Origin of the sequence: Kineococcus lubricus (assembly GCF_050871965.1) — a bacterium.
GTDB lineage: Bacteria > Actinomycetota > Actinomycetes > Actinomycetales > Kineococcaceae > Kineococcus.
In genome coordinates this window covers 1-230,686 of record NZ_JBJLSK010000001.1, presented here as the reverse complement: position 1 = coordinate 230,686, position 230,686 = coordinate 1, and the positions used below count along the sequence as shown (strand labels likewise).

The following is a 230,686-nucleotide window of genomic DNA, read 5'->3' as shown; positions in this document are numbered from 1 at the left end:
GGCGCGCAGCAGGTCCTCGCCGGCCGGCGGCGGGGCGCCGGGGGTGAGCGGGACGCCGAAGCAGCGGAACAGGACCTCGCCGAGCGCGTCGAGGCGTGCGGTGCCCAGCGCGCCCTGGCTGAGGGAGGTGAGCATGAAGGAGACGAGGCCCGGGCGGGTCTGGGCGAGGGTCACGAGCTCGTCGAGGACGGCGCGGTCGCGGCCGGGGCCGGTGGGCTGGGCCGCGACGCGGGCGGCGACGGCCTCGAAGCGGGCGGCGGTGTGCGCGACGGTGGCCTCGGCGATCGCCTCCTTGGTGGGGAACCGGTGCAGCAGACCGGTCTTGGAGTAGCCGACGGCGTCGGCGATGCGCTGCACGGAGGTCTGCTCGACGCCGTGGCGGGCGAACAGCGCCGCCGCGGTGTCGAGGATCTCCTCGTCGATCTCTTCGCGGGTCGGTCGGGGCACAGGACCACTGTAGACCTTTGTGGACCGAGGTGGTCCGCGACCGACCGGGACGGTCCACTGGTGGTGACCCCGCCCGGCGAGGGGCGGGGCCGGCGACCGGAGGGGCGGCGCTGCCTCCACCGAACCCCCGCCGGCGCCCGTCCGCACGGCGGCCCGTGTCGTGGGACGGGCCTACCCTTGACGGACGATGAGCACACTCTTCGACGACCTCCCCTTCGGCGACGGCCCGGACCCGGCCGCGCCCGCCGCGACCACCCGCCCGGCCGCCCCGGCGCGCCGCGGCGGCCTGGACCCCGCGGCCCTGGTCGCCGGGCTCAACCCCCAGCAGCGCCAGGCCGTCGTCCACTCCGGGTCCCCGCTGCTCATCGTCGCCGGCGCCGGGTCGGGCAAGACGCGGGTCCTCACCCACCGCATCGCCCACCTGCTCGCCGAGGGGCGCGCGACGCCCGGCCAGATCCTCGCGATCACCTTCACCAACAAGGCCGCCGCCGAGATGCGCGAGCGCGTCGCGTCCCTGGTCGGCGACGTCGTCGGCATGGGCGCGCGCAGCATGTGGGTCTCGACGTTCCACTCCGCGTGCGTGCGGATCCTGCGCCGCGAGGCCCAGCACCTGGGGATGCGCACCTCGTTCTCGATCTACGACTCCGCCGACGCCCAGCGCCTCATGGCGATGGTCGGCCGCGAGCTGGACCTCGACCCCAAGAAGCACGCGCCGCGCGCGATGTCGACCATGGTCTCGAACCTCAAGAACGAGCTCGTCGACGAGGACGCCTTCTTCGACCGCGCGCACTCCGGGGACGGCACCGAGACCGAGCGCGTCCTGGCCCGCGCCTACCGGACGTACCAGCAGCGGCTGCGGCAGGCCAACGCGATGGACTTCGACGACCTCATCATGTCGACCGTCCACCTGCTCCAGGCCTTCCCCGACGTCGCCGAGCACTACCACCGCCGGTTCCGGCACGTCCTGGTCGACGAGTACCAGGACACCAACCACGCCCAGTACGTCCTGGTGCGCGAGCTCGTCGGCACCGGCACCGGGCCCGTCGAGCGCGCCGAGCTCACCGTCGTCGGGGACGCCGACCAGTCGATCTACGCCTTCCGCGGCGCGACGATCCGCAACATCGTGGAGTTCGAGCAGGACTACCCGGACGCCACGACCGTCCTGCTGGAGCAGAACTACCGCTCGACGCAGAACATCCTCACCGCGGCCAACGAGGTCATCAAGGTCAACGAGGACCGCCGGCCGAAGAACCTGTGGACCGCCTCGGGGGCCGGGGAGCAGATCGTCGGGTACGTCGCCGACGACGAGCACGACGAGGCCGCGTTCGTCGCCGAGGAGATCGACCGCCTGCACGACCACGAGGGCGTCACGTACAAGGACGTCGCGGTCTTCTACCGGACGAACGCGCAGTCCCGGTCGCTGGAGGAGGTGTTCATCCGCACCGGCCTGCCGTACAAGGTGGTCGGCGGGACGCGCTTCTACGAGCGCCGGGAGATCAAGGACGCCGTCGCGTACCTGCGCGTCCTGGACAACCCCGACGACACCGTCAACCTGCGCCGGGTGCTGAACGTGCCCAAGCGGGGCATCGGCGACCGCGCCGAGGCCGCGATCGTGGTCCTCGCCGAGCGCGAGCGGATCGGCTTCGGCGAGGCCCTGCAACGCGCCGACGAGGCCGTCGGCCTGGTGTCGCGCTCGCTGAACGCGGTCAAGGGTTTCGCCCAGCTCGTCGCCGACCTGCGCACCCTGGCCGAGTCCGGCGCCTCCCCGGCCGTGGTGCTGGAGGCGGTGCTGGAGCAGACCGGGTACCTCGCCGAGCTGCGGGCCAGCTCGGACCCGCAGGACGAGTCGCGGGTGGAGAACCTGTCCGAGCTCGTGGCGGTCGCCGAGGAGTTCACCGAGGACAACCCCGACGGGACGCTGTCGGACTTCCTCGAGCGCGTCTCCCTGGTCGCCGACGCCGACCAGATCCCCGCCGGCGCCGAGGACGACGGCGTGGTGACGCTCATGACGCTGCACACCGCCAAGGGCCTGGAGTTCCCCGTCGTGTTCCTCACCGGCATGGAGGACGGGACGTTCCCGCACCAGCGGTCCCTGGGCGACCCCGACCAGCTCGCCGAGGAGCGCCGGCTGGCGTACGTCGGCCTGACCCGCGCCCGGGAACGGCTGTACCTGTCCCGCTCGGCGGTCCGCAGCGCGTGGGGCGCGCCGCAGCAGTACCCGCCGTCGCGGTTCCTCGACGAGGTCCCCGAGGCCCTCGTCACGTGGAAGCGCGGCGCGTCCACGTTCCAGGGCGGCTCGTCGGCGACCGCGATGTCGCGCGCGGCGCAGCGGCCGGGGGTGCGCTCGGCGGGCAGCCGCCCGGTGGTCGCGCTGAACCCGGGGGACCGCGTCACCCACGACTCCTTCGGGATGGGCACGGTCGTGCGGGTCGAGGGCGAGGGCGACAAGACCGTCGCGCACATCGACTTCCGCTCCGAGGGCACGAAGCGGCTGCTGCTGCGGTACGCCCCCGTCACCAAGCTCTGACCCCCGCCCCCACCCCTCCGCGATCGAGGACTCCCGCTCCGCGATCGAGGACTCCTGGGCGCACCGACGCCCCCGGCTCTCCTCGATCGCCGAGCGGGAGTCCTCGATCGCCGTGGGTGGCGCGCTCTTGACAGCGCTGCGCAGGCGCGGGGAGCATCCGGGCGATCAGCGGGGAGCGGTCCCCGGGCCAGGCGGGAGGAACCCGTGCCACCGTCCCGCGACCACCCCGGTGCCCCGTGACCGTCCTGCTCGCGCTCGACGCCGGGGGCAGCACCACCCGCGCCCTGGTCCTCGACCTCGACGGGTACGCGCTGGGCCGGGCGGCCGCGGGTCCGGGGAACCCGACGGCCGTGGGCGTCGGGCCCGCGCTGGCGGAACTGCGCACGGCCGCCCACGCCGCGCTGGCCGCCGCCGGCCGCCGCGCGGACGACGTCGCCGCCACGGTCCTCGCGACCGCGGGCTCGGACCGGCTGGTGGGCGACCGCGAGGTCGCCGACCACCTCGGGCTGCCCCGCGCATCAGCCCTGCGCCGGGTCCCGGACCTGCTCGCGATGTTCCACTCGGCCGCCGGGGACGCCGACGGCACGGACGACGGCACGGACGACGGCGCCGTGCTGGTCGTCGGGACGGGGGCCGTCGCCGCCCGCGTCCGCGACGGCGACCTCGCCCGGGTCGCCGGCGGCAACGGCTGGCTGCTGGGCGACCCCGGGTCGGGGTTCTGGATCGGGCGCCGCGTCGCGCGCGCCGCCGCCGCCGACCTCGACGGGACGGGCCCGGCGACGGCCCTGACCGCGGCGGTGCTCGCCGCGTTCGGGCTGCCGGACGACCGGCGCGTGCAGCGGGGCCGGGCGCTCGCCCTCCCCGGCCTCGTCGACGCCGTGCACGCCGCCGCGCCCGTGCGGCTGGCCCGGCTGGCCCCGCTGTGCCCCACCGCCGCGCGCGCCGGGGACGCGGTCGCCGCGGGGATCGTGACCGCGGCCGGTGACGAGCTGGCCGTGCTGGTGCGGGCGGTCACCGCGGACCTCCACCCTGCCGCGCCGCTCGTCGTGGGCGGCGGGGTGTGGCGCCACGTGGTCGGGCCGGCGCCGGCCGGTGCGCTCGCGCGGGCCCTGCGGGGCCGGGCGGTGGTCCCCGCCGACGACGGCCTGCGCGGGGCGGCGGTCCTGGCGCTGCGGCTGGCCGGCCGCCCGGCGGTCAGACCGCGCGCAGCAGCTGCACCGCCAGCGCGACCATGACGACCGCGACCAGCAGGTCCAGCACCCGCCACGCCGCGGGGCGGGCGAACACCGGGCGCAGCAGCCGGGCGCCCAGGCCCAGGGCGGGGAACCAGGCGAGGCTGCCGAGCGCGGCGCCCGCCCCGAACCACCACCGCCCGCTGCCGTGGGCGGCGGCCACCGACCCGAGCAGGACGACGGTGTCGAGGTAGACGTGCGGGTTCAGCCAGGTCAGCGCCGCCGCCGTCGCCACGACCGGGCCGACGGCGACGGCGCCGCCGGAGGTGTCGGCGTGCAGCGCGCCGGGACGCCAGGCCCGGCGCAGGGCGAACCCGCCGTAGGCCAGCAGGAACAGCGCCCCGGCGACCCGCAGCCAGGTGAGCACCGCGGGCGCGGCCTGCACGAGGGCGCCGGCGCCGGCGACCCCGGCGGTGATCAGGACGACGTCGCTGAGGGCGCAGACGGCGACGACCGCGCCGACGTGCTCCCCGCGCACGCCCTGCTTGATGACGAACGTGTTCTGGGCGCCGATCGCGACGATGAGGGACAGGCCGAACGCCAGCCCGGACAGCAGGGTGAGCACGTCGCCGACGGTAGGGACAGCCTGTGACGCGGGTCCAGCTCAGGATCCTTCACCCGCTTTAGCATCGCTTCCGTGGACCTCGACCTCGCGCAGCTGCGGGCGCTCGCGGCCGTCGTCGCCGAGGGCAGCTTCGAGGCCGCCGCCCGCGTGCTGCACGTCACGCCGTCGGCGGTGAGCCAGCGGATCCGGGCGCTGGAGTCGTCCGCGGGACGGGTCCTGCTGGTGCGCAGCCGGCCCGTGCGGCCGACCGAGGCCGGTCGCGCCGTCCTGCGGCTGGCGCGCGAGGTGGAGCTCCTGGCCGCCGAGGCGGGCCGGGAACTGGGCCTGGACCCCGGCGCGGGCGGTCGCCCGCCGGTCCTGCCGGTGGCCGTCGACGCCGACTCCCTGGCCACCTGGTTCCTGCCCGCCCTGGCCCCGCTGGCCGGGGAGTTCTGCTTCGACCTGCGGCGCGAGGACCAGGCCCGCACGGGGGAGCTGCTGCGGGAGGGCACGGTCGTGGCCGCGGTCACCACCGAGGCCGAACCCGTCGCGGGGTGCACGTCGATCCCGTTGGGGCGCATGCACTACCGGCCCTGCGCCACGACCGGTTTCGCCGCGCGCTGGTTCCCCGCCGGGGTGGGGCCGGACGCCCTGGGCCGTGCGCCCGTCGTCGTCTTCGACCGCGACGACGACCTGCAGGACACCTGGTTGCGCCGGTTCGGGGACCTGCACCCGCCCCGCCACCACGTCCCGGCGACCGCCGACTTCGGCGAGGCCGTCCGGCAGGGTTTCGGGTGGGGGATGCTGCTGCCCGAGCAGGTGGCCGCGTCCGCCCCCGGTGACCTGGTCGACCTCGACCCCGGCGGCGGGGTCGACGTCGCGCTGCACTGGCAGCGGTGGCGGATCCGTTCCCCGGCGCTGGACCGGCTCAGCGACGCGGTGCTCGCGGTGTGGCGCTCCCCGGGAGCGCGGGGCACGCTGCGGGGGTGAGCGAATCCTGCTGGGACTACCCGCGGCCGCCGCGGCTGGAACCGGCGACGCGGCGCGTGCGGGTCCTGGACCCCGAAGGGCGCCTGCTCGCCGACGTGGCCCCGGACCCGGACCGGCCGTCGGCGTGGCGGGTCCTGGAGACCTCCCACCCGCCGACGTACTACGTCGCGCCCGGCGCCGTCGTGCCGGGGGCGTTGCGGCCCGCGCCCGGGTCGAGCCTGTGCGAGTGGAAGGGGCAGGCGTCCTACGTGGACCTCCTCGCCGCCGACGGCCGGGTGCTGCGCCCGCGCGCGGCGTGGACGTACCCGCACCCGACGCCCGGGTTCGCGCCGCTGGCCGGGGCGTTCGCCTTCTACCCCTCGGCCGTGCGGTGCCTGCTCGACGACGAGGAGGTCCGGGCGCAGGAGGGGGACTTCTACGGCGGCTGGATCACCTCGGAGGTCACCGGGCCGTTCAAGGGCGCACCGGGCACCCTGGGCTGGTGAGACCCCCGGCCTACTCGAAGCGCGACGGGTCCCCGGCCCCCACCCGCACGACCTCCGGGTAGCCCTGCGACCAGTCCACGACCGTGGTGGGTTCGGTGCCGCACTCACCGGCGTCGACGACCGCGTCGACGACGTGGTCGAGTTCCTCCTTGACGGTCCAGCCGTCGGTGAGGGGTTCGTCGTGGCCGGGCAGCAGCAGCGTGCTCGACAGCAGGGGTTCGCCCAGTTCCGCCAGCAGCGCGCGCACGAACGGGTGGTCGGGGATCCGCACCCCGACGGTCTTCTTCTTCGGGTGCGCGAACCGGCGGGGGACCTCCTTGGTGGCGGGCAGGATGAACGTGTACGGGTTCGGGGTCGACGCCTTCACCGCCCGGAACTGCACGTTGTCCAGGTGCACGAACTGGCCGAGCTGGGCGAAGTCGGAGCAGACCAGCGTGAAGTGGTGCCGCTCGTCCAGGTGCCGGATCCGGCGGATCCGCTCCGCGCCGGTGTGGCTGTCCAGCCGGCACCCCAGCGCGTAGCAGGAGTCCGTCGGGTAGGCCAGCAGGGCGTCCTCGCGCAGCATCGCGACGAGCTGGCTGACGGCCCGGGGTTGCGGGTCGACCGGGTGCACCTCGACGAAACGCGCCATGACGCCACGATAGGTCCGCCGGGCCGCCACCCCCACCCGGGCGGGCGCCGGGGTGGGGGAGCGGGGTCAGGGCGTGCGGACCCGGGCGAACTCCAGAGTGCGGCGCAGGGTGAAACCGAGGGACAGGTAGAGCCGGATCGCGTTCTCGTTGTGCGCGGCGGCGTGCAGGAACGGCAGTTCGCCGCGGTCCCGGACGCCCTGCGCCACGGCGCGCACCAGGGTCGTGGCCAGCCCGCGGCCCCGCGCCGAGGGGTCGGTGCACACGGCGCTGATCTCGGTGGCCGTCCCCAGCCGCAGCCGTTCCCCGGCCATCGCGAGCAGCTTCCCGTCCTCGCGCACCCCCAGGTAGGTGCCGAGCAGCCGGGTGCGGCGGCCGAACGGCCCGGGCTGCGTCCGCGCGACCAGGTCCAGCGCGTCGTCCACGTCGTCCTCGCCCAGCACGACCACGCGGTCCGAACCCTCCGAGGTGAACGCGTCGGTCGCCACCAGCTGCACCCCGGGCAGGCTGCCCGTCACGGTGAAACCCGCCGGGGGTTCCCGGTCCAGGGCCGGGACGAGGAGTTCCGCGCCGGGCCCGGCGAGGTCGGCGAGGTCGGCCCACCCGCGCGGGTCGCGCTGGTCGGCGACCGCGCAGAACGGGGAGACGTCGGCGGGGTACCGGCGGCCGTCGCCGGACCCCTGCGCGAGGTGGGCGTGCACGCCGGTCAGGGCGGACCAGACGGGGTTGTCGAGCGGGTCGTCGAGCGGGTTCGTCACCGGGGCATCGTCACAGACGCCGCGGGGGACCCGGTGCGCGGGGAAACCGGCTGGACTTCCCCGGGGACCGAACTACTGTGGAGGCGTGGCGGAGCGCGAGGTGGGACAGCGACGGGGGACCGGTCACCGGACCCCCGCGCCGGCCACGCCGTCCCCGTTCGCCGGGACCACCGGCCGGGACGCCACCCCCACCTGAGTCGCACTCGCGCACCCGGAACCGTGGACGTCCCGCCGCCGGCGGGGCGTCCTCCGTCTTTCCCCAGGAGTTTCCCGTGAACACCCGTGCCCCCGCCCCCACCGTCGCCCACGGCCTGCCCGGTCCGGCGGCCCCGATCGACCCCGAGCGCCTCGAGGCGCTGCGCCGCGCGCTGGAGGAGGACCTGCGGGTGCGGCGGGCGCTGCTGCGGTCCTTCACGGCCGAGGACCTGCAGCGGGCCGACACCGACCCCACGACCGCCGCGGAACTGGCGGCGGCGCGCCGGACCACCGCCGAGGCCGACGAGGCGCTGGCCCGGGTGCGCGCGGGGACGTACGGCCGCTGCGTGCACTGCGCCGGGACGATCCCCGTCGAGCGCCTGGAGCTCCGCCCGCACGCCGCCGCGTGCGTCCCCTGCGCCCGGCGCCTCGGTCCGGCCCCGGTCTGAGCCGGTCCCAGCCGGTCCCAGGCGGTCCCAGGCGGTCTCAGGCCGAGGGGCCGAGCAGCCCCATCGCCTCCACCGCGGCCCGCGCCGCCTGCTCGGACGTGAACGCCGGGACGTAGCCGAGCCGTTCGCGGGCCTGGTCGGTGCTGGCGCTGTGGCTGCGGGACAGGTGTTCCCAGCTGGCCTGGGCGTGCTCGCCGGCCGCGGCGCGGAACTCCTCCCAGGAGACCGACCGCAGGTTCGCCTCCCGCCCCCACCAGGCGGCGGCGGCCCGCGCGAAACCCCGCACCGTCAGCGCCCGGTCGGAGACGACGTGGAAACTCCGCCCGGTCGCGGCGTCCCGGTGCGCCAGGGCCAGCTCGAAACCCTGCGCCACGTCGTCGGCGTGGACGTGGTGCAGCGTCTCCAGGCCGAGGCCGGGGACGAGGAGCTCGGCGCCGGTGGACAGCCGGTGCCAGACGCCGGGGTCGAGGTTGCCCAGCGGGGTGATGACGGGCCAGCCGGGGCCGCTGATGTGCCCCGGGTGCAGCACCGTGCACGGCAGGTCCCCCTCGGCCAGCAGGAACTCCTCGATCTCCGCCTTGCGCGTCCCGTACTCCCCGAACGGTTCGCGCGGGTCGTCCTCGCGCAGCGGGGAGGCCGCGGCGGGGCCGTGGACCCAGATGGTGCCGCAGTGGGCCAGGAACGCCCCGCCGGGGCGCAGCGCCTCGACGAGGGGGCGGGTGGTGGCCAGGTCGAAGCTGACCAGGTCCACCACCGCGTCCGGGCGCAGCGCCGCGACGTCCGCGGCGAACGTGTCCGCCTCCCGGTCGGCGACGACGGTCCGGACCTGCGACCACGCCGGGTCCGGGTGGTAGGGCTGCCGGGTGCCGCGCGAGACCGCGGTGACCCGGTGCCCGGCCCGCACCAGGCGGGGGACGAGGTAGGTGCCGATGTGGCCGGTGGCCCCGGTGACGACGACGTGCACGTCAGCTCCTCAGCTGCTCGGGGAGGGCGGCGGCGGGAACCGCCTGGAAGGCGACGGGGCGCTGCCACCGCTCGATCGCGGCCGTGCCCACCGACGTCGTCGTGGGGGTCGTGGTCGCCGGCCACGGGCCGCCGTGCTGCTGCGCGCCGGAGACGGTGACCCCGGTCGGCCAGTCGTTCCACACGACCCGGCCCACCTTCTCGGCCAGCAGCTGCGCGACCTCGACGGCCAGGTCGTCGTCGGCGGGGTCGGCCGCCGCCTGCACCGACCCGGTCAGCTGGCCCGGCAGCACCTCCAGCAGGTCGCGCAGCTCCTGCGGGGAGGAGTAGCCGACGACGACCCCGGCCGGGCCGAACGCCTCGACGTGCACGGTCCGCGGGTTCGCCAGCACGTCGGCCGCCGACACCGCCAGGACCTGCGCGGCGACGCCCTCGTCCGAGGCGGGCCCGGTCACCGCGACGCGCACGCCCGGCTGCTCGCGCAGCTCCCGGGTGGACTCCTGGAACCCCTGCGCGATCGCCGGGTTCAGCATCGGGCCCGGGACGGGCAGGTCCACCGCGGCCGTGAACGCCGCGGCGTCCGGGACCAGGACGACCCCGGGGTTGGTGCAGAACTGCCCGGCCCCCAGCGTGAGGGACCCCACCCAGCCGTCGGCGATCGCGGTCCCGCGCTCGGCCCACGCCGCCGGGGTGACGACGACGGGGTTCACGCTGCCCAGCTCGCCGTGGAAGGGGATCGGGTCCGGCCGCCCGGCGGCGACGTCGAACAGGGCCCGGCCCCCGCGCAGCGACCCGGTGAACCCGGCGGCGCGGACCCGCGGGTCGCGCAGGGCCGCGAGCGAGGCCTCGACGCCCTCGACGAGCGCGAACGTCCCCGCGGGCAGCCCGGCGCCGGTCAGGGCGCCGGTGACGAGGCGGGCCGTGAGCCGCGACAGCTCCGGGTGGCCGGGGTGCGCCTTGACGACGACGGGGCACCCGGCGGCCAGGGCCGAGGCGGAGTCGCCGCCCAGGACGCTGAACGCGAAGGGGAAGTTGCTGGCGGCGAACACCAGGACCGGCCCGATCGGGACGACGGTGCGGCGCAGGTCCGGGCGCGGGCCCGTCCCCCAGCCGGGGTCGGCGGGGTCGACGCGGGCCGGCACCAGCGAGCCGTCGCGCAGCCCGGCGGCGAACAGGCGGACCTGGAAGACGGTGCGGGTCAGCTCGCCCTCCAGCCGGGCGGTGGGCAGGTGCGTCTCGGACGCGGCCAGCTCGACGAGCTCGGCCCGGGCCGCCTCCAGCGCGTCGGCGGCGGCGTCCAGGGCCCGCGCGCGGTCGGTGGGGGAGGTCCGCGCCAGCGGCCGGCGCGCGGCGTGCGCGGCGGCCAGGACGGCCTCGAGGTCGGCGGCGGTGGTGTCCACGGGACGGCATCCTCGTCCCGTCCCGCGCGGTCGGCGAGCCGGTGTGACCTGCGTCTCCACACCTGCGCGAGAGCCGTCCGCCGCGCGGGTCTAGTGTCGGGAAGGCCCGGTGCCGGCCGATGTGGACGCCCGACCAGTGACCCTGGACTGGTGCCCACCCGGCACGAACAGTCACTTCCGATCGAGGACGAGGAAGACGAGGAACACTGGTGGACCTCTTCGAGTACCAGGCGCGCGACCTGTTCGCCGCGCACGGCGTACCCGTGCTGGACGGCCGCGTCGCGACCACCCCCGAGGAGGCCCAGGCGGCCGCCGAGGCCATGGGTGGCGGGACCGTCGTCGTCAAGGCGCAGGTCAAGGTGGGCGGCCGCGGCAAGGCCGGTGGCGTCAAGCTCGCCCACAGCCCCGCTGAGGCGGCCGAGAAGGCCGGCGAGATCCTCGGCATGGACATCAAGGGACACACCGTCCACCAGGTGATGATCGCCGAGGGCGCGAAGATCGCCGAGGAGTTCTACTTCTCGGTCCTGCTCGACCGCTCCAACCGCACCTACCTGGCGATGGCCAGCGTCGAGGGCGGCATGGAGATCGAGCAGCTCGCCGTGGAGCGCCCCGAGGCGCTGGCCCGCGTCGCCGTCGACGCCCTCACCGGCATCGACGCCGCGAAGGCCGCCGAGATCGCCCAGGCCGCCGGCTTCCCCGCCGACCTGCAGCCGAAGGTCGCCGAGGTCTTCCAGAAGCTGTGGACGGTGTTCACCGCCGAGGACGCCACCCTCGTCGAGGTGAACCCGCTGGTGCGCACCGAGGACGGCGCCATCGTCGCCCTCGACGGCAAGGTCACGCTGGACGAGAACGCCGAGTTCCGCCACGCCGAGCACGCCGACCTCGCCGACGCCGCGGCGGCCGACCCGCTCGAGGCCAAGGCCAAGGCGCTGAACCTCAACTACGTCAAGCTCGACGGCCAGGTCGGCATCATCGGCAACGGCGCGGGCCTGGTCATGTCGACCCTCGACGTCGTCGCGTACGCCGGGGAGAAGCACGGCGGCACCAAGCCGGCGAACTTCCTCGACATCGGCGGCGGCGCGTCCGCGCAGGTCATGGCCAACGGCCTCGACGTCATCCTCAACGACCCGCAGGTCAAGAGCGTGTTCGTCAACGTCTTCGGCGGCATCACCGCCTGCGACGAGGTCGCCAAGGGCATCGTGTCCGCCCTCGGCATCCTCGGCGACGAGGCGACCAAGCCGCTCGTCGTGCGCCTGGACGGCAACAACGTCGAGGAGGGCCGGCGCATCCTCGCCGAGGCGGACCACCCGCTCGTGACGGTCGTCGACACCATGGACGGCGCGGCCGACAAGGCCGCCGAACTGGCGAACGTGGGGGCCTGAACCGTGTCGATCTTCATCAACTCCGACTCCAAGGTCCTCGTCCAGGGCATGACCGGGTCCGAGGGCCGCAAGCACACCCAGCGGATGCTCGCCTCGGGCACGAGGATCGTCGGCGGGGTGACGCCCGGCAAGGGCGGGCAGACCGTCGACTTCACCGCCGCCGACGGCTCGCCCGTCGCGATCCCGGTGTTCTCCTCCGTGGGTGAGGCCCGCGAGGCCACCGGCGCCGACGTCAGCGTAATCTTCGTCCCGGCGAAGTTCACCAAGGGCGCCGTCGTCGAGGCGATCGAGGCGGCCACGCCGCTCGTCGTCGTCATCACCGAGGGCGTCCCGGTCCACGACACCGCCGAGTTCTACGCCCTCGCCGCGAAGTCCGGCACGACCCGCCTCGTGGGCCCGAACTGCCCCGGCCTCATCAGCCCCGGGCAGTCGAACGTCGGCATCATCCCCGCCGACATCACGAAGGCCGGCCGCATCGGCCTGGTCTCGAAGTCGGGCACGCTGACCTACCAGATGATGTACGAGCTGCGGGACATCGGCTTCTCCTCGGCCGTCGGCATCGGCGGGGACCCGGTCATCGGGACCACGCACATCGACGCGCTCCAGGCGTTCCAGGACGACCCCGACACCGACGTCATCGTCATGATCGGCGAGATCGGCGGTGACGCCGAGGAGCGCGCGGCGAAGTTCATCGAGGCCAACGTCACCAAGCCCGTCGTCGGGTACGTCGCCGGGTTCACCGCCCCCGAGGGCAAGACGATGGGCCACGCCGGCGCCATCGTGTCCGGGTCGGCCGGCACCGCGCAGGCCAAGAAGGACGCCCTCGAGGCGGCCGGGGTGAAGGTCGGCAAGACGCCGTCCGAGACCGCGAAGCTGGCCCGGGAGATCTTCCAGGCCCTCTGAGCCCGCTCGCGCCGCAGCGCGCCCGACGCCCCCGCCGACCCCGTCGGCGGGGGCGTCCGCGCGTGAAAACCGGCACCGCGCGCGCGTCGCGCGCGCCCGGCGGCGCCGGCGCGGGGGACGATCGCAGGGATGTCCACCGCCGGTAGCCGCCCCACCGCCCGTTCCCGCCCGACCGCCCGCAGCCCGCGCCGGTCCCCGGTCCTGCCCGACCTGGGGCCGCTGCTGGGCGCGGCCGTGCGGGCGGTGCTGTTCCTGCTCGTCCCGGTCCTGCTGCTGTGCATCGTCGGCTGGATCGCCTCGGTGCGCTCCACGTCGTCGCTGGCGGCGGTCGCCCGCGTCGGCGCGGACCTGTGGCTGCTCGCCCACGGGGCCGACGTCGCGATCGTCGGCGGGACGATCGGGGTCGCGCCCCTGGGGGTGACGCTGCTGGCCGGGCTCTCGGCGCGGCGGGCGGTGCGGATGTGGCTCGCCGACCAGGTCGAGGCCGAGCGCCCGGTGCTGCCCGGGCCCGCCCTGGGGGTGTTCACCGCCGCGTACGGCGTCCTGACCCTGCTCGTCGCGCTGGTCGCGCGCAGCGGCGTCGGGGCCGCCTCACCGCTGGGCGCGCTGCTCGGGGGGTGCCTCGTGGGGGGCCTGGGCGCGCTGGCCGCGCTGTGGCCGCTGCGCCCGGCGACGCCCCCGGTGGTGCCCGCCTGGGTGGTGGCGGCCTGGCGCCCGGCGGCCGCGGCGGTGCCGGCGCTGGTGGCCGTCGGCTCCCTGCTCGTGGCGCTCGCCCTGGTCCGGGGCCGCGCCGACGTCCTGGCGCTGCACGAGGCGCTGAGCCCGGGCGTGGTCGGCGGGGCGCTGCTCACCCTCGCCCAGGCGCTGCTGCTGCCCACGCTCGCCGTGTGGGGGGTGGCCTGGACGAGCGGGACCGGTTTCGCCGTGGGCACCGGGACCTCCGTGGCCCCCGGCGGGACGTCGCTGGACGTGCTGCCGACCGTCCCCGTCCTGGGCGCGCTGCCCGCACCCGGGGCCACGCCGGCGCTGGCGTGGGCGGCCGTCGCGCTGCCCGTCCTCGTCGGAGCGCTCGCGTGGGTGCTGGCCGCCCGCCGCGGCCCCCGGGTGGAGGGGCTGCTGCACCGCTGCGCCGCCGCGCTGGTCCACGGCGCGCTGACCGGGGCCGGGGTCGCGCTGCTGTGCGCCCTGGCGTCGGGCGCCCTGGGGCACGGCCGCCTCGGCGAGGTCGGCCCCGACGCGCTGCTGACCGGGGTCGTCGTCGCGGGCGAGGTCGCCGCGGGCGCCGTCCTCGCGGTGCTGCTGGGCCGGGGCTGGCGCGCCTGGCGCGGGGCGGAACTGGTGATCGACCTGCCCGGCGCCCCCGGCGGCGCCCCCCGGACCCCGCGCAAGCTCCTCGGCGACGACCGCCCCACCCCCTGAGCGGCCACCCCGCCCCACCCCACCGCCACCCCGCCGCGGGGACCCCCGGTCGGCGCCGCGGTCCCGTCCACCCGGGCCAGGGGTTTCGGGCCGGACCGCCCCGGCGGCTAGAGTCTGCCCACGTGCCCGTACGTGTGGTCGTCCTCGCCTCCGGATCCGGTTCGACCCTCCAGGCCCTCCTCGACGCCGACGACCCGGCGTGGCGGATCGTCGCCGTCGGTTCCGACAAGCCGGGGGTGACCGCGCTGGAGCGGGCCGCCGCCGCCGGGATCGAGACCTTCACCGTCAGCCCCGCCGACTTCGTCGACCGCCCCGCCTGGGACGCCGCGCTCGCCGCCGAGGTCGCCCGCCGCGCCCCCGACCTCGTCGTCCTCGCCGGGTTCATGCGCATCCTCGGCGCCCCGGTGGTCGAGGCCTTCGGCGGCCGGATGATCAACACCCACCCCGCGCTCCTGCCCTCCTTCCCCGGGGCCCACGGCGTCCGCGACGCCCTGGCCCACGGCGTGAAGGTCACCGGCTGCACCGTGCACCTCGTCGACGCCGGCGTCGACACCGGCCCGATCCTCGACCAGGCCGCCGTGCGCGTCCTGGACGACGACGACGAGGCCTCGCTGCACGAGCGCATCAAGACCCGCGAGCGCGAACTGCTCGTCGGCGTCGTCGGGCGACTGGCCCGCGCGACCCCCCACCCCGAGAGGACGGCACCCCGCTGATGGACCCCCAGGGCACGAAGGTCCCCGTGAAGCGCGCGCTGATCAGCGTCTACGACAAGACCGGCCTGGCCGAACTCGCCCAGGGGCTGCACGCGGCCGGGGTCGCCCTCGTCTCCACCGGGTCCACCGCCACCCGCATCGCCGCCGCGGGCGTGCCCGTGACCCCCGTCGAGGAGCTCACCGGGTTCCCCGAGTGCCTCGACGGCCGCGTCAAGACCCTGCACCCGCGGGTGCACGCCGGGATCCTCGCCGACCGCCGCCTGCCCGACCACGTCCGCCAGCTCGCCGAGCTCGACGTCGAACCCTTCGACCTCGTCGTCGTGAACCTCTACCCGTTCGCCGCGACCGTCGCCTCCGGCGCCGGCTACGACGACGTCGTGGAGCAGATCGACATCGGCGGCCCCTCCATGGTCCGCGCCGCCGCGAAGAACCACCCCAGCGTGGCCGTCGTCGTCGACCCCGCGGCGTACGCCGACGTGCTCGCCGCCGTCGCCGACGGCGGGTTCGACCTCACCGCCCGCAAGCGCCTGGCCGCGGCCGCGTTCGCGCACACCGCCGCCTACGACACCGCGGTGGCGTCCTGGTTCGCCGAGCAGACGCTCGACGAGGCCGACCAGGGCTGGCCCGCCGTCACCGGCGTCGCCCTGGAGCGCACCGCCGTCCTGCGCTACGGCGAGAACCCGCACCAGCAGGCCGCCGTCTACGCCGACCCGACGTCCGCGCCGGGCATCGCGCAGGCCGTGCAGCTGCACGGCAAGGCCATGTCGTACAACAACTACGTCGACGCCGACGCCGCCCTGCGCGCCGCGTACGACCTCGACGGGCCCGCCGTCGCCGTCATCAAGCACGCCAACCCGTGCGGGATCGCGACCGGCACCGACGTCGCCGACGCCCACGCCAAGGCCCACGCCTGCGACCCCGTCTCCGCCTACGGCGGCGTCATCGCGGCCAACCGCGTCGTGACCGCGGCCATGGCCGAGCAGGTCGCGCCCGTCTTCACCGAGGTCGTCATCGCCCCCGGCTTCGAGCCCGAGGCGCTGGAGGTCCTGCGGGCCAAGAAGAACGTCCGCCTCCTGCAGCTGCCCGAGGGCTACTCCCGGCAGGCCCGGGAGTGGCGCCCCGTCTCCGGCGGCGTGCTCGTGCAGGACCTCGACGCGATCGACGCCGAGGGCGACGCCCCCGCGAACTGGACGCTCGCGGCCGGTGAGGCGGCCACCCCGGAGGTCCTGGCCGACCTCGAGTTCGCCTGGCGCGCGGTCCGCTCGGTGCGCTCCAACGCGATCCTGCTCGCCAAGGACGGCGCGTCCGTCGGCGTCGGCATGGGCCAGGTCAACCGCGTCGACTCCTGCAAGCTGGCCGTCGCGCGCGCCGGAGCGGACCGGGCCACCGGGTCGGTCGCCGCGTCCGACGCGTTCTTCCCGTTCGCCGACGGCGCGCAGATCCTCATCGACGCCGGGGTCAGCGCGATCGTGCAGCCCGGCGGGTCCATCCGCGACGCCGAGGTCGTCGAGGCCGCCGCGAAGGCCGGCGTCACGATGTACTTCACCGGCGCGCGCCACTTCGCGCACTGAGGTCCGCCCGTGGCGCCGGCCGGTAGCGTCGGCACCGTGACCACCGAGCGCGTCCCCACCCCGGGCAACGCCGTCCTGCTGACGCTCGTCGGCGGGATCGTCGTCGCGCTGGTGCTGACGCTGCTGGCCGGCCCGACCCCGGGCGGGGTGCTGCTCGGGGCGGACCTGGCCGTCGCCGCCGTCCTGCGGCTGGTGCTGCCGGTGCGGGTCGCGGGAGCGCTCGCGGTCCGCTCGCGCGGGCTGGACGTCGCGATCCTCCTGGTGCTGGCGGTGTCGTGCCTGGTGCTGGCCGGCGTCGTGCCGACCCCCGTCTGAACCCCCCGACGGACGCCCCCTCCCGCCCACCGGGAGGGGGCGTCCGTCGTTCCCCTGCGCACCGGCCGGGCACCGGGGTAGGGTGCACCGATCCCATCCAGAGCGGCTGAGAGACCTGGCTCGACGACGCCGCAGCAACCCCCGCGGGGGTGCTACCGCCAGGACCGATGGAGGACGCCCCGCCATGTCCCTGCACGAGCCCCTGAAGTTCGCCTACTGGGTCCCCAACGTCTCCGGCGGGCTGGTCGTCTCCACGATCGAGCAGCGCACCAGCCACGACCCCGCCTACAACGTCGAGGTGGCCCGCGCCGCCGAGCGCGTCGGGTTCGAGTACGCCCTCACCCAGGTGCGGTACCTCGCCTCCTACGGCGCCGACGCCCAGCACGAGTCGACGTCGTTCTCGCTGGCGCTGCTGCTGGCGACCGAGCGGCTGAAGGTCATCGCCGCGGTCCACCCGTTCTTCTGGCACCCGGGGGTCCTGGCGAAGTTCGCGGCCACCACCCAGGAACTCACCGGCAACCGCCTCGCGCTGAACGTGGTGTCGGGCTGGTTCAAGGACGAGGCGACGCAGCTGGGGGTGACCTGGCACGAGCACGACGACCGGTACAAGCAGTCCGAGGAGTTCATCGAACTGCTGCGCGGGGTGTGGAGCCAGGACGGCTACAGCCAGTCCGGGGAGTTCTTCAACGCCACCGACATCACCTTCCGCCCGCAGCCCACGGCCGCGCCGGAACTGTTCCAGGGCGGGAACTCCACCGCCGCGCAGGCCATGGCCGGCCGCGTCTCGGACTGGTACTTCATGAACGGCAAGTCGATCGCGGACGCCGCCGCCGGGGTGCGGGAGGTCAGCGCGCTGGCCGCCGCGAACGGCCGGTCGGTGCGGTTCGGGCTGAACGGCTTCGCGCTGGTGCGCGACACCCGAGAGCAGGCCGAGGCGGTCCTGGAGGAGATCGTCGCCAAGGCCGACCGCGCCAAGGTCGAGGGTTTCGGCGCCGCGGTGCGGGAGGCCGGCGGTTCCACCCGCGACGGCAAGGGGATGTGGGCCGACAGCGGGTTCCGCGACCTCGTCCAGTACAACGACGGTTTCCGGACGGGGCTGGTCGGGACCCTCGACGAGGTGGCGCGCCGCGTCCTGGCGTACCGGCTGGTCGGCGTCGACCTGCTGCTGCTGGGGTTCCTGCACGTCAAGGAGGAGGTCGAGGCGTTCGGGGAACTCGTCATCCCCCGGGTGCGCGAGCTGGAGGCCCGGCTGGTGGCGGGGGAGGACCTGGACCTGGGCGCCGAGCTCGACGGGGCCGTCGCGGCGGCCACCGCACCCGTCCCCGTCTGAACCGGCCGCCGGGCGGGGCGGTGCCGGACCCGTGGCACCCTGGGCGGGTGCGACGTGCCGCGGTCCCGCTGGTGCTGGTGGCCGCCCTCGCCGCCTGCTCCCCGCCCCGCCCGCCGGCCCCGGTGCCGGTGAGCGCCGCCGCGCGACCGGCCCCCGTCCCCGTCGTCGTCCTCGACCCCGGCCACAACGGGGGCAACGCCGCGCACCCGGAGCAGATCGCGGTCCCCGTCCCGGCGGGGGGTTTCGAGAAGCCGTGCGGCACGACGGGGACGTCCACGGACAGCGGGTACCCCGAGCACGCCTACGCCTTCGACGTCGCCCTGCGCACCGCCGACCTGCTGCGCGCGCGGGGGGTCGAGGTCGTCCTGACCCGGTCCGAGGACACCGGCGTCGGCCCGTGCGTGGACGCCCGGGCCGCGGTGGCGAACGCGGCGGGGGCGGCGCTGGCGGTCTCGATCCACGCCGACGGAGCCGCGCCCACCTCCCGCGGTTTCCACGTCGTCGAACCGGGCCCGGCCCCCGACGGCGGCAACGCGGCGGTGCTGGCGGCCTCCGACGTCGCGGCGCGCGACCTGCTCGCCGCGTTCGGGACCGCCACCGGCCTGCCCCGGGCCGACCGCCTCGGGGACCTGGTGGAACCTGGCCTGACGCGGCGCTCGGACCTGGCGGGCCTGAACCTCGCGCGGACGCCGTCGGTGCTGCTGGAGTCGGCGAACATGCGCAACGCCGAGGACGCCGCGCTGCTGTCCGACCCCGCGTTCCGGCAGACCGCGGCGCGCGGCATCGCCGACGGCGTGTCGGCGTTCCTCGCGCGCGACCGCCCCTGAGACCGCTTACCTTCTGGGGGTGACCCTCGCGCCTGCCGACCCGACCGTGGAACTCGTCGTGCTCCTGACCGACGACGGGACCCCGTGCGGGACCGCGCCGAAAGCCGACGTGCACCACACCAGCACCCCCCTGCACCTGGCGTTCTCCTGCTGGATCCTCGACGGGCGGGGCCGCACGCTGCTGACCCGCCGCGCCGCCGCGAAGCGCACCTGGCCCGGGGTGTGGACGAACTCGTTCTGCGGGCACCCCGGCCCGGGGGAGGAACCGGCCGACGCGGTCGTGCGGCGTTCGGTGCAGGAACTGGGGGCGCCCGTCGTGGACGTCGCGTCGCTGCTGCCGACGTTCCGCTACCGCGCCGTCATGGACGACGGCACCGTCGAGAACGAGGTCTGCCCCGTGTTCACGGCGCGGCTGGCCGGGGACCTGGCCCTGGACCCCGACGAGGTGGACGCGTTCCGCTGGGTCGGGCTGGACGAGCTGCGGGCCGAGGTCGCGGCCGACCCGGCGCCGTTCAGCCCGTGGATGCTGCTGCAGCTGCGCGGGTTCTGACCGCCCGACCTCAGCCCGTCCGGCCCAGGTCGTGGGCGTCGAGGTAGTCCCGGACCAGCTGCTCGCTCACCCGGCCGCGGTCGGCCACGGACCGTCCCTGCGCCCGCGCCCACGCCCGCACCAGCTGCGGGTCGACGCCGGAGCGCCCGGTCCGGTCCGCGCCCGCGGTGGGCGCGGCCGCGGCGGCCGGGGCCACCCCCGGGGCGGGCAGCCGCGCGACGCTCACCGCCGCCCCCTCGGCGGCCAGCTCCCCGGCCTGCCCGGCGACGTCGGCGTGGTGGGTCAGCAGCACCACCTGCACGTCGCGGGCCAGTTCGGCCAGCGCCGCCAGCGCCGCCCGCGTGCGGGTCTCGTCGAAGGTCATCAGCACGTCGTCCAGCACCACCGGCAGCGGCCCCTGCCCCGACGCCACGAGGGCACGGTGCTGGGCGGCCACCGCCGCCAGCCGCAACGCCAGGAAGACCTGGTCCGCGGTGCCCTCGCTCAGCCCGTCGGCGCCCTCGAGCAGCTCCCCGTCCGCCCGGCGCACCCCCAGCCGCCGCTCCCCGCCGTCGTCCAGGGCCACCAGACCCGTCCAGCGCCCCCCGGTCAGCCGCGTCAGCACCTCACCGGCCTCGGCCAGCAGCGGGTTGGCGCGCGAGGCGGAGAACTCCTCCAGCTGCCGGCGCAGCACGGTGCGCTGCAGGTCCACCACGACGTAGCGCTCGGTGTCGGCCTGCAGCCCCGCCAGCGCCTCGGCGCGCCGGGCGGCCAGCACGTTGGCGTCGGCACCGGCGGTCAGCCGTTCCAGCTCCACCTCGGCCCGGGTGACGTCCTGCCGGGCCCGGGCCCACACCTCGTGGGCCTGCTCGTCCGCGAGCGCCGCCTCCTCGTCGTCGGTGCGCAGGTCGGCGTCGGAGCGCGGGCCGACCTCCTCGACGAGCCGCGCCACCTCCCCGGCGGCACCGACCTCCGCCGCCAGGTCGTCGGCCTCGGCGCGTTCGCGGTCCCGCAGGGCCAGCAGGTCGCGGCTGCCGCCGGCCCGCGCGCCGAGGGCGGGGAGGTCCTCGCCGCCGGCCAGGAGGGCGCTCAGCTGCGCCTGCGCCCGCTCCCGCCGGGCCCGTTCGGCCGCGGTGGCCGCCGCCACCTCCTGCGCCCGCCGTCCCAGCTCCGCCGCGGTGCGCTCGTCCGCGCGGCTGCGGCGCAGCCGGTCCGCCACCGCCGTCAGCGCCACCTCGACCTGCTCGGGTCGCCCGGCCCCGCACGGGGTGCCCAGGCGCGCGGCGAGCGCCGCCACCTCGGCGGTGAAGGCGGCCACCCGCTCCTCCCGCTCCCGGGCCCGGTCCTGGTCGCGCCGCGCGGCCGCGGCGGCCTCGGCGGCGGACTCCAGCACCCGGGCGCGCGCGGTCCACCCCGCCGGCCCGAGGTCGGCCGGCAGCCCGGCGGCCTCGACCGCGGCGCGGAACGCCGTCTCGGCCCGCTCGGCCTCCCGGCGGTGCCGGTCGTGCCGCTGCGCGGCGACGTGCGCGGCGCGGTCGCGGTCGGCGTCCAGCGCGCGCTGCACCGCGGCGGCGTCGGCGGCGGCGATCACGGCGCGGGCGGCCTCCAGCCCCACGTCCAGCCCGGCCTGCACGTCCACCCGGGCGTCGGCGTCGAGGCGCGCGCCGGCGGGTTCGCCGCAGCGGGCGAGCACCGCGGTCAGGGCGTCGAGCTGGGCCCGCACCTCGGTGCCCAGCTCCTGCACCCGCCGCTCCGAGGCGCCGGCCGCGGCGCGTTCGGCGCCCAGCCGGTCCAGGGCCGCCAGCACCGGCCCGGGGTCGCCGTCGGGGACCCGCAGGCCGGCGGCGGTGAACGGTGCCGCGTGGGCCTCGCGCGCCCGGTCGGCGGCCTCGCGGGCGGCCCGCGCCTCCTCGGCGGCGGCCGTGGCCGCCGCCGCGGCCCGGTCGGCGGCGCGGCGCAGCTCCCGCAGCCGGGCGGTGACCTCGGCGTGGTCCAGCAGGGCGTCGGCGGCCTCGTCGGCGCGGGCCACCGCGGCCAGCAGCGCGGGCCCGTCGACCGCGGCCCCGTCGCGCAGCGGCCCCAGCAGCGCGTCGCGGGCCGCGCGGGTCACGCGCAGCGCCTCCTCGTCCACCCCGCCGGCGCCGCGCTGGGCGGCGGCGAGCTCGTCGGCCGCCGCCCGCGCCGCCGCCGCGCAGCGGTCGTGCTCGGCGTCGGCGCGCGCCCGTTCCTCCTCGGCCGCGACCAGGCCCGCGCGGGCGGCCCGGACCGTGGTGGGGTCCAGCCGGGGCGGGGCGTCGGCCGCCGCGTCGGGGTCGACGGCCCCCGCCGCCACGGCCTGCGCGCGGGCGGCCGCCCACCGCTCGTCGCGGGCGGCCAGCGCCGCCCGCCGCTCGCGGGCCGCCGAGCCGTCCCGGTCGGCGGCGGCCACCAGCGCGCGCAGCGCGGCGACGTCCTCGTCCGCGACCTCCTGCAGCGCGTCGCGTCCGGCGGTGGCCTCCCGGGCCCGTTCGAGCTCCTCGGCCGAGCGGGACGCCTCGGTGTCCGCCGCGGTGTGCTCCGCGGCCAGCCGGGAGAGGTCGGCGGCCCGGTCGGCGGGCACCCGCCACCGGGCGACGAGCGCGGGGACGACCTCGTCGAGCGGCCCCTCGGGCACCGGTCCCAGCGTCTCCAGCAGCTGCCGGGCGGTGTGCAGCGCCTCCTCGGCGCTCGTGCGGGCCCGCACCGCCTCGGCGGTGTCCTCCGCGCGGGCCTGGCGCGCCTCGAGCAGCGCGTCGATCTCGGCGCCGGCGGCCAGGACGTCCTCCTCGACCGTGCAGCGCGCGCGTTCGTCGTCCAGGGCGGCGGCCCGGTCGGCCAGCTCGTCGAGGGCGGCTTCGGCGCGGGCCAGGTCGGCGGCCGCCGCGTCGTGGGCGGCGACGTCGGCCGCCCCGAGGACCCCGCCGGCGGCGAGGAGGCCCGCGGTCGCCGCGGCGACCTGCTCGCGGGTGCGCAGCAGCGCCCGCACCCGGGGAGCCAGCCGCAGCCGCTGCGCCGCCTCCCCGCGCTCGGCGCGCACGCTGCGCAGCCGCGCCTGCGCGCGGTCGGCCTCGGCCCGCGCGGCCTCGGCGGCGGCCCCGGCCGCCTCCACCTGCCCGGCGCGGGTCGCGGTGGCCTCCAGCTGCTCGTCCAGCGACTGGACGAGCGCGACGCCGTCCTTGACCGCCGACCGGCCCCGCGGGCGCCACAGCCGGTCCGCCTCGGCCTCCAGCGCGGCCAGCAGCTCCTGCGCGCCGCTGCCGTGGTGGGCGCTGAAGACCAGACCGGCCAGGTCACCGCCCCCGCGCAGCACCAGCCGCCCGCCGCTGCGCAGCCGCTCGTGGTCCATCCCCAGCCGGCTCGTCCACGCCTCCCGGTCCCACCCGTCCTGGGCCCACGGGGCCTCGACCGGCTCGTCGCCGTGCAGCAGGCCCCGCGAGGAGCGGACCAGGTCGCGCCCCTCGTCGCCGGACCCCCAGCGGGCGCCGACCCGCAGGCGGGCCCGGGCGTGGACGAAGGCGTAGCGCGGGCTCTTCTCGAAGCCCCACAGCAGGTCGCCGACGGCGGCCAGCAGGGTCGACTTGCCGGACTCGTTGGGCCCCAGGACCACCGTGAGGCCCTCGCCGAGCTCGACCTCGGCGGCCTCGAAGGCGCCGTAGGGGGCCAGCGTCACCCTGCGCAGCATCAGCGTCCCTCCAGCCGGGTCGAGAGGTCCTGCGCGGCCCGCCGGGCGAGGGCGGCGAGCGCGCGGGGGTCGGCGAGGTCGAGCAGGCCGGCGTCGGACAGCAACCGCCCGACCTCCCCGCGCACCCCCCGCACCAGCGTCGTCAGCGCCGGGTCCTGCGCGAGGGCGTCGGCGGCCGCCCGGACCGCCGCGACGAGCTCGGGGTCGTCGGCTCCCCCCGCGCGCGGGGGCCGGGCCCGCGAGTCCACCCTCTCCAGGACGACCCCGGCCGCCTCGGCGACCTGCTCGGCCTCCTGGCGCAGGCGCTCGGCGTCGGCCAGGTCGGCCGCCGCGGCCGTCGGGCCGTCCAGGACCGCCCGGACCACCAGGGGGCGGTCCCCGGCGCCGCGGCGCGCCTCCAGCAGCCGCCCGCGCAGCACCCCCATGGCGTCGGCGACGTCGGCGGCGCCGGTGACGTCGACCTCCAGCGACTCCCACCGGGCCACGTCCAGGGCGTGGAAGGTCAGCTGCGCCTGCTCACCGGGCACCAGGTCCACGACGTAGGCGCCCTTGGCCCCGGTCTCGCGGGGGTGGCGGCCCTGCAGGTTGCCCGAGTAGGCGACCGTGGTGCGGCCGGTGGCCAGCACCTCCCGCGCGTGCACGTGCCCCAGGGCGACGTACTCGTAGCCCAGCGCGGTCAGGTCGTCGACCGAGCAGGGCGCGTACCGCTCGTGCTCGCCGCCGCTGCGGCTGCCGTCGACGGTGGCGTGCAGGAGGCCGACGTTGACCACGCCCGGCACCTCGCGGGGGTAGCCCGCGGCCAGGTTCGACGACACCGCCCGGGTGCGGTAGCCCTGCCCGTGCACGGCCAGCCCCAGGTGCTCCTCCACGACCGTCCCGGGGGAGTCCACCCCGAACCGGTGCACGTTGGGCGGCAGGGTGAGGGAGTGGGTGATCTGGCTCTCCGCGTCGTGGTTGCCCGACACGACGAAGACCTTGATCCCGGAGTCGGCCAGCCGCTGCACCTGCCGGGTGAAGAACCGGCCGGTGGCGTAGTCGTGCCACGTCCCGTCGTACAGGTCGCCCGCCAGCAGCAGGGCGTCGGCGCGCTCGTCCTCGCACAGGCCGACCAGGGCCTCGAGCGCGCCGCGGGTGGCCGCGCGCAGGGTGTCGGCGACGGCGTCGTCCCCCAGCCGCCGCAGCCCGCGCAGCGGGGAGTCCAGGTGCACGTCGGCGGCGTGGACCACGCGCACCGCTCCGGGGAGCCGTCCGGTCACCGGGTGTCGCCTGCGTCGAACGTCACGTGGCGATCCTACGGCGGGGCGGCGACGGGGCCGGTCAGCGCGGCAGGGCGCTCGCGCGCCAGGAACCCCTCCCCGGCGCCGGGGGCAGACCCAGCACGTGACGGCGGTCGGCCCACCGCGAGCGCGGGGCCGGGGCGGCCTCCACCGTCGCGGGCCGGCGCAGCCGGGAGGTCAGGACGACCGTCAGGGCCGCGAGCTCCTCCGGTCCGGGGTTGCCGCGCTCGATGCGCAGCGTCCCCAGCAGTTCGGCGACGTCCACCGGCTCCTCCCTGTTCACAGCGGGATGTTCCCGTGCTTCTTGGCCGGCAGGGTCGCCCGCTTGCTGGCCAGCGCGCGCAGCGCCCGGACGACCTGCACGCGGGTCTCGCTCGGGGCGACGACCGCGTCGACGAAACCCCGCTCGGCCGCGACGTACGGGTTCGCCAGCTGCAGCTCGTAGTCGTCGACGAGCTCGCGGCGCTTGGCGTCGACGTCCTCGCCGGCCTCCGCGGTCTCCTTCAGGACGTTGCGCTGCAGGATGTTCACCGCACCCTGGGCGCCCATGACCGCGATCTGCGCGCTCGGCCACGCCAGGCACACGTCGGCGCCCATCTCCTTGGACCCCATGACGATGTACGCCCCGCCGTACGCCTTGCGGGTGATGACGGTGATGAGCGGCACGGTCGCCTCGGCGTAGGCGTACAGCAGCTTCGCGCCGCGGCGGATGATGCCGTTCCACTCCTGGTCGGTGCCGGGCAGGAACCCCGGCACGTCGACGAACGTCAGGACCGGGACGTTGAACGCGTCGCACAGCCGCACGAACCGCGCCGCCTTCTCCGAGGCGTCGATGTCCAGGGTCCCGGCCAGCTGCTGCGGCTGGTTCGCGACGATCCCCACCGGCCGGCCCTCGACCCGCGCGAAACCCGTCAGGACGTTCGGCGCGAACAACTCGTGGACCTGCAGGAACTCCTCGTCGTCCACGACGGCGGCGATGACGGCCGTCATGTCGTACGGCTGGTTCGGGGAGTCCGGGACGATGGAGTCCAGCACCAGGTCGTCCTCGTCGACGACGAGGTCGCGCGCGTGCTCCGGAGGCAGCAGCGGCGGCTCGGACAGGTTGTTCGAGGGCAGGTAGGACAGCAGTTCGCGCACGTACGCGATCGCGTCGTCCTCGGTGTCGGCCAGGTGGTGGGCGACGCCGGAGCGGGTGGCGTGCGTGCGCCCGCCCCCCAGCTCCTCGAACCCGACGTCCTCACCGGTCACGGTGCGGATGACGTCCGGGCCCGTCACGAACATGTGCGACGTCTCGTCGGCCATGACGGTGATGTCGGTCAGCGCGGGGGAGTACACCGCGCCCCCGGCCGAGGGGCCGAGGATGAGCGAGACCTGCGGGACGACGCCCGAGGCGTGGACGTTGCGGCGGAAGATCCGCGCGTACTGCACGAGGGAGGCGACGCCCTCCTGGATGCGGGCCCCGCCGCCGTCGTTGATGCCGACCACCGGGCAGCCGGTGCGGGCGGCGAAGTCCTGCAGCTCGACGATCTTCGCGCCGTGCTCCTCGCCCAGGGACCCGCCGAAGGCGGTGAAGTCCTGCGCGTACACGCACACCGGACGGCCGTCGACCGTCGCGTAGCCGGTGACGACCCCGTCGCCGTCGACGTGCTTGGCGGCCATCCCGAAGGCCGTCGCGCGGCTGCGGACCAGGCCGCCGCGCTCGACGAACGACCCCTCGTCGACCAGCGCCGCGATGCGCTCGCGGGCGGTCTTCTTGCCGCGCGGGTGCTGCTTGGCGGCCGCGCGCTCGTCGGCGGCGCGGACCGCGGCGTCGGTGCGGGCGTGCAGTCCCGCGAGCTGACCGGCCGTGGTCCGCGGATCGAGCTGCGCTGGGGTCTCGAGACTGCTCACGGAGCCGCAGCGTACGTGACAAGACGGACCCCGCGGTGAAGGCTGGGGGTGGCGCGGGCGGTAGCTTGACGTCGAGAGACAGCCCAGTGAGTCGGAGGAGACAGCACAGTGGCCAAGATCAAGGTCCAGGGTCCGGTCGTCGAGCTCGACGGCGACGAGATGACCAGGATCATCTGGCAGTTCATCAAGGACCGCCTGATCCACCCCTACCTCGATGTCGACCTGGAGTACTACGACCTCGGCGTCGAGCACCGCGACGCCACCGACGACCAGGTGACGATCGACGCCGCGCACGCCATCCAGAGGGCCGGTGTGGGCGTCAAGTGCGCCACCATCACCCCCGACGAGGCGCGCGTCGAGGAGTTCGGCCTGAAGAAGATGTGGCGGTCCCCGAACGGGACGATCCGCAACATCCTCGGCGGCGTGATCTTCCGCGAGCCGATCATCATCTCCAACATCCCGCGCCTGGTGCCGGGCTGGACCAAGCCGATCATCGTCGGCCGCCACGCCTTCGGCGACCAGTACCGCGCCACCGACTTCAAGTTCCCCGGCGAGGGCACCCTGACGGTGACCTTCACGCCCAAGGACGGCGGGGAGCCCATCGAGCACGAGGTCTTCCAGGCCCCCGGCGCCGGCGTCTCGCTGTCGATGTACAACCTCGACAGCTCCATCGTCGACTTCGCCCGCGCGTCGCTGAACTACGGCCTGGCCCGCAAGTACCCGGTGTACCTGTCCACGAAGAACACGATCCTGAAGGCCTACGACGGCCGCTTCAAGGACATCTTCGAGGAGGTCTTCCAGACCGAGTTCAAGGACAAGTTCGCCGAGGCCGGGATCACCTACGAGCACCGCCTCATCGACGACATGGTCGCCGCGTCCCTGAAGTGGGAGGGCGGGTACGTCTGGGCCTGCAAGAACTACGACGGCGACGTGCAGTCCGACACCGTCGCGCAGGGCTTCGGCTCCCTCGGCCTCATGACCTCCGTGCTGTCCACCCCGGACGGCTCGGTCGTCGAGGCCGAGGCCGCGCACGGCACCGTGACCCGCCACTACCGCCAGCACCAGCAGGGCAAGCCGACGTCGACGAACCCGATCGCGTCGATCTACGCCTGGACCCGGGGCCTGGCGCACCGCGGCAAGCTGGACTCCACCCCCGAGCTCATCGGTTTCTCCGAGACCCTCGAGGACGTCGTCATCAAGACCGTCGAGAGCGGCAAGATGACCAAGGACCTCGCCCTGCTCGTCGGCCCGGAGCAGGCGTGGCAGACGACCGAGGAGTTCCTCGGCTCGCTCGACGAGAACCTCGCCGCGCGCCTGGCCTGAACCCGCGCGACGAACCACCCCGACGGCCCCGCACCCACCGGTGCGGGGCCGTCGGCCGTGCGGGGGGCCTACAGGGTCGTCGCCGCGAACGTGTCGCACCGCGCGGGGTCACCCGTCCGCAGCCCCGTCGTGAACCAGCGCTGCCGCTGCTCGGACGAGCCGTGCGAGAACGCGTCCTCGTCCACCGGCCCGCCGCCCAGCTCGGTCTGGATGAAGTCGTCGCCGATGCGGCCGGCCGCGTCCAGCGCCCGCGCCACGTCGTCCTGCGTGAGCTCCTCGATGAGCGGGGCACCGGAGTCGTCCGGCACGGTCGTGGCGTGGTTGGCCCACGCCCCGGCGTAGCAGTCGGCCTGCAGCTCCAGCCGCACGCTGCCGCTGTCCGGGCCCGTGACCCCGGCCTGGACCCGGCCGGTGGTCCCCAGCAGGTGCTGCACGTGGTGGCCGTACTCGTGGGCGATGACGTACGCGTCGACGAACGTGCCGCCCTGCGCGCCGAACCTCGTCCGCAGCTCCTCGAAGAACGACAGGTCCAGGTACACCAGCTGGTCGGCGGGGCAGTAGAACGGCCCCGTCCCCGACGACGCCGCGCCGCACCCGGTCTGCGTGGACCCGGCGAAGAAGACGGTGCTGGTGGGCGCGTAGCGGTTCCCCAGGACCCCGCCCCAGTAGTCCTGGATCGACTCCACGTCGGCCACGACCGCGCACTCGGCGCGCGCGTTGGCGTCGGCCCCGGTGCGGCAGGACGCGGCCAGCTGGCCGTCGTCGACGGTCTGCCCGGCCCCGAGCTGGTCCAGCGCGGGCCCGAACTGCTGCGAGGAGGGCCCGCCGCCGCCGAGCACCTGGAACAGGACCAGCACGAGGATCCCCACGATCCCCAGCCCGCCGCCGCCCAGCGCGACGGCGCGGCCCCCGCCGCCGCGGCGGTCCTGCACCCCGCCGGTGTCCAGGCTCGCGTCGTCCCGGTACCTCATGCCTTCCCCACCCGCTGTCCTCGTCCGTCACGGTCCGTCCGCCCCAGCGTGGGGCCGGACGGGTCGGTCCGCTCCCCGGGGGCGGCGCGGGGCCGGGCACACTGGGGCGTCGCACCCCGAGCACCCCAGGGAGGTCCACCGTGCCCCGCCGCCGTCTGCCGTTGCCGTCGATGGGACGACGGGGCATGGTCCCCTCCCGCAACCTCGCCCGGGACGGCGCGATCCCCTCGGCGCCGATGGCCCGCGGCAGCAGCCTCGTCGACTCCGGCGTCTACGAGAACGGGCACCGCGTCGTCTCGCCCGGTGACCTCGTGAGCACCGTGCGGGCGCTGCGCGAGGGCGAGGGGCGCGTGGCGTGGATGGGGCTGTACCGGCCGGCGGAGGAGGAGCTGAACGCGCTGGCCGCCGAGTTCGGGCTGCACGAGCTGGCCGTCGAGGACGCCGTCGTGGCCCACCAGCGCCCCAAGCTCGAGCGGTACGGCTCGACGTTGTTCGTCGTGCTGCGCGCGGCCCGCTACGACGACGAGGCCGAGGAGGTCGAGTTCGGCGAGCTGCACCTGTTCATCGGCCGCGACTTCCTGCTGACCGTCCGGCACGCCGAGTCGCCCGACCTGGCGCAGGTCCGCAAGCGCCTGGAGGCCGACCCCGAACTGCTGGGCCTGGGGACCGAGGCGATCCTCTACGCCATCCTCGACGCGGTGGTCGACGGGTACGGGCCGGTCCTGCGGGGCCTGGAGAACGACATCGACGAGATCGAGACCCAGGTGTTCACCGGGGACCCCGCGGTCTCCCGGCGCATCTACGAGCTGTCGCAGGAGGTCGGCGACTTCCAGCGGGCGGTGACCCCGCTGACCGCGATCCTCACCGGCCTCACCGGGGGCTTCGAGAAGTACCGGGTGGACGAGGAGCTCCAGCGGTACCTGCGCGACGTCGCCGACCACGTCACCGTCGCGATCGAGCGGATCGAGAACTACCGCAACCAGTTGCGCGACATCCTCACCGTCAACGCGACCCTGGTGGGGCAGCGGCAGAACGAGGAGATGCGCGCGCTGACGGAGGCCAGCTTCGCCCAGAGCGAGGAGGTCAAGAAGATCTCCTCGTGGGCGGCGATCCTGTTCGCCCCCAGCCTGGTCGGCGGGATCTACGGGATGAACTTCACGCACATGCCGGAACTGGACTGGACCTTCGGGTACCCGCTGGCGCTGCTGCTGATGCTCGGGCTGAGCATCGCGCTGTTCGTCATCTTCAAGCGCCGCGGGTGGCTGTGAGGCCGGACCGTCCGTAGCGTGCGGGGATGAGCAGCTTCGCCGCCCGCGTCGTCGACACCGCCATCGGCTGGTACCAGCGGTCGATCTCCCCGCGCAAGGGGTACTCCTGCGCCCACCGCGTCGCCCACGGCGGGGACTCCTGCTCGGAGGCCGTGCGCGAGCAGGTCGCGCGCCTGGGCGTGGTGCGCGCCGTCCCGGCCGGGGCGCTGCGCTTCCTCGCCTGCTACCGCGCCGTCGCGCTGCTGCTGCCGGCGCAGACCAGCGGGGTCTGCTGCATCGGCCCCGTCCCGATCCCCTTCCGCTTCGGCGGCCGCCGCCCCTGACCGCGCGGCCGGGGCGGGGGCCGGCTCAGCGGAAGACGACGGTCCGGTTCCCGTCGAGCAGGACCCGCTGCTCGGCGTGCCAGCGCACCGCCCGCGCCAGCGTCCGCGCCTCCACGTCCTGACCGATCCGCACCAGCTCGGCCGGCGTCGCGCGGTGGTCCACGCGCTCGATCTCCTGCTCGATGATCGGGCCCTCGTCGAGGTCGGCCGTCACGTAGTGCGCCGTCGCCCCGATGATCTTCACGCCCCGCGCGTGCGCCTGGTGGTACGGGCGGGCGCCCTTGAAGCTCGGCAGGAACGAGTGGTGGATGTTGATCGCACGCCCGGACAGGCTGCGGCACAAGTCGTCCGACAGGATCTGCATGTACCGGGCCAGCACCACCAGCTCCGCGCCGTGCTCCTCGACCAGCTCCAGCAGCCGGGCCTCCCCGGCGGCCTTCGACGCCGCGTCGCCCGTCACGACCGGCACGTGGACGAACGGGACGCCGTAGAACTCCGCCAGCGGCCGCAGGTCGGTGTGGTTCGACACGACCGCGCGGACGTCCACCGGCAGGTGGCCCGCGCGGTGCCGGAACAGCAGGTCGTTCAGGCAGTGCCCCTGCTTGGAGCACATCACCAGCGTCGGCAGCGGATCGTCGGCCGCCGACAGCTTCCAGTCCAGGTCGAAGCGCTGGGCGACGACCTCCAGGTTCGCCCGCAGCGCCTCCTCGCTCGCCGTGGCGTCGAAGGCGACCCGCATGGTGAACAGCCCCGAGTCCGGGTCCCCGTACTGCTGGCTCTCGGTGATGTTCGCGTCGAGGGCGACGAGGGCACCGGTCACCGCGTGGACGATGCCGGGACGGTCGGGGCAGGACAGGGTCAGGACCCTCGGGCGCGTGCTCACGACGGCAAGCCTAGGCTGGCGGGGTGTCGGAACCAGAAGCGGTGGGGCTCGCCGTGCGGGGCGGGGCCACCGTCTTCTCCGGGGAGAAGTCCACCCTCGTCCAGACCGGGCCGCGCCCGCTCGTCCCCGGCGGGTCCGGGATCGAGCAGCTGCGCCGCACCACCGCCGCCCTCGACGGCGCGCCCCGCGGCCTCATCGCCGCCGGCGCGGTGCCCTTCGACCTGACCCGGCCCGGCGCCCTGCGCCTGGGGACCGGCGAGATCAGCCCCGGCCCCCTGCCGCTGCCCCTGGTCGGCAGCCGCGGGCAGGTCACCGTCGCCCGCAGCCGGCCCGTCCCGGCCCCCGGCGGGTACGCCGACGCCGTCCGCACGGCCCTGGCGCGCATCCGGTCGGGTGACGTCTCCAAGGTCGTCCTGGCCCGCACCCTGGAGCTGGAGGCCCTCGACGACTGGTCGGTCCCCGACCTCGTGGCCGAGCTCGTCGGCCGCAACCCCGGCGCCACCGCGCTCGCGGTCCCGGTCGACGACCCCGCCGACCCGCGGGCCCGCTGGCTCGTGGGCGCCAGCCCCGAGCTGCTGCTGCGCCGGCGCGGGCCGAGCGTCCTGCTGCGCCCGCTGGCCGGGTCCATCCCGCGCTCGCCGGAGCCGGAGGAGGACATGCGCCGCGCCGACGCGCTGATGACCTCCGACAAGGACCGGCGCGAGCACGCGTTCGTCGTCGACGCCGTCGTGGAGGCCCTGGCGCCGTTCTGCCGCACCATCACCGCCCCCGAGCCCGAGCTCGTCGCCACCCCCGCGGTCTGGCACCTGGCGACCCGGATCACCGCGCTGCTCAACGACACCGGCACCACGTCGGTCGACCTCGTCGCCGCGCTGCACCCGACCCCCGCCGTGGGCGGGTCGCCGCGGGCGGCGGCGCTGAAGGTCATCGACGAGGTCGAGGGCATGGACCGCGGCTGCTACGCCGGGGCCGTCGGCTGGCAGGACGTCCACGGGGACGGGGAGTGGGTGGTCGCCGTCCGCTGCGCGGAGGTGCGCGGGCGCACCCTGCGGATCTTCGCCGGCGCCGGGATCGTCGAGGGGTCCGACCCCGACGCCGAGGTCGCCGAGACCGCGGCCAAGATGCGGACCGTCCTGGACGCCGCGATCGCCCGGTAGGCCCCGTGGGCCCGGGAGCGCGTGGCCCGGGCGAGGTGTCCTGGGCTAACCTGGCCGGGCCGCGACTGGCGTCGAGGTGGGTCACCACCGGGGAGCGGCAACGGGACCCGTGCGCGGGTCCCGCCGTTCACGGGGTCGTCCGCCTGGGCTCCGCGTCGCCACCACCGCCCGCCGTACGAGGAGCGAACGTGACCGACGTCCAGCCCACCACCACCGGTGTGACCGACCGCCCCCTGTCCGAGGTCGACCCCGAGATCGCCGCCGTCCTGGACGCCGAGCTCGGCCGGCAGCGCGACACCCTGGAGATGATCGCCAGCGAGAACTTCGCGCCGCGGTCCGTGCTCGAGGCGCAGGGGTCGGTCCTGACCAACAAGTACGCCGAGGGGTACCCCGGCAAGCGCTACTACGGCGGCTGCGAGCACGTCGACGTGGCCGAGGAGCTGGCGCGCACCCGCGTCAAGGAGCTGTTCGGCGCCGAGCACGCCAACGTCCAGCCGCACTCCGGCGCCACCGCCAACGCGGCCGCCATGCACGCCCTCATCCGCGGCGGCGACGGCATCCTCGGCCTGGAGCTGGCCCACGGCGGGCACCTCACGCACGGCATGAAGATCAACTTCTCCGGGCGCATGTACGACGTCTCCGCCTACGGCGTGGACCCGCAGACCTTCCGCATCGACATGGACGTCGTGCGCGCCACCGCGCTCGAGGCCCGCCCGAAGTTGATCATCGCCGGCTGGTCGGCGTACCCGCGCCACCTCGACTTCGCCGCGTTCCGGTCCATCGCCGACGAGGTCGGCGCGTACCTGATGGTCGACATGGCCCACTTCGCCGGCCTCGTCGCCGCCGGGCTGCACCCCAGCCCCGTCCCGTACGCCGACGTCGTGACCTCCACGGTCCACAAGACCCTGGCCGGGCCGCGCTCGGGCCTGATCCTCACGAAGAACGAGTACGCCAAGAAGATCGACTCCGCGGTGTTCCCGGGCCAGCAGGGCGGCCCGCTCATGCACGTGATCGCCGCCAAGGCCGTGGCCTTCAAGGTCGCCGGCTCGCCCGAGTTCGCCGAGCGCCAGCAGCGCGTCCTGGAGGGCGCGAAGATCATCGCCGAGCGCCTCACCGCGTCCGACGCCGTGGAGGCCGGGGTCTCCGTCCTCACCGGCGGCACCGACGTCCACCTCGTGCTCGTCGACCTGCGCAACTCCGCGCTCGACGGCCAGCAGGCCGAGGACCGCCTCCACGAGGTCGGCATCACCGTCAACCGCAACGCCGTCCCGTTCGACCCGCGGCCCCCGATGGTCACCTCCGGCCTGCGCATCGGCACCCCGGCGCTGGCCACCCGCGGGTTCGGCGCCGCCGAGTTCACCGAGGTCGCCGACGTCATCGCGCAGGCCCTCAAGCCGGACTTCGACGCCGACGCGCTGCGCGCCCGCGTCGCCAAGCTCACGGCCGAGTTCCCGCTGTACCCCTCGAACCAGGGCGTCCTGTGAGCGCGGTCGTCCTCGACGGCAAGGCGGCCGCGGCCGCCGTCAAGGCCGACCTCGCCGGACGCGTCGCGACGCTGCGCGAGCACGGCGTCGTCCCCGGGCTGGGCACCGTCCTCGTCGGGGACGACCCGGGGTCGGCCAGCTACGTGCGCGGCAAGCACCGCGACTGCGCCGAGGTGGGGATCGCCTCGATCCAGGTCGAGCTGCCCGCGAACGCGACGCAGGGCGAGATCGAGTCCGAGATCGCGCAGCTGAACGCGAACCCCGACTGCACGGGGTTCATCGTCCAGCTGCCGCTGCCGGCCGGGATCGACGCCAACCGCGTCCTGGAGATGGTGGACCCGGACAAGGACGCCGACGGGCTGCACCCGACGAACCTGGGCCGGCTCGTCCTGCGCGTGCGCGAGGAGATCACCTCCCCGTTGCCGTGCACCCCGCGCGGGGTCATCGACCTGCTGCTGCGCCACGACGTGCCCCTCGACGGGGCCGAGGTCGTCGTCGTGGGCCGCGGCGTCACGGTGGGGCGGCCCATCGGGCTGCTGCTGACCCGCCGCCACCCCAACGCCACGGTCACCCTGTGCCACACCGGGACCCGCGACCTGGACGCGCACCTCAAGCGGGCCGACGTCATCGTCGCCGCCGCCGGGGTGCCGGGCCTGGTCACCCGGGAGAACGTCAAGCCGGGTGCCGCGGTGCTCGACGTCGGCGTCTCGCGCGTCGTGGACCCCGCGACGGGGAAGGCGAAGCTGACCGGTGACGTCGCCCTCGACGTCGCCGAGGTCGCCGGGTTCGTGGCGCCCAACCCCGGCGGGGTCGGCCCGATGACCCGCGCGCTGCTGCTGACGAACGTCGTCGAGTCGGCCGAACGGGCCGCCGGCCTGCGCTGACCCGGATCGCTGCCCGGCCCCGTCGGCGGGGTCGGGTAGCGTCCCGCGGGTGCCTGGGAAGAAGAAGCAACTGGTCGTCGCCACGGTCAACGTGAACGGCGTCCGCGCCGCCGTCCGCCGCGGGATGCCGGCCTGGCTGGAGCAGCGCGACCCCGACGTCCTGCTGCTGCAGGAGGTCCGCGCCCCCGACGCCGAGCTGCGCAAGGCGCTGCCGGGGTACCCGCACGTCGCCCACACCGAGGCCGCCGCCAAGGGCCGCGCCGGCGTCGCGGTCGCGGCGCGCCGGGAGTTCACCGCCGTCCGCATCGGGTTCGCCCACGACCCCCACTTCGAGACCTCCGGCCGCTGGGTCGAGGTCGACGTCGACACCGCGGTCGGGCCGATGACGTTCGTCAGCGTCTACGTGCACTCCGGCGAGGTCGGCAGCCCGCAGCAGGACGACAAGCACCGGTTCCTCGACGCCATGGACGTCCGGCTCGCCGAGCTCGGCGAGGTCGCCCGCGAGACCGGCCGGGAGGCGCTCGTCGCCGGGGACCTCAACGTCGGCCACACCGAGCGCGACATCAAGAACTGGAAGGGGAACCGCGGCAAGGCCGGGTTCCTCGAGGACGAGCGCGCCCACTTCGACCACTGGTTCGACGAGCTCGGCTGGGTCGACACCCAGCGGGAGGTCGCCGGCGACGTCGACGGCCCGTACGCGTGGTGGAGCTGGCGCGGCCAGGCGTTCGACAACGACAGCGGCTGGCGGATCGACTACCAGCTCGTCACCCCGGGCCTGGGCGAGCGGCTGCGCACCGTCGAGACCGACCGCGCGGCCAGCTACGCCGAGCGGTTCTCCGACCACGCCCCCGTGGTGGCGGTCTACGGCGCCTGACGGTCGCCGGGCCCCCGCAGCTCCTCCAGCGCCGGGAAGATCGCCTCCGACCACGTCGGGAACGCCCGCACGTGGTGGTGCAGCAGGTCCACGTCCAGGCCCGCGCGCACCGCCAGCGCCAGCTCGGCGCCCCAGGAGTCGGCGTCCGGGCCGACGCAGGCCGCCCCCACCAGCACCCCGGACCCGTCGGCGAACAGCTCCACCGCCCCGGTCACCCCGCTGCGCCGGGACAGCTCGACCAGGGTCGCCCGTTCCACCTGCGCCACGTCGAACCGCGCCGACCGCGCGCCGCCGGTGGCGCCGACGCAGAACACCGTCGGGTCGGTGTAGACGGCCCGCGGGACCGCGCGGTAGTCCGCGTCCCGCCCCCGGCCGAGGAGTTCACCGACCACCGTGCGGGCCTGGTGGTTCGCGGTGTGCGTGTAGTCGGAGACGCCCGTGACGTCACCGACGGCGAACAACCCCGGCACCGGCCCGTCGTCACCGACGACGCGGCAGCGGGCGTCGGTGCGCAGCGCCCCGGCGTCGGTGAGCCAGTCGTCGGCGAAGCCGAACCCGCCGGTCACGGGGGAACGGCCGGTCGCCAGCAGCAGCCGGTCGAACGGCAGCTGCGCCCCGGACTCCAGCCGCAACGCCCCGCCGCTCACCCCACCGCTCACCCCACCGCTCACCGACGCCGCGGGGTCGCCGGTGCGCACGTCGACGCCGTCGGCGGCCAGCGCCGCGGCGAGCACGTCCCCCACCCACGCGGGCTCCTTCGACAGCAGGTGCGGCCCGCGCTGCACCAGCGCCACCTCGCTGCCCAGCCCCCGGTAGGCCTGGGCGAGCTCGACCGCGACCGGCCCGCCGCCGAGGACGACGAGCCGGCCCGGCAGGTCGTCGGCGGCCAGCGCCTCCTCGGAGGTCCACGTCAGCCCGCCGGCCGCGGCGTCGTCCAGCCCCGGCAGCGGTGGCCGCACGGGGGAGCTGCCGGTGCCCACGACGACCGCCGCCGCCTCCACCACCCGCCCGCCCACCTCGACGCGGCCCGGGCCGATGCGCGTCGCCGCCCCCCGCACCACCTCCACCCCGTCGGCGGCGAGCTCGGCGGCGGCCGCTGAGTCGTCGCGGTGGGAGGCGGCCTCGTCCCGCACCGCGCGGGCCGCGACCCACGACAACCCCGACCGCGCCGACAGCAGCAGCGACTTCGCCGGCACGCAGGCCAGGTAGGGGCAGTACCCGCCGACGTGCCCCCGTTCCACGAGGACCACGCGGCGCCCGGCGCGCGCCAGCTCCTGGGCGACCATCTTCCCGCCGGACCCGGACCCCACGACGCACACGTCCACCGCGGTGGTCCTGGAAGTGGTCACGACGTGATGGTTCCCGAAGGATTGACCGCTCGCGCGTCGAAGGGGGGATCCAGGGAGCACCTGTGAGTGCTCTGATGGTCGGGTGGATGAACCAGCGGCACTGGAGTGCCTGGACGTGGGGAAGCGGTTCGGCGCGGTGCAGGCCCTCGACGGGCTGACGATGACCCTGGACGCCCCGGCGACCGGGTTGCTCGGGGCGAACGGGGCGGGCAAGTCGACGCTGCTGCGCACGGCCCTGGGGCTCACGAACCCCGACCGCGGGACGGTGCGGCTGCTCGGCCTCGACAGCGTCCGCGACCGGTCGCAGCTGCGGCGCCGGGTCGGTTTCATGCCCGAGCACCCGTGCCTGCCGGCGGACATGTCCGCGCAGGACGTGTGCGTGTCGCTGGCCCGGCTGCGCGGGCTGGGCCGCCGGGACGCGGTGCGCCGCACGAGCGAGGTGCTGTTCGCGGTGGGTCTGGAGGAGGAACGCCGCCGCCCCGTGGGCACGTACTCCCTGGGCATGCAGCAGCGCACGAAACTCGCCCAGGCCCTCGTGCACGGACCCGACCTGGTCCTGCTCGACGAACCCACCTCGGGGCTGGACCCGGCCGGCCGGGAGGAGATGCTGGCCATCGTGCGGAGGTTGTCGACCGAGCTCGGCATCCGCGTCATCGCCAGTTCCCACGTGCTGGACGACATCGAGCGCACCTGCGACGAGGTCGTCGTGCTGCGGAAGGGAACGCTTGCGGCGCAACGGGGTGTGGTCGTCGGCCACGACCCCTCGGGGCCGGTGGAACTGCGGGTCTCCGGCGACGTCGGCGGGTTCGCCGCGGCGCTGGAACCCCGGCTGGCGCCCCTGGGGGTCCAGGTGGGGCCCACCGGCGCCGGGGACATCGGGCTCAGCGCGAGCCCCGACGCGGCCCTGGACGTCGTGCGGGACCTGGCCGCCGAGCGCGGGGTGGGGATCGAGCGCCTCGTCCCGGCGGCCCGCGGCCTGGAGGACGTCGTGGTCGACGCGATGGCGGGCGGTGCCCGGTGAGCGAACCGGCGGCCGCGCCCCGCGCGGTGCTGCACGACATCCGCTACTCCCGGTTCTCCGGCGCCCTGCGCCCGCGCCGGTCGGCCGTGGCGAGTTTCGTCGCCAGCGGGGTGCGCCGGCCGCTGGGGTTGCGGCGCAGCGCCAGCGCGAAGATCTGGCCGTTCCTGCTGCTGGCCGCGGCCTACCTGCCGGCGCTGGCGGTGGTCGCCGTCCCGCTGCTGGTGCCCGCGGTGGACGTGCAGCCGACGGACCTCATCTCGTACTCGACGCTGCTGGCGACGAACTCCGTCGTCCTGCTGGCGTTCGTCGCGACGTCGATCCCCTCGATGCTGACCCGCGACCGGCGCGACCGGGTGCTGTCGCTGTACTTCGCCACGGCGCTGTCGTGGTTCGAGTACGTCGCGGGGGTGTTCCTGGCGGCGGTCTCGCTGCTGGCGATCATCGTGCTGGGGCCGCTGCTGGTGCTGTTCGTCGGGTCGATCGCGACGGCCGACGCCCCGGCCACCTGGTTCGGCGACCACGTCGGGGACCTGCCGCGCATCCTCGGCGCGGCCGCGGTCGTGGTGCTGTTCCACGCGAGCCTGGGGCTGGCGGTCGGGTCGCTGACCGCCAAGCGGGTGTTCGCCGTGGGCGGCTACCTCGCGGTCGTCCTGGTCGGGCCGGCGCTGACGGGGGCGGTCTCGGTGGTGTCGGGGGAGGACTGGCCGCTGGCGCTGGACCCGGCCAGCGGCCCGGTGCGGCTGGCGGCGGCGTTCGTCGGGGAGGACCTGACGGCGCCGGGCGCCCTGGCGTGGGGCGTGTGGGCGGTCGTCGTGGTCGGTGGGCTCACGGTCCTGTGCAGCCGGTACGGGAAGGGGAACGACGCGTGAGCACCATCGAGTTCACCGGCGTCAGCAAGTGGTTCGCGGACACCGTCGCCCTGTCCGACGTCACCGTCGGCATCGACGCGGGCGTCACGGGGCTGCTGGGGCACAACGGCGCGGGCAAGTCGACGGCGCTGCAGCTGCTGGCCGGGGCGACCAGCCCCAGCCAGGGGACCGTCCGGGTCCTGGGCCTGGACCCGCACGCCGACCCGGCCGTGAACCGCGGCCTGGGGATCGTCGCCGACGGCGAGGCCACCTGGGCGCACGCGAGCGCCCGGGCGCAGGTCGAGTTCCTGGCCCGGCAGCGCGGGGTCGCGCAGTACCGCCGGGCGGCGCAGGCCGTGCTGGAGCGGGTGGGCCTGACCGAGGCGGCCGACCGCCGGGTGGGGGGTTTCTCCAAGGGGATGCGGCAGCGGGTGAAGCTGGCGCAGGCCCTGGTCCACGACCCGCAGGTGCTGCTGCTCGACGAGCCGCTGAACGGCCTGGACCCCGCCCAGCGCCGCGCCGACGTGGACCTGCTGGCCGCGCTGGGGCGGGAGGGCCGCACGGTCGTGGTGAGCTCGCACGTGCTGTCGGAGGTCGAGCGGATGGCCTCGCGGGTGCTGGTGGTCGTCAACGGCCGGCTGGTGGCCGAGGGGGAACCGGCGGGGATCCGGGAACTGCTGGTGGACCGGCCGCGCACGGTGCGGCTGGAGGGGGAGCGGGTGCTGGAACTGGCCGGGACGTTGCTGGCGGAGGGGCTGGTGGAGTCGGTGCGGCGCGAGGGCGCGGGCCGGCCGGGGGTGCTGGTGGAGGCTCCGCGGGCCGTGGCGCTGGCCGAGGCGGTGCCGCGGCTGGCCCGCGAGCGCGGGGCGACGCTGCGGCGCGTCGAGGGGATCGGTGAGGACCTGGAGAGCGTGTTCGCCCACCTGGTCCGCGCGGCGAGGGGAGCGGGGCGATGAGCACCACGCTGTACGGGTTCTCGCTGCGCGGGATCCTCCTGCGCGGCCGGACGGCGGGTTTCGCGGTCCTGCCGCTGGTGGTGGCGGTGGTGGTGTTCGTCGTCATCGGCATCACCAGCGTCCCGAACCGCTACGGCGTGCAGAACACGTTCACGGGGAACCTGCTGACGGGTCTGGTCGTGCCGATCGTGGCGCTCGTCCTGGCCATCGGCGCGTTCGGGGACGAGCGGGACGCGCGGACGCTGCCGCTGCTGCGGGCGATCGCCCGCCCGCGCTGGCACACCGTCGTGGCCCGGTTCGCGGCGGCGTGGACGGCGACGGTGGTGGTGACGCTGCCGGCGGTCGTGGCCTGCGCGGTGCTGGGGATCTCGGTGAACCAGCCCGCGGGGCGGGTCGTGGGCGGGGTCGTGCTGGCGACGGTGCTGACGTCGGGGGCGTACTGCGCGCTGTTCGTGCTGCTGTCGCTGCTGACCCGCCGCGGGCTGCTGGCGGGGCTGGCGTACGTGGTGCTGTGGGAGACGTTCCTGGCCGGGCTGGCCCCGGCGCTGCGGGGGTTGTCGATCGGGTCGTACGGGCGCCGGGTGGCGTCCCTGGCGATCCCCGGTGACGTCCCGCTGGGGACGGTGTCGTCGCTGGGGGTGACCGGGGCGTCGCTGGTGCTGGTGGGGGTGACCGTCGTCGGGGTGGTGCTGTCGGCGCTGCGGTTGCAGCGCATGGACGTCTGACCCACCCGCCCCCGACCCGCCGGCGTCCGTCGGGGGGCCGGGGATCCGGGGGTCCGGCTCGTGGTCCGGAGGGGTCAGAGGTCGCGGGCGGCGCCCTCCGACGGCAGGGCCGCGAGGAACCTCGGGGCGGTCAGCCCCTGGTCGGCGTACGCCGCGTCGACGGCCTCGGCGACCGCCCGCACCCGGTCGGCGTGGACCAGCGCGATCGCCGACCCGCCGAAACCCCCGCCGGTCATCCGGGCCCCGAGGGCGCCGTGCGCGCGGGCGACGTCGACGGTGAGGTCCAGTTCCCGGCAGGACACCTCGTAGTCGTCGCGCAGGGAGTCGTGCGAGGCGTTCAGCAGGTCGCCGATCCCGTCGGCCCGGCCCTCGCGCAGGAGGGCGGCGGTGCGGGCGACCCGGTCGATCTCGGTGACGGCGTGCCGCACCCGGCGGCGCAGCACCTCCCCGTCGGGTTCGGCGCCGACGCGCTCCAGCGCGGCGTCGAGACCGGCGACGTCGACGCGGCGCAGGTTCGGCACGCCGAGCAGTTCCGCGGCCCGCTCCACGTCGGCGCGGCGGCGGCCGTACTCGCCCCCGGCGTGGGAGTGCCCGGCGCGGGTGTCGACGACCAGCAGCGCCAGCCCGGCCCCGGCGAGGTCGAGCGCGACCTGGGAGACGGAGTCGTCGTCGGTGTCGAGCAGGATCGCCCCGCCGGCGTGGCAGCGCAGCGACGCGGCCTGGTCCATGCCGCCGGTGTTCGCGCCCGCGACGACGTTCTCGGCGAGCTGGCAGGCGCTCGCCAGCCCGGCGCGGCCGGTGTCGTCCAGCGGCGCCTCGACGAGTTCGGCGAGGGCGACCGCGACGGCGCACTCCAGGGCCGCCGAGGACGACAGCCCCGAGCCGTAGGGGACGTGGCCGTCGACGAGGGCGTCGAACCCGCCGGTCAGGGCGAGGCCCTCGAACCCCTTGCGCTGCATCGCCCACGGGACACCGGCGACGTAGGCGGCCCAGCCGGCCGGGGAACCGGGGCCGACCTCGTCGAGCGCGACGACGACCTCGCCGGTCTCCTGCCGCGACCGGACCCGCACGACCCCGTCGGTCCGCGGCCGCAGCGCGACGAAGGTGCGGTGCGGCAGCGCCAGCGGCAGGCACAGCCCACCGGTGTAGTCGACGTGCTCACCGATGAGGTTGACCCGGCCCGGGGCCGACCAGACGCCCTCGGGTTCCTCGCCGTACGCGTCGCGGAACTCCCGGGCCAGCGCGGCGGCGGTCCCGGGACGTCCCGGTGCGTCGAAGAACTCGGTCACTGCTGAGCCACCTCACGGAGTCGGGCCGCCACCTTCTCGGGCGTCGTGTCGTTGATCCAGGCCGCCATGGCCGATTCGGACCCGGCGAGGAACTTCACCTTGCCGGGGCCGCGCTGCACGCTGAACACCTGCAGGTGCAGCCGGAAGTCGTCGCGGCCCTCGCGCGCGGGCGCCTGGAACCACCCCGCGATGTAGGGCATCGGGTGCTCGTCGGGGTAGTACCGGTCGAGCCGGCCCAGCACGTCGAGGTAGGCCCGGACGAGGTCGGCGCGCTCGTCCCCGGTCAGCGCCGGCAGGTCCGGCACGTCGCGGTGCGGGGCGAGGTGCACCTCGACGGGCCAGCGCGCGGCGGCCGGGACGTAGGCGGTGAAGTGCTCGGTGGAGAACAGGACGCGCTCGCCGGAGCGCCGCTCGGCGTCCAGGACGTCGCGGAACAGGTTGCGGCCGGTGGCCTCCCGGTGCTCGGCGGCGCGGCGCAGCATGGCCCGCGTCTTCGGCGTGACGTACGGGTACCCGTAGATCTGGCCGTGCGGGTGGGGGAGGGTGACGCCGATCTCGGCGCCGCGGTTCTCGAACACGAACACCTGCTCGACGCCCTCGGCGGCGTTCAGCGCCTCGGTGCGGTCGATCCACGCCTCGAGCACGGTGCGGGCGCGGTGCGGGTGCAGCGTCGCGAACGACCCGTGGGTGTCGGAGGTGAAGCAGACGACCTCGCAGCGGCCGGCCGCGGGGCGGGTGGGCCACAGCTCCTCGCCGTCGACGAACCCGTGCTCCCCGCCGATGCGGTTGGAGAACGACGGGAACCGGTTCTCGAACGCGACGACGTCGTAGCTGGAGTCGGCGATCTCGGTGGGGAACCCGCCGGGGACGGTGGGGGCCAGCGGGTCCTGGTCCGGCGGCGGCATGAGGGTGCGGTCGTTGCGGTGGGAGGCCATCGCGATCCAGTCGCCGGTGAGCGGGTCGAACCGCACCTGCGCACCGCCGCGCAGGGTCTGGTCGGCGGGGGGCAGCGGCCGGTGGTCCACGGCGTCGCGGACGCGCTCGCCGGACAGCCACGGCTCGGTGTCGTCGAAGTGGATGAGCTCGCGGCCGTCGGCCATCCGGACGGCGGTCTTGCGGAAGGGGTGGGTCACGTGGGGTCCTCCGTGGGGTCGGCGATGACGAGTTCACCGACGTGCTCGGCCAGGGCGGCGCGGTCGGCGGGGTCGAGGGCGGCGTCGGTGACGAGCACGTCGACCGCGGACAGGGGGGCGAAGGAGGTGAGGCCCACGACGGCGTGCTTGGTGGCGTCGGCGACGACGACGACGCGGGCCGCGCAGTCCATGAGGGCGCGGTTGGTGTCGGCCTCCAGCAGGTTCGGGGTCGTCAGCCCGGCGCGGACGTCGAGGCCGTGGACGCCGAGGAACAGGACGTCGACGTGCAGGGTCGCGAGCCCGGCGCGGGCCACGGGGCCCACGAGCGCGTCGGAGGGGGTCCGCTCGCCGCCGGAGAGGATGACGGTGCGGTCGGGTTCGTGCAGGACGTCGGCGACGCGGGGGGAGTTCGTCACGACGGTCAGGTCGGGCACGGCCCGCAGCTCGGCGGCCAGGGCGGCGGTGGTCGTCCCGGCGGACAGGGCCACCGAGGCGCCGGGCCCGGCGAAGCGGGCGGCGGCGCGGGCGACGGCCCGCTTGGCGTCGGGGCGGCGGGTGGACTTGGCGGCGAAGCCGGGTTCCTCGCTGGTGCGGCCGAGGGCGGCGGCGCCGCCGTGGACGCGGGCGACCAGGCCCTGCCGGGACAGCTCGCCGATGTCGCGGCGGACGGTCATCTCGGAGACGCCGAGGCGCTCGACGAGGTCGGCGACGCGGACGCCGCCGTGGGCGCGGACGGCGTCGAGGATCACCTCCTGCCGCTGATGGGCCAGCACCCCCCGAGCATGACGCGCGAACCACCCAGGGTCAAACAGAACCGAACACGACCGCACAGACGGCTCACCGACCTGGGCGGTCCCGCCCCGACGGCGGCTGGCAGGATGGAGGGCATGTCGGCAGAGGCAACCCCCGAGGCAGCTCCCACGGTCACCCAGGTCGCCACCGCGTCGGGTCGTCCCCGCCTGCTCTCGGGCATGCAGCCCACGTCGGGGTCGCTGCACCTGGGCAACTACCTGGGCGCGCTGAAGCAGTGGGTGGCGCTGCAGGACACCCACGAGGCCCTGTACTGCGTCGTCGACCTGCACGCCCTGACCGTCGGGCCCGACCCGGCCGAGCTGCGCGAGCGCTCCCGCTGGACCGCCGCGCAGTACATCGCCGCCGGCATCGACCCCGACCGGTCCGCGCTGTTCGTCCAGAGCCACGTCCCCGCGCACGCCCAGCTCGCCTGGGTGCTGTCCTGCATCACCGGCTTCGGCGAGGCCGGGCGCATGACGCAGTTCAAGGACAAGTCCGCCAAGCAGGGCGCCGAGTCCACCACCGTCGGGCTGTTCACCTACCCCGTCCTCATGGCCGCCGACATCCTGCTCTACCAGGCCGCCGAGGTCCCCGTCGGCGAGGACCAGCGCCAGCACCTGGAGCTGACCCGCAACCTCGCCCAGCGGTTCAACTCCCGCTACGGCGCCACCTTCGTCGTCCCCGAGCCCTTCATCCCGAAGGAGACGGCGAAGATCTACGACCTGCAGGACCCCACGGCCAAGATGAGCAAGTCCTCGTCCTCGCCGGGCGGCATCGTCGACGTCATGGACGACCCGAAGGCGACGGCCAAGAAGATCCGCTCGGCCGTCACCGACACCGGCCGCGAGGTCCGGTTCGACCCCGCCGAGAAGGCCGGCGTCTCCAACCTGCTGTCCATCCACTCCGCGCTGTCGGGCCGCACGATCGCCCAGCTGGAGGCCGACTTCGCCGGCCGCGGCTACGGGGACCTGAAGAAGGAGCTCGCCGAGGTCGTCACCGACGCCCTCGGCCCCGTCCGGGCCCGCGCCACCGAGCTGATGGCCGACCCCGGCGCCCTCGACGAGCTGCTCGCCCGCGGCGCCGCGCGGGCCAACGAGATCGCCGAGCAGACGCTCGCGACGGTGTACGACCGCGTCGGGCTGGTCGGGCGCCGGTGAGCTCAGGACCGTCCGCGCAGGTCCGGACCATCGGGGTGTCCATCCCGGTGCCGGACCCGCACGCCGCCGAGCTGACCGCGTGGCGCCGCGAGTTCGGCGACCCGCTGGCCCACGCCATCCCCCCGCACATCACCCTGCTGCCGCCGTTCGAGCTGGACCTGGCCGACCTGCCCGCCGCGCGCGACCACCTCGAGGCCACCGCCGCCACCGGCGCGCCCTTCGACGTGCACCTGCGCGGCACGGCCACCTTCCGCCCCGTCTCGCCCGTCGTCTTCGTCCAGCTCGCCCGCGGCATCTCCGAGTGCGAGCTGCTCCAGGCCGCGATCCGGACCGGCCCGCTGACCGCCGAGATCAACTTCCCGTTCCACCCCCACGTCACCGTCGCCCACGACGTCGACGAGGCCGCCCTGGACCGGGCCGAGCTCGTGTTGCGGGACTGGGAGGCGACCTTCACCGTGAAGGGGTTCAGCCTCTACGAGCACGGCGCCGACGGCGTCTGGCGGCCACGGGAGGACTTCACCTTCCAGCAGTGAGGGGCTCCGAACCGGTGAGCGCGGTCGAGCAGGCCAAGAACGCGATCGGCACGGTCACGCGCAGCTTCCCCGTCCGCGTCTGGCAGCGCTACGGCGACGCGCGCGGCAACGTCCTGGCCGGCGGGATCGCCTACTTCGCGTTCTTCTCGATCTTCCCCGCGCTCGCGGTGGGGCTGACGGTGCTGGGCCTGGTGATGCGCAACACCCCCGAGGTGCGCGACGTCGTCGTCGACAACCTCATCGCCGGGGTCGACCAGTACGCGCCGGGTCTGGTGCACCGCGGGACGAAGCCGCCGGAGGCCACCGGCATCTACATCGACGAGTTCATCCAGGGGACGGCCCTCACCTGGTCCCTCGTGGTGTCCACGGTGACGTTCCTGTTCACCGGCCTGGGCTGGATGGACGGCATGCGCCAGGGCATCCGCGCCGTCTTCGGCGACGACCCCGGTGACGGCAACGTCGTCGCCGTGCGGCTGCGGGACCTGCTGGGGATGGTCGTCGTCGGGTTCGGCGTGGGCCTGTCGGTCGCCTCGGTCGTGGCCACCAACGGCGCGGGCGGCTACCTGCTGGACCTCATGGGCTTCGAGCCCTCGACCTGGTCGAAGTGGCTGCTGACCGTCCTCGGCTTCGTCGTCGCGTTCGCCATCGACACCGGGACCTTCCTGCTCGTCTTCCGGGTGCTGCCCAACGCCGACGTGCCCGTGCGGGACCTGCTGCAGGGGGCGCTGCTCGGCGGGATCGGGCTGGGTCTGCTCAAGCAGTTCGGCACGTCCTTCGCCCGCCGCAGCGCCGAGGGCAACGCCTTCCTCGGCGCCGCCGCGACGCTCGTGGTGCTGCTCGTCCTCATGAACCTCATCAGCCGGCTCATCCTGCTCGCCGCGGCGTGGGCGGCCACCCGCGCCGACGACGCCGGGACCCTGCGGCCCGACCTCATGGCCGAGGCGCGGCTGGTGACCCCGCTGGGCCCCGAGCCCGCTCCGCGGCAGGAGGCCGCCGCGCACAAGCGGTCCTTCCTGTCCGGGGTGCTGCTGGGGGCCGCGGCGACGGGGGCGGGCCTGCTGGCGCTGCTGCGCCGGAACGGCCGGCGCGGCCGTCGCTGAGGCGGGTGGGAGGATCGGGGGGTGGTCCTCTCCAAACCCGTCAGCTGGTTCCTGGTCCTCTTCGGGGTCTGGAGCTGGTTCATCTGGCCGAACTTCCTGCGCAACGTCTGGAACGACGAGCGGTCCTGGCAGGACGGCCCGCAGCCGTTCTTCCTCGTCCACCTGGTGCTCGTCGTGGTGAGCCTGGTGCTGGGGACCGCGATCGCCGTCATCGGGATCCGCGGGCTGCGAGGATGGGCCCGCCCGTCCCGCGAGAACCGCTGACCCTGGAGGAACCGTGCCGACTCCGGCCGCGCCGACGCTGGAGTCGGTCGCCCTGCGCGCCGGCGTCTCCCGGGCCACCGCCGGCCGCGTCCTGGCCGGGTACGGCCGGGTCAGCGAGGCCGCGCGGGAGGCGGTCCTGCGGGCGGCCTCGGAACTGTCCTACGTCCCGAACCAGGCGGCGCGCTCGCTGGTGACCCGCCGCAGCGGCTCGGTGGCCCTGGTCGTGGTCGAGCCGGTGGAGCGGTTCTTCGCCGACTCCTACTTCCCGCTGGTCCTCAGCGGGGCCCAGGCCGAGCTGGCCGACCGCGAGGTGCAGCTGGTCCTGGTGGTGCTGTCCACCCAGCGGGAGCGGGAACGCTTCGAGCGCTACGCCCGCAGCGGGCACGTGGACGGGGCGATCCTGGTGTCGGTGCACGGCCCGGACCCCTTGCCGCAGCACCTGCGCGACGCCGGCATCCCGGTGGTGATGTCGGGGCGCCCCTACGAGGAGTCCTCCACGGTGCCGTTCGTCTCGGCGGACAACGTGGGCGGGGCCCGCACCGCCACCCGCCACCTGCTCGAGCGCGGCTGCCGCCGGGTCGTCACCGTGACGGGGCCGATGGACATGCGGGTGGGGCAGGAGCGGCTGGAGGGCTTCCGCACCGAGCTGCGCGCGCAGCGGCACCGGTTCAGCGCCGCGATGGTCGCCGACGGCGACTTCACCGTGGACGGCGGCCGGCGCGCCACGGAGGAGCTGCTGGCGCGCCGGCCCGACCTCGACGGGGTCTTCGCCGCCAACGACCTGATGGCCGCCGGGGTGCTGCAGGCGCTGGCGGCGGCGGGCCGGGCGGTGCCGGACCGGGTGCGGGTGGTGGGTTTCGACGACGCCCCGCTGGCGGCGGCCGCGACGCCGCCGTTGACGACGGTGCGCCAGCCGGTGGTCCAGATGGGGCGCGAGCTGGCGCGGATGCTGCTGGCGCTGGTGGACGGCCGGCCCGTGAGCGGTCACGTCGTGGCCGCCACCGAACTCGTCGAACGCGCGACGTCCTGACCCGTTGACACCGGGTGGTCCTCGGGTCCACTCTTGACGCACCCCATGAGAGCGCTCTCACACTTCGCGCCCCACGCTGAGAGCGCTCTCACGGACCTGATCACCGTCGATCCGCCGTCCAGGCGAGGCCCGAGGAGTTCCCCATGCCCACCGTCCGCGCGAAGACCCTCGCCGCCCTGGCGACGACCCTCACCGGCGCCCTGCTCTTCACCACCTCCTGCAGCACCGCGCAGTCCAGCACCGGCGAGCAGTCCGGGACCGGCGGCGGGAAGAACCTCTCCGTCAGCCTGTTCGGCACCTTCGGCCTCGACGAGGCCGGGCTGTTCGACGAGTACGAGAAGCTCAACCCCGGGGTCACCATCCAGTACGAGTCGACCCAGGGCGAGAACAACTACTGGCCCGCCCTGCAGACCAAGCTGGCCTCCGGCAACGGGGCCGCCGACATCCAGGGCATCGAGGTCGGCCGCATCGCCGACGTCGTCGCCAACCAGGACGACAAGTGGGTCGACCTGTCCAAGACGGTCGCGGGGGAGCAGACCCCGAACTACCCCGAGTGGAAGTCGGCCGCGGCCACCACCGAGGACGGCAAGGTCCTGGGCATGGGCACCGACATCGGCCCCATGGGCCTGTGCTACCGCAGCGACCTGCTCCAGCAGGCCGGCCTGCCCACCGACCCCGCCCAGCTCGCCGCCCGGATGACCTCCTGGGACGACTACGTGGCCCTGGGCCGGGAGTTCAAGGCGAAGGCGCCCGCGGGCGCGGCCTGGATGGACTCCGCCGGCGGGTTCTACAACGCGATCGTCTCCACCGAGGAGGAGATCTACTACGACGAGGCCGGCGAACTGGTCTGGGACAGCAACCCCGCCGTCAAGGGCGCCTTCGACACCGCCGCCGCGGCCGCGGCCGAGGGGCTGACGGCCAAGCTGGAGCAGTTCGAGGACCCGGCCTGGGACACCGGGTTCGGCAGCGGATCGTTCGCGACCATCGCCTGCCCCGCCTGGATGGTCGGCTACATCAAGGGCAAGGCCGGCGACGCCGGCGCGGGCAAGTGGAACGTCACCTCCCTGCCCGGTGGGGCCGGCGGGAACTGGGGCGGCGCCTACCTCGGCATCCCCGCCTCCAGCAAGAACCAGGAGGAGGCCGCCAAGCTCGTCAAGTGGCTGACCGACCCCGAGCAGCAGGCCAAGGTCTTCGCGGTCGGCGGGAACTTCCCCTCCAACACGAAGGCGTTCCCGCTGGTCGCCGACGCCACCGACGAGTACTTCCAGGGCGCGCCCATCGGCCAGATCTTCTCGAAGGCCGCCGAGTCCGCCCCCACCCAGGTCCTCGGTGAGGAGGACGCCGTCGTGAAGTCCTCGCTGGTGCAGGCCCTGCTGTCCGTCGAGGTCAACGGCATCACCCCCGCCGCCGCCTGGGACAGCGCCTCCAAGGACCTCGCCAACCAGATCGGCTGACCGCGCACCGGGGTGGCCGCCGCACGGCGGCCACCCCGGCCCCGCCGAACCCGATCCGACCCGACCCGCGAGGAGACGCCGTGAGCGCTCAGAGCACGACCGCCCCACCGGTCCCGCCCCGCCCGGGCGCCCAGGCCCCCGGACCCACGCTGCGGTCGCGGCTGTTCCGGTTCGAGGCCGTGGCCGCGCCGTACGCCTACATCGCCCCCTTCTTCCTGCTGTTCCTCGCCTTCGGGCTCTTCCCGCTGGTCTACACGATGTGGATCAGCTTCCAGTCCTACGAACTGGGCTCGGACCCGGAGTGGACGGGCTGGGAGAACTACGTCTGGCTGTTCACGAACGAGAAGTTCTACAACGCCCTGGCGAACACCTTCACCCTCGGGGTGCTGTCCACCGTCCCGCAGCTCCTGCTGGCCCTCGGCCTGGCGCACCTGCTGAACTACCGGATGCGCGGGCGGAACTTCTTCCGCGTCGCGATGATGATGCCCTACGCCACCTCGGTGGCCGCCTCGACCCTCGTGTTCGCCCAGATCTTCGGGCGGGACAACGGCTTCGCGAACTGGCTGCTGTCCCTCGTCGGGCTGGACGCCCTGGACTGGCGCAACGGCGACCTCAGCGCGCAGATCGCCATCTCGATCATCGTCATCTGGCGGTGGACGGGTTACAACGCCCTCATCTACCTGGCGGGCATGCAGTCCATCCCGCAGGACCTGTACGAGGCCGCCGCCCTCGACGGCGCCAACCGCTGGCAGCAGTTCCTGCACGTCACCCTGCCCGGCCTGCGGCCCACCATCCTGTTCACCGTCGTGGTCTCCACCATCGGGGCCACCCAGTTGTTCGGCGAGCCGCTGCTGTTCGGCGGCGTCGACGGCGGTGCGCTGAACCAGTACCAGACGCTGGGGTTGTTCATGTACCAGCAGGGCTGGGCCTTCGGGGCCCTCGGCCGGGCCGCCACGATCGCCTGGGTGACGTTCCTGCTCATCATCGTCCTCGTCCTGCTGAACACCGCGCTGGCCCGGTGGCGCGACCGCGACCCCCAGGGAGCCCGCCGATGAGCACCACCACCGTCCGCGACGCCGCGCTGGCCGCCCCCACCCCGCCGACCGACGGCCGGCGCCGGCGCTACCGCGCCCCCGACGCCGCCGGCGGCCTGACCTACGTGCTGCTGGGGATCACGACGGTCGTCTTCCTCGTGCCGTTCTACTACATGATCGTCGCGGCGAGCCGCCCCATGGCGGAGATGAACCAGTCGCCGCCGCCGTTCCTGCCCGGCCCGTACCTGTGGCAGAACATCACGACCGCGCTGGAGCAGCAGGCCATCGGCCTGGCCATCGTGAACTCCCTCGTCGTCGCCGGCGCCACGACGGTCGGCACCCTGCTGTTCTGCACGCTGGCCGGTTTCGCCTTCGCGAAGCTGCGATTCCGCGGCAAGAACGCGCTGTTCGCCATCACCATCGGCACCCTGATGATCCCCCCGACCCTGGGGGTCGTGCCGCTCTACAAGATCATGTCCGACTGGAACCTGGCCGGCCGGCTGGAGTCGGTGATCCTGCCCTCGCTGGTCACGGCGTTCGGGGTGTTCTTCATGCGCCAGTACCTCGTGCAGACGCTGCCCGACGAACTGCTGGAGGCGGCGAAGGTGGACGGCGCGTCCTCCACCCGGACGGTCTGGTCCATCGTGCTGCCCATCGCCCGGCCCGGGATGGCGGTGCTGGGGATGCTGACGTTCATGACGGCCTGGAACGACTTCTTCTGGCCCGTCATCGCGCTGAACTCCTCGATGCCGACGGTGCAGGTCGCCCTGAACAACCTCGGCAGCGGGTACGTCCCCGACACCTCGATCATCATGGCCGGCACCCTCGTCGGCACGCTGCCGGTCATCGTCGTCTTCGTCCTGCTGGGCAAGCAGATCGTCAGCGGCATCATGGCCGGCGCCGTCAAGGGCTGACCGCCCCACCCCGCACCCACCTCCTCCGACGTCCCCGAAAGGCCCCCGTGACCACCACCGAAGAACGCCGCACCGTCCCCGCCGCCACCGAGCGCGCCTTCCCGCCCGGGTTCGTCTGGGGGACCGCGACCGCGTCCTACCAGATCGAGGGCGCGGTGGCCGAGGACGGTCGCACGCCCTCGATCTGGGACACCTTCAGCCACACCCCCGGCCGCGTCGTCGCCGGGGACACCGGCGACGTCGCCGACGACCACTACCACCGCTTCCGCGAGGACATCGCCCTCATGCAGCGGCTGGGCCTGGCGTCGTACCGGTTCTCCGTGGCCTGGCCGCGCATCACCCCGCAGGTCACCGCCGACGCGCTCGGCCCCGTCAACGAGGCCGGGCTGGCGTTCTACTCCACGCTGGTCGACGAACTCCTCGCCGCGGGCATCGAGCCGGCCGTCACCCTCTACCACTGGGACCTGCCGCAGGCCCTGGAGGACGCCGGCGGCTGGACCGCCCGCAGCACCGCCGAACGCTTCGCCGAGTACGCCGAGGTCGTGGCCGCGGCGCTGGGGGACCGGGTCCGCACGTTCATCACCCTCAACGAACCGTGGTGCTCGGCCTACCTCGGGTACGCCTCCGGCGTCCACGCCCCGGGCCGCACCGAACCCGCCGCGGCGCTGACCGCGGTCCACCACCTCAACCTCGCCCACGGCCTGGGCGCCGCCGCCGTGCGCCGCGCCGCGCCGGGAGCGCGGGTGGCCCTCACCCTCAACCTCGCCTGGGTGCGCACCGACGGGACCCGCGCGGCCGACGCCGACGCCGTGCGCCGCGTCGACGGCCTGCAGAACCGGGTCTTCCTCGACCCCGTCCTGCGCGGCAGCTACCCCGCCGACGTGCAGGCCGACACCGCCGAGGTCACCGACTGGTCGTTCGTGCGGGAGGGGGACCTGGCCCTGATCCACCAGCCGCTGGACGTCCTCGGGGTCAACTACTACAGCCCCACCGTCGTGCGGGCCTGGGACGGCTCGGGTCCCCGGGCCGAGAACGACGGGCACGGCGCCAGCGCGCACAGCCCGTGGGTGGGTTCGGAGCGCGTCGTGGAGTTCCCCGAGCTGCCGGGGGAGAAGACGGCGATGGGCTGGAGCGTCGACCCGCGCGGCATGACGGAGCTGCTTCTGCGGATCCACCGCGAGCACCCCGGCCTGGAGCTGCTGGTCACCGAGAACGGCGCCGCCTACGACGACGTCGTCGTCGCCGGGCAGGTCCACGACGTCGAGCGCACCCGCTACCTGCGCGACCACCTCGCCGCCGTGCTCGACGCCGTGGAGGCCGGTGCCCCCGTCCGCGGCTACTACCTGTGGTCGTTCCTGGACAACTTCGAGTGGGGCTACGGGTTCTCCAAGCGGTTCGGCGTCGTCCACGTCGACTACGCGACGCAGGAGCGCACCGTGAAGGACAGCGCCCTCTGGTACGCCTCGGTCGTCAGCCGCAACGCGGTGCCCGCCGTCGCCGGCTGACCGCGGCCCGCCCGGGGTGCGCGCGCGCTCTTGCGCGGCGCACCCCGCCGGGGTTGGGTGGGGCCAGCGCGCCGACACAGGGGTCGGCGCCCGAGAGGAGAGGCCCCCTCCGTGACCACGAGCACCGCCAGCGGCAACCGCGCCGTCGCCTACCTCGGCCCCGGCAAGGTCGAGGTCCAGACGATCGACTACCCGACGTTCGAGCTGAAGGACGGCCCGGGCGTCAACCCCGCCAACGTCGGCCGCAAGGTCGACCACGGGGTCATCCTCAAACTCGTCGCCACCAACATCTGCGGGTCGGACCAGCACATGGTGCGCGGTCGCACGACCGCGCCGCCGAACCTCGTCCTGGGCCACGAGATCACCGGCGAGATCGTCGAGGTCGGCCGTGACGTCGAGTTCCTGAAGGTCGGGGACCTGGTGTCGGTCCCGTTCAACATCGCCTGCGGCCGCTGCCGGAACTGCAAGGAGCGCAAGACCGGCATCTGCGAGAACGTCAACCCCGACCGTCCCGGCTCGGCGTACGGGTACGTCGACATGGGCGGCTGGGTCGGCGGCCAGGCCGAGTACGTGCTGGTGCCCTACGCGGACTTCAACTGCCTCCGGTTCGCCGACAAGGACCGGGCCATGGAGAAGATCCTCGACCTGACGATGCTGTCCGACATCTTCCCGACGGGTTTCCACGGCGCCGTCACCGCCGGGGTCGGGGTGGGGTCGACGGTGTACGTGGCCGGGGCCGGCCCAGTGGGGCTGGCGGCCGCGGTGGGCGCGCAGCTGCTCGGGGCGGCCGTCGTCATCGTCGGTGACCTCAACGCCGACCGGCTCGCCCGCGCCCGCAGCTTCGGCTGCGAGACCGTCGACGTGTCGCAGGGCGACCCGAAGGACCAGATCGAGCAGATCCTCGGGGTCCCCGAGGTCGACTCCGGGATCGACGCCGTCGGTTTCGAGGCCCGCGGGCACGGCGCCGGATCGGCGCAGGAGGCGCCGGCGACGGTGCTGAACTCGCTCATGGGCCTCACCAAGGCCGGTGGGGCGCTCGGCATCCCGGGCCTGTACGTCACGGGCGACCCCGGCGGGGTCGACGAGGCGGCCAAGAAGGGGTCGCTGTCCCTGGACCTGGGGACCGGCTGGGCCAAGTCGCTGTCCTTCACGACGGGGCAGTGCCCGGTCATGAAGTACCACCGCGGCCTGATGATGGCGATCCTGCACGACAAGGTGCAGATCGCGAAGGCCGTCGGGGCGACGCCGATCTCGCTGGACGAGGCGCCCGCCGCGTACGCCGAGTTCGACGCCGGGGCGCCGAAGAAGTTCGTCATCGACCCGCACGGGATGATCAAACGCTGACAGATTGTCCAGTTCGCAACGTCCGAACTAGGCAGACTGCCCGTCGTCGACGCGCTACGGTGTCCTGACAGCGCGTCGACGATGGGAGCTGCTCGTGTCCTCGGTGTTCCTCGACTCCTCGGCCGTGGTGCCGACGATCCGTGAACTGGCCCCGGTGGAGCGCGACGCGCTCGCCCGGCTGGGGTCACGGCTCACCACCGACCCCGTCACCGCACCGGACGCCTTCGGCCGCCAGGCCCGCCTGCTCGCCCGCGAGCTGCCGCGCGACCTCGCCGAGACGCTGTGGGCGTTCGAGGAGCGCGGCTCCGACAGCGGGGTGCTCGTGCTGCGGGGCCTGGAGGTCGGGGACCTGCCCGCCACCCCGCCGGACAACCGCGGCGGCGTCGGCGGCCGCACCCTGCTCGCCCGCCAGCAGGCCGTCGTCAGCCACGCCCTCGGCCACATGGTCGGGTACGCCGCCGAGGGCCACGGGCACCTCCTGCAGGACATGGTGCCGAACGCGAAGCTCGCCGCCACCCAGCAGTCGCAGGGGTCGCGGGTCGAGCTCGAGGCCCACACCGAGCAGTGCTTCTCCGACCTGCGGCCCGACTACGTCGTGCTCGGCTGCCTGCGCGGCGACGCCGACGCCGCCACCTACGCCTTCCGCGCCCTCGACCTGCTCCCGCACGTCGACCCCGCCGACGTGCTCGAACTGTTCCGGCCGCTGTGGACGACGCTCGTCGACGAGTCGTTCGCCGACTACCTCGACACCCGCGAGGTGCGCGGCCCCTTCCCGATCCTGTCCGGCGACGCCGACGACCCCACCATGCTCGTCGACCAGGACCTCATGCACGGCATCACCAAGCACGCCCAGGCCCTGCTGGAGCGGGTGCTGGAGATCTACGTCGCGCACCGGCACGCCGTCGTCCTCCAGCCCGGCGACGTGCTGCTGCTCGACAACCTGCGCGCCATGCACGGACGGTCCCCGTTCGCGCCGCGCTTCGACGGCACCGACCGGTTCATCACCCGCGGCTTCGTCGTCCGCGACCTGCGCCGGTCCCGGTTCGCCCGCCCCGGCGACGGCCGCGTCGTGCAGGCCAGCTTCTCCTGACGCCCGCCCCTCGTGGCCGCTTCGGGGGGAACGTTGACTCCCCGGTGACGATCATCGTCACCGGGGAGTCAACGTTCCCCCCGGCGGCGGCCGTGGCGGGCCGAACGGCGGGACTCAGCGCCGGCGGCGCCGGTGCCCGCGCGCGGTCCACCCCAGGTAGCCCGTGAGCGCGGCCAGGGCGGCGCCGCCGATCGCGACGACCTTCGTCTCGTGCGGCTTGAGCCGCTCGGGGTCGGTCGAGCCGAGGGTCGCGAGCGCCTCGATGCCCGCGGACACGACCAGGCCCACGACGAGCCGGTTGCCGATCCGCTCCAGCCGCGCCACCAGCGGGTCGAGCTCGTCGGTGCGCAGCGACACCGAGATGCCGTCGCGGTCCAGCACGTCGAGCAGCCGGCCGAGCTGACCGGGCAGCTCCACACCGAGCTGGGCGACGTCGACCCCCGCCTGCCGCACCCGCTTGGCCAGCACGATCGGGTCGAAGTGCCGCCGCACGAGGCGCCGCGCGTACGGGCCCAGGACCCGGCCGAGCTGGAAGTCGGGGTCCAGGCTCGCCCCCAGCCCCTCGGTCATGACGATCATCTTCACGACGAGGGCGAGGTTGCGGGGCAGCGCCAGGTGGTGCCGGCGCAGGATCTCCAGCACGTCGCGCACGATGTCCCCGACGGAGATCCGGCCCAGCGGCAGCCCCTCGTACTTGCGCAGCAGGTGCGCGCAGTCGGTGGCCAGCCGCACCCGGTCGACCCGGTGCTCGGTGACGCCGATCGTCGCGAACGCGGCCGCGATGCGGGCCGGGTCCCGGCGGTCGAACGCGGCCAGCAGCATCGCCAGGTGCTCGCGGGAGCGTTCGTCGACCTCGCCGACCATCCCGTAGTCGAGCAGCCCGATGCGCCCCGACGGCTCGATGAGGAAGTTGCCCGGGTGCGGGTCGGCGTGGAAGAACCCGTGCTCGAAGACCATGTCCGCCAGCAGCCGCGTCGCGCGCGCCGCCAGCGCGGACCGGTCGATCCCGTGCTCGGCGAGCCCGGCCGCGTCGCTGATCTTCACGCCGTGCAGCCGTTCCAGCGTGATGACGCGGGACGTCGTGGTCTCCCAGTAGACCTGCGGGACGTGGATGTCGGGGTCGCCGTGGAAGTTGCGGGCGAACCGCTCGGCGTTGTGACCCTCGGCGAGGTAGTCCAGCTCGGCCCGCAGCGTGTCGGCGAAGTCCGTCGCGAGGCCGACGACGTCGTAGTCCGCGGCGACCGACCAGCGGCGGGAGGCCTGGACGGCCAGGGTCCGCAGGATCTCCAGGTCGCCCTCGACCTCCTCCACCACGCCGGGGCGGCGGACCTTCACGACGACCTGCGTGCCGTCCTCGCGGACGGCGGTGTGGGCCTGGCCGATCGAGGCGCTGGCCAGCGGTTCGCGGCTGAAGTGGACGAACAGCTCCTCCGGGTCGGCGCCCAGCTCCTCCTCGACGGCGCCGCGGACCACCTCCCACGGCACCGGGCTCGCGCTGTCCTGGAGCTTCTCCAGCTCCCGCTGGAAGGTGGGGGGCAGCAGGTCCGGGCGGGTCGAGAGGATCTGCCCGATCTTGGTGGCGGTCGGGCCGAGCTCCTCCATGACGAGCCGGACGTGCTCGGCGCGGGTGTGCCGCTCGCGCTCGCGGGGGTGGCCGAACAGTTCCCAGTCGGCGCGCACCCACCGTTCGAGCCCGAGGGCGTCGATGAAGTACCCCAGACCGTGCCGCGACAGGATGCGGCTGATCTGCAGGTAGCGGTCCTGGTGGCGCATGCCCCTCCCCGGGTGGCTCTGCCCGCACTCTACGGAGGGTCCCGCCGGCCCGCGCGCGCCGCACCACCCCCCGCGGGGGTCAGGCCGGTCGCGTCAGGCGGTGCACCGTCACCCCGGCCGGCCCGCCGTGCGGCAGGTGGCCGACCGTCCACTGCGTCGCCGCGCGCTCGAGGAACTCCGGTGCGGGCAGGCGGCCGGGGTCGGCGACCCACACCTCGCCGCCGGGGGCCACGAGGGCGGGCAGGACGTCCAGGATCGGGGCGACGTTGCGCCGCTCGTACAGGACGTCGGCGGCCACGACGAGGTCGAAGGGCGGGGCCAGGGGAGCGGGGTCCGCGGTCCAGCTCCAGGCGGTCACCACCAGGTCGGCGCCGTTCGCGGCGGCGTTGTCGCGCAGCACCGACACGGCGTCGGGGGACCAGTCGGCCGCCGTCACCCGCTGCCCGGCCAGGGCGGCGACGAGGGACGGCACACCCAGCCCGCAGCCGATCTCCAGGGTGCGGGTCCCGGGGCCGCGCCCGGCCAGCACCTCCGCGAGGGCCAGCGCGCTGGGCCACAGCTCGGCCCAGTACGGCACGAACTCGTCGCGCGCGAAGGCCTCCTCGGTGAACAGCGCCTCCAGGTCCCGCGGCACCTTCAGCGTGAGCGCCCGTCCGGCGACCGACAGGTTCCGTTCGACCAGGTCCAGCACCCTGGGAGCGTAGCGACCCGCCGGCGACCTCGACGCCGTGCGGGGTCCCTCGCCGTCGGGACGTCGCCGGGGGATACTGGGAGCCGGCCGAGCGGGAGGGCGGGGGCGTGGCAGCGGAACTGAACGACGACGCGGTGAGCGTGCTCCACCGCGAGTGGACCTTCGACGACCTGCTCGCACTTCCCGACGACGGGTACCGCTACGAGATCCTGGACGGACAGCTGATCGTGACCCCGCCCCCCTCCGTCGTGCACCAGGACGTGATCGACAACCTGCGGGCGGCGCTGGTGGCGACGGTACCGGGCGACTGGCGGCTCAAGACCGGCGTCGGTGTGCGGATGCCGCGGCTCGGGCCCGAGCGGTACGTCATCCCCGACCTCCTCGCCGCGACGGGACCTAGACCCGCCCACTACTACGAGCCCGAGGCCGTCCGCCTCGCCGTCGAGGTGACCTCCCCGGCCACCCGGCTGCGGGACCGGGGCTCGAAGAAGGAGCTGTACCAGGCGCACGGCGTCCCGCACTACCTGCTCGTCGACCTCGACGCCGAGACCGTGACGAGCTGGGTGCTGGAGGCTGCTGAGTACCGGCTGCAGTGGCGGATGACGCCCGACGTCCCGGGGCGTGACCTGCTCGCCGGGGTCACGCTCGCCCGGCTCACCGCCGAGGCGCACTGACCCTCTGCGCCGCACCGCGGGCGGGACGACGGAGGGCCCGACCGCACCGGCGGTCGGGCCCTCCTGTCGTGGTGCCTCAGAGCTTGCGGGAGATCAGCGCCTGCTTGACCTCGGCGATCGCCCGCGTCACCTGGATCCCGCGGGGGCAGGCCTCGGAGCAGTTGAAGGTCGTGCGGCAGCGCCACACGCCCTCCTTGTCGTTGAGGATCTCCAGGCGCAGGTCCGACGCCTGGTCGCGGCTGTCGAAGATGAACCGGTGCGCGTTGACGATGGCGGCCGGGCCGAAGTACTGGCCGTCGTTCCAGAACACCGGGCAGCTCGACGTGCACGCGGCGCACAGGATGCACTTGGTGGTGTCGTCGAAGCGTTCGCGGTCGGCCTGCGACTGGATGCGCTCGCGGGTCGGCTCGGCGCCCTTGGTGATGAGGAACGGCATGACCTCGCGGTAGGCCGCGAAGAACGGCTCCATGTCGACGATCAGGTCCTTCTCGATCGGCAGGCCCTTGATGGGCTCGACGACGATGGGCTTCTTGATGTCGAGGTCCTTCAGGAGCGTCTTGCACGCCAGCCGGTTGCGGCCGTTGATGCGCATCGCGTCCGAACCGCACACGCCGTGGGCGCAGGAGCGCCGGAACGTGAGGGTCCCGTCCTGCTCCCACTTCACCTTGTGCAGGGCGTCGAGCACGCGGTCGGTGCCGTGCATCGTCAGCTCGTAGTTCTCCCAGTGCGGCTCGGAGTCCTTCTCCGGGTCGTACCGGCGCAGCTTCAGGGTGATCGTGAACGAGGGGATCTCGCCCGTCCCGCCCGTTCCCTGGCCCTCGCCCGCCGAGGGGCGACCCTGACCGCTGCGGGCGGTCTCGGAGGACTTGGCCGGGCCCGCCTCGGCGTTCGTCTCCCGCGGGCTCGTCTCGAACGTCGACATCAGTACTTGCGCTCCATCGGCTGGTAACGGGTCTGGACGACCGGTTTGAAGTCCAGGCGCGTCGAGTAGGACCCGTCGGCGGCGTGCTCGCGGTAGACCATGGTGTGCCGCATGTAGTTCACGTCGTCGCGGTTGGGGTAGTCCTCGCGGAAGTGGCCGCCGCGGGACTCCTTGCGCTCCAGCGCGCCCAGGCACATGGCCTCGGCGAGGTCGAGCAGGAACCCGAGCTCCAGGCCCTCGAGGAGGTCGAGGTTGAAGCGCTTGCCCTTGTCCTGGACCGAGGCGCGCGCGTAGCGCTCCTTGAGCCGCTCGATGTCGGTGAGCGCCTGCTTGAGCGTCGCCTCGGTGCGGAACACCTGGGCGTTGGCGTCCATCGTCTCCTGCAGCTCGCGGCGGATGTCGGAGATCCGCTCGCCCTGGGGGCGGTCGCGCAGCTCGGCCATCCAGTTCACGACGGGCAGCTCGGACCCCTCGGGGACGGCGATCCACTCGGCCTTCGTCGCGTACTCCGCGGCGGCGATGCCGGCGCGGCGGCCGAAGACGTTGATGTCGAGCAGCGAGTTCGTGCCCAGGCGGTTGGAGCCGTGGACCGAGACGCAGGCGACCTCGCCGGCGGCGTACAGGCCCGGCACCACGCGGGTGTTGTCCTGCAGCACCTCCGCGTCGACGTTCGTCGGGACGCCGCCCATGGCGTAGTGCGCCGTCGGGTACACCGGGACGGGCTCGGTGTACGGCTCGACGCCCAGGTAGGTGCGGGCGAACTCGGTGATGTCGGGGAGCTTGGCGTCGATGTGCGCCGGTTCGAGGTGGGTCAGGTCGAGCAGGACGTAGTCCTTGTTCGGCCCGGCGCCGCGGCCCTCGCGCACCTCGTTGGCCATCGACCGGGCGACGATGTCGCGCGGGGCGAGGTCCTTGATGGTGGGGGCGTAGCGCTCCATGAACCGCTCGCCGTCGGCGTTGCGCAGGATCCCGCCCTCACCGCGGGCGGCCTCGGACAGCAGGATGCCCAGGCCCGCCAGGCCGGTCGGGTGGAACTGGAAGAACTCCATGTCCTCCAGCGGCAGGCCGCGGCGGTAGGCGATGGCCATGCCGTCGCCGGTGAGGGTGTGCGCGTTCGAGGTCGTCTTGTAGACCTTGCCCGCGCCGCCGGTGGCCAGGACGACCGACTTGGCCTGGAAGACGTGGATCTCACCGGTGGCGAGCTCGTACGCGACGACGCCGGCGATCCGCTTGTCCCCGGGGACGCCGATGGTCGGCGGGGTGGCCAGACCGGGCTGCTCGGCGGCGCCCTCGATCTCGGTGCCCGTCCTCGCCTCGGTCTGCGGCACCAGCAGCAGGTCCAGGACGTAGAACTCGTTGAAGAACTCCACCTCGTGCTTCACGCACTGCTGGTAGAGGGTCTGCAGGATCATGTGGCCGGTGCGGTCGGCGGCGAAGCAGCTGCGGCGCACGGGGGACTTGCCGTGGTCGCGGGTGTGCCCGCCGAACCGGCGCTGGTCGATCTTGCCCTCAGGGGTGCGGTTGAAGGGCAGGCCCATCTTCTCGAGGTCCAGGACCGCGTCGATGGCCTCCTTGCACATCACCTCGGCGGCGTCCTGGTCGACGAGGTAGTCACCGCCCTTGACGGTGTCGAAGGTGTGCCACTCCCAGTTGTCCTCCTCGACGTTGGCCAGCGCGGCGCACATGCCGCCCTGGGCCGCACCGGTGTGCGAGCGCGTCGGGTAGAGCTTGGTGAGCACCGCGGTGCGGGCCCGCTGGCCCGACTCCAGGGCCGCGCGCATCCCCGCGCCGCCCGCGCCGACGATGACGACGTCGAACTGGTGCGTCTGCATGGTGGCTGCTCCGCTCTCGGATCAGGTGTTCGGGCTGGTGACGGTGGGCACGTTGTCGATCGCCGGGCGGCAGACGTCCAGCGTGGAGTTCGGGTCCATGCACGGGTCGAACGTGAAGATGACCAGCGTGCCGACGACGAGGACGATGACGGTGGCCAGGTAGAGCGCCATCTTCAGCCAGAAGCGGGTCGCGTCGCGCTCGGCGTAGTCGTTGATGACGGTGCGGACGCCGTTGGTGCCGTGCAGCTGCGCCAGCCACAGCATCAGCAGGTCCCAGACCTGCCAGAACGGGCTGGACCACTTGCCGGCGACGAAACCCCAGTCGACCTGGTGGATCCCGGTGCCCGTCATGAGGTTGACGAACAGGTGGCCGAAGACCAGGACGATGAGGACGACGCCGGACACGCGCATGAACAGCCAGCCGTACAGCTCCCAGTTGGTCCGGGTCGGCTTGTTGCGCTTGTACGGCGAGCGCGGGGTCTCCAGGGCGGGGGCGTAGCTGCCGCCGGGGGTCTGATCGGTGCTCACGACTGCGCCCCTCAGTGGGTGAAGACGTTGGTCAGGTGGCGGACGAGGAACGGCACCATCAGGACGACCCAGACGACCACGACGCCCCAGAACAGCTTGCGCTGGTGCTTGGTGCCGCCGGACCAGAAGTCGACGAGGATGATGCGGATCCCGTTGAGGGCGTGGAAGACCACCGCGCCGACGAGCCCGGCCTCGCCCAGCCCCATGACGGGGTTCTTGTACTGGCCGATGACGCCGTTGTAGACCTCGGGGGAGACCCGCACGGTGGCGGTGTCCAGGACGTGGACGAAGAGGAAGAAGAAGATCAGCACGCCGGAGATCCGGTGCATCACCCACGACCACATGCCTTCGCGGCCCCGGTAGAGCGTCCCTGCGGGTTTCCTGCTCCCGGCGGGCGTCCCCTGTCCGGGTGGGGTCAGGCTCGTGGCCACCAGCGTCCTCCTCGAGTGCTCCTCGACGCCGGGTCCACCGGGGCTACGGCGCGCAGGCGGCGGCGTCTGGATCCACTGTAGGCGCGCGGTCACGCGCGGGCCGCCCCACGGGTGGGCCCGTGGGGGATTTGTGATGAAGGACTCACGGCGTCGTGAGGCGCACGTCACGCAGGTCAGCCTCACCTACCGTGGACCACGGAAGGCCGTCCGCGCAACCTCCTACGGCGTGTCGGAGGACGCGTCACCCGCACGGGCGACCCCGGGGGGTGACCTCCCGGTCGCGCCCGGCCCGCCCCGGTAGGTTCGCGGCCATGACTGACGGGGGACAGCACAGCACGAGCCGGCCCAGCGAGCCGGGGGCCTGGTCGGCGTCGTGGTCGGAGGACGACCTCGAGGACGCCCAGATCGACCTGTCCGACTTCCACGCCGTGGTGCCCGCCGGCGGCGCCGGGACCAGGTTGTGGCCGCTGTCGCGCAAGGACCGGCCCAAGTTCCTGCTCGACCTCACCGGCCGCGGCCGCACCCTCCTGCAGCAGACCTGGGACCGGCTGCTGCCCCTGGCCGACGCCGACCGACTGCTCGTGGTGACCGGCCGCTCCCACGCCGACGCCGTCGCCGCCCAGCTGCCGGACCTGCCCGAGGCCAACATCCTGCGCGAGCCGGCCCGGCGCGACTCCGCGGCCGCCATCGGCCTGGCCGCCGCCGTCCTCGTGCGCCGCAACCCCGACGCCGTCCTCGGCTCCTTCGCCGCCGACCACAACATCTCCGGCCGCGACGACTTCGAGAGCTCCGTCGAGGAGGCCGTCGTCACCGCCCGCCGCGGCTTCGTCGTCACCATCGGCATCGCGCCCTCCCACCCCGCCACCGGCTTCGGCTACATCCGCCTCGGCAAGCGGCTGCGCCTGGAGGGGGCCCCCAACGCCCGCCGCGTCGTGCAGTTCAAGGAGAAGCCCGACGCCCGCACCGCCTCGGCCTACCTGTCCACCGGCGACTACCGCTGGAACGGCGGCATGTTCGTCACCCGCGCCGACGTCCTGCTCGAACTGCTCGCCGCGCACGCCCCCGCCCTGCACGCCGGGCTCCAGCGCATCGCCGACGCCTGGGACACCCCCCAGCGCGACGCGGTCCTGGAGGAGCAGTGGGCCGCGCTGCCGGCCATCGCCATCGACCACGCCGTCGCCGAGCCCGCCGCCGAGGAGGGCCGCGTCGCCGTGGTGCCCGCCACCTTCGGCTGGGACGACGTCGGCGACTTCTCCTCCCTCGGCGACCTGCTGCCCGCCGACGCCGACCAGCCCAAGGTCCTGGGCAACCCCGACCTCGTCCTCACCGAGAGCGTCGCCGGCGGGCTCGTCGTGCCCGCCAACGACCGCGTCGTCGCGCTCCTCGGCGTCGACGACCTCGTCGTCGTCGACACCCCCGACGCCCTCATGGTCACCACCCGCGCCCGGGCGCAGGAGGTCAAGAAGCTCGTCGAGCGGGCCCTGGAGGCCGGGCTCGACGAGGTCGTCTGACCCTCGGGACCGCGAGCCGGCCCCGCGGGCGGGTGCGGTCGGCGGGGTGCGCGCGGCACGGGTAGCGTCGGGTGGCGTGACCAGCGACACCAGCACCCCGCGGACCTCGGCCGGTCGCGGTGAGCTCGGTGAGCCCGGCCACCCGCTGCGGGAGCGGGTCGCCGACCTGGTCGTCACCCACGAACCCGCCGCCCGGGCGCTGCGCCGCGACCTGCACGCCCACCCGGAGCTCGCCCGCGCCGAGCACCGCGCCACCGGCCTGCTCGCCGAGCGGCTCACCCGCGCCGGGGCCCGGGTGAAGCTGCTGCCCGGCACCGGCCTCATCGCCGACCTCGGGCCCGCCACCGGACCGCGGCTGGCCCTGCGCGCCGACCTCGACGCCCTGCGCACCCCCGAGTCCACCGGCCTGCCCTACGCCTCCACCGTCGACGGCGTCGCGCACGCCTGCGGGCACGACGTCCACACCGCCTGCGTCCTCGGCGCCGGGCTCGTCCTGGCCGACCTCGCCCGCACCGGCGACCTCCCCCACGGCGTGCGGCTGCTGTTCCAGCCCGCCGAGGAGGTCATGCCCGGCGGCGCGCTCGACGTCATCGGCGCCGGCGCCGTCGACGACGTCGCCGCGATCTACGGCCTGCACTGCGACCCCAGCCTCGACGTCGGCACCGTCGGCCTCAAGGCCGGGCCCATCACCTCCGCCTCCGACCACGTCACCGTCCGGCTGCACGGCACCGGCGGGCACACCTCCCGCCCCCACCTGGCCGGCGACCTCGTCTTCGCCCTCGGCCAGGTCGTCACCCAGCTGCCCGCCGTCCTGGCCCGCCGCGTCGACCCCCGCGCCGGGGTGAACCTCACCTGGGGCGCCGTGCACGCCGGGGACGCCCCCAACGCCGTGCCCGCCGAGGGTTACGCCTCGGGGACGCTGCGCTGCATGGAGACCGAGGCCTGGCAGCACGCCGGTGAGCTCGTCGAGGCCGTCGTCGCCGACCTCGTCCGGCCCTACTCCGTGCGCGCCGAGGTCAGCCTCGTGCGCGGCGTGCCGCCGGTCGACAACGACGTCCACTCCACCGCCGCCCTCGAGGCCGCCGCCCGCGCGCTGCTCGGCACCGACGACGTCCTGCCGACCCGGCAGTCCCTGGGCGGGGAGGACTTCGCCTGGTACCTGCACCACGTCCCCGGCGCCATGGTCCGCCTGGGCACCCGCACCCCCGGTGGACCCACCTACGACCTGCACCGCGGCGACTTCGCCCCCGACGAGGCGGCGCTCGCCGTCGGCATGGGCGTCCTGGCGCTCACGGCGCTCTCACCCCGGGCACTGCCGGCCCACAAGAACCCCGGCGTGCCCAGTTGAAAGGTCTCGATCTGGACAACCTGCCCGGCGCAGCAGACCGGGCAGAGGTTTTCGGCCACTACGATGACGGCGCGTTCGCACCAGCCGGCGCTCGCGGCGCACCCCTGGCGTTCCACCCGACCCGCCGACCACGGAGGACCACCCCCATGAAGACGATCCACCGCCTCGCCCCGGTGGCAGCCCTGGGCGTGACCGCCCTGCTGCTGGCCTCCTGCGGTGACCGGCCGGACGACACCTCCGGCTCGGGGGGCCAGGCCAGCGGCAGCGGCGGTGACGCGTTCACCGCCTGCATGGTGCTCGACACCGGTGGCGTCGACGACCGCTCGTTCAACGAGAGCTCCTACGCCGGCTTCGAGCAGGCCAAGGCGGAGAACCCGGCCATCGAGATCTCCTACGTCCCGTCCAACAGCGACGCCGACTACGTCCCGAACCTCAACGCCGAGGTCGCCAAGGGCTGCGGCACCATCGTCGCCGTCGGCGGCCTGATGAAGGACGCCGTCGCGGAGGTCGCGAAGGCCAACCCCGACCAGGCCTTCGCCGAGATCGACTCCGACGCGGCCGCCGACAACGTCTACGCCTTCCAGTACAACACCGCCGAAGGCGGTTTCCTGGGTGGTTACCTCGCGGCCGGCATGACCAAGACGGGCACCGTCGGCACCTGGGGCGGCATCAACATCCCGCCGGTGACCATCTACATGGACGGTTTCTGGGAGGGCGTGCAGTACTACAACCAGCAGAAGGGCACCAGCGTCAAGGTCCTGGGCTGGGACGAGAAGAACCCCGACGGCGGCACCTTCGCCAACTCCTTCCAGGACCAGGGCGCGGGCCGCTCCATCACCGAGACGCTGGCCGGTCAGGGCGCCGACGTGATCATGCCGGTCGCGGGCCAGGCCGGTCTGGGCGCGGGCGCCGCGGCCGAGGCCGCCGGCGGTTCGCTGAACCTCATCTGGGTCGACACCGACGGCTGCCAGAGCGCGTCGCAGTACTGCCAGTACTTCATCTCCTCGGTGACGAAGAACCTCACCAACGCCGTCAAGGACTACGTCCTGGCCGCCGCCGAGGGCGACACCCCCACCGGCGGGTACGTCGGCACCCTGGAGAACGAGGGCACCGGCCTGGCGCCGTTCAACCAGTTCGACGCGAAGGTGCCGGCCGAGCTGAAGAGCGAGCTCGAGGCCGTGAAGGCGGGCATCATCGACGGCTCGATCGAGATCACCTCGCCGAACGCCATCAAGGCCAGCTGAGAACCGGAACGCGAAGGCGACGAGGGGAACGACGCGCAGGTGCAACTGGAACTCAAGGGCATCACGAAGCGCTTCGGGCCCCTCGTCGCCAACGACTCCATCGACCTCGTCGTCCGCGAGGGCGAGATCCACGCCCTCCTGGGCGAGAACGGGGCCGGCAAGAGCACGCTGATGAACGTGCTCTACGGCCTGTACACCCCCGACGAGGGGCAGGTCCTCGTCGACGGCGAACCCGTGGAGTTCACCTCCCCTGGGGACGCCATGGCGGCCGGCATCGGCATGGTGCACCAGCACTTCATGCTCGTCCCGACGTTCACCGCCACCGAGAACATCGTGCTGGGCACCGAGCTGACGAAGGCCGGCGGGTTCCTGGACCGGCGCCGCGCCCGCGAGCGCGTCGAGGAGACCTCCCGGCGGTTCGGGCTGGCCATCCCCGCCGACACCCTCGTCGCCGACCTCGCCGTCGGCGTGCAGCAGCGCATCGAGATCGTCAAGGCGCTGCTGCGCGAGGCGAAGGTCCTCGTCCTGGACGAACCCACGGCCGTGCTGACCCCGGCCGAGACCGACGACCTCATGCGCGTCATGCGCGAACTGGCCGACGCCGGCACGTCGATCGTCTTCATCACCCACAAGCTGCGCGAGGTGCGGACCGTCGCCGACCGCATCACCGTCATCCGCCGCGGCAAGGTCGTCGGCGAGGCGCTGCCCAGCGCCTCCCCGGAGGAGCTGGCCGCGCTCATGGTCGGGCGGGACGTGCGGCTGCGGGTCGACAAGAAGGCCGCCGAACCCGGGGGGACGGTCCTGCGGATGGACGGCGTCCGCGTCCTGGACCCCTCGGGGACCGTCCTGCTCGACGGCATCGACCTCGACGTCCGGGCGGGGGAGGTCCTCGCGGTCGCCGGGGTCGACGGCAACGGCCAGACCGAGCTGACCCGCAGCATCGTCGGCCTGCAGGACGTCGAGGCCGGGACGGTGAGCATCGCCGGCACCGACGTCACCGGCGCCGGGATCGACGACGTCCTCGCCCTCGGGGTGGGGTACGTCCCCGAGGACCGGCTGCACGACGGCCTCGTCGGGTCGTTCAGCATCGCCGAGAACCTGGTGCTCGACCTCGTGGACTCCCCGCAGTTCGCCCGCGGGCTGTCCGTGGACCGCGACGCGCTGCGCCGCAACGCCGCCGAGCGCATCGAGGAGTTCGACATCCGCACCCCGTCGGCGCAGGCCGCCGCCTCGACCCTGTCCGGCGGGAACCAGCAGAAGGTCGTGCTGGCCCGCGAGATGACGCGGCCGCTGAAGCTGCTGGTCGTGGCTCAGCCCACCCGCGGCGTCGACGTCGGCAGCCAGGAGTTCGTGCACCAGCGGATCGTGGCCGAGCGCGACCGCGGCGCCGCCGTGGTCCTGGTGTCCACCGAGCTGGACGAGGTGCGGGCGCTGGCCGACCGCATCGTCGTGATGTACCGCGGCCGGATCGCCGGTGAGGTCGGTCCGGACGCCACGCAGGAGGAACTGGGGCTGCTCATGGCCGGCGCCGCGACGACGAGGGAGGACGACCTGTGAGCTCCACCCCGCTCGCGCAGGAACCGGTGCAGGGGACGGGGCGCCGGCGTCCGCGCCGCGGCGGCGGCTGGCTGCTGACGGCCTGCGCGATCCTCAGCGCGCTGCTGGTCGGCGCGGTGCTCATCGTCATCGGCGACGAGCAGTCCCGGGCCAGCGCCCAGTACTTCTTCAGCTACCCGTGGGACTTCTTCTCCAACGCCTGGTACTCCGTGCGCGACGCCTACCTGGCGCTGCTGCAGGGGGCGCTCTACAACCCGAGCTTCTCCGGGACCGCCGCCCTGCGGCCGGTCTCCGAGACGCTGGTCAACGCGACACCGCTGATCCTGGCCGGTCTGGGCGTGGCCCTGTCGTTCCGGGTGGGCCTGTTCAACATCGGCGCCCAGGGGCAGATCATCACCGGCGCGATCGCCGCCGCCTGGGTGGGGTTCACCCTGGACCTGCCCGTGGTGCTGCACGTCGTCGTGGCCGTCGCCGCCGGGATCCTCGGGGGCCTGGTGTGGGGCGGCGTCGTGGGCCTGCTCAAGGCGCGCACGGGCGCCCACGAGGTCATCACGACGATCATGCTGAACTACGTCGCGATCAACCTGCTGACCTACCTGCTGGGGGTGCGCTGGTTCCAGCGCCCCCCGTACAACCAGGCCATCTCCGAGCAGGTCGACGCCAGCGCCGAGCTCCCCGCGCTGCTGGGGTCGTCGCTGCGGGTCAACGCCGGGCTGGTGCTGGCGGTGCTGGCGGCGGTGTTCGTGTGGTGGCTGTTCGAGCGGTCCCGGCTCGGGTTCCGGCTGCGCGCGGTGGGCGCCAACCCGAACGCGGCCCGCACGGCGGGCATGGCGGTCGGGCGGCTGCAGGTGGTCTCGATGGCGCTGGCCGGTGGGCTGGCCGGGCTGGCCGGGGCCACCCAGGTGCTCGGGGTCACCGGCAGCGTGACCGGCAGCGTCGCGGGCAACATCGGTTTCGACGCCATCACCGTGGCGCTGCTGGGCCGCAACAACCCCTACGGCGTCATCGCCGCCGGGGTCCTGTTCGGCGGCCTGCGGGCCGGCGCGGTGCAGATGCAGTCCGCGACCGGTGTCCCCGTCGACCTGGTCGGCGTCCTGCAGGCCACGATCGTCCTGTTCATCGCGGCGCCGGCGCTGATCCGCTCGGTGTTCCGCCTGAGGTCCGGCGGCGCCGGCGTCGGTTCCGAGCTGGCCGGAGGGTGGACCCGATGAGTTCCGCAGTGAGCCCCGAGACCCCCGCGGCGGTCGTCGAGCACGCCCGCGTCGAGCCCCCGCTGAGCCTGCGCAAGCGGGTCCTGACCGGTGGCCTGCTGGTCGTCGTGGGCCTGGTGGCCGTGCTCGGCTGGGGGATCGGCTCGGGCCCCGACGACGCCACGTTCCGCTTCGGCGGCGGGTCGGCCGTGACCCTGCCCGACCTGACCGTCCCCGCCACCCTCACGCCCGTGCTGCTCGGCGCGGTGGTCGTGGTGCTGGGCCTGTTCCAGCTCGCCCGGGGTTTCCGCGCCCGGCGCAACCCGCTGGTCGTCGCGGTCACCCTGGTCTGCTTCGTCCTGGCGTTCCTGTGCTGGGTCATGAGCGGGGGGCCGGGCGCCTCCATCGACGTCGTGCGGCTGCTGCAGCAGACGGTGTTCCTCGCGACCCCGCTGATCCTGGGCGCCCTGGCCGGTGTGCTGGGCGAGCGCAGCGGCGTCGTCAACGTCGCCATCGAGGGGCAGATGCTGACCGGCGCCTTCGCCGGGGCCCTGGTCGGGTCGATGGCCGGCAGCCTGGGCGCCGGGGTCGTCGGCGCGGTCCTGTCCGGCGCCGTCGTCGGCTGGCTGCTGGCCGTGTTCGCGATCCGCTACCGGGTCAACCAGGTCATCCTCGGCGTCGTCATCAACGCCGCCGCGCTCGGGTTCACCGGCTGGGCGTACAAGGCGCTCATGCAGTCCGACACCCAGCGGTACAACTCCCCGGGGGTCCTCAACCCGATCCGGATCCCGCTGCTGGCCGACGTCCCGGTCGTCGGCCCGCTGCTGTTCCAGGCGAACGTCCTCGTCTACGCCATGTACGCGATCATCATCGCGCTGCAGGTGGTGCTCTTCCGGACGAAGTGGGGCCTGCGGACCCGCGCGGTCGGCGAGCACCCCAAGGCCGCCGCGACCGTCGGGATCGACGTCCTGCGCGTGCGGTACGTCAACGTCGTCGTCGCCGGCGGCATCGCCGGCCTGGCGGGCGCCTACCTGTCGATCGGGACCATCGGGCCGTTCACCGAGAACATGTCCGCCGGGAAGGGGTTCATCGCGCTGGCCGCGGTGATCTTCGGCCGGTGGAGCCCGCGCGGGGCCGTCGCGGCCTCGCTGCTGTTCGGGTTCTTCGCCGCGCTGCAGACCCTCGTCGGGGTCCTGCCCGCGCCGGGGGAGGTCCCCTCCAGCTTCCTGTCCATGCTGCCGTACCTCGCGACGATCCTGGCCGTGGCCGGGTTCGTCGGCCGGGTTCGGCCGCCCGCCGCCTCCGGAGAGCCGTACCCCGCGTGAACCCCGACCCCACCCCCGACTTCGACCAGCTCAGGGACGCCGCCCGCGAGGCGCTGCGGCACTCCTACTCGCCCTACTCGCGGTTCCCCGTCGGGGCGGCCGCGCTCGTCGACGACGGCCGCGTCGTGTCCGGGGCGAACATCGAGAACGCCTCCTACGGGGTGACGCTGTGCGCCGAGTGCACCCTCGTGGGGCAGCTGCGGATGACCGGCGGGGGCCGGCTCGTCGCGTTCGCCTGCGTCGACGCCGTCGGCAACGTCCTCATGCCGTGCGGCCGCTGCCGCCAGCTGCTGTACGAGTTCGGCGGCCCGGACCTCCTGGTCGACTCCCCGCGCGGCGTGGTGCCCATGACCGAGGTGCTGCCCGACGCGTTCGGGCCGCACGACCTGACCGACCCCGCCCGGAAGGTGTCCCCGTGACCCAGCAGTTCGCCGCCGTCGACGTCATCCGCACCAAGCGCGACCGGGGCGCGCTGTCCGACGCCCAGATCGACTGGGTGATCGACGCCTACACCCGCGGCGAGGTCGCCGAGGAGCAGATGTCGGCCCTGGCCATGGCGGTCCTGCTCAACGGGATGGACCGGCGCGAGGTGTCCCGCTGGACGAGCGCGATGATCGCCTCCGGGGCGCGGCTGGACTTCACCGACCTGCCCCGGCCCAGCGTCGACAAGCACTCCACCGGCGGGGTCGGGGACAAGGTCACGCTGCCGCTGGCCCCGCTCGTCGCGGCCTGCGGCGCCGCCGTCCCGCAGCTGTCCGGCCGCGGCCTCGGCCACACCGGCGGCACCCTCGACAAGCTCGAGGCGATCCCCGGCTGGCGGGCGTCGCTGACGCTGCCGGAGATCCGCGCCCAGCTCACCGACCTCGGCGCCGTGATCTGCGCCGCGACCGGTGACCTCGCCCCGGCCGACAAGAAGCTGTACGCGCTGCGCGACGTGACCGGCACCGTCGAGGCGATCCCGCTGATCGCCAGCTCCATCATGAGCAAGAAGATCGCCGAGGGCACCAGCGCGCTCGTCCTGGACGTCAAGACCGGCTCCGGCGCGTTCATGAAGGAGCTCGGGCAGTCCCGGGAGCTGGCCCGCACGATGGTCGACCTCGGCACCGACGCGGGGGTGCGGACCGTCGCCGTCGTCACCGACATGTCGACGGTCCTGGGCCGCACCGCGGGCAACGCGCTGGAGGTCCGCGAGTCCGTGGAGGTCCTGGCCGGCGGCGGCCCCGCGGACCTCGTGGAGATCACCCTCGTGCTGGCGCGGGAGATGCTCGCCGCCGTGGGCCTGGACGCCGTCGACCCCGCCGACGCCCTCGCCGACGGCCGGGCCATGGACGCCTGGCGGCGGATGATCGCCGCCCAGGGCGGGGACCCGGACGCCGAGCTGCCGCGCGCCCGGCACACCCACGACGTGCTGGCCCCCGCCGACGGGTTCCTCGACGTCGACGCGCTGGCCGTCGGGGTCGCCGCGTGGCGGCTCGGGGCGGGCCGGTCGCGGCGCGAGGAGGCCGTGCAGGCCGGGGCCGGGGTGGAGCTGCACGCCGTGCGCGGCGACGCCGTGCGCGCCGGGCAGCCGGTCATGACCCTGCACACCGACACCCCCGAGCGGTTCGAGTGGGCGCTGCAGGCGCTGGAGGGCGGGTACCCGGTGACGGAACGGGCGCCCGCTCCGGTGCCGCTGGTGCACGAGCGCGTCACCGCCTAGGGTTCCGCGCCCCTGGACCGAACGGGTCGCGATCCCCGGACCCGCCACCCGAACGGGTCAAGCGTGATCCAGGACGGCGCGACGGCTGCCGATGCCAGACCGGACAGCGGCAGGACGAGCGGCGGGGGAGGGGACCACGTGGTGCGACGGCGGACGGCCGAGCCGTCCCGGTGGAGGTGGGCCGGGTGGTCGGCGGCGACCGCGCTCGTGGCCGCGGCGTACCTGGCGCCCGTGCCCGACGCCGTCCGGACCGCCGGGTTCGGCGCGCTGGCGTGCGCGGTCCTCGTGGTCTCGATCGTGGTCGTGCGCCGTCGCCGTCCCCAGCCGGCGGGTTCCTGGTCCCTCGTGCCGGTCTTCGCGGCCCTGTTCTTCGTCGGCTCGGCGCTGCGGCCCTGGGCCGACGGTCAGCCCGGGCTGCTGGCCTTCGCACCCGACCCGTTCTCCCTGGCCGGGTACGCCGCGCTGTCCGTCGGGCTGGCCCGGATGGCCCGCGCCGCCGGCGGCCTGCGCCGCGAGGTGGTCATCGACGCCCTCGTCGCGGGTCTGGCCGGTGCCGTCGCCGCCGTCCAGTTCCTCGTCCTGCCGGTGCTGGACCTGCCGGGCCGGACCCTGGCCGGGTCCGTGCTCGCGGGCGTCTACCCCCTGCTCGACGTCCTGGTCCTGCTGCTCGTCCTGGACCTGCTGCTGACCGCCCCCCACGTCGTGGCCCACCGCTGGCTGGGGGCCTGCCTGGCCTTCACGCTGCTGGGCGACCTGGGGTACGCCCTCATCGGGCGGCAGGGGTACTTCGTCGCCCCCACCTGGTTCGACACCCCGTTCGTCATCGCCTACTGCCTCATGGGCGTCGCGCTGCTGCACCTGCCCCGGCGCGGCAGCCCCCCGCCGCCCCGCGCGCGCTTCGACGCGTGGTCCCCGGCCCGGCTCGCCGTGCTGTGCGTGTCCCTGGCCGGGGCCGCGTACCTGGCGAGCACCCGCACCCACGACAGCGGTGTGGAGCAGGCCGTGGCGTTCGTGACGCTCGGCGCGATGATCGCGCTGGTGCTGGCCCGCGCCGTCGTCGCCGTCAACGGCCTCGCCGCGGCGAAGGCCGTCCTGGAGCACCGCGCCACCCACGACGCCCTCACCGACCTGCCCGGCCGCGACGAGTTCGAGCGCCGGGTCCAGGCGTGGTCCCCAGGGGCCGGGGACCCCGCGCACCGCGGCTGGCTGCTCTTCGTCGACCTCGACGGCTTCAAGCTCGTCAACGACTCCCACGGCCACGGCGTCGGCGACGAGCTCCTGTGCGAGGTCGCCGCCCGGCTGCGCCGCCTCGCCCCGCCCGGCGCCGTGATCGGCCGGCTGGCCGGTGACGAGTTCGTCGTGGCCGTGCGCGGTGAGCAGGCCACCGCGGTGGGCCTGGCCCGTGAACTGCTCGGGAACCTGCGCACCCCCGTCCGGCTGCCGGTCGCCGAGGTGGCGGTCTCGGCCTCCCTGGGCGTCGCCGAGCTCACCGGGTCCTTCGGCGTCGCCCTGCGCGAGGCCGACGCCGCCATGTACCGGGCCAAGGCGCAGGGCCGCAACCAGTTCGTCCTGTGGGACGAGTCGCTGCGCCTGGCCGTGGGCGACGAGGTCGAGTTCGAGCTGGACCTGCGCAGCGCCGTGGCCGAGCAGACCCTGCAGGTCCACTACCAGGCCGTCGTGGCGCTCGCCACGGGCGTGCCCCGCGGCGTGGAGTCGCTGCTGCGGTGGATCCACCCGCTGCACGGCCCCGTCTCGCCGGTGAGGTTCGTGCCCGTCCTGGAGGAGACCGGGCTGATCGTCGAGGTCGGGCGGCACGTCCTGGACACCGCCCTGGCGGACCTGCGGTCCTGGCGCGACCAGGGCCTCGTCACCGACGACTTCGTGCTGTCCGTCAACGTGTCCCCGCGGCAGCTGCTGGACCCGTACTTCGCCGACACCGTCGGCGAGCTCCTGCGGGCCCACCGCGTCGAGGGCGGGGCGCTGATGCTCGAGATCACCGAGTCCTCGATGCTGCAGCAGGACCGGCAGACGATCGACCTCCTGCACCGCCTGCGGGCCCTCGACGTCGGCCTGGCCGTCGACGACTTCGGCACGGGGTACTCCGCGCTGAGCTACCTGCGCAACTTCCCCGTGACCCGCGTCAAGATCGACCGCAGCTTCGTCTCCGGCGTGGACCGGAACGTCGGCGACGAGGCCGTGCTGCGCGCCGTGGTGGCCGTCAGCGACGCCCTGACCCTCGCCGTCACCGCCGAGGGCGTCGAGACCGAGGAGCAGCGCGAGGTCCTGCAGCGGCTGGGCGTCGGGCACGGGCAGGGCTGGTTGTGGCACCGCGCCGAGCCGGCGCAGGCGACCGCGGGGTACCTGGCCTCCTCCCGCGCCGCTCAGGGCCGGCTGAAGTCGTACCCCCAGTAGGTCTGGGTGTCGAGGCGCTCGCCCTCGGTGCCGAAGGTGCGGGTGATGCGGTTGATCAGCCGCGGCAGCGCGAGCTGCTCGTCGTTGTAGCGGCAGGTGTCGATGGCGGCGACGCCGCCCTGCTCGTGGATGCCTCGGCAGATCTCCTCGACGATCGTCACGAACGCGCCGCTGCTGCGGTACGAGGGGTGCACCCCGATGCAGCCGATGTAGCAGATCGTCCCCTCCGCGAACTGCCGCGGGTACCGCGTCGCGTAGAAGTCCAGGGACAGCTGGAAGACGGCGGACAGGTCGTTCGTGGCGGTGCCGAAGGCGCCCACGGCGCCGTCGCGGTCCACGTCGCGGATCACGTACTTGCGCCAGCGGGGGTCCAGGCAGACGTCCTCGAACTCCTCGCGGGTCATGAGGTGCTGCTGCGCGGCGCGCGTGGTCAACCCGGAGAAGGCGTGCTCGTAGGCCTTCCAGGCGTCCTCGAGGTCACCGCCGTCGAGGCGTCCGGTGATCTCCAAGGTGGTGTTGGCGCGGGGCATCGGTCGTCCTCCGGAGCGTTGCGGTGCGGGCTGAACGTGGTACCAGTCGATCACGAGGGGTGATCCGAGGTGATCACGGTCATCCGTCCGGCGCAGGGGCGTCGCTCGAACGGGCTCCGGGGTCACCGTCCGCTCCCGGGGTCCTCGTGCCGGCACGAGCGGGCTCCCACGTGCTGACGCCCTCGTGCGCGGGACCGCCGCGGACGAGCGTGGGGGCGTGCCGGACGAGCCCCGCGACCTGACGATCGACGCCCTGCGGGTGCTGGGCCTGGCCGCCGTGGTCACCGGGCACTGGCTGGTCACCGGCTTCGCCACCGGCGGGCCGGGGGCCCGGGTGACGAGCCCGCTGGCGGTCTCGACCGCGCTGTGGCCGCTGACGTGGTTCCTGCAGACCCTGGGGCCGCTGTTCTTCGCCGCCGGGTTCGCCGCGGCCCGGCGCGGCCGACGCCCCGCCCGGCCCGGGGGCCGGCTCCCCGTCGTGGCGGCCGTCGTGGCGGTGGCGGTGGCCTGGGCCGCGGGCGGCACCCTCGTCCACCTCGCGCTGTCCCCCCTGTGGTTCGCGGGGGTCCTGCTCGTGCTGTCGCGGCTGCGGCCGGTCCTGGACCGCTCGCCGTGGTGGCTGCTGGTGCCCGCCACCGCGGTGGCGCTGCTCGACCTCGCCGGCCCGCACGACCCGCTGAGCACCGCCGCGCGCGCGGTCCTGGCCTGGTCGGTCCCGTACGGGCTGGGCGTCGCGCACGCCCGCGGGCGGCTGACGCGGCCGGCGGGACCGGTGCTGGCCGTCGCCGGGGCGGCCCTCGTCGTCGGGCTCGTCGGGACCGGACCGGCGTCCGCGGTCGGGGTCCCGGGCCGGCCGGGGTCCCCGCTGAACCCGCCGGGTGCGGTGGCGGTGGGGCTGGCGGTCGCGCAGGTCGGGGTCTTCCTCCTGCTGCGCCCCGCGCTGCGGCGCCCGGCGGCGGTCCTGGCCCGGTTCAACCGGTACTGCCTGCCGGTGTACCTGCTGCACCTGCCCGTGCTGTGCGTCTTCGCCGCGCTGGGGGTCCCCGGGGTCGTCGGGGACGTCGCGGCCGACGGCTGGTGGGCCGCGCGGTGCGCGGTCCTGCCCGCCCTCGCGCTCACCCTGCTCCTCGCGTGCCGGTGCCTGCCGCGACGTCGGGGCGTAAGGTTCCGGGTGTGGGCCGGGAGTTCTCGGGGGTGAGCGCGCGGGTGTCGACCGCGCTGCTCCTGCTGCCCCTGCTCGCCTCGGTCGTCCTGCTCGGGCAGCAGCCGCTGCTCGCGGCGGCGCTGGTGGTGGCGGCCACGTTCGCGGCCGGTCTGGTCGCCGTGCGAGGCGTCGTCGCGCACCTGCTCGCCGCGATCTGCCCGCCCCGGCCCGGGAACCGGCCCGAACCCGCGAACGCGTTGCCGCAGAACGAACCCGCCGCGGTGGGGAACCCCCAGCCCCGAGCGCCGGGGACGAACCCGCTCCCGTGCTGAGCTGAGTCGCGCACGGGAGCCCTCGTCTCCCGTCCCCGCTCACCCCCGGAGTTCCGCTGTGCCCGAAACCCTGCACGTCTGGCTGAAACCCCTCGAGGACGCCGTCGCCCGGCTCCTCGTCCACCTCCACGACGCGGGCTGGTCCTGGCCGCTCGCGATCGTGACCCTCGTCGTCGTCGCGCGCCTGCTGCTGCTGCCGCTGTTCGTCGTGCAGCAGCGTTCCGCCCTGGCCGCCGCCGCTCTGCGGCCGAGGATCGCCGAGGTCCAGGACCGCTACCGCGGCCGGGCCGACGCGGCGTCGCGGCAGCGCCGGCAACGGGAACTGCTGGAACTGCACCGCGACGCCGGGGTGAACCCGCTCGCCGCGCTGTGGCCCGCGCTGCTGCAGGCGCCGGTGTTCCTGGCGCTGACGCTGACGCTGGAGTCCCGGCCCTTCCCCGGGGCGCACCTGGCGGGAGTTCCGCTGTCGTCGGTCCTGACCCAGGACCCGAGCGTCGTCGGTGCCGCCCTGCTGGTGCTGACGGCCGCGTTCCAGTGCGCGACGACGCTGGCCTCGGCGCAGCGGCCACCGACGGCCGTGCTGGTCGCGGTGCCCGTCGTCGTGGCGCTGACGACCGCGCACTTCCCCGTGGGGGTCCTGCTGTACTGGGCGGTCTCGGCCGCGTGGTCGGCCGGTCAGCAGTCCGTCGCGCGGGCCGTCAGTGCGCGCCGAGTTCCACCAGCAGCACCCCGGCCGCGATGAGGGCGATGCCCAGCAGCATCGTGCGGGTCAGCCGGTCCCCGAAGACGGCGCGCGCGAGCAGCGCCGTCAGGGCGATCCCGACGGCCGACCACACGCCGTAGGCGACACCGACGGGCATCCCGGCGCGCAGCGTCAGCGCCAGGAACCCGAAGGAGACGAGGTAGCCGGCCCCGACGACGGGGACCAGGCGCCGCCGCCGGCCGCCGTCCGAGACCCTCAGGACGGCGGTCGCGGCGACCTCGAAGGCGATGGCCCCGGCCAGGAACACCCAGCTCACGACGGTCCCCCCGGTCCCCCCGGTTCCCGGGGTGGCCGGGAACCGAGTTCCACGAGCAGCACCCCGGCGGTGATGAGCCCGATCCCCAGGCCCATCACCGGGGTGAGGGGTTCGCCGAACAGCACCGCCCCGGCCAGCGCCGTCAGGGTCACCCCGGCCGCGGCCCACACCCCGTAGGCGACGCCGATCGGCATCCCGCGCCGCAGGACCGCGGCGAGCAGGACGAACGCGCACACGTACCCGGCGACGACGGGGACGTACCACCCGGGGGCCTGCGTCGCGGCCCGCAGCGACAGCGTCGCGGTGACCTCGCACAGCACGGCGAGGGCCAGCAGACCCCACGGGGAGGAGCGCACCCCCGCACGCTACCGGCGGCCCGGGGCGGTGGGCTCGGGCGGTGGGCTCGGACGGTGGGCTCGGGCGGTGGGCTCGGGCGGTGGGTTCAGGCGGCCGCCGCGGTGGGGGCGCCACCGGGCGGGGTGCCGCCCCCGCCCGGGCCGCCCGCGGGGTGGCCGGAGGTGTCCGAGCCCATCCCGGCCATGGTGCCCGCGGTGGGTTCGGTGGTGGTGTCGACGCCGACGGTGAGGGCGATGGCGTAGCCGTTCGTGGTGTCCCCGCTGGCCGTGGGGGTCTGGGAGGCGCCGGAGTCGTCGCCGAAGACGTTGTCGGTGTCGAGGCTCACCTTCGCGAAGTTGCTCAGCGAGGTCTCGTAGCCGGTGGTGGCGTAGACCGCGGTGCACGCCTCGGCGGGCATCGCGACCTGGGAGGTCGCGATGCAGTTCGCGACGTCGGTGATGCTCGCCTCGTCGGGGTAGACCTCGAAGTGGACGTGCGGCCAGCGCCCGTCGTAGCAGGCGGGGTAGATGCTGGTGAAGGTGACGTTCCCGTCGGCGTCGGCGACCTGGACCCCGCGCAGGTAGTTCTCGTCCGTGATGCCGTCGCCGTAGAGGGAGTACTCGCCGTCGCGGTTGCAGTGCCACACGTAGACGGCGACTCCCTCGAAGGGGACGTTCCCGCCGGCGAGGTCGACGATGCTCAGCGTCAGGGTCATCGGGACGCCCTCGGCGGTGGTGGTGCTGGACCCGAAGCTGGAGCGGATGTCGCTGCGGACGACACCGCTCTGCTCCAGGACGTCGGGGCCGTTGGAGCCGTCGCCGGGGTACGGGCCGGCGGTCTCGTCGGGGATCTCGGTCAGGGAACCGCCGGCCGTCGCGCCGGCCGTCGAGCTGGACGAGGAGGAGGCGGTGGTCGTGTCGTCCCCGCAGGCGCCGAGGGTGAGCCCGGTCGCGCCCAGACCGATCAGGCCCAGCGCCCGCCGCCGGTCCAGCATCGTCGTGAGGTCGAACGCGAGCCCCTGGTCGTCGACGTCCTCGGCGGGGCGGGGGAGCGGGCGGCCCTGGTAGGTGGGGCGGGTTTCCTTCATGGCACCACCGTCGGGGCCCCGGCCCAGGACCAGCGGTGCTGCGTCAGTGCGTCCCCTGTGAGACGCGCCGGGCCACGACGAGGGCGCCCAGCGCGAACACCACGCACAGCGGCAGCGTCCCGGCGAAACCCGCCCACGCCGAGACGGCGCCGAACGCGGCGAACGCCAGACCGGTCAGCGCCATCGCGGTGCCGCCCCCGGCCGCGTCGCAGATCGTCAGCGCCGAGGACCCGGCGCCCTCCTGGCCGGGGGCGGACTGCTCCAGCACGAGGACGGTCGTGCGGGGGAACCCCAGGCCCATCCCGGCGCCGGCGGCGAACCAGCCCAGGGTGCTCACCGCCACCGACACCGCGGCCGCCGGGTCGAGCACCGCGACGGCGGCCTGGGCGCCGACCCCCACCAGCAGCAGCACCGAGCCGATCCGGACGGCGCGGGCGTGCGGCAGCCGGTCCCCGAGCCGCCCCTGCACGGCCGAGGCCGCCGCCCAGGCGATCGCGGCCGCCGTCAGCACGGCCCCGGCCAGGGTCAGCGGCACGTCGAACCGCTCGTGCAGCATCAGCGGCAGGTACACCTCGGTGCTGAAGAACGTCGCGGCCAGCAGGCCCCGCAGCAGCACGGTCGCGGGCAGCCCGCGGCGGGCCAGGAGGGTCCCGGCCGGCAGCAGCGGCCGCAGCGAGACGACCAGCACGACGAGCGCCGCGACGGCCAGGGCCCAGCGCCAGCCGCCGGTGGAGGTGGCCGAGCTGATCGCGACGACGGCCGCGGCGACCCCGGCGGCGGCGAGGAACCGGCTGCGCGGGAACGGGTCCGTCGTCCGCGCGGGGGAACCGACTCGCAGCAGCCTCGGCAGCACGGCCCCGGCCGCGACGACCACCAGGACGAGGACCCCGGAGAACACCCAGTGCCAGCCGAACGTCTCCCCGACGAACGCAGCCGCGGCGGGGCCCACGAGGGAGGGCAGCACCCAGGCCGCGGCGAACGCGCCGAACACGGCCGGGCGCAGGTTCGCCGGGAAGGCCAGGGCGACCAGGACGTACAGCGTGACGCTGATCCCGCCGGACCCGAGCCCCTGGAGGAACCGGGCGGCGACGAACACCGTCATCGTGGGGGCCAGGGCGGCGGCGAGCAGCCCGGCGCAGAACACGGCGAGGGCGGCCAGCAGCGGCCCGCCCGGCCCCCGGCGGTCCGACCAGCCGCCCGCGGCGACCATGCCGACGACGCTCGCGGCGAGGGTGGCGGCGAACGCGGTCGCGTAGGCGTCGCGGCCGCCGAGGTCGGCGCTGACCAGGGGCATGACGGTGGTCACGGCCAGGCTCTCGAACGCGGTCAGGAACACCAGGGCGGTCGTCCCGAGGGTGGTCACGAGGTACCGGCGGGAGAAGATCCCGGGGGTCCGGGCGGGGGTGGCGGTGCGGTCGGTGGTGCTCTGGGTCACCCCCGGCACGCTAGGACCTCCAGCGCGCTGGAGGTCGAGCCCACCCGTGCCGCCTCAGCCCGCCGGGACGTGCGCGCCCTGCTCCTCCAGCTGCCGGGCCAGCCACCGCTCCAGCTCCGGTGCGGGCAGCGGCCGGGCGTGCAGGTAGCCCTGCGTCTCGTCGCACCCCAGCGCCCGCAGCGCGTGCAGGACCTCCGGCGTCTCGACGCCCTCGGCGACCACCCGCAGCCCGAGGCGGTGCGCCAGGGCGACGGTGCCGGCCACGATGTCGTCGGCCCGGCGGTCCACCCCGACGTCGGCCACCAGCGAGCGGTCCAGCTTCAGCTCGACCGCGGGCAGGTCGCGCAGGTACGCCAGGGAGGAGTACCCCGTGCCGTAGTCGTCGATGCTGATGTCGACCCCGCGCGCCGACAGTTCGGTCAGCCGCGCGACCGAGCTCACCGCGTCGGCCATGATCGACGTCTCGGTCACCTCCAGCACCAGCCGCTGCGGCGGCAGCCCGGTGGCGGTCAGCACGTCGTCGACGAGGGCGACCAGCGCGGGACGGGTCAGGCACACCGCGGACAGGTTCACCGACAGCCGCAGGTCCCAGCCGGCGGCGCGCCAGCGGACCGCCTGGCCGGCGGCCTGCCGCAGCACCACGTCCGTCAGGGCCGGCACCAGGCCGTACTCCTCGACCAGCGGCAGGAACGCGTCCGGGGTGAGCAGCCCGCACCGGGGGTGGCGCCAGCGGACGAGGGCCTCCACGCCGACCACCCGGCCGTCGCCGCCGACCTGCGGCTGGTAGTGCACGTCCAGCCGCCCGGGGTCGATCCCGTCGGCGGCGTCGGGGTGGCCGAGGACGGTCTTCAGCTCCTCCACGAGCAGGGCCCGGTCGGCCGCCGCGCGGGTGGCGTCCGCGTCGTGCACCGCGGCCCCGGCCCCGCCGGCGGCCTTGGCGCGGTACATGGCGGCGTCGGCCAGCGCCAGCAGCTGCTCGGGGTCGCGGGCGTCCCGGCTGCCGGCGATGCCGATGCTGCCGCGGACCAGCAGGCGCCGCCCGTCGATGACGACGGGGCGCGACGTCGCCCGGGTCAGGGTGTCCACGACGGCCCGCGCGGCCTCCGGCGACGGGGTGGGCAGGACGACGGCGAACTCGTCCCCGCCCAGGCGGGCGCTGAAGCCGTGCGGACCGGCGGCGGTGCGCAGCACGGCGGCGGCGCGGCGCAGCAGCTCGTCCCCGACGCTGTGGCCGAACCGGTCGTTCACCTGCTTGAACCCGTCGAGGTCGACGGTGAGCAGGGTCAGCTCGCGGCCGGCGTCGAAGTCGCCGCGCAGCCTCTGGTGCAGCGCCCGGCGGTTGGCCAGGCCGGTCAGGTCGTCGGTCAGCGCCTCCCGCCGGTGCACGACGAGGTCGGCGAGCAGCCGGATCAGGCGCACGCCGCGGATCGAGACGCTGACCGCGCCGATCCCCGCGGCCAGCGCGGCGGTGCGGATGGCCGTGTCCGCCAGGGCGCCGGTGCTCAGGCCCGCGGCGACGAGCACCGCCACGCAGGCCAGCAGGACCACGAAGGCGCCGGCGGTGGGTGCGGCCGTCGTGACGGGGCGGGCCAGCGGCGGCGCCGCGCGCAGCACCGCCGCGACCGCCAGGGTGACGACCAGCAGCGTCCAGCCCGTCTCGGACAGCGGCCCGTTGCCCGCGGCCGCGGCCGGGTCCAGCACCCCGGCCAGCTCCACGGCCACCGTCGCGGCCAGGGACGCTGTGAGGGCCCAGGTGCGGGCGTCGCGCCGCAGACCGCCCAGGTGCAGGACGGTGGCGGCGGTGCCCAGCAGGGTGGTCTCGGCGGCCAGCCGCAGCAGCCACAGCTGCTCCTGCCACAGCGGCCACTGCGCGACGGGGGAGCCCACCACCGGCAGGAGCAGGGCGCCCAGGGCGGTCAGGGCGAACAGGGACCCCAGGCCGTTGAGCCAGTCCCCGGGTTCGGCCAGCAGCGTCCCGTGGCGGTTCCACCGGATGACGCCCTGGTACATCGGGACGCACGCGGCGAGGACGCCCACGGCCAGCAGTGCGCCGCCGCCGCCGGTCCCGGCCAGGGGACCGGCGACCGTGAGGCAGTCCGCCACCCCGGCCACGGCCGCGGAGGCCGCGGCCACCCAGGCCGTGCGGGCGAACCAGCGCCACACCGGGGTCTCGGCGCGCACCGCCCGGGCCCGCCAGGTCAGCACGACCGCGGCGCTGGTGAACATCAGCAGCCGCAGCGCCGAGCGCACCGCCACCGGCCACAGGGCGTCGCCCCCGGGCGTGCCCGCCTCCAGCAGCAGGCCCGTCGGGACGCGGGCCTGCGCCACGGTCAGCACGACCGCGCTCGCGAGGCAGAGGGCGACGGCGGGCAGGGGTGAGCCGCCGATCACCGCCCGCCGCGCGGTCCCCAGGACGTCCACACCCTCAGCATCGACCGTTCCCGCGGTGACGGTGAGACTCCGATCGAGCGACGACCCGTCAGCCCTGCTCCCGCGCGACGTCGCGCAGCGCGTCCAGGACGGTGCGGACCCCGCGCCGGGCCAGCGCCTCGGGCCGCAGCAGCGCGTCGACGCACCGGTTCAGGCCCACGTCGGCCAGCGGCCGCACCACGACGCCCGGTTCGGGGCGGGTGGTGCGCGCCGGCAGCAGCGCGAGCGCGTCCCCGGAGGCCACCACGGAGGCGGCGACGAAGAACTCGTTGATGCGGTGCACGACGTCCAGGGGGCGCCGGGCGGCGGCGGCGACCACGTCGAGGGCCCCGGCCAGCGGGAACCCCTCGTGCACCGAGATCCACCGCTCGCCCGCGACGTCGGCGACGGTGAGCTCCTCGCGGTCGGCGAGCCGGTGACCGGCGGCGAGCGCGACGTGCAGGGGCTCGACGAGCAGCGGGACGACCCGCAGCCGCCGCGTGGGCCAGCCGGGACCGGCCTGCGGGCGGTGGGCGACCACCACGTCGTAGTCGGCCACCAGGGTGGGGAAGTCCTGCTGGGCGACGTCCTCGTCGGCGCACCGCAGCGGCGGGGTCCCGTCCAGGGCGGTGAGCAGCGGCCCGAACCAGGCGAGGGCGGCGGAGTGGAAGGCGGCGACGGAGACCGGGGTGGCGGGGGACTCCAGGTGGTCGGCGACGGCGCGGCGGGCCGCGTCCATGGCGGTGGCGACGTCGACGGCCGCCGCGGCCAGCGCCTCGCCCGCCGGGGTCAGGACGAGCCCGCGCCCGCGCCGGGCGGTCAGCGGCGTGGGGCTGGTGCGCTGCAGCGCCGCCAGCTGCTGCGACACCGCCGAGGGGGTGACGTGCAGGGCCCGGGCCACCGCGACGAGGCTGCCGCGCTCGGACAGTTCCCGCAGGACCCTCAGCTGCCGTTCGTCCATGCAGCGATGCTAAACAGACGGTTCAGGAACCGGCGCTGGACTGCACGGTTGCCCCGGCGCATCCTCGACGGGTGCGTGATCGTCGGGTGGACGCCCTGCTGCTGGCCGTCGCCGTGGTGTGGGGCAGCAGCTACCTCGCGGCGAAGGTGCTCGTCGACGTCGCCGGGGCGCTGCCCGTCCTGACGCTGCGCTACGCCGTGGCGGCGCTCGCGCTCGGCGCCGTGGTCGCGCTCACCCGCGCCCGGGTGGGCCGCGACGAGCTGCGCTGGGGGCTGGTCCTGGGCCTGTCGCAGGCCGCGGTCCTGCTCCTGGAGACGTTCGGCCTGGCCGGGACGACCGCCACGAACGCGGGTCTGCTGATCTCCACCACGATCCTGCTGACCCCCGCCGTCGAGGGGCTCGTCACCCGGTCCTGGCTGCCGCCGTCGTTCTTCGCCGCGGCCCTGGTCGCCGTCGTCGGGATCGGGCTGCTCGTGGGGGGCGGCGGCTGGCGCGTCCCCAGCGGCGGCGACCTGCTGGTGCTGGCCGCCGCGCTCGTGCGGGCCGCCCACGTCACGGCGATCGGCCGGGTGACGCGGCGGACGCCGCTGGACCTGCGCGGCCTGACGCTCGTCCAGCTCGCCGTCGGCGCCGGTGTGGGCCTGCTGCTGTCCCCGGGTGCGTCGCTGGCCCTGGCGCGGACGGCGACGCCCGCGCAGTGGGCCCAGATCGCCTACCTGGCCCTGGGGTGCAGCGTCTTCGCGTTCCTGGCGCAGTCGTGGGCGGTGCGCCGGACCTCCGCGGCCCGCGCGAGCCTGCTGCTGGGGACCGAACCGCTGTGGGCGGTGGTGTGCGGGCTGGCGCTGGCCGGGGACGCGCTGGGGGTCGCCGGGCTCGCCGGGGCGGTGCTGCTGCTCGGGGCGACGTTCGCCGGGCAGCGCATCGAGACCCGCGCCGGTGCGGCGGTCCCGGCGCCCCGCGCGGACCCGGCCGTGCCTCCCGCCCACCTCGTCCGGGCCCGGTCCGGCTGGCAGGATCGACCCCGTGAGTGAGAACCCGAGCACGATCGACCGGATGCGCGCCCTGCCCAAGGTGTCGCTGCACGACCACCTCGACGGCGGGCTGCGTCCGTCGACGATCGTCGAGATCGCGCAGGCCAACGGCCACCGGCTGCCGACGACGGACCCCGAGGAGCTGCGCGCCTGGTTCCGCGACGCGGCCGACTCCGGCACCCTCGTCCGCTACCTGGAGACGTTCGACCACACCATCGCGGTCATGCAGGACCGCGAGTCCCTGGCCCGGGTCGCCACCGAGGCCGTCCTGGACCTCGCCGCCGACGGCGTCGTCTACGGCGAGCTGCGCTACGCCCCCGAGCAGCACCTGCAGCAGGGCCTGACCCTCGACGAGGTCGTCGTCGCGGTCGAGGAGGGCATGCGCCGCGGGGAGCAGCTCGCCGCCGAGGCGGGCACCCCGATCACGGTCGGCACCCTCGTCACCGCCATGCGGCACGCCGACCGCGGCCTGGAGATCGCCGAGCTCGCGCTGCGGCACCGCGACGCCGGCGTCGTGGGGTTCGACATCGCCGGGGCCGAGATCGGGTTCCCGCCCTCGAACCACCTCGCCGCGTTCGACCGGCTGCACGCGGAGAACTTCCCGGTCACCATCCACGCGGGGGAGGCGTTCGGGCTGCCGAGCATCGCCGACGCCCTGCACACCTGCGGCGCCGAGCGCATCGGCCACGGCGTCCGCATCGTCGAGGACGTCGAGCTCGGGGAGGGCCGCGACGAGCTCGGCCTGCCGAACGCCCGCCTCGGCCGCCTCGCGACGTGGGTCCGCGACCGCGGGATCGTGCTGGAGCTGTGCCCGTCGAGCAACGTGCAGACGGGCGCGGCGACCAGCGTCGCCGAGCACCCGGTCACGGTCCTGAAGGACCTCGGGTTCTCGGTGACCGTGAACACCGACAACCGGCTGATGTCGGGGACGTCGCTGTCGCGGGAGTTCGCGCTGCTCGTCGACGAGGCCGGCTGGGACGTGGCCGACGTCGAACGGGCCACGATCACGGCGCTGTCGGCGTCGTTCCTGCCGTTCCCGCAGCGCCTGGCGCTGGCCGCGAACGTGATCCGCCCGGCCTACGCGTCCTGACCGTACGTCCTGAGCACGTCGCGGGCCGTCCTGACGAGGTCCGCGACGAGCTCGGGCGGGTCGAGCACGACGACGAGCGTCCCGAGGCCGAGCAGCACCGCCCGGGCCGCGGGCAGCGCGCGGAACACCGCGCCGACCTCCAGGAACGCCCCCCGGTCGAGGACGACCGGTTCGGCGACCAGCTGCGCGTCGGCGATGCGCAGCAGCATCCCGGCGTCGTCGCGGGCCACCCGCAGCCGCACGGCCACCCCGGGCGCCGGGAGCCGCTCCACCTGCTCGCGCAGCCGCGCCCACACCGCGGGCAGGTCCGGCAGGTCGGCGGGGACGGGCTCGGCCAGCACCTCCACACCGGTGACGCGGTCGACGCGGAACAGCCGTTCGCCGGCGTCGGTGCGGGCCACCAGGTACCAGGTGCCGCCCTTGGCGACGAGGCCGATCGGGGCCAGGACGCGGGTCGAGGCCCGGGTGGCGCCCGCGGAGCGGTAGGTCACCCGCACCGCGCGCGCGGAGAACACCGCCTCCTGGAGCGCGGCGAGGTGCGGCGGGGTCGACTCCCGCGAGCGCCAGCCGGCGGGTTCGACGAGGACCCGCTCGGCGGCGCGCTGGAACGGGGCGCGCCGGTCGGCGGGGGTGGCGGCCAGGAGCTTGCGCACCGCGGACTCCCAGGCGGGGCGTTGCGGGTCGTCGACGCCGGCGGAGCCGGAGAACAGCGCCCGGGCCTCGGCGGTGGTGAACCCGGTGACGTCGGTGCGCCAGTCGGGCACCAGTGAGATCCCGCCGCCGCGGCCGCGTTCGGTCCAGACCGGGACCCCGGCGGTGGACAGGGCCTCGACGTCGCGCAGGACGGTGCGGGGGGAGACCTCCAGCCGGGCGGCGAGGTCGGGGGCGGTCAGCCGGCCGTGGGTCTGGAGGAGGAACAGCAGGGACAGCAGGCGGTCGGCGCGCACGGTCCCGAGGATCGCACGAGAACATGACAGGAGGTGTCGTGTTCAGGTGGCACGGTGGTTCCCATGACCGATCCTCGTGACCTCATGCACCGCGCCGCCGACCTCGCCGGCGTCCTCGTCGCCGCCGTCCCCGCCGGGGCCGGTGACCGCCCCACGCCCTGCACCGAGTGGTCCGTCGACGACCTGCGCGGCCACCTGGTGGCCGTGACCGCCCGCGTCGCCCACATCGCCCGCGGTGGTTTCCCCTTCGACCTGCCCACCCTGGTCGAGGCCGAACCCGCGGAGGGTTTCGCCGCGGCGTACTCCGCCGGGATCGCCGGGGTCCGGCAGGCCTGGGCCGACGACGAACTCCTGGCCCGCACCGTCCACCACCCCGCCGGGGACCTGCCGGGCGCGGCGGCGGCGATGATCTACGCCCAGGAGTTCGCGACCCACGCCGTGGACCTCGCCGTCGCCGTCGGGCGCACGGACCTGCTCGACGAGGAGTTCCTCGCGCAGGTCCTGGAGATCTCGGTGCGTTTCGTGCCCGCCGAGCGGGACGGTTTCCCGTTCGCCCCGCCGGTGCCCGTCGCCGACGACGCCCCCGTGCACGTCCGGTTGTCCGCCTGGCTCGGGCGCGCGCTGCCCGCCCCGGTCCCGAACTGACCCTCCCGCCGCGATCGAGGACTACCGCGCCGCGGCGGTGTTTCCTCGATCGCGGGGGAGTTTCCTCGATCGCGGGGTGGGGTCAGGAGCGGGCGCGGTGCGCCTTGGCGATCTTCTTCCACTCGCGGCGGCGGTCGGCGGCCAGCCGGGCGTCGGAGCGGGAGGCGAACCACGCCTGCTCACGCCCCAGCCGCCGGTAGTTGTCCAGCCGGCGCTGGTCCAGGACCCCGGCGCCGATCGCGGCGAGCACGGCGCAGCCGGGTTCGGAGACGTGCGAGCAGTCGGAGAACCGGCAGTCGACGGCGACGTCCTCGACGTCGGCGAACGTCCGGTCGAGGGCGTCGCCGAGTTCGGTGACGCCCAGGGTCCGCAGGCCGGGGGTGTCCACCAGGACCAGCCCGCCGGGGACCGGGACGAGTTCGCGGGTCACCGTGGTGTGCCGGCCCTTGCCGTCCACGGAGCGGACCGCGCCGACCTCGAACCGGTCCTCGCCGAGCAGCAGGTTCGCGAGCGTCGACTTCCCGGCCCCGGACACCCCGAGCAGGACCACGGTGCCGCGCAGGTGGTTCCGCAGTTCCCCGACCGAGGCCGGGTCGTCGTGCCGGACCGCGACGACCTCGACCCCCAGGGCGTCCCCGCGGACCCGGTCGAGGACCTCGGCGAGTTCGGCGTCGTCGAGCAGGTCGCTCTTGGTGAGCGCCACGACGGGCTGGGCGCCGGAGTTCCAGGCCAGGGCCAGGAAGCGTTCCACCTTGCCGTTCGTGGTCCGCGCGTCGGCGCCGAGGGCGATGACGACCGTGTCGACGTTCGCGGCGAGCTGGTGCTCGGCGGAACGGCCGGTCACCGAGGCGCGGGCCAGGACCGTGCGGCGGGGCAGGACCCCGACGACGCGGGCGCCGTGCGGGTCGTCGAGCAGGAGCCCGACCCAGTCGCCGGTGGTGGGGGCGGGGACGAGGTGACCGGCGGGGGTCTCGACCCGCTGCGGCCCGAGCGGCGTCTCGACGTCGCACGCCCCGCGGTGCACCCGCACCACCCGCGCGGGCAGCAGGTGCCGGCCCGCGTGCGGGGACGCCTCGTGGAACGCCCGCCAGCGACTGGCCCAGTCGTCGTCCCAGCCGAGCCGGGCCAGCGGGTCGGCGGGGTTCACGTCGGTCAACACGCCACGAGGCTAGGTTTCGCCCGAACCCGGCGGCGAGGGGTTTTCCGGCGGCGCCGGTCCAGGGTGGTGACGGCGCGGAGGGTCAGGCGGGCAGGACCGCCCCGGTGAACAGCGCGCCGACCAGGTGCAGGTCGTCCAGACCGGCCAGTTCGGCCGGCGGCAGCGGCGCCAGGACGCGGGTCCCGGCCTCGGCGCAGGCCAGCCGCAGGTCGGCGTCGTACTCCTGCGGCGCGGCCCGCGCGTCCAGCAGCGCGACGGTCGTGGCGAGCTTGCGCACGGTGTCGGGGTCGCGGGCGACGACGGTGACCGCCGCGGCCGGGAACTCCGCGGCCACGACGTCGACGAGCGAGCCGACGGCGGCGGACTCGTGGGCCACGACGCAGCGCGCCCCGGCCGCCAGGGCCGAGCACAGCGCCCGGGCCGCGCCGCCGAACTCCTCCGGCGGCAGGATCGCGACCGGCGGCGGGCGCCGGCCCCCGGCGGCGACGGGCAGCAGCAGGTCGAGCTTGTCGGCCCACCCGGCCCAGCGCACGATCGTGTCGACGCAGCCGTCGACCTGCGCGACGGCCTCGGAGATGCGGCAGCGGTGCGCGCGGCGGACCTGCTCGACGAACGCGCCCCGGCCGGCCTCGACCTCCGAGGCGGCGGCCAGCAGGGCCCGGCCACGGCGCGCGGCGCTGTGCGCGGGTGACCTGCTCCCCACCGGCCGACCCGCCGGGGAGTCACCCACGGCACGCCCGGACCAGGTCCAGGGCGTCGCGGCGCGGGTCCGGCGGCGCGGGCACCTCGGTGCCGAGCTCGCCGCCCCAGACGGTGACCGACCCGGCCCCGGCCAGGTGCGGCAGCGCGTCGGCCGCCGAGCGGATCGAGCGCACCCCCACGACCGGTCCCGGCGGCGGCCAGGCGCTGTGCCGGCCGACCGTCGCCAGCCCCGGGGGCGCCCACCAGCCGCCGGCGGGCAGTCCGGCGGGCAGGCCCGCGGTCGCGTCGAGCACCTCGCGCGCGGCGCGGGCCAGGTGCGGGGTGGGGACGGGCCCCACGGCGGTGGCCCGGTCCAGGGGGTGACCGGTCCGCAGCCGCGCCACGACCGGGGCGGTGCGGGCGACGAGCGCGTCCACGACCGTCCGCTCGGCCAGGACGCGGGACCCGCCCGGGCGTTCGTGGGCGCCGCCGATCGCGGCCTGCACCAGGGCCGTGGCGACCTCCTCCAGGTCGGCCCCGGTCAGCACCACGTCGACGTGCGGGGCGTCGACCCGGTGCAGCAGCGGCGTCCCCCGGCGGGCCAGGGCGACCCCGACCCCGCGCAGGTCCTCGGCGGACCCGTCGGCGCGGACCGCGACGAGGTCGGGGTGGGACCACAGGGCCGCGTCGGCCGCGGCGTCGGCCCCGGGCGCCGAGCGCACCAGGCCCGGCGGGAGCCCGGCCTCCTCGAACAGGCGGACGAACTGCCGGGCGGTCGCGGCGGCGGCCGGGCGGGCCCGCAGGACGACCCCGCAGCCGGTGGCCAGGGCGGCGACGACGGCGCTGAGCGCGTCCGCGGCGCTGGTCCGCCAGGTGGTGAGCAGCACGACGACCCCGCCGCCGGGCCGGTGCGCGGCCCCGACGGCCTCCAGCTTGTCGGCCCAGCCGGCGGCGGAGAAGGCGGCGGCGTGGGCGGCGGGGGCGTCGAGGGTGAAACCGGCGGCCAGGGGGCGGCCGGTGGTGAGGGCGGCGGTGACGGCGAGCGCGCGGACGTGGCCGGCCAGCACGTCGGAGACGGCGAAGCAGAACCGCGCCCGGTCCTCGGCGGACAGCCAGGCCCAGTCGGTGCGGCTGGTGGCGGCGACGGCGGAGGCGATGTCGCGGGCCAGGTCGGGGGAGGTGTCCTCGACGCGCAGCAGGCGCTCGCCGGTGGTGGGGGCCAGGACGTCGAGCAGTTCGCCGGTCCCGGTGGCGCGCCCGTCGCCGGGGCCGTCGGCCAGGACGAGGCCGGGGACCTCGTCGGGCAGCGCCGCGGGCAGCGACGCGGCGGGGGGCGGGGTGGCGGCGAGGGACTCGTCGGCGGCCGGCAGGTCCCGGGTGGTCACGCGCAGCGGGGACTCCCGCGGGGCGGACAGACCCGCGACAGCGTCCGGTAGCGGAGTGCTCACGAAGAGTGAGTCTACTGAGGTTCCTGTGTCCTGAGAGGGCCGTTCGGGGGAGAGGTCGAGCGCCCTGGCAAGGTGGTCGCCGTGCCCGTCCACACCCACGCCACCGGCGAGACGCACTCGCACGACCCCCAGCCCCTCCCGCCGGACCCGGTCAGCTCCCCGGGGGACGGGCGGGACTTCGCCTGGTACGCCGGGGACCACCACATCCACACCACCTTCTCCCGCGACGCCATGTACAGCGTCGACGACCAGGTGCGCCGCGGGCGCGAGTGCGGCCTCGACTGGATGGTCATCACCGACCACGGCGGACCCGACCACGCCAAGCAGTCCGTCGCCCTGCAGACCCCGCTCATCGCCGAAGCCCGCCGCCGCCACGACGTCCTCGTCTTCCAGGGCATGGAGTGGAACATCCCCGGCGCCGAGCACGCCACCTTCATCGCCCCCGAGCACGCCGGCACCCCCGACCTGCTCCAGCGCTTCGAGCGGATGTTCGACGGCGACGTCCTCGCCGCCCGGCAGAACCCCACCGGCCCCCGGCTCATCGACCACTCCGTCGAGGGCGGCCCCGTCGCCGAGCAGCTCGGCCTCGACGCCCTGGCCTGGCTCACCGAGGAACTGCGCACCGGGACCGTCGGCGAGGCGCTCATCCTGTCCAACCACCCCATGCGCACCGGCCGGGTGTCCCCGTCGAAGGTCCGCGGCTGGCGCGACGCCGCCCCCGGCCTGTTCATCGGCTGGGAGGGCGCCCCCGGCCACCAGGCCGCCGCGCTGCCGGCCCCCCTGGGCCGCGGCCGCGGCCGCGGCCAGTACGACGAGTCCCCCGGGAAGTGGTCCTTCCCGGGCTACGACCTCGACCAGTACCGCACCTGGGGCGGGTTCGACGCCGCCACCGCGCGCATGGGCGGGCTGTGGGACTCCCTGCTCGCCGAGGGCCTTCCGTGGTGGATCACCGCGAACTCCGACAACCACTTCGACATCGGCGACACCGTGCGCGTGGGGAACCCCTCCGCGGAGCACTACCGCCGGCACGGCTCGCGCGGCGAACCCGTCGAGACCGGCGTCGTCCAGCACGGCTACGTCGACTTCGCCCCCGGGTTCTACTCCCGCACCTGCGTCGGCTCACCCGTCCGCGACTACCGCTCGATCATGGCCGCCCTGCGCGCCGGGCGGGTCTTCGTCGTCCACGGCGGGCTCGTGGCCGCCGTCGAGGGCCGCGTCCGCACCGGGCCCGGGCCCGGCGTCACGTTCGGCGCCCGCACCACCGTCGAGCGCGGCGGGGACGTCGAGGTCGAACTGGTCGTCGACCCCGCCACCGCGCCCAACGGCAGCGGCGAGGTCCCCCGCTCGGCGCGCTGGGACGTCATCGTCGGAACCGTCACCGGGCGGGTCACCGACCGCGACCTGTTCGAGGCCCCCGGCACCCGCGTCGTGGAGAGCTTCGAGATGCCCCGCACGGGCGGGCGGCAGGTGTTCCGCACGGTGCTGCGGAACGTCGCCGACCCCCTCTACGTCCGGTTCCGCGGCAGCGACGGCAAGCACGCCGACGCCGACGGGCACCCGCGGGTGGACCGCATCGGCGACTCCGACCCCTGGGACGACCTGTGGTGCTACACGAACCCGGTGTTCGTCGACGTGCGCTGACGTGCGCCGAGGGCGGGGGCGGTCCCGACCGCCGGGTCCGCCTCCCGGGGTCCACGTGGTGCCGGGCGTACGAGGTGCTGCACCCGTGAGGCGACACGCCGGTGGTCGGCGCTCGAGCGCCGGCGTGTCGACTGCCGGGTGCGACATTCGCGTATGCGGCGGCTGACCTCGCGGTCATCCCGCACTCAGCGCGCGATCCTGATCGGCCGGGAGCATTCGCTCATGTCGATGACCACGCGGTCTCAGCCACGCGGACAAAGGGGTTGCCTGGTGCGATGACGGCGATCACGGTGCCTCTGTGGAGACGACGTCGCTACCCGACCCTGACTGCTGGCTCAGCCCCCTGGCGCGAGTCGACCGGTCACCCATCGAAGGCGAGGGACTGTTCGCCGCCGCCCCCATCGCGCAGGGCACGGTGATCAGCCGCTTCGGCGGGCGGCTTGTCACCGATGACGAGCTGCGTCGGCTCCTCACCAGAGCAGCCGGCACAGGCAACTACGTGGATACGCTCTCCATTCGCCGAGACCTCAACCTCGTCTTGCCGCCGAACGTCCCCAACCACGCCGGCAACCACAGCTGCAACCCCAACTTGTGGTGGGTCGACCCCTACGCCGTCGCTGCTCGGCGCAACATCGAACCCGGCGAGGAACTGACCCTCGACTACGCGACGATCACCGACGACCCCAGCTTCGAGATGCCGTGCTCGTGCCGCTCCGCAGCCTGCCGCGGCCAGGTCACCGGCCGGGACTGGCAGCTGCCCCAGCTGCAGGCGGAGTACGGACAGCACTGGGTGCCCGTCCTGCGAGAGCACATCGTCGGCTCGTGACCCATCAGCCGTCCTGCCTAGCCTTGAGTCAGGAGTGACCATGTGGAGTCAGAGGGGCGACTTACCGGTATCCCGCGTATCCCGCGTATCCCGCGTTGTGCGCGCTGGTGCTCACGACTTCACGGTCGTCTCAAAGGGCGAGAGACCGCGCAGCAGTGAATCCAACCGCCGGCTCCTAGGGTGAGCGCATGACGCCGGGGGTCACCGTCCGCCGCGCACGACCCAGCGACGCGCCGCAGATGGCGCGGGTGCACGCCACCTCCTGGCAGCAGACCTACCGCGGCCTGATACCCGACTCCGTCCTGGACGACCCCGACCTCCTCCCGGCCCGCGAACGCTTCTGGACCGGCGCCCTCACCCAGGAACGCTGGAGCAGCAACCGCACCGCGGTCGCCGAAGTAGACGGCACCATCGTCGGCATCGCCATGTCCGGCCCCGCACAGGAGCCCGACGCCACCGAGCAGTCCCAGCTTCACCTCATCTACGTCGACGCAGCCCACCACGGCGGCGGAGCAGGATCAGCACTGCTCAACGCCGTCCTCGACCCCGACGAGTCGGCTGCCCTGTGGGTCGCAGACCCCAACCCTCGTGCCCAGGCCTTCTACAGCAAGCACCGCTTCGCCCCCGACGGACGCAGCAAGACCGAGGACGGCGTGCGCGAGGTCCGATGGGCCCGCCCCACTGCTACGTCCTAGCGACCGCAGTCCTGCTCCGCCCTCGACATCACGGTCATCCCGCAGACATTGCGCGGTCCCGTCGAACTCAGTGAGCCCTTGTCAGTAGAGGCAAGGCGCTTCTCGTGGGAGACGGCCGCCGCTAGTGCAGCGGCGCTGCTGGTTGGCGCTGCTCGTGCCTCGCCGCCAGGGCGGCGCTTCGCGCCAGCGTCCTGTTAGCTCCTGCCCCTCCGACGCTCGATCCTGACCGGCCGCACGGCGGGGGCAAGTCGAGCGAGCGAAGCTCGATCCCGCCGGTCCAGACCATTTTGAGCTGGGCCGCTGCCGGCCTCGCTCCTCGGCCAGCTGACTACGCGGCCCGCTTTAAGATCGTCCTTCCTGCGGGGCGTCCCTCGAATCGCGGACAAGCTCGCGCCTTACGGGTACCTCCCGTCGCGTTCAGGCCGGCCCTGATTTCACCTCGCCGTGAGGGGCGGTGAGCGGTCGGCGGCGCCAGCCGCGCAGATCCCCACCGTCCGGTTCCGGCTCACCAGCTCGCACCGACCGGTGCCAGCACCGAGCCACAGACGGGATCAAACATGCCCCAGCAGTACCGGACCGACACCACGGTCCCGGCGATCAACAACACCAACGCCAGCGGCACCGCCCACATCGTCGCCTTCCGCGAGCACGGCGTCGGCTACAGCGAATGGAACACCGCGGTGGAGGAACTGACACGCGACCCAGAGGAGCCCTTCGGCTTCCGCGCCGAGGTCGGCATCACCGCGCAGATCACCAAGCAGATCACCGACCCGATCACCGCGCTGAACCTCATCAATCGCTACCGCTTCTTCCTCGGCGACGCGCAGGCCACCGAGTCCGGCGAAGACGACGAGTTGGAGCCGGTGGCCTACGTCGACGACCAGCCGTGCATGCACGTGCGGGCGACGATGCGGGATCTGTCCGGCACCATGGCCCGGCACGTGAGCGCGATCCAGGCGCTGCTTGCGGGCCACCGGCGGAGTTCGCCTTCACCGCCTCTTCCCCAGGGCCTGCTGTACCTGCCGCAGGAGGGCCTGCACCTGGGCATCACCTAACTGGACGCGCAGCGATCACCTAACTGGACGCGCAGCGGCCCGGCGTGAGCGTGACGGTTTGCCCGATGCCCTGGCTCATGCGTCGGAGCGTGGAGTCGCCTCAACGTGAGTACCAACGGATCAGTCACAAAGACAGGATTGATCGTGACCCCGGGTGGGTGCGGCTGTGCCGGGAGAGTGGTTGCAGCGCTTGCGTCAGTCAAAGGTTGTGGGTGAGGACTGCAGCGGCTTCTAAGCTCGGCCATCCTGCTGAACGTTGATTGGTGAGGACATGCGGCGCCACAAGGCGGAGAAGTTCGCGCGTACTGGAGCGCTCGCGCTCATGGCGAGCTTGAGCTTGAGCGGTTGCGCTGGACCGGTTGCCTCAACCGATACGCCCGCCGCAGTACCACCGTCAGCACAACCCACAGTCACACCCTCCCCGGCGCTGTCGCCGACTCAAACCTCAGCGACAACCTCGCCAACGGCGGATACTCCACGGCACGAAGACCGCACGTCTCTTGCTGCATCCTCCGAGGTAGGCACCGACCGACTCGCGGCTGAGTCCACCTCAGGACTGGACGAATCGAGTGGAGGCGCAGTCGGCGAGAGGCCCAGCGAGGCGCTGAGCCTGCCGCCGATGCTCGAAATGGGCTGTGCTCTACCGCGGGTTGTCTACGACGACGGGATTCTTGGCCCTTACTACCTGTTTGAGCCACACGCTCGCATCAGGTACGCGGGACTCAGCGCGACAGTGACCATGAGTGTCGATGGATTCGATGGGCATCGAATCGAGACGTCGCGAGACTACGATGACGACACCACGTTCCAGGATGTCGACCTGTCCCACGAGTTCTACAACACGCGGACCGATGAGGAACGGTTCTATGGCGAGGGCAAGGTGAAGGAGCACGTCTTGCGCGCCGTCATCACCGATGAGGCGGGTCGCACCTTCGAGTCCAGTTGCTCCTTCAATCTTAGCTACCCCTGACTCCGCAGCTCATTTCGACGCAGGGCCGAGGCTCCTGGCTCGGGGTTTATTGAGACTTTGTCGCTAGCGATCGACGGTTGCTGGCAAAGGCTCGGTGTGTTCCCATCGGAGCGCATTCATCTACGATCCGCCACATTGGTGCTGTGCCCGTCATCGAGTCCGTCGAGGTGCTGCTGAAGGACGCGCGTCGGCGTGCGGGCCTGACGCAGACCCAAGTGGGCCAGCGCGCCGGAGTGACCCAGAGCGTCATCAGCGACTACGAATCCGGACACCGCCAGCCCTCGCTGCCCACCCTGCTGCACCTGCTGCGCGCCAGCGGTCACCTGCTGGACGCCTCCTTGATCGCCATCGACTCCCCACCCGCCGCCCCGCTGACCGGACCCCTGGGACAGCGCCGGCGCCGACGCGAGGTCGAGGCGATCGCCGCCGCCCACGGCGTGCACCACGGCCGCGTCTTCGGCAGCACCGCCCGCGGCACCGAACGCCCCGGCTCCGATGTCAACCTGTTCGTGGAGCTGCCCGCCGGGACCGGCTTGTTCGCCCTGGGACGCCTGCGCCGGGAACTGGAAGGCCTCCTCGGCGCCCCCGTCGACATGGTCCCCCGAGGACGGGCTGAATCCCGAGGTGCGCGCGCACGTGGAAGCCCGCCTGGTGCCCCTGTCCGAACCTCGTCGGAGGCCCAGCAGTTCCCCGGCCCCGCGCGGGTCGCCGGCACCGGGTGGTACGGCGTCCAGCGCCGGAACGGGTGCGTCGCTGCCCCACGGCATGCTCGGACCCCGGTGTCCGTGCAGGTGCGCTGAGACGTGCGCTGAGACGTCAGCGCACGTCCACCACCGCCGGGCGGCGGTAGGCCAGCCGGCGCAGCAGCGTCTCGGCCGGCCCCCGCCGCCCGGCCTGCTCCAGCGCCACCGCCAGCGCCACCGTCGCCGCCCACGTCGCCACCGCGACCAGCGCGATCGACCAGCTCGACAGGTGCTCACCCAGGCCCAGCCCCCAGGCGCTCATCAGCGGCGCGAACACCACCGACTGCGCCACGTAGCAGGTCATCGACCGGCGCCCGGTCGCCCGCAGCGCCCGCACCACCGGCCCGCGCGCCGGGCCCCAGCGCACGGCCAGCACTCCGAAGAGCGCGGCGTACCCCAGGCCGCAGGCCAGCCCGCTCAGGGACTGCACCGGCAGGAGACCGAAGTCGGCGGACCGGTCGATCCCCAGCACCCCGAGGTTCTGCAGGGCCAGCACCAGCCCCACCCCCCAGCCCACCGCGATGCCGGCCACCGCGGTCCGGCGCAGCAGCGGCAGGTGCTCGGCCGGGCGTTCCAGCACCTCGTGCCGGGCGGCGAGGAACGCCACCAGCACCGCGACCGGCGTCACCAGCAGCAGCAGCCCCTGCACCGGGGCCACCACCAGCCAGAACCCGAACCGGGCCGCCGCGGCCGGCAGGTAGGACTCGATCGCGGCCGGTTCGGGGATCGTGAACGCGTCGTCGCCGGCCGCCTCGGGACCGGCCAGCGCGGTGAGGACCGCGAGCGCCCCCACCAGCAGCGCGAACAGCAGCAGCAGACCCGTCAGGACCCCGATCCACACCTTGATCGTCCGGTCGCGGCGGTCGATGAACAACGCCGTCAGGACCAGCCCGGCGAGGCCGTAGGCGCCGATGACGTCGCCGAACCACAGCAGCAGCGCGTGCACGGCGCCGAACGCCACCATCCACCAGTGGCGACGGCGCAGCAGCCGCCGCGCCTGGTCGTGCGGGACGCCCGCGGCGTGCTGACGGCGGTACAGCTGCACGATCCCGTAGCCGAACAGGAACGCGAACATCGGGTACGTCCGGCCGTCGACGAGGACGATCGCCACGGTCTGCGCGACCCGGTCGGCCGTCCCGGCCTCGACGGGGTGCGCCCCGAACGTCCCCGAGGACGCGGCCCACAGGTAGAACGGGGCGTTCGCCACCGCGATGAGCAGCAGCATCGCCCCGCGCGCCACGTCCGGTGCCGGGCTGCGCCGGTCCAGCGGGGTGGAGGTCGCGAGCGGGGTGGTGGGACGGTCGGTGGTGTCCACCTCCCGATCCTCCTGCGGACCCGCCGCCGCGGGGTCCACCGAACGGTGCATCCCGCCTCCGCCCCGTGGCCGAGGCGGGCCGGCGGATCAGCCGAGGCCGGTCGCCGCGCGCACGTCCACCAGCACCGCGTCGAGGCGCTCGCGGGCCGCCCGCCGCACCTCGGCGAGGTCCTGCTCGCCGACGTCCGCGACGACCTCGCAGTAGCACTTCAGCTTGGGTTCGGTCCCGCTGGGCCGCACGACGACGCGGGTGCCGTCGGCCGTGCGGAACCGCAGCCCGTCCGTGGGCGGCAGGCCGTCGAGCCCGTCGGCCAGGTCCTCCACGCCCGTCACCGGGGACCCGCCCAGCCGCGCGGGGGGCTCACCCCGCAGCCGGGACATCGCGGCCGGGATGAGCGCCAGGTCCTCCACGCGCAGCGTCACCGGGGCGGTCAGGTGCACCCCGTCGGCACGGTCGAGGTCGTCCAGGACGTCGAGCAGGGTCCGGCCGGCGGCCAGTTCGCGGCGCACGACGCCCGCGGCCAGCAGCGAGGCGGAGATGCCGTCCTTGTCGCGCACGACCTCCGGGGCCACGCAGTACCCGATCGCCTCCTCGTACCCGAAGGTCAGGCCGGGCACCCGCGCGATCCACTTGAAACCCGTCAGGGCCGACGCGAACCGCGCCCCGTGCCGGGCCGCGACCCGCGCCAGCGCCTGCGAGCTGACGACGGAGCAGGCCAGCACCGCCCCCGGCGCGGCCAGTTCCTCGCCGAGCACGCGGCCGAGGTCGTCGCCGGAGAGCTGGGTGAAACCGCCCGGGCCCGGGACCGCGACGCAGCAGCGGTCCGCGTCGGGGTCGACGGCCAGGACGACGTCGGCGCCCACCCGGCCGGCGAGGGCGACCGCGCGGTCCAGGGCGCCGGGTTCCTCCGGGTTCGGGAACGGGACGGTCGGGAACGCCGGGTCCGGCCCGGCCTGTTCAGGGACCGGGTGCACGTCGGTGAAACCGCTGCGGCGCAACGCCTCCACCAGCACGTCGTTGCCGACCCCGTGCATCGCGGTGACGACGACGCGGGGGTCGCGGCCCGGCGCGGGCCGCACGGCCGCGGTGATCGCGGCCAGGTACTCCTCGACCACCTCAGCGCCCAGGACGGTCCAGCCGTCGCGCGCGCGGGGCAGGTCGGCCAGCGGGCCGACCGCGGCGATCCGTTCGGCGATCTCGGCGTCCACCGGGGCGACGATCTGCACGCCGCGGCCCTCCGGGCCGGTGGCCCGGCCGCCGAGGTACACCTTGTACCCGTTGTCGCGGGCGGGGTTGTGGCTGGCGGTGACCATGACGCCCGCGTCGGCCGCCAGGTGCCGCACGGCGAAGGCGAGCACCGGCGTCGGCAGCGGGCCGGGCAGCAGCACCACCTCGCAGCCGGCGGCGGTCAGGACGGCGGCGGAGTCGTCGGCGAACTCGCGCGACCCGCGCCGGGCGTCGAGGCCGACCACGACCCGCGGCCGCTCGAACCGGCTGGTCAGCCACGCGCCCAGCCCGGCCGCGGCGCGCTGCACCACGGCCCGGTTCATGCGGTGCGGGCCGGCCCCCACGACGCCGCGCAGACCGGCGGTCCCGAACTCCAGCGGCCCGGAGAACCGGTCGGCGAGGTCGGCCAGGGCCTGCGGGGAACCGTCGTCCAGCAGGGCCTGCAGCTCGGCCCGGTCGCGGGGTTCGGGGTCGTCCTCGATCCAGGCGCGGACCCGGTCCGCCAGCGGTGCGCTCACGGGTTCACCCTACGAGGGTCCCGCGCGGGCCCGTGGCAGCATGGCGGGCGTGAGCATCCCCGTGGTCGTCCTCGCCGGGTTCCTCGGGGCGGGCAAGACGACGGTGCTCAACCAGCTGCTGCGCTCGGCCGCGGACGTGCGCGTCGGCGTCGTCGTCAACGACTTCGGGGCCGTCGGGATCGACGCCCTCCTGGTGGCGGGGTGGGCCGACAGCGCGGTGTCGCTGGAGAACGGCTGCCTGTGCTGCTCCACCGACGACGGCACCGTCGACGAGCTCCTGGCCCGGCTGACCGCCGGGGACCGCGGGGAGACGCTGGACGCCGTGCTCGTGGAGGCCAGCGGCGTCGCCGAGCCGTCCGCGATGGTGCGCCGGGTCCTGGCCAGCGAGGTCCCCGGCGTGCGCTACGGGGGGCTGGTCGTGGTCGTGGACGCCGTGGGGTTCGCCGCCACCCGCGCCCGGCACCCCGAGCTCGCCGACCACGTCGCGATGGCCGACGTGGTGCTCATCAGCAAGACCGACCTGGTGGACGAGGCGGCGGCCGGGCGCGTCGCGGCGCTGTGCCGGGAGCTGAACCCGTGGGCGCCGATCGTCCCGGCCGCCCGCGGCCGGGTCGACCCGCGGCTGCTGTTCGAGGAGCGGCCGGTGCGCCAGCGCCAGCTCGCCCTGGGTGAGACGGTCCCCGACGACGACCACGACACGCACCTGCACACCCGCTACGAGACCGTGGAGTTCCGCAGCCCGGCCCCGCTGGACCCGCGGCGGTTCGTGGAGTTCCTCGACGGCCGGCCCTCCGGGGTGTTCCGGGCGAAGGGTTTCGTGCGGTTCGCCGTCGAGGGTTTCGGCGAGCGGTACCTGCTGCAGGCCGTCGGGCCGGTCGTGCGGTTCGAGCGCGGCCGCTGGCCCCGGGGTTCGGAGCGGGTCACCGAACTGGTGCTCATCGGGGCGGGACTGGACGCCGACGACCTGCAGCGCCGGTTGCGGGCGTGCGTGCACGAGGGCGCACCCGTCGACGACGAGATGGCGATGATGGGGGTCCTGCGCAACACCGAGGGGGTGTGAGGCTCAGAACCCTTCCCGGTACTCCGCCGCCGCCTTCGGGTTCTGCGTCCCCAGGAACAGCCGCCCGTCGGAGTACGGGTACTCCATCTCGTTGTAGATCTCGTGCGCGACGCCCCACTGGTCCATCCAGCCGCGCAGCCGCTCCACGAACAGCGGGTCGTCACCGCCGCCGTTCCACGTCCGCGACGCCACCGCCCACTCGTCGATCCCGATGCGCTTGCCGTGCGCGGTCGCGAACCGGGCGATGTCGTTGAGGCCGCCGCGGGCGCACTGGTACCAGGCCCAGCGCTGGTCGCTCGTCATGGAGGTCGGGCTCATGTCGTAGACGTCGATGCCGACGACGTCGACCACGTCGTCGCCGGGGTAGGCGTCGCGGAAGTCGAACGACCACCCGTCGACGGCGGCGGTGATGCTCCAGTCGAACCGCAGCGCCGGGGCCTGCGCGCGCATGACCCCCACGACGCGGCGGAAGAACGCGCGGTAGGCGGCGGGGTCCGGCACCGCGCTCCACAGGTAGTTCCCCGGGGAGTTCGCCTCCCAGCCCAGGCGGATCGTGATCCCGCCCAGGCCGCGGGCGGCGAGGTTGCGGGCCAGCGTCCGGAAGTGCCCGTCGTACCGGCCCGCGGCCCCCAGGGCCGTGCTGGGGGCGGGGTCGGCGGCCGAGGGGTCGGCCAGCAGCGGGACCGACAGGACGATCGGGGCGGTGAACCGGCCGGAGCCGTACTGGCTGAAGAAGTCCTCGTTCTGCTCGATCCACTCCCAGCGGCGGTGGTCGAAGTAGAACCCGGCGACCTGCACGGCGCGCCCGCGCAGCCGGCCGTACTCGGCCAGGCGCTGCGGGGTCTGCGGCCAGCCGATGTAGGCGCCGCTGCGGCGGGTGGTGCTGCGCGGGGCGGTGGGCAGCACCGCGGGCACGTCGAACGTCCGGCGGGGCTGGTCGACCCAGCGGCCGCCGACCAGGTGCGAGAGCCACGTCGTGTACCGCCCGGCGGGCAGCAGGGCCCAGCCGGACAGTTCCAGGCCGCCGGCGCGCAGGGTCGTGGGGCCGACGTGCCCGACGTCGAAGGAGGCGCCGCGGGCGTCGCGGACGGCGACGACGGCCGCGTCGACGCGGCCGGAGGTCAGGGGCAGGGTGCCGGTCAGCCCGGTGGCCTCCCCGGCCCAGCGGGGCGCGCGGACCCGGACGGCGCCGGTCGTCGTGGCGGTGGCCGAGCGCAGGGTGCGGCTCACGAGGGGCACGGCCTGGGCCTGCCCCGCCGTCGCCGCGGCGGTGAGGCCGAGGAGGGCGGCGGCACCGGCGGTGCGCCGCGAGATCGTGGCTGCTCGCGTCGTGTCCATGCGCTGGGTGTCGGCGTGTTCGTCCGTGGGGGTGAGCCGAGCCACCCGTTCGGGTGCATGGAACGGAGTTTCTCGTTACGCAGAGTCACTTCGTGACGTTTCAGATGCGTACCGCTGCAGTGCGTCACCACGCGGGAACCCTCACGGTCGGTCCACCCGAGGCGCCGGGCGGTGACCGGTACTGTGCCGCCGGACGGCCGCGCGACGAGCGGTCGAACCCGGCCCCACCGTCGCTCGAGAGGGAGGTCCGCGTGACCCACCGGTCCGCCCGTCCGGTCGTGATGCTCACCAACGCGATCGCGCCCGACAAGCTCGGCGGGCTCGAGCGGTACGTCCGCGAGCTGAGCGCCCGCCTCGTCGCCGCCGACGTCGACGTCACCGTCCTGACCAAGCAGGTCGACCCCCACCACCCCCTCGAGGAGGTCGGCGCCGACGGGGTGCGCGTCGTCCGCCACCCGGTGCCCAGCAAGCGCGACCCGCTGTTCGCCCTGAAGTACCCGCTGAGCGTCGGCCGCGGCGTCCTGGGCGGGCTGCGGACCCGCGGCGAGGCGGTCCTGCACGGCCACTACGCGATCACCTCGCTGCCGCTGACCCTGCCGCGGCGGGCCGCGCGGCGCCCGTACCTGTACACGTTCCACGCGCCGGTGCACAAGGAGGTCCTCTCGATGCACGAGGGCACCTACCTGCTGCCCGCCGTCGTGCGCCGGCCCGCCGTCGCCGCGGTGCGCGCCGTCGAGCGCCGCGTCACCACCGGCGCCGCCGGGGCGATCGTGCTGTCCGACTTCATGCGCGAGGAGTTCCGGGCCCTGGACCCGCGCGGCGGCACCGACGTGCGGGTCGTGGCCGGCGGGGTCGACACCGGGTTCTTCACCCCGGACGGGACGACGCCCCGCGACCCCGGTGACGCCCCCGTGCTGTTCACCGCGCGGCGGCTGACCGCGCGGACCGGGGTCGCCGAACTCGTCGACGCCGTCCCGCGGATGCGCGCCGCCTTCCCGGGCCTGACGCTGTCCATCGCCGGCGACGGGACCCTGCGCGGGCAGATCCAGGCGCGGATCTCCGCCCTCGGGCTCGACGACGTCGTGACCCTGCTCGGCCGGGTCAGCGAGGAGGAGCTGCGCGAGCGGTACCGGCGCGCCGACCTCACCGTCATGCCCACCCAGGAACTGGAGGGTTTCGGGCTGACGACGGCCGAGTCGATGGCCTGCGGGACCCCGGTCCTGGTGACCCCCGCCGGCGCGAACCCCGAACTCGTCCGGGACCTGTCGCCGAAACTGGTCGCCGCGGGCACGGACCCGCAGCGGATCGCCGACGGCGTCGTGGCCCTGCTCACCGACCCCGGCGAACTGCGCCGCGTCCGCCTCGCCGCCCGCCGCTGGGCCCACGACCGGTGGTCCTGGGACACCGTCGTGGCCGCCCACAAGACGATCTACGCGGGCCTGTGACGCGCGACGACCGGACCCGCCGCTGGATGCCGGGCCTGGTGCGCGACGAGATCCGCCTGCTGCGCGCCCGGCTCGCCCACCGCGGCGCCACCTACGTCCTGTCCCCGCACGTCTCGCCCGCCGCGCGGCTGGCCGAGGGCGTCCGCGTCGAGGCCGAGGCCGTCGTCGGCCCCGGCGTCGTCATCGGCGCCCACAGCCACGTGAACCAGGGGGCCATCGTGAAGTCCGGGACCATCGGGAAGTTCGTCTCCATCGCCTACCGGGCCCAGATCGGCGGCGAGCGGCACCCCGTGCGCGCCCTGTCGACGTCCTCGGCCCTGTACGGCGAGCCGAACGTCACCGGCGCCACCGCCGGGTACGAGGAGTACCCCGACCCCCCGCGCATCGGGTCCGACGTGTGGATCGGCGCCGCCGCGATCGTCCTGCAGGGCGTCCACGTCGGCGACGGGGCCGTCGTCGGCGCCGGGGCCGTCGTCACCAGGGACGTCCCGCCCTACGGCATCGTCGCCGGCGTCCCGGCGAAGGTCATCGGCGAGCGGTTCCCCGCCGACGTCGTCGCCGAACTCCTCACCGACCCCTGGTGGGAACGGTCGCCGGAGCAGTGGGCCCGGCTCGGCCCCGTCGTCGACGCCGGGGAGGAGTGGCTGCGCCCCTGGCGCGAGGGCGGTCACGGGACCTCCCGCTGAACCCGGCCCCGCACCACCGCTGAGTCCCGTGCGCGCCGCCGGTCCACACGGTGGAGACGACGGTGCGGAGAAAGGACGGGCGTGGTGTCGGAGGTCACACCTAGGGTCGTGGGCATGGCGAGTTCTTCTGCGGGTCGAGCCCCGGCGGTGCAGGCGACGGGACTGGTGAAACGGTACGGCGACGTGACCGCGGTGGCGGGCGTCGACCTGGAGGTCCCCGAGGGGACCGTGCTGGCCCTGCTGGGGCCGAACGGCGCGGGCAAGACGACGACGGTGCGGATGCTGACGACGCTGCTGGTGCCCGACGGGGGCAGCGCGACGGTCGCCGGCGTGGACGTCGTGGCCGACCCGCGCGAGGTGCGGCGCCGCATCGGCCTGTCGGGCCAGTACGCCGCGGTCGACGAGAACCTCACGGGTTTCGAGAACCTCGACATGGTGGGGCGGCTCTACCACCTGGGCCGCACGCGGTCCCGGGAGCGGGCGTGGGAACTGCTGGAGCAGTTCGACCTCACCGACGCGGCCAAGCGGGTGGCGAAGACCTACTCCGGCGGGATGCGCCGCCGCCTCGACCTCGCCGGGGCGCTGGTGGCCGAGCCGCCCGTGCTCTTCCTCGACGAGCCGACCACGGGCCTGGACCCGCGCAGCCGCAACGACATGTGGGACCTGCTGACCCGCATGGTCGGCGGCGGCACGACGCTGCTGCTGACCACGCAGTACCTGGAGGAGGCCGAGCGCCTCGCCGACGACATCGTCGTCATCGACCACGGCCGCGTCATCGCCCGCGGCACCGCCGACGACCTGAAGACCCAGGTCGGCGGCCAGCGCGTCGAGGTCGTCGTCGCCTCCGACGCCGACGTGGACACCGCGTCCGCCGTCCTGCACGAGGTGGCGGTCGGGGAGCTGCAGGTGGAGCGCCGGGCGCGGCGGGTCACCGCCCCGGTGACCGCCGGCACCCGGGTGCTGGTGGACGTGCTGCAGCGACTCGGCGACGTCGGCGTCGTCCCGCTCGACGCGGGGTTGCGCCGGCCCACGCTGGACGACGTGTTCCTGACGTTGACGGGCAAACCCGCCGACGAGGTCGCCGGTGAGGCACCGGCCCGGAAGACGCAGGGGGTGCGCTCGTGAGCGCCGTGGCCGAGATCGTCGCCGACAGCTCGGTGATCGCCAAGCGGAACATCCTGAAGATCACCCGGATCCCCGACCTGCTGGTGGGGACCCTCATCTCGCCCATCATGTTCATCCTGCTGTTCGGCTACGTCTTCGGCGGGGCCATCGCCGTGGGCGGCGGGAACTACCGGGAGTTCCTCGTGCCGGGCATCTTCGCCCAGACGGTCATCTTCGGCGCCACCGTGACCGGGGCCGGCATCGCCGACGACATGCAGAAGGGCATCATCGAGCGGTTCCGGTCGCTGCCGATGACGCAGTCCGCGGTGCTCGTGGGCCGCACCGCCTCCGACGTCGTCCTCAACGTCATCGTCACCGTCATCATGTCCCTGACCGGGCTGCTGATCGGCTGGCGGATCCGGACCTCGCTCGTGGACGCCGTCGTCGGGTACGGCCTGCTCCTGCTGTTCGCCTACTCGCTGTCGTGGGTGATGGGCCTGCTGGGCCTGCTCATCCGCACCCCGGAGGCGTTCAACAACCTGACGTTCCTGACGATCTTCCCGCTGACGTTCATCACCAACGCGTTCGTCCCGCTGGAGTCGTTCCCCGGCCCGCTGAAGACCATCGCGCAGTGGAACCCGGTCTCCACCCTGGTGCAGGCCGCCCGCGAGCGCTTCGGCAACGTCCCGCCCGGCACCGAGCTGGGCACCTGGTCGATGCAGAACTCCGAGCTCTACACGCTGCTGTGGATCGTGCTGATCCTCGTCGTGTTCGTCCCGCTGGCGACCCGCCAGTACCGGCGGGCCGCCGCGCGCTGAGGCGTCACAGGAGCCCGACGACCCCCGTCAGCAGGGCCGAGCACCGGCCGGCCGCCTCGCGGCCGGCCTCCAGCACCTCCTCATGGGACAGCGGCTGGTCGCTGACGCCGGCGGCCAGGTTCGTCACCAGCGAGAACCCCAGGACCTGCAGGCCGACGTGCCGGGCGGCGATGGCCTCCAGCGCCGTCGACATCCCCACCAGGGACGCGCCGAGGACACCCGCCATCCGCACCTCGGCGGGCGTCTCGTACTGCGGCCCGCGGAACTGGGCGTACACGCCCTCGGGCAGGGACGGGTCGACGGTGCGGGCCAGCGCGCGCAGCCGCGCGGAGTACAGGTCGGTGAGGTCGACGAACGTCGGTCCCTCCAGCGGGGAGGCGCCCGTCAGGTTCAGGTGGTCGCTGATGAGGACGGGGGACCCGGCGGGGATCGCGCGGTCCAGCCCGCCGCAGCCGTTCGTCAGCACCACCGTCCGGCAGCCCGCCGCCGCCGCGACGCGCACCCCGTGCGCGACCGCCCGCACCCCGTGACCCTCGTAGTGGTGGGTGCGCGGCAGCACCAGCGCGCGCAGCGGCTCACCCCCCGGCCGCTCGACCAGCACCGAGCGGACCGTGCCCGCGTGCCCCACGACGGCCGGCGCGACGAAACCGGGCAGGTCGGTGGCCGGCAGTGCCGCCACCACCTCGCCCAGCGCGTCGGCGGCCGCGGCCCAGCCCGACCCCAGCACCAGGGCGACGTCGTGCCGGGGCACCCCCGTGCGCTCGGCCAGGTCGGCGGCGGCCTCCTCGGCGACGGTGAACGGGTCCTGCGGCAGGGTGTCGGTCACGTCGGGCAGCCTAGTGAGCGCCGTCAGGCGCGCGGCCAGGCCGTCCAGCGCCCGCTCCCGGGCGTACGAGCCGCCCGGCTCGTCGGGGTCGTGCGGGTCGCCGGCCCCCAGGGCGGCGTCCAGCGCGAACGCCAGCGCGCGCGGCGCCTCCGCCCCGAACCCCGCGCCGCGCAGCACCTCCAGCGCCGCGGCCGCGAAGGCCGCCGTCGCCGGCGCCGTCGCGCCGTCCGCGAGCAGCCACCGCGACGCCCCCGGGCAGGGACCGAGCGCCGCCCGGGCCCCGGTCAGCGCCCCGCGCAGCCACTCCCGCCACCCGGTGCCGGGAGCGGGCGGCGCGACCGCCGCCAGCGCCGCCTCCACGGCCGCCGCCGCCGGACGGGCCGGGGACCGGGTCAAGCGTCGTTGGACCGGCACGGGCGGGCGCGCAGCGCCAGCACGTAGTCGTGCGGGGCGCCCCCCGCCTCCGCGGCGTCGGCCAGGCCGCCGAGGTAGCGCGCCGTCGGCAGCCCGCCCTCGTAGTCGTCCAGCACGTACGTCCACGCCACGACGTCGCCGTCCAGCGTGCCCACCCGCACCCGGATCTTGCGGAACAGGCCGATGTCCATGCCCTCGCTGGCGTCCAGCCGCGCCTCGTCGGCCTCGGTCAGGTCGTACAGCGCCACGTACACCTGATCACCGGGCGCCTCCACGACCGTCGCGAGCGGACCCTGCCAGCTGCGGTCCTCCCCGCCGAAGGTCAGCCGCCAGCCCTGCAGCCACCCCGTCGAGCGCAGCGGCGAGTGCGGGGCCTTGCGCCCCATCGCCTCCGGATCGAGGTTGGTCGCGTAGGCGGCGTAGGGCGAGGCAGGCACGGACACGAAGCGTAGGGGAGCATGGAGGGGTGAGTCCCACCAGTGCGTCCCCGACCGCCCAGGCCACCCGGGTCGCCGTCCTCGGCGGCGGCCCCGGGGGTTACGAAGCCGCGCTCGTCGCCGCCCAGCTCGGCGCCGACGTCACCGTCGTCGAACGCGACGGCCTCGGCGGGGCGACCGTCCTGACCGACGTCGTCCCCTCCAAGACCCTCATCGCCACCGCCGAGCTCATGGCCACCGTCGGCGGCGCCTCCGAGCTCGGCGTCCGCTTCCCCGGCGGCCGCACGTCGGACACCGAACCGGCCGGGGCCGTCACCGTCGACCTCGCCCGCGTCCACGCCCGCGTCAAGGCCCTCGCCTCCGCGCAGTCGGCCGACGTGCGGGCCCGCCTGGAGCGCGAGGGCGTCAAGATCCTGTCCGGCCGCGGGGCGCTGGAGGGGCCGCACACCCTCGTGGTCCGCGACGGCGAGGACGCCGGCGCCCGCGTCGAGGCCGACGTCACCCTGGTCTCGGTCGGCGCCCGCCCCCGGGTGCTGCCCGACGCCCAGCCCGACGGCGAGCGCATCCTCACCTGGAAGCAGGTCTACGACCTCACCGAGCTGCCCGAGCACCTGATCGTCGTCGGCTCCGGCGTCACCGGCGCCGAGTTCGCCAACGCCTACGACGCCCTCGGCGCCCACGTCACCCTCGTCTCCTCCCGCGACCGCGTCCTGCCCGGGGAGGACGCCGACGCCGCCGAGGTCCTCGAAGGGGTGTTCCGCCGCCGCGGCATGGACGTCATGTCGCGCTCGCGGGCGCAGAAGGTCGAACGGCACGGCGACACCGTCGTGGTGACGCTCGCCGACGGCCGCACCGTCGAGGGCTCGCACTGCATCGTCGCCGTCGGCGCCGTCCCCAACACCGCCGGCATCGGGCTGGAGGAGGCGGGGGTGTGGACCAGCGAGTCGGGTCACGTCGACGTCGACCGGGTGTCGCGGACCTCCGCGCGCGGGGTCTACGCGGCCGGGGACTGCACCGGGGTGTTCCCGCTGGCCTCGGTCGCGGCCATGCAGGGCCGGATCGCCATGTGGCACGCCCTCGGTGACAGCGTCGGCCCGCTCAAGCTCCGCTCGGTGGCCTCGACGGTGTTCACCTCCCCGGAGATCGCGACCGTCGGCTGGACGCAGGCGCAGATCGACTCCGACGAGGCCCAGGGCGAGATCGTCAAGCTCCCGTTGTCGACCAACGCCCGCGCCAAGATGCTCGGCATCCACGACGGGTTCGTGAAGCTGTTCTGCCGCAAGGGCTCCGGCACCGTGATCGGGGGTGTCGTCGTCGCCCCGCGGGCCAGTGAGCTCATCTTCCCCGTGACGCTGGCCGTCGAGAAGCGGCTCAACGTCGACGACGTCGCGCACGCCTTCACGGTCTACCCCTCGCTGTCGGGCTCCCTCGCCGAGGCCGCCCGCCAGCTGCACGTGCTCGGCGAGTAGGACGGTGCGGCGTCGGGACTTCCTGGCCACCACCGCGACGCTGGGGGCGCTCGGCGCGCTGAGCGCCGACGCCCCGCCCCCGGCCCCGTACCGCTCCGGCGCCTACGTCGGCTGGCCGCAGACCCCCGCGACGCTCGACGCGTTCGCCGCCGCCCGCGGCCGTCCGCTGGACGTCGTGGGGGACTACCTCGACGGCCGGGACTGGGACCACCTGCGGACCCCGGCGTACCTGTTCGACACCTACGCCGGGTCCGCGTACGCCGGGCGGCTCGTCCTGAGCCTGCCGCTGATCCCGGTCACGGCCTCCCTGGCCGACGCCGCCGACGGCCGCCACGTCGACCACTGGGCCCAGCTCGCCGAGGGGCTGCTCGCGCACGGCATGGGGTCGATCGTGGTGCGCCCCGGCTGGGAGGCGAACTCGCCGGTGAACTACCCGTGGTCGGCGGTCCCGGACCCGCAGGTGTTCCGGGCGGCGTTCGGCCGCTGCGTCGGCGCGCTGCGCGAGGTCGCCCCCGGCCTGCGGGTCGACTTCTGCGTCACCGCCGCCGTGGACGCCCACGCCGTCGACCTCGCCGACGTCTACCCCGGGGACGACGTCGTCGACGTCGTCGGCCTCGACGTCTACGACATGCGGCCCACCCCGGCCACCGACGCCGAGCGGTGGGCCTGGTACCGCAGCGCCCCCGGCGGCCTGGACGAGATCGCCCGGTTCGCGCGCGAGCACGGCAAACCCGTCGCGGTCGACGAGTGGGCCGTCGCCTCGCCCGGGTGGGGCGGCGGCGGGGACAACCCGGGGTTCGTCGACGAGGTCGTGACGTGGCTGGACTCCGTCCACACCACCACCGGGGTGGCCCACGAGATCTACAACGAGGTCGTCTACGACCACAGCGACGGCCGGTTGTTCAGCGGCGGCGCGAACCCCCGCGCCGCCGCCCGCTACCGCGAGCTCGTCGGCGGGTCCTGAGGCCGGGGCGCGGCCCGCCGGGCGCGCCAGCGGCGCACCAGCGGCCGCAGCTCCTGCCGCCACGCCAGCACCGGGGCCAGCGGCAGCAGCGCCCGGTGCGGCAGCACCAGCACCCGCCGCGACACGTGGGTGGAGGTGGCGATCAGGTGCTTGTACCCCTCCAGCCCGCGCAGCATGTCCACCACGACGGCGCCCTGCGCGTGCGCCCGCCGCCGCGCGTCGTGCAGCAGCATCGTCCCCACCGCCGCCTCGGCCACCTCGGCGCGGTAGGAGCACAGGTACGTGCCGACCGTCGAGCCGGCCACCAGCTCCACCGAGTACGCCACGAGCCGGCCGTCGACGCGGACCCCGGTCAGCCAGCGGCCCCCCGGCGGCGCGGCGCGCAGGAACTCGGTGAGGAACCGGCCCCGCGTCCCCGTCCACGGCCGGTTGCGGTCCCCGGCGTGCGGGTGGGCCGCGTCGACCGCGTCCAGCTCGGCCACGAGCGCGTCCACGGCTGCCGGGTCGGGCAGCGGGTCGGGCAGCAGGTCGGGGCAGACCTCCACCTCCCCGAGCCCGGCGAGCCGCCTCAGCGTCCGGCGGTCCTTGGCCCGCCGGTTCTTGGAGTCCTTCGCGTCCGCGGGGCCCAGCTCGCGGCGGATCGTCTCGGCCTGCCGCACCACCCGCACCGCCCGCCCGCGCGAGCGCGCCCACGCCCGCACCGCGGCACCGGTGGCGTCCAGGTCGCTGACCTGCTGCAGGTCCAGGACGACCGCCCGGCCCAGGTGCCGCTCCAGGGCGTCGAGCAGCCCGGCCACGACCGCGCCCGCCGCGACGCCGACGGCCACCGGCACCGTCCCGTAGTCGCTGGGACCGGTCCCGGCGAAGCGGACCACCGGGGTCCCCGCGACCCGGCGGACCTCCACGGGCAGCACCCCCACCAGCCGGTCGCCCCGGCGGGCGGTCGCCACCAGCACCCGCCCCGGCGCCAGCACGGCGTCCACCGCACGCACCCACGCGGGCGTCGCGAACAGCGCACCCGCCGCGCGCGCCAGCCCGTCCCACTCCGCCTGCGGCACGTCGGCGGCCGGCAGGACCGACGTCACCAGGGACGTCACCGGGGGCGCGGCGGTCACGGGGTCCTCCGGTGGGCGGCGCGACGACGCGGACGGGGCGGCACCGTGCCCGCCGGTCCCGCCGGCCACGGCCGGTGCGGGGCCGACCCGGGCCAGCGGCCCAGGACGCCCGCCAGCCCCACCGCCAGCAGCACCCCCGTCCCGGCGCCGACCACGAGCAGGCCGGGCCCGACGCGCGGGCGCGGCACGGCGGTCGCCGCCGCCGGGGTGCGCTCGGCCACCGACCACGACGTGCCCGCCGACGCCTCCACCAGGTCACCGGCCACGGCGTCGGCGACCTCGCGCGCGGCGGCCGGGTCCGACCCGTCGACGGTGATCTGCACCACCGGCGACGACGGCACGCCCTCGACGAGCACCCGCGCGACGTGCGGGGCGTCCCGGTACGGCTGCGCCAGCGACGCAGCGAGCCGGGTCAGGGCCTGCGTGGTGGCCGTGGCGTCCCCGGCCCCCGCGGTGCCCCCGGCCCCGGTCGTCACCACGACCAGCGCCGTCGCCCGGTGCTCGGCCGGGCGGGCCAGCGCCACCGCGACGGTCACCACCAGACCCAGGACGAGCCCGACGGCCAGCGGCACCACCGCGGGCGACCACCGGGCCCGCCGTCGCGGCGCCGCGTCCGGCACGGCCGCGGCGGCCGCGGGCCGCGCCGCGCCGCGCAGCACCGGGTGCCCCACCAGCGCGCGGACCTCGGCCAGCCCCACGGCGTGCGCCACGACCACGTGGACCGCGACGAACACCAGCCCGGACAGCACCACGACCACGGCCGACCCGCCCAGCCGGGACACCCCGAACGCCGCGGCGCCGGCGACCGCGGCGGCCAGCAGCGACCGCAGCGGCGCGTCGGCCAGCCGCCCCCACGGCAGCCCCCGGCCCCCGCAGGCGCGCCGGGTGTGCGCGTCCAGCAGCAGCACCATGACGACACCCGTGACCGTCATGCCGACCGCGTTGCCCAGCGCCAGCCCCGGGGCGCCCATCGGCCCCACGAGCAGGGCGTCGGCCCCGACCGTCACCGCCAGGCACAGCACCGCCGCGCCCGCCGCGGCCCGCGCCCCGCGGGGGTGGACGCACAGGAACAGCGCCGAGGCGCCCACGAGCAGCTGCCCCGGCAGGCCCAGGGCGAAGAACCGCATCACCGTGGCCGTCGACCCCACCAGCTCCGCGTCGAACGCGCCACGCTGGAACAGCAGCCCGACGATCTGCGGGGCCAGCACCTCCAGCGCCACCCAGCACGGCACGACGAGGCAGGCGCCGGTGCGGAACGCGTCGACCGTCAGCCCGATCGCCGGGTCGAACCGCCGCGCCGCCAGGTGGGTCGTCACCGCGGCGATCGACACCGAGCTGACGACCAGGGCCATCGTCACGGGGATCTGCGACACCTTCGCGGCGTAGTTCAGCTCGCTGATGGCCCCGACCAGGTCGCTGCCGAACCAGCGCTCGGCGAACACCTGCCCCTGCCGGCCGAGGCTGTAGACCACGATCGGCGCCACCGCCAGGACCGGGGCCAGCCCGGCGCCCGGGCTCCAGCGCAGCTCGCTCAGCGACGCCGACCGCAGCACCGCCGGCGCCACCACCAGCACCATCAGCAGGCTGCCGACGGCCAGCCCGAGGGCCGCCGCGCGCACGCCCAGCCACGGTTCGAGCAGCAGGCAGCCCAGGATGCCGACGTTGTACGCGACGTACGTCAGGGCCGGGCGCACGAACGACCCGCGCCCCCGCAGCGCCGACGACAGGTACCCGGCGACGCCCAGCCCCAGGACGGTGACGCTGGCCAGCCGGAAGCACGTCGCGGCCAGGCCCGGGTCGCTCAGCCCCGGCGCCAGCAACCGCACCAGCAGCGGCGCCGCGAGCGCGCTCAGCGCCCCGGCGGCCCCGGTCACCACGACGACCGGCAGCAGCGTGCGGCGCACCGCGGCGGTCAGCGAACCGTCCCGCGCCCACACCCGCGCGAACAGCGGGGTCAGCAGCAGCGCCAGCCCGGACTCGTTCAGCAGCGGCGTGACGGTCTCCGGGACGGTCCACGCGACGAAGAAGGCGTCCGAGGCGGCCGAGGCGCCGAACAGCCCCGCGATCGCGGTGTCCCGCAGCAGCCCCAGCAGCGAGGAGGCGACCGTGACGGCCGCCACCAGCGCCGCGTCCCGCGCGCGGCGGTCCGGCGGGGCGGGGGCCTGCGGCCCGGCGAGGGTCCCCGCACTCATCGGTGGGCGCTCACCGGCGCAGGACGAGGACCGCGCCCGCGCCCACGAGCCCCACGACCCCGCCGAGCAGCACCGTCAGCGGCGTGCTGAGCCCGTCGGCGGACCGGGCGGCCGCGGCCGGGGTCAGGACCCGCACCGCGTACCCGCTGCTGGCGGCGGTCGGGGTCAGGTAGTCGACGACGGCCTCGGCGGCGGCCCCGGCGATCCGCCGCGCCCGCTCGGCGTCGTCCGCCGCGGCGCTCACCGTCAGCAGCGGGGCGTCCTGGGACGCCGCGACCGTCACGTCGGCGGCGACGTCGTCGACGGTGCGGCCGTCGGTGGCGAAGGGGGCCAGCGCGGCGTCCAGGACGTCGGGCTGCGCGGCGACCTCCGCGTACGCCTTCGCGTACGTCGTGGCGCCGCTCGCGTCGCCCGTCGTGGACCCGGCGGCGGGGTCGGCGGCGGGGGCGACGACGAGGTAGGCGCTGGCGTGCCGGGACCCGGTCGTGGCGAGGCCGTAGACCAGGCCGCCCAGGAGCCCGGCCACGAGCCCGGCGAGCAGCAGCAGCGCCGCCTGCCGGCGCCGGTCGGGCCGGAGCCGGGGGCCCTCGACGACGGGTGCGGCGGAGGATCGGGTGGGGGTGCTCATGCGGGGGTCTCCTGCCGGGGCGCGCGTCGGGTCTGCGATCGGGTGTGCGGTCGGGTCCGCGGGTGGGTCTCGCGGTGGATCTCGTCGTACAGGTCGTCCAGGGCGGCGGCGGTGGACCGGACGTCGAAGCGGGCCACGAGGTCCGGTGCCGTGCGTTCCGCCGGGGGCACCGGCGCCGCGAGCACCCGCTGGACGGCCGCGGCCAGCTGGGCGGGGGACGGCCCGGCGCGGACGGCGCTCGCGGGCGGGGCGGGCAGCTCGTCCAGGACGGGGGCGTGCACGTAGACGACGGGCAGCCCGCTGGCGAGCGCCTCCAGGACGCCGAGGCCGAACGTCTCCGACGCCGAGGCGCTGACCAGGACGTCCAGCGCCGACAGCCAGGGGGCGACGTCGCGGACCTCACCGGTGAAGTGCACGTAGGGGCCGATGCCGAGCTGCGCGGCGCGGCGCTGCAGCCGGCCGCGCTCGGCGCCGTCGCCGACCACGACGAACCGCAGGTGCGGGCCCAGCCGCGGGGCCAGGCCGTCGAGGGCCGCGTCGACGCGCTTGTCGGGGTGCAGGCGGCTCACCGCCCCGGCCAGCCGGACGTCGGGGCCGACGCCGAGGTGGTCGCGCACGGCCTGCCGGGCGTGGACGTCGAACCTCAGCTCGTCGGTGTCGACCCCGTTGCGCACGAGCCGGACGCGGTGGCCGGGCCGGTCCAGCACCCCCCAGGCCGCGAGGTTGTCGCGGACCTGCTCGGAGACCGCGACGGTGGCGTGCGCCCAGCGCGAGGACCGGCGCAGCATCTCCCGCACGGCGGGGGTCGCGGCGCGGCCCTCCAGCCGGTCGGGGTCGGACAGGGAGTGCTCGGTGCTCACCACGACGGGGGTGCGCGCCAGGCGCCCGGCGAGCCGGCCGAACAGGCCCGCGCGGTACAGGTGGGTGTGCAGGACGTCGGGCCGCTCGGTGCGCAGGACCGCCAGCAGCCGCCGCAGGGCCCGGGGGTCGCTGCTGCCGGGCACGGCGAGGTCGTGGACGGTGAACCCCTCGGTGCGCAGCTGCTCGGCGACGACGCCGGGGTTGTACATGGAGACCACGGCGCAGTCGTGGCGGCTGGCGCGCACGACGCGCAGCAGCTGCGACTCCGCGCCCCCGGCGGCCAGGCCGGTGATGACGTGCAGGACCTTCAGGCGGGGCCTCACGCGCGCCCCCGGCCGGCGATGCGGTGCCGCAGCCGCTTGGCGGCCAGCCGCACCGGCCCGTCCCCGGGGCCGGCGTAGCTGCGGGGCAGGGTCAGCTCGGGGTGCTCGGCGGTGGAGGCGGGGGCGGTGTCGGCGCGCACGGCCTCGCGGTACCCGGCCTCGGCGACGGCCCGCACGACGGCGGGGTCCTCGTCGCCGAAGGGGTGGGCGAAGCCGTGGACCTCGTGGCCGAGCAGGTCCTCGAGGATCTTCCGGGAGTCGTGGACCTCGGCGCGCAGGGTGACCGGGTCGCACTGCGGCAGGTGGGGGTGGGTCAGGGTGTGGCTGCCGATCTCGAACCCGCGGGAGTCGACCTCGCGGACCCCGGCCGCCGACAGCAGCGGCCACCGCTGCCCGTCCCAGTCGTTGACGCCGCCGAACCGGCCCGCGACGACGTAGACGGTCGCGCCGAACCCGCGCTCGGCCAGGACGTCGGCGGCCTCGACGAAGTCGGCGTACCCGTCGTCGAAGGTGAGCCCGACGAGCCCGCGGGAGTCCCCGGCCCGGTGGGCGGCCATCAGCTCACCCACCCCCACGCCCCGCAGGCCCCGGCCCCGCAGGGCGTCGAGCTGCCGCGCCAGCGTCGCGGGCGGGACGCACAGGCCGTGCGGGTCGGGGTGGCGGGAGGAGACCGAGTGGTACATGAGGACGAAGGGGGCGTTCACCGGGCCGCTCCTGCTGCGGTGTAGACGTCGAGGACCTGCGCGGGCAGCGTCCGGTCGTCGCGGTCGGTGACGACGTGGGCGCGGCCCACCGCGCCCTCCTGGTCGCGGACCGCGGCCGAGCGCAGCCGGTGGACCAGGGCCGCGGCGAGCCGCTCGGGGTCGTCGGCGTCCACGACGGCGCCCGCACCGGCGGGCAGCGCCTCGCGCAGGGCGGGGTGGTCGTGCACGACGAGGCTGCGGCGGGCGGCCATGGCCTCCAGCGGCACGAACGCGAACCCCTCGTAGCGGCTGGGGACCACGACGACGTCGGCCGCGGCGTACCAGGTGCGGGGGGTGCTGGTGGGGCCGGCGAGCTCGACGCCGGGCAGCCCGTCGGCCTGCCGCCGCAGCGCCTCCTCGTCGGGCCCGTCCCCGACGAGGACGAGCCGGGCGTCGGGGACGGCGGCCCGCACCAGCGGCCAGGCCCGCAGCAGCCGGTCCTGGCCCTTCTGCTGCGCGAGCCGTCCCACGCACACGACGTGCGGGGCGTCGGGCAGACCGAGGGCGGTGCGGGCGGCGGCGGGGTCGTCGACGCCGTGCTCGCGCAGGTCGAGGCCGTTGCGGACCAGGCGGCGGGCGGTGGTGTCCAGGGGCAGCCGGACGGCGCGGGCGCGGTCGAGCTCGGCGCGGCTGACCAGCAGGAGGCAGTCGGTCAGGTGCAGCGCGAGCGCCTCCCAGCAGCGGATCGCGGACGCCACCGGCCCGCGGGCGGCCTCGAAGGGCCAGGCGTGCGGCTGGAAGACGGTCGGGCGGGACCCGTGCACGACGAGGCGGCCCACCAGGCCCGCCTTGGCGCTGTGCAGGTGCACGACGTCGGGGTCGGTGGCGCGCACGGCGCGGTGCAGCCGGACGGCCTCGGGCAGGACCCCCCGCACGGGGGAGCGCACGGCGTCCCAGGGCGTGCGGGGGACGCCGAGGGCGTCGAGCCGTTCGGGCAGCCAGCCGGACGCCGGGCAGGCCACGACGACGTCGAGGCCGGCCTGGCGCTGCAGCTCGGCGGTGCGGGCGACGAACCGGGCGACCCCGGCGTCGACGGGCTGGCAGACGTGCAGGACCCGCAGCCGGTCGTCGTCCCCGGGTTCCCCGGGGTCCCCGGCGCCGTCGGGGCGGGGCCGGGGCGTCGCCGCGGCGCGCAGCGCGAGGCCGAGCACGACGCCCTGCAGCGGGGCCGTCGGCCCGGACAGGTCGCCCCAGAAGCAGGCGACGGCGAACTGGGCGCCGACGCCGAACAGCGCCAGCGCCACGACCGTCGGCGTCCCGCGGCGGCCCCGCTCGCGGCGCAGCGGGCCGACGACGGCGACCACGACGAGGCTCACGTAGGCGAGGAGGCCGAGGACCCCCTGCTCGGACAGCACCAGCAGGTACTGCTCGTGCGGGGACAGCAGCTGCACGCGCTCGTACGTGGACCCGGTGGCGGCGTCGGCGCCGGAGGAGGTGCCGATGCCCAGCTCGGAGTCGCGGTGCTCGGAGAAGTTCTTGACCCCGATGCCGGTGAGGGGGTCCTGGGACCACATCCGCAGGGCGGCGTCCCACAGCCCGTACCGGTCCGAGACGGACTGGTCGGGGGAGCCGGCGGTGCTCACGAGGGAGTCGACGCGCTCGACGACGACGGCGCCCTGGGAGGGCACGGCGACCAGGACGACCGCGGCGACGGCGGCACCGGCCAGCGCGGTCCCGACCAGGGCGCGCCAGCCGGCCCGGCCCAGGACGAGGGCGGCGGCGACGACCCCGGACAGCAGGGCCCCGCGGGACAGGCTGAGCAGCAGCGGCAGGACGAACCCGGCGGCGGCGACGGCGGCCAGGACCCGGTGCCGCCGCACGGGCAGGGCCAGGGCACCGGCCAGGCACACCAGCCCGGCGTCGGCGACGAGGTCGCCCATGGCGAGCTGGTTGCCGGCGCCGAAGGTGCCGATGGCCCGGATGGCCTCCTCGCCGTACCCGGCGCCGGTCCCGGTGGCGTACTGCACGACGCCGTAGACCCCCTCGAACGCCGCGACGGCGACGAGGGTCGCCAGCACCCCGGCGATGGCCCGGACGGTGCGGCACAGCACGAACGCCGCGACGGGCAGGAGCACGTCGACCTCGACCCGGCGCACCCACCCGGCCGCGGCCAGCTGCTGGTCGGTGGCCAGCAGCGCCGACAGCGAGACGGCCAGGAGGACGGCCAGCGGGGGCAGCAGGGCGCGCGAGCGCAGGACGGCGGGGCCGTCGTGGCGCAGCAGCCGCAGCCCGGCGACGGCGATGACGAGGCAGGCCGCGACGTCCGCGGCGGTCACGTGGGCCAGGGCGACCTGACCGCTGGTGCTGGTGTCGGGGACGCAGACGGCGACGACGAGCAGGTGCAGCGGCAGCACCTCGAGCCGGGCGAGCCGCCGGGTCCACGGCACGACCCGGCGGCCGCGGTGGCGGGCCCGTCCGGTGACGGGGCGTCGCGGCGCGGGCAGGCCCGCGGCCGGGGTGTCAGCCACCGGAACCCCGCAGGACCTGGGAGACGGTCGCCAGCAGGATCTTCAGGTCGAACCACAGCGAGAAGTTCTCGATGTAGTAGTTGTCGTAGTCGGCGCGCAGCTCGATGGAGGTGTTGCCGCGCAGGCCGTTCACCTGCGCCCAGCCGGTGAGGCCGCACGGGACCCGGTGCCGGTGCCAGTACCGGGGGTACTGGGCGGCGAACTGCTCGACGAAGACGGGCCGCTCGGGGCGCGGGCCGACGAGGCTCATCTGCCCGCGCAGCACGTTGAGCAGCTGCGGCAGCTCGTCGAGGGAGGATCGGCGCAGGAACTTCCCGACGGGCCCGACGCGCAGGTCGCCGGCGATGTTCCACGTCGTGTCCGACTCGGTGGGGGCCACCGAGAGGCTGCGGAACTTCATGACGGTGACCGGGCGCCCGTCGACGCCGATGCGGACCTGCCGGAAGATCGCGCCGTCGCCGGTCTCCCGGCGCGCGAGCAGCCCGCAGACGAGCATGACGGGGGACAGCAGGAGCAGCGCGGTGCCGGACAGGACGACGTCGACGACCCGTTTGACGCGGCGGCCGGTGCGGTCGCGGCTGGGCCGGCGGAACCGTTCCAGCGGCAGGGCGTTGACGAGGTCGCCGTCGGCGCGCGCGGTGTGCAGCTCCCACAGCCGCGGCAGCCAGTAGATCTCGGTGTCCTCCAGCCCGGGGTCGCGCAGCAGGTTGACGAGGTGCTCGTCCTCGCGCAGCCCGTAGGCGATGACGAGGACGCGGACGTCGTGGCGGTGCACGAGGCGGGTGACGTCCTCGACGGGGCCGAGCCAGGGGGTCGGCGGGGTGTCGAGGAACGGCGCGCGGTCGTCGACGGTCCCGACGGGCTGCAGGCCGTAGTGCGGGTTCTCCAGCAGGGTGCGGGAGAAGCGGGCGCCGACGGTGCCGCCGCCGATGACGAGGGTCGCCAGGCCGTTCCCGCGCCGGCGGCGGTGGCGGCGGACGGCGGCGTAGCAGACGGTGCGCAGCGCGAGCTGGGTGGCGGCGACGGCCAGGACGGCCGCGCCGGTGCGCAGGGCGCCCTCCTCCCCGACGTGCAGGTCGCCGCGGGCGATGACGACGACGCCGAGGGCGCTGGTGAGACCGACGACCAGGCGCGGGGTGTCGTCGAAGGCGGAGAGGGTGAGGCGGACGGGGTGCCGCCAGCGGGGCAGGTGGCCGACGACGGCGAGGGCGGTGCCGAGGACGACGGCGGTGGGGGCGTGCAGCAGCAGGGCGGTGCCGATCCCCAGGAGGGTCTCGGCGATCGACAGGACGGGGGTCCAGGCGCGGGCGCCGAGGGCGCGGCGGCGGACGTGGGCGGGTTCGCCGACGCGTTCGGCCCGGACGTCGGGCTGGGCGTGGGCCCGGGGGTCGGGGTGGGCGTGGACCCGGACGTGGACGCGCCGGTGACGCGGGGGCCGGCGTCCGGCGGGGGGCTCGCGGGGGGGCACGAGGGCGGTCCGGGGGACGGGGACGCCCGGGGGGTCGAGGAGGTCCTCGGAGGCCACCGTGCTGGACCCGTCCCGCAGGCGGTGGTGTTCCACTCCGACTCTCCTCGGGACGTCCGGCCGCGGGTTTCGACGCAACATAGCGTTCACACGGAAAGGCAGGCAGTAGTGGAATCGTGCATCGAGCTCAACGCTGCGTGAGCAGCTGGTTTCGATTCACCGAATTCCGAGCGCGATGAGGAAACGTTGCCACGCACCGGAACCAGTTACTCACCGTGAGGCAGCGGCGGGGGTGGATGAGGTACCGGGCGTACACGAGACGTCGCTGTGCGTGACGGTAACAATGGCATCACGAAGTGGGGTGGGGGGAACCCCACCCCCGAGGCGGGGGAGCACCCCGTGTCGGCGGGGTGAGCGGATCCCTAGGGTCGAGACGTGAAGATCCGCAACCGGGTCGGACGGTGCTGGTGGGCCCTGTGCCACGGCGTCACCAGCCTGCTCCTGCTCGGCCCCTACCTCGCCACCGCGATCCTCGTCGTCGTGGGCGCCCTGCTCACCCCGGTGGCCGGCGCCGGCTACCCCGTCCTGCTGCTGGGCCGGGTGCTGGCCCGCGCCGCCGCCGCCCTCGAACGCGCCCGGTACCGCGTCCTGCACGCCGTCCACGTCGAACCGCCCGCACCCCGGCGCCTGCCGTGGCTGCGGCTGCCGCTGGACCCCGTGATGTGGCGCACCACCGCCCAGCTCGGCGTCGTCAGCACCGTCGGCGCCACCCTGGGGACCGTCGCGCTCGTCCTCGTCACCACCGGCGCCGCGGCCGTCGTCGCCCCGTTCCTCGTCGACCGGGTGCACTGGCCCTTCGGCATCCCCGGCACGGTCGGCGCCCCCGACGCCGTCGTCGTCGCCGGCGGCGTCCTGGTCGCCGTCGGCGGGTTCCTCCTGGCCCCCGCCCTCACCTCCGTCGAGGTCGCCGCCGGCCGCGCGCTGCTGCGGCCCCCGCACCAGGCCGAGGACGCCCTGCGCCGCCGCGTCGAGACCCTCACCAGCAGCCGCGAGCGCACCCTCGACTCCGTCGAGGCCGAACGCCGGCGCATCGAACGGGACCTGCACGACGGCCCCCAGCAGCGGCTGGTCGCCGTCGCCCTCCAGCTCGGCATGGCCCGGCGCGCCCTCGAGCGCGACCCGGGGGCCGACGTCAGCGGCTTCCTCACCGCCGCCCACGGCAACGCCCGCGAGGCCATCACCGACATGCGCTCGGTCGCCCGCGGCATCGTCCCGCCCGTCCTCACCGACCGCGGCCTCGACGCCGCCCTGTCCGGGCTCGCCGCGTCCTCACCGCTGCCGGTCACCGTCGAGGTGCGGCTGGGGACCCGGCCCCACCCCGCCGCCGAGACCATCGCCTACTACTGCGTCTCCGAAGCCCTCACCAACGTCGCCAAGCACGCCCGCGCCACCGCCGCCCGCGTGCAGGTCTGGCGCGACGGGGCCGAGCTGCGGGCCCGCGTCAGCGACGACGGCGTCGGCGGCGCCCGCCCCACCGGGTCCGGGCTGACCGGCCTGGCCGACCGGCTCGGCGCCGTCGACGGGTGGCTGCAGGTCGACTCGCCCCCCGGCGGGCCCACCGACGTCAGCGTGGGGCTGCCCGGCTTCCCGGAGGTGACCCGTGGCCGCTGAGACCGGTGCACCCCGCCTGCGGGTGGTGCTCGCGGAGGACTCCGTGCTGCTGCGCGAGGGCCTGACCAGCCTGCTGGCCGCCGAGGACGTCGACGTCGTCGCCGCCGTCGACACCGGCCCCGCGCTGCTGGGGGCCGTCGCCCGCCTCGCCCCCGACCTCGCGCTCGTCGACGTGCGGATGCCGCCCACGTTCACCGACGAGGGCATCCGCGCCGCCGTCGTCATCCGCTCCGAGCACCCCGGCACCGCGGTGATGGTGCTCTCGCAGTACGTGGAGGAGAAGTACGCCGGGGACCTGCTGTCCTCCAGCTCCCGCGGCGTGGGCTACCTGCTGAAGGACCGGGTCTCCGACGTCGGGCAGTTCGTCGACGACCTGCGCCGCGTCGCCGCCGGCGGCACCGCCGTCGACCCCGAGGTCGTCGGGCAGCTGCTGGCCCGCGCCCGCCGCGACGACCCCCTGGCCCGCCTCACCCCCCGGGAGACGGAGGTCCTGCGGCACATGGCCCAGGGCCGGTCCAACAAGGCCATCGCCGCGGGACTCGTGGTGACGGAGAAAGCGGTGGAGAAGCACGTGTCCAACATCTTCGCGAAGCTCGACCTGCCGGCCGACGGCGACGACCACCGCCGCGTCCTGGCCGTCCTGCGCCACCTCGACGGGGCGTCGCGGTGAGCGCCGCGAAGGCGGCCGTCGGCGTCCTGACCGGCCTGCTCCTCGTCGGCGGCACCGTCTCCACGCTCGGTCAGCTGACCTCCGAGGAGGTCCGCGAGCAGGCCCGCGCCGACCTGCCGGCCCAGGGCGTCCTCGTCGTGGAGTCCGCCACCGGCGACGTCACCGTGCGCACCGCCGACGACGCGGCGCGCGCCGAGGCCGTGGGGACGGTGACCCGCGGCTGGCACCGCCCCGCCTGGGGGTTCCGGGAGGAGGGCGGCCGCCTGGTGTTCGCCAGCTCCTGCGCCGGGGTGGGCTGGCCGTCGCCGTGCCACGGCGAGTGGACGGTCACCGTGCCCGCCGGCACCCGCGTCGAGGTGCGCTCGGAGGCCGGTGACCTCACGTTCGAGGGCCGGTTCGCGGCGGTGACCGCCTCCACCACCGCCGGCGACGTCGCGGTGAGGGTCCCCGACGACGGCACCGCCTACCGCGTCACCGGCCGCTCCCTGCTCGGCGACCGCGACGTCGACGTGCCCGTCGCCGACGGGGACGCCGCCCCCCGGCTGGACCTGACCACGACCGGGGGCGACGTCACCGTCGCCACCTCCTGACCTGCGGTCAGAGGCCCAGGAGGGTGTCGACCTCGTCCCGGACGGCGGTCGGGACCGCGCCCTCGCCGCCCAGGACGTACACCGCCTGGATCCGGCCCTTCCCGGCCTGCAGGTACGCGCGGGCCTGCGGGGACAGCTCCGAGCCCACCAGCAGCACCGGCGCTCCGCGCCGCCCCGCGGTGGGGGCCCCGGCGAGGGCGTCGGGGAAGTTCTTGCCCGTCGCCAGCACCACGGTCGAGGCGGTGGGGAACAGCGTCGACGCGAGCTGCGCGGACGTCGCGTAGCGGTCCGGGCCCGCGATGCGGTCCACCGCGAACCCGGCGGCCCGCAGCTGCGTCACGACCGCCTCGCCGACCGCGCTCGCCGACCCGGCGACGTGGACCCGCACGTCGCCCAGCTCCCGCAGGAACGCCAGGACCCGCGGGTCGAGGGCGTCGGTGGGGGTCAGCAGCACCGGCACCCGCGCCCCGGCGGCGAAGGCGGCCCCGGACAGGGCGTCGGGGAAGTTGCCGCTGGTGGTGAGCAGCACCTCGTCGACCGCGACGCCGGCGTCCAGCAGGGACCGGCCCAGCAGCAGCGCGGTCTCGATCCGGTCCTGCCCCGCGATGCGGACCACCTCGTAGCCGGCCCCGGTCAGCTCCTGCGCGACCGAGGGGGCGATGGCGGTGTCCCCGCCCAGGACGTACACCGTCCCGTCCTCCCCGAGGGTCCGGGTGATCTCGGCGCGGACGCTGTCGGGCAGCTCCGCCGTGGAGGTCAGCAGCACCGGAGCGTCGCGCACCACCGCCGCCGGAGCCGCGGCGAGCGCGTCGGCGAACCCGTCGGAGCGGGCCAGCACCACGGCGTCGGCCTCGCCGTCGGTGGGGAAGTCCTCCCGCGCCAGGCGGTTGGCGGTCTCGAAGCGGTCCGAGCCGGACAGCCGGGCGCTGCCGGCGCCGACCGTGACCTCGACGGGCACGGTGACGGGGCTGCCCCCGGCGGGGGTCGCGGTGACGATGACCGTGTAGGTGCCCGCCTTCCCGTAGGCGTGCTTGCCGAACGCCTTCACCTGGCGGGAGCCGCCGACCACCCGCATCGGGGTGGGGGCGGTGCCGTCGCCGTAGTCCACGACGACCTCCAGGCCGGTGGCGGGGCGCCCGGGGGCGGGGCGCCCGGTGGCGCCCGGGTCGCTGGTGGGGCGGGCCAGCGGGGTCGCGGGCGAGGCGGTGGGGGACGCGGTGGGGGACGCGGTGGGCGAGGCGGTGGGCGAGGCGGTGGGGGACGAGGCGGTGGGGGAGGGCGTCGCGGTGGCGTCGTCGCCCGCGTCCTCGTCCTCGCCGTCCTCGTCGTGCGCGCCGTCGCCGGGCTGCGCGGCCGAGGCGTCGTACTCCGCGGCCACCGTCACCACCCCGCTGGGGGTGGCGATCGCGGGACGGACCTCCACCTCCAGCACCTCACCGGCGCCGGACCCGGACTGGCCGGCCTGGGCGGGGGCTCCCACCGCCGCGAACGACAGCGCCAGCACCAGTGCCGCGCCCAGCCGGGTACCCACGCGGTCGACGTTCCTGCTCACGACTTCTCCTCCAGGCGGTGACGTGCGTCTGCACACCGTTCATCGGCGCCCGGCCGACGGTCACCGATGGGCCACCCGGACGAGAGCCGCCCGGCGCAAGCGTCACCGCGCGTCCGGTTCGCCTCACGGCGCGTGCAGTGCCAAGGTGCCTGGGGTGATCACCACGCGCGCCCTCGCCCTGCCCGCCGCGTCGCTGCTGGCGCTGTCGGCCGTCCTCACCGCCTGCGGCGGCCAGGACGGCACCACCGGCGCCGAGACGTCCAGCGCCGCGAGCAGCCCCGTGAGCGCGACCTCCTCGGCCAGCCCCTCCACCGCGGCCGACGGCGTCCCCGACGGCGTCGGCGCCGGGGGCGGCAACGGCTGCGCGCCGAACTCGGCCACCGCCCCCGCCGGCGCGGGCACCGCCACCACCGGCGACGTCGACCTCGACGGCGAGGCCGACACCGTCTGGCTCAGCGGCGGCCCCGAACGCACCCTGGGGATCACCACCGCCACCGGCGCCACGTTCTCCACGACCTTCACCGGCGCAGCCCCGCAGGCCGCCACCGCCCTCGGCCAGAAGCTGCAGCCCGCCGGCCCGGCGGTCGTCCTGCTGAACACCGGCCGCTCGGTCGCCCTCTACGCCGTCGTCGACTGCGCGCTGACACCCACGCTGAACGCGCAGGGGGAGCAGTACGTCTTCGACCTCGGCTTCACCGGCTACGGCACCGGCGTCGGGTGCGTCGCCGGCGGCGACGAGGAGGACCTGTCGCTGGCCGGGCTGAACGCAGTCGACACCGGCGACGGCACCTACCGCGTCACCCGCACCGCCGTGCAGCTCGACGACTTCGGCCGCCGCGCCACCAACGGCGAGACCACCGTGGTCGCCGAGGGCCTGAGCGCCGAGGACCCGCGCGTGCAGAACGCCCGCACCGTCGGGTGCGGGAACCAGACGAGCGGCGCCGTCGAACCGCAGTGAGCCCGGGGCCGGGCCCGGTGACGGGCCCGGCCGCTCAGGCGTCGACGATCTCGCAGAGCACGGCGCCCGTCGTGGTCGTGTCGCCGGGTTTCGCGGTCAGCCCGGAGATCGTGCCCGCACGGTGCGCCAGCAGCGGCTGCTCCATCTTCATGGCCTCCAGGACCGCCACGAGGTCGCCCACGGCCACCGTGTCCCCGTCGGCGACGTCGATCTTCACGATCGTGCCCTGCATGGGCGTCACGAGGGCGTTCGGGTTCTTCGCCGACCCGCCCCCGGCCTTGCCCTTCCGGCCGCCGCGGTGCGTCGCCGACCGGTACGCGCGGGCCACCGCCGCCCCCGTCGCGACCCCCGCGCGGGAGATCTCGTGCCCGGCGCGGGAGAGCTGCGCGTTGAGCTGCTCGACCGGGATGGACACCTCCAGGCGCTTCCCGGCGACCTCCACGACGATCGTCTCCCGGTGCGCCGCAGCGTCTCCGGCCGCCTCCAGGGCCCCCGACCCCGGCATCTTGGAGGCGTCGAACTCCGGCGACTCGATCCACCGGGTGTGCACCGTGAAACCCTCGGCGTCCTTCGCGGCGAACGCCGGGTCCGCGACGACCGTGCGGTGGAACGGGATGACCGTCGGGACACCCTCGACGACGAACTCGCCCAGGGCCCGGGCCGCGCGGGCCAGCGCCTGCTCGCGCGTGGCGCCGGTGACGACCAGCTTCGCCAGCAGCGAGTCGAAGTCCTGGGAGATCTCCACCCCGCCGTTGACGGCCGCCGCCCGCGGGTCGATCCCGGTGTCGACGCGCACGCCGGGCCCGGACGGCAGCGAGAACCGCGTGAGCTTGCCCGGCCGGGGCAGGAAGTTCGCGCTCGGGTCCTCGCCGTTGATGCGGAACTCGATGGAGTGGCCGCGGGTGACGACCTCGGAGTAGCCCAGGTGCTCACCGCGGGCGATGCGGAACTGCTCGACGACGAGGTCGATCCCGCTGATCTCCTCGGTGACGGGGTGCTCCACCTGCAGGCGGGTGTTCACCTCCAGGAACGCCAGCGTCCCGTCGGCGGCGACGAGGAACTCCACCGTCCCGGCGCCCACGTACCCGGCCTCGCGGACGATCGCCAGCGACGCGCGGCGCAGCTCGGCGTCCTGCTCGGGGGTCAGGAACGGCGCCGGCGCCTCCTCGACGAGCTTCTGGTGGCGACGCTGCAGCGAGCAGTCGCGCGTGGAGACCACGACCGCTCCGCCGTGGGCGTCGGCCAGCACCTGCGTCTCCACGTGCCGCGGCCGGTCGAGGTAGCGCTCCACGAAGCACTCCCCGCGCCCGAACGCGGCCTCGGCCTCGCGCACCGCGGAGGCGAACAGCTCCGGGACGTCCTCACGGGTGCGGGCGACCTTCAGCCCGCGCCCACCCCCGCCGAACGCGGCCTTGATGGCGATGGGCAGGCCGTGCTCGTCGGCGAAGGCCAGCACCTCCTCCGGGCCCGCGACCGGGTCGGGGGTCCCCGCGACCAGCGGGGCGCCCGCGCGGGCGGCCAGGTGGCGGGCCGAGACCTTGTCGCCGAGGGCCTCGATGGCCGCCGGCGGCGGGCCGATCCACGTCAGCCCCGCGTCCATGACGGCCTGCGCGAACGCGGCGTTCTCGGAGAGGAACCCGTACCCCGGGTGGACGGCGTCGGCGCCGGCCCGCAGGGCCACCTCGACGATCTTCGCGCCGTCCAGGTAGGACTCCTTGGCGGTCCTGCCGCCCAGGGCGTACGCCTCGTCGGCGCTGCGCACGTGCAGCGCGTCCCGGTCGCCCTCGGAGTACACCGCGACGGACGTGAGCCCCGCGTCCCGGGCGGCGCGCACCACGCGCACCGCGATCTCGCCGCGGTTGGCCACGAGGACCTTCGTCACCGGACCCGTGACAGCGGTCGGATCGGGGGAGGTCATGCGGCATCTCCGGGAGTTCGGGGGGCGGGGGCGATGGCTGAGACTACCCGCGCCGTCTAGCCCCGCGCCGCCCACAGGTCGGTCCAGGCGACGCCCGCCTCGCGGACCAGGTCGCGCAGCAGCGGCAGCGACACCCCCACGACCGCGTGGTGGTCGCCCTCGACGCCCTTGACGAACGCGCCGCCGAGCCCGTCGATCGTGAAGGCCCCCGCCACCTTCAGCGGTTCACCGGTGGCGACGTAGGCGTCGATCTCGGCGTCGGTGACGTCGGCGAAGTGGACCGTCACGCTCGCGACGCCGCCGATGGTGGCCCCCGAGGAGTCCTCGCGGTCGTCGATGAGCCAGTGCCCGGTGTGCAGGACGCCCGAGCGCCCCCGCATGGCCCTCCAGCGCGCCGTCGCCTCGGCCGCGTCGGCCGGCTTGCCCAGGACCTCGCCGTCGAAGGCGAGCACCGAGTCGCACCCCAGGATCAGCGCGTCCTCGGGGCGCTCGTCGTCGCCCGCGACGTCCTCGGCCTTGGCCTTGGCCAGCACGAGGCAGACGTCCTCGGCGTCGGTGACGCCGTACCGCTCGACGACGGCCGGTTCGTCGACGGAGGAGACCAGCACCGCCGGGTCCAGGCCGGCGGCGCGCAGGGTCGCGAGGCGGGCGGGGGAGGCGGAGGCCAGCAGCAGCGTCGTCACGCCGTCATCGTTCCACGCCTCCCGCGCCGGCCCGGGGGCCCGGCTCGTGGGGACGCGGGGTCAGGGCAGCAGGGCCGAGCGCAGCACGTCCAGCCCCACCGACCCCACGTCCAGCGCGCGGCGGTGGAACGCCTTGAGGTCGAACGCCGCCCCCTCGGCCGCCGCCACGTCGTCGCGCAGCGCCGTCCACAGCCGCTCGCCGACCTTGTAGCTCGGCGCCTGCCCCGCCCAGCCCAGGTACCGGTCCAGCTCGAACCGCAGGACGTCGGGGTGGTTGCCCGAGACCGACCGCAGGTACGCCCACGCCTTCTCGTACGTCCACGCGCCGCCGCCGACCTCCGCCGGGGCCGGCAGCCCGCAGTGGAACCCGATGTCCAGGACCACCCGCCCGGCCCGCAGCAGCTGCGCGTCGAGCATCCCCAGCACCTCCCCGGGGGACTCCAGGAAACCCAGGTCCTGCATGAGGCGCTCGGCGTACAGCGCCCAGCCCTCGCCGTGCCCGGAGATCCAGCACCCCTGCCGGCGCCACCGGTTCAGCACCTCGCTGCGCACGGCGGTCTGGCCGATCTGCAGGTGGTGGCCCGGCACGCCCTCGTGGTGCACGGTCGTCGCCTCGCGCCACGTCGAGAACGTCGTCTGCCCGGCCGGGACCGCCCACCACATCCGGCCCGGGCGGGTGAAGTCCTCGCTCGGGCCCGTGTAGTAGATCCCGCCGCTGGTGGTCGGCGCGATCCGGCACTCCAGCCGGCGGATCGCGGCGGGGATGTCGAAGTGCCTGTCCTGCAACGCGTCCACGGTCCGGTCGGACCGGTCCTGCATCCAGGCGCGGAAGTTCGCCGCGCCCTCCACGACCAGGTCGGGGTCGGCGTCGAGGGCGGCGGCCGCGGCCGCCGCGTCCCCGGTGCCGGTGACCTGCCGGGCGACGTCGGCCATCTCGGCGCGCACCCGCGCGACCTCCTCCAGCCCCCACGCGTACGTCTCGTCGAGGTCGACGTCGGCGCCCACGAAGTACCGCGACCACAGCCCGTACCGGTCGCGGCCCACCGCGTCGGCCGCCGGGGCCTGCGGCAGCAGCTCGGTGCGCAGGAACTCCGACAGCTCCGCGTACGCCCGCGCGGCCAGGTCCCCCGCCGGGCCGAGACCGTGCTGCGCGGCGAAGTCGGGGAAGAACCCCCGCGCGTACCCGGCCGCCTCCACCGCGCACGCCTCGACCTGCCGGGCCGCGGCGACCCGGCCGCCGGCGGCCGCCGCGCGCAGCGACTCCACGTAGCCGGCGACGGCGGCGGGGACGGCGGCTAGCCGCTCGCCGACGAGCGCGCGGTCGGCGTCGGTGTCGGTGGGCAGCAGGTCGAAGACCATCCGCAGGTCCTGCACGGGGGAGGCGATGACGTTGAGGTCGCCCAGCAGCTCCCCGGCCTCGTGCAGCGCGACCTCCAGGCCCAGCCGGTCCTGCATCGCCGCGACCGTGACCCGGTCCACGTCGTCCTCGACGGGGGTGCGGGCCAGCTCGCGCAGGGTGGCGCGGGCGGCGTCGGCCACCTGCTCCAGCCCGGCGGGGGACCGGTCGCCCAGCCCGGGGGCCGGGTCGGGCACCCCCAGGCTGAGCGCGAAGGACGGCTGCAGGCGCAGCACGGACTCGAGGTGTCGTTCGGCGACCGCGTCGATCGCGGTGGGCCGCCGCTGCTGCTCGCTCACACCCCGACCCTAGTGATCACGACGTCGTGGCGGGAGCCTTCGCGGCGGCGGCGTCCAGCAGCGGGACCAGCCGGTCCAGGGCCCAGGGGAGGCTGAGCAGCGTCGCGGAGGTGGCGGTGACGAGCTGCTCGTCGTCGATCCAGGCGACGGCGTCGGCGGCCACGGCCGGCATGGTCGCGTAGACGGGGTCGGCGCGCAGCTGGTCGCGGGTGAGCGTCCCGTAGCCGACGATCAGGTCGCTGTCGACGTCGCGGACGCGCTCCTTGGCGAGCTCGGTGTAGAAGACGTCCTGCGCGTCGGCGAGCGCGGTGATGCCGGGGGCGTCGACGAGGCCGAGCTCGTGGAGGGTGTCGACGCGGGAGTCGCCCGGCAGGTAGACCGACAGGTTCTCGGGGGTCACGTAGACGTAGCTGAACGTCTTGCCCTTCAGCGAGGGGGTGGCGGCGGCGCGGGTGGCGAGGTCGTCCTCGGCGTCGGCCACCAGCTCCTCGGCCTCGGCGGACTTGCCCAGGGCCTTGCCGACGAGCGTGGTCTGGTCCTGCCAGCTCGTCAGCCACGGCTGGTCCGGGTACCCGACGGTGGGGGCGATCTTGCTCAGGGTCGCGTAGTCCTCGGCGGTGATGCCGGAGTAGACGGCGAGGATGAGGTCCGGGGTCAGCGCGGTGATCTGCTCGAAGGGCAGCTCACCCGACGTCGGGTTCGGCAGGAAGGTCGTCGCGTCGGCGTCGAAGTGCCCCTCCCACCAGGGCAGGGTGCCGTCGGGGTTGCCGCCGTAGGTGATCTCGGGGATGCCGACGGGCTGCCCGCCCAGCGCCCAGACGACGTCCTGCGAGCCCCAGCCGAGGCAGACGATCCGCTGCGGTTCGGCCTCGATCGTGGTCGAGCCCAGGGCGTGCTCGATGGTCACCGGGAACGCGCCCCCGTCGCCGGTGGTCGCCGCGGGGGTGCTCGCGGCCTCGTCGCCGGCGTCGTCGGAGCCGCAGGCGCCCAGCAGGGGCAGGCCGGCGAGCAGGGGGACGGTGGACAGCACGGTGCGGCGCGTCGTGGGCACGGGGGAACTCCTACCTTCGCGTGTCAGGGGAGCCTCACCTCACCACAGGTTGCCCGGTGGGCGAAATCCACGGGGCAGAATCGGGGCGTGGAGCCCCCCGAGCAGCCCGACGCGCCGACCTGGACGGACCTGGACCGGCCCCCGCTGCGGGCGGCCGCGCTGCGCGCCGCGCTCGTCGGGCCCCGGGCCTGGAGCCGGCTCGACGTCGTCGCCACCACCGGCTCCACCAACGCCGACCTCCTGGCCGACGGGGCCGCCCCCGACGGGGCCGTCCTCGTCGCCGACCACCAGGGCGCCGGGAGGGGCCGGCTCGGCCGGACGTGGACGGCGCCGGCGCGGTCCTCGCTGGCGGTCTCGGTCCTGCTGCGCCCCGCGCAGCCCCTGGACCGCTGGCCGCTGCTGCCGCTGGTCACCGGCCTCGCCGTCGTCGACACCCTCGACGCGCTCGGCGTGCGGGCCGGCCTGAAGTGGCCCAACGACGTCCTGGTCACCGGCCCGGACCGCCCCGGGAAGGTCTGCGGGATCCTGTGCGAGGCCCGCGCCGACCGCGTCGTCGTCGGGGCCGGGATCAACGTCTCGCTGCGCGCCGACGAGCTGCCCGTCGAGACCGCCACGTCGATCGCGCTGGCCGGGGCCCGCGCCCGCGACCGCGACACCGTGCTGCGCCGCTACCTGCGCGCGCTGCGGCGACGGGTGGACGCCTGGGCCGCGGGGGAGCCGGTGCTGGCGGACTACCGCGCCGCGAGCCTCACCCTGGGCCGCGAGGTGCGGGCCCAGCTGCCGGACGGCACGGCGCTGGAGGGCGTGGCCGTCGACGTGGAGGCCGACGGCCGGCTGGTCGTGCAGCCCTCAGGCGGGGCCCGGACGAGCCTGGCTGCGGCGGACGTCGTCCACCTGCGTCCCGCCTGAGAGGTCCTCGGCGGCCTCGTCCGTGGAGGCGGGGTGGGCCTGCCAGCCCTCCTCGCGCAGCTCCTCGACGAACACGAACCGGCGGTAGGCCCACCAGCGGAACAGCGTGCCCAGCGCGACCCCGACGACCTTGGCCGAGATGTTCGAGGCGACCGGGCCGCGCAGGTCCAGCACGTAGTACGTGAACCCGAGGCAGACCAGGGAGATGAGCAGCCCGACGCCGTTCATGACGAAGAACAGGAACAGCTCGCGCGGGGCCGAGGCGCGCCGCCGGTGCCGGAACGTCCAGTACCGGTTGCCCAGCCACGCCACGACGATGCTCACCACGACCGAGATCACGTTCGCCGTCAGCGGCTTGTGGTGCAGGACGCCGACCCCGTCGGGACCGGCGAAGCGCAGCAGGTTGAAGATCCCGAAGTCGGTGACGAACGCGACGGCGCCGACGATCCCGAACTTCGCCGCCTCCCGGGCCAGCACCTCGTAGGTGTCCCGCAGCCGTCGCACGAGACCCGTGCCGTCCCGGTCGTCCCTGCTCACTCGCGTCCCCTCGGTGGTGGCCAACTCGTCCTGCGGCCACGCAGTCTGACGCGTCAGCCTGGGAACCGGCTCCAGATCACCGGTCCGCGCCCACGCGTGTCTCCTCGCGCGGCTGCCGGGGGGCCAGGTGGTCCTCCATCTTCACCGCCGCGACGAGACCGGCGACGACGAACGCCACGCAGACGATCACGGTGAACAACGTCTTCCCCCTCCGTGGGCCGCTCCGCCGGGCCGCGGGGCGTGGGACCAGGGTGTCCCACCCGGTGCGGCGGGGCATCCCGGGGTCCATCGGCAGGCCGGGGGCCTCGCGCCACCCACTACCCTTGACGAACGTGACCGCCCCCACGACCACCCCGTCGGCCACGCCGTCGAACGAGCCGTCGAACGAGCCGTCGCGTCCGGACCCCGCCCCCTACGCCCGTCCCGGCGGTTTCCCCGTCGTGGGCGTCGTCGGCGGGGGGCAGCTGGCGCGGATGATGCAGCCGGCGGCCCTCGCCCTCGGGCTGCGGCTGCGGGTCCTGGGCGAGGGTCCCGACGTCTCCGCCGCGCAGGTGATCACCCCGGCGCCGGTGGGCGCCGCGGACGACCTCACCGCGCTCGTCGCGTTCGCCTCCGACTGCGACGCCGTGACGTTCGACCACGAGCACGTCCCCCCCGCGGGGCTGCGGGCGATGGCCGAGGTCACCTCGGTGCAGCCGGGCGCCGACGCCCTGGTGCACGCCCAGGACAAGGTCGTCATGCGCGAGAAGCTCACCGAGCTGGGCGTCCCGTGCCCGGCGTGGGCCCGCGTCGCCGACCGATCCGCCGTCGAGGGCTTCGCGGCCACGGCCGGGTGGCCGGTGGTGCTGAAGACCCCGCGCGGCGGGTACGACGGCAAGGGCGTCCTCGTCCTGTCCTCGCCGCAGGACGAGCGGTGGGCGACGGCCGAGGCGTGGCTGGCCGACTGGGCCGGGCGCGGTGGGCTGCTGGCCGAGGAGCACGTGCCGTTCACCCGCGAGCTCGCCGCGCTCGTCGCGCGCAGCCCCTCGGGGCAGGCCGCGGCCTGGCCCGTGGTGGAGACCGTGCAGCGCGACGGCGTGTGCCACGAGGTGACCGCGCCCGCCCCCGGCCTGGCCCCCGAGCTGGCCGCGGAGCTGACCGGCATCGCCCTGCGCATCGCCGGGGGGCTGGACGTGACCGGCGTGCTGGCCGTGGAGGTCTTCGAGGTCGAGCGCGACGGCCGGCGCTCCGTCGTCGTCAACGAGCTCGCGATGCGCCCGCACAACTCCGGGCACTGGAGCATCGACGGGTCGGTGACCAGCCAGTTCGAGAACCACCTGCGGGCCGTCCTGGACCTGCCGCTGGGCGACACCGCGCCCCGCGCGCCGTGGACGGTCATGGTCAACGTGCTGGGGCCGCAGGAGATCGAGGAGCGGCACGAGGACCTGTACCGGTCCTACCTGCACGTCATGGCGCACGACCCGGGCGTCAAGGTGCACCTGTACGGCAAGGAGCAGCGGCCCGGCCGCAAGCTCGGGCACGTCACCGTCTACGGCGACGACCTGGACACCGTCCGCTCGCGCGCTCGGCACGCGGCGGCCTTCATCGCGGGGGAGATCGACGAGTGAGCGTTCGCGTGGGCCTGGTCATGGGGTCGGACTCGGACTGGCCGGTGATGGAGGAGGCCGCCAAGGCGCTGGAGGAGTTCGGCGTCGGCTACGAGGCCGACGTCGTCTCGGCGCACCGCATGCCGCAGGACATGGTCGCCTGGGGCGCCGCGGCCGCCGACCGCGGGCTGCAGGTCGTCGTCGCCGGGGCCGGCGGGGCCGCGCACCTGCCGGGGATGCTGGCCAGCGTCACGCCGCTGCCCGTCATCGGCGTCCCCGTGCCGCTGCGGTACCTCGACGGCATGGACTCCCTGCTGTCGATCGTGCAGATGCCCGCGGGCGTGCCCGTGGCGACCGTCTCCATCGGCGGGGCCCGCAACGCCGGGCTGCTCGCGGTGCGGATCCTCGCCGCCGCCGACCCCGAGCTGCGGGCGCGGATGGTGGAGTTCCAGGACTCCCTGCGGCAGACCGCGTACGACAAGGGCGAGAAGCTGCGGGCGCGCACGCGCCGCGGCGGGGTGGGCTTCGGGGCCTGAGCCTCAGCCCGCGGCGACGAGGTGGCGTTCGGTCACCGCGTGCCACGCCGTCTCCACGTGGGGCGCGGTGAACAGCGACGCCTTCCGCGGGCTCCACGCCCGGACCTTGGTGTGGGTGTCGCCCCACGAGGTCGCCGCTGCCTCGTCGTGCTGCAGGACCCAGTGGACGGTGGCGAGCAGCTCGAGGCCGTACGTGCTCTCGAAGCCCTCGATGGCGGTCAGCACGTCGTGGATGCGTCGCTCCGTCTCGGGGTGCTCGGCCAGGTAGTCCGCGAGGACCGCGGCCGTCTCCGGCCGGACCTGAATCGCCTCTGCCTCGTCGACGCGGGCCGAGCCGTCCCCGAAGCCGCTGATGTAGTGCCCTTCCATCGCCCGCAGAGACTTCCGCAGGTCGTCGGCGTACGGGCCGTAGCGGTGCTGGACGAAGTGTAGGCGCAACGGTTCGCCGGCGTTCTGCAGGAAGTAGGCGAGCTTCTGCACCTCGACGAGGGTCGGGGGCTCGAAAGTGAGCTGCTCGTAGAAGGACATGAGCGCGAGCAGGGCCGCCCGTCCCGGGGTGAGCTGCGGGGCGCGCTCGCGGCGGACCTGCTCCGCGGCGGGCGGCGCCCCGGCGGGGGCGAAGACCCGCACGTCCACCGTGTCGGCGACGGGACCCAGGGCGCTGGTGATGAGCGGCTCGACCTCGTTCCAGGCGAGTCCGCCGTTCCCGCACCCCAGCGGCGGAACGGCGATGGACGTGATGCCGAGCTCGTCGATCACCCGCACCAGGTCGGTCAGACCGCTGCGGACGTCCTCGATCCGCGACCGGTCCTTCCAGTGGCGCTTGGTGGGGAAGTTGACGATGAACCGCGGGCCGGTCAGCGCCCCCGTTTCCCAGACGTGCATGCGCCCGGGCTGGACCCCACCGCGTGCGCAGGCCGCCGCGTAGGCGGTGAACATCTCGGGCCAGGCCCTCTTGAACTGGAGGGCGATGCCCTTGCCCATGACGCCGACGGTGTTGACGGTGTTGACGAGGGCGTCGACGTCCTGGGCCAGGAGGTCGCCGTTCAGCACGCTGATGGACATGGACACCCCCTCAGAAGTACCAGTCGGGTCGGACACGGACGTACGTCTCCACGCCGCAGTCCTGCAGGACAGTCTCCACCCTGTGCGCCGCCTCCTGCGTCCGGGTGGCGACTCCCAGGACGGCCGACCACGGCACCGACGGGTGGGCCAGGCACTCGGCTTGGCGGCGCTCCTTGCGGTCAGGTTGGTCGGCGGTCGGAGCCCACATCCGTGCGGCCATGAGCCCCCAGTCGACGAAGTCCTCGCCGTCGAGATCGGCGTCGTCCGCGCTCAACCGCGCGAGCTGGAGCACGGCGTGCCGGTCGCTCGCGACGACGGTGGCGCCCGCTTCCCGCAGGCGCTGGGTGGAGCTCACCACGTAGACGATCTCCTCCGTCCGGGCGGCGTCCTCACCGACCTGTCCCTTCGTGATCGCGAAGAGCATCGGGCTCCGCGGGGCGAAGTACCACGGCACGTAGTCCGCGAGGGTGCCGCCGGCACCGCACAGGACACTGCGGCGGGCACGGCGCTCCTTATGTGGGTGTACCCGATGCCGACGCCGGTGATCCCGCGGCGTCGGCACTCGGTGTCGGACAGCAACCCCTCCCGAACCATGCCGGCCAGCCGTTCGATCCGCGTCATGTGGAAGACGAGGGTCGGCTGCGGACGCGGCATGGGCGCCATCTTGCCCTGACGCCACGACGCTCGGTCACGGCTGGGCACAGCTCGGTAGATTGGGTGGGTGATCACCGGCGAGCTCAAGAGCAAGATCGACCGCGTCTGGGACGCCTTCTGGTCGGGGGGGATCTCCAACCCGCTGGAGGTCATCGAGCAGATCACCTACCTGCTCTTCGTCCGCCGCCTCGACGAGATCCACACCCGCGACGAGAAGATGGCCAAGCGCACCGGAGAGTCGATCGAGTCGCCGATCTTCCAGCCGGGACAGGACGCCCTGCGGTGGTCCCGCTTCAAGGACCTCGAGCCGGGGGTGATGCACCAGCTCATCGCGGACCAGGTCTTCCCGTTCCTGCGCCGGCTGGGGGTGGACGGCTCGACGTACTCCGAGCACATGAAGGACGCCCGGTTCACCATCCCGACCCCGGCGTTGTTGTCGCGGGTGGTCGACATGCTCGACGACATCCCGATGGTCGACCGCGACACCAACGGTGACCTCTACGAGTACCTGCTGTCCAAGATCGCCAGCGCCGGGGTCAACGGCCAGTTCCGCACCCCGCGCCACATCATCCAGCTCATGGTCGACATGACCGCCCCGAGACCGGACGACGAGATCTGCGACCCGGCCGCGGGCACCTGCGGCTTCCTGGTGGCCGCCTCGGAGTACCTGCGCCGCGAGCACCCGTCGATCATGACGAATACGGAGCAGCGCAAGCACTTCCACCACAGCATGTTCCACGGGTACGACTTCGACTCGACGATGCTGCGGATCGGCAGCATGAACATGCTGCTGCACGGCATCGAGGCCCCCGACGTGCGCTACCGCGACTCGCTGTCCGAGGGGGCCTCAGACGAGGAAGGGCTGTACTCGCTCATCCTCGCCAACCCGCCGTTCGCGGGGAGCCTCGACTACGAGTCGACGGCGAAGGACCTGCAGCGCGTCGTGAAGACGAAGAAGACCGAGCTCCTGTTTATCGCGCTCTTCCTGCGGCTGCTCAAGCCCGGGGGTCGCGCGGCGGTCATCGTGCCGGACGGAGTGCTGTTCGGTTCCAGCAAGGCGCACAAGGAGCTGCGCCGGACCCTCGTGGAGGACCAGAAGCTCGACGCGATTGTGAAACTGCCGTCCGGGGTGTTCAAGCCCTACGCGGGGGTGTCGACGGCGATCGTGTTCTTCACCAAGACCGACTCCGGCGGCACCGACGACGTGTGGTTCTACGACGTCGCCGCGGACGGGTTCTCGCTGGACGACAAGCGCAACCCTGTCGAGGCGAACGACCTGCCGGACGTGCTTGCGCGCTGGGCGGAGCGGAAGAGGAGCGAGCGGGAGCGGGTGCGGACGGAAAAGAGCTTCTGCGTGCCGAAGTCGGACATTGCGGCCCAGGGGTACGACCTGTCGGTTAACCGGTACAAGGAGGTGGTTCACGACAACGTTGAGCATCGCGAACCGGGAGAGATCGTCAAGGAGTTGTTCGCGTTAGAAACTGAAATTCAGCAGAAACTTGAGGACCTCAAAAGGATGTTGCAGGCATGAAAGTTTCTCTTGGTGACTTGATTGTAAGCGCTCAGTCCGGTTTTGCGTGCGGATCTCAGGACCCTGATGGCGTTTTTCAGTTGCGTATGAACAACGTGACCCGACATGGCCGGCTAAATTTGGAGAAGAGACGACGAGTGCCGGCGAACGCCCATCCTGACATGGCCAGATTCGAAGTGTTGGCCGGAGATGTGCTCTTCAATGCGACCAATAGTCCCGATCAGGTCGGGAAGTCGGTAAGGGTGGAGCACCTTGATGAGACTATGGTCTTCAGTAACCATTTTCTCCGGCTCCGCGTTGATTACCGACGGCTCGACAGCAGTTACCTGGCCCATTGGTTGCAGTGGACCTTCGAGCGTCGAGTATTCGAAGGAATGTGCAAGCAGTGGGTCAATCAAGCAACAGTCAGCCGAGATGCCCTCTTGAATCTTGCTATACCTATTCCGTCGGTGATGGAGCAGCGGCGCATCGCTTCCATGCTCGACAAGGCGGCCTCTGTAGTGAGGTTGCGTGAGCGTGCTAGAGCTGTCCGCGATGCCTTAAGTGCGTCTGTCTATTACGCGCACTTCGGTGACCCTGTACGTAATGAGTCGAACTGGGCAGTAGCGCCGCTCTCGGCTATTGCTCAAACTCGTCTTGGGAAAATGCTGGACAAAAATAGCCAGAACGACGGTATTGTGCGTCCATATTTGCGCAATGCTAATGTTCGTTGGTTCACATTCGATCTTTCGGACCTTCTGACCATGCGATTCTCGGAGAAAGAAGTTCGGGAATTGGCCTTGCGGGATGGAGACCTCCTCGTTTGCGAGGGCGGCGAGCCGGGTCGAGCGGCAGTTTGGTACGGCGACAAGCGTGATGTGTTATTTCAGAAAGCACTTCATCGGGTCCGGCCAGACCTTGAGGTTGTTCTGCCTGAATTTTTGGCGTGGACGCTCCTATTTCTGTCCAAGGGTGGGGGGCTCAAAGATTACGTCACTTCGGCGACAATATCTCACCTGACTGGAGAGAAGCTTCGACGACTGCCAATTACTCTGCCACCTAAGCGCCTGCAGGATTCTTGGGCTGACGTCATGAAACAAATTGAAGTCTTGAACCGCAAGTCGACTGAGGCTGTCGTGCAGTCCCAGGCATTGCTCGCGTCTTTGAGAGCTCAAGTTTTCTTGGACCAATCATGACGAATTTCGCCTTTCTTGCCCCCGAGTGGCTCCTCCTACACGGCGACTGCACCCGCGCCGAGTCCTACCTCGCCTCCGACCCCCGCTCGGCGTGCTTCTACGCCCGTCGCGCCGCCGAGCTGCTCGTCACCCACCTCTACGAGCTGAACCGCCTCCCCGCCCCGTACCGCGATGACTTCTCCGCCCGCTTGAACGACCCCGCCTTCCAGCAGGTCATCACGGTCGGCATTGGCCAGAAGCTGAACCTGCTGCGCAAGGTCGGGAACCGTGCCGTCCACGACACCCAGCAGATTGCGCCGCGCACTGCGCTCGACGTGGTGCGGGAGTTGCACCACGTCATGCTGTGGGCGGCGTTCCGCTATTCCACGAACCCGGATGCGGTGCCGCGCCAGGCGACGTTCGACCCGACCATCGCCGCGCAGCGGGCGCCGCTGAGCCGGGACGACGTCGTCAAGCTCGCGGCCAGGTTCAAGCAGCAGGACGAGGAGCACGCTAAGGCGCTGCGCGAGCGGGACGACCTCGCGGCCGCCAAGGACGCGGAGATCGCGGCCCTGCTCCAGCAGATCGCCGCCGCCAAGGCCGCATCGACGGCCGGTGACGACCGCGACTACGACGAAGCCACGACCCGTGCGCTCATCATCGACGAGCTGCTGGCGGAGGCCGGGTGGCGCCTCGACGACGAGCGCGACCGCGAGTTCGAGGTCGTCGGCATGCCCAACGAAAGTGGCGTCGGCTACGTCGACTACGTCCTGTGGGGGGCGGACGGCCTCCCACTCGCTGTGGTCGAGGCCAAGCGCACCACGAAGGACCCGGCGATCGGTCAGCAGCAGGCCAAGCTCTACGCCGACTGCCTGGAGGCCATGACCGGACGCCGGCCCGTCATCCTCTTCACCAACGGGTACGTCACCCAACTCTGGGACGACGCCGCCGGTTACCCGCCCCGGAAGCTGCAAGGCTTCCTCACCCGCAGCGAGCTTGAGCTCATGGTCGCCCGTCGCACCACGCGGCTCCCACTCGCCGGGGCCGCCATCGACGCCTCGATCGTCGGACGGCCCTACCAGACCCGCGCCATCCGGGCGATCGACGACGCTTTCACCCGCAAGCAGCGGGCGGCCCTGCTCGTCATGGCCACCGGGGCGGGGAAGACCCGCACCACCATCGCCCTGGTCAAGCAGCTCATGGAGGCCGGCTGGGTCAAGCGGGTCCTCTTCCTCGCGGACCGGACCGCGCTCGTCAAGCAGGCCGTCGGCGCCTTCAAGGAGCACCTGCCGAACGTCGCGACCGTCAACCTCGTCACCGAGAAGATCACCGAAGGCCGGGTCTACGCCTCGACGTACCCGACGATGATGAACCTCATCGACGTCACCGACGGCGGTGAACGGCTCTTCGGGCCCGGCTACTTCGACCTCATCGTCGTCGACGAGGCGCACCGCTCCGTCTACCAGAAGTACCGGTCCATCTTCGCCTGGTTCGACTCCCTCCTCGTCGGCCTCACCGCCACCCCCAAGGACGAGGTGGACCGCAACACCTACGAGCTGTTCCACCTCGAGGACGGCGTCCCCACCGACGCCTACGGCCTCGCCGAAGCCATCGACGACGGTTTCCTCGTCCCCGCTCAAGCCGTCGCCGTGCCGATGAAGTTCCTGCGGCACGGCATCACCTACGACGCCCTCAGCGAGCAGGAGAAGGACGACTGGGACGCCGCCGAGTGGGGCGAGGACGCCGACCCGCCGGACGCGGTGGCCGCCGAGGAGCTCTACCGGTTCCTCTTCAACACCGACACCGTCGACAAGGTCCTGGCGAAGCTCATGGCCGACGGTCGCAAGGTCGCCGGCGGTGACCGTCTCGGCAAGACCGTCGTCTTCGCCAAGAACCAGCAGCACGCCGAGTTCATCCGGGAACGGTTCGACCAGGCCTACCCCCACCTGGCCGGGCACTTTGCGCGGGTCATCACCCATGCCGTCCCTTACGCGCAGAACCTCATCGACGACTTCTCGCAGCCCGACAAAGCTCCCCACATCGCGATCTCCGTCGACATGCTCGACACCGGCATCGACGTCCCCGAGATCGTCAACCTGGTCTTCTTCAAGACCGTACGCGCCAAGAGCAAGTTCTGGCAGATGATGGGCCGCGGGACCCGTCTGCGCCCCGACCTCTACGGGCCCGGCCAGGACAAGGCGGACTTCTACGTCTTCGACTTCTGCGGGAACCTCGAGTACTTCCAGCAGGACCTGCCTGAGACGGGCGGGTCCGTGCAGCGCTCGCTGATGGAACGGCTGTTCGAGGCGCGGGTGTCGCTCGTCGCAGGTCTCGACGGTCAGCTCGGACCGGAACCGGCGGATCCCGTTCTCGGGCGCGGCGACCAGGACGAACGCGGGCTGCGGACCGACACCGCTGACCTCTGCCGTTCCTACGTGTCCGGCATGAACCTCGACAACTTCCTCGTCCGTCCCCAGCGCGAGTGGGTCGAGCTCTACGGGGAGCCGGACACGTGGCACCAGCCGATCACCCCCGACCGGGCCGGTGACATCGCCCAGCACCTCGCCGGCCTGCCCTCCTCGGAGGGCGCGGACGAGGAGAACGCCAAGCGGTTCGACCTCCTCCTGCTGCGTCTGCAGCTCGCCCACCTCGACGGGGACGTCGGCGTCTTCGACCGGCTCCGTGCGCAGGTCCAGCAGATCGCCAGCTCACTGCTGTCGCGCACGAGCATCCCCGTCGTCGCCGCCCAGGCACAGTTGCTCGACGAGGTCGCGGGCGACGAGTGGTGGGTGGACGTACCCCTCCCGCACCTGGAGCGGGTGCGTCGGCGCGTGCGGGACCTCGTGCAGTTCATCGAGAAGTCCCAGCGCGCCATCGTCTACACCAACTTCGCCGACGAGCTGGGGGAGGACAGCGTCGTCGACCTCCCCGGCATCACGCCTGGCACGAACTGGGAGCGGTTCCGCGAGAAGACGACCGCCTACCTGCGCCAGCACGAGGACCACCTCGCGCTGCAACGGTTGCGTCGCAACATCGCCCTGACCGCCGACGACCTCACCGCGCTGGAACAGATGTTGCTGGAGTCGGGTGCTCAGGACGCCGACATCACCCGGGCGAGCGAAGAGGCCCAAGGGCTCGGATTGTTCATCCGCTCCCTCGTCGGCCTCGATCGGCAGGCGGCGACGGAGCTCTTCGCGGAGTTCCTCGACGAGACGACCTTCAGCGTCGACCAGGTCCGGTTCGTGCAGCTCGTCATCGACCACCTCACCGCCAACGGCATCGTCGAGGTGAAGGCCCTCTACGCCCCACCGTTCACCGACCGGGCACCGCACGGCCCGGACTCGGTGTTCGCCGACGAACAGGTCGACACCATCGTCGCCCGGTTGCGGGACGCACGCCGACGCGCGCTGGTCGAGGGGGCAGTCGCCTGACGCCGCTGCTCGACGCCTGCCGCAGGGCCACCCCTCCCGCGGGAGGGGTAACCCTGCTGTTCCCGGCGGGGTCCCCTGACCCACCCTCACCGGACGGGCCGACACACGGTGGTGCTCTCTACCGGGTGCACCGTGACCGGTGCGCGGTGCAGGGCTGCTCGGTGCTCGGGGAGTCGAACCCCAGGTCGCCCACCACCTGCCGCAGTCGGCCGGGATGCCCGCCGGCCGTCGGGTCGTGTCCGCTCCCGTCCGGTTACCGACTCCCCACCGGCCCCTGCTCCAGCAGCTCGTGCGTCCAGTTCGCCTGCTGGATCCTGCCGTCCAGCGTCCGCAGCTCGCGGGCCACGTCGTCGGCCTGCGCACGGAGGGCCTTGACGGGCAGCGCCGTGAGCTGCCGCAGCTCGCTGCGCAGCTGCCGCACCCCGTGACCGGACGCGGCGTCCGCGGCCGACGTCAGCACGCTGTGCCGCAGCCGCAGGACGTCGCGGGTGGCGAGCGCGTCGGTCATCGTCCCGTCGGGGCCGAGGTCGACGGTGGAGTTCGTCCGGTTGATGCGGGCGATGAGCGTGCGCAACCGGGTGAGCACCTGCTCGGCCTCGGCGAGCAGGGCAGCGGCGTCCTCGGCCGGCTCCTCGCCCTCCTGGTAGCGGGCGTTCGCCGTGATCCGCGAGCGCAGCTGCTCGACGCGGCGCTGGGCGTCGGCGCGTTCGGTCAGGGCTTCGGCGAGCTTCACGTCCCGACCGTACGTCGCGCGGGCCCGGCGGGCGACGGCTGCGCTGATCCGGTGGTCCTGCCCGCGGGGGTTTCAGCGCCCGCCCGGCCCGTCCGATGGCTCGGGGGTGAGACGTGCGCCCCGGCCGTACCGGCAGACCGCGCGTCCGTCGGTGGAGCTGCAGGTGAGCCGGCGCGACGCCACGCTCGACGACGTCCTGGACGTCGTCGGGTGCCGCGGCGACCGCGAGGACGAGCGGCGCGGGGTGAGCTGGGTGCTGCGGGAGGACCCGCCGCCGGGGCAGACCCTCACGGTCGCGACGCGGCGGCTGCTGGAGCGGGTCGTCCCGCTGCGCGCGCCGCTGGCGACGCTGCGCGGGCGCGGGTTCACGGTCCGGGTGCTCCTCCAGCAGGCCCCCGGGGACGGGCACGTCGTCCCGGCGGGGCTGTTCGCCGAGGCCGCCGCGTGGGGCGGGGTGGTCGACGTCGACCAGTTCGTCGTCGTCGACTGCGGTGACGTCGACCCCGCCGGGGCGGGGATCTTCCTGGAGGCCGACGCCGTCGCCGCGCGCGCCGCGACGGGCACGGACCTGCTCGTCGGCGGGTACGGGACGCCCGAGCCGGCCCCCGACCCCGGGTGGGTCCTGCCGTGGCGGGGCCGGGTGGTGCGCGAGGTCGACGCCGTCGGGGGGTACCTGCGGCTCGGGCTGGACGACGGCAGCGTCCTGGAGTGCGCGGGTGAGCTGGTCGAGGACGACCCCGCGCCGGTCGTGCCCCGGCCGCGCCGGGCGCGCGTCGTCGGCTCCGCGGTCGTGTGGCCGGGCTGGGTCCGGGTCGTCGGGGAGGGGGTGCGCGTGGAGGGCACCGTCTCGGAGGTCGCGGTGACCGGGCGGGGTTTCACCTTCGCGGGCGGGGTGATGTCCTTCCACGACGTGCCGGCACCGGGCCGGGACCGGCCGACCCCCGTCCGCTGACGGCGCGCCGTCCCCGGCCGCCGTCCCCGGTAGCGTCGCGCCGGTGACCCCCAGCGCGACCCCGAGCCCGTCCGTCAGCACCGAGTCCCACCGCGTCGACGGCCACGACGTGCACGAGCACGTCCTGGTCGCGCCCCTGGACCACCGCGGCGCGGTGCCGGGGACCGTCGAGGTCTTCGCGCGCGAGTACGTCCGCGACGGCCACCGGGACGCGCCGCGGCTGGTGTTCTTCCAGGGCGGGCCGGGGCACCCCGCGTCCCGGCCCGACGTCGTGGGCGGCTGGCTGGACCGGGCGCTGGAGGAGTTCCGGGTGGTGCTGCTGGACCAGCGCGGCACCGGCCGCTCGACGCCGCTGGACCGGCAGTCGCTGACGGGGACGCCGGTCGAGCAGGCCCGGTACCTCACGCACTTCCGCGCCGACTCGATCGTGGCCGACGCCGAGCTGCTGCGGGCCGCGCTGGGTGGGGACACCTGGGCGGCGCTGGGGCAGAGCTACGGGGGTTTCTGCCTCACGACGTACCTGTCGCAGGCCCCGCACGGGCTGCGGGAGGTGTTCATCACCGCCGGCCTGCCCGGGCTGACCACGACCGCCGACGACGTCTACCGCGCCACCTACGCGCAGACCGCCGTCCGCAACGCGGAGTTCTCCGCCCGGTACCCGCGCGACCTGGCGGTGGCGCAGCGGGTCGCCGAGCACCTGGAGGGCACCGAGGAGCTGCTGCCGACGGGGGAGCGGCTGTCGGCCCGCCGGTTCGCCACGATCGGCATCGCGCTGGGGCAGGCGTCGGGTTTCGACGCGCTGCACTTCGCGCTGGAGGACCCGTTCACCCCCGGCGGCCGGCTGCGCGAGCGGTTCCTGGTGGAGGTGGGGCGGCGCGTCTCGTTCGCGGCGCACCCGCTGTACGCGCTGCTGCACGAGAGCATCTACGCCCAGGGGGCGGCGACGAACTGGTCGGCGCACCGGGTCCGGGAGGAGTTCGAGGGGTTCCGCACCGGCGCGCCGGGTTTCCGGTTCACCGGTGAGCACGTCTACCCGTGGCAGTTCGAGGAGGACCCGGCGCTGGTGCCGCTGCGGGAGGCGGCGCACCTGCTGGCCGCCGACGACTCGTTGCCGCCGCTGTACGACGGGCGGGTGCTGGCGGAGAACACCGTGCCGGTCGCGGCGGCCGTCTACGTCGACGACATGTTCGTGCCGTACGCGTTCTCCCGCGCCACCGCGGCGGCGGTCCGGGGCGCGCGGACGTTCGTGACGAACGAGTACCAGCACGACGGGCTGCGGCTGGACGGCCGCCGGTTGTTCGACGTGCTGGTCGACCTGGCCCGCCGCTGAGGGGGCCTACCGCGCACTCTGCCCGGCGTCAAGGGTTGCCTGTGTGCAGTCTGTGCACCACAGTGTGCCCGATCGAACCACCGAGCAGGGAGGCCCTGTGCGCAAGATCGTCCTGTCGGCCGCGATGAGCTCCGCGCTCCTCGCGACGACGCTGGCCGTGACGCAGTCCGCGTCCGCCCAGACCAGTTCCGACCTGACCACCGCCACCACCGAGGGGGCGACGGGGGCGACCCGGTACGTCGTCCTGTACGAGGAGGGCGTCGACGAAGCGCAGGCGCGCACCGCCATCACCGCCGCCGGCGGCACCGTCGTGTCGAGCAACCCCGAGGTCGGCTACGCCGTCGTCGAGAGCACCGACGCGGCCTTCGCCGACCGCGCGGGCGGCGCGGCGGCCCTGGTCGGTGCCGCCGCCGACCGCAGCATCGGCCGCGCCCCGGCCGACGTGGTCGTCAGCGCCGACGACGTCGAGAAGCTGTCGCAGGCCGAGCGCGCGAGCCTGGAGGGCCGGGCGACGCTGAAGTCGCTCGCGGCCCGCGGGCCCGCCGAGGAACCGCTGGCCCCGTTGCAGTGGGACATGCGGGCCATCGGCGCCACTCCCGAGGGGTCCTACGCCGAGCAGCGCGGCAGCAAGAAGGTGACGGTCGGGATCATCGACACCGGCGTCGACGGGACCCACCCCGACATCGCGCCGAACTTCGACGCCGAGGGCAGCCGCAACTTCGTCACCGACCTGCCCGACATCGACGGCGAGTGCGAGGTCGAGGGCTGCGTCGACCCGGTCGACGTCGACGACGACGGCCACGGCACGCACGTCGCCAGCACCATCGGGTCCCCGATCAACGGCCTCGGCATCGCCGGTGTGGCGCCGAAGGTGAACCTGGTGAACCTGCGCGCCGGTCAGGACTCCGGGTACTTCTTCCTGCAGCCCACGCTGGACGCGCTGACGTTCGCCGCCGACTCCGGCGTCGACGTCGTGAACATGAGCTTCTACGTCGACCCGTGGCTGTACAACTGCCAGGCCAACCCGGCCGACTCGCCCGCCGAGCAGCAGCAGCAGCGGATCGTCGTCGCGGCCGTCCAGCGCGCCGTCGACTACGCCCGCGGCAAGGGCGTCCTGCCGATCTCGGCCAGCGGCAACGAGGCCACCGACCTCGGTGCCCCCGGGGTGGACTCCTCCAGCCCCGACTACCCGGTCGACGCCGAGGGCAACCCGGTCGACGCCCGCGACCGCACGATCGACAACGCCACCTGCCTGAACGTGCCCGCCGAGACCGACGGCGTCGTGACGGTGAACTCCACCGGCCCCTCGGGCCGCAAGGCGTACTACTCGAACTACGGCACCGAGCAGTCCGACGTGTCGGCCCCCGGCGGCGACGCCTACGACACCCCGAACCAGCGGGTCTCGCCCGAGGGCATGATCCTCGCCGCGTACCCCGAGTCGGTCGGCCGGGCGGCCGGGACCATCGACGAGGACGGTGAGCCCACCACCGCCACGGTGCTGAAGGTCACCACCCGCGACGGGCAGGACGCGTACTACCAGTACCTGCAGGGCACCTCGATGGCCGCCCCGCACGCGGCCGGGGTGGCCGCGCTCGTCGTCAGCGAGTACGGGGAGCGCGACCCCGCCCACCCGGGGACGCTGACGCTGGACCCGGACGTCACCGAGTCGATCCTGCTGGGGTCGGCCACGGACACCCCGTGCCCGGTCCCGGCGGAGTTCACCTACCGCCGGGTGTCGGCGACGGCCGGTGAGCTGATCTCGACGGCGACCTGCGCCGGCAGCGGCGACGACAACGGGTTCTACGGCGAGGGCGTCGTGAACGCGCTCACCGCGGTCACGCAGTTCTGACCCCCCTCGAAACCCCCGCGATCAAGGACTCCTGTGTCCTTGATCGCGGGGGTTTCGTGCTGCGCAGGGGGTTTCGCCGGGGTCAGGCGGTGAGGGAGCGCAGCGCCTCGGTGTCGTCGGTCTTGAGGTCCTCGAACATCGCCAGCGCCTTGTCGGTGTCCCACTTCACGGCCAGGCCGTGGCCCGTGCGGTAGTTCGGGTCCGAGACCGGCACGGTCATGGAGATCCCGTCGGCGCCGGTCGCGGCGCGCATGCCGCGCAGGAACGACACCAGTTCCGGGAGCGAGGAGTCGTCGTCGACGGTGATCGCGCCACCGCCGGCCGAGGCCAGCGGGTAGGCGCGGAACGGGTTCAGCAGCGTCGCCGGGCTCGCGGCCTTCGCGGTGATCGCACCGAGGAGCTCGCGCTGGCGCTGCGCCCGGCCGAAGTCGCCCTGGACGTCGCTGTAGCGGTACCGGGCGTACCCCAGGGCGGTCCTGCCGTCCATGTCCTGGCAGCCGGCCTGGATGTCCAGCCCCGCCCGCACGTCGTCGACCGCCGCCGCCGGGCACATCTCCACCCCGCCGAGGGCGTCGACGATCCGCGCGAACCCGCCGAACCCGGTCTCGACGTAGTGGTCGACGCGCAGGCCGGAGACCTCCTCGACGGTCTGCGTCAGCAGGGGCGCCCCGCCGATCGCGAACGCCGCGTTGATCTTGTTGCGGTCGTGGCCGGGGATGGGCACGTAGGAGTCGCGCGGGATGCTGATCAGCGCCGCGGGGCCGCCACCGTCGGGCACGTGCAGCAGCATGATCGTGTCGGTGCGCTGCCCGGAGATGTCGTCGCCGCCGGCGGAGTACTCGGCGATCTCCTCGGGGCTCAGGCCGTCGCGGGAGTCCGAGCCGACGATGAGGTAGGTCGTGCCGGGCGTGACGGCCGGGCGCGGACCCGTCGGGGCCGCCGCGACCCGGTCCACCGCCGACCACGCCCGCCAGCCGAGGGTCACCGGGTAGACGACCGCCAGGACCGCCACCAGGGCCACGGCGACCAGGACGCGCCGGCGGCGCACCCGGGCGCGGCGGGGCGAGCGGGCCGGACGGGACCCGGTCCGCGGGGCGGGGGGAGGGGTGGACGGCGGGGACGAGGGCGGACCCGGGGCGGGGCGGCTCAGCTCGGCCAGCCGCTGCTCGCGGCCGGGGGTCTGCGCCGCCGGCCGCACGGGGCGCGCGGGGCGGCGGTGCGGGCGGCCGTACGTCGTGGAGTGCCAGCGCTGAGCGTCCCCGGGACCGCGGTCGGGGTCGTCGTGCTCGGGGGGTTCAGCGGGCATGGCCCCACCGTACGGCCGTCGGGGCGCCTCACCGGGGAGCGTGCGCACGAGTCTCACCCTCCCTGCACACGCGCGGCGCGGGGAGGGTGAGGGGGTGCCTCAGGAGCGGGGGCGGCCCAGGGCGCGGTAGGTCCAGCCCGCGGCGCGCCAGCGCCCGGGGTCCAGGGCGTTGCGGCCGTCGAGGATCCGCTTCTCCTTCACCAGGCCGGAGATCGTGGCCGGTTCCAGGTCGCGGTACTCCTTCCACTCCGTCAGCAGCAGCACCACGTCGGCGCCGGTGACGGCCTCCTCGACGGTGTCGGCGTAGGAGATGTCCGGCACGGCCTTGCGGGCGTTGTCCAGCGCGGCCGGGTCGGTGAGCACCACGTCACCGCCCTGCAGGCGGATCTGGGCGGCCACGTTGAGGGCGGGGGAGTCGCGGATGTCGTCCGACAGCGGCTTGAACGCCGCGCCCAGGACGGCGACGCGCTTGCCGATGAGGGAGCCGTCGCAGACCTCGCGGGCCAGGTCGACCATGCGGATGCGGCGGCGCATGTTGATCGAGTCGACCTCGCGCAGGAACGTCAGCGTCTGGTCGGCGCCCAGCTCCCCGGCGCGGGCCATGAACGCGCGGATGTCCTTGGGCAGGCAGCCGCCGCCGAAGCCGAGCCCGGCGTTGAGGAACTTGCGGCCGATGCGGTCGTCGTGGCCGATGGCGTCGGCGAGCTGGGTGACGTCGGCGTTGACCTTCTCGCACAGCTCCGCCATCGCGTTGATGAAGGAGATCTTGGTGGCGAGGAAGGAGTTCGCGGCGACCTTGACCAGCTCGGCGGTCTGGTAGTCGGTGACGATCAGCGGCGTCCCGCGCTTGAGCGGGGTGGCGTACACCTCGTCCAGCAGGGCCTTGGCGGCCTTGCCCTCGACGGTGGTCTGCCCGCCGGGGACGCCGTAGACGAGGCGGTCGGGGGTCAGGGTGTCCTCGACGGCGTGCCCCTCGCGCAGGAACTCGGGGTTCCACGCCAGCGCCGCGGCGGGCTGGGCGTCGGCGACCTTGGCGGCCAGCCGGGCCGCGGTGCCCACGGGCACGGTGGACTTGCCGACGACCAGCTCGCCCGGGCCCACGTGGGGCAGCAGGGAGTCCACGGCGGAGTCGACGTACTTCATGTCCGCGGCGAACTCGCCCCGCTTCTGCGGCGTGCCCACGCACACGAAGTGCACCGCCGACCCGGCCGCCTCGGCCATGTCGGTGGTGAAGCGCAACCGGCCGGTGGCCATGGTGCGCTCCAGCAGCTCGGGCAGGCCCGGCTCGAAGAACGGCGCTCGCGCGGCCTGCAGGGCCGCGACCTTCTCAGGGTCGACGTCGATCCCGATGACCTCGTGCCCCAGCTCGGCCATGCACGCTGCATGGACGGCGCCGAGGTACCCACACCCGATGACAGTCATCCGCATGGAGCGCACAGTAGCCACCCGTACGCGCTGTGAACACACCTGCGTCCGTTCGCGGGGTGTGAGAAGGGCCGCAGCGGGGTAACCGTGCCGGTGCGGCGACCAAGATCGGGAGAAGTCGTGACACTCTGTGGCTCAAGATTCGGCCGTTCGGGGTCGAGACCAGGAGCCACGGCACGTCCCACCGGAAGGTCACCATGCGCTTGCGTCCCCGCACCCTCGGCCTCGTCGCCGCCCTGGCGATGAGCTCCGCCCTCGTGGCCGGCGCCGCGCCGGCGACCGCGTCCCCCGGTGTCGACCTCAAGGCCGCCGGGGCCCGGGTCTACGGGGCGGACCGCGTCGGCACCGCCGTCGCGGCCTCGAAGTCGTTCTCCGGCGGCAAGGCCGCCGCAGTCGTCCTGACCCGCTCGGACACCTACGCCGACGCCCTCGCGGGCGCGCCGCTGGCCTCCGACAAGACCGGGCCCGTCCTCATGACGTCCCGCACCGCCCTGCAGCCCGAGGTCGCCGCGGCGATCAAGGACGTCCTGGCCTCCACCGGCACCGTCTACCTGCTCGGCGACGGCAACGCGCTGTCGGCCGACGTCGAGAACGCCGTCAAGGCCCTCGGCTACAGGACCCAGCGCGTCTCGGGCGCCGACCGGCTCAGCACCGCCGTCGAGATCGCCAAGCTGCTGCCCGCGGCCACCACCGTCTCGGTCGTCAACGGCTGGAACTTCCCCGACGGCCTCGCCGCCGGCGCCCTCATGGGCGTCGTGGAGAAGGACACCAAGCACAGCATCGGCGTCGTCCTGCTCAGCGACGGCACCAACCTCGGCGCCCCCACGGCGAACTACCTGGCCTCGCGCCAGTTCCAGACCAAGCTCGCCGTCGGCGGGACCGCCGTCACCGCCGTCGGGCGCAGCACCGCCGGCTGGGCCCAGCTCGCCGGCGCCGACCGCTACGAGACCGCCGCGCTCGTCGCGCAGCAGTTCACCTCCAACGCCTTCTTCGACGACGCCACGACCGTCCTCGGCGTCGCGACCGGCGAGAACTGGCCCGACGCGCTGTCGGGTTCGGCGCTCATGGCCTACGGCGGCGGCCCCATGCTGCTCACCGCCAAGGGCTCGCTGCCCGACAGCACCAAGCGGGCCATCGACGTCCTCAAGGCCGACGCGGCCGCCGGGGGCAAGTCGATCACCCAGGTCCTCGTGTTCGGCAGCGAGAACTCCGTCTCCCGCGCCGCCTACGACGCCGCGGTCGCCGCCGCGAGCTGACCCGCAGCGCCCCCGTCAGTCCCCGGCAGGCCCGTCACCCTCGCGGTGGCGGGCCTGCTCCGGTGTGGGGGCCTCGTCCAGGGCCAGGCGCCGCGCGAGCTGCGTGACGGTCTCCTCCAGCGCCCGCGAGCGCCGGTACGACGACACCACGAACCCCAGGAACGCGACGACCAGCCCGTACAGCAGCAGGTCCGCGCCGCGGCCGACGCCGACGGCGTTCGCGACGGCCGTCACCGCCCCCGGCACCAGGATGCTGGCGACCGCCAGCGCGACCAGCGCCGCCAGCAGCAGCCGGCGCACCGCCTGGTGCCGGGCCCCGGCGGTGCTGCGCACGAGGAGCACCCCGACGACGAGCACGACGGCGATGAGCAGGACCTGGATGGCGAGCACGACGACCCCGACCCCTAACCCAGCAGCGTCTCGACGAGGATGTTGACGCTGTTCAGCAGCGACTGGCCCTTGGAGCGGGAGTAGTCGGTGTAGAGCACGTGCACCGGTTCCTCGGCCCAGCGCAGGTCCGAGCGCCCCACCTGGTGCACGATCTCGCTGGCGTGGGCCATCCGGTTGTGCCGGATCCGCAGCGTCGCCGCCCCCCGCCGCGAGAACACCCGCAACCCGTTGTGCGCGTCGGTCAGGCGCAGCCCCGTGGTGCGGTTGGTGTAGACGACGGCCGCGCGCAGCACCGCGCGCCGCAGCGGGTCCAGCTCGGTGCGGCCGTCGAGGAAGCGGGTGCCGAACACGACGTCGAGGTCCTCGTCGTGCAGCCGCTGCACCATCGTCACCGCGTCCTCGACGCGGTGCTGGCCGTCGGCGTCGAACGTCACCACCGACCGGGTCAGCGGGTCCCGCAGCGCGTACGCGATGCCCGTCTGCAGCGCCGCGCCCTGCCCCAGGTTCACCGCGTGCCGCACCACGACCGCCCCGGCGTCCTGCGCGACGCGCGCGGAGTCGTCACCGCTGCCGTCGTCGACGCACACGACGTGCCGGAACCGCTCCCGCAGCCCGCGCACCACGTCGCCGATGACGGTGGCCTCGCAGTAGAGCGGGACGACGACCCACGTGTGGTCGAACCCCGGCGCGGGGCGCGGCGGGGTGTCGGCGGGGGAGTGGGCTGACGTGGTCACGGCCCGTCCATCATGGCGGGTCCCCCGGGCGGGGTCGCGCATCGGCGAGGATGACGCGCGTGAAATCCCTGCTGTCGACGGTCCGCGCGCTGCTCACCCTGCTGCCGGCGGGCAGCTCGCGCTTCGTCGCGGTGTACTGCACCGCCCAGGCGCTGCTGTCGGTCTTCGACGTCGCCGCGCTCGGGCTGCTCGCCGTGCTGCTGCCCGCGGCCGTCAGCGGCGACGGGCGGCTCGCGTTCGCGCTGCCCGTCGTGGGGTCCACCGTCAGCACCGTCCAGCTCATCGTCCTGATCTGCGTGGCGAGCCTGCTGCTGGTGCTGAAGTCCCTGGCCCAGCTCGCCCTCGTGCGCTGGGGCGTCGTCCGGTTCGCCGGGCACGAGGTCGACGTCGCCGACCGCCTCGTGCGGGCCTACCTGTCCGCGTCCTGGGCCTACCGGCTGCGGTCGTCGTCGGCGCGGGCCGTCCGCACGGTCGACGAGTCGCTGAACCAGTCCTTCAACGGGTTCCTCATGCCGTTCTCCAGCCTCGTCGCCGAGGTCGCCTCGCTCGTCGCCGTCGGGGTCGTCGTGCTCGTCGCGGCCTGGCAGACCGCGATCGTGGCCGCCGTCTACTTCGGGCTCATCGCGGTGCTGCTGTACGCCGTCATCGCGCGGCGGGCCGCGGCGGCGGGGCGGGCCGCGACGTCGGCCAGCGTCCAGACCATCCGGCTCGTGCAGGAGTCGTTCGCCACGACGAAGGAGATCACCCTGCGCGGGCGCGGCGACCAGCTCGCCGGGGTGGCCCGGGAGGTCCGCACCGGCAGCGCCCGGGCGCGGGGGATGGCCTTCTTCTACTCCGTCGGCCCCCGGTTCGTGCTCGAGGCGGCCCTGCTCGGCGGGTTCCTCGTCGTCGGCGGTGTCGCGGTCCTCACCCAGGGGGTGACCGAGGCCGTCTCGGCGATCGGGCTGTTCGCCGTCGCCGGGTTCCGCGTCGTGCCGTGCCTGACCCGGCTGCAGTCGGTGTTCGCGACCATGCACGCCCACGAGCCGAACGCCCACGAGGTGCTCGACGCGCTGCGCGAGACCGGGGCCGCCCGCGACGACCGGCCCGCCCCGCAGCCCGGGACCGCCCCGGTGGTCCTGCCGCCGGGAGCGGTCGAGATCGTCCTGGAGGACGTCAGCTTCACCTACCCCGGCAGCGACCGGCCCGCCCTCGACGGGGTGTCGGTGCGGGTGCCGGCCGGGTCCCGCGTCGCGGTCGTGGGGCGCTCGGGGTCGGGCAAGTCGACCCTCGTCGACGTGGTGCTGGGGCTGCTGACCCCCACCGGCGGGCGGATCCTGGTCGCCGGGGAGCCGCTGTCCGACGTCACCGCCGCCTGGCGCGGGCGCATCGGGTACGTCCCGCAGGAGGTCGCGCTGCTCGACGCCGACGTCGCCGCGAACGTCGCGCTGTCCTGGCGGCCGGAGGAGGTCGACGTGCCGCGCGTGGAGCGGGTGCTGGCCGCCGCCCAGCTCGCCGACGTCGTCGCCGGCCTGCCGCAGGGCGTCGCCACCCCCGTCGGGGAGCGCGGGCTGCGCCTGTCCGGCGGGCAGCGGCAGCGGCTCGGCATCGCCCGCGCCCTGTACACCGACCCCAAGGTGCTCGTGCTGGACGAGGCGACGTCCGCGCTGGACGCCTCCACCGAGGCCGCCGTCACCGAGACCGTCGCGCGGCTGCGCGACGACGTGACCGTCCTCGTCGTGGCGCACCGGCTCGCCACCGTCCGCGACTGCGACGCCGTCGTGCTGCTGGAGGCGGGCCAGGTCGTGGACGTCGGCACCTTCGACGAGGTCGTGGCCCGCGTCCCCGACTTCGCGGTGCAGGCCGAGCTGTCGGGGCTGACGGGACCTAATACCCCATAACTTTATCGAACGCATGCACGATCGACTCCATGTCGTTGAGTGCGGACGTACACTCTCCGACGGAGAGGTGGCGGAACGCAATTTGAACGGCGTCCCAGTCGCCATGGTGGGCGATAGCGTTACGCCGTAAGACCTGCGCGTTGATCGCGCTCTTCAAGTCTCGTTCACGACGCCTCAAGGCGATGCCCGTCTGTCGCCAAACGTCGTCTGCAACTTTTCCAGACGCAGTTAAGAGCTTGTCGATCTGATCGGGATCAGTCAATGTCCGAGTAAGTAATTCGAACTCTAAATGCGCTCGGCCTTTAGGGCCCTGCACGGACGCTGCAGATCCCGATCTGATGTATTGCGCTACGACGCTTGCTTCGTTGGCGCCACGTGAGGCATAAGTGTGAAGTATTTCTGCGCCGAGTTCGTGCATGTAGGTGTCTAACGCCGATACCGTGAGAACGACGGCGCAGCGGCAAAGCGTGTCAGACATGGTCTGATTAGCAGGTTGACTCGCTAAGCTTGCGATGCTTCGCACTTGGCTCGCAAGTTGATCGAAGATGAACCGCGCGTGCGAGGGCATTAAAGCCGAGCCTCCTGTGCAAGGTCGTTCACGCGATTTGCAAAGGTGGAGAAAATTCGGTCAAGACTTGCAATTTGGCGCTGAGAACCCTCGTAGACAACCCCAACTTGGCCGAGCTGGTCTTGTGTGAGTTCGTAGACAGGGACGCCGTGCTCTTGTGCTTTTGGTAGCAAGCTATTGAACTCTTGAATTTGCGCAAGAACTGTGCTGCTGGGAATCCCTGCCGCGGCGTAGTCTGCAGCATCGAAAGTGAGGCCCTCCCTCTTAAGGGCAGGAACGAAGTTATCTTCAAGAGCAGACTCAATCTTACGAATCCACTCTCGGAATGGACTTGTTGGCGTACCGTAAGGTTCCTCCTCGGAGGGCGAACGGTAGAGACGGTATCGCTGGATGACCGCCCCAGCTAGTTTCAAGCGGGGCTCAGGATAAGGGTAGAAGGCTGTAGAAAGAACTTCGCTTTCGCTCGCCTGGCGAGCCCATCTGGCCCAACGCGGCAAAACCCCCGCGAGAGATTGCAGAGCCAGCAAGGAAAAGTAGTCCGGAGAAGTCGGAACCACCAGTAGGTCGCTGATGGTTACAAGGTTCTGATTGAGGGCCCCGAGGCTGGGGCTCATGTCAACGAGGACATAATCCGCCGCATACTTTTCTGCAGTTGCTTGGAGGAGATAATAGGCTGCTCCGGGAACATTTTGAAGCGCCATAATACTGCCGCTCAATTCTTGGGCGATGCTGAGACTCACTTCGAATTCCCCCACCCGCAAACTGCCTGGCAGCAGGAAGAGGCCTTCCCTCCCTTCAATGGGGAAGCATTCGACTGCTTCTAGAGGCTTGGGGGCGGATTCGAAGGCCGGTCGGAGCGCCCCGTGGAGGGTTCGGTCCGCATAATCACTCCAGAATTCGGCAGCCTCTTCTTGAACTTGCGAAAAGGTGGTGCTGTCGATATCCGTTTCGCTTTCGGCAACGTCCTCTTCGGGCCACCGAAAGTCCAAACCGCGCACGGCAGCAGTTAGATTGCACTGTGGATCTGCATCCACCAAGATCACGCGCTTCCCGAGGCGAGCGAGCATCCAGCCCAGGTTGAAGGTGGTTGTGGTCTTGCTGACCCCACCTTTGTGGTTGAAGAGAGAGATGATCTTGGCGCTCATGTCACTCAGCGTAGTCGGACTCAGCAACTTTGGGGCAGCGTTGCATCGACTCGCACTCGCGCCTGCGGTGGCAGTGTCGCGTGCTGCTCGGAGGTGCCCACCTGGCCCACCTCGGGACTGCAACAGCTTGAGTTAGCGGCCTACGCTGATGGTTGAGCGTGTTCCCTGAGGGCCAGAGGTCGGCGCGTTTACATCAGGCCCCGGCGACGCTGGGTAGGGTTCCCGATCGTGTCGCCGCTGGTCCGCATCGCGACGCGGACCTACCCGCCGGACGTGGGAGCCGCGCCGTTCCGCCTGCGCGCCCTCGCCCGCGCCCTCGTGGCGCGCGGCTGCGACGTCGAGGTCGTCACCACGTCGGCCACCGCCGCCGAGCGCCCCGACGCGGGCGTGCGGACGCGGCGGCTGCCGGTGCTGCGCGACGGCGACGGCGTGGTCCGCGGCTACCTGCCGTACCTGTCCTTCGACGTGCCCCTCACCGCGCGGCTGCTCACCGGCCGCCGCCCCGACGTCGTCGTGCACGAGCCCCCGCCCACGACCGGGGTCGTCACCCGCCTCACCTCCCGGGCGCGGGGCGTCCCCTACGTCTCCTACCTGCCCGACGTGTGGGCGCAGGGGGCCGTCGCCGCCGGTGCGCCCCGGCCGGTGCTGGCCGCCGTCGGGCACGCCGAGCAGCTCGCGCTGCGCGGCGCGGCCCGCGTCCTGGCCGTGACGCGCGGCATGGCCGACGAGGTCGTCCGCGGCGGCGTGGACCCGGCGCGCATCCGCGTCGTCGGCAACGGCGTCGACGTCGACGTCTTCCGGCCGGCCGCGAGACCTGCTCCCGGAACCGTTGCAGGGCAAGGGATCCGGGTCGTCTACAGCGGCACCATGTCCGAGTGGCAGGGCGCGGGCGTGTTCGTCCGCGCCTTCGCCCTCCTCGCCGCCGGCCACCCCGGGGCGCGGCTGACGATGGTCGGCGGGGGTGTGGACGTCCCCCGGCTGCGCGAGCTCGCCCGCGCCGTCCCGGGCGTGGAGCTGCCCGGGACGGTCGCGCCCGAGCGCGCCGCCGAGCTGCTCGCCGGGGCCGACGTCGCCCTCGCCTCCCTCGTGCCGGGCTCGGGGTACGACCTGATGTCCCCGACGAAGATCTACGCCGCCACCGCGTGCGGGACCCCCGTCCTGTTCGCCGGCGTCGGCAGCGGCGCGCGCACCGTCGCCGACCACGACCTCGGCTGGGCCGTCGCGCACGACCCGCACGCCGTCGCCGACGTCCTCGCCCGCGTCCGGACGCCCACGCCCGCGCGCCGGGCCCGGCTGCGGGAGTGGGCCCTGCAGCACGGCTCGCTGGCCGCCGCCGCCCAGCGCGCCGCCGACGCCGTCACCGAGCTGCTGTGACCGTCGTGCCCGTCACCGGCGGCACGCCCGCCGGGGACGTCCTCACCCTGGCCGTGGCGACGCTGTGGGTCCTCCTCCCCGGCGCCGTCGTCCTGCTGGCCGCGGGACTGCGCCGACTGCCCGTGCTGCTCGGCGGCGCCCCGGCCGTCAGCATCGGCCTGTCCACCCTGGCCGCCACCGCCACCGGGGCGCTGGGCACCCGGTTCACCTGGTGGACCGTGCTGACCGCCACCGCCGTCGTGGCCGCTCTCGCCGCCGCCCTGCGCGGACGGGCCGGGGCGCTGGAGGACCGCACGCCCCGCGGGCCCCTGCTGGCCACCGCGGCCCTCGCGCTCGCCGCCGCCGGCACGGTGGCCGAGGTGTTCCGCCGCGGGCTCGGCGCCCTCGCGACCCCCTCGCAGGAGCACGACACCATCACCCACACCCTCGTCACCGCGCGCATCCTGCGCACCGGCGACGCCGCCCCCTGGCGCGCGCAGGCCGTCGACGTCGTCACCGGCGACCCCGCCCAGTACTACCCGAACGGCCTGCACCAGTGGGCCGCCCTCACCGCGCACACCGCGGGCGTGGACGCGGTCAGCGGGCTCAACGCGACCAGCGTCGTCGTCCTCGCCGTCGTCCAGACCCTCGGGCTCGTCGCGCTCGCCGCCCGCGTCCTGCCCCGCGACTGGCTGCCCGCCGGGGGAGCCGCCGCCGTCGCCGCCGCGCTGGCCCACCAGCCGCTGCTGGCCATGCACCACGACTCCGGGGCGCTGTCGAACGCCGCCGCGATCGCCGTCGCCCCCGGGACGATCGCGCTGCTGCTGCCCCCCGCCCACCGGTCCGGGCGGCTGCCCGGACGGGCGGTCGCCGCGCTCGTGCCCGCCCTGGCCCTGGCCGCGGCCGGGGCCCTCACCGTCCACCCCAGCGCCGCCCTCACCGTCGGCGGCGGCGTCCTGGGCGCCGGCGTCGTCCTGGCCCTGGCCGGGCCCGGGGGCCGGGACCTGCGCCGGGACCTGCGGTGGCCGGCGGGCCTGGCCGGCGCGGCCGTCCTGGCCGGGCTGCTCGTGGGGACCTCGCTGCTGCGCGCCGCGGCCGCCGGCGGCGGGTCCAGCTCCCGCTTCGCGCGCGACATCCCCGTCCAGACCCTGCCCGACGCCCTGCACCGCGTGCTGACCCTGCCCCTGCAGGGCGGCCTGGACCCCGACGCCACCCGCTCCCAGTGGTGGCTCGCCGGGGCCGTCGTCGTCGGCGTCCTGCTGGCCGGGCGCGCCGGCGCGGCCGTCCTCCTGCCGTGGCTGGTGTGGTCGGCGCTCGCCGTGGCCTACCTCGTCGGCGTGCGCGGGCCCGGCGTCGACCTGGTGTGGGACTCGGCGTGGAACTCCTACTACCGCGTCGTCGCCCACGGCAGCCCGTGGGCGTGGCTGCTCGCCGGGGTCGCCGTCGCCCGGATCGCCACCACGTACGCGCGGCGGGCCGCCCCCGTCGTCGCGGCCGCCCTGGGGGTGGTGCTGCTCGCCGGGGCGGTCGTGGTCGCCGGGCCCACCGAGGTCGCGGCGCTGCGCGCGCGGTACGCCGCCCCCGAGTACGAGCGCGTCGACGCCGACGACGAGGCCGCCGGGCGGTTCCTCGCCGCGCACGTCCGCCGCGGTGAGCGCGTCCTGAACTCCGGCAACGACGGCTCCACCTACGACTACGTCCTGCACGGGGTGCCGGTCATGGCGACCACGGCCGTGCCGCTGGCCTCCCAGCCGGACCTGCGGGTCCTGGCCCGCGACCTGCGGGACATGACGCCGCAGGTGCGCGAGCTGCTGCGCGAGCACCGCGTCGGGTGGGTCGTCGTGGACTCCCTGGCCCCCGGGCTGCCGCTGCGGCCGGCCGACGCGGAGTTCTTCGGCGTCGACGGGTACGCCGTCCCGCCGGGCCTGACCGACCTGGACGGCGTGCCCGGCCTGCGCCGGGTGTTCACCAGCGGCTCCGTGGGCGTCTGGGAAGTGGTGGGGCAGGGGGCCGTGCCGTGACCTGGCACCCTGTGGCGGTGCCTCCCGAACCGAGCGCGACCCCGCGCGTCGTCGCGGTGGTCGTCGCCTTCGACCGCCGCGACCTGCTCCTGGCCGGTCTCGACGCGCTCGCCGCGCAGACCCGCCGCCCCGACCTGGTCGTCGTCGTCGACAACGCCAGCTCCGACGGGTCGCCCGCCGCGGTGCGGGAGTGGGCCGCGGCCCACGACCTGCCGCTGGACCTGGTCGTGCTGCCCCGCAACACCGGCGGCGCCGGGGGGTTCGCCGCGGGTCTGGCCCGCGCGGTGCACCGGCACGCCGCCGACGCCGCCTGGCTCATGGACGACGACACCGTGCCGACCCCGACGGCGCTGGAGGAGGCGCTGAAGGCGCTGCGCCGCACCGGGTCGGCGCTCGTGGCGAGCCGGGTGGTGTGGACCGACGGGCGCGACCACCCCATGAACACCCCCCGCGAGCGCCCCGGCGCGAGCGCCGCCGAACGCGCCGCGGCCCGCGCGGCGGACTGCGTGCCGGTGCGGTCGGCGAGCTTCGTGGCGCTGCTGCTGGACGCGCGCGCCGTGCGCGAGGCCGGGCTGCCCGAGGCGGCGTTCTTCCTGTGGAACGACGACTTCGAGTACACGACGCGGCTGCTGCGCGACCGGCGCGGCGTCGCCTCCCGGGCCAGCGTCGTCGAGCACCGGACGAGGGTGTTCGGCGGCAGCGACGCCGACCCGGGGGAGCGGTTCGTGCTGGAGGTCCGCAACAAGCTGTGGACGTTCACCCGGTCCCGGCCGCTGGACGCGCGCGACACCGTCCTGTACGGCGGCGCGACCCTGCGCCGCTGGGCCCGCACCATCGCCCGCTCGCAGCGCCGCGGGGTGCTGCTGCGGGGGCTGGTGGACGGCCTGCGGCAGGGCCTGACCCGCCCCGAGCCCACCGCGTCCGTGCTGCGCGACCTCGGGGAGGTCGGCGAGGACGTGCGCGCCGTCGAGGCGGGCGCCGGCCGCCCGGCGCCCGCGGCCGGCCTCCCGCCGGCCGCCGCCCCCCGCGACGGGGAGCTGCCGCCGTTCTCGGTGCTGCTGCCGGTGTGGGCGCGCGACGACGCCGACCAGCTCCGCCGGGCCGTCCGCAGCGTCACCGCCGACCAGCGGCTGCGCCCCGACGAGGTGCTGGTCGTCCGCGACGGCCCCGTCCCCGCCGACCTGCAGAAGACCCTCGACGACCTCGACGGGGTCGACGGCATCGAGGTCCACGAGCTCCCCGTCAACGTGGGCCTGGCCCGCGCGCTGGAGGAGGGGCTGCGGCAGTGCCGCTTCGACGTCGTCGCGCGGATGGACGCCGACGACGTCAGCCTGCCGGACCGGTTCGCCCGCCAGCTCCCGCTCATCGCCGCCGGGGCCGACCTCGTCGGCTCCGGGCTGCTGGAGATCGGCGCGCACGAGGACGACGTCGTGGGCCGCCGCGTCCCGCCCACCGGCGCCGCCGAGATCGCGCGCTACGCCCGCTTCCACGACCCGTTCAACCACCCCACCGTCGTGTACCGGCGCTCGGCGGTGGCCGCGGCCGGGGGCTACCGCGACCTGGACCTCATGGAGGACTACTGGCTCTTCGCGCGGATGATCGCGGCCGGGGCGCGGGTGGAGAACCTGCCCGAGCCGCTCGTGAAGTACCGCGTGGGCGCCAGCCCCGACGCCGGGTCGTACGCGCGCCGCGGCGGCCTGCGGCTGTTCCGCTCCGAGCTCACCCTGCAGCGGCACCTGCGCCGCGAGGGGTTCACCACGCCCGTCCAGGCCGTCCGCAACGTCGTCGTCCGCGGCGGGTACCGGTTCGTGCCCACCCGCGTCCGCACCGTCGCCTACCGCGCGCTCATCGCGCGAGGGAGGGAGTCGTGACCGCCGTCACCGACACCACGCCGCCCGCCGACACCGCCGCCCCCCGGCGGCTGCCGGAGGTCCGTTCCATCACGGGCCTGCGGATCGTCGCCGCGGTCTGGGTCCTGCTGTTCCACTGGAAGTTCACGCCGCTGCCGGACTGGGGCGGGGTGCGGGCCTTCCTCACCCCCGTCCTGGACTCCGGGCACCTCGGCGTGGACCTCTTCTACGTGATCTCCGGGTTCGTCATCACCCTGACCTACCTGGAGGAGATGGGCCGCCGGCCCCGGCTGCGGGGCTGGGTCGACTTCTGGTGGGCGCGGGTCTGCCGCGTCTGGCCCGCCTACGCCGTCGTCGTGGTCCTGTTCGGCCTGTGGCTGCTGTGGCGGCGCAGCATCGACCCCGCCTTCTACGCCTACCAGGGCGTGCAGCCCGACCTGGGCCCGTGGGCGTGGGTCGAGCAGCTGCTGCTGGTCCAGCTGTGGCACCGCCCCGACTTCGACGGGGCCAGCTTCGTCGGCGCGACGTGGTCGGTCTCGGCCGAGATGGCGGCCTACGTCGCCTTCCCCGTCCTGGCCCTCGTGCTGTTCCGGCTCAAGCGGCTGCCGTGGTGGGTGCTGCTGCTCGGCGCGGTCGCGCTGATGACCCCGGCGGCCCTGCGCAGCTACCAGACCGGCGTCATCTACTGGGACTACTCCTGGCTGGAACGGATCTTCACCTGCTTCGGCGCCGGGGCGCTGGTGTGCCTGGCGGTGCGCCGGCTGCAGGACGGGCCCGTCAGCTCGGCCCGCGCGGCCCGCTGGGCGCCGGGCGTCGCGTGGGTGCTGGTGCTCGAGTGCGTCCTCGTCGTCGGCTGGGCCGCGGGCCGCCCCTACGACCGGTACGCCGTCGTCGCCGTGCTGTTCCCGCTGCTCGTGGGGGCGCTCGCGCTCACCGGGCGCGGGCCGTCGGCGTTCCTGTCCCGGCCCGCGGTCGTGCTGGGCGGGCGGATCTCCTACAGCGTGTACCTGGTCCACGTCCCGGTGTACGAGGTCTTCTGGACGTTCCAGAAGGAGGTCCCGCAGATCGCGCCGGGCGGGCCGTGGACGGGCTTCCTGGTGCCGAACCTGCCGGTCGTCGCGATCGGTCTGGGGTGGGTCCTGTGGAGGTTCGTGGAGGAACCCGCCCGCCGCCGCCTGCGGTCGGTGCGCCCCGGGCGACCCGCGCGTCCCGCGCCGAGTCGTTGAGCCGGCCGGACCGGCGGGACGGCTACGCTGACGCCACCATGCCCGAGCACAGTGCTGCCCAAGAGACACGCCGAGAGACGGAGCGAACGAGGGTGACCGAGCAGTGAACGCAGACCTCGTCGTCGTCGGATCGGGCTTCTTCGGGCTCACCGTCGCCCGCCAGTGCGCGGAGGAGCTGGGCCTGAAGGTCCTGGTGATCGACCGCCGCGACCACATCGGCGGCAACGCCTACTCCGAGGCCGAGCCCGAGACCGGCATCGAGGTGCACCGCTACGGCGCGCACCTGTTCCACACCTCCAACGAGCGGGTGTGGGCCCACGTCAACCGGTTCACGAAGTTCACGCCGTACGTGCACCGCGTGTTCTCGACCTACCGCGGCGGCGTCTACTCGATGCCGGTGAACCTGCACACGATCAACCAGTACTTCGGCAAGGCGCTGTCGCCGGCCGAGGCCCGGGCCCTCGTCGCCGAGCAGGCCGGCGAGATCGACTCCGCCGCCGCCGACAACTTCGAGGACAAGGCGATCTCGCTGATCGGCCGCCCGCTGTACGAGGCGTTCTTCAAGGGCTACACCGCCAAGCAGTGGCAGACCGACCCCCGCAACCTCCCCGGGGCGACGGTCACCCGCCTGCCGGTGCGCTACGGGTACGACAACCGCTACTTCAACGACACCCACGAGGGCCTGCCCGTCGACGGGTACACCGCGTGGCTGGAGCGCCTGGCCGACCACCCGGGCATCGAGGTCCGGCTGGGCACCGACTTCTTCGACGAGGGCCAGGAGGTCCGCAAGGGCAACGTCGCCGGGAACGTGCCGGTCGTCTACACCGGCCCGGTCGACACCTACTTCGGCGACGCCGAGGGGCAGCTGTCCTGGCGCACGCTGGACTTCGAGCAGGAGGTCCTGCCCGTCGGGGACTTCCAGGGGACGCCGGTCATGAACTACGCCGACGAGGACGTGCCCTACACCCGGATCCACGAGTTCCGGCACTTCCACCCCGAGCGGGACTACCCGAAGGACAAGACCGTGATCATGCGGGAGTTCTCCCGCTTCGCGGTCGCCGGGGACGAGCCGTACTACCCGGTGAACACCCCCGAGGACCGGCAGAAGCTGCTGGCCTACCGCGACCTCGCCTCGCGCGAGGAGGGCGTCCTGTTCGGCGGGCGCCTGGGCACCTACAAGTACCTCGACATGCACATGGCGATCGGTGCGGCGCTGTCGATGGTGGACAACAAGCTGACGCCGCACTTCAAGGACGGCGCGGCCCTCGTGGCCGGTGGGGTGGACGCATGAGCACGGTGACGCACGGCGACGAGCTCCAGCTCGAGGGGTCGACGGGCCTGGCCCCGGACGACGGGGTGTGGCGCGAGGTCCACCGCATCGTCTTCCCCGCCAAGACCGACATCGACGTGCTGCCGCTGTACGTCGACTTCTCCCAGTCCGAGGGGTACGCCTCGGCGGAGTCGGACTCCGTGGAGTTCGTCAACACCGGCGGCGGGGAGTCCGACACCGAGGCCGCCGGGGACCGCCGCAGCCTGACCGTCCCGGCCGGCAAGCGGTACTCCCTCGGCTCCTACTTCAACGCGTTCCCGGCCAGCTACTGGCGCAAGTGGACCCGCGCGGAGAAGATCCGCTTCGACGGCTCCTTCACCGGGTCCGGCACCGTCACCCTGTTCAAGTCCAACGCCCGCGGCTCGCGCCAGCGCGTCACGTCGTGGCGGGTGGACGGCCAGGCGCGGCTGTCCGAGGAACTGACGCTGGCCCCCTTCGCCGACGGCGGCTGGTACTGGATCGACGTCGCCGGCGGGGCCGAGGCCCTCACGCTCGTCGAGGCCGCCTGGAGCGCGCCGGTCGCCGACCAGCCCGCCGGGAAGGCGTCCATCGGCGTCACGACGATGAACCGCCCCGACTACTGCGTGAAGACGCTGAACGCGCTGGCCTCCGACGCGTCCGTGCTGGAGGTCCTCGACGAGATCGTCATCGTCGACCAGGGCACCCAGCGGGTCCGCGACGAGGACGGTTTCGACGAGGTCGCCGCCGCGCTCGGGCCGAAGCTGCGCATCATCGAGCAGGCCAACCTCGGCGGCTCGGGCGGTTTCGCCCGCGGCATGTTCGAGGCGGTCCGCGGGGAGCGCAGCAAGTACGTCCTGCTCCTGGACGACGACGTGAACATCGAGCCCGAGGGCATCGTGCGCGCCGTGCAGTTCGGCGACGCCTGCCGCAAGCCGACCCTCGTCGGCGGGCACATGTTCGACATGTACGACCGGTCGGTGCTGCACACCCTGGGCGAGGCCGTGAACCTGTACCGGTTCTTCTGGGGCCCGGCCCGCGGCCTGTACCACGGCCACAACCTGGCGGCCTCGAACCTGCGCCAGACGCCGTGGATGCACCGCCGCGTCGACACCGACTACAACGGCTGGTGGATGTGCCTCATCCCCGTCGAGGTCGTCAAGGAGATCGGGCTGGCGCTGCCGGCGTTCATCAAGTGGGACGACGCCGAGTACGGCCTGCGGGCCATGGAGCACGGCTACTCCACGGTGTCGCTGCCCGGGGCGTGCGTGTGGCACGTGTCGTGGAACGACAAGGACGACACGATCGACTGGCAGGCGTACTACCACGAGCGCAACCGCTTCCTGGTGGCGCTGCTGTACTCGCCGTACGAGCGCGGTGGCCGGTTGTTCCGCGAGAGCAGCTACACCGACGTCAAGCACCTCATCTCGATGCAGTACTACGCGCAGACGCTGCGCAACCGCGCCCTGAGCGACCTGCTCCGGGGGCCGGGCCACCTGCACGACACCCTCGCCAGCACGCTGCCGGCGATCCGCGCGCTGCGCGCTCAGCACCCCGACGCGCAGGTCCAGGCCGAGCCCGACGCCTTCCCCACCCCCAAGCGCGGCAAGCCCGCGCACAAGGGCAAGGAACCGCGCCCGCCGAAGAAGGCCACCCTGCTGCCGTGGGCCGCGCAGGCCGCCCTGCGCCAGCTGCGGCCGGTGAAGCCGGAGGCCGCGCAGCGCCCGGACGCGACCCTCGCCGCCAGCGAGGGCAAGTGGTGGGAGCTGTCGCTGTACGACTCCGCCGTGGTCTCCATGGCCGACGGCAAGGGCGCGGTCTGGTACCGCCGCGACGGGAGGAAGTTCCGGTCGCTGCTGGCCGAGTCCGCCGACCTGCACCGCCGGATGCTCACCTCGTGGCCGCAGCTGCGGGCCTCCTACAAGGCGGCGCTGCCGGAGATCACCTCCATGCAGGCGTGGGCGAAGACCTTCGGCGTCGACCTGTCCGAACCGGTGGAGAAGAACTGACCTTGGCTGCCTCCACGACAGCGCCCCTGGTGGCCCCGGGCCACGGCTCGGGGCTGCTGGACGTCGTCCGGTACCGGTACCTGCTCAAGCTCCTGGTCCGCAAGGAGATGCGGGTCCGGTACCGCGGGTCCGTCATGGGCCTGCTGTGGTCCTACGTGAAGCCGGGCGTGCAGTTCGCCGTCTTCTACTTCGCGATGGGGGAGTTCCTCAAGCTCAACCAGAGCGTCCCCAACTTCGCCGTGTACCTGTTCTCCGGCATCGTCGTCATCAACTTCTACACCGAGGCGTTCGGCAACGCGACGCGCTCGGTGGTGGGCAACGCACCGCTCATCAAGAAGATCTTCCTGCCCCGGGAGCTGTTCGCGGTCTCCTCGGCGTGGGTGGCGGCGATCCACTTCCTGCCCCAGCTCGTCGTGCTGCTCCTGGCGTGCGTCGCCACCGGCTGGCGGCCCGGGCCGGTGCAGGTGCTGGCCGGGGTGCTCGGGTTCGCCATCGTCGCGGTCCTCGCCGTCGGCCTCGGGCTGCTGTTCGGGGCGATCAACGTCCTGTACCGCGACTTCGAGAACATCGTCGACCTGCTGCTGATGATCGTCACGTGGACCTCCCCGGTCCTGTACGACTGGCGCAAGGTCGCCGACGCGGTCGGCGGGCCGGACTCGTGGTTCATGACGCTCTACCAGCTGAACCCGATCACGTCCGCCGTCGAGCTCTTCCACTGGGCCTTCTGGTACCCCACCGGCGATGTCCGGGACGCCGGCGCCGCCGTCGTGCTGCCGCCGCACCTGCTGTGGTCGGGGCTGTGGGCCCTGCTCATCGCCGGGGCGCTGCTGGCGGCCGGGCAGGCCGTGTTCCGCCGCATCGAGGGCCGTTTCGCGCAGGAGCTGTGATGACCGTGACCAACGTCCCCGGCACCACCACCGCCACCGCCATCGAGGTCAACGGCCTCGTCAAGGACTTCACCCTGCGCCACAACCGCTCCCTCAAGGAGCTGGCCATGGCGAAGATCCGGAAGAAGCCGATCTCGGACACGTTCCGGGCCCTGCACGGCATCGACCTCACCGTCCACCAGGGCGAGTCGCTGGCCCTGCTCGGGTTCAACGGGTCGGGCAAGTCGACCCTGCTGAAGCTCATCTCCGGGGTCATGCGCCCCGACCGGGGCACCATCGGCGTCCGCGGCCGCATCGCCGGGCTCATCGAGGTCGGCGCCGGGTTCCACCCCGACCTGACCGGCCGCGAGAACGTGTTCCTCAACGGCGCGATCCTCGGCATGGACGAGGCCACGATCACCGCCCGGTTCGACGACATCGTCGCCTTCAGCGAGATCGAGCGGTTCATCGACACCGAGGTGAAGTTCTACTCCTCGGGGATGTTCCTGCGGCTGGCGTTCGCGGTGGCCGTCCACACCGACCCCGAGGTCTTCCTCATCGACGAGATCCTGTCCGTCGGTGACGAGCCGTTCCAGAAGAAGTGCCTGGCCCGGATCGAGGAGCTGCGCGCCGAGGGCCGCACCCTGGTCATCGTCAGCCACGACCTCGACATGGTCGCGAACCTCTGCACCCGCGGGGTGCTGCTGGAGCAGGGCCGGATCGTCGCCGACGACACCGCCCACCGCGTCGTCGCCCGGATGCGCGGCCAGGCGTGAACCGCAGCACCCGGCACCTCGTGCCCGCCGCGGCTGTCGGCGTGCTCGCCGCGGCCACGTTCCTGCTCGTGCGCACCGCGCTCGTCGACGACGCCTACATCACCCTGGCCTACGCGCGGAACCTCGCCCTGCACGGGACGTGGGGCCTGCTGTCCGACGTCCCCTCGAACACCGCGACCTCCCCGCTGTGGGTGCTGCTGCTGGGGGCGGTGACCTTCGTCGTGCGCCGGCCCGTGCTGGCGCTGGGGATCCTGCACGTCGCGATCGCGGTCGGCCTGACGCTGTCGCTGACGTCGTCGGCGCGCCGCACCCGGCTGCCCGCGTGGGTCGGCCCCGCCGCCGCCGTCGCCATCGGGGTGAACCCGCTGCTGCTGAGCTCGGTGGGCCTGGAGTCGGCGTTCCTGGTCCTGCTGGTCTCGCTGCTGCTGCTGACCGCGGTCGCGGGACGGCCGGTGCTGTTCGGCCTGCTCGCCGGCGCGGTGTTCCTGACCCGCATGGACGCCGGCGTCGTCATCGCCGTCCTCACCCTGCTCACCCCCGCGATCCTGCGCCGGGTGCACCTGGCCGTGCCCGCGGCCCTCGTCGTGGTCGTCCCGTGGATGGTGTGGAGCTGGTTCTCCCTCGGCTCGGCCGTCCCCGACACCGTCGTCATCAAGACCCTGCAGGCCAAGTGGGGGCAGTACGACGTCACCAACGGCGCCCAGATGTACGTCGAGGTCTACGGGCTCACCGCCGTCCTGGCGTTCCTGCCCGTCGTCCTCGGCGGCCTCGGCTGGTGCGTCCTGGCGGCGTACGGCTGGACGGGCCGCCGCGCGGAGTCCTCCGCCGGGCCGCGGCTGTGGCCGTGGCTGGTGACCGGGCTCGCGGGCGTCGCGCACTACGCGGCGCTGTCGATCCTCGGCGTCCCGCCCTACCACTGGTACTACGCGGTGCTCGTCGCCCTGTCCACGGTCACGGCCGTCGCGACCCTGGGCGTGCTGTTCGGCGACGTCGCGGTCCGGCCCGTCGGCCTCGGCGCGGGGCTGGCCGCCGTCGTCCTCGTCGTGGCGAGCACCGGTGCGAACCTGCGCGCGGGCACCCCGTGGCCCATCGCCCCCATCCAGACGAACTGGGCCGAACCCTCGCGCTACACCCAGATCGCCACCGACGTGCAGGCCCTCCTGCGCGAGCGCGGCGGCCCGCAGCACGTCACCTCGCCCGGTGAGATCGGGCACCTGGCGTACGTGTGCGACTGCGTCGTCGACTACTTCGCCGACCCCGCCCGCGTGCAGCCGATGATCGACCAGGTCGAGGCCGACGCCTCGCCCACCGGCCGCCGGCTGCTGGAGCTCAACTTCACCCACCGCGACCGCGACGCGGCCCCGGTGCCCGTCGCCGGGGACCTGTTCCGCTTCGACCGCGGCACCGAGCCCCCCGAGGCGCGGGGGCTGCCCACCTGGCCCGTCTCCACGACCTGGGACATGGCCGTCTCCGACATCGTGCTGCTCCCGGCAGGAGGACTGTGAACGTCAAGGATTCGCTGGCCGCGGCGGACCTGCGCCTCCTGCAGGCCGTCCAGCGCGGGATCACCGCCCCCGGCGCCCAGCAGGTCGCCACCGGGCTCTCGCACGCCGGCGAGCACGCCGCCGCGTGGATCGCGATCGGGGCCGCCGGGTACCTGCTCGACCGCCGCCGCCGCCGCGAGTGGGCGGTCGCCACCGCCTCGGTCGTCGCCGCGCACGGCGCCTCCGTCGTGCTCAAGCGGGTCGCGCGCCGGCACCGGCCGCTCGACCACCACGTCGAGGTCCGCGTCGGCACCCCCAGCCGGTGGAGCATGCCGAGCTCGCACGCCACCTCCACGACCGCCGCCGCCGTCGCCTTCGCGCCGCTGCTGCCCGTCCCCACCTGGCCGCTGGTCCCCGCGATGCTCACCTCCCGCCTCGTCCTCGGCGTGCACTACCCGACGGACGTGACGGCCGGCGCCCTGCTCGGCGCGGCGACGGCCGCGGCCGTGCGCCGGATCGCCTCGTGACGACCACCGACCCGGCCACGCCCTCGGCCTCCCCGTCGGCCCGGGCCTCCCGCCTGCCGGCGTGGCTGCGGGCGATGCGCCCGCGCCAGTGGGTCAAGAACGTCCTCGTCCTGGCGCCCGTCGTCCCCGCCGGGTCGCAGGTCGGGCTCGACACCCTCACCGGCGTCGCCGTCGCGTTCGCCCTGTTCTGCCTGGTGTCCAGCTCCATCTACCTCATCAACGACGCCAAGGACGTGGACGCCGACCGCGCCCACCCGCGCAAGCGCTTCCGGCCCATCGCGGCCGGGGAGCTGTCGGTGCGCACCGCCGTGGCCCTCGCCGTCGTCCTCGCGCTCCTGGCCGTCGGCGGCGGCCTGGCCTGGCAGCCCGCGCTGGGCACCGTCCTGGTCGTCTACTTCCTCATCCAGCTCGCGTACTGCTTCGGCGTCAAGCACGAACCGGTCCTGGAACTGGCGTGCGTCGCGTCCGGGTTCCTGCTGCGCATGCTGGCCGGCGGCACCGCCGGCGACATCCCGCTGTCCGGCTGGTTCCTGCTCACCACCGCGTTCGGGTCGCTGTTCATGGCCGCCGGGAAGCGCTACGGCGAGGCCCGGCGCGGTGAGCTCACCGGCGAGGCCGTCCGCCGCGTCGTGCGCAAGTACACGACCACCTACCTGCGGTTCGTGTGGACGCTGGCCGCGACCGTCGTCGTCACCGCCTACGCGCTGTGGACCGTGGAGGTCCTCGTCCCGCAGTCCGGCACGAACCTGGCGTCGATCTCGGTCGTCCCGTTCATCCTGGCCGTCCTGCGGTACGCCGTCGACGTCGACAAGGGCGACGCCGAGGAACCCGAGGAGATCGCCCTGCACGACCGGGTGCTGCTCGTCCTCGCGCTCACCTGGTGCGCGTCGCTGCTCCTGGCGGTGTGGCTGTGATCCGGGCCGTCACGCAGCACGAGCGGTTCGGGGAGGTCGTGCGCTTCCTCGTCTCCGGCGGGATCGCCTACCTCGCCGACCTCGTGGTGTTCAACGTCCTGCTGTTCTCCGGCGTCGGGTCGGCGTGGTCGAAGGTCGTCTCCAGCGTCGTCGCCATCTTCATCGCGTTCCTCGGGTCGCGGTACTACACCTGGCGCGAACGACGCAGCGAGCACCCGGGCCGCGAGTACGCCCTGTTCTTCCTGTTCTCCGCCCTCGCCGCCGGGTTGCAGCTGCTGTGCCTGGCGATCACCCACTACGGGTTCGGGTGGACGTCGCCGCTGGTGGACAACCTCTCCGGCAACGTCGTCGGGATGGCGATCGCCATGGTGTTCCGGTTCTGGACGTTCCGCACGTTCGTCTTCCCGGACCGCCCGACCTCCCGTGCGTGAGCGCAGGTTCCTGCTCCCGGCGCTGGCCGGGGTCCTGCTGACCGTCGCGGTCGTCCTGTCCGGCGTCGGGCAGGAGCCGTGGCAGCCGGGCTACGACCTGGCCGTCTACCGGGACGGCGCCCGCGACCTGCTCGCCGGCCGCGACCTCTACCTGCGCGAGACCTACCGCGGGCACTGGTTCGTCTACCCGCCGTTCGCGGCGGTGCTGTTCGTCCCGCTGCTCCTGCTGCCCGCCGCCGTCGACCTCGTGGTGTGGGACGCCGCGCTGATCGCCGTCACCGTCTGGGCCTGCTGGAAGGTGTTCCGCGCCGTCGCGCCCAGGAGCACCGACCTCCTGGCGGGCGTGGGCACCGCGCTGGTGCTGCTCAGCGACCCGTTCCGGGAGGCGCTGGTGCTCGGGCAGGTCAGCCCCCTCGTGGTCGTCGGGCTCGTCGTCGGCTGCCTGTACGGCGGCCGCGGCGGCGCGGTGCTCGCCGGGCTCGCCGGCGCGGTGAAGGTGACCCCGGCGCTGGTCGTGGCCGCGGGGGTGAACCGGCGTGCGCGGTGGTGGTTCGCGGCGGCCGTCGTCGTGGTGGGTCTGGTGGCGACCGGGGTCGGGGTGCTGCTGGCGCCGGCCTCGGCGGTGTCGTACTTCGGCGGGCTGCTGTGGGACTCCACCCGCGTCGCCGCGCCCGGGACGACCACCAACAACTCCCTGGCCGGCGCCTTCGCCCACGCCGGGCTGCCCACGACCCCGGCGCTGGTGCTCGCGGTGCCGCTGGTGGCGCTGGTGCCCCTCGTCGCGCACCGGGGGGACTGGCTGGACCGCGGGCACCGGGTGCGGTTCGGGCTGCTCGTCTCGCTGGTCACCTGCCTGGTCTCGCCCGTGACCTGGTCGCACCACGCGCTGGCCGCGCCGATCGCCGCGGTCGCGCTGGCCGGGTGGGGGCGGTGGCGGCCGCTCGCCGTGCTCGCCGGCGTCCCGTGGCTGCTGCCCGTCCTGCACTGGGGGCCGGTCGCGGCGCAGACCCGGCCGCTGTCGCTGCTGGTGCTCGTCACGCTGCTCGCGCTGCCGGCCGCCCGGCGGGCCGCACCCGCGGTGCGGGCCTGAGCCACAGCACCGTCACGGCCGCCAGCAGCAGCGCGATCGTCACGACGGGGCTGAACCCCAGCACCGCGACGTTGGCGATCGTCGCCCCCACCATCAGCAGGGCCAGGCCCGCCGCGGCCGCGCGGTGCAGCTTCGGCACGAGCAGCCCCACGCCTCCCGCGACCTCGCAGGCCCCCACGAAGAACCGCAGCCACTGACCACCGAGCCCCTCGAACATCGACACCGCGGCGGCGTCCCCGGCGAGCTTGCCCGCCCCCGCCGCGACGAACACCACCGCCAGCGCCACCCGCAACACCCAGCTCACGACGCGTCTCATGCCCTGTGCGACCACCGGGCGGCCCAGGACTCATCGCCGTTCCGGCGGAGCGGACCCCGACCGGTGCACGTCGTGCACGACGCCCAGCCACCACTCGCGCTGCCGGACGACCTGGTGCCAGTCGAAGCGCAGCACCACCTTCCCCTGCCCCCGGAGCTCGGCGTCGCGGCGCAGGTCCTCGCGCCGCTGCCGGGGGTCGACGTGGAAGCGGAACCCTGGGGGCACCGCCCGGCGCCCTGGCGCCGGGGGACGGTCTCGACGACCAGCCAGCCGTCGATGACGAAGTCGACCCGGCCTGCCGGTTCCAGGACGCGCTGGGTGCGGACGGCGTACCCGGCGTCGAGGAGGTCGTAGCGGGCGACCGTCTCCAGCGGTGAGCCGCTGCGGGGGTCTGCCCAGGTGATGAGCCGGCGGCGGGGGTCGTTGCGGTTCATCCGGACGCGCGCGTCGTGCAGTTCCTCGACCGTGACGAGCTGCCGACGCAGGGCGCTGTCGACGGGGACGAGGGCGAACCGGTGGGCGAGGCAGGTCAGGCAGTCGAGCACGGTGTCGAGAGGAGCGGTGCTTCCGTCCAGGTCTCGACGGTCCCGGCGGTGGACGGTCGTCCCCGGCCACGTGCCGCGGGTCCCGGGCGGGCACGCCACGTGCAGCCGCGACGGCGGGTCGACGAGGTCGAGCCCGAGGGCGGCGGCAGCGGTGTGGCGACTGCGGGTACCGCGGAGCACTGCGACCGCCAGGGTGTCCGGGGTCACGTCGGGCGCCGCGCACACGCCGGGGACGGGGCAGGTCAGCACTCCACCGCGGACGGCCGCCGCGAGCGCGCGCCGCGGCGTCAGTGCCGTGAGGCGGGTGAAACGGGCGGCACCCCCGCAGGACCGCACCGCGTCGAGAGGTTCCACGGGGCAGGAGCCTGCCCGAGACCCGTTCGGCCTGCCGGAGCCCTGTGGACAACCCTGGCGCGTACGCGTGTGCTGGCTCCATCCGCGGGAAAGGGCTCTTTGGAACCCTGATCGGGCGTCGTGGAGCGATGGAGCCAGCACCCGCGTACGCCTCAGCCGCGCGAGACCTTCCCGGTGACCGAGCTGAAGCTCAGCGTCCCGCCCTGGAACGTCTGCGTCAGCGTCGAGCCGTTCCAGCGCTCGTCGCCGGTGGGCATCCCGAGGGGGCCGTTCTCCCAGCCCTGGGCGGCCCAGGCGTCGTACACGGCGCCGCGCACGGCGTGCGCCCCGGTCGTCGGGCCCCAGTAGATCGACCCGCCCTGGAACCGGGTGAACCAGCCGCGGCCGTTCGCCAGGGCGGCGTCGCCGGTCACCGGGAAGCCGAGGCCGTTCTCCCAGCCCAGCCGGGCCCACGCGTCGCGGATGGCGCCGCGGGTGAAGTGGGCGCCGGTGGCGGGGGACCAGTAGATCGACCCGTTCTGGAAGTGGGTGAACCACCCCTGGCCGTTCGGGGTGGGGGCGTCGGAGGTCGTGGGGAAGCCGAGGCCGGTCTCCCAGCCGGTGCGGGCCCACTCGGCGCGGATCGCGCCGCGGACGGCGTGGGCGCCGGTGGCGGGCGACCAGTAGATCGACCCGCCCTGGAAGTGGTTGAAGAACCCGCCGCCGCCGGGGGTGCGGGTGTCACCGGTCGTGGGGAAACCCAGCCCGTTCTCCCAGCCGAGGCGGGCCCACTCGGCGCGGATCGCGCCGCGGACCTCGTGGGCGCCGGCGGCGGAGGCGTAGATCGACCCGCCCGCGAAGTGCTGGTAGGACCCGAGCCCGTTCGGCGTGCCGAGCTCGGCGCTGGTCGCCGGGCCCAGGGCGGCGGCGCCGCCGAGGGCGTCGTAGCGCTGGCGGACGGCGCTGGCGATGGAGAACCAGTCCGAGCGCAGGCCGCCGAGCTGGCGGATCTTCGTGCCGGTCACCGCGACGGTGCCGTTGGTGCAGACCAGGTTCGCGCGGGTGACGCGCCCGCCGTAGTCGCCGCGGCCGTCGCGGTCGGTGATGACGAGGGTGGTGGCGCGCCCCCCGGGAGCGCACCCGGCGTCGAAGGCGGTCGCGGGGACGGTCGCGGTCCAGTCGGCGACGCTGCCGCCGGCGGCGGCGCCGGGGCCGGAGAACCGGTCCTCGGCGGCGACGAGGTACGGCTTGGACCCGGCGACGGTCCACCCGCCGTTGGAGGAGGAGAACTGGGTGAAGGCGACCTTGCCGCCGTAGGAGCGGATCTCCCCGGCGGTGGCGGCGATCGCGGCGTTCGTGGACGCCGGGGTGGTCCAGGTGGTCGCGCCGTTGCGGTCGCGCAGTTCCGCGCCGCGGTACACCTGGCACGCCGTGGTGTCGCAGATGTCGGTCTGCGCCTGCGGGTTCAGCACGGACATGGCGTAGCTGCGGGCGGCCACGGACTGGGCCTTGAGCGCCTCGGGGTGGAAGGAGGCGGGGGACTCGGCGGGCACGACGCCGCGCAGGTACGTCTCCAGCGGGACGTCGTTGACGACGGTCAGCCTGGGCCCGGTGACGATGCGGACGGTGCCGTCGTAGCGGGCGAACGTCCCGTCGCCCTTCTGCAGCAGGACCCCGTCGGGGCCGCTGACGGTGACGGTCCCGCCCCAGGTCTCGTTCCAGCCGCCGTCGACGGCGCCGCTGAGCCCGCCGCCGGCGGGGGCCACCACGAGGCGCTGACCGGGGCCGACCTTCTGGCCGCTGGCGGAGATCGTGAGCTGGGCGGCGGTGGGGGCGTAGACGGCGACGGCCGCGTTGGCGAACGCGGTCAGCCCGACGCGCAGCACGCGGTCGGGCTGCGTCCCCACGGTCGTGCCGGGGTAGTAGAAGTCGAGGATCGTGCGGTACGACTGCCCGCCCAGCGCGCGCGACTGCGCACCCCACTGCGACATGCCGATGCCGTGGCCGTAGCCGTGCCCGGCGAACGTGAACGCGCCGCCGACGGCGGGACGGACCTCGGCGGCCTGCGCGGGCAGGGCGGTGAGGGTTCCCGCGGCCAGCGCGGCGGCGGTGACGGCCACGGCTCGGGAGATTCGTCTGCGCACGGTTTCCTCCAGGGTGGGACTCAGCGGTGGAGCGAGGTCGAGGTGGTGCGGCGGGCCGCGTCCCAGGTGATCGAGCCGCCCTGGAACTCCAGGCGCAGGCCGCCGGGGACGCCGAACTCGTCGGTGGTCGGGAAACCCAGGGGGCCGTTCTCCCAGCCCTGCCGGGCCCACGCCTCGCGCAGCGCGCCGCGGACCGCGTGCGCGCCGGTGGCGGGGGACCAGTAGACCGAGCCGCCCTCGAAGTGGGTGTAGTAGCCGAACCGCACGGGCGTCCTCGCGTCGCCGGTGGTGGGGAAACCGATGCCGTTCTCCCAGCCGAGGGCGGCCCACCGGTCGCGGATGGCGCCGCGGACGGCGTGCGCGCCGGTGGCCGGCGACCAGTAGACCGAGCCGTGCTGGAAGTGGTTGTAGGCGCCGGGGCGGCGCGGGGTGCGCAGCTCGTCGGTGAGCGGGACGCCGAGGACGCCGACGCCGCCGAGGGCGTCGAACCGGGCGCGGATCGCGCCGTGGACCTCCCGCACCGGCGTGGTGGGGGAGGAGTAGACGGTGCCGTGGTGGAAATCCTTGCGGGCGACGCCCGCGGAGTTCGTCGTCCGGGTCCCGCCGACGTCGCCGCCGAGGGCGGACCGTTCGGCGCCCAGGGCGATCCAGTGCCCGCGCAGCGGGTCGGTGGTGCCGGTCCACCACGACGTCTCGCGGGCGGCGCCGGAGAACGTCAGGGACAGGTGGACGTGGTCGGTGTGCGGGTTCGGGCCGGTGTACGGCTGCCACCCGGCGCCGGCGGCGTACGCCTTCCACACCTGCCGGTCCCAGATGACGTACATGACGCCGAGGCGGCGGGCGGCGCGGGCGTCGTCGGCGAGCAGCCAGGTGAGGAACTCCCGCGCGAGCGCGGCCTGGGCGGGGTCGGCGGCGTTCAGCATCCAGTCCAGGGCGCGGCCGTCGGAGTGCTCGGAGACGGGGACACCGGTGGCGGGGCAGTCGCGGGCGGTGCCGATCGTCTGCCGCCCGTACGCGTCGCGGATCAGCTGGGCCACGGCGAGGGTCCCCGGTTGCGGTGCGCCGCAGGTGGTCGGGGGCTGGTAGCGGGCGGCGAGGGGTTCGGCCTCGGTGGGCAGGCCCGCCGGGACGCGGGGGGCGGCGGCGGCCGCGGTGGTGCCGGCGAGCAGGGACCCGGCCGCGGCGGTCGCCGCCAGCAGGGTCCGCCACCGCGGTCGCCGGGTCACGTCACTTCTTCTTCACGGTGATCTTGTTGGTGGACCTGGCCCAGCTGAGGACCCCGCCCTCGAACTCGATGCGGGTCCCGCCGTCGACGGAGTACTCGTCCTTCGTGGGGAAACCCAGGAAGGAGTTCTCCCAGCCCAGGGAGGCCCAGGTGTCCCGGAACCCGCCGGTGACGGCGTGCGCGCCGGTCGAGGGGGACCAGTAGATCGACCCCTTCTGGAAGTGGTTGTACCAGCCCTTGCCGTTGGGGGTCCGGGTGTCGTCGATCGTGGGGAAACCGAGGCCGTTCTCCCAGCCGAGCGCGGCCCAGCGGGCGCGGATGTCCCCGGCGGTCCAGTGCGCGCCGGTGGCGGCGGAGTAGTAGATGGAGCCGCCCTGGAAGTGGGTGAACCAGCCGCCGCGGGCGACGCCGTCACCGGTGACCGGGAACCCGGCGGGTCCGCCCTCCCAGCCCATCGAGGCCCACTTCTCCCGGATGGCGCCGCGGACCTCGCGGGCGCCGGTGGCCGGGGACCAGTAGATGGAGCCGCCCTGGAAGTGGTTGTAGAAACCGCCCTTGGCGGGGGAGTCGTCGGTGGTGGGGAAACCCATGCCCTTCTCCCAGCCGAGCTGCCCCCAGCGCTGGAGGATGGCGCCGCGGACGGTGTGCGCGCCGGTGGCCGAGGACCAGTAGATCGCGCCGCCGGAGTAGAAGCGGTAGGAACCGGTGTTCCCGGGGGTGTCGTTCTCGGGCGTCGTGGGGCCGCCGAGGGCCGCGGCGCCGCCGACGGCGGCGTACTTGGCGTCGATGGCGGTGGTGGTGGCGCCGCTGAGGAGCTGGGCGACGCGGCCGCGGATGGCGTCCATGCGGGTGAACCCGACGTTGCCGGGGCAGGCGGTGAACCCGACGTCGCGGTGGGCGTTGACGGTGCGCAGCTTCACGGTGGTCCCGGCCGCGTAGCGGGCGGTGCCGCCGCCGGCGGAGGTGAGGTGCGCGGCGCCGTCGGCGGGCAGTCCGTACAGGGACAGCTTCCAGGCGATGACCTGGGCGACGGCTTCGAGGCAGGCCGCGCTGGGGGCGACGGAGGTGAAGTCGCCCATCATGGAGACGCCGAAGGTGTCGGCGTTGAAACCGCCGGCGTGGGCGCCGACGACGGGTTTGGTGATGCCGCCGGCGCGGCCCTCCCAGATCCCGCCGAAGCGGTCGACGACGAAGTTGTACCCGAGGTCGGACCAGCCGAGGGAGACGGTGTGGTACCGGTACATGCCGCGGATGACCGAGGGGACCTCGGCCTGGCTGTAGGTGCCGCCGTCGGCGGTGTGGTGGACGACGACGGCCTTGATGGTGTCGCTGTAGCTCGCGCCGCCCTTGCGCAGGGACTCGTCGGCCCCCCACTGGGCGCGGGTCCGGATGGCCGGCTGCGGCAGGACGCGGGGGGAGGCCTTGGTGCCCTGGGTCTGGGGGGAGGACAGCGTGCTGCGCGCCAGGGTGCTGCTCTCGCCGGCGTCGACGAGCTGCAGGTGCGCGTCGTGGACGTCGGCCCGGGGGAGGCGGACCTGGACGGTGGCGCCGGTGCCGAGGGCGCCGACCCACAGGGGGTCGGAGGCGGTGACGGAGCGGCGGCCCTCGGCGGTGCCGGGGTCGGGCTCGGAGTCGTTCAGGGGCAGGTCGCGCCACTCGGTCCAGTCGCGGCCGGCGGTGCGCACGCGCACGGAGATCGTGTCGGTGGAGGCGCCGGAGGGGAAGGTGACGCCGACCATGTGACCGCCGTCGACGTCGACGCCGACGGTCGCCAGGTCGCCGGTGGACAGCAGGGACGCGCTGCGCTGGTCGCCGAGCGCGAAGGCGCGGGTGGAGCCGGTGACCTGGAGGCCGGCGGGGGCCAGGGCGCTGGTGGAGGCGCCGGCGGGGGTGCCGCTGCCGAGGAGGGCGGCGCCGGTGACGCCGGTGCCGAGGGCGCCGGAGAGGAGCGCGCGTCGGGACAGGGGGGTCTGGACGGACCGCATCGGCTCGTTCCTCTCTGGCGGGGGCGTTGCTCACGGTGCGTGGGTCACACCCACACGGGTGAACGCTCGGCCTCCACATCGGCGCTTCGTCTCCGGACCTTGAGCGTGTCGCTACCAGTCGGTGCTCGTTCCGTCACGCAAAGTAGGGGACGATGCCAGTGGTGTACAAGGTGCCCGAGTGCACGACTCGGTAACACCTCTGTGGTCACTCGTTCACTCTACGTCACAATCGGCGCTCCCGTCCCAGACCTGAACCCCTGTTCCGGTATCGGGGACGACAAGAGCCCCCCGGCCCGCAGGGGGCTCGGAGGGCTCTGTCAGGAACAGTTCAGCGTTCATGGAGATCACGCTGAGTGACGGTCACCGCGCGCGGACGACCCCCAGCTGGCCGCCGCTGAAACCGGGGAAGATCGCCGACAGCGACCCCGCCCCGCACCGCTTCTGCAGGACCTCCCCGATCACCGAGCGGTAGTCCGTCGTCCCGGCCAGGTCGCCGTCGACGAGCCGGTCCGCGCCCAGCCCCGGCCACACCCCGTGCACCCGGCCCCCCACGACCCCGCCGCCGAGCAGCAGGACCGCGTTGCCGTGACCGTGGTCCAGACCGCCGGAGGCGTTCTCCTGCACCCGGCGGCCGAACTCCGACAGCGTCGCCAGCGTCGTCGACGCGAACGACGGCCCGAGGTCCGTGGCGAACGCCGCCAGCGCGCTCGCCAGCTCCGTCAGCTTGTCCCGCATCCAGCCCCCGTCGACCCGGCCCAGCCCGGCGTGCATGTCCCAGTCGCCGTAGTCGAGCGCGATGACCTGCACCGGCGCGCCGGACTTCTTCAGCACCGCGGCCTGCGCCAGCGCCTTGCCCAGGTCGGTGTCCGGGTAGACGGCCCCGTTCGCCGGGGCACCGCCGACGCCCGGGAGCCGGGCCACGTCCTCCATCGCCGTCAGCAGCGTCGTCGCCGGCTGCCCCACCTCGGGGCGGGCGCCGGTGTGCATGCGGCGCAGCGCCGCGTGCCACTTCGCGCGGTCGTCGCCGGGGCCGATGAGGTTGAAGTCCGTCAGGGACGTCATCGTCGTCTCCTGGTTCGGCCCGGCGAACGCTCGCGGCGTCTGGTTCGAGATCCCCACCGCGCCCAGCACCGAGCCCGTGCCCAGCGACCCGATCGTGCGGTCGATCCAGCCCGTGCGCAGCGAGCTGCCCGGGGCCGCCAGCTCCATCCGCTCCATCGCCGCGAAGTGCGAGCGGGTCGGGTCGGACTGCCCGACCGCGTGCACCACGCCGAACGTCCCGTTGCGCCAGAACGGCATCAGCGGGGCCATCGCCGGGTGCAGGCCGAACATCTGGTCCAGGCCCAGCAGCGTCGAGCGCGGGACCGCGATCGTCGGGCGGGCCGCGTAGTAGCTGCCGTCGCCGCCGGGCACGACGGCCGACAGCCCGTCGAACCCGCCGTGCAGGCTCAGCACCACCAGCGTCTCGCCGTTCCAGCCCGTGCCCGCGAAGGACACCTGCGTCGAGACGTCGCCCACGGCGTACGTCGTCACCCCGGCCGCCGCGGCGGCCAGGGCCGCGCGCAGGACCGACCGGCGCGACAGCAGGCGGGACCCCTCGGCGCAGCCGGCGTGGTCGTGTGTCGTCGTCACGTCTCTCCTCAGCGGATGGTGAAGGTCGGGCCGTCGAGCGTCAGCGCGACGAGGAAGGGGAGGGCGTTCTGCACCCAGCGGTCGGCGGCCGAGCACGGCGCGCCCTCGGACCGGCCCGCGTACAGCAGCAGCCCGGCCTTCTCGTCGGCCGTGAGCCTGCTGCCGGTCAGGCGCACGCCCAGGGCGTCGACCAGCCCGCCCCACGTGGAGGGGATGCTCGGCAGCAGCTTCGCCGCGGGCACGAAGGCCAGCTCCTTCGGGTACCAGCCGGCCGCGAAGTCCATGTGCCGGTTCCAGCGCGACAGCGTGCCGCTGGGGGAGACCCAGGCGGCGGCGACGTCGGGGTAGCCGTTGGGCGCGGCCCACGCCATCGGCGCGTGCCCCTGGTCCAGGACGTGCCAGTAGATCTTCGTGATGCCCTCGATGCCGCTGGCCTCCATGCCGGTGCCCAGCGTGCGCAGCGTCGCGACGTAGTCCTCCTGCGGGGTGCGGACCTTCTGGCCCGCCGACGCCCAGAACGCCGCCGAGTCGAACAGCGTGCGCAGGACCGGCACGATCTGCCCGCCGGTGTCGACCCAGGTGCGGGCCATCGCGTCCACCAGCGCCGACGGCGGGGCGTCGGAGACGAACCGGGTCGCCAGCTTCGCCGACAGCCGGCGCGCGGTGAGCGGGTGGACGGCCAGCCAGCGCAGGTACGCGTCGATCCAGCGGCCGCCGTCGGCGGGGTGGTGCGCCGGGACCTGGAAGCCGAAGATCGACCGGGCGCCGCCGTCGTGCCGGCCCGCGTCGAAGACCGCCGCCCCGTCCTGCGCGATCGTCAGGCCCGTCAGCAGCCGCGCCGAACCCTTCACGTCGGCCTCGGAGTACCCGGCCTCGACGCCGATCGTGTGCAGCTCCAGCAGCTCCCGGCCGTAGTTCTCGTTCGGCTGCGCCGCGGTGGAGCTGGCGTTGTCCAGGTACACCAGCATCGCCTGGTGGCGGGCCGAGGCCACCAGCATGTCCCCGAAGGAGCCGAAGGCGTGGCGGCGGATGACCTCCCGGTCGTACTCCTGCCGGCTGCCCCACACCTCCGAGCTCGGGCAGGTCACGTTCAGGACGTTGTTGAAGACGTCGACGACGACCTCGAACAGCTGCCGATTGCTCCAGATCTGCCGGGCCAGGGCCAGCCGCCCCGTCGCCAGCATCGCGTTCCACTCCGTGTACGCGTACCCGCGGCTGATGAGGTCCTGCGCGCTGCGGAAGTAGAACGGCATCCGCGCGGCGAGCGTGTCGATCCCCGGGTCCGCGATCGCGCCCGGGTTCAGCTGCCGGTCGATCCACCCCGCCGTGCCCAGCCGGGCGACCTCGGCCAGGGCGTCCGGGGTCGGGCCCCAGGTGGCCCGGCGCAGCAGGTGCAGGTGGTCGGCGGGGGACTCGTGGGCGAACGGCGCGGTGGCCGCCGTGCGGCTGCCGCGGGAGATGACCGGCGTGGTGGGCACGGCCACTTCTCGGCAGGTCCGGGCCGGAGCTTGAGCCGGACGGGTGAGCGGCGACCGCCCACCCCACGCCGATCGAGGACACCCCCACGCCGATCAAGGACTCACCGGCGACGATCAAGGAAACCCGTGCTGCCCGGAGCCGGGCTGTCCTTGATCGCCGCGCGGGTGTCCTTGATCGCCGGGGGCGAGGGGACGGCGCGGGCGGCCCCCTCAGGTGAGGTGGACGGTGGCCCCCTCCGCCGCGGTCCACGTCACGTACCCGCCCTCGAAGTCCGAGCGCCGCTGCCCGCCGGCGGAGTGCTCGTCGCTGGTCGGGAAACCCAGCCGCGACGTCTCCCAGCCCAGCGAGGCCCAGGTCGCGCGGATCGCGCCGTGCACCTCGTGGGCGCCGGTCGCGGGGCTCCAGTACACCGAGCCGTCCTCGAAGTGGTTCGCGCGGCCACCCCGGACGCCGACCTCGTCGGTGACGGGGAAGCCCAGGACGTCGACGAGCCCGTCGCCGAAGTACGCCGCACCGATCGCCCCGGACACCGCCCGCGCCCGGGTGTCGGACGTCCACAGGATCGTCCCGTTCTCGTAGTTGCGCGCCGTCGCGCCCTCGTAGGCGTAGCGGCCCGAGACGGGGTCGCCGAGCGCGGAGTCGTCCCCGCCGAGGGCGACCCAGTGGGCTTCCACCGGTTCCACCTCGCCGGTCCACCAGGACGTCTCCCCGGCCGCGCCGCGGTGGGACAGCGAGAGGTGGACGTGGTCGGTGTGCGGGTTCGGGCCGGTGTACGGCTGCCACCCCTGCTCCGCCCGGTAGGACTTCCAGACCTGCCCGTCCCAGATGACGTACATGACGCCGAGGCGGCGGGCGTTCTCGGCGTCGTCGGCCAGCAGCCAGTCCAGGAACTGCGCGGCGGTGGCGGCGTCGGCGGGGTCGGCGGCGTCGAGCATCCAGTCCAGCGCGCGGCCCTCGTGGTGCTCGGAGTTCACCGCCCCGTCGGCGGGGCAGGCGCGGTGGGTGCCGATGGTCTGCTTCCCGTACGCGGCCAGCAGCAGGTCGCGGAACCTCTCGGTGCCGGGCTGCACGGGTGCGCACGTCGTCGCGCCCTCGTAGTCGGCGAGGTCGTCGACCGCGGCCGGCAGCCGGACGGCCGGGCGCAGGTCCGGTGGCGCCGCCGAGGCGGCGGCGGGGACGCTCAGCGCGAGCAGACCCGCACCGGCGAGCGCGGCGGGGAACAGGCGTTTCCTCATCAGACCTCCCTGACCCTGCCGGTGGAGGCGTTCCACCGGAGCTGACCACCCTCGAAGTCGGACGCCCGCCCACCAGGGACGTCGTACTCGTCCGAGACGGGGAACCCGAGCCGGGAGTTCTCCCACCCCCGGCCCGACCACGCGCCGCGGATGGCGCCGAGCACCACGTGCGGGTCGGCCCCGGCGCGGCGGTAGATCGAGCCGTGCTCGAAGTGCGTGAAGCTGCCCGCGTCGCCGGGCAGGTTCGTCGTGTCCGCCACGGGGAAGCCCAGCGGCGACCACTCCCAGCCCAGCGCGGCGTACTTGCCCCGGTGCGAACCGCGCACGACGTGGGTGCCCACGTCCGGCTGGTGGTAGATGGAGCCGTTCTCGTAGTGCCGGAAGCGGCCGCCGCGCAGGGCGTCGCCCTCGGGGCCGGTGGCGGCCCCCAGCAGCCCGGCGCCGCCGACCTCGGCGTACTTGCGCGAGATCGGCGAGGTCCGCGGCGCGGCGGCCAGGAGCGCGGCGACGCGGCCGCGGACGTCCTCCATCCGCGTGTACCCGACGTTCCCGGGGCAGGCGGTGAACCCGACGTCGCGGTGCCCGCTGATCGTGGCGATCTCCACGGGCGTCCCCGCGGCCCAGCGGGACGTGCCGCCGCCGGAGGAGGTGAGCCGCGCGCGGCCGCGGGCCTCGAGGCCGTGCAGCGCGAACTTCCACGCGATGACCTCGGCGACGGCCTGCAGGGTCGCCTCGGACGGGGCGACGGAGGTGAAGTCGCCCATCATCGAGACGCCGAAGGTGCCGGTGTTCAGGCCCCCGGCGTGCGCGCCGACCACGGGGCGGTCGGTGCCGCCGGCGCGGCCCTCCCAGATCCCGCCGAAGCGGTCGACGACGACGTTGTACCCCAGGTCGCTCCAGCCCAGGGTCTGCGTGTGGTACCGGTACATGCCGCGGATGACGGCGGGCACCTCGGCCTCGGAGTACCGGCCGCCGTCGGCGGTGTGGTGCACGATCGCCGCCCGGACGGTGTCGGCGTACTCCGGCTCGGCGCGCCGCAGCGACTCGTCGGCGCCCCACTGCGCGCGCGAGCGGATGGCGGGCCCGTCCCCGGCGGCCAGCGTGCGGGCCGTGCGGGTGCCCGCTCCCGGGTCCACGACGACCAGTTCGGCGGTGCCGGCCGCCGACCGGGGCAGCCGCACCTCGACGACCGCGCCGGGGCCGAGGTCGCCGGTCCAGACGGGGTCGGTGGCCGGGACGGGCGCGTCGTCCTCCAGGGTCAGGTCGACCCACCCGCCGGGGTCCGCGCCGGCGCGGGTGACGCGCAGCGCCACCGACGAGGGGGCCGGTCCGGGCCCGAAGCTGACGCCGAGCATGCTGCCGCCGTCGACGCGCACCGGGACGGTGGTGAGGCCCGCGGCGTCGGGCGCGGCCCCGGACAGCAGCGAGCGGCCCGCGGGGGCGGCCAGGGCGAGGGAGCGGACCCCACCGGTGCTCGCGGCGTGCGCGGGGGCCGGGACGGCCAGCGCGAGCAGCGCCCCGCCGGCCCCGGCGAGGGCGGCACGTCGGGACAGGGGGGTGGGCGAGGGCATGGGGTGGTGCGCTCCGTCCGTCGGGGAATTCGTGACGGAACGTAGGGGATCAGTGCGAGGGTTGTAAATCCTGGGACGGGTGAGACGTCAGTGACCAGTGGGTTGCGCGCTGTCGTCCCGGACGTACAGCTTGACGCTGAACGCCCGCTTCTCCTCCGTCGAGACGAGCCGGTACCCCTCGTTCAGCAGCCGCTTCGTCTCGCGGTCCGCGGGCGTCTTCGTCACCACGGGTCCCACGCCGCCGACGACCCAGACGCGCTCCACGCCCACCATGCGCTGCCACAGCCGGGTCGCGTCCACGGTGGTCCCCACCAGCGTCGACGACTCCGTGGCCGACCGTTCCAGGGCGATGTCGTCGAGCCGCTCGAAGGCCTCCGGGTACAGCTGGGTCAGGACCCGGTACCGGTACTCGCCGTCGGGCAGGAACAGCAGCCCGTCCCCGGCGCGGGCGTGCGCGGCGACGTAGGCCGCGGTGCCCTTGAGGTCCTCGGCGTGCCCGATGGTGGGGGAGCGGAAGACGAACTGCATGTGCACGCCCGTGACGCCCATCACGCCCACCAGGGCCACGGCCAGGGCCGGGGCGAGCCGCCGCCGCAGCGCCACGGTGACCACCGAGGCCAGCAGCAGGCACGTCCCGGGGGCCACGAAGACGAGGTAGCGCGTCGTCCAGAACGGGGTGACCTGCGAGATCGTCCACAGCAGCGGCCACGGCAGGACGCCCCACAGCAGCCCGACGAGGACGAGCCGGCGGGCCCGCGCCCGCCACACCGCCACGGCCGCGACCAGCGCGGCCACGACCACCGCGACCGTCGAGGACCCGAGCGCGAAGACGACGTGGCTGCCCAGCTCGGCGGGCGTGGGCCGCTGCAGGAACGCGACCTGCCCGCTCTGGGCGTCCTGCGCCAGCAGCAGCGGGACCGACACCAGCAGCCCGGCGACGGCGGCGACCGCGCTGCGCACGAAGGTGCGGCGGCCCGCGGCCAGCGCCCAGCCGGCGTGCGCGACCAGCACCAGGGCCGCGACGGTGTTCAGCGCGACGAGCAGCGGGATCGAGGCGGCGTAGCCGACCAGCCAGGCCCACCGGCGGGCCGCCGGCGTCGTGGAGGAGCGGATCAGCAGGTACGTCCCGAGGGTGGCCACCAGCGTCGCCAGGGCGTACGGCCGGGCCTCCTGGGCGTACCGGCTGACGAACGGCATGGAGACGAACAGCGCGGCCGCGGTCGCGCCCGTCCAGCGGGCCGTGCCCGGCCCGACGGCCCCGGCGGCCAGGCGGCGCCCCACCCCGTGCAGCAGCGGGGCGGTCAGGGCGGCGGCGACCACGGAGATCGAGCGCGCCTGCACGATGTCGACGTCGGCCCCGAACAGGGCGTGGGCCAGGAAGTAGAACGGGGCGTGGACGAGGTCGACGTCCTGCACGAGCGCCCGGATCTGCTCGGCCGTGCGCGAGGCGACCGCGATGGTGACGGCCTCGTCGCGCCAGGGGCTCGGGGTGCCCAGCCGCCAGGAGAACACGACGAGCGCCGCGATCACGGCACCGAGCCCCACGAGCAGGTCCGGCAGCCGGCGGGCCGGTCGCGGCGCGACCTGGCCCGGGCGGCGCCGGGCGGTGGGGATCTCGGCCCTGGCGGGCCGGGCGTGCGTGCTCGACAGGGTGACCTCGCTGTTCTCGGTGCTCTTCCCGGTGCTGTTCAGGGCGCTGCCGGACCTCAGAGGGGCAGCTTGCGGAAGACGGGCGCCGGGACGTGCCGCAACGCGGACATCACCCACCGCATGGGCTCGGGGGCCCACACGGTCTCCTTGCCGCTGCGGACGGCGTCGACGGCCACCTCGGCGACCTGCTCTGCGGACACGGACAGCGGGGCCTTGTCCAGCCCCTGGGTCATCTTCGTGGTGACGAAGCCCGGGCGCACGACGACGACCCGCACCCCGCTCGGGCGCAGCGCCTCGCGCAGGCCGGTGAAGAAGGCGTCGAAGCCGGCCTTGGAGGAGCCGTAGACGAAGTTGGAGCGGCGGGCGCGTTCCCCGGCGACGCTCGACAGCGCCACCAGCACGCCGTGGCCCTGCGCCTTGAGGCGCTCGGCCAGGTGCACCCCGAGGTTGACCGGGGCGGTGTAGTTGACCGTCGCGACCTGCACCGCGGCCGCGGCGTCCTGCCAGGACACCTCGTTGTCGCCGAGCACCCCGAAGGCCAGGACGGTCACGTCGACGTCCCCGGCCGCGAACGCCTCCTGGACGACCCCGGCGTGCGAGGCGAGGTCGGTGGCCTCGAAGTCGACGGTGCGCACCTCGTGCCCGCGGCGGTGCAGCCGGTCGACGGCCTCCTCGCGCCGCGGGCCCGGCCGCGCGGCCAGGGTCACCCGCACCGGACGCTCGGGGCTGAGGCGCTCCACGATCGCGAGGCCGATGTCGGACGTGCCCCCGAGCAGGAGGACGGAGGAGGGGTTCCCGAGGGCGTCGATCACGGGGCTCGACCCTAGCAAGCGCGGGCGTCGGCGGCCGACCGCGACGGGGCGGGCGCGGTCAGCGGCGCCACGCGCTCCAGGCGCTCGTGACGATGTCGTGCAGGTCCTTGGTGGCCCGCCACCCCAGGGTGGTGGTGATGCGCTCGACGTCGGCGACCAGCTGCGGCGGGTCCCCTGCGCGGCGGGCGTGCACGACGGGCTCGACGTCGACGCCGGTGACCGCGCGGACCTCGGCGAGGACCTCCAGGACCGAGGCGCCCGTGCCGCTGCCCACGTTGAAGGTGTCGTGCGGGCGGTCGTCGGTGGCCAGGTGGTCCAGGGCCGCGAGGTGGGCCTGCGCCAGGTCCAGGACGTGGACGTAGTCGCGGACGCAGGACCCGTCGGGGGTCGGGTAGTCGTCGCCGAAGACGGCGGGCGCCTGCTGGGCGTCGAGCGCGGAGAACACGATGGGGATGAGGTTCATGACGGCCGTGTCGCCCAGGTCGTCCCAGCCGGCGCCGGCGACGTTGAAGTAGCGCAGGTTCGCCGCCCGCAGGCCCCACGCGCGCCCGGCGGCCCGGGTCATCCACTCCCCGACGAGCTTGGTCTGGCCGTAGGGGTTGATGGGCTCGGCCGGGCCGTCCTCGCGCACGAGGGGCGTGGTGGGCGCGCCGTAGGTGGCCGCGGAGGAGGAGAACACCAGCTTGTCGACCTTGCCCGCCTCCATGGCCAGCAGCAGGTTCGCGGTGCCGCCGACGTTCTGCGACCAGTAGCGGGCCGGTTCGGCGACGGACTGGCCGACCTGCTTGCGGGCCGCGAAGTGGATCACGGCCTCGACGCCGTGCTCGGCGATGGCCGCGGTCAGGGTCGGGACGGCCGCGTCGGTGGCCAGGTCGAGCTGGACGACGGGGGCGTCGCCGACGCGCTCGGGGCGCCCGTTGGACAGGTCGTCGACCACCACGACGCCGGTGCCGCGCTGCTGCAGCAGCCGCACCACGTGGGACCCGATGTAGCCGGCACCGCCCGTCACGAGAACGCTCATGGCCCGACCCTACCCAGCGGCCCCCCAGTAGCCTCGGCCGTGTGCTGAGACTGACGAACACCGTTCAGCCCTACGCGTGGGGATCGACGACGTCGATCCCGCGGCTGCTCGGCCGGGCACCGGACGGCCGCCCGCAGGCGGAGGTGTGGATCGGTGCGCACCCCTCGGCGCCCTCGCTGGCCGACGGGGCCCGCCTCGACGACCTGATCGCTGCCTCCCCGCGGGAGTTCCTCGGCGCCGACGGCGGGGACCGGCTGGGTTTCCTGCTGAAGGTCCTGGCCGCGGCCGCGCCGCTGTCGCTGCAGGCCCACCCGGACGCCGCGACGGCCGCGCGCCGGTTCGCGCAGGAGGAGGCCGCCGGGGTGCCGCTGGACGCCCCGCACCGGTTGTACAAGGACACCTCGCACAAGCCCGAGCTGCTGTTCGCGCTGGAACCGTTCGCCGCGATGGCCGGTTTCCGCTCACCCGCGGCGGCGCGGGAGCTGCTGGCGGGGATGGCGCTGCCGGAGCTGCCGCCGGGGGCGCGCGACCTGTTCGACGCCTTCCTCGCCGTCCTGGCCGGACCGGACGCGCTGCGGGAGGCGACGCGGCTGCTGCTGACGGCGCCCGCCGAGGCGGTGGCCCCGCTGGTGGAGGCCGTCGCGCAGGCCTCCCCCACGCTGGACGACCCGTCGGCGCAGTGCGTCGTCGCCCTCGCCGGGCACTACCCGGGCGACGCCGGGGTCCTCGTCTCGGTGCTGCTGAACCAGGTGCGCCTGGCGCCGGGGGAGGCGCTGTACCTGCCCGCCGGGAACGTGCACGCCTACCTGGAGGGCACCGGCGTGGAGCTCATGGCGAGCTCGGACAACGTGCTGCGCGGCGGGCTGACCCCCAAGCACGTCGACGTCGCCGAGCTGCTGGACGTGCTGGACTTCCGCGAGCTGCCGCCGCCGCTGCTGGAACCGCGGGTGGTCTCGGCCGACGAGCAGGTGTTCAGCCCGCTGCCGGACTTCGCGCTGACCGTCCTGACGGTGGGGGCCGGGACCACCTGGGAGCGCACGGTGCCGCGCACGGTCCTCGTGCTGGAGGGCCGGGTGCGGCTCGCGTCGGCGGCGGGGTCGCTGGAGCTGGGGCAGGGGGAGACGGCGTTCGTGACGGCCGCCGAGCACCCGGTGACGGTCAGCGGTTCCGGTCGGCTGGCTGCGGCGTCGCCCGGGACGCCCGCCGGGTGAGCAGGTGCAGCACCGCGCCCACCGCCAGCAGGACCGCCGCCCGCAGCCACACCCCGGCCTCCTGCTGGGTGAGCAGCCCGACGCAGGCCACGACCCCCAGCACCGGCACCACGGTGGGGGTGCGGAAGTGCCGGTGCTCGACCCGGTCGCGGCGCAGCACCAGCACCGCGACGTTGGTGCTGATGAACACGATGAGCAGCAGCAGCACCACGGTCGCGGCCAGCGTCGACAGGTCGCCGGTCACGACGAGCGCCATCGACACCAGCGTCGTGACGACGATCGCGACCCACGGGGTGCGGCGGCCGGGCAGGACCCGGGCCAGCACCGGCGGCAGCAGCCCCTCGGTGGCCATCCCGTAGGTCAGGCGGCTGCACATGATCGCGGTGAGCAGGGCGCCGTTGGCGACGGCGATCAGCGCGACGAGGGAGTACAGCCAGCCGGGCAGGCCCACGTCGGCGACCCGCACGACCTCCAGCAGCGGGCCGTCGGAGTCGGCGATCTGCGCGGGGGCGACGGCGGTGGAGACGGCCAGGCCGACCAGGACGTAGACCACACCGGCCACGGCCAGCCCGCCGAACAGCGCCCGCGGGTACGTGCGGGCCGGGTCGATGGCCTCCTCGGCCACGTTCGCCGACGTCTCGAACCCGACGAAGGAGTAGAACGCCAGGACGGCGGCGGCCAGGATCCCCGCCACCGGGGACTGCTCGGGGGAGAACTCCAGCACCCGACCCGGGGAGCCGTCGCCGCGGCCGAGCACCACGGCCGCCAGGGCCACGATCAGCAGCAGCCCGCCGACCTCGACGACCGTCATCACCACGTTCGCGCGCAGCGAGTCCTTGATGCCGCGGGCGTTCAGCAGCGCGACGAGGACGAGGAACACCAGCGCGGCCGGCAGCGGCGGCACGTCGACGAGGGCGCCGAGGTAGTCCCCGGAGAACGCCAGCGCCAGCCCCGCCACGCTCGTCACCCCGGCGGCCAGCATGGAGAAGCCGACGAGGAACGAGACCAGCGGGCGGCCGAACGCGCGCTGGGCGAACACGGCCGCCCCACCGGCCTTGGGGTACTTCGTGACGAGCTCGGCGTACGAGGCCGCCGTGAGCAGCGCCAGGAACAGGGCCACCAGCAGCGGGACCCAGATCGCCCCGCCCACCTCACCGGCGAGCTGCCCGACGAGGGCGTAGATGCCCGCGCCGAGCACGTCGCCGAGGATGAACAGGAAGAGCAGCTTGCCGCTGATCGCGCGCCGCAGGCTCAGGTCCGGCGCCGTAGAGGTGGTGGAGGTCACGCGCAGCACCTACCCCGCCCGGCCCTCCGTAACCCTCCCTCCGGCCGCGGGGTTCGGCTCGTGGGCGCCTGGAGCCGGACCTACTGGTCCGATGCGTCCACGAGCCGGGAGGGCGAGGTGGGGGCGGGGGCCCGGCCGGTGAGGTTCTTCAGCAGCTCCTGCACGTCCAGCCCCGTCGTCCGCTTCACGATCTCCAGGGTCTCGGTGAGGTTCGTGCCGACCTGCCGCGACAGCTGCGAGGCGCCGTCGGTGGAGATGACCGTGAGGTCGCCGATCGCCGACATCGGCGCGGCGAGCTCGTGCGCCACCCGGGGCAGGACGTCGACGACCATCTGCGCGACCGCGGCCTCGCCGTACTGCTCGAACGCCTCGGCGCGCAGCCGCATCGTCTCGGCCTCGGCCTCACCGCGGGCCCGGGTGGCGGCGGCCTCGGCCTCGCCCTCCAGCTTGGTCGCCGTCGCCAGCGCGGTCCGGCGGTCCAGCTCGGCCTGACCGGCCAGCCGCACCCGCTGGGCGTCGGCCTCGGCGGCGAGCTTCATGCGGTTCGCCTCCGCCGTCGCGGACAGCTCCACGCGGCGGGCGTCGGCCTCGGCGTTGGCGATGTCGGACGCCTTCTTCGCCTCCGCCTCGAAGATCTCCGAGTTCCGCCGGGCCTGCGCCTGCTGCTCGGCGTCGTACCGGCGCGCGTCGGCCGGCTTGCGGACCTCGGTGTCGAGCTGACGCTCGGTCAGCGCGGCCTGGCGCTCGGCGACGCGTTCCTGCTCCAGGAGCACCTCCTGGTCGCGGGCGGCCTTGGCCAGGACACCGGCGGCCGCGGCGCGGGCCTGCGCGGTGTCGGTCTCGGCCTTGAACTCGGCCTGCCGCAGCGACAGGTCGCGCTGGGCGGCGGAGATCTTCTCCTGGGCCCGGGCCTCGGCCTGCTGGGACTCCTGCTGCGAGTTCGCCTCGGCGATCGCGGCGTTCTGCGCGGCGATCGCGGCCTCGGGCCGGCCCAGGTCCCGCAGGTAGTTCACGTCGTCGGAGACGTCCTGGATCTGGAACGTGTCCAGCACCAGGCCCTGGTTCGTCAGCGACGTCTCGGCCTCCTCGGCGACCCGGGAGGCGAACGCGGCGCGGTCGCGGATGATCTCGTCGACCGTCAGGGTGCCGACGATGGAGCGCAGCGATCCGGCCAGCACCTCCTGGGTGAACGACTCGATCTCGTCCTGCTGGTGCAGGAAGCGCTGCGCCGCAGCGCGCACCGAGTCCTCGGTGCCGCCGACCTTGATGATCGCGACACCGTCGAGGTTCAGCCGGATGCCCTTGGCGGACACCGCCCCGCGGATCTGCACCGAGATCCGCCGCGAGGCCAGCGACAGCGTGTACGCCTGCTGCACGAACGGCAGGACGAAGATGCCCCCGCCCATGACGACCTTCTGGCCGGACAGGTCCGTGGAGACCTGCCCGGTCTCGGGGTTCGTGACCGGCTGGCCCTTCTTCCCGGTGATGATGAACGCCTCGCTGGGGCCCGCGATGCGGTAGCGGCGCACGACGGCGACGGCCAGCAGCAGCACGACGACCACGGCGGCGGCGATGAGGATGACGGCAGGCGTCAGGAACGTCACGGGCGGTCCTCTCCTTGGTGGGGCGGTGGGGAACTCAGTGCAGGGGTTCGGCCGGGGGTCCGGCCAGCGGTCTCACCCGGACGGCGGTCGCGGAGACCTCCGCGACGACCTCGACCGCGGCGCCCAGCGTCAGGGCGACGTCGCTCACGGCGCTGCGCTTGACCGTCGTGCCGTGCAGGCGAAGGTTCACCTCGCCGAAGGAACCCGGGTTCGCCGCGGGGGTCGTCACGTACCCGCGCGCGCCCACGATGCTCTCGTGCACCTCGGGTTCGGCCCGGCGCAGCGTGCGCACCAGGGCCCCGACGCCGGCCATCGTCGCGACCCCGACCGCGGCGCCGAAACCGCTGGACTGCAGCGTCGTCCAGCCGAAGGAGAGTTGCGCCAGGGTGGCCGCCAGGCCGAACAGCGCGATCCCGCCCGACAGCGACGTCAGGGACAGGAAACCCCCGGCGACGTCCAGGTCGAGCGCCTCGAACAACCCGTCGACGACGAACGAGAGCAGGCACAGGGCGAAACCCGCGACGGCGAGCACGACGAAGACGGTCACGCTGATCCCGTGCACGGTCATCGTCGATCCCCCCTGCCCGGACCCTACAGGTGGCGCTCAGCGGCCCCGGGACAACGCCTTCGCCAGCACCGGCGCGGCCAGCAGCATCACGAGCAGCCGCAGCACCTGCACGGACAGCACGAACGTCGCGTCCGCCCCCGCGCCCACGGCCGCGGCCAGGACCGCGTACAACCCGCCCGGCGTCGTCGCCAGGTAGGTGTCCAGCAGCGGCAGCCCCGTCGCCCGCGACAGCGCCACCCCCAGGGCGGCGCTGCCCAGGACCCCCACCACGATCAGCCCCAGCGCCGCCGGCAGCACCCGCGCCACCGTCACCAGGCTGGACCGGGTGAACCGCAACCCGATCTGCAGCCCGATGAGGGCGTAGGCGACCTGCTGGACCGGGCCGGGGACCCCCGCCCCGCCCGTCAGCCCCGTCAGCGAGGCCAGCGCGGCCAGCAGCAGCGGCCCCAGCAGCGTGTGCGCGGGCAGGTGCGCCCGCCGGCCCAGCCACGGCCCGGCCAGCCCGCACACCACGACCAGCGCGATCCCGGCGGGCCACTCGTCCGCCGGGCCCGCCGCCCCCACCGCCCCGGCGGCCCGCACGTCGAAGACCACGTTCAGGACCACCGGCAGCGACAGCACCACCAGCAGCACCCGCACGTACTGCACGACCGCCACGACCCGCTCGTCCGCCCCGAGCTGGCGCGCGATGACGACCAGCCCGCTGGCGCCGCCCGCGACCAGCGCGAACGCCCCCGTGACCGCGTCCACGTCCCGGCGCCGGCCCAGCAGCCAGCCCGTCCCCAGGCTCAGCGCCAGCGTCCCGACCGTGACGGCCAGCACCGGCAGCCAGTGCTCACCCAGCGCCGACAGCGTCGACAGCTGCACGAGCGTGCCGATGGTGACCCCGACGACCGCCTGCCCCGCCGTGCCCGCCCGCGCCGGCAGCACCACCGCGCGCCGGCTCACCAGCGCGTCGACCAGACCGGCCGCCAGCCCCGCGAACAACGCCGGGGACGGCAGCCCCAGCCGGTCCAGGAACCCCGTCGCGACGACCGTGGCGGCCAGCAGGACCAGGACGTGCGCGGCGCGGCGCACTACGCGGTGAGGACCGCGGTGGTGCGCTCGGCGGCGACGACGCGTTCGGGCAGCAGCGCCACGTCGGGGGTCACCACGACCGAACCCGTCCGCGCCCACGCGGCCAGCGGCCCCCGCACCACGTCGGCCGGGGCGACGTCGGTGAGCAACCGCACCCCCACCGGCCAGCCCTCCCCGGCCTGCGCCGCCGCGCCCGGCAGGGCGGCGTGCGACAGCGCCGAACCGTCCGGCAGTTCCAGCGCCGGGTCCTCCGGGCCGGGGGTCTGCAGGGGGGAGTAGGTGTCGCCGTACCCGGTGACGACCCGCGCGTAGTCCAGGACGCCCGCCGGCAGCGGCGCCCCGAAGCCCACCGCCAGCGGAGCCAGCGACACCGCGATCCGCTCCACGGAACCGTTGCGCTCCAACGCCTCCACCGAGCTCGAGACCAGCACGTCCGCGGACCGGTCCGCGCCCGGGCGCACCACGGCCCCCGTCGACCACGCCGCCAGCTGGAACACCGGGGTCCGCCAGTGCGTCGGCAGGTCGATCGCCACGACCGACCCCGGACCCACCTCGAACTCCTCCTCCAGCAGGTTCGCCGTCTTCGACACCCACGTCGCCAGCACCCGCGCCGACAGTTCCACCCGCTCACCGCTGCTCGCGTAGTCGCCCGCGTACCAGGTGAGGCGAGGGGCGGTGGGGTCGTCGTCCAGCAGCCGACGCAACACGGGGAGCACGGCGTCACTGTAGGTTCTCCCGGCGTGAGCAGCACCGGGACGTCCGCCGCAGGGGCACTTCTGACGCGGGTCCCCGTGGTCCTGGCCGCCGCGGTCGCCGCCGTCACCGCGGTCGCCGTCCCGCTCGTGCTCCTCGACCTGTGGACCCCGGCCGTGGCCGTCCCCGTCAGCGTCGTCGTCGCCGCCCTCGCCGGCCGGCTCGCCTGGGGGACCCCCGTCGTCGCCACCGGCTGGTGGCCCGCCGCCGGCAGCGCCGCGATCGCGCTCGCCGCGGGCCTGTGGGCCGCCCTCACCCGAGCCGAGCACGTCGTCCTGCGCCGCGACGCCGGGTCGCTGGCCAACTACGCCCACCACCTCGCCACCCACCACGGCCTGCCCGTCGACGCCTCCCCGGCCGCCCTCGGCGGGGCCGCCGCCCTCGCCGACCCGAACCTCACCCTCGCCTCGCCCGCCTTCTACGAGGTCGGCGACCACGTCGTGCCCCAGTTCCTGCTCGGCGCCCCGGCCCTGTACTCCCTGGGGGACTGGGCCGGCGGCTGGACCGGGGTGTTCCTCGTGCCCGCGGTCCTCGGCGGCTTCGGCGTCCTCGCCGTCGCCGGACTGACCGCCCGCCTCGTCGGGCCCCGGTGGGCGCCGGCGGCCGCCGCGGCCTTCGCGATCGCCCAGCCCGTCCTGCACGCCAACCGCTCCACCTACTCCGAGCCGCCCGCGCTGCTCGTCCTCGTGGGCGCCGCCTCGCTGCTCGTCGCGCTCGTCCCCGCCACCGGGCGCACCGCCGCCCGCCTGGGCGGCGGCGCCGGTCTGCTCGTCGGCGCCTGCGGGTTCGTCCGCATCGACTTCCTGCGCGAGGTCGCCGTCCTGGTGCCCGTCCTGGCCGTCCTGCTCGTCGTCCGCCACCCCGGCGCCCGCGCCCTGCTCACCGCCACCGCCCTCAGCTCCGCCCTCGCCGTCCTCGCCGCGCTGGCCACCTCCCGCCCCTACCTGGGGACCATCGCCGGGTCCCTGCTGCCGCTGGTCGCCGGCCTGCTGCTGCTGTCCGGGCTCAGCGTCGTCGTGGCCCGGCTCGCGCGCGCCGGGGTCCTGGCCCGGCGCCGCTGGCTGGTCTCCGAACGGCTCCCGGTGGTCCTGGCCGGCGCGCTGGCCGTCGTGCTGCTCGCGCTCGGCAGCCGGCCGTTGTGGCTCGTCGTCCGGCAGGACCCGCAGGACCCCGGCAGCCGGCTCGTCGCCGGGCTGCAGCTGGCGCAGGGGCTCACCGTCGACGGCGGCCGCACCTACGCCGAGCACTCGATCGACTGGATCGCCTGGTACCTGGGCTGGCCGGTGGTGCTGCTGGCCGGGGCGGCGGCCGTCGCGCTGCTGCCGCGGCTGGTCCGCGGCGTCCAGGGGCACAGCCCGCTGCCGTCGTGGACGGCGCCGTACGTCGTCGCGCTCGGCGCGACCCTGCTGACGCTGTACCGCCCCGGCATCACCCCCGACCACCCGTGGGCCGACCGCCGGTTCGTCGTCGTCGTGCTGCCCGCCGTCGTGGTCCTGGCCGTCGCGGCGTGCCGCTGGGTCGTGGACCGCTACGCCGCGCACCGCCTCACCGGCCTGCGGGTCGCGCTGGCCGTCGTGCTGCTCGTCGGCCCCGCCGTCGTGGGGACGCTGCCGGTGGCGGCGCAGCGCACCGAGGTCGGCCAGCCCGCCGCCGTCGCGCGGGTGTGCGCGAGCTTCGCGCCCGGTGACGTGGCGCTGGCCGTCGACCCCCGCTCGCGCAACGAGTGGCCGCAGGTCCTGCGCGGCAGCTGCGGCGTCCCCGCGGCCTCGGTCGTCGTGCCCACCGCGCAGGGCCGGGCCGGGACGCCGGAGTACTGGGCCGCGCTGCGCTCGGCCGTCGACCGGGCGGCGCAGCGGGTCCGCGACGCCGGCGGCAACCCCGTCCTCGTCGCCGCCGGCGGCGACACCGACCCCGTCGACGTGCTCACCCGGCTCGGGGTCGCCGACCCGCGGACGGTCGTGCTGCTGCGGACGACCGAGGACGAGCGGGTCCTGGAGGAGCGCCCGGACGGCGCGCAGCGCATCGACGTGCGGGTCGTGACCGGGCCGGCCCCCGCCGCCCCCTGACCCCACCCCGCGGCGATCAAGGACACGCCCCCGGCGATCAAGGACACGCCCCCGGCGATCAAGGACACAGCCGCGGCGATCGAGGACCGGGGGAGTCGGGCGGGGTCGGCTGTCCTTGATCGCCGCCCGGGTGTCCTTGATCGCGGGGAGGGGGAGGGGGAGGGAGGCGGCGGGTCAGGCGGGGAGGGTGGCGCGCGAGCAGCGCGTCACGTACTCCAGCGTCAGCGAGCCGGTCGCCTCCAGCCGCGCCAGCGCCTGGGCGCGCACGTCGGCGAGCACCTCCTCGCGGCGCCCGTCGTCGAGCGCGATCACCCAGCTGCGCGAGCGGGTCAGGTCCAGCAGCGACTCCACGGTCACCGGGTCCGACCAGCGCACGTCGTAGCGCTCGACGGGCCCGAAGGGCGGGCCGACGCGCGGGGCGAGGCTGCCGAGCTGCTCCTCGCCGGGGCCGGGCAGCAGTCGGTCCAGGTGGGCGATCCAGTCGACGCCGGCGTCGCGGACGTTCCACAGCAGGCCGAGGCGGCCGCCGGGGCGCAGGACGCGGGCGACCTCGGGGGAGGCGGTGTCGGGGTCCACCCAGTGCCAGGCCTGCGCCATCAGCACGGCGTCGACGCTGCCGTCGGGCAGCGGGACGGACTCGCCGGTCCCGTCGAGGACCTCGACGCCGGGCAGCACCCGCGCGAACTGCGCGCGCATCCCGGCGGACGGTTCCACGGCGACGACGTCGAGGCCGCGGGTGAGCAGGGACCGCGTGAGCTTGCCCGTCCCCGCGCCCAGGTCCAGGACGCGCCGCGCCCCGGGCGGCAGCAGCCAGTCCAGGGCCTCGTCGGGGTAGCCGGGGCGGGCCCGCTCGTACACGTCGGCCACGGACCCGAACGACCGGGCACGCTGCGTGGCGGGATCGGTGACGGGGCTGGGGTCGGGGCCCGGCTCGCTCATGGCGCCATGCTGCCCGGTCGCGTTCGCTCCCGGGACCGACCCCGCCGGTGGGTAAGCTCAGCGCGCCATGCCTGTCGAAGATGAGGTCCAGCCCCTGAGCGGACCAGCCCCCGTCGCCACGATCGTGCTGCCCTGCTACAACGAGGAAGCGCACGTCCTGCTGGAGATCCAGCGCATCACGAAGGTGATGGACGACGACGGCATGCCGTACGAGCTGCTCGCCATCGACGACTGCTCCACCGACGACACCCTGGCGGTGCTGCGCTCGGTCGAGGCCGACTACCCGCACCTGCGGGTCGTGGGGTTCCGCCGCAACGGCGGGTCCGGCACGGTCCGCCGCATCGGCACCCAGATGGCCCGCGGCGAGATCGTCGTGTGGACCGACGCGGACATGTCGTACGAGAACGAGCGCATCCCCGAGCTGGTGCGGGTGCTGCTGGAGGACGACTCCTACGACCAGGTCGTCGGCGCCCGCACGACCGAGGAGGGCTCGCACAAGGCGCTGCGGGTCCCGGCGAAGTTCGTGATCCGCAAGGTCGCGGAGGTCCTGGCCCGCCAGCGCATCCCGGACCTGAACTCCGGGCTGCGCGCGTTCCGCAAGTCGGTGTCGCTGCCGTACCTGCGGCTGCTGCCCGCGGGGTTCTCCTGCGTCACGACGATCACGCTGTCGTTCCTGTGCAACCAGCACGACATCAAGTACGTGCCGACGACCTACGCCAAGCGCGCGGGGAAGTCGAAGTTCCACTTCACCAAGGACGCCTACCGGTACATCCTCCAGGTGCTGCGGATGATCATGTACTTCGAGCCGCTGCGGGTCCTCATGCCGCTGGCGCTGGGGCTGTTCGGCGTCGGTTTCCTCAAGGGGGTCGTCGACATGGTGCGCCACCCGTTCTACTTCCCGGCGAACACCGTGCTGCTGCTGGTCTCCGGGTTGCTGGTGGGCGCCGTCGCCCTGCTGGCCGACCTCGTGGTGCGTTCGCGGGACAGCGCGTGACCCGACGCAGGGTCGTGGTGCTGGGCCCGGCGCACCCCAGCAAGGGCGGGATCGCGGTCCACACGACCGAGCTGGCCCGCCACCTGGCCCAGGACCCCGGCGCCGAGGTGAAGCTCGTCTCCTGGCACAGGCTGTACCCCGAGCTGCTGTACCCGGGGGAGGTGCAGCTCCCCGACCCCGCCCCCGAGGTCCCCGAGTTCACCCCGACCGTGCGGCCGCTGTCGTGGGCCTCCCCGGCGTCGTGGTGGCGCACCGGCCGCCGCATCGCGCAGGCCGACCTCGTCGTCCTCGCCCACGTCGTGCCCCTGCAGGTCCCGGCGCTGCTGACCGTCCTGGCCGCGATGCGCTCGGCCGGTTCGGGGGCCCGCACGGTCGTCGTCGCGCACAACGTCCTGCCCCACGAGCCGAACCCCGGTGACGAGCTGCTCGTGAACCGGTTGTTCGCCGCCGTCGACGGGGTCGTCGTGCACTCCGACGGCCAGGCCGCGCTGGCCCACGCGCACGGCGCCCGCCGCGTCGTGCAGGCCGACCTGCCCCCGCACCTGCCCGGCGGTCCCCGCCTGGAGGGCGAACCGGGTTCCCGGGTCCCGCGCGACGGCGGGGTCCGGCTGCTCAGCCTCGGCGTCGTCCGCGAGTACAAGGGCCTGGACCTGCTGCTGGAGGCCCTCGCCGAGGTCCACCAGCGCGGTTTCGACGCCCGCCTGACCATCGCCGGTGAGCTGTGGGGGGCGGCGGGCCGCCGCGTCCGCGAGCTCGCCTCCGCCCCCGGGATGCGCGGCCACGTGGACCTGCGCGAGGGGTACGTCCCGGCCGCGGCGATCCCCGGGCTCATGGCCGCCCACGACGCGGTCGTCCTGCCGTACCGGTCCGGCACGGCCTCCCAGAACGCCGTCCTCGCCTTCGCCCACGGGCTGCCGGTGCTGGCCACGCGGGTCGGGTCGTTCCCGGCGCAGGTCCGCGACGGCGTCGACGGGCTCCTCGTCGAGCCGGGCAGTTCCGCCGACCTGGCCCGGGCCATCCTCAGCCTCGCCGACGGCGGGCTGAAGGCGTTGCGGGACAACGTCGAAGCGCCCGACCTGGAGGGTCCGTGGGACGCCTACCTCGCCGCGGTCGACGAGGCCGCGCGCGGGGGGACGGCCGCCGCCCCGCCCGGGGGCCGGCTGCTGGCCGTGGCCAAGCGCGGGGCCGAGCACGCCCTGTGGGCCCGGGTCGGCGTGCAGCGCCGCGCCGGTGAGCAGCTCGCGCGACGGCGGCTGGGGGCGGCGCCGCAGGCCCGCCCGGTCCCGTCCGGGGTGCCGCGCACCGGGGTCCTGCACGACGCCGCCGAGGTCGCCGACGCCGTCGCGCAGACCGCGCGGCTGCGGCTGCCCGCGCACCCGGACTCCCCGAAGAACTGGGACGCCCTCGGCGCCGTCGCCGCCGTCCTGACCCTGGCCGACGACGGGTCGCGCACCGCCCGCGTCCTGGACGCCGGGTCCGCGCGGTACTCCCCGGTCCTGCCGTGGCTGCGGCTGTACGGCCTGGGCCGCGAGAAGGGCTCGCTGGCCGGCATCAACCTGGAGTTCGGCTCCACGGTCCACCGCGACGGCGTCGAGTTCCGCCGCGGGGACGTCACCGACACCGGCCTGCCCGACGGCTCGCTGGACGCCGTGACCTGCATGTCGGTCATCGAGCACGGGGTGCCGATCGCGGGGTTCCTCACCGAGACCGCCCGGGTCCTGCGCCCCGGCGGGGTGCTGGCGCTGTCCACCGACTACGACCAGGACCCGCCGGACACGACGGGCGTCACCGCCTACGGCGCCCCGGTGCGGATCTTCTCGCCCGCCGACCTGCGCGACCTCGTCGCGCTGGCCGCCCGCGTCGGCCTCGACCTCGTCGGCGAGCTCACCGACGAGGTGCTGGCCCACCCCGAGCGGCCGGTGCACTGGAAGCGGACCGGGCTGGACTACACGTTCGTCCTGCTGACGTTCGTGCGGCGCTGAGTGCTCTCCCGGCTCCTCGGCGTCCTGCGCTCACCCGTCCTGCGGGCGGGGTTCCTGCTGCTGGCCCTCGCGCTGGCCGTCGCCTACGTCGTCCGCGACCGCGCCGCCATCGCGGACGCCTGGTCCCGGCTCGACGCGGGGTCGGTGCTGCTCGCGCTGCTGCTGTCCCTGGCCAACGTGGCGCTGTCCGGGGCGTCGTGGCGGGCCGTCCTCGCCGATCTCGGCTCGCCGCTGCCGGCGGGCGCGGCGGCGCGGGTGTTCTTCGTCGGCCAGCTCGGCCGGTACATCCCCGGCACGGTCTTCCAGTTCGTCGCGCAGGCCGAGCTCGCCAAGGACCACGGCGTCCCGCGCCGCCGGACGGGGTCGGCGCTGGCCGTGGCGCTGCTGGTGTCCATGACGACCGCCGGGCTGCTGGTCACCGGGGTCCTGCCGGTCGCCCTGCAGGGCCAGCGGATCACCGGCTGGGAGTGGACGAGCTGGCTGCGCTGGCTCGCGCCGCTGCTGCTCGTGCTGCTGGTGCCGCAGGTCCTCAACCCGCTGCTGCGGGTGCTGCTGCGGCTGGCCCGGCAGGAACCCCTCGAGCACCGCGTCACCGTCGCCGGGCTGCTCGCCTCGGCGGGCTGGGCGATGGCGTCGTGGGTGGCCGTGGGGCTGCAGGTCTTCGTGCTCACCCGCGCCGTCGGCTCGGACTGGTCGACGGGCTCGACCCTGGCGCTGGCCGTCGGCGGGTACGCCGTGGCGTGGGTGGTGGGGTTCCTGGTGGTCCTGGCCCCGGCGGGGGCCGGGGCCCGCGAACTCGTCCTGGGCGCGGTCGTGGCGCTCGCGACCGGGTCGGGGGCGGCGGCGGTCGTCGTGCTCGGGTCCCGGGTGCTGCTGACGGTCTCGGACCTGCTGCTGGCGTTCGCCGCCCTGGCCGGGCACCGCGCCGAGGTCCGCCGCGCCCGCTGACGCACCGCCCCCGCTGCGACCTCGGCGATCAAGGACACGTGTGTCCTCGATCGCCGCGGTCGGGGGACGGCAGGTGTCGAAGTGGTCACGAAGGGCGACGCGCCGCCGGTTGGGATGGCGCACCCGGGCGGTTCTCGGCAGGGTGAGCCGTCGGCACGCGTCCTCGACCCTCGACCGACCGGAGCTGATCGACCATGCGCCGCAGAGCTGTCCTCACGTCCCTCGCCGCCTCCCCGCTCGTCGCGGCGGCCGGGTGCAGCGCCGGGGAGGGGGTCGACACCGGCACCGGGGACGAGGGCTCGGCCGGCGGGGGCGGGGCCTTCGTGGCCGCGATCAGCGCCCGGCCCGACCAGCTCGACCCGCACAAGACGACGGCCTACGCCAGCTTCCAGGTGCTGGAGAACGTCTACGACACCCTCGTCGTGCCGTCGGCCGACGACCTGTCGATGCAGCCCTCGCTGGCGACGGCCTGGGAGACCAGCCCCGACGGCCTCACCTGGACGTTCACCCTCGCCGAGGGCGTCACGTTCCACGACGGCAAGCCCTTCACGGCGGCGGACGTCGTGTTCTCCTACCGGCGCATCATCGACCAGCAGCTCGCGAACTCCGCGAAGTTCGCCACCGTCACCGACGTCAGCGCCCCCGACGACACGCACGTCGTCCTGACGCTGTCGAAGCCGACGCCGAACCTGCTGTCCCGCCTCGGCGGGTTCAAGGGCATGGCGATCCTGCCCGAGGGCGTCGACGAGTCCACCCTGGCCACGCAGGCCGTGGGGACGGGCCCGTTCTCGCTGCAGGGGTCCTCGGCCAGCGAGATCTCCCTGGCCCGGTACGACGAGCACTGGGGGGAGCCGGCCGCGCTGGAGGGGGTGACGTTCCAGTTCATCACCGAACCCGCGGCCGCCCTGACCGGGCTGACGACCGACCAGGTGCAGTGGACCGACAACGTCCCCGCGCAGCGGGTCGCCGCGCTGGAGGACGACGACGCCGTCGAGCTCGGCAAGGTCGCCAGCGTCGACTACTGGTACCTGGCGATGAACTGCGCGAAGGCGCCGTTCGACCGGGTCGAGGTCCGGCGGGCCGTCGCCTTCGCCCTGGACCGCGAGGCCATCACCGAGGCCGCGCGGTTCGACACCGCCCGGGTGAACCAGACGGCGATCCCCGAGGACAGCGAGTGGTACTACGAGTACGCGCCCTTCGAGACCGACGTCGACCAGGCGAAGCAGTTGCTCCAGCAGGCCGGGGTCACCACCCCGATCACGATGGGCCTCATGGTCACCTCCGAGTACCCCGAGACGGTCACGGCCGCGCAGGTCATCGCCAGCCAGCTCGAACCGATCGGCGTGCAGGTCGAGATCCAGACCGAGGACTTCGCGACGTGGCTGGACCGGCAGGGCCGCGGGGACTTCGACGCGTTCATGCTGGGCTGGCTGGGGAACGTCGACCCGGCGGACTTCTACGAGGAGCAGCACCGCACCGGCGGCCCGAACAACTACCAGAAGTACTCCAGCCCCGTCACCGACGACCTGCTGGACCGCGCCGCCGTGGAGGCCGACCAGGCCACCCGCAAGTCCCTGTACGACCAGGCGGCCAAGCAGATCGTCGACGACGTCTCGTACCTGTACCTGTACAACCCCGACGCCGTGCAGGCCTGGAAGCCGGGCATCACGGGGTACGACGTGCGGGCCGACAAGGCGGTGAACTTCGACACCCTGGCGCTGCCGTCGTGACGGGCGTGGCGGTGCGCCGCACCCTGCAGGCCGTCGTCGTCCTGCTCGGGGTCGCCGTCGCGACGTTCACGCTGGTGCACCTGGTCCCGGGGGACCCGATCCGGCTGGCGCTGGGGACCCGGTTCGACCAGGCGACGTACGACGCGCTGCGCGAGCGCGCCGGTCTCGACCAGCCCGTCGTCGCGCAGTTCTTCTCCTGGATCGGGAACGCGGTCACCGGTGACCTGGGGGTGAGCTTCCGCTCGGGGGACCCGGTGACGGTGCTCATCGTGGAACGGCTGCCCGCGACGGCGTCGCTGGCCGCGGCCTCGATCGTGGTGGCGCTGCTCATCGCGGTGCCGCTGGGCACCGCGTCGGCGCTGCGGCCCCGCTCGTTCCTCGACGGCGCCGGGACGGTCCTGTCCCAGATCGGGATCTCCGTCCCGGAGTTCTGGATGGGCATCATGCTCATCCTCGTCTTCGCCGGGACCCTCGGCTGGTTCCCGGCCAGCGGGTACGTCCCGTTCGGCGAGGACCCGGTGGGCTGGGCGCGGTCCCTGGTGCTGCCCGCCGTCACGACCGGGCTCGTCTCCGGCAGCGTCCTGACCCGCTTCACCCGCTCCAGCGTCCTGGAGGCGCTGTCGGCCGAGCACGTCCGCACCGCGCGGGCCAAGGGGCTCGGCCCGCGGGCGGTGCTGAACTGGCACGTGCTGCGCAACGCGCTGCTGCCGCTGGTGACGGTGACGGGGGTGCAGCTGGCGTACCTGCTGTCCGGGGTCGTCGTCGTCGAGATCGTCTTCGCCTGGCCGGGGCTGGGGCAGCTGGCCCTGCAGTCGGTGCAGGCGCGGGACTACCCCGTCCTGCAGGGGGCGGTGCTGCTGTTCGCGGTCGTGTTCCTCGTCCTGAACCTGGTGGTGGACCTGCTGTACTCCAAGCTCGACCCGAGGATCGGCTCGTGAGCGCCCCGGCCGTGGGGGCGCAGGGCGTGTCGGTGCGCCCGCGCAGCAACGGGTTCCTCGACGGGCTGAGGCTGCTGCTGGGGTCGCCGCCGGCGCTGTTCGGCGCGGTCGTGCTGGTCGTCGTGGTCCTCGTCGCGCTGCTCGACGACCAGCTCGCCCCCACCGGGGCCAACGAGGTCGACGTGCAGGCCCGGTTGCAAGCCCCCGGTCCCGGGCACTGGTTCGGCACCGACGACCTCGGCCGCGACGTCCTGTCCCGCGTGGTGCTGGGCGCGAAGGTGTCGTTGCAGGTCGGCGCGGTCGCGGTGGGTTTCTCCCTGGTGGCCGGGGTCCTCGTCGGGTTGTTCGCCGGGTTCTACGGCCGCTGGGTCGACACGGTCCTCATGCGGTGCATGGACGTGCTGTTCGCGTTCCCGGCGATGCTGCTGGCGATCGCGGTCATCGCGATCCTCGGGCCGGGCACCACCAACGCGATGATCGCGATCGGCGTCACGTACACGCCGGTGTTCGCCCGCGTCACCCGCTCGGCCGTCCTGGGGGTGCGCGAGACCGTGTACGTCCGGGCGTCGCGCTCCATCGGCGCCTCGAACCGGCGGCTGCTGTTCCGGCACGTCCTGCCGAACGCGGCGCCGCCGATCATCGTGCAGACCTCGGTGAGCCTGGCGTTCGCCGTGCTGGCCGAGGCGGCGCTGTCGTTCGTGGGGCTGGGGACGCAGCCGCCGGACCCCAGTTGGGGGCGGATGCTGTCGGAGGGGCGCGGCTACATCGACCTCGCCTGGTGGATCGCGGTGTTCCCCGGCCTGGCGATCGTCCTGCTCGTCCTGGCGTTCAACCTGCTCGGCGACGGCCTGCGCGACGTGCTGGACCCGCAGCAGCGCAGCGCGTTGCAGGCGGGGAAGCGGAACCCGGCCGGACGGGGGAGGAAGCGGTGAACGTGCTGGAGGTCAGCGACCTGCGGGTGTCGATGGACACCGCGCGGGGGACCGCGCACATCGTCAACGGGCTCGACTACTCGGTCGCGGCCGGGCAGACCGTCGCCGTCGTGGGGGAGTCCGGCAGCGGCAAGAGCGTGTCCGCCCTGGCGCTGCTGGGGTTGCTGCCCGGGCACGCCCGCGTCAGCGGGACCGCGCGGTTCGACGGCCGCGACCTCGTGGCGATGTCGGAGGCCGAACTGCGGTCGGTGCGTGGCAACGGGATCGGCATGGTGTTCCAGGACCCCATGACGTCGCTGAACCCCGTCCTGACGATCGGGCGGCAGCTCACCGAGGGCCTGCTCGCGCACCGCGCGGTCGGGTCGAAGGCGGCGGCGCGGGAACGGGCCGCCGAACTGCTCGCCGACGTCGGGCTGCCCGACCCGCGCGGGGTGCTGGCGAAGCACCCGCACGAGCTGTCCGGCGGGATGCGCCAGCGCGTCGTCATCGCCATCGCGCTGGCCGGGTCGCCGAAGCTGCTCATCGCCGACGAGGCCACGACCGCGCTCGACGTCACCGTGCAGGCGCAGATCCTCGACCTCGTCGCGCGGTTGCAGGACGAGCACGGCACCGGGGTCGTGTGGATCACCCACGACCTCGGGGTCGTCGCCGGCATCGCCGACCGGGTCCTGGTCATGTATGGCGGCCGCTGCGTCGAGGACGGTTCGGTGGACGAGGTGTTCGACGCCCCGGCCCACCCGTACACGCGGGGGCTGCTGGGGTCGCTGCCGTCGCTGGCCGAGCCCGGCGCCGACCTGGTGGCGATCGCGGGGACGCCGCCGCCGCCGACGGACCTGCCGCCGGGGTGCGTGTTCCACCCGCGCTGCCCCGTCCGGGGGAACCCGCGGTGCGCCACCGAGCAGCCGCCGCTGGTGCCCGTGGGCGGGACGCACCGCGCCGCGACGTTCTACGCGGAGGGCGCCCGGTGAACGACGTGCTGGTGCGGGCCCGCGACCTGCGGGTCCACTTCCCGGTCCGCGCGCAGGGGTTGCGCCGCAAGCGGGCCGGGGCCGTGCGGGCCGTCGACGGTGTCGACCTCGACGTGCTGCGCGGGGAGACGCTGGGGCTGGTGGGGGAGTCCGGCTGCGGGAAGTCGACGCTGGGCAACGCGCTGCTGCGGCTGGTGGAACCCACCGGCGGCACGGTGGAGTTCGACGGCGCCGACGTCACCGGCATGTCGGCGCGGGCGCTGCGGGCGTTGCGGCGGCGCGCGGTGATGGTGTTCCAGGACCCGTACGCGAGCCTGGACCCGCGGATGACGATCGGGCAGACGGTCGCCGAGCCGTTGCAGGTCCACGGGTTGCGCGCCGGGTCGCGGACGGCGCGGGTGGCCGAGCTGCTCGAACTCGTCGGGCTGGACCCCTCGGTCGCCTCCCGGTACCCGCACGAGTTCTCCGGCGGTCAGCGGCAGCGGGCCGGGATCGCGCGGGCGCTGGCCGGCGAACCCGACTTCGTGGTGTGCGACGAGGCCATCGCCTCCCTCGACGTCAGCGTCCAGGCGCAGGTGCTGAACCTGCTGCGGTCGTTGCAGCGCGAGCTGGGGCTGACGCTGCTGTTCGTCTCGCACGACCTGGCCGCCGTCCGGCACCTGTCCGACCGGGTCGCCGTCATGTACCTGGGGCGGGTCGTGGAGGTCGCCCCGGCGGCCGAGCTCACCGCGAACCCGCAGCACCCGTACACCCGGGCGCTGCTGTCGGCGGTGCCGGTGCCGGACCCGGCGCGCGAGCGCACCCGGGAACGGATCGTGCTGAGCGGGGACGTGCCGTCGGCCGCGCGGGTGCCGTCGGGCTGCCGGTTCCGCACGCGCTGCCCGCAGGCGTTCGACCCCTGCCCCACCGTGGACCCCGCGCTCCAGGAGGTCCCCCGGGGGGCGCACCGGGCGGCGTGCCACCTGCACGGGGTGGTCCCGGTCACCCGTTGAGCCGCCGTTCCAGGAACCGGCGCTGCTCCTCGTCGGTGGTGAGGGCCAGTGCCCGGGCGTACGCCTCGCGGGCGCCCGGGTCGCCCAGTTCGGCGAGCAGGTGGGCGCGGGTGGCCCACCACGGCTGGAACCCGGGGGCGTCGACCAGGTCGAGTTCGGCCAGGCCGGTCGCGGGGCCGTGGACCCGGGCGAGGACGGCGGCGAAGGCGACCCGCGAACCCAGGGTGGGGGCGACGGTGTTCAGCGCCGCGTAGAGCGTCAGCAGGGCCCCGTCGTCGCGCACGTCGTCGCGCACGCCGTCGCGCGCCCCGGCGTGGTGGACGGCGGCGATGGCGGCCTCGAGGTGGAACCGGCCGCCCCCGCCGGAGCGCCGCAGGAACTCCTCTCCGACGTCCAGACCCGGACCGGGGCCGCTGAGGTGGGTGAGCGCGGCCAGCGCCCACGCCTCGGGGTCGTCGAGGAGTTCGGCCAGGGTGCGGGACAGGTGGCGCGCCTCGTCCACCCAGCCCAGGACGAGCGTCCCGTAGACCGCTTCCAGGACGGCGGGCAGCCGGTGCGGGAGCTCGGCGGCGTCCGGGACCGCGAACCGCACCCGGGCGTCGCGGACCTTGCGCTTGGCCCGGACCAGCCGTTGCGCCATCGTCGCGGCCGGCACGGCGAACGCGGCCGCGATCGCGGCGGCCTCGAAACCCAGGACGGCGTTCAGCACCAGGGGGGTGCGGACGTTCTCGGCCAGCGCCGGGTGGGCGCAGACGAAGAGCAGTTCCAGGCGCTCGTCGGGGATCGCGCGGGGCACCGGGTCCTCCGTGGCGAGGTCGAGGGCGTCGTCGAGGGGTGCGCGCGTGCGGTGCGCGGCGGACCTCCAGACGTCGCGCTGGGTGTTGCGCGCGACGGTGAGCAGCCAGGCGTCGGGGTCGCGGGGGACGCCGCGCTCCGGCCAGGTCGCCAGGGCCCGCTCGAAGGCCGTCGACAGCGCGTCCTGGGCGAGCTGGAGGTCGCCGGTGCCCGCCGCGAGCACCGCGACCAGCCGCCCGTAGGACGTGCGGGCCGCGTGCTCGGCGGCGTGCTCGGCGGCGCTGTGCGCCCGCGGCCTCACCCGTTGCCGTGCCAGGCGCCGTCGCGGTAGTGGACGGCGCCGGGCCGGACCTCGACGGCCCCCCACTGCACCGGGGGGGCCTGCTTGGCCCACTCCAGCGCGGCGTCGAGGTCGGGCACGTCGATGACGAACGTGCCGCCGAGGTGGACCTTGGTGTCGGCGAACGGGCCGTCCTGGACCGTCAGGGTCCCCGAGGCGGCGCTGACCGTGGTGGTGCTCCCGGACGGGCGGAGGACCTCGGCGGACAGCAGGACCCCGGCGGCCTCCAGGGCGCCGGCGTAGGCGGTGAAGGCCCGCTGGCCGTGCTCGACGCCCTCCGGTCCCAGCTCGGCCTCGGTCATCTCGGGGTAGTGGAGCAGGAGCGTGTAGCGCATCGTCTCGTCCTTCCTGGGAGGTCCAGCGGCGACGTCGGGTGAACGTCGCTCACCCCTGGGACGATCCGCCCCGCCCCGGATCGACACCCCGGACGCGCGAACCTGATGTCAACCGTCGGTTGACACTGCTGGCGTGTCAACTTACGGTTGACACATGACCGACTCGACCCAGCTCGTCCGCCTCGACGACCTCATCCGCTCCGTCGCCGGGCGCCACGACGCCCCGCTGGACCGGCTCAGCGACGCCGTGGTCCTCGGCGACCACCTCGGGGAGGTGGCCGACGCGCTCATCGGCCACTTCGTCGACCAGGCCCGGCGCTCGGGCGCCTCCTGGACCCAGATCGGCGCCAGCATGGGCGTGACCCGGCAGGCCGCGCAGAAGCGGTTCGTCACCCGCGACGACGGCGCTCCCGGCGCCCCCGAGCCGCTGGACCCCAGCCAGGGCTTCAGCCGCTTCACCGACGCCGCCCGGGCCGTCGTCGTCGGCTCCCAGGAGGTCGCCCGGGACGGCCGGCACGCCGCGATCGGCGTCCCGCACCTGCTGCTGGCCCTGCTGGCCGACGAGGAGGACGCCGCCGCGCGGGCGGTGACGGCCCAGGGGGTGTCCCTGGAGGACGTGCGGCGCACCGCCCGCGCCTGCCTGCCCCCGGCCGTCGACGACGTCCCCGCGCTCATCCCCTTCGACGCCCACGCCCGCGCCGCGCTGGAGGCCACCTTCACCCAGGCCCGGCGCCTGGGCGCCGACCACGTCGACACGCTCCACGTCCTGCTCGCGCTGCTCGCCGTGGAGGACGGGACCGGCGTCCTGTCCGGCCTCGGGGTCCGCGCCGAACCCCTCGGGGGCTGAGGGGTCAGAGCGGGCCCGCGGCCCGGGCCCGCTCCACCGCGACCAGCGCCTCCCGCAGCTGCCCGATCCACTCCTGCTGGTGCTGGCCGACCAGGCGGACGCACCAGGCCAGGGCCTCGGAGCGGGTCCGGGCCACGCCGGCGTCGACGAGGGTGTCCAGGACCTGCCGCTGGGGCTGGCGCAGCCGCGTCATGACGGGGGTGGCGAGGTTGGTGAACAGCTCCTCGGTCTCCCCGCACGTCACCCCCCAGGCCAGCTTGCGGCCGAACAGGGCCTCGGCCTCGTCGGCGATCCGCATCCGCGCCGGGCGGGTCTCCTCGCGGAAGCGGGCGGCGCGGCCCGCCTCGGCGCGGCGGTCCGGGGCCGCCGCCCCGGTCGGCTCGGGGCGCGGCAGGCGCCCGGTGACCACGATCTCCTCGCGGTCGACGGAGACCGCGGGGGCGGCCTCGAACCAGTCCTGCGGCAACCGGCCGGACAGCCAGGCCGCGATGTCGGCGTCATCGCTCATGCTCCGATTACACGATTACACGGCAATCGGGTCAAGAGGTCCCGTCGGGCCGCTCGGCCGCCACCCGCCGGAACTCCTCCAGCACCGCGGCCGTCGGCGCGTCCGTCCCGCGCCCGGCCCGGGTCGCGGCGTAGATCGACCGCGCCGGGGCCCGGCCCGCCAGCGGGACCACCCGCAACCCGCCGGGCCGCAACGGGTGCGCCAGCCGGGGGACCAGCGCGACCCCCGCCCCGGCCGCGACCAGGGCGGCCAGGGCGTCGTACTCGGCGGTGTGGTGCCGCACGTCCGGGGCGAAACCCGCCGTCGCGCAGGCGCCGAGGGTGATCTGGGCGCAGGCGTCGTCGGTCGCCGACGCCACCCAGACCTCGCGGGCCAGCTCGCCCAGCTCCACCTCCTCCCGGCCGGCGAGCCGGTGGTCGGCCGGCAGCAGCACGTCCAGGACGTCGGTCAGCAGGTCGACCCGGTGGTAGCGGGCGTCGTCGCGGCGCGGCCCCGCCGGGTGGTCGACGGTGACGACGACGTCGAGCTCACCGCCGTCCAGGCCCGCGATCGCCGCCACGGGCTCGCGCTCGCGCACCAGCAGCCGCAGCCCGGGCCGGTCGGCCCGCAACCGGCGCAGCGCGGGGGCGACGACGGCGAACACCCCGCTGGCCAGGGTCCCGATCCGCACCTCGCCGACCACCCCGGCGTCGAAGGCGAGCAGGTCCGCGCGCGCCTCCTCCAGCCGGGCCGCGACGGCGTCGGCGTGGGAGAGCAGCACCCGGGCCTGACCCGTCAGCCGCACCCCGCGACCCTGCCGCTCCAGCAGCGGGACGCCCAGGTCGCGGGCCAGCCCGGCCAGCTGCTGCGAGACCGCCGAGGGCGTCAGGTGCAGCGCGGTGGCGGTGGCCGCGACCGTGCCGCGGCGCTCGACCTCGCGCAGCAGGCGGAGCCGCCGCAGGTCGATCGTGAAGTCCTCGCTGTCGAGAGCCATGAGAGAACTCTAGATGGACTGAAGGGTCGGGGAACGGGCACGATCGGCGGGTGACCCGCCGCGCCACCCTGCTCTTCGCCGCCCTCGGCCTCGCCTGGGGCATCCCGTACCTGCTCATCAAGGTCGCCGGGGAGGAACTGCCGCCCTCCACGCTGGTCCTGGCCCGCACCGCGCTGGCCGCCCTCGTCCTCGCCCCGGTCGCGCTGGCCCGCGCGGACGTCCGGGCCGCCCTGCCCGCCCTGCTGCGCCGCTGGCCGGCGCTGGCGGCCTACACCGGCTTCGAGATCGTCGCCCCGTGGCTGTTCCTGGCCCGCGCCGAGCAGGACCTCGACAGCTCCACGACCGCCGTCGTCATCAGCGCCGTCCCCGCCGTCGGCGTGCTCGTCGCCCTCCTCGCCGGCCGCGCCGAACGCCTCGGCGCCGCCGGGTGGGCCGGGCTGGGGCTCGGCACCCTCGGGGTCGCCGCCCTCGTCGGGTTCGACCTCGGACCCGGGCAGGCCGGCGCGGTCGCCGAGCTCGCCGTCGTCGTCGTCGGCTACGCCGTCGGCCCGGCCGTGCTGGTCCGGCACCTGTCCGACCTGCCCGGCCCCGCCGTCGTGCTCGGCAGCCTCGTCCTGTCCGCGGTCGTCTACGTGCCCATCGTGCTGCTGGGGCCCGGGCTGCCCACCGCGGCGCCCTCGGGGCCGGTGCTCGCCGCCGTGGCCACCCTCGCCGTCGTCTGCACCGCCGGGGCCTTCCTGCTGCTGTTCGCCCTCGTCGGGGAGCTGGGCCCGGTGCGGGCCACCGCGATCGTGTACGTCAACCCCGTCGTCGCGGTCGTCGCCGGCGCGGTCGTCCTCGGCGAGCGGATCACCGCGGCCACGCTCGCCGGGTTCGCCCTCGTCCTGGCCGGGTCCTTCCTCGCCACCCGCCGCCCGGCGAACCGGCCCGAGCAGCCCGTGCCCGCCCTTACCGTGGACGCGTGAGCGGAGGGGACCCGGACCGGCCCGACGGTGAGCTGCGCTGGGCCCCCGGCCGCCCCGTCCCGGTCACCACGATGCTGCGGCCGCTGCGCCGCGGCGCGGGCGACCCCACCTACCGCCAGGACGAGGACGGGTCGGTGTGGCGCGCCACCCGCACCCCCCTGGGCCCGGTGACCCTGCGGGTGCGGGCCCGCCCGGCCGACGCCTCGGTGCACGCCCAGGCGTGGGGGCCCGGCGCGGCCTGGGCGCTGGACGGGGTGCCCGACCTGCTCGGCGCCGCCGACGACACCTGGGCCGACTTCGCGCCCCGGCCCGAGCACGCCGTGCTCGTGCAGTCCTGGCGCGCCCACCCGCACTGGCGGGTCGGCCGCAACCGGGCCGTCTTCGAGGCGCTGTCCGCCTCGGCCCTCGAGCAGGTCGTCACCGCCGTCGAGGCCTTCGCCGCGTGGCGCCGGCTCGTGCGGCGCTTCGGCGAACCCGCTCCCGGCCCGGCCGGTCTGCTGCTGCCGCCGACGCCGCAGCAGTGGACGCGGATCCCGTCCTGGGAGTGGCTGCAGGCCGGGGTGGAGCTGCGCCGACGCAAGGTGACGATCCTCGCCGCCCCCCGCGCCGCCGGGCTGGAACGGACCCTGACCCTGACCGAGGCCGACGCCGACCGGGCCCTGCGGTCCCTGCCCGGCGTCGGGGTGTGGACGTCCGCGGAGGTCCGCCAGCGCGCCCACGGCCACGCCGACGCGTTCAGCTTCGGCGACTACCACGTCGCCAAGAACGTCTCCTACGCCCTCACGGGGGAGGTCCTCGACGACGCCGGCTGCGCGGAGGTCGTCGAGTGCTACCGCGGGCACCGGTTCCGGGTGCAGCAGCTGCTCGTCCTGGCCGGGGCGTCGCGGCCGCGCCGGGGCCCGCGCACGACGCTGCCGACGCACACGCCGAACGTGGCCGTCCGCGCCGCCCGGGGGAGCCGGGTCGCCCGCTGACGGGCTCACCGGCTCCCGCGGCCGGCCTACCGCGCGTCCGGTCGCGCCATCCGCAGCCGCTGCTCCGGGCTGATCGTGAAGTAGTCGGCGGGCCCGCCCCCGCGCAGGAGCGGGTCGGCGGCCAGGGTGTCGAAGACGCCGTCCACGACGAGGGACTCGTCGAGGTGGACCTGGACGACCTCACCGAGCACGAGCCACGCGCCGACGCCCCGCCCGTCGACGTCGGTGAGCTCCTGGACGCGCGTCACCCGGCACTCGAAGGCGACGGGGCTCCGGGCCACGCGCGGCGGCCGCACGAGGGTCGAGGGTTCCGGGGTCAGACCGGCGAGGGCGAACTCGTCGACCTCCGGCCCCACCGGCGCCGACGTCTCGTTCATCGGCGCGGCCAGGGAACGGGTCGCGAGGTTCCAGACGAACTCCCCGGTCGCCTCGGCGTTGCGCACGCTGTCCTTGTGACCGGTGCTGGAGAACCCGACGACGGGCGGGCGGTAGTTGAAGAGGTTGAAGAAGCTGTACGGCGCCAGGTTCCGCGTGCCGTCGGCCGCCACGGTCGACACCCAGCCGATGGGGCGCGGGGCCACGATGGAGTTCAGCGGGTCGTGCGCGAGGCGGTGGCCGTCGCGGGGGCGGTAGGAGTGCACGCGCCCGGACGCTACCGGCCGGCCGGCCGGGCGCGACCCGGCGTGGAGCGGGCCCGGGGGTGCGGTGCGTTCAGACCCGCGCCACCGCCCGCACCGGCGACCCGTCGCCACCGGCCAGCGCCCACCCGAACGCGAAGAACTCCACCCGCCCCGGCAGCGCGTCCAGCCCGGTGAGGTTCTCCACCACGACCCCCGGGTCCTCGCGCGAGCCCAGCAGGACCCGGTGCGCGGCCAGGGTGCCGGGGGCGTCGACGCTCGCGGTGTCGATCCCGACGGTGCGCACCCCGGCCGCGCGCAGCGCCCGCGCCGCCTCGACGGTGAGGTGCGCGTCGTCGGACCCGGTGCGCAGCAGCACGACCCGCGGCAGGTCCCCGGTCAGCAGCCCCGGGCCGACCGCGCGCGCCCCCCGCACGTCGAGGACCGCGGCAGGTCCGGCGAACAGGTCCAGGGGCAGTTCGTCGAGGGTGGGCCCGGCCGGGTCCACGTGGGCGGGGGCGTCCACGTGGGTCCCGGTGTGGCTGCCCAGCGTCAGCCGCGTGACGCGGAACCCGTCGCCGGGCAGCTCCTGCGCGCCGAACTCCGGGTCGCCGGGGAACACCGGCATCCCCTCCCGCACGGGGCGGGACAGGTCGATCCACATCAGCGGGGCCGTTCGACGACCCGCACCTCGACGCCGTCGGCCTCGCGGTGCACCAGGCCCACGAGGTCCTCGGTCCACAGCGCCGCCAGGACCCGCTGCGTCAGCACCCCCAGGGAGAAGTCGTCCCCGGCCTCCAGGTGCAGCGCCGGCCCCTCGGCGGTGACCCGTCCCTCGAGCACCGGTCCCGCGGCGCGGGCGACCTCGGCGGCCCGTCCCAGCCGGTCGGCCAGCGTCCCGGGCACCAGCGGCGGCGGTTCGACCCCGCCGGCGCCCAGGGCGGCGCGGACGGCCTCGACGTGCCCGAGCCGGAACCAGTCGCCGGCCGCGTCGCGCACCAGCGAGCGCGCCCCGGGGCCGTCCTGCCCCCGGGGCAGCACGAGGTCGCTCAGGCCGCGGAACAGGGCGGCCGGGACCCCGTCCGTCTTGCCCTTGACCAGGTCGGCCGCGGCGGCGATCTCGTCGGCGACGGCGCGGGCCGTGACCGACAGGTCGCGGCCCTGGGCGTCGACGGTGCCGCGCAGGTCGTCGAGCACGTCGAGGCCGGCGACGCCGAGGGCGAAGTCGGTCTGGCCCGTCCGCCAGGCCCGGCCCGCGGTGTCGGTCACCACGACGCCGACGACGGCCCCGGTCAGCTCGTGCAGCCGGTCGCGCAGGTCCCGGGCGGCGGCGTCGGGGTCGGCGGGCAGCGTGAGCACGACGTCGCCCTCGACGTTGGAGGCGTCGACGCCCGCAGCGGCCATGACGGGCCCGGCGGCGGCCTCGACGATGCGGGTGGTGGCCCCGGTGGGCGTGCGGCGGGCGGCCACGAGCCGGCGGGACTGCCGCAGCACCACGTCCTCGCGGGCGGCGGCGGGCGCGGTCAGCCCGGCGGCCTTGGAGACGACCTTGCTGGAGACGGCGATGACGTCGCCGTCGCTGAGGGAGGCGCGCTGGGCGTGCAGGGCGTCGACGACCGCGCGGGCGACGTCGTCGCCGGCGCGGACCTCACCGATCCCGCCGAGGCCGACGACCTGCAGGGGCGGGGCGTTGTCGGCGGCGCTCACGCGGCGCGGTCCTCACCGGTCAGGTCCAGGGCCAGGTCCAGCGCGGCCCCGGCGAGGTCGGCGGTGGCCTGCGGGGAGCTCATGAGCAGCGGCCGCCCGCGGACGGTCAGCCCGGCCCGCACGGGGGGCTCGTCCTCGGCCGCGACGAGCCAGCCGTCGAGGAAGTCGGCGTAGAGCCCGGCGACGGCCGCGGCCGTGGTGGGGACGCCCAGGGCGGCCAGGCAGGCGTCGGCCATGCCGCGCACGGGGGCGCCGCCGATCACGGGGGAGACCCCCACGACGGGCGCGGCGGTGCCCACCAGGGCCTCGCGCAGGCCGGGCACCCGCAGGATCGTTCCGATCGACACGACGGGGTTGCTGGGGGGCAGGACGACGACGTCGGCGTCGCGGACCGCCTCCAGCACCCCTGGGGCGGGGCGGGCCGCGTCGGCGCCGACGGGTTCGATGGCCAGGGCGGGCACGGCGGCGTGCAGCCGCACCCACCACTCCTGGAAGTGGACGCGGCGGACCGCGCCGTCGTCCCCGGCGAGGTCGACGTGGGTCTCCACGACGTCGTCGGTCATGGGCAGCAGGCGCGCCCCGGGCCGCCAGCGCTCGCAGAGGTGGGCGGTGACCTCCGAGAGGGTGGCGCCCTCGGCGAGCATGCGGGTGCGCACGAGGTGGGTGGCGATGTCCTTGTCGCCGAGGGTGAACCAGGACGGTTCGGCGCCGTAGGCGGCCAGTTCGGCGGCGACCCCGGAGGTCTCCTGCGACCGCCCCCAGCCGCGGGTCTCGTCGATGCCGCCGCCGAGGGTGTACATGACCGAGTCGAGGTCGGGGCAGATGCGCAGGCCGTGCATCGTCACGTCGTCGGCGGTGTTGACGACGATGGTGACGGCGGCCTGCCGCCGGGCGGGGTCGGGGGAGGCGGCCAGGTGCGCCAGCAGGCCGCGCAGGAAGCGTGCGCCGCCCACACCGCCGGCCAGGGCGGTGATCCGCAGGGGTCTGCTCACGTCGTTCACGCGGCTCATCATCCCCTGCCGGGGGATGCGGCCCCCGGTCGCGGGCCCCCGGTGGTGAGGTCCGTGTGACGGATGTGGTCGGAGTCACCACCTGAGGAGCGCAAATACCACGCTGGGCTTGACTCCGGGGGACGACACGCGTGTAATTCCACCAGTGGTGGTCGCACGGTGACTGGCACGATACGAGGAGTGACGGGATCGAGGCTGTGGGGGCCACCATGCGTGACGACGTGGACCAGATCGACCAGATCGACCGGATCGACCCGCTCGACGACCCCGCCGGCACCCCCTCGCCCGGGGGCCGGCCCGAGCTCGCGCTCGTCGACCTGACCGGTGGGCCGGCCGGCGTGCCGACCGGGCTGTCCGGCCTCACCCCCGAGGACCCGGGCTGGCAGGAGCTCGCGCTGTGCGCGCAGACCGACCCCGAGGCGTTCTTCCCCGAGAAGGGCGGCTCCACCCGCGAGGCCAAGCGGGTCTGCCAGTCCTGCGAGGTGCGCCAGGAGTGCCTGGAGTACGCCCTCGGCAACGACGAGCGGTTCGGGATCTGGGGCGGGCTGTCCGAGCGCGAGCGCCGCCGCCTCAAGCGCGCGATCGGCTGACGCCCCCTCGCTCCCCGGACCGCCGCGGTCGCGGGGGTGTTCGCGCACCCGATCGGCCGACAGGGCTGAAGGAACGCCCCCCGCGTGCCGAGAGTCAGGACGGGGGGACCGCCGGTCGCCCCGTGGAGCACGGGGAGTCATCGATGAACCAGTCGATCTGGGAGCGCCGCCAGGCCGTCGCCTCTCGGCTCGAGGGCCAGGCCCAGCAGGAGCGCAGCGTCCTGACCGAGCTGACCGCGACGTTCACCGCCGCGTCGCTGCGCCTGGAGGACGTGGACCCGCGCGGGTGCCTGCGGGCGTCCGTGGCCGCCGTCGCGCAGGTCGCGGCGGGCCGGCCCGGTTTCAACCTGGTGCTCGGAGCGGTCGGGCACGGGATCCGCGTGCAGTCCGACGAGCACGGCGACGTGACGCTGTCGGTCGTGACGATGGCGGTGGGTGAGCCGGCCCCGCGGGCCGTCGCCTCCGAGCTCGCCGCGCTGCTCTGGGACCGCTGACCCCTTTACGGTACTCGGGACCACGCTTTCAGCCCCTCACGGCCACCGCGCCGCCCGACGACACCTCTACCGACGCCGGACACCTCCGGCAGCACGTCACCGCTGACTGCCCGTGCGACTCGCAGCGGGTGTGCACGTCGGAAGAGGAGTTCGCATGACCTTCCTGTTGCGTCGCGTCCGGGTGGGCGCACGCTTCGCCATCGCCTTCGGGGTGATCCTGGCGCTCACCCTCGCCATGGGCGCCGTCGCGTTCATCGGGAACCGCGCCCAGTCCACGGCGCTGCAGCAGGCCCAGGACGCCACCGAGCTCGTCCACTACGTCGACGAGCAGAAGTACTACGACGCCGACATCATCGGCTGGCAGACCGGCTACGCGCTCGACACCTACCGCATCGGCGTCGAGGCGGCCCTCGCCGACGACAACGTGAACCGCGCCGGCTACCTCGCCGACCGCACCGCGCTGATCGCGTCGCTGAAGAACGCCCCCACCGAGCTGATGACCGCGCAGGAGCGGGCCGTCAACGAGGAGCTCCTCGGCCTCTGGGACCAGTTCGTCGACTTCGACAACCGCGCCGTCATCGCCTACCGCGACGGTCGCACCGCCGACGCCGAGACGCACATCAACGAGGGCGGCTTCCGCGTCTACGAGCAGGTCCTGACCCTGATGGACGGCCTGGAGGAGTCGGTCACCGCCCGCAGCGAGGCCGCCCAGGCCCGCGCGGTCCGCGTCGCCGAGACCGCCCAGCTGCTCATCGTCGGCTTCGCCGTCCTGGCCGTCGTCCTCGTGGCCCTCATGATCGTCGCCCTCGTCCGCACCGTGCTGCTGCCGCTGCGGGCGCTGACCGCCCGCGCCGAGGAGGTCGCCGCCGAGCGCCTGCCCGCGGCCATCGGCGAGATCCGCGACATGGCCGCCGACGGCACCCCGCCGACGCTGCCGGCCTTCGAGGTCCAGACGAAGGACGAGCTCGCCGCCCTCGCCGTCGCGTTCAACCACGTCCAGGACAGCGCCCTCGACCTCGCCGTCGAGCAGCGCCGCAACGAGATCGCCGCCGCCGAGATGCTCGTCAACCTCGGTCGCCGCAACCAGAACCTGCTCACCCGCACCCTGGCCTTCCTCGCCGAGCTCGAACGCTCCGAGCGCGACCCGCAGGTCCTGGACAAGCTGTTCCGCCTGGACCACCTGTCCACCCGCGTCCGCCGCAACGCCGAGTCGATGCTCGTCCTGGCCGGCGCGGAGCAGACCCGCACCAAGTCCCGCCCGGTGCCCGTCGCCGGTGTCGTCCGCGCCGCCCTCGCCGAGATCGAGGACTACCCGCGCGTGGACCTGACCGAGCTCGTCGACGCCACCCTGCACGGCAGCGCCGCGGCCGACGTCACCCACCTGCTGGCCGAGCTGCTGGAGAACGCGACCGCGTTCTCGCCCAGCACCACCCGCGTCGTCGTCACCGGCGCCCCGACCGTCGACGGCGGCTACGCCCTGACGGTCACCGACTTCGGCGTCGGCATGGACGACGCCGAGATCGCGCTGGCCAACGGCCGCATCGCCGGTGCGGCCGACTCCCGCCCCGACTCCCGCCTGCTGGGGCACCACGTCGTGGGTCTGCTCGCCTCCCGCTGGTCCCTGTCGGTCACGCTGAGCCGCGGCGGTTCGGCCGCCGCCCCCGTCGGGGTCGTCGCCGCCGTCGTGCTGCCCGCCTCGATGGTGGTCCTCGGGGCCCGTCCGGCCGCCGCTCCCGCGGTGGCCCCGGTGGCCCCGGCCGCCGCTGCGGCGGTGCCGGTGCAGACCGCCCCCGAGCTCGCCCTCGTCGGCGCCCCGGCCCCGGCCCCGGTGGAGACGGTCGCCGAACCGGCCCCGGTCGCCCCGGTGCAGGCCGTGGCCCCGCTGGTCCCCGCGGCCCCCGTCGAGCCGGTCGCCCCGGTCGCCCCGGTGCAGGCCGTGGCCCCGCTGGCCCCGCCCGCGCCGGCCGCCCGCCCCACCGGCGCCCCCCGCGTCCGCGGCGCCCAGCTGGCCGACCTGGGCCGCGACCTGGGCCGCACCGCCGAGGCCGGCACCGGTCCGCAGGTCGCCGCGGTCCCCGCGGACCTGCCCGCCGTCCCCACCCGGGTCCGCGGCGCGCAGCTGCCCGACACCGGCGACGGGTCCGCGGACACCGCGTCCACGTCCCGCAGCGCCGAGCAGGTCCGCCGCGGCCTGTCCGGCCTCCAGAGCGGCGTCGCGCGCGCCCGCCGCGACAGCACCAGCCCCTCCAGCCCCGAGAGCGAGTGATCATGAGCGTCAGCACCGTCAGCCAGAACGCGCAGGACGTCAACTTCCTGCTCGAGCGCTTCGTCGCCCAGACCCCCGGCGTGGAGCAGGCCATCGGGGTCTCCTCCGACGGGCTCCTCATGACCATGCGCGCCGACCTCGAGCGCGCCGACGCCGACAAGCTCGCCGCGACCGTCTCGGGCCTGACCACCCTGGCGGTGTCCGCCTCGCGGCTGCTGCACAAGGGGCCGCTGAGCCAGGTCATCACCGAGTTCGGGCAGGGCTACCTGCTGGTGTCCTCCATCGCCGGGCGCGCCTGCCTCGGCGTGGTCACCTCCGCCGACTGCGACCTCGGCCTCGTCGGATACGAGACGACGATGCTCGTCGAGCGCGTGGGGGCGCTGCTGACCCCCGAGCTCATCACCGAGCTGAAGACCTCGCTGCAGCTGTGAGCCCGCGCGAGGAGTTCGACGAGGTCGAGTTCGACGAGTTCGACGAGTTCGACCGCCCGTTCCTCGGGGCCGGCGCGGCGGTCGCCGCCGCCGCCCCGGTCCCCGTCCCCGTCGGCCCCGACGGGGACGGGGACGACGCGGAGGTCCGCGCCTACCTGCTCACCGGTGGCCGCACCGGGGGCGGGGCGGCGGGGATCGCCATGGAGACCACCGCCGTCGCCACCGCCCTCGGCGCGCGGGTCTCCGCCGCCGGGTCGCTGCCCTTCGAGCTCGGGGAGGTCCTGGCCTGCTGCGCGCAGGCCCGCTCCGTCGCCGAGGTCGCCGCGCTGGTCGGCATCCCCCTGGGGGTCGCCCAGGTCCTGGTCGGCGACCTCGTCGCCCGGGAACTGCTCATCACGACGTCCACCGCGAAGTCCCTCGCGCTCGACGTCTCGTTCATCGAGAGGTTGATCAACGGTGTCGCTGCACTCTGAGGCGGCCGCCCCGGCGGCCCCCGTGAAACGTCCCCCCATCCCGGTGAAGATCCTCGTCTCCGGCGGCTTCGGCGTCGGCAAGACGACGACCGTGGGAGCGCTGTCGGAGATCGAGCCGCTGAGCACCGAGGCCGCGATGACCTCGGCGTCGGTCGGCGTCGACTACGCCGGCGAGGCCAGCGAGAAGACCACGACGACCGTCGCGATGGACTTCGGCCGCGTCACGATCGACGACAGCATCATCCTGTACATGTTCGGCACCCCCGGGCAGGACCGGTTCGGGTTCATGTGGAACGACCTCGCCGACGGTGCGCTCGGCGGGGTCGTGCTGGTGGATCCCAGCCGGATCGACGACTGCTTCGTGGCGCTGGACTACTTCGAGAAGATCGGCCTGCCGTTCGTGCTGGCCGTCAACTCCTTCGCCGGCCGCAGCCAGCTCACGCTGGACCAGGTCCGCGCCGCCGCCAACGTGGACCCCGCCGTCCCCGTGGTGGCCGTCGACGCGCGCTCGCGCGAGGACGTGAAGCAGGTCGTGCTGACCCTGCTGCAGCTCATCCTGTCGCGGGCCCGCGCGGCCGCCTGAGGCGCGCCCCCGCTGCGGCGTCAGTCGCCGTAGCGGGGGTCGACCTCCTCGGGGGGCAGGTCCAGCAGGTGCGCCACCTGCTCGACCACCACGTCGGCCACCAGGTCGTCCAGCTCGTCGCCGTCGGCGCGGGTCTCCAGCGGCCGGCGGTACAGCACGACCCGCGCGGGCCGCTGCCCCTGCGCGGGGAACAGCCGGCCCAGCGGCACGACGTCGTCCTCCCAGGGGGCCGGGTCGGACGGCGGCACGTCCTCGACCGCGAACTCCACCCCGGCCAGCTGCTCGGCCCACCGCCGCTCCAGCAGCTCCACCGCGTCCAGGACCAGGTCGTCGAACCGTTCGGCGCGCGTGCGCGACGCCGGCAGCGACGCCGGCAGCAGCGGCCCGCGCAGGCCGCGGCCGTGCCGGTCGCGGCGCCTGAGCGAACGGGTCTGGGACCGGCGTCGGAGGACCACCGGGCGAGACTACCCGCGTGATCGGGGCGACACATCGCACCTCGTCCAGCGGACAGCCCGCCGACGGCGGTAGCGTGCCGCGGGTGAGCACCCGCACCCCAGGAACGAACGCCTCCCGCCCGGGAGCCGGCCGCTCCGCCGCGCCCAGCGCACGGCGCTGCTCGCGGACCGCGTGCGGGAAGACGGCCGTGGCGACGCTCACCTACGTGTACTCCGACTCCACCGCCGTCCTGGGCCCGCTGGCGACGTACGCCGAGCCGCACACCTACGACCTGTGCGCCGACCACGCCGACCGGCTGACCGCCCCCCGCGGCTGGGAGGTCGTCCGGCTGGCCCCGGAGCTGCTGGAGGCGGCCCGCCACCACGACGACCTCGACGCCCTCGTCGACGCCGTCAGCGACCGCCCCCGCGGCACCGAGCGGCGCATCGACCCCGACGCCCCGGCCGTCCGCCGCGGCCACCTGAGGGTCATCGGCGAGGAGAAGTGACCGCGCGGGCCGCTCAGCCGGGCGGCCCGGCTGCCGATGGAGCCTCGTGCCCGCAGCCAACGCGCCCCGCGCTCCCCGCCGTTCCCGCGCCGCCCGCACGGCCCCGCCGCTGGGGTCGCTGACCCAGGCCGCGCACCGCGAGACCGCGGCGTGCTCGCACTGCGGCAGCGAGCGCGTCACCCAGCTGTCGATGAACCTGACCGACGGCACGCCCGTGCAGTTCGTGTCCTGCCACGTGTGCGAGGAGCGCAGCTGGCTGTCGGCCGCCGGCCCGCTGACCGTCGACGGGATCCTGGAGCGCACCCGCAAGCACTAGTCACGGCTCCCGCGGCCCGCCGCCGGAGCGGCCGTCGCTTGTAGGCTCGCCAGCGTGAGCGCCCCGACCGTGAACCTGTCGTCCGTCATCAAGGCCTACGACGTCCGGGGCACCGTCCCCGACCAGCTCGACGCCGACGTCGTGCGGGCCATCGGCGCCGCCTTCGCCGAGGTCGTCGTCCTGCCCGAGACCCCCGCCGGCGCCGTCGCCCGGGCCGTCGTCGGGTACGACATGCGCCCCTCGTCCCCGGAGCTGTCCGCCGCCTTCGCCGACGGCCTCGCCTCCCGCGGCGTCGACGTCACGGTCATCGGCCTGTGCTCCACCGACGGCCTGTACTTCGCCAGCGGCTTCCTCGACGTCCCCGGCGCGATGTTCACCGCCAGCCACAACCCCGCGCAGTACAACGGGATCAAGATGTGCCGGGCCGGGGCCAGGCCCGTCGGCCAGGACAGCGGCCTGTCGGCGATCCGCGAGCTCGCCCAGGGCTGGCTGGACGCCGGGACCGTCCCGGCCGACGGCGGCACCGTCGGCGCCGTCGACGAGCAGGACCTGCTGAAGGCCTACGCCCAGCACCTGCGCACCCTCGTGGACCTGTCCGGCGGCCGCCGGCTCAAGGTCGTCATCGACGCCGGCAACGGCATGGGCGGGTTCACCGCCCCCGCGGTCCTCGGCGACGACGCCGGGCTGCCCGCGCTGCCCCTGGAGGTCGTGCCGATGTACTTCGAGCTCGACGGCACCTTCCCCAACCACGAGGCCAACCCCCTCGACCCGGCCAACCTCGTGGACCTGCAGAAGGCGGTCCCCGAGCACGGCGCGGACCTCGGCCTCGCCTTCGACGGCGACGCCGACCGCTGCTTCGTCGTGGACGAGAAGGGCGACCCGGTCAGCCCCAGCGCCGTGACCGCCATGGTCGCCCGCCGCGAGATCGCCAAGGAGATCCGCGCCGGCCGCGAGCCCGTCGTGATCCACAACCTCATCACCTCCCGCGCGGTGCCCGAGCTCGTCGAGGCCGACGGCGGCAAGCCCGTCCGGACCCGCGTGGGGCACTCCTTCATCAAGGAGCGGATGGCCGAGGTGGGCGCGGTGTTCGGCGGCGAGCACTCGGCGCACTACTACTTCCGCGAGTTCTGGTCCGCCGACACCGGGATGCTGGCCGCGATGCACGTCCTGGCCGCGCTCGCCGAGCAGGACCGGCCGCTGTCGGAGCTGGCCGCCGAGTACGAGAAGTACGTCGCCAGCGGGGAGATCAACTCCACCGTGCAGGACGCCGCCGCCACCACCGAGCGGGTCGTGGCCGCCATCACCGAGCAGGCCGCGGCCGAGGGGGAGACGGTCGAGGTCGACCGCCTCGACGGGGTCACCGTCTTCCACCCGGCGTCGGCGAACCAGCCGATGTGGTGGTTCAACCTGCGGGCCTCGAACACCGAGCCGCTGCTGCGGCTGAACGCCGAGGGCGCCGACGAGGCGACGATGGCCGTCCTGCGCGACCGCGTGCTCGAGCTCGTGCGGGGGACCGACTGATGGCGCTGGACGCCTGGGTGCTGGACCTGCTGCGCTGCCCCGCCACCGGCGCCCCGCTGACGCCGGTGACCGTCGGCGGGCAGGAGTTCCTGGCCACGCCCGACGGGGTCCGGTACCCCGTGCTCGACGGGGTGCCCGTCCTGCTCGTCGACGCCGCCGTCCCCCCGCGCGACGACGCGGCCGACGCGGCGGGGGAGGTGTCGTGACCGCCCTCGACGAGGCCCTGCTCGCCGACGGCGACCGCCTCAGCGCCGTCGACGAGGGCGGTGTCCTGCGCGCGCTGGCCAGCGCCGGGGCCCAGGTCCGCGAGGCCCTGGACCTCAGCGCGGAGGCCCGCGTGGCCCGCCTGGCCGACGAGGAGCGCCCGCGGGCCGTCGTCGTCGCCGCGCTCGCCGGCAGCTCCGTGGTCGCCGACATCGTGCAGGCCCTCGCCGGGCGCGCCTGCCCGGTGCCCGTCGTGGTCCGGCACGGCGGTCCGCTGCCGAGCTGGGTCGGCCCGCTCGACCTCGTCGTCGCGGTCTCGCTGTCCGGCCGCGCGCCGGGCCCGGTGGCGCTGGCCGTCGAGGCCGCCCGGCGCGGCGCGCGGGTCGTCACCGTCGCCGGGGAGGGGTCCCCGCTGGCCGACGTCGGCTCGCGCGGCGGCAACGTGCACGTCCGGCCCGCGCGCGGGGTCCGCGCCGACGGCGGCGACCCCCGCTCCTCGCGGGTGGCGCTGTGGTCGCTGGCGACGCCGGTGCTGGCGGCCTGCGACGCGATGGGCCTGCTGTCGGCGCCCGCGGCGGACCTGGCCGCCGTCGCCGACCGGCTGGACGCCGAGGCCGAGGCGTGCCGCCCCTGGTCGGAGACGTTCGTGAACCCCGCCAAGGTGCTGGCGCTGGAGGTGGCCGGCGCGGTGCCCGTCGTCCTGGCCGACGGGGACCTGATGGCGGCGGCGGCGCGCCGGGCGGCGGGGATGCTCGCCCGGACCGCGCGGGTGCCGGCCGTCAGCGGCGCCCTGCCGGACGACGCCAGCGAGGTCGTCGCCACCTTCGGCGGGCCGTTCGCGGCGGCGGGCGCCGACGACGTGTTCGCCGACCCGTTCCTCGACGGGCCCACCGGGCCGCGGCTGCGGCTGCTGGTCGTGCGGGACCACCCGGCCGCGGTGGCCGACGTGGACCGGCGGCTGACCGAGGCGGTCGTGACGACCGCGACCGACGCGGGCGTCCGCGTCAGCGAGCTCGTCGCCGACGAGGGCTCCCCGGCGCAGCGGCTGGCGCAGGCGATCGCCCGCGCCGACTTCGCCGCCGCGTACCTGGCGCTGGCGTGCGGGGTCGACCCCGCGCGCTCCCCGCAGGTGGCCGACCTCAAGGACCGCCTGGGCTGACCGCGCGCGCCGTCAGGGCAGGCGCTGGACCAGCACGACGGTCCGGTCGTCCTGCCGGGCGCGGAACTGCGAGTGGCGCAGCGCGGCGGCCGTGACGCCGTCGACGATGCGCTCGGGCGTCGGGCCCGGGACGGCGGCCGTCAGGTCCCCCAGGGCGCCGACGACGCCGTCCACCCCGAACTCCACGCCCTGCCCGTCGCGGGCCTCCAGCACCCCGTCGGTGCAGGCGAACAGGCGGTCCCCGGCCTCGAACGGCAGGCTCTCCTGCGTCCACCGCGCCTGCCGGAACACCGCCGACAGCAGCGGGCCGGTGGCCGCCAGCTCCCGCCAGGGCCCGGTCCGGTGCTGCACCAGGGCGGGCGGGTGCCCGGCGCTGGCGTAGGTCAGCGTCTGCGCCGCCCGGTCCACCACGGCCAGGAAGACGGTCGCGAACAGCTCGGGGTCGACGTCGCCCAGCTGGTCGGCCGCGGCCCGCAGCGCCGCCGCGGGGGTGCTGCCCAGCCGGGCCGCGGTCGCCAGGGAGTGCTTGAGCCGCAGGGCCAGGACGGCGCTGACCGGCCCGTGCCCGGCGACGTCGCCGACGACGACCGCCACCGAGGCCGGGCCGACCTCCACGACGTCGTACCAGTCCCCGGCCAGCAGCCCCTCGGCCGGTTCGACCCGCGCGTGCAGGTGCAGGTCGGGCAGGTCGGGCAGGGTCGGCACCAGGGCGCGCTGGAGGGCGTGCAGGGCCGGTTCGGCCTGGGCGACGGCGTCCAGGGCCCGCCGGGTGCGGCCCAGGTCGGCCGTCAGCCGGTCGCGCATGGCCGTGACGTCCTCGGCGAGGTCGCGCACCTCGACCGCCCCCGCGCTGGGCAGCGTCGCGGTCAGGTCCCCGTCGGCGACGGTCCGGCTGGCCCGGGCGAGCTGGGCCAGCGGGGTGGTCACGGTGCGCCGCAGCAGCAGGCACCCCACCCCCAGCGCCGTCGCCATCGCGAGCAGGCCCGCGGCCACGGTGACCAGGAGCCGCCGCTGGGCGCGCTCGGCGTGCGCGACGTCGTGCGCCTCCTGCGCGGCGAGCCGGGCGTCCAGGACGTCCAGCGCGTCGCGCAGGGCGTCGAACCGCCGCTTGCCGTCGAGGGTCACGTACAGGGCCCGGGCCCTGTCGAGGTCCCCGGCGCGCACACGGTCCCGCTGCCGCTGCGCGTACGCCGTCCAGTCGTCGTGGGCGGCCAGGACGTCGTCCCACCGGCCCGCGGCCACGCCCAGCGACCGCAGGCACGCGGCGCTGGCCCGTTCCCGGGCCGGCAGGTCGCGCCCGGCCCGGTCGTACGGCTCCAGGAACCGGTCGTCGGCGGTCACCAGGTAGCCGCGCAGCGCGGACTCCTGGTCGACGTGGGCGGCCCGGTTCTCGCCGAGCTCGCGGCGGCACTCGGCGGTCCGCGTCAGGTGGCGGCGGGCGTCGTCGAGGTCGCGCACGGCCAGCAGCGAGCCGGTGCCGGTCCCGGCCAGGACGAGCAGGGCCACGCCGCAGGCGTAGGTCACCCACCGCGTCAGGGAGCGGGGACGGGGCTGGGACCGCGGGGGCCGGTGCTGCCGCGACCGGCTGCGGCGCCCGGTACGGCGAACCTCCGTACCGTCGTCGGTCACCTACTCAGTGTGTTCGAGGGGCGGGTTCCGTCAAGCCCCCCGCGGGGCCGGGACGCGGGAGCCGGTCACCCTCCGTCGCCGAGCGCGTAGGCTGGTCGTCGCTCCGGCGTGCGGTGATGCCGCTCGGCACGAGCACGGGCCCAGAGGGGCCGCGCCGGGGGAACGTCACTGACCGCACGAGAGGACTGGAATGTCTTTCGAGTACCAGGTCCGGGACCTTTCCCTGGCCGAGGCCGGACGCCACGAGCTGCGTCTGGCCGAGCACGAGATGCCCGGGCTGATGGCGCTGCGCGCCGAGTTCGGCGACTCCCAGCCGCTGGCCGGCGCCCGCATCGCCGGCTCCCTGCACATGACGGTCCAGACGGCCGTCCTCATCGAGACCCTCGTCGCCCTCGGCGCGCAGGTCCGCTGGGCCAGCTGCAACATCTTCTCCACTCAGGACCAGGCCGCCGCGGCGGTCGTCGTGGGCACCGGGACCCCCGAGGCGCCCGCGGGCGTGCCCGTGTTCGCCTGGAAGGGCGAGACGCTCGAGGAGTACTGGGCGCTGGCCGACCGCATCTTCGACTGGGGCACCGACGCCGAGGGCCACCGCATCGGCCCGAACATGATCCTCGACGACGGCGGCGACGCCACCATGCTCGTCCTGGAGGGCAAGCGCTTCGAGGCCGCCGGCGCCGTCCCGGCCACCACCGACGAGCACTCCGAGGAGTACGCCGTCGTCCTGGAGCTGCTGCGGAAGTCCCTCGCCGAGGACCCCCAGCGCTGGACCCGCGTCGCCGAGGGCATCCAGGGCGTCACCGAGGAGACCACGACGGGCGTGCTGCGCCTGGCCGAGTACCACCGCAACGGCGTCCTGCCCTTCCCGGCGGTCAACGTCAACGACTCCGTCACCAAGTCGAAGTTCGACAACAGGTACGGCACCCGCCACTCCCTCATCGACGGGATCAACCGGGGCACCGACGTCCTCATCGGCGGCAAGACGGCCGTCGTGTGCGGCTACGGCGACGTCGGCAAGGGCTGCGCGGAGTCCCTGCGCGGTCAGGGCGCCCGTGTCGTCGTCACCGAGATCGACCCCATCAACGCCCTGCAGGCCGCGATGGACGGGTACCAGGTCGTCCGCCTCGAGGACGTCGTGGAGACCGCCGACCTGTTCATCACCGCGACCGGCAACAAGGACGTCGTCATGGCGGCCGACATCGCGCGGATGAAGCACCAGGCGATCGTCGGGAACATCGGCCACTTCGACAACGAGATCGACATGGCCGGCCTGGCCCGCATCCCCGGCGTGGAGAAGGTCGAGATCAAGCCGCAGGTCCACGAGTGGCGCATCCCCGCCGCCGAGGGCCGTCCCGCGCACAACGTCATCGTGCTGTCCGAGGGGCGGCTGCTGAACCTCGGCAACGCGACCGGCCACCCGAGCTTCGTCATGTCGAACTCGTTCGCGAACCAGGTCCTCGGCCAGATCGAGATCTTCACCAAGCCGGAGAGCTACCCGGTCGGGGTGCACCGGCTGCCCAAGCACCTGGACGAGAAGGTCGCCCGGCTGCACCTGGACGCCCTCGGGGTGCGGCTGACCGAACTGACCAAGTCGCAGGCCGACTACCTCGGCGTCGACGTGGCCGGGCCGTACAAGTCCGACCACTACCGGTACTGACAGCCGTACCGCACGGTCGCCGACGCGCCCGGCACCCCCAGCGGGTGCCGGGCGCCGTCGTCCCTGGCACAGTGTCCGGGTGTCGCTGGAGGACGCTGCTTCCTGGGCCACCGTCCTCGGTGGCCTCGCCGTGCTCGCCGCGTTCGCGCGCGGCTGCGTCCTGGTCGCCATGAAGTACCACGCGCGGGAGGTCCGCCGCTGGCAGCAGACCGAGCAGGGTCTGGACGGCGGGCGGCTGCGCTGGTGGAACTGGGTCCGGGCGCGCTGGCGGCTGCTGTGGGCCACGGGCCGGGTGCGGACCCGCCGCGAGGGTGCGGAGTAGTTCAGCGCGCGCGATCGGCGGGGTGGCCCCACGATCGATCAGTGGACGACAGCACCCCCTACCCCCTCGGCGTCTCGCTGCGCGAGAACGGGTTGAACGTGGCCGTGTACTCCGAGACGGCCGAGGCCGTCGACGTCGCGGTCTTCGACCCCGACGGCGCCGAGACGGCGCACCGGCTGACGCAGCGCTCCGGTCACGTCTTCCACGGCCTCGTCCCCGGCGGGATCGGCACCCGGTACGGGTTCCGCGTCCACGGGGAGTGGGAACCGGGCGAGGGGCTGCGGCACAACCCCGCCAAGCTGCTGCTCGACCCGTACGCCCGGGCCGTCGAGGGTTCCTGGGGCGCCGGGGAGGAGACGTTCGGGCACACCTTCGACGACCCCGAGCAGCGCAACGACGCCGACTCGGCCGGTTCGGTCGCCAAGGCCGTCGTGGTGGACCCCGCGTTCGACTGGGGCGACGACACCGCCCCGCGGGTCCCGCTGGCCGACACCGTCGTCTACGAGGTCCACGTCAAGGGCTTCACGAAGCTGCACCCCGACGTCCCGGAGGAGATCCGCGGGACGTACGCGGGCCTGGCCCACCCCGCCGCGATCCAGCACCTGGTGGACCTCGGCGTCACCACCGTCGAGCTGCTGCCCGTGCACCAGTTCGTCCAGGACTCCCACCTGGCCGAGAAGGGCCTGCGCAACTACTGGGGCTACAACTCCATCGGGTTCTTCGCCCCGCACAACGAGTACAGCGCCTCCGGTGACGACGGCGCCCAGGTCCGCGAGTTCAAGGAGATGGTGAAGGCCCTGCACGCCGCGGGGCTGGAGGTCGTCCTCGACGTCGTCTACAACCACACCGCCGAGGGCAACCACCTGGGCCCCACCCTCTCGCTCAAGGGCATCGACAACGGCTCCTACTACCGCGTCGTGGAGGAGGAACCGGAGAACTACTTCGACACCACCGGCACCGGGAACTCCCTCAACGTCTCCCACCCGGCGGCGCTGCAGCTGATCCTGGACTCCCTGCGCTACTGGGTGAGCGAGATGCACGTCGACGGGTTCCGCTTCGACCTCGCCACCACCCTGACCCGCCAGTGGGGCGACGCGCACGTGCACTCCGCGTTCCTCGACATCGTCCACCAGGACCCGGTGCTGGCGCCGGTCAAGCTCATCGCCGAGCCCTGGGACACCCAGGGTTACCAGGTGGGGGGTTTCCCGGCCCGCTGGTCGGAGTGGAACGGCAGGTACCGCGACGACGTCCGCGACTTCTGGCGCGGGCAGGGGTCGCTGGGGGCGCTGACCCAGCGGATGACCGGCAGCCCCGACGTCTACGAGGCCGACCGGCGCTCCCCGCTGTGCAGCGTGAACTTCCTCACCGCCCACGACGGGTTCACCCTGGCCGACCTCACCGCCTACGACGAGAAGCACAACGAGGCCAACGGCGAGGACAGCCGGGACGGCGAGAGCGACAACCGGTCGTGGAACTGCGGCGCGGAGGGGCCGACCGACGACGAGGGCGTCAACGCCCTGCGGGCCCGGCAGCGGCGGAACCTGCTGACCACGCTCCTGCTCAGCGCGGGCGTCCCGATGCTGCTCGGCGGCGACGAGTTCGGCCGCACCCAGGGCGGCAACAACAACGCCTACTGCCAGGACGACGAGATCTCCTGGTTCGACTGGGCGTCGGCCGACTCCGACCTGCTGGGGTTCACGCGCGACCTGCTGCGGCTGCGCCGCGAGACGCCGGCCCTGCGGCCGTCGTGGTTCGGCCCGAACTCGCTGTCGCTGCGGGCCGACGGGCAGCCGATGGGGCAGGAGGAGTGGGACGACGCGAACGCCCGCGCCTACGCCGTGCAGTTCTCCACCGAGGGGTCCCCGACGGTGCTGCTGCTGGTGAACGGCGCGGCGAACCCCGTGGAGTTCACGGTTCCGCCCGCGCCGGGCGGCCCGTGGAAGCTCGTGGTGTCCTCCGACCCGCGGCAGGAGGTGGGCCGCGAGGTCGGTGAGCTGCTGGTGGGGGAGTGGTCGACGACGGTGCTGAGGTCGGCCATCATCGACCGGTGATGAGAGCGCACCGCTGGCCCGCCGCCGTCGAACCCGAGGACCTCGGGGCCGTCGTCCACGGACCCGTCGTGCTGGGGCGGGCGACGGGGATCGTGGCGGGCCTGCGGTGCGTGTTCGCCCACCGCGACGGCCTGTCGCTGCCGTTCGTCCTGCGCGCCGAGGGGGTGCAGGCCGAGGCCGCGGCCCGGCAGAGCTTCTCCAGCCACCTGCCGCTCGACGAGAGCGGTCCGGGCAGCTGGTCCGAGCCGGTCGTCGCCATCGGGATCGGCGACCACGAGGGGTTCGCCGACCCCTCGCGGTCCAGCGGCGGCGGCGGGGAGGACTCCTTCGCCCTCGACGCGAGCTTCTGGGTCGACGAGCTGCCCACCGACGGCAAGCTCACGATCACGGTGAGCTGGCCGCAGGCGGGGCTGCCGCAGACCCGCACCGAACTCGCGCTGCGCCCCTGGACGGCCGAGGAGGTCCTGCCGCTGCTGTGACGGGCGCGGGGTTCGGATCGTTGGCCCCTCGCTGCCGATCATCGGCAGCGAGG

Annotated in this window: 209 protein-coding genes and 1 riboswitch (1 of these 210 cut by a window edge); of the genes, 121 read left to right on the top strand and 88 right to left on the bottom strand. The window is 74.6% G+C overall.

The genetic code is table 11. From position 1 onward, the window contains the following. A protein-coding gene (locus tag ACRYRX_RS01045) for a TetR/AcrR family transcriptional regulator (protein ID WP_432509921.1) crosses the window boundary here: on the bottom strand, window positions 1–447 show its 5' portion. Its footprint begins 141 nt before the window's first position; only the first 447 of its 588 coding nucleotides appear in the window; its start codon is at window positions 445–447; the stop codon falls past the left edge of the window. A gap of 187 nt (window positions 448–634) precedes the next feature. Here ACRYRX_RS01045 and pcrA point away from each other — a divergent pair, with 187 nt between their 5' ends. Together pcrA and ACRYRX_RS01035 are read left to right on the top strand one after the other, a co-directional pair. Further along, on the top strand, window positions 635–2,974 hold the full coding sequence (pcrA, locus tag ACRYRX_RS01040; RefSeq protein WP_432509920.1) for a DNA helicase PcrA: 2,340 nt from the start codon (window positions 635–637) through the stop codon (window positions 2,972–2,974). Between the two features lie 236 nt (window positions 2,975–3,210). Further along, a complete protein-coding gene (locus tag ACRYRX_RS01035) occupies window positions 3,211–4,209 on the top strand; it encodes a BadF/BadG/BcrA/BcrD ATPase family protein (RefSeq protein WP_432509919.1) in 999 nt (332 codons plus the stop codon). Here the strand turns inward: ACRYRX_RS01035 and ACRYRX_RS01030 are convergent. Then, the gene (locus ACRYRX_RS01030; RefSeq protein ID WP_432509918.1) at window positions 4,169–4,771 is read right to left on the bottom strand and encodes a LysE/ArgO family amino acid transporter; all 603 of its coding nucleotides are present in this window, start codon (window positions 4,769–4,771) and stop codon (window positions 4,169–4,171) included. The genes ACRYRX_RS01035 and ACRYRX_RS01030 overlap by 41 nt on opposite strands. 72 nt (window positions 4,772–4,843) lie before the next feature. On the opposite strand from ACRYRX_RS01030, the gene ACRYRX_RS01025 reads away from it, so the two are divergent. Together ACRYRX_RS01025 and ACRYRX_RS01020 are read left to right on the top strand one after the other, a co-directional pair. Continuing rightward, window positions 4,844–5,740, top strand: a complete 897-nt coding sequence (locus ACRYRX_RS01025; RefSeq protein WP_432509917.1) for a LysR family transcriptional regulator ArgP — start codon at window positions 4,844–4,846, stop codon at window positions 5,738–5,740. Continuing rightward, a complete protein-coding gene (locus ACRYRX_RS01020) occupies window positions 5,737–6,225 on the top strand; it encodes a DUF427 domain-containing protein (RefSeq protein ID WP_432509916.1) in 489 nt (162 codons plus the stop codon). The genes ACRYRX_RS01025 and ACRYRX_RS01020 overlap by 4 nt, the downstream gene beginning before the upstream one ends. 10 nt (window positions 6,226–6,235) lie before the next feature. Here ACRYRX_RS01020 and ACRYRX_RS01015 read toward each other — a convergent pair whose 3' ends face one another. Together ACRYRX_RS01015 and ACRYRX_RS01010 are read right to left on the bottom strand one after the other, a co-directional pair. Beyond that, window positions 6,236–6,856: an L-threonylcarbamoyladenylate synthase gene (locus ACRYRX_RS01015; protein ID WP_432509914.1), complete on the bottom strand. Its 621-nt coding sequence runs from the start codon at window positions 6,854–6,856 to the stop codon at window positions 6,236–6,238. A 66-nt stretch (window positions 6,857–6,922) separates the two neighbouring features. After that, window positions 6,923–7,612 (bottom strand): GNAT family N-acetyltransferase, encoded by a 690-nt coding sequence (locus ACRYRX_RS01010; RefSeq protein ID WP_432509913.1) that lies wholly within the window; start codon window positions 7,610–7,612, stop codon window positions 6,923–6,925. Window positions 7,613–7,884: 272 nt separating this feature from the next. Between ACRYRX_RS01010 and ACRYRX_RS01005 the strand changes: the two genes are divergently transcribed. Further along, window positions 7,885–8,256: a TraR/DksA family transcriptional regulator gene (locus ACRYRX_RS01005; RefSeq protein WP_432509912.1), complete on the top strand. Its 372-nt coding sequence runs from the start codon at window positions 7,885–7,887 to the stop codon at window positions 8,254–8,256. 37 nt (window positions 8,257–8,293) lie between these two features. Here ACRYRX_RS01005 and ACRYRX_RS01000 read toward each other — a convergent pair whose 3' ends face one another. Then, the gene (locus ACRYRX_RS01000; RefSeq protein ID WP_432509911.1) at window positions 8,294–9,220 is read right to left on the bottom strand and encodes an NAD-dependent epimerase/dehydratase family protein; all 927 of its coding nucleotides are present in this window, start codon (window positions 9,218–9,220) and stop codon (window positions 8,294–8,296) included. 1 nt (window position 9,221) lies between these two features. Further along, window positions 9,222–10,619 (bottom strand): aldehyde dehydrogenase (NADP(+)), encoded by a 1,398-nt coding sequence (locus ACRYRX_RS00995; protein WP_432509910.1) that lies wholly within the window; start codon window positions 10,617–10,619, stop codon window positions 9,222–9,224. A 209-nt stretch (window positions 10,620–10,828) separates the two neighbouring features. On the opposite strand from ACRYRX_RS00995, the gene sucC reads away from it, so the two are divergent. The 9 genes from sucC to idi all read left to right on the top strand — a co-directional run bounded on the left by sucC (window position 10,829) and on the right by idi (window position 19,629). After that, window positions 10,829–12,001, top strand: a complete 1,173-nt coding sequence (gene sucC, locus ACRYRX_RS00990; RefSeq protein ID WP_432509909.1) for an ADP-forming succinate--CoA ligase subunit beta — start codon at window positions 10,829–10,831, stop codon at window positions 11,999–12,001. Window positions 12,002–12,004: 3 nt separating this feature from the next. Next, entirely contained in the window at window positions 12,005–12,904 is a 900-nt protein-coding gene (gene sucD, locus ACRYRX_RS00985) for a succinate--CoA ligase subunit alpha (RefSeq protein ID WP_432509908.1), read from the top strand. Window positions 12,905–13,033: 129 nt separating this feature from the next. Then, window positions 13,034–14,323 (top strand): cell division protein PerM, encoded by a 1,290-nt coding sequence (locus ACRYRX_RS00980; protein ID WP_432509907.1) that lies wholly within the window; start codon window positions 13,034–13,036, stop codon window positions 14,321–14,323. Window positions 14,324–14,445: 122 nt separating this feature from the next. Beyond that, a complete protein-coding gene (gene purN / locus ACRYRX_RS00975; protein ID WP_432509906.1) occupies window positions 14,446–15,036 on the top strand; it encodes a phosphoribosylglycinamide formyltransferase in 591 nt (196 codons plus the stop codon). Continuing rightward, window positions 15,036–16,607 (top strand): bifunctional phosphoribosylaminoimidazolecarboxamide formyltransferase/IMP cyclohydrolase, encoded by a 1,572-nt coding sequence (gene purH / locus ACRYRX_RS00970; RefSeq protein WP_432509905.1) that lies wholly within the window; start codon window positions 15,036–15,038, stop codon window positions 16,605–16,607. Before purN ends, purH begins: the two co-directional genes overlap by 1 nt. A 36-nt stretch (window positions 16,608–16,643) precedes the next feature. Then, on the top strand, window positions 16,644–16,922 hold the full coding sequence (locus ACRYRX_RS00965) for a DUF3017 domain-containing protein (protein WP_432509904.1): 279 nt from the start codon (window positions 16,644–16,646) through the stop codon (window positions 16,920–16,922). A gap of 90 nt (window positions 16,923–17,012) precedes the next feature. Further along, window positions 17,013–17,096, top strand: a riboswitch (SAM riboswitch). Window positions 17,097–17,106: 10 nt separating this feature from the next. Next, on the top strand, window positions 17,107–18,252 hold the full coding sequence (gene sfnG, locus ACRYRX_RS00960; RefSeq protein ID WP_432509903.1) for a dimethylsulfone monooxygenase SfnG: 1,146 nt from the start codon (window positions 17,107–17,109) through the stop codon (window positions 18,250–18,252). A gap of 47 nt (window positions 18,253–18,299) precedes the next feature. Next, complete coding sequence (locus ACRYRX_RS00955) at window positions 18,300–19,079, top strand: N-acetylmuramoyl-L-alanine amidase (protein WP_432509902.1); 780 nt, start codon at window positions 18,300–18,302, stop codon at window positions 19,077–19,079. Window positions 19,080–19,098: 19 nt separating this feature from the next. Continuing rightward, window positions 19,099–19,629, top strand: coding sequence for an isopentenyl-diphosphate Delta-isomerase (gene idi / locus ACRYRX_RS00950; RefSeq protein WP_432509901.1), 531 nt, complete (start codon window positions 19,099–19,101; stop codon window positions 19,627–19,629). A 10-nt stretch (window positions 19,630–19,639) separates the two neighbouring features. On the opposite strand, the gene ACRYRX_RS00945 is transcribed toward idi, so the two are convergent. From ACRYRX_RS00945 to ACRYRX_RS00930, 4 genes are all read right to left on the bottom strand, one after another. Next, on the bottom strand, window positions 19,640–23,308 hold the full coding sequence (locus ACRYRX_RS00945) for an AAA family ATPase (protein ID WP_432509900.1): 3,669 nt from the start codon (window positions 23,306–23,308) through the stop codon (window positions 19,640–19,642). Next, the gene (locus tag ACRYRX_RS00940; RefSeq protein ID WP_432509899.1) at window positions 23,308–24,564 is read right to left on the bottom strand and encodes a metallophosphoesterase family protein; all 1,257 of its coding nucleotides are present in this window, start codon (window positions 24,562–24,564) and stop codon (window positions 23,308–23,310) included. Before ACRYRX_RS00940 ends, ACRYRX_RS00945 begins: the two co-directional genes overlap by 1 nt. A gap of 61 nt (window positions 24,565–24,625) precedes the next feature. Next, window positions 24,626–24,868: an acyl-CoA carboxylase subunit epsilon gene (locus ACRYRX_RS00935; protein ID WP_432509898.1), complete on the bottom strand. Its 243-nt coding sequence runs from the start codon at window positions 24,866–24,868 to the stop codon at window positions 24,626–24,628. Continuing rightward, the gene (locus ACRYRX_RS00930; protein ID WP_432509897.1) at window positions 24,865–26,475 is read right to left on the bottom strand and encodes an acyl-CoA carboxylase subunit beta; all 1,611 of its coding nucleotides are present in this window, start codon (window positions 26,473–26,475) and stop codon (window positions 24,865–24,867) included. The genes ACRYRX_RS00935 and ACRYRX_RS00930 overlap by 4 nt, the downstream gene beginning before the upstream one ends. Window positions 26,476–26,583: 108 nt before the next feature. On the opposite strand from ACRYRX_RS00930, the gene ACRYRX_RS00925 reads away from it, so the two are divergent. After that, window positions 26,584–27,798, top strand: coding sequence for an NADP-dependent isocitrate dehydrogenase (locus tag ACRYRX_RS00925; RefSeq protein ID WP_432509896.1), 1,215 nt, complete (start codon window positions 26,584–26,586; stop codon window positions 27,796–27,798). A 68-nt stretch (window positions 27,799–27,866) separates the two neighbouring features. Here ACRYRX_RS00925 and ypfJ read toward each other — a convergent pair whose 3' ends face one another. Beyond that, window positions 27,867–28,769, bottom strand: coding sequence for a KPN_02809 family neutral zinc metallopeptidase (ypfJ, locus tag ACRYRX_RS00920; protein WP_432509895.1), 903 nt, complete (start codon window positions 28,767–28,769; stop codon window positions 27,867–27,869). 140 nt (window positions 28,770–28,909) lie between these two features. Here ypfJ and corA point away from each other — a divergent pair, with 140 nt between their 5' ends. After that, window positions 28,910–30,037 (top strand): magnesium/cobalt transporter CorA, encoded by a 1,128-nt coding sequence (corA, locus tag ACRYRX_RS00915; protein WP_432509894.1) that lies wholly within the window; start codon window positions 28,910–28,912, stop codon window positions 30,035–30,037. A gap of 26 nt (window positions 30,038–30,063) precedes the next feature. After that, entirely contained in the window at window positions 30,064–30,360 is a 297-nt protein-coding gene (gene yidD / locus ACRYRX_RS00910; RefSeq protein ID WP_432509893.1) for a membrane protein insertion efficiency factor YidD, read from the top strand. Window positions 30,361–30,385: 25 nt separating this feature from the next. Here the strand turns inward: yidD and purU are convergent, their stop codons facing one another. Further along, a complete protein-coding gene (purU, locus tag ACRYRX_RS00905) occupies window positions 30,386–31,243 on the bottom strand; it encodes a formyltetrahydrofolate deformylase (protein WP_432509892.1) in 858 nt (285 codons plus the stop codon). Window positions 31,244–31,266: 23 nt separating this feature from the next. Between purU and ACRYRX_RS00900 the strand changes: the two genes are divergently transcribed. From ACRYRX_RS00900 to ACRYRX_RS00885, 4 genes are all read left to right on the top strand, one after another. Further along, window positions 31,267–32,400 (top strand): isochorismate synthase, encoded by a 1,134-nt coding sequence (locus ACRYRX_RS00900; RefSeq protein WP_432509891.1) that lies wholly within the window; start codon window positions 31,267–31,269, stop codon window positions 32,398–32,400. 188 nt (window positions 32,401–32,588) lie between these two features. Continuing rightward, window positions 32,589–33,884, top strand: coding sequence for a serine hydroxymethyltransferase (gene glyA / locus ACRYRX_RS00895; protein WP_432509890.1), 1,296 nt, complete (start codon window positions 32,589–32,591; stop codon window positions 33,882–33,884). Next, window positions 33,881–34,768: a bifunctional methylenetetrahydrofolate dehydrogenase/methenyltetrahydrofolate cyclohydrolase gene (locus tag ACRYRX_RS00890; RefSeq protein WP_432509889.1), complete on the top strand. Its 888-nt coding sequence runs from the start codon at window positions 33,881–33,883 to the stop codon at window positions 34,766–34,768. The genes glyA and ACRYRX_RS00890 overlap by 4 nt, the downstream gene beginning before the upstream one ends. Window positions 34,769–34,817: 49 nt before the next feature. Next, window positions 34,818–35,642 carry an exodeoxyribonuclease III gene (locus ACRYRX_RS00885; RefSeq protein WP_432509888.1) on the top strand — a complete coding sequence of 275 codons (825 nt, stop codon included), beginning with the start codon at window positions 34,818–34,820 and terminating at the stop codon, window positions 35,640–35,642. Here the strand turns inward: ACRYRX_RS00885 and ACRYRX_RS00880 are convergent. Continuing rightward, window positions 35,630–36,991, bottom strand: a complete 1,362-nt coding sequence (locus ACRYRX_RS00880) for an FAD-dependent oxidoreductase (RefSeq protein ID WP_432509887.1) — start codon at window positions 36,989–36,991, stop codon at window positions 35,630–35,632. The two genes, ACRYRX_RS00885 and ACRYRX_RS00880, sit on opposite strands and share 13 nt — an antisense overlap. 82 nt (window positions 36,992–37,073) lie before the next feature. Here ACRYRX_RS00880 and ACRYRX_RS00875 point away from each other — a divergent pair, with 82 nt between their 5' ends. From ACRYRX_RS00875 to ACRYRX_RS00860, 4 genes are read left to right on the top strand one after another with little or no spacing between them, the layout of a single operon-like run. Continuing rightward, entirely contained in the window at window positions 37,074–38,012 is a 939-nt protein-coding gene (locus tag ACRYRX_RS00875; RefSeq protein ID WP_432509886.1) for an ABC transporter ATP-binding protein, read from the top strand. Further along, entirely contained in the window at window positions 38,009–38,881 is an 873-nt protein-coding gene (locus ACRYRX_RS00870; protein WP_432509884.1) for a hypothetical protein, read from the top strand. The genes ACRYRX_RS00875 and ACRYRX_RS00870 overlap by 4 nt, the downstream gene beginning before the upstream one ends. Next, a complete protein-coding gene (locus tag ACRYRX_RS00865) occupies window positions 38,878–39,816 on the top strand; it encodes an ABC transporter ATP-binding protein (RefSeq protein WP_432509883.1) in 939 nt (312 codons plus the stop codon). The genes ACRYRX_RS00870 and ACRYRX_RS00865 overlap by 4 nt, the downstream gene beginning before the upstream one ends. Beyond that, on the top strand, window positions 39,813–40,541 hold the full coding sequence (locus ACRYRX_RS00860) for an ABC transporter permease (RefSeq protein ID WP_432509882.1): 729 nt from the start codon (window positions 39,813–39,815) through the stop codon (window positions 40,539–40,541). Before ACRYRX_RS00865 ends, ACRYRX_RS00860 begins: the two co-directional genes overlap by 4 nt. A gap of 74 nt (window positions 40,542–40,615) precedes the next feature. Here the strand turns inward: ACRYRX_RS00860 and galK are convergent, their stop codons facing one another. The 3 genes from galK to ACRYRX_RS00845 are packed head-to-tail and all read right to left on the bottom strand — an operon-like array spanning window position 40,616 to window position 43,736. Further along, window positions 40,616–41,830, bottom strand: coding sequence for a galactokinase (gene galK, locus ACRYRX_RS00855; RefSeq protein ID WP_432509881.1), 1,215 nt, complete (start codon window positions 41,828–41,830; stop codon window positions 40,616–40,618). Beyond that, window positions 41,827–42,930, bottom strand: coding sequence for a galactose-1-phosphate uridylyltransferase (gene galT, locus ACRYRX_RS00850; RefSeq protein ID WP_432509971.1), 1,104 nt, complete (start codon window positions 42,928–42,930; stop codon window positions 41,827–41,829). The genes galK and galT overlap by 4 nt, the downstream gene beginning before the upstream one ends. A gap of 29 nt (window positions 42,931–42,959) precedes the next feature. Beyond that, complete coding sequence (locus ACRYRX_RS00845; protein ID WP_432509880.1) at window positions 42,960–43,736, bottom strand: DeoR/GlpR family DNA-binding transcription regulator; 777 nt, start codon at window positions 43,734–43,736, stop codon at window positions 42,960–42,962. A gap of 114 nt (window positions 43,737–43,850) precedes the next feature. On the opposite strand from ACRYRX_RS00845, the gene trpS reads away from it, so the two are divergent. From trpS to ACRYRX_RS00790, 11 genes are all read left to right on the top strand, one after another. Beyond that, window positions 43,851–44,912: a tryptophan--tRNA ligase gene (gene trpS, locus ACRYRX_RS00840; protein ID WP_432509879.1), complete on the top strand. Its 1,062-nt coding sequence runs from the start codon at window positions 43,851–43,853 to the stop codon at window positions 44,910–44,912. After that, the gene (locus tag ACRYRX_RS00835; protein WP_432509878.1) at window positions 44,909–45,445 is read left to right on the top strand and encodes a 2'-5' RNA ligase family protein; all 537 of its coding nucleotides are present in this window, start codon (window positions 44,909–44,911) and stop codon (window positions 45,443–45,445) included. The genes trpS and ACRYRX_RS00835 overlap by 4 nt, the downstream gene beginning before the upstream one ends. After that, window positions 45,442–46,545 (top strand): YihY/virulence factor BrkB family protein, encoded by a 1,104-nt coding sequence (locus tag ACRYRX_RS00830; RefSeq protein WP_432509877.1) that lies wholly within the window; start codon window positions 45,442–45,444, stop codon window positions 46,543–46,545. The genes ACRYRX_RS00835 and ACRYRX_RS00830 overlap by 4 nt, the downstream gene beginning before the upstream one ends. 21 nt (window positions 46,546–46,566) lie before the next feature. Beyond that, entirely contained in the window at window positions 46,567–46,809 is a 243-nt protein-coding gene (locus tag ACRYRX_RS00825; RefSeq protein ID WP_432509876.1) for an SCO4848 family membrane protein, read from the top strand. A 13-nt stretch (window positions 46,810–46,822) separates the two neighbouring features. Further along, window positions 46,823–47,839: a LacI family DNA-binding transcriptional regulator gene (locus tag ACRYRX_RS00820; protein ID WP_432509875.1), complete on the top strand. Its 1,017-nt coding sequence runs from the start codon at window positions 46,823–46,825 to the stop codon at window positions 47,837–47,839. A 143-nt stretch (window positions 47,840–47,982) separates the two neighbouring features. Continuing rightward, a complete protein-coding gene (locus ACRYRX_RS00815; protein WP_432509874.1) occupies window positions 47,983–49,293 on the top strand; it encodes an extracellular solute-binding protein in 1,311 nt (436 codons plus the stop codon). An 80-nt stretch (window positions 49,294–49,373) separates the two neighbouring features. Continuing rightward, window positions 49,374–50,348 carry a carbohydrate ABC transporter permease gene (locus ACRYRX_RS00810; RefSeq protein WP_432509873.1) on the top strand — a complete coding sequence of 325 codons (975 nt, stop codon included), beginning with the start codon at window positions 49,374–49,376 and terminating at the stop codon, window positions 50,346–50,348. Further along, a complete protein-coding gene (locus ACRYRX_RS00805) occupies window positions 50,345–51,241 on the top strand; it encodes a carbohydrate ABC transporter permease (RefSeq protein ID WP_432509872.1) in 897 nt (298 codons plus the stop codon). Before ACRYRX_RS00810 ends, ACRYRX_RS00805 begins: the two co-directional genes overlap by 4 nt. Before the next feature lie 47 nt (window positions 51,242–51,288). After that, a complete protein-coding gene (locus tag ACRYRX_RS00800) occupies window positions 51,289–52,746 on the top strand; it encodes a GH1 family beta-glucosidase (RefSeq protein ID WP_432509871.1) in 1,458 nt (485 codons plus the stop codon). A gap of 111 nt (window positions 52,747–52,857) precedes the next feature. Then, complete coding sequence (gene fdhA / locus ACRYRX_RS00795; protein ID WP_432509870.1) at window positions 52,858–54,090, top strand: formaldehyde dehydrogenase, glutathione-independent; 1,233 nt, start codon at window positions 52,858–52,860, stop codon at window positions 54,088–54,090. Window positions 54,091–54,184: 94 nt separating this feature from the next. Next, window positions 54,185–55,180 carry a TauD/TfdA family dioxygenase gene (locus ACRYRX_RS00790; RefSeq protein ID WP_432509869.1) on the top strand — a complete coding sequence of 332 codons (996 nt, stop codon included), beginning with the start codon at window positions 54,185–54,187 and terminating at the stop codon, window positions 55,178–55,180. Window positions 55,181–55,294: 114 nt separating this feature from the next. Here the strand turns inward: ACRYRX_RS00790 and ACRYRX_RS00785 are convergent, their stop codons facing one another. Further along, window positions 55,295–56,953, bottom strand: coding sequence for an ABC1 kinase family protein (locus ACRYRX_RS00785; protein WP_432509868.1), 1,659 nt, complete (start codon window positions 56,951–56,953; stop codon window positions 55,295–55,297). Between the two features lie 79 nt (window positions 56,954–57,032). Continuing rightward, window positions 57,033–57,644 (bottom strand): class I SAM-dependent methyltransferase, encoded by a 612-nt coding sequence (locus ACRYRX_RS00780; RefSeq protein WP_432509867.1) that lies wholly within the window; start codon window positions 57,642–57,644, stop codon window positions 57,033–57,035. A 134-nt stretch (window positions 57,645–57,778) separates the two neighbouring features. Between ACRYRX_RS00780 and ACRYRX_RS00775 the strand changes: the two genes are divergently transcribed. Beyond that, on the top strand, window positions 57,779–58,318 hold the full coding sequence (locus ACRYRX_RS00775; protein ID WP_432509866.1) for a Uma2 family endonuclease: 540 nt from the start codon (window positions 57,779–57,781) through the stop codon (window positions 58,316–58,318). A 76-nt stretch (window positions 58,319–58,394) separates the two neighbouring features. On the opposite strand, the gene ACRYRX_RS00770 is transcribed toward ACRYRX_RS00775, so the two are convergent. The 4 genes from ACRYRX_RS00770 to sdhC are packed head-to-tail and all read right to left on the bottom strand — an operon-like array spanning window position 58,395 to window position 61,944. Then, window positions 58,395–59,240 carry a succinate dehydrogenase iron-sulfur subunit gene (locus ACRYRX_RS00770; RefSeq protein ID WP_432509865.1) on the bottom strand — a complete coding sequence of 282 codons (846 nt, stop codon included), beginning with the start codon at window positions 59,238–59,240 and terminating at the stop codon, window positions 58,395–58,397. Then, window positions 59,240–61,072: an FAD-binding protein gene (locus ACRYRX_RS00765; RefSeq protein WP_432509864.1), complete on the bottom strand. Its 1,833-nt coding sequence runs from the start codon at window positions 61,070–61,072 to the stop codon at window positions 59,240–59,242. The genes ACRYRX_RS00770 and ACRYRX_RS00765 overlap by 1 nt, the downstream gene beginning before the upstream one ends. A gap of 21 nt (window positions 61,073–61,093) precedes the next feature. Continuing rightward, on the bottom strand, window positions 61,094–61,600 hold the full coding sequence (locus ACRYRX_RS00760) for a succinate dehydrogenase hydrophobic membrane anchor subunit (protein ID WP_432509863.1): 507 nt from the start codon (window positions 61,598–61,600) through the stop codon (window positions 61,094–61,096). An 11-nt stretch (window positions 61,601–61,611) separates the two neighbouring features. Next, window positions 61,612–61,944, bottom strand: coding sequence for a succinate dehydrogenase, cytochrome b556 subunit (gene sdhC / locus ACRYRX_RS00755; protein ID WP_432509970.1), 333 nt, complete (start codon window positions 61,942–61,944; stop codon window positions 61,612–61,614). Between the two features lie 398 nt (window positions 61,945–62,342). On the opposite strand from sdhC, the gene ACRYRX_RS00750 reads away from it, so the two are divergent. The 9 genes from ACRYRX_RS00750 to ACRYRX_RS00710 all read left to right on the top strand — a co-directional run bounded on the left by ACRYRX_RS00750 (window position 62,343) and on the right by ACRYRX_RS00710 (window position 74,317). After that, on the top strand, window positions 62,343–63,542 hold the full coding sequence (locus ACRYRX_RS00750; protein WP_432509862.1) for a mannose-1-phosphate guanylyltransferase: 1,200 nt from the start codon (window positions 62,343–62,345) through the stop codon (window positions 63,540–63,542). A 76-nt stretch (window positions 63,543–63,618) separates the two neighbouring features. Next, complete coding sequence (locus tag ACRYRX_RS00745) at window positions 63,619–64,890, top strand: amidohydrolase (RefSeq protein ID WP_432509861.1); 1,272 nt, start codon at window positions 63,619–63,621, stop codon at window positions 64,888–64,890. A 146-nt stretch (window positions 64,891–65,036) separates the two neighbouring features. Further along, the gene (locus ACRYRX_RS00740; RefSeq protein ID WP_432509860.1) at window positions 65,037–66,134 is read left to right on the top strand and encodes a BMP family lipoprotein; all 1,098 of its coding nucleotides are present in this window, start codon (window positions 65,037–65,039) and stop codon (window positions 66,132–66,134) included. 39 nt (window positions 66,135–66,173) lie between these two features. Next, window positions 66,174–67,691 (top strand): ABC transporter ATP-binding protein, encoded by a 1,518-nt coding sequence (locus tag ACRYRX_RS00735; RefSeq protein ID WP_432509859.1) that lies wholly within the window; start codon window positions 66,174–66,176, stop codon window positions 67,689–67,691. Continuing rightward, the gene (locus tag ACRYRX_RS00730; protein ID WP_432509858.1) at window positions 67,688–68,902 is read left to right on the top strand and encodes an ABC transporter permease; all 1,215 of its coding nucleotides are present in this window, start codon (window positions 67,688–67,690) and stop codon (window positions 68,900–68,902) included. Before ACRYRX_RS00735 ends, ACRYRX_RS00730 begins: the two co-directional genes overlap by 4 nt. Then, window positions 68,899–70,206, top strand: a complete 1,308-nt coding sequence (locus ACRYRX_RS00725) for an ABC transporter permease (RefSeq protein ID WP_432509857.1) — start codon at window positions 68,899–68,901, stop codon at window positions 70,204–70,206. Before ACRYRX_RS00730 ends, ACRYRX_RS00725 begins: the two co-directional genes overlap by 4 nt. Next, window positions 70,203–70,625 carry a cytidine deaminase gene (locus tag ACRYRX_RS00720; protein WP_432509856.1) on the top strand — a complete coding sequence of 141 codons (423 nt, stop codon included), beginning with the start codon at window positions 70,203–70,205 and terminating at the stop codon, window positions 70,623–70,625. The genes ACRYRX_RS00725 and ACRYRX_RS00720 overlap by 4 nt, the downstream gene beginning before the upstream one ends. Beyond that, window positions 70,622–71,905, top strand: a complete 1,284-nt coding sequence (locus ACRYRX_RS00715) for a thymidine phosphorylase (RefSeq protein WP_432509855.1) — start codon at window positions 70,622–70,624, stop codon at window positions 71,903–71,905. The genes ACRYRX_RS00720 and ACRYRX_RS00715 overlap by 4 nt, the downstream gene beginning before the upstream one ends. A gap of 138 nt (window positions 71,906–72,043) precedes the next feature. After that, on the top strand, window positions 72,044–74,317 hold the full coding sequence (locus tag ACRYRX_RS00710; protein ID WP_432509854.1) for a putative bifunctional diguanylate cyclase/phosphodiesterase: 2,274 nt from the start codon (window positions 72,044–72,046) through the stop codon (window positions 74,315–74,317). Here the strand turns inward: ACRYRX_RS00710 and ACRYRX_RS00705 are convergent. Next, complete coding sequence (locus ACRYRX_RS00705; RefSeq protein WP_432509853.1) at window positions 74,287–74,847, bottom strand: hypothetical protein; 561 nt, start codon at window positions 74,845–74,847, stop codon at window positions 74,287–74,289. The genes ACRYRX_RS00710 and ACRYRX_RS00705 overlap by 31 nt on opposite strands. 217 nt (window positions 74,848–75,064) lie before the next feature. On the opposite strand from ACRYRX_RS00705, the gene ACRYRX_RS00700 reads away from it, so the two are divergent. The 3 genes from ACRYRX_RS00700 to ACRYRX_RS00690 are packed head-to-tail and all read left to right on the top strand — an operon-like array spanning window position 75,065 to window position 77,065. Continuing rightward, a complete protein-coding gene (locus ACRYRX_RS00700; protein ID WP_432509852.1) occupies window positions 75,065–76,045 on the top strand; it encodes an acyltransferase family protein in 981 nt (326 codons plus the stop codon). After that, window positions 76,042–76,323, top strand: coding sequence for a DUF6412 domain-containing protein (locus ACRYRX_RS00695; RefSeq protein ID WP_432509851.1), 282 nt, complete (start codon window positions 76,042–76,044; stop codon window positions 76,321–76,323). The genes ACRYRX_RS00700 and ACRYRX_RS00695 overlap by 4 nt, the downstream gene beginning before the upstream one ends. 58 nt (window positions 76,324–76,381) lie before the next feature. Continuing rightward, window positions 76,382–77,065, top strand: a complete 684-nt coding sequence (locus tag ACRYRX_RS00690; protein ID WP_432509850.1) for a YidC/Oxa1 family membrane protein insertase — start codon at window positions 76,382–76,384, stop codon at window positions 77,063–77,065. Here ACRYRX_RS00690 and ACRYRX_RS00685 read toward each other — a convergent pair. From ACRYRX_RS00685 to ACRYRX_RS00660, 6 genes are all read right to left on the bottom strand, one after another. Then, complete coding sequence (locus tag ACRYRX_RS00685; protein ID WP_432509849.1) at window positions 77,022–77,342, bottom strand: DMT family transporter; 321 nt, start codon at window positions 77,340–77,342, stop codon at window positions 77,022–77,024. The two genes, ACRYRX_RS00690 and ACRYRX_RS00685, sit on opposite strands and share 44 nt — an antisense overlap. Next, window positions 77,339–77,698, bottom strand: a complete 360-nt coding sequence (locus ACRYRX_RS00680; protein ID WP_432509848.1) for a DMT family transporter — start codon at window positions 77,696–77,698, stop codon at window positions 77,339–77,341. Before ACRYRX_RS00680 ends, ACRYRX_RS00685 begins: the two co-directional genes overlap by 4 nt. Before the next feature lie 86 nt (window positions 77,699–77,784). After that, on the bottom strand, window positions 77,785–78,765 hold the full coding sequence (locus ACRYRX_RS00675) for a dioxygenase family protein (RefSeq protein WP_432509847.1): 981 nt from the start codon (window positions 78,763–78,765) through the stop codon (window positions 77,785–77,787). Between the two features lie 43 nt (window positions 78,766–78,808). After that, complete coding sequence (locus ACRYRX_RS00670; RefSeq protein WP_432509846.1) at window positions 78,809–80,200, bottom strand: MFS transporter; 1,392 nt, start codon at window positions 80,198–80,200, stop codon at window positions 78,809–78,811. A 54-nt stretch (window positions 80,201–80,254) separates the two neighbouring features. After that, the gene (locus tag ACRYRX_RS00665; protein WP_432509845.1) at window positions 80,255–82,621 is read right to left on the bottom strand and encodes a putative bifunctional diguanylate cyclase/phosphodiesterase; all 2,367 of its coding nucleotides are present in this window, start codon (window positions 82,619–82,621) and stop codon (window positions 80,255–80,257) included. A gap of 58 nt (window positions 82,622–82,679) precedes the next feature. After that, a complete protein-coding gene (locus ACRYRX_RS00660; protein WP_432509844.1) occupies window positions 82,680–83,570 on the bottom strand; it encodes a LysR family transcriptional regulator in 891 nt (296 codons plus the stop codon). 71 nt (window positions 83,571–83,641) lie between these two features. Between ACRYRX_RS00660 and ACRYRX_RS00655 the strand changes: the two genes are divergently transcribed. Both ACRYRX_RS00655 and ACRYRX_RS00650 read left to right on the top strand, forming a co-directional pair. Further along, complete coding sequence (locus ACRYRX_RS00655) at window positions 83,642–84,601, top strand: DMT family transporter (RefSeq protein WP_432509843.1); 960 nt, start codon at window positions 83,642–83,644, stop codon at window positions 84,599–84,601. A 22-nt stretch (window positions 84,602–84,623) separates the two neighbouring features. Then, the gene (locus tag ACRYRX_RS00650; RefSeq protein WP_432509969.1) at window positions 84,624–85,691 is read left to right on the top strand and encodes an adenosine deaminase; all 1,068 of its coding nucleotides are present in this window, start codon (window positions 84,624–84,626) and stop codon (window positions 85,689–85,691) included. Here ACRYRX_RS00650 and ACRYRX_RS00645 read toward each other — a convergent pair. Beyond that, complete coding sequence (locus ACRYRX_RS00645; protein ID WP_432509842.1) at window positions 85,679–86,638, bottom strand: helix-turn-helix transcriptional regulator; 960 nt, start codon at window positions 86,636–86,638, stop codon at window positions 85,679–85,681. The two genes, ACRYRX_RS00650 and ACRYRX_RS00645, sit on opposite strands and share 13 nt — an antisense overlap. Window positions 86,639–86,701: 63 nt before the next feature. Here ACRYRX_RS00645 and ACRYRX_RS00640 point away from each other — a divergent pair, with 63 nt between their 5' ends. After that, window positions 86,702–87,283 carry a TIGR03086 family metal-binding protein gene (locus tag ACRYRX_RS00640; protein ID WP_432509841.1) on the top strand — a complete coding sequence of 194 codons (582 nt, stop codon included), beginning with the start codon at window positions 86,702–86,704 and terminating at the stop codon, window positions 87,281–87,283. A gap of 82 nt (window positions 87,284–87,365) precedes the next feature. Here ACRYRX_RS00640 and rsgA read toward each other — a convergent pair whose 3' ends face one another. The 3 genes from rsgA to ACRYRX_RS00625 all read right to left on the bottom strand — a co-directional run bounded on the left by rsgA (window position 87,366) and on the right by ACRYRX_RS00625 (window position 90,571). Then, entirely contained in the window at window positions 87,366–88,442 is a 1,077-nt protein-coding gene (rsgA, locus tag ACRYRX_RS00635; RefSeq protein WP_432509840.1) for a ribosome small subunit-dependent GTPase A, read from the bottom strand. 82 nt (window positions 88,443–88,524) lie between these two features. Beyond that, the gene (locus ACRYRX_RS00630; RefSeq protein WP_432509839.1) at window positions 88,525–89,145 is read right to left on the bottom strand and encodes a hypothetical protein; all 621 of its coding nucleotides are present in this window, start codon (window positions 89,143–89,145) and stop codon (window positions 88,525–88,527) included. A 19-nt stretch (window positions 89,146–89,164) separates the two neighbouring features. After that, window positions 89,165–90,571 (bottom strand): aldehyde dehydrogenase family protein, encoded by a 1,407-nt coding sequence (locus tag ACRYRX_RS00625; RefSeq protein ID WP_432509838.1) that lies wholly within the window; start codon window positions 90,569–90,571, stop codon window positions 89,165–89,167. A gap of 81 nt (window positions 90,572–90,652) precedes the next feature. Here ACRYRX_RS00625 and ACRYRX_RS00620 point away from each other — a divergent pair, with 81 nt between their 5' ends. From ACRYRX_RS00620 to ACRYRX_RS00595, 6 genes are all read left to right on the top strand, one after another. Continuing rightward, window positions 90,653–92,212 carry a PHP domain-containing protein gene (locus ACRYRX_RS00620; protein ID WP_432509837.1) on the top strand — a complete coding sequence of 520 codons (1,560 nt, stop codon included), beginning with the start codon at window positions 90,653–90,655 and terminating at the stop codon, window positions 92,210–92,212. A 298-nt stretch (window positions 92,213–92,510) separates the two neighbouring features. Continuing rightward, entirely contained in the window at window positions 92,511–93,038 is a 528-nt protein-coding gene (locus tag ACRYRX_RS00615; RefSeq protein WP_432509836.1) for an SET domain-containing protein, read from the top strand. Between the two features lie 188 nt (window positions 93,039–93,226). Beyond that, the gene (locus ACRYRX_RS00610; protein ID WP_432509835.1) at window positions 93,227–93,733 is read left to right on the top strand and encodes a GNAT family N-acetyltransferase; all 507 of its coding nucleotides are present in this window, start codon (window positions 93,227–93,229) and stop codon (window positions 93,731–93,733) included. A 557-nt stretch (window positions 93,734–94,290) separates the two neighbouring features. Further along, window positions 94,291–94,788 (top strand): hypothetical protein, encoded by a 498-nt coding sequence (locus ACRYRX_RS00605; protein WP_432509834.1) that lies wholly within the window; start codon window positions 94,291–94,293, stop codon window positions 94,786–94,788. Between the two features lie 271 nt (window positions 94,789–95,059). Further along, window positions 95,060–95,758 carry an RAD23 family protein gene (locus ACRYRX_RS00600; protein WP_432509833.1) on the top strand — a complete coding sequence of 233 codons (699 nt, stop codon included), beginning with the start codon at window positions 95,060–95,062 and terminating at the stop codon, window positions 95,756–95,758. A 143-nt stretch (window positions 95,759–95,901) separates the two neighbouring features. Then, complete coding sequence (locus ACRYRX_RS00595) at window positions 95,902–96,558, top strand: helix-turn-helix domain-containing protein (protein WP_432509832.1); 657 nt, start codon at window positions 95,902–95,904, stop codon at window positions 96,556–96,558. Window positions 96,559–96,574: 16 nt separating this feature from the next. On the opposite strand, the gene ACRYRX_RS00590 is transcribed toward ACRYRX_RS00595, so the two are convergent. Next, window positions 96,575–97,816: a DUF418 domain-containing protein gene (locus tag ACRYRX_RS00590; protein WP_432509831.1), complete on the bottom strand. Its 1,242-nt coding sequence runs from the start codon at window positions 97,814–97,816 to the stop codon at window positions 96,575–96,577. 87 nt (window positions 97,817–97,903) lie between these two features. Beyond that, window positions 97,904–99,562: a phospho-sugar mutase gene (locus ACRYRX_RS00585; protein WP_432509830.1), complete on the bottom strand. Its 1,659-nt coding sequence runs from the start codon at window positions 99,560–99,562 to the stop codon at window positions 97,904–97,906. A 40-nt stretch (window positions 99,563–99,602) separates the two neighbouring features. Between ACRYRX_RS00585 and ACRYRX_RS00580 the strand changes: the two genes are divergently transcribed. Continuing rightward, the gene (locus ACRYRX_RS00580) at window positions 99,603–100,622 is read left to right on the top strand and encodes a CobW family GTP-binding protein (RefSeq protein WP_432509829.1); all 1,020 of its coding nucleotides are present in this window, start codon (window positions 99,603–99,605) and stop codon (window positions 100,620–100,622) included. A 3-nt stretch (window positions 100,623–100,625) separates the two neighbouring features. Here ACRYRX_RS00580 and ACRYRX_RS00575 read toward each other — a convergent pair whose 3' ends face one another. Beyond that, on the bottom strand, window positions 100,626–101,960 hold the full coding sequence (locus ACRYRX_RS00575) for a glycosyl hydrolase (RefSeq protein ID WP_432509828.1): 1,335 nt from the start codon (window positions 101,958–101,960) through the stop codon (window positions 100,626–100,628). A 251-nt stretch (window positions 101,961–102,211) separates the two neighbouring features. On the opposite strand from ACRYRX_RS00575, the gene ACRYRX_RS00570 reads away from it, so the two are divergent. The 4 genes from ACRYRX_RS00570 (at window position 102,212) to ACRYRX_RS00555 (ending at window position 106,013) form a co-directional block, all read left to right on the top strand. Next, window positions 102,212–103,405: a glycosyltransferase family 4 protein gene (locus ACRYRX_RS00570; RefSeq protein ID WP_432509826.1), complete on the top strand. Its 1,194-nt coding sequence runs from the start codon at window positions 102,212–102,214 to the stop codon at window positions 103,403–103,405. Next, window positions 103,402–104,091: a DapH/DapD/GlmU-related protein gene (locus ACRYRX_RS00565; RefSeq protein WP_432509825.1), complete on the top strand. Its 690-nt coding sequence runs from the start codon at window positions 103,402–103,404 to the stop codon at window positions 104,089–104,091. Before ACRYRX_RS00570 ends, ACRYRX_RS00565 begins: the two co-directional genes overlap by 4 nt. Window positions 104,092–104,205: 114 nt before the next feature. Continuing rightward, window positions 104,206–105,216 carry an ATP-binding cassette domain-containing protein gene (locus ACRYRX_RS00560; protein ID WP_432509824.1) on the top strand — a complete coding sequence of 337 codons (1,011 nt, stop codon included), beginning with the start codon at window positions 104,206–104,208 and terminating at the stop codon, window positions 105,214–105,216. Further along, a complete protein-coding gene (locus ACRYRX_RS00555; protein ID WP_432509823.1) occupies window positions 105,213–106,013 on the top strand; it encodes an ABC transporter permease in 801 nt (266 codons plus the stop codon). The genes ACRYRX_RS00560 and ACRYRX_RS00555 overlap by 4 nt, the downstream gene beginning before the upstream one ends. 4 nt (window positions 106,014–106,017) lie before the next feature. Here ACRYRX_RS00555 and ACRYRX_RS00550 read toward each other — a convergent pair whose 3' ends face one another. Both ACRYRX_RS00550 and ACRYRX_RS00545 read right to left on the bottom strand, forming a co-directional pair. After that, complete coding sequence (locus ACRYRX_RS00550; RefSeq protein ID WP_432509968.1) at window positions 106,018–106,866, bottom strand: purine-nucleoside phosphorylase; 849 nt, start codon at window positions 106,864–106,866, stop codon at window positions 106,018–106,020. Window positions 106,867–107,231: 365 nt separating this feature from the next. Further along, window positions 107,232–107,690 carry a gamma-glutamylcyclotransferase gene (locus tag ACRYRX_RS00545; RefSeq protein WP_432509822.1) on the bottom strand — a complete coding sequence of 153 codons (459 nt, stop codon included), beginning with the start codon at window positions 107,688–107,690 and terminating at the stop codon, window positions 107,232–107,234. A gap of 29 nt (window positions 107,691–107,719) precedes the next feature. Here ACRYRX_RS00545 and ACRYRX_RS00540 point away from each other — a divergent pair, with 29 nt between their 5' ends. Then, the gene (locus ACRYRX_RS00540; RefSeq protein WP_432509821.1) at window positions 107,720–109,159 is read left to right on the top strand and encodes an NAD(P)H-quinone dehydrogenase; all 1,440 of its coding nucleotides are present in this window, start codon (window positions 107,720–107,722) and stop codon (window positions 109,157–109,159) included. A 4-nt stretch (window positions 109,160–109,163) separates the two neighbouring features. Beyond that, the gene (locus ACRYRX_RS00535) at window positions 109,164–110,123 is read left to right on the top strand and encodes a twin-arginine translocation signal domain-containing protein (protein WP_432509820.1); all 960 of its coding nucleotides are present in this window, start codon (window positions 109,164–109,166) and stop codon (window positions 110,121–110,123) included. On the opposite strand, the gene ACRYRX_RS00530 is transcribed toward ACRYRX_RS00535, so the two are convergent. From ACRYRX_RS00530 to ACRYRX_RS00500, 7 genes are read right to left on the bottom strand one after another with little or no spacing between them, the layout of a single operon-like run. Beyond that, a complete protein-coding gene (locus ACRYRX_RS00530; RefSeq protein WP_432509819.1) occupies window positions 110,096–111,238 on the bottom strand; it encodes a GNAT family N-acetyltransferase in 1,143 nt (380 codons plus the stop codon). The genes ACRYRX_RS00535 and ACRYRX_RS00530 overlap by 28 nt on opposite strands. After that, the gene (locus tag ACRYRX_RS00525) at window positions 111,235–113,430 is read right to left on the bottom strand and encodes a lipid II flippase MurJ (protein WP_432509818.1); all 2,196 of its coding nucleotides are present in this window, start codon (window positions 113,428–113,430) and stop codon (window positions 111,235–111,237) included. The genes ACRYRX_RS00530 and ACRYRX_RS00525 overlap by 4 nt, the downstream gene beginning before the upstream one ends. 10 nt (window positions 113,431–113,440) lie before the next feature. Then, window positions 113,441–114,058, bottom strand: coding sequence for a hypothetical protein (locus tag ACRYRX_RS00520; RefSeq protein WP_432509817.1), 618 nt, complete (start codon window positions 114,056–114,058; stop codon window positions 113,441–113,443). Further along, complete coding sequence (locus tag ACRYRX_RS00515; protein WP_432509816.1) at window positions 114,055–115,242, bottom strand: glycosyltransferase; 1,188 nt, start codon at window positions 115,240–115,242, stop codon at window positions 114,055–114,057. The genes ACRYRX_RS00520 and ACRYRX_RS00515 overlap by 4 nt, the downstream gene beginning before the upstream one ends. Beyond that, window positions 115,239–115,946, bottom strand: coding sequence for a polysaccharide deacetylase family protein (locus tag ACRYRX_RS00510; RefSeq protein ID WP_432509815.1), 708 nt, complete (start codon window positions 115,944–115,946; stop codon window positions 115,239–115,241). The genes ACRYRX_RS00515 and ACRYRX_RS00510 overlap by 4 nt, the downstream gene beginning before the upstream one ends. Further along, window positions 115,943–118,453, bottom strand: coding sequence for a glycosyltransferase (locus ACRYRX_RS00505; RefSeq protein ID WP_432509814.1), 2,511 nt, complete (start codon window positions 118,451–118,453; stop codon window positions 115,943–115,945). Before ACRYRX_RS00505 ends, ACRYRX_RS00510 begins: the two co-directional genes overlap by 4 nt. Beyond that, window positions 118,446–120,014 carry a sugar transferase gene (locus ACRYRX_RS00500; RefSeq protein WP_432509813.1) on the bottom strand — a complete coding sequence of 523 codons (1,569 nt, stop codon included), beginning with the start codon at window positions 120,012–120,014 and terminating at the stop codon, window positions 118,446–118,448. The genes ACRYRX_RS00505 and ACRYRX_RS00500 overlap by 8 nt, the downstream gene beginning before the upstream one ends. A gap of 339 nt (window positions 120,015–120,353) precedes the next feature. Here ACRYRX_RS00500 and ACRYRX_RS00495 point away from each other — a divergent pair, with 339 nt between their 5' ends. The 3 genes from ACRYRX_RS00495 to ACRYRX_RS00485 are packed head-to-tail and all read left to right on the top strand — an operon-like array spanning window position 120,354 to window position 122,849. Beyond that, window positions 120,354–121,589, top strand: coding sequence for a sensor histidine kinase (locus ACRYRX_RS00495; protein ID WP_432509812.1), 1,236 nt, complete (start codon window positions 120,354–120,356; stop codon window positions 121,587–121,589). A gap of 16 nt (window positions 121,590–121,605) precedes the next feature. Then, the gene (locus ACRYRX_RS00490) at window positions 121,606–122,259 is read left to right on the top strand and encodes a LuxR C-terminal-related transcriptional regulator (protein ID WP_432509967.1); all 654 of its coding nucleotides are present in this window, start codon (window positions 121,606–121,608) and stop codon (window positions 122,257–122,259) included. Further along, window positions 122,256–122,849, top strand: a complete 594-nt coding sequence (locus ACRYRX_RS00485) for a DUF4097 family beta strand repeat-containing protein (RefSeq protein ID WP_432509811.1) — start codon at window positions 122,256–122,258, stop codon at window positions 122,847–122,849. The genes ACRYRX_RS00490 and ACRYRX_RS00485 overlap by 4 nt, the downstream gene beginning before the upstream one ends. 7 nt (window positions 122,850–122,856) lie before the next feature. Here the strand turns inward: ACRYRX_RS00485 and ACRYRX_RS00480 are convergent, their stop codons facing one another. Next, on the bottom strand, window positions 122,857–124,401 hold the full coding sequence (locus ACRYRX_RS00480; RefSeq protein ID WP_432509810.1) for a cell wall-binding repeat-containing protein: 1,545 nt from the start codon (window positions 124,399–124,401) through the stop codon (window positions 122,857–122,859). A gap of 154 nt (window positions 124,402–124,555) precedes the next feature. On the opposite strand from ACRYRX_RS00480, the gene ACRYRX_RS00475 reads away from it, so the two are divergent. After that, the gene (locus ACRYRX_RS00475; protein WP_432509809.1) at window positions 124,556–125,359 is read left to right on the top strand and encodes a hypothetical protein; all 804 of its coding nucleotides are present in this window, start codon (window positions 124,556–124,558) and stop codon (window positions 125,357–125,359) included. Between the two features lie 34 nt (window positions 125,360–125,393). Here ACRYRX_RS00475 and ACRYRX_RS00470 read toward each other — a convergent pair whose 3' ends face one another. The 4 genes from ACRYRX_RS00470 to ACRYRX_RS00455 form a co-directional block, all read right to left on the bottom strand. Then, window positions 125,394–127,241, bottom strand: a complete 1,848-nt coding sequence (locus ACRYRX_RS00470; RefSeq protein ID WP_432509966.1) for an acetyl/propionyl/methylcrotonyl-CoA carboxylase subunit alpha — start codon at window positions 127,239–127,241, stop codon at window positions 125,394–125,396. Window positions 127,242–127,333: 92 nt separating this feature from the next. Continuing rightward, on the bottom strand, window positions 127,334–127,960 hold the full coding sequence (locus ACRYRX_RS00465) for a Maf family protein (RefSeq protein WP_432509808.1): 627 nt from the start codon (window positions 127,958–127,960) through the stop codon (window positions 127,334–127,336). Between the two features lie 60 nt (window positions 127,961–128,020). Continuing rightward, a complete protein-coding gene (locus ACRYRX_RS00460; RefSeq protein WP_432509807.1) occupies window positions 128,021–129,655 on the bottom strand; it encodes a DUF885 domain-containing protein in 1,635 nt (544 codons plus the stop codon). A 16-nt stretch (window positions 129,656–129,671) separates the two neighbouring features. Next, the gene (locus ACRYRX_RS00455; protein WP_432509806.1) at window positions 129,672–130,706 is read right to left on the bottom strand and encodes an iron-siderophore ABC transporter substrate-binding protein; all 1,035 of its coding nucleotides are present in this window, start codon (window positions 130,704–130,706) and stop codon (window positions 129,672–129,674) included. Window positions 130,707–130,793: 87 nt separating this feature from the next. Between ACRYRX_RS00455 and ACRYRX_RS00450 the strand changes: the two genes are divergently transcribed. Then, window positions 130,794–131,615, top strand: coding sequence for a biotin--[acetyl-CoA-carboxylase] ligase (locus ACRYRX_RS00450; RefSeq protein ID WP_432509805.1), 822 nt, complete (start codon window positions 130,794–130,796; stop codon window positions 131,613–131,615). Here the strand turns inward: ACRYRX_RS00450 and ACRYRX_RS00445 are convergent. Beyond that, window positions 131,556–132,152: a GtrA family protein gene (locus ACRYRX_RS00445; RefSeq protein ID WP_432509804.1), complete on the bottom strand. Its 597-nt coding sequence runs from the start codon at window positions 132,150–132,152 to the stop codon at window positions 131,556–131,558. The two genes, ACRYRX_RS00450 and ACRYRX_RS00445, sit on opposite strands and share 60 nt — an antisense overlap. A 440-nt stretch (window positions 132,153–132,592) precedes the next feature. On the opposite strand from ACRYRX_RS00445, the gene ACRYRX_RS00440 reads away from it, so the two are divergent. Further along, window positions 132,593–133,759 carry a 5-(carboxyamino)imidazole ribonucleotide synthase gene (locus ACRYRX_RS00440; protein ID WP_432509965.1) on the top strand — a complete coding sequence of 389 codons (1,167 nt, stop codon included), beginning with the start codon at window positions 132,593–132,595 and terminating at the stop codon, window positions 133,757–133,759. Then, on the top strand, window positions 133,756–134,274 hold the full coding sequence (purE, locus tag ACRYRX_RS00435; protein ID WP_432509803.1) for a 5-(carboxyamino)imidazole ribonucleotide mutase: 519 nt from the start codon (window positions 133,756–133,758) through the stop codon (window positions 134,272–134,274). Before ACRYRX_RS00440 ends, purE begins: the two co-directional genes overlap by 4 nt. Before the next feature lie 3 nt (window positions 134,275–134,277). On the opposite strand, the gene darG is transcribed toward purE, so the two are convergent. Then, window positions 134,278–135,339, bottom strand: coding sequence for a type II toxin-antitoxin system antitoxin DNA ADP-ribosyl glycohydrolase DarG (darG, locus tag ACRYRX_RS00430; protein ID WP_432509802.1), 1,062 nt, complete (start codon window positions 135,337–135,339; stop codon window positions 134,278–134,280). 10 nt (window positions 135,340–135,349) lie between these two features. Then, the gene (gene darT, locus ACRYRX_RS00425) at window positions 135,350–135,901 is read right to left on the bottom strand and encodes a type II toxin-antitoxin system toxin DNA ADP-ribosyl transferase DarT (RefSeq protein ID WP_432509801.1); all 552 of its coding nucleotides are present in this window, start codon (window positions 135,899–135,901) and stop codon (window positions 135,350–135,352) included. Window positions 135,902–136,060: 159 nt separating this feature from the next. On the opposite strand from darT, the gene ACRYRX_RS00420 reads away from it, so the two are divergent. From ACRYRX_RS00420 to ACRYRX_RS00410, 3 genes are all read left to right on the top strand, one after another. Continuing rightward, window positions 136,061–137,524 carry a type I restriction-modification system subunit M gene (locus ACRYRX_RS00420; RefSeq protein WP_432509800.1) on the top strand — a complete coding sequence of 488 codons (1,464 nt, stop codon included), beginning with the start codon at window positions 136,061–136,063 and terminating at the stop codon, window positions 137,522–137,524. A gap of 161 nt (window positions 137,525–137,685) precedes the next feature. Beyond that, a complete protein-coding gene (locus tag ACRYRX_RS00415; protein WP_432509799.1) occupies window positions 137,686–138,699 on the top strand; it encodes a restriction endonuclease subunit S in 1,014 nt (337 codons plus the stop codon). Next, window positions 138,696–142,109, top strand: coding sequence for a DEAD/DEAH box helicase family protein (locus tag ACRYRX_RS00410; protein WP_432509798.1), 3,414 nt, complete (start codon window positions 138,696–138,698; stop codon window positions 142,107–142,109). Before ACRYRX_RS00415 ends, ACRYRX_RS00410 begins: the two co-directional genes overlap by 4 nt. 253 nt (window positions 142,110–142,362) lie before the next feature. Here ACRYRX_RS00410 and ACRYRX_RS00405 read toward each other — a convergent pair whose 3' ends face one another. After that, complete coding sequence (locus ACRYRX_RS00405; protein WP_432509797.1) at window positions 142,363–142,842, bottom strand: DIP1984 family protein; 480 nt, start codon at window positions 142,840–142,842, stop codon at window positions 142,363–142,365. 163 nt (window positions 142,843–143,005) lie between these two features. Here ACRYRX_RS00405 and ACRYRX_RS00400 point away from each other — a divergent pair, with 163 nt between their 5' ends. From ACRYRX_RS00400 to ACRYRX_RS00390, 3 genes are all read left to right on the top strand, one after another. Beyond that, window positions 143,006–143,794: a hypothetical protein gene (locus ACRYRX_RS00400; protein ID WP_432509796.1), complete on the top strand. Its 789-nt coding sequence runs from the start codon at window positions 143,006–143,008 to the stop codon at window positions 143,792–143,794. Window positions 143,795–143,837: 43 nt separating this feature from the next. Continuing rightward, window positions 143,838–145,124, top strand: coding sequence for an alpha/beta fold hydrolase (locus ACRYRX_RS00395; protein ID WP_432509795.1), 1,287 nt, complete (start codon window positions 143,838–143,840; stop codon window positions 145,122–145,124). 97 nt (window positions 145,125–145,221) lie between these two features. Further along, a complete protein-coding gene (locus tag ACRYRX_RS00390) occupies window positions 145,222–146,973 on the top strand; it encodes a S8 family serine peptidase (protein ID WP_432509794.1) in 1,752 nt (583 codons plus the stop codon). Window positions 146,974–147,055: 82 nt separating this feature from the next. Here the strand turns inward: ACRYRX_RS00390 and ACRYRX_RS00385 are convergent, their stop codons facing one another. Together ACRYRX_RS00385 and ACRYRX_RS00380 are read right to left on the bottom strand one after the other, a co-directional pair. Further along, window positions 147,056–148,279, bottom strand: a complete 1,224-nt coding sequence (locus ACRYRX_RS00385) for an LCP family protein (RefSeq protein ID WP_432509793.1) — start codon at window positions 148,277–148,279, stop codon at window positions 147,056–147,058. A gap of 99 nt (window positions 148,280–148,378) precedes the next feature. Further along, window positions 148,379–149,707 (bottom strand): UDP-glucose dehydrogenase family protein, encoded by a 1,329-nt coding sequence (locus tag ACRYRX_RS00380; protein WP_432509792.1) that lies wholly within the window; start codon window positions 149,705–149,707, stop codon window positions 148,379–148,381. Between the two features lie 194 nt (window positions 149,708–149,901). Between ACRYRX_RS00380 and ACRYRX_RS00375 the strand changes: the two genes are divergently transcribed. Further along, window positions 149,902–150,960 (top strand): cell wall-binding repeat-containing protein, encoded by a 1,059-nt coding sequence (locus tag ACRYRX_RS00375; protein ID WP_432509791.1) that lies wholly within the window; start codon window positions 149,902–149,904, stop codon window positions 150,958–150,960. A 15-nt stretch (window positions 150,961–150,975) separates the two neighbouring features. On the opposite strand, the gene ACRYRX_RS00370 is transcribed toward ACRYRX_RS00375, so the two are convergent. Further along, on the bottom strand, window positions 150,976–151,350 hold the full coding sequence (locus tag ACRYRX_RS00370) for a DUF2304 domain-containing protein (RefSeq protein ID WP_432509790.1): 375 nt from the start codon (window positions 151,348–151,350) through the stop codon (window positions 150,976–150,978). Window positions 151,351–151,364: 14 nt separating this feature from the next. Further along, window positions 151,365–152,084: a glycosyltransferase family 2 protein gene (locus tag ACRYRX_RS00365; protein ID WP_432509789.1), complete on the bottom strand. Its 720-nt coding sequence runs from the start codon at window positions 152,082–152,084 to the stop codon at window positions 151,365–151,367. 59 nt (window positions 152,085–152,143) lie between these two features. Between ACRYRX_RS00365 and ACRYRX_RS00360 the strand changes: the two genes are divergently transcribed. Next, window positions 152,144–153,964 (top strand): ABC transporter ATP-binding protein, encoded by a 1,821-nt coding sequence (locus ACRYRX_RS00360; protein WP_432509788.1) that lies wholly within the window; start codon window positions 152,144–152,146, stop codon window positions 153,962–153,964. Here ACRYRX_RS00360 and ACRYRX_RS00355 read toward each other — a convergent pair. Further along, window positions 153,951–154,532: a HEPN domain-containing protein gene (locus ACRYRX_RS00355; protein WP_432509787.1), complete on the bottom strand. Its 582-nt coding sequence runs from the start codon at window positions 154,530–154,532 to the stop codon at window positions 153,951–153,953. The genes ACRYRX_RS00360 and ACRYRX_RS00355 overlap by 14 nt on opposite strands. Next, complete coding sequence (locus ACRYRX_RS00350; RefSeq protein ID WP_432509786.1) at window positions 154,532–155,677, bottom strand: ParA family protein; 1,146 nt, start codon at window positions 155,675–155,677, stop codon at window positions 154,532–154,534. Before ACRYRX_RS00350 ends, ACRYRX_RS00355 begins: the two co-directional genes overlap by 1 nt. A gap of 228 nt (window positions 155,678–155,905) precedes the next feature. Here ACRYRX_RS00350 and ACRYRX_RS00345 point away from each other — a divergent pair, with 228 nt between their 5' ends. From ACRYRX_RS00345 to ACRYRX_RS00285, 13 genes are all read left to right on the top strand, one after another. Next, a complete protein-coding gene (locus ACRYRX_RS00345; protein ID WP_432509785.1) occupies window positions 155,906–157,051 on the top strand; it encodes a glycosyltransferase family 4 protein in 1,146 nt (381 codons plus the stop codon). Beyond that, complete coding sequence (locus tag ACRYRX_RS00340; protein WP_432509784.1) at window positions 157,048–159,051, top strand: DUF6541 family protein; 2,004 nt, start codon at window positions 157,048–157,050, stop codon at window positions 159,049–159,051. The genes ACRYRX_RS00345 and ACRYRX_RS00340 overlap by 4 nt, the downstream gene beginning before the upstream one ends. Before the next feature lie 17 nt (window positions 159,052–159,068). After that, on the top strand, window positions 159,069–160,922 hold the full coding sequence (locus tag ACRYRX_RS00335; protein WP_432509783.1) for a glycosyltransferase: 1,854 nt from the start codon (window positions 159,069–159,071) through the stop codon (window positions 160,920–160,922). Then, entirely contained in the window at window positions 160,919–162,127 is a 1,209-nt protein-coding gene (locus ACRYRX_RS00330; RefSeq protein WP_432509782.1) for an acyltransferase family protein, read from the top strand. Before ACRYRX_RS00335 ends, ACRYRX_RS00330 begins: the two co-directional genes overlap by 4 nt. Window positions 162,128–162,230: 103 nt before the next feature. Further along, on the top strand, window positions 162,231–163,418 hold the full coding sequence (gene glf, locus ACRYRX_RS00325; protein WP_432509781.1) for a UDP-galactopyranose mutase: 1,188 nt from the start codon (window positions 162,231–162,233) through the stop codon (window positions 163,416–163,418). After that, entirely contained in the window at window positions 163,415–165,424 is a 2,010-nt protein-coding gene (locus tag ACRYRX_RS00320; RefSeq protein WP_432509780.1) for a glycosyltransferase, read from the top strand. The genes glf and ACRYRX_RS00320 overlap by 4 nt, the downstream gene beginning before the upstream one ends. A gap of 2 nt (window positions 165,425–165,426) precedes the next feature. Continuing rightward, window positions 165,427–166,311, top strand: a complete 885-nt coding sequence (locus tag ACRYRX_RS00315; protein WP_432509779.1) for an ABC transporter permease — start codon at window positions 165,427–165,429, stop codon at window positions 166,309–166,311. Beyond that, the gene (locus ACRYRX_RS00310) at window positions 166,311–167,066 is read left to right on the top strand and encodes an ABC transporter ATP-binding protein (RefSeq protein WP_432509778.1); all 756 of its coding nucleotides are present in this window, start codon (window positions 166,311–166,313) and stop codon (window positions 167,064–167,066) included. The genes ACRYRX_RS00315 and ACRYRX_RS00310 overlap by 1 nt, the downstream gene beginning before the upstream one ends. Further along, the gene (locus tag ACRYRX_RS00305; RefSeq protein WP_432509777.1) at window positions 167,063–168,571 is read left to right on the top strand and encodes a hypothetical protein; all 1,509 of its coding nucleotides are present in this window, start codon (window positions 167,063–167,065) and stop codon (window positions 168,569–168,571) included. Before ACRYRX_RS00310 ends, ACRYRX_RS00305 begins: the two co-directional genes overlap by 4 nt. Continuing rightward, entirely contained in the window at window positions 168,568–169,077 is a 510-nt protein-coding gene (locus ACRYRX_RS00300) for a phosphatase PAP2 family protein (protein ID WP_432509776.1), read from the top strand. The genes ACRYRX_RS00305 and ACRYRX_RS00300 overlap by 4 nt, the downstream gene beginning before the upstream one ends. Continuing rightward, window positions 169,074–169,991 carry a decaprenyl-phosphate phosphoribosyltransferase gene (locus tag ACRYRX_RS00295; protein WP_432509775.1) on the top strand — a complete coding sequence of 306 codons (918 nt, stop codon included), beginning with the start codon at window positions 169,074–169,076 and terminating at the stop codon, window positions 169,989–169,991. The genes ACRYRX_RS00300 and ACRYRX_RS00295 overlap by 4 nt, the downstream gene beginning before the upstream one ends. After that, window positions 169,988–170,422, top strand: coding sequence for a GtrA family protein (locus ACRYRX_RS00290; protein ID WP_432509774.1), 435 nt, complete (start codon window positions 169,988–169,990; stop codon window positions 170,420–170,422). The genes ACRYRX_RS00295 and ACRYRX_RS00290 overlap by 4 nt, the downstream gene beginning before the upstream one ends. Then, window positions 170,415–171,512, top strand: a complete 1,098-nt coding sequence (locus ACRYRX_RS00285) for a glycosyltransferase family 87 protein (protein ID WP_432509773.1) — start codon at window positions 170,415–170,417, stop codon at window positions 171,510–171,512. The genes ACRYRX_RS00290 and ACRYRX_RS00285 overlap by 8 nt, the downstream gene beginning before the upstream one ends. On the opposite strand, the gene ACRYRX_RS00280 is transcribed toward ACRYRX_RS00285, so the two are convergent. From ACRYRX_RS00280 to galE, 12 genes are all read right to left on the bottom strand, one after another. Next, window positions 171,457–171,828 (bottom strand): DoxX family membrane protein, encoded by a 372-nt coding sequence (locus ACRYRX_RS00280; protein WP_432509772.1) that lies wholly within the window; start codon window positions 171,826–171,828, stop codon window positions 171,457–171,459. The genes ACRYRX_RS00285 and ACRYRX_RS00280 overlap by 56 nt on opposite strands. A 30-nt stretch (window positions 171,829–171,858) precedes the next feature. After that, window positions 171,859–172,053 (bottom strand): hypothetical protein, encoded by a 195-nt coding sequence (locus ACRYRX_RS00275; protein WP_432509771.1) that lies wholly within the window; start codon window positions 172,051–172,053, stop codon window positions 171,859–171,861. Between the two features lie 826 nt (window positions 172,054–172,879). After that, complete coding sequence (locus ACRYRX_RS00270) at window positions 172,880–174,850, bottom strand: SpoIID/LytB domain-containing protein (RefSeq protein ID WP_432509770.1); 1,971 nt, start codon at window positions 174,848–174,850, stop codon at window positions 172,880–172,882. A 20-nt stretch (window positions 174,851–174,870) separates the two neighbouring features. Further along, a complete protein-coding gene (locus ACRYRX_RS00265) occupies window positions 174,871–176,076 on the bottom strand; it encodes an LGFP repeat-containing protein (protein ID WP_432509769.1) in 1,206 nt (401 codons plus the stop codon). A 1-nt stretch (window position 176,077) separates the two neighbouring features. Beyond that, entirely contained in the window at window positions 176,078–178,060 is a 1,983-nt protein-coding gene (locus ACRYRX_RS00260; RefSeq protein ID WP_432509768.1) for an N-acetylmuramoyl-L-alanine amidase, read from the bottom strand. A gap of 360 nt (window positions 178,061–178,420) precedes the next feature. Continuing rightward, window positions 178,421–179,692, bottom strand: a complete 1,272-nt coding sequence (locus ACRYRX_RS00255; RefSeq protein WP_432509767.1) for a DUF1501 domain-containing protein — start codon at window positions 179,690–179,692, stop codon at window positions 178,421–178,423. A gap of 8 nt (window positions 179,693–179,700) precedes the next feature. Continuing rightward, complete coding sequence (locus ACRYRX_RS00250; RefSeq protein ID WP_432509766.1) at window positions 179,701–181,170, bottom strand: DUF1800 domain-containing protein; 1,470 nt, start codon at window positions 181,168–181,170, stop codon at window positions 179,701–179,703. A 210-nt stretch (window positions 181,171–181,380) separates the two neighbouring features. Next, the gene (locus ACRYRX_RS00245) at window positions 181,381–182,406 is read right to left on the bottom strand and encodes an LGFP repeat-containing protein (protein ID WP_432509765.1); all 1,026 of its coding nucleotides are present in this window, start codon (window positions 182,404–182,406) and stop codon (window positions 181,381–181,383) included. Next, window positions 182,406–183,977, bottom strand: coding sequence for an N-acetylmuramoyl-L-alanine amidase (locus tag ACRYRX_RS00240; RefSeq protein ID WP_432509764.1), 1,572 nt, complete (start codon window positions 183,975–183,977; stop codon window positions 182,406–182,408). The genes ACRYRX_RS00245 and ACRYRX_RS00240 overlap by 1 nt, the downstream gene beginning before the upstream one ends. Window positions 183,978–184,064: 87 nt before the next feature. Continuing rightward, the gene (locus ACRYRX_RS00235) at window positions 184,065–185,522 is read right to left on the bottom strand and encodes a glycosyltransferase family 39 protein (protein WP_432509763.1); all 1,458 of its coding nucleotides are present in this window, start codon (window positions 185,520–185,522) and stop codon (window positions 184,065–184,067) included. A 161-nt stretch (window positions 185,523–185,683) separates the two neighbouring features. Next, window positions 185,684–186,439, bottom strand: coding sequence for a decaprenylphospho-beta-D-erythro-pentofuranosid-2-ulose 2-reductase (locus ACRYRX_RS00230; RefSeq protein ID WP_432509762.1), 756 nt, complete (start codon window positions 186,437–186,439; stop codon window positions 185,684–185,686). A gap of 58 nt (window positions 186,440–186,497) precedes the next feature. After that, window positions 186,498–187,460 carry a UDP-glucose 4-epimerase GalE gene (gene galE, locus ACRYRX_RS00225; protein ID WP_432509761.1) on the bottom strand — a complete coding sequence of 321 codons (963 nt, stop codon included), beginning with the start codon at window positions 187,458–187,460 and terminating at the stop codon, window positions 186,498–186,500. 41 nt (window positions 187,461–187,501) lie between these two features. On the opposite strand from galE, the gene manA reads away from it, so the two are divergent. Next, on the top strand, window positions 187,502–188,671 hold the full coding sequence (gene manA / locus ACRYRX_RS00220; RefSeq protein ID WP_432509760.1) for a mannose-6-phosphate isomerase, class I: 1,170 nt from the start codon (window positions 187,502–187,504) through the stop codon (window positions 188,669–188,671). On the opposite strand, the gene ACRYRX_RS00215 is transcribed toward manA, so the two are convergent. The 5 genes from ACRYRX_RS00215 to ACRYRX_RS00195 form a co-directional block, all read right to left on the bottom strand. Further along, window positions 188,619–189,956, bottom strand: coding sequence for an APC family permease (locus tag ACRYRX_RS00215; protein WP_432509759.1), 1,338 nt, complete (start codon window positions 189,954–189,956; stop codon window positions 188,619–188,621). The genes manA and ACRYRX_RS00215 overlap by 53 nt on opposite strands. Window positions 189,957–190,036: 80 nt before the next feature. Further along, window positions 190,037–191,551, bottom strand: coding sequence for a flotillin family protein (locus ACRYRX_RS00210; protein WP_432509964.1), 1,515 nt, complete (start codon window positions 191,549–191,551; stop codon window positions 190,037–190,039). A 43-nt stretch (window positions 191,552–191,594) separates the two neighbouring features. Further along, window positions 191,595–192,128 (bottom strand): hypothetical protein, encoded by a 534-nt coding sequence (locus ACRYRX_RS00205; protein WP_432509758.1) that lies wholly within the window; start codon window positions 192,126–192,128, stop codon window positions 191,595–191,597. A 36-nt stretch (window positions 192,129–192,164) separates the two neighbouring features. Beyond that, window positions 192,165–193,205: an AbrB family transcriptional regulator gene (locus ACRYRX_RS00200; protein WP_432509757.1), complete on the bottom strand. Its 1,041-nt coding sequence runs from the start codon at window positions 193,203–193,205 to the stop codon at window positions 192,165–192,167. Beyond that, complete coding sequence (locus ACRYRX_RS00195; protein WP_432509756.1) at window positions 193,205–193,921, bottom strand: TIGR03089 family protein; 717 nt, start codon at window positions 193,919–193,921, stop codon at window positions 193,205–193,207. The genes ACRYRX_RS00200 and ACRYRX_RS00195 overlap by 1 nt, the downstream gene beginning before the upstream one ends. A 24-nt stretch (window positions 193,922–193,945) precedes the next feature. Between ACRYRX_RS00195 and ACRYRX_RS00190 the strand changes: the two genes are divergently transcribed. Beyond that, window positions 193,946–196,024 carry a hypothetical protein gene (locus ACRYRX_RS00190; RefSeq protein WP_432509755.1) on the top strand — a complete coding sequence of 693 codons (2,079 nt, stop codon included), beginning with the start codon at window positions 193,946–193,948 and terminating at the stop codon, window positions 196,022–196,024. Between the two features lie 174 nt (window positions 196,025–196,198). Here ACRYRX_RS00190 and ACRYRX_RS00185 read toward each other — a convergent pair whose 3' ends face one another. Next, complete coding sequence (locus tag ACRYRX_RS00185) at window positions 196,199–196,963, bottom strand: class I SAM-dependent methyltransferase (RefSeq protein ID WP_432509754.1); 765 nt, start codon at window positions 196,961–196,963, stop codon at window positions 196,199–196,201. Between the two features lie 67 nt (window positions 196,964–197,030). Here ACRYRX_RS00185 and ACRYRX_RS00180 point away from each other — a divergent pair, with 67 nt between their 5' ends. From ACRYRX_RS00180 to ACRYRX_RS00145, 8 genes are all read left to right on the top strand, one after another. After that, window positions 197,031–197,957, top strand: a complete 927-nt coding sequence (locus ACRYRX_RS00180; RefSeq protein WP_432509753.1) for a glycosyltransferase family 2 protein — start codon at window positions 197,031–197,033, stop codon at window positions 197,955–197,957. After that, window positions 197,954–199,939 (top strand): glycosyltransferase, encoded by a 1,986-nt coding sequence (locus ACRYRX_RS00175; protein WP_432509752.1) that lies wholly within the window; start codon window positions 197,954–197,956, stop codon window positions 199,937–199,939. Before ACRYRX_RS00180 ends, ACRYRX_RS00175 begins: the two co-directional genes overlap by 4 nt. Continuing rightward, a complete protein-coding gene (locus tag ACRYRX_RS00170; RefSeq protein ID WP_432509751.1) occupies window positions 199,940–200,887 on the top strand; it encodes a lysylphosphatidylglycerol synthase domain-containing protein in 948 nt (315 codons plus the stop codon). A 194-nt stretch (window positions 200,888–201,081) separates the two neighbouring features. After that, on the top strand, window positions 201,082–202,617 hold the full coding sequence (locus ACRYRX_RS00165; protein WP_432509750.1) for an ABC transporter substrate-binding protein: 1,536 nt from the start codon (window positions 201,082–201,084) through the stop codon (window positions 202,615–202,617). Beyond that, complete coding sequence (locus tag ACRYRX_RS00160; RefSeq protein ID WP_432509749.1) at window positions 202,614–203,555, top strand: ABC transporter permease; 942 nt, start codon at window positions 202,614–202,616, stop codon at window positions 203,553–203,555. Before ACRYRX_RS00165 ends, ACRYRX_RS00160 begins: the two co-directional genes overlap by 4 nt. Window positions 203,556–203,587: 32 nt before the next feature. Beyond that, window positions 203,588–204,487 carry an ABC transporter permease gene (locus tag ACRYRX_RS00155; protein ID WP_432509963.1) on the top strand — a complete coding sequence of 300 codons (900 nt, stop codon included), beginning with the start codon at window positions 203,588–203,590 and terminating at the stop codon, window positions 204,485–204,487. 32 nt (window positions 204,488–204,519) lie between these two features. Continuing rightward, window positions 204,520–205,455, top strand: a complete 936-nt coding sequence (locus tag ACRYRX_RS00150) for an ABC transporter ATP-binding protein (protein ID WP_432509962.1) — start codon at window positions 204,520–204,522, stop codon at window positions 205,453–205,455. After that, window positions 205,452–206,447 carry an ABC transporter ATP-binding protein gene (locus ACRYRX_RS00145; protein WP_432509748.1) on the top strand — a complete coding sequence of 332 codons (996 nt, stop codon included), beginning with the start codon at window positions 205,452–205,454 and terminating at the stop codon, window positions 206,445–206,447. The genes ACRYRX_RS00150 and ACRYRX_RS00145 overlap by 4 nt, the downstream gene beginning before the upstream one ends. On the opposite strand, the gene ACRYRX_RS00140 is transcribed toward ACRYRX_RS00145, so the two are convergent. Both ACRYRX_RS00140 and ACRYRX_RS00135 read right to left on the bottom strand, forming a co-directional pair. Then, window positions 206,437–207,543 carry an RNA polymerase sigma factor gene (locus ACRYRX_RS00140; protein WP_432509747.1) on the bottom strand — a complete coding sequence of 369 codons (1,107 nt, stop codon included), beginning with the start codon at window positions 207,541–207,543 and terminating at the stop codon, window positions 206,437–206,439. The two genes, ACRYRX_RS00145 and ACRYRX_RS00140, sit on opposite strands and share 11 nt — an antisense overlap. After that, window positions 207,540–207,917, bottom strand: a complete 378-nt coding sequence (locus tag ACRYRX_RS00135) for a YciI family protein (protein ID WP_432509746.1) — start codon at window positions 207,915–207,917, stop codon at window positions 207,540–207,542. The genes ACRYRX_RS00140 and ACRYRX_RS00135 overlap by 4 nt, the downstream gene beginning before the upstream one ends. Before the next feature lie 154 nt (window positions 207,918–208,071). On the opposite strand from ACRYRX_RS00135, the gene ACRYRX_RS00130 reads away from it, so the two are divergent. Continuing rightward, window positions 208,072–208,764, top strand: coding sequence for a Clp protease N-terminal domain-containing protein (locus tag ACRYRX_RS00130; RefSeq protein ID WP_432509745.1), 693 nt, complete (start codon window positions 208,072–208,074; stop codon window positions 208,762–208,764). 4 nt (window positions 208,765–208,768) lie between these two features. Here ACRYRX_RS00130 and ACRYRX_RS00125 read toward each other — a convergent pair whose 3' ends face one another. After that, entirely contained in the window at window positions 208,769–209,272 is a 504-nt protein-coding gene (locus ACRYRX_RS00125) for a hypothetical protein (RefSeq protein WP_432509744.1), read from the bottom strand. A 31-nt stretch (window positions 209,273–209,303) separates the two neighbouring features. After that, window positions 209,304–210,245 (bottom strand): LysR family transcriptional regulator, encoded by a 942-nt coding sequence (locus tag ACRYRX_RS00120; protein ID WP_432509743.1) that lies wholly within the window; start codon window positions 210,243–210,245, stop codon window positions 209,304–209,306. 50 nt (window positions 210,246–210,295) lie between these two features. Between ACRYRX_RS00120 and ACRYRX_RS00115 the strand changes: the two genes are divergently transcribed. Beyond that, entirely contained in the window at window positions 210,296–211,210 is a 915-nt protein-coding gene (locus ACRYRX_RS00115) for a DMT family transporter (protein WP_432509742.1), read from the top strand. After that, window positions 211,207–212,184 (top strand): DNA-3-methyladenine glycosylase family protein, encoded by a 978-nt coding sequence (locus ACRYRX_RS00110; protein ID WP_432509741.1) that lies wholly within the window; start codon window positions 211,207–211,209, stop codon window positions 212,182–212,184. The genes ACRYRX_RS00115 and ACRYRX_RS00110 overlap by 4 nt, the downstream gene beginning before the upstream one ends. A gap of 26 nt (window positions 212,185–212,210) precedes the next feature. On the opposite strand, the gene ACRYRX_RS00105 is transcribed toward ACRYRX_RS00110, so the two are convergent. The 4 genes from ACRYRX_RS00105 to cofD form a co-directional block, all read right to left on the bottom strand. Continuing rightward, on the bottom strand, window positions 212,211–212,825 hold the full coding sequence (locus ACRYRX_RS00105) for a flavin reductase family protein (RefSeq protein WP_432509740.1): 615 nt from the start codon (window positions 212,823–212,825) through the stop codon (window positions 212,211–212,213). Window positions 212,826–212,895: 70 nt separating this feature from the next. After that, window positions 212,896–213,465 (bottom strand): cyclase family protein, encoded by a 570-nt coding sequence (locus ACRYRX_RS00100; RefSeq protein WP_432509739.1) that lies wholly within the window; start codon window positions 213,463–213,465, stop codon window positions 212,896–212,898. Next, window positions 213,465–214,508 (bottom strand): coenzyme F420-0:L-glutamate ligase, encoded by a 1,044-nt coding sequence (gene cofE, locus ACRYRX_RS00095; RefSeq protein ID WP_432509738.1) that lies wholly within the window; start codon window positions 214,506–214,508, stop codon window positions 213,465–213,467. The genes ACRYRX_RS00100 and cofE overlap by 1 nt, the downstream gene beginning before the upstream one ends. After that, entirely contained in the window at window positions 214,505–215,488 is a 984-nt protein-coding gene (cofD, locus tag ACRYRX_RS00090; protein ID WP_432509961.1) for a 2-phospho-L-lactate transferase, read from the bottom strand. Before cofD ends, cofE begins: the two co-directional genes overlap by 4 nt. Before the next feature lie 368 nt (window positions 215,489–215,856). Between cofD and ACRYRX_RS00085 the strand changes: the two genes are divergently transcribed. The 6 genes from ACRYRX_RS00085 (at window position 215,857) to ACRYRX_RS00060 (ending at window position 220,355) form a co-directional block, all read left to right on the top strand. Then, window positions 215,857–216,108 carry a WhiB family transcriptional regulator gene (locus ACRYRX_RS00085; protein WP_432509960.1) on the top strand — a complete coding sequence of 84 codons (252 nt, stop codon included), beginning with the start codon at window positions 215,857–215,859 and terminating at the stop codon, window positions 216,106–216,108. A 143-nt stretch (window positions 216,109–216,251) separates the two neighbouring features. Beyond that, window positions 216,252–216,602: a hypothetical protein gene (locus ACRYRX_RS00080; protein ID WP_432509737.1), complete on the top strand. Its 351-nt coding sequence runs from the start codon at window positions 216,252–216,254 to the stop codon at window positions 216,600–216,602. A gap of 154 nt (window positions 216,603–216,756) precedes the next feature. Next, window positions 216,757–218,868: a HAMP domain-containing protein gene (locus ACRYRX_RS00075; RefSeq protein WP_432509736.1), complete on the top strand. Its 2,112-nt coding sequence runs from the start codon at window positions 216,757–216,759 to the stop codon at window positions 218,866–218,868. A gap of 2 nt (window positions 218,869–218,870) precedes the next feature. After that, window positions 218,871–219,299 (top strand): roadblock/LC7 domain-containing protein, encoded by a 429-nt coding sequence (locus ACRYRX_RS00070; RefSeq protein ID WP_432509735.1) that lies wholly within the window; start codon window positions 218,871–218,873, stop codon window positions 219,297–219,299. Further along, window positions 219,296–219,772, top strand: coding sequence for a DUF742 domain-containing protein (locus ACRYRX_RS00065; RefSeq protein WP_432509734.1), 477 nt, complete (start codon window positions 219,296–219,298; stop codon window positions 219,770–219,772). Before ACRYRX_RS00070 ends, ACRYRX_RS00065 begins: the two co-directional genes overlap by 4 nt. After that, on the top strand, window positions 219,756–220,355 hold the full coding sequence (locus ACRYRX_RS00060; RefSeq protein WP_432509733.1) for a GTP-binding protein: 600 nt from the start codon (window positions 219,756–219,758) through the stop codon (window positions 220,353–220,355). The genes ACRYRX_RS00065 and ACRYRX_RS00060 overlap by 17 nt, the downstream gene beginning before the upstream one ends. A 20-nt stretch (window positions 220,356–220,375) precedes the next feature. Here ACRYRX_RS00060 and ACRYRX_RS00055 read toward each other — a convergent pair whose 3' ends face one another. Then, window positions 220,376–220,810 (bottom strand): metallopeptidase family protein, encoded by a 435-nt coding sequence (locus tag ACRYRX_RS00055; RefSeq protein WP_432509732.1) that lies wholly within the window; start codon window positions 220,808–220,810, stop codon window positions 220,376–220,378. Window positions 220,811–220,893: 83 nt separating this feature from the next. Here ACRYRX_RS00055 and ACRYRX_RS00050 point away from each other — a divergent pair, with 83 nt between their 5' ends. Genes ACRYRX_RS00050 through ACRYRX_RS00030 form a run of 5 tightly spaced genes read left to right on the top strand, consistent with a single transcriptional unit; the run spans window position 220,894 to window position 224,498 of the window. Next, entirely contained in the window at window positions 220,894–221,298 is a 405-nt protein-coding gene (locus tag ACRYRX_RS00050) for a DUF3499 domain-containing protein (RefSeq protein ID WP_432509731.1), read from the top strand. 46 nt (window positions 221,299–221,344) lie between these two features. Further along, on the top strand, window positions 221,345–221,614 hold the full coding sequence (locus ACRYRX_RS00045) for a hypothetical protein (RefSeq protein WP_432509730.1): 270 nt from the start codon (window positions 221,345–221,347) through the stop codon (window positions 221,612–221,614). Window positions 221,615–221,668: 54 nt separating this feature from the next. Next, window positions 221,669–223,135 (top strand): phosphomannomutase/phosphoglucomutase, encoded by a 1,467-nt coding sequence (locus ACRYRX_RS00040; protein WP_432509729.1) that lies wholly within the window; start codon window positions 221,669–221,671, stop codon window positions 223,133–223,135. Further along, complete coding sequence (locus tag ACRYRX_RS00035; RefSeq protein ID WP_432509728.1) at window positions 223,135–223,341, top strand: Trm112 family protein; 207 nt, start codon at window positions 223,135–223,137, stop codon at window positions 223,339–223,341. The genes ACRYRX_RS00040 and ACRYRX_RS00035 overlap by 1 nt, the downstream gene beginning before the upstream one ends. Continuing rightward, window positions 223,338–224,498, top strand: a complete 1,161-nt coding sequence (locus ACRYRX_RS00030) for an SIS domain-containing protein (RefSeq protein ID WP_432509727.1) — start codon at window positions 223,338–223,340, stop codon at window positions 224,496–224,498. Before ACRYRX_RS00035 ends, ACRYRX_RS00030 begins: the two co-directional genes overlap by 4 nt. Before the next feature lie 12 nt (window positions 224,499–224,510). Here ACRYRX_RS00030 and ACRYRX_RS00025 read toward each other — a convergent pair whose 3' ends face one another. Continuing rightward, entirely contained in the window at window positions 224,511–226,004 is a 1,494-nt protein-coding gene (locus ACRYRX_RS00025) for a PP2C family protein-serine/threonine phosphatase (RefSeq protein WP_432509726.1), read from the bottom strand. A gap of 313 nt (window positions 226,005–226,317) precedes the next feature. On the opposite strand from ACRYRX_RS00025, the gene ahcY reads away from it, so the two are divergent. From ahcY to ACRYRX_RS00005, 4 genes are all read left to right on the top strand, one after another. After that, window positions 226,318–227,781: an adenosylhomocysteinase gene (gene ahcY / locus ACRYRX_RS00020; protein WP_432509725.1), complete on the top strand. Its 1,464-nt coding sequence runs from the start codon at window positions 226,318–226,320 to the stop codon at window positions 227,779–227,781. Between the two features lie 79 nt (window positions 227,782–227,860). After that, window positions 227,861–228,103, top strand: coding sequence for a hypothetical protein (locus ACRYRX_RS00015; RefSeq protein ID WP_432509724.1), 243 nt, complete (start codon window positions 227,861–227,863; stop codon window positions 228,101–228,103). 41 nt (window positions 228,104–228,144) lie between these two features. After that, entirely contained in the window at window positions 228,145–230,154 is a 2,010-nt protein-coding gene (gene glgX, locus ACRYRX_RS00010) for a glycogen debranching protein GlgX (RefSeq protein WP_432509723.1), read from the top strand. Further along, the gene (locus tag ACRYRX_RS00005) at window positions 230,151–230,633 is read left to right on the top strand and encodes a hypothetical protein (protein ID WP_432509722.1); all 483 of its coding nucleotides are present in this window, start codon (window positions 230,151–230,153) and stop codon (window positions 230,631–230,633) included. Before glgX ends, ACRYRX_RS00005 begins: the two co-directional genes overlap by 4 nt. Window positions 230,634–230,686: the final 53 nt, after the last annotated feature.

What these genes read in the sequence shown, in the direction of transcription:
- pcrA (WP_432509920.1), top strand. Translation starts at nt 635, where the DNA reads ATGAGCACACTCTTCGACGACCTCCCCTTCGGCGACGGCCCGGACCCG.
- ACRYRX_RS01015 (WP_432509914.1), bottom strand. Translation starts at nt 6,856, where the DNA reads ATGGCGCGTTTCGTCGAGGTGCACCCGGTCGACCCGCAACCCCGGGCC.
- ACRYRX_RS00980 (WP_432509907.1), top strand. Translation starts at nt 13,034, where the DNA reads ATGTCCACCGCCGGTAGCCGCCCCACCGCCCGTTCCCGCCCGACCGCC.
- purH (WP_432509905.1), top strand. Translation starts at nt 15,036, where the DNA reads ATGGACCCCCAGGGCACGAAGGTCCCCGTGAAGCGCGCGCTGATCAGC.
- sfnG (WP_432509903.1), top strand. Translation starts at nt 17,107, where the DNA reads ATGTCCCTGCACGAGCCCCTGAAGTTCGCCTACTGGGTCCCCAACGTC.
- ACRYRX_RS00945 (WP_432509900.1), bottom strand. Translation starts at nt 23,308, where the DNA reads ATGCTGCGCAGGGTGACGCTGGCCCCCTACGGCGCCTTCGAGGCCGCC.
- ypfJ (WP_432509895.1), bottom strand. Translation starts at nt 28,769, where the DNA reads ATGAGGTACCGGGACGACGCGAGCCTGGACACCGGCGGGGTGCAGGAC.
- yidD (WP_432509893.1), top strand. Translation starts at nt 30,064, where the DNA reads ATGAGCAGCTTCGCCGCCCGCGTCGTCGACACCGCCATCGGCTGGTAC.
- ACRYRX_RS00860 (WP_432509882.1), top strand. Translation starts at nt 39,813, where the DNA reads ATGAGCACCACGCTGTACGGGTTCTCGCTGCGCGGGATCCTCCTGCGC.
- galT (WP_432509971.1), bottom strand. Translation starts at nt 42,930, where the DNA reads ATGGCCGACGGCCGCGAGCTCATCCACTTCGACGACACCGAGCCGTGG.
- trpS (WP_432509879.1), top strand. Translation starts at nt 43,851, where the DNA reads ATGTCGGCAGAGGCAACCCCCGAGGCAGCTCCCACGGTCACCCAGGTC.
- ACRYRX_RS00815 (WP_432509874.1), top strand. Translation starts at nt 47,983, where the DNA reads ATGCCCACCGTCCGCGCGAAGACCCTCGCCGCCCTGGCGACGACCCTC.
- ACRYRX_RS00805 (WP_432509872.1), top strand. Translation starts at nt 50,345, where the DNA reads ATGAGCACCACCACCGTCCGCGACGCCGCGCTGGCCGCCCCCACCCCG.
- ACRYRX_RS00785 (WP_432509868.1), bottom strand. Translation starts at nt 56,953, where the DNA reads ATGCGCCACCAGGACCGCTACCTGCAGATCAGCCGCATCCTGTCGCGG.
- ACRYRX_RS00770 (WP_432509865.1), bottom strand. Translation starts at nt 59,240, where the DNA reads ATGTCGACGTTCGAGACGAGCCCGCGGGAGACGAACGCCGAGGCGGGC.
- ACRYRX_RS00765 (WP_432509864.1), bottom strand. Translation starts at nt 61,072, where the DNA reads ATGCAGACGCACCAGTTCGACGTCGTCATCGTCGGCGCGGGCGGCGCG.
- sdhC (WP_432509970.1), bottom strand. Translation starts at nt 61,944, where the DNA reads ATGTGGTCGTGGGTGATGCACCGGATCTCCGGCGTGCTGATCTTCTTC.
- ACRYRX_RS00750 (WP_432509862.1), top strand. Translation starts at nt 62,343, where the DNA reads ATGACTGACGGGGGACAGCACAGCACGAGCCGGCCCAGCGAGCCGGGG.
- ACRYRX_RS00740 (WP_432509860.1), top strand. Translation starts at nt 65,037, where the DNA reads ATGAAGACGATCCACCGCCTCGCCCCGGTGGCAGCCCTGGGCGTGACC.
- ACRYRX_RS00725 (WP_432509857.1), top strand. Translation starts at nt 68,899, where the DNA reads ATGAGTTCCGCAGTGAGCCCCGAGACCCCCGCGGCGGTCGTCGAGCAC.
- ACRYRX_RS00705 (WP_432509853.1), bottom strand. Translation starts at nt 74,847, where the DNA reads ATGCCCCGCGCCAACACCACCTTGGAGATCACCGGACGCCTCGACGGC.
- ACRYRX_RS00675 (WP_432509847.1), bottom strand. Translation starts at nt 78,765, where the DNA reads ATGAAGGAAACCCGCCCCACCTACCAGGGCCGCCCGCTCCCCCGCCCC.
- ACRYRX_RS00660 (WP_432509844.1), bottom strand. Translation starts at nt 83,570, where the DNA reads ATGGACGAACGGCAGCTGAGGGTCCTGCGGGAACTGTCCGAGCGCGGC.
- ACRYRX_RS00650 (WP_432509969.1), top strand. Translation starts at nt 84,624, where the DNA reads ATGCGCGCCCTGCCCAAGGTGTCGCTGCACGACCACCTCGACGGCGGG.
- ACRYRX_RS00640 (WP_432509841.1), top strand. Translation starts at nt 86,702, where the DNA reads ATGACCGATCCTCGTGACCTCATGCACCGCGCCGCCGACCTCGCCGGC.
- ACRYRX_RS00610 (WP_432509835.1), top strand. Translation starts at nt 93,227, where the DNA reads ATGACGCCGGGGGTCACCGTCCGCCGCGCACGACCCAGCGACGCGCCG.
- ACRYRX_RS00605 (WP_432509834.1), top strand. Translation starts at nt 94,291, where the DNA reads ATGCCCCAGCAGTACCGGACCGACACCACGGTCCCGGCGATCAACAAC.
- ACRYRX_RS00600 (WP_432509833.1), top strand. Translation starts at nt 95,060, where the DNA reads ATGCGGCGCCACAAGGCGGAGAAGTTCGCGCGTACTGGAGCGCTCGCG.
- ACRYRX_RS00580 (WP_432509829.1), top strand. Translation starts at nt 99,603, where the DNA reads ATGGCGGGCGTGAGCATCCCCGTGGTCGTCCTCGCCGGGTTCCTCGGG.
- ACRYRX_RS00575 (WP_432509828.1), bottom strand. Translation starts at nt 101,960, where the DNA reads ATGGACACGACGCGAGCAGCCACGATCTCGCGGCGCACCGCCGGTGCC.
- ACRYRX_RS00560 (WP_432509824.1), top strand. Translation starts at nt 104,206, where the DNA reads ATGGCGAGTTCTTCTGCGGGTCGAGCCCCGGCGGTGCAGGCGACGGGA.
- ACRYRX_RS00525 (WP_432509818.1), bottom strand. Translation starts at nt 113,430, where the DNA reads ATGAGTGCGGGGACCCTCGCCGGGCCGCAGGCCCCCGCCCCGCCGGAC.
- ACRYRX_RS00520 (WP_432509817.1), bottom strand. Translation starts at nt 114,058, where the DNA reads ATGAGCACCCCCACCCGATCCTCCGCCGCACCCGTCGTCGAGGGCCCC.
- darG (WP_432509802.1), bottom strand. Translation starts at nt 135,339, where the DNA reads ATGTCCATCAGCGTGCTGAACGGCGACCTCCTGGCCCAGGACGTCGAC.
- ACRYRX_RS00415 (WP_432509799.1), top strand. Translation starts at nt 137,686, where the DNA reads ATGGCCAGATTCGAAGTGTTGGCCGGAGATGTGCTCTTCAATGCGACC.
- ACRYRX_RS00410 (WP_432509798.1), top strand. Translation starts at nt 138,696, where the DNA reads ATGACGAATTTCGCCTTTCTTGCCCCCGAGTGGCTCCTCCTACACGGC.
- ACRYRX_RS00385 (WP_432509793.1), bottom strand. Translation starts at nt 148,279, where the DNA reads ATGCCCGCTGAACCCCCCGAGCACGACGACCCCGACCGCGGTCCCGGG.
- ACRYRX_RS00380 (WP_432509792.1), bottom strand. Translation starts at nt 149,707, where the DNA reads ATGCGGATGACTGTCATCGGGTGTGGGTACCTCGGCGCCGTCCATGCA.
- ACRYRX_RS00375 (WP_432509791.1), top strand. Translation starts at nt 149,902, where the DNA reads ATGCGCTTGCGTCCCCGCACCCTCGGCCTCGTCGCCGCCCTGGCGATG.
- ACRYRX_RS00355 (WP_432509787.1), bottom strand. Translation starts at nt 154,532, where the DNA reads ATGCCCTCGCACGCGCGGTTCATCTTCGATCAACTTGCGAGCCAAGTG.
- ACRYRX_RS00350 (WP_432509786.1), bottom strand. Translation starts at nt 155,677, where the DNA reads ATGAGCGCCAAGATCATCTCTCTCTTCAACCACAAAGGTGGGGTCAGC.
- ACRYRX_RS00320 (WP_432509780.1), top strand. Translation starts at nt 163,415, where the DNA reads ATGAGCACGGTGACGCACGGCGACGAGCTCCAGCTCGAGGGGTCGACG.
- ACRYRX_RS00310 (WP_432509778.1), top strand. Translation starts at nt 166,311, where the DNA reads ATGACCGTGACCAACGTCCCCGGCACCACCACCGCCACCGCCATCGAG.
- ACRYRX_RS00280 (WP_432509772.1), bottom strand. Translation starts at nt 171,828, where the DNA reads ATGAGACGCGTCGTGAGCTGGGTGTTGCGGGTGGCGCTGGCGGTGGTG.
- ACRYRX_RS00260 (WP_432509768.1), bottom strand. Translation starts at nt 178,060, where the DNA reads ATGCGGTCCGTCCAGACCCCCCTGTCCCGACGCGCGCTCCTCTCCGGC.
- ACRYRX_RS00245 (WP_432509765.1), bottom strand. Translation starts at nt 182,406, where the DNA reads ATGAGGAAACGCCTGTTCCCCGCCGCGCTCGCCGGTGCGGGTCTGCTC.
- ACRYRX_RS00240 (WP_432509764.1), bottom strand. Translation starts at nt 183,977, where the DNA reads ATGCCCTCGCCCACCCCCCTGTCCCGACGTGCCGCCCTCGCCGGGGCC.
- galE (WP_432509761.1), bottom strand. Translation starts at nt 187,460, where the DNA reads ATGAGCGTTCTCGTGACGGGCGGTGCCGGCTACATCGGGTCCCACGTG.
- ACRYRX_RS00205 (WP_432509758.1), bottom strand. Translation starts at nt 192,128, where the DNA reads ATGACCGTGCACGGGATCAGCGTGACCGTCTTCGTCGTGCTCGCCGTC.
- ACRYRX_RS00185 (WP_432509754.1), bottom strand. Translation starts at nt 196,963, where the DNA reads ATGAGCGAGCCGGGCCCCGACCCCAGCCCCGTCACCGATCCCGCCACG.
- ACRYRX_RS00180 (WP_432509753.1), top strand. Translation starts at nt 197,031, where the DNA reads ATGCCTGTCGAAGATGAGGTCCAGCCCCTGAGCGGACCAGCCCCCGTC.
- ACRYRX_RS00165 (WP_432509750.1), top strand. Translation starts at nt 201,082, where the DNA reads ATGCGCCGCAGAGCTGTCCTCACGTCCCTCGCCGCCTCCCCGCTCGTC.
- ACRYRX_RS00150 (WP_432509962.1), top strand. Translation starts at nt 204,520, where the DNA reads ATGGACACCGCGCGGGGGACCGCGCACATCGTCAACGGGCTCGACTAC.
- ACRYRX_RS00135 (WP_432509746.1), bottom strand. Translation starts at nt 207,917, where the DNA reads ATGCGCTACACGCTCCTGCTCCACTACCCCGAGATGACCGAGGCCGAG.
- ACRYRX_RS00130 (WP_432509745.1), top strand. Translation starts at nt 208,072, where the DNA reads ATGACCGACTCGACCCAGCTCGTCCGCCTCGACGACCTCATCCGCTCC.
- ACRYRX_RS00125 (WP_432509744.1), bottom strand. Translation starts at nt 209,272, where the DNA reads ATGAGCGATGACGCCGACATCGCGGCCTGGCTGTCCGGCCGGTTGCCG.
- ACRYRX_RS00120 (WP_432509743.1), bottom strand. Translation starts at nt 210,245, where the DNA reads ATGGCTCTCGACAGCGAGGACTTCACGATCGACCTGCGGCGGCTCCGC.
- ACRYRX_RS00100 (WP_432509739.1), bottom strand. Translation starts at nt 213,465, where the DNA reads ATGTGGATCGACCTGTCCCGCCCCGTGCGGGAGGGGATGCCGGTGTTC.
- ACRYRX_RS00080 (WP_432509737.1), top strand. Translation starts at nt 216,252, where the DNA reads ATGAACCAGTCGATCTGGGAGCGCCGCCAGGCCGTCGCCTCTCGGCTC.
- ACRYRX_RS00075 (WP_432509736.1), top strand. Translation starts at nt 216,757, where the DNA reads ATGACCTTCCTGTTGCGTCGCGTCCGGGTGGGCGCACGCTTCGCCATC.
- ACRYRX_RS00070 (WP_432509735.1), top strand. Translation starts at nt 218,871, where the DNA reads ATGAGCGTCAGCACCGTCAGCCAGAACGCGCAGGACGTCAACTTCCTG.
- ACRYRX_RS00035 (WP_432509728.1), top strand. Translation starts at nt 223,135, where the DNA reads ATGGCGCTGGACGCCTGGGTGCTGGACCTGCTGCGCTGCCCCGCCACC.
- ahcY (WP_432509725.1), top strand. Translation starts at nt 226,318, where the DNA reads ATGTCTTTCGAGTACCAGGTCCGGGACCTTTCCCTGGCCGAGGCCGGA.